Source organism: Mesorhizobium sp. P2_F7, from assembly GCF_056403695.1.
This window is the reverse complement of the sequence record NZ_JBFUFA010000004.1, coordinates 696,526-911,173: the sequence shown is the minus strand read 5'-3', so window position 1 is coordinate 911,173 and position 214,648 is coordinate 696,526. Positions and strand designations below refer to the sequence as shown.

At 60.5% G+C, this 214,648-nt stretch carries 205 protein-coding genes, 4 tRNA genes and 3 pseudogenes (1 of these 212 cut by a window edge); 106 read left to right on the top strand and 106 right to left on the bottom strand.

The features are described 5' to 3' along the window. Nucleotides 1-84: 84 nt before the first annotated feature. Entirely contained in the window at nt 85-264 is a 180-nt protein-coding gene (locus AC1DZ8_RS18600) for a hypothetical protein (RefSeq protein WP_477306998.1), read from the top strand. A 350-nt stretch (nt 265-614) separates the two neighbouring features. On the opposite strand, the gene AC1DZ8_RS18595 is transcribed toward AC1DZ8_RS18600, so the two are convergent. Next, nucleotides 615-1,409, bottom strand: coding sequence for a COG4705 family protein (locus tag AC1DZ8_RS18595; RefSeq protein WP_477311244.1), 795 nt, complete (start codon nt 1,407-1,409; stop codon nt 615-617). 22 nt (nt 1,410-1,431) lie between these two features. After that, on the bottom strand, nt 1,432-1,683 hold the full coding sequence (locus AC1DZ8_RS18590) for a hypothetical protein (protein WP_477311242.1): 252 nt from the start codon (nt 1,681-1,683) through the stop codon (nt 1,432-1,434). A gap of 273 nt (nt 1,684-1,956) precedes the next feature. Here AC1DZ8_RS18590 and AC1DZ8_RS18585 point away from each other — a divergent pair, with 273 nt between their 5' ends. Beyond that, nucleotides 1,957-2,145 (top strand): recombinase family protein, encoded by a 189-nt coding sequence (locus AC1DZ8_RS18585; protein ID WP_477311240.1) that lies wholly within the window; start codon nt 1,957-1,959, stop codon nt 2,143-2,145. Between the two features lie 52 nt (nt 2,146-2,197). On the opposite strand, the gene AC1DZ8_RS18580 is transcribed toward AC1DZ8_RS18585, so the two are convergent. Then, entirely contained in the window at nt 2,198-2,380 is a 183-nt protein-coding gene (locus AC1DZ8_RS18580; RefSeq protein ID WP_477401375.1) for a hypothetical protein, read from the bottom strand. A gap of 493 nt (nt 2,381-2,873) precedes the next feature. Between AC1DZ8_RS18580 and AC1DZ8_RS18575 the strand changes: the two genes are divergently transcribed. After that, a complete protein-coding gene (locus AC1DZ8_RS18575) occupies nt 2,874-3,020 on the top strand; it encodes a hypothetical protein (protein WP_477311189.1) in 147 nt (48 codons plus the stop codon). A 416-nt stretch (nt 3,021-3,436) separates the two neighbouring features. Here the strand turns inward: AC1DZ8_RS18575 and AC1DZ8_RS18570 are convergent, their stop codons facing one another. After that, a complete protein-coding gene (locus AC1DZ8_RS18570) occupies nt 3,437-3,622 on the bottom strand; it encodes a hypothetical protein (protein WP_477311191.1) in 186 nt (61 codons plus the stop codon). Nucleotides 3,623-4,286: 664 nt separating this feature from the next. Between AC1DZ8_RS18570 and AC1DZ8_RS18565 the strand changes: the two genes are divergently transcribed. From AC1DZ8_RS18565 to AC1DZ8_RS18555, 3 genes are all read left to right on the top strand, one after another. Continuing rightward, nucleotides 4,287-4,502 (top strand): hypothetical protein, encoded by a 216-nt coding sequence (locus AC1DZ8_RS18565; protein ID WP_477311193.1) that lies wholly within the window; start codon nt 4,287-4,289, stop codon nt 4,500-4,502. Further along, entirely contained in the window at nt 4,495-4,680 is a 186-nt protein-coding gene (locus tag AC1DZ8_RS18560; RefSeq protein ID WP_477311195.1) for a hypothetical protein, read from the top strand. The genes AC1DZ8_RS18565 and AC1DZ8_RS18560 overlap by 8 nt, the downstream gene beginning before the upstream one ends. Nucleotides 4,681-5,051: 371 nt before the next feature. Continuing rightward, complete coding sequence (locus AC1DZ8_RS18555; protein ID WP_477311197.1) at nt 5,052-5,498, top strand: Ros/MucR family transcriptional regulator; 447 nt, start codon at nt 5,052-5,054, stop codon at nt 5,496-5,498. A gap of 298 nt (nt 5,499-5,796) precedes the next feature. Here the strand turns inward: AC1DZ8_RS18555 and AC1DZ8_RS18550 are convergent, their stop codons facing one another. After that, nucleotides 5,797-6,090 (bottom strand): hypothetical protein, encoded by a 294-nt coding sequence (locus tag AC1DZ8_RS18550; RefSeq protein ID WP_477401372.1) that lies wholly within the window; start codon nt 6,088-6,090, stop codon nt 5,797-5,799. A gap of 675 nt (nt 6,091-6,765) precedes the next feature. Then, complete coding sequence (locus AC1DZ8_RS18545) at nt 6,766-7,413, bottom strand: response regulator (protein WP_477311167.1); 648 nt, start codon at nt 7,411-7,413, stop codon at nt 6,766-6,768. A 244-nt stretch (nt 7,414-7,657) separates the two neighbouring features. Between AC1DZ8_RS18545 and AC1DZ8_RS18540 the strand changes: the two genes are divergently transcribed. After that, nucleotides 7,658-8,365 (top strand): phosphatase PAP2 family protein, encoded by a 708-nt coding sequence (locus AC1DZ8_RS18540; RefSeq protein WP_477401370.1) that lies wholly within the window; start codon nt 7,658-7,660, stop codon nt 8,363-8,365. A gap of 8 nt (nt 8,366-8,373) precedes the next feature. On the opposite strand, the gene AC1DZ8_RS18535 is transcribed toward AC1DZ8_RS18540, so the two are convergent. Beyond that, nucleotides 8,374-8,856: a DUF2127 domain-containing protein gene (locus AC1DZ8_RS18535; protein WP_477311163.1), complete on the bottom strand. Its 483-nt coding sequence runs from the start codon at nt 8,854-8,856 to the stop codon at nt 8,374-8,376. 39 nt (nt 8,857-8,895) lie between these two features. Here AC1DZ8_RS18535 and AC1DZ8_RS18530 point away from each other — a divergent pair, with 39 nt between their 5' ends. After that, nucleotides 8,896-9,438: a phosphatase PAP2 family protein gene (locus tag AC1DZ8_RS18530; RefSeq protein WP_477311161.1), complete on the top strand. Its 543-nt coding sequence runs from the start codon at nt 8,896-8,898 to the stop codon at nt 9,436-9,438. Nucleotides 9,439-9,939: 501 nt separating this feature from the next. On the opposite strand, the gene AC1DZ8_RS18525 is transcribed toward AC1DZ8_RS18530, so the two are convergent. After that, nucleotides 9,940-10,197, bottom strand: a complete 258-nt coding sequence (locus AC1DZ8_RS18525; protein WP_477311159.1) for a hypothetical protein — start codon at nt 10,195-10,197, stop codon at nt 9,940-9,942. 525 nt (nt 10,198-10,722) lie between these two features. Here AC1DZ8_RS18525 and AC1DZ8_RS18520 point away from each other — a divergent pair. Further along, nucleotides 10,723-11,469, top strand: a complete 747-nt coding sequence (locus AC1DZ8_RS18520; RefSeq protein WP_477401367.1) for a Crp/Fnr family transcriptional regulator — start codon at nt 10,723-10,725, stop codon at nt 11,467-11,469. A gap of 651 nt (nt 11,470-12,120) precedes the next feature. Here the strand turns inward: AC1DZ8_RS18520 and AC1DZ8_RS18515 are convergent. Further along, nucleotides 12,121-12,804, bottom strand: coding sequence for an outer membrane protein (locus AC1DZ8_RS18515; RefSeq protein WP_477309449.1), 684 nt, complete (start codon nt 12,802-12,804; stop codon nt 12,121-12,123). A gap of 418 nt (nt 12,805-13,222) precedes the next feature. Here AC1DZ8_RS18515 and AC1DZ8_RS18510 point away from each other — a divergent pair. From AC1DZ8_RS18510 to AC1DZ8_RS18495, 4 genes are all read left to right on the top strand, one after another. Further along, a tRNA-Gly gene (locus tag AC1DZ8_RS18510) sits at nt 13,223-13,298 on the top strand. A gap of 924 nt (nt 13,299-14,222) precedes the next feature. Next, a complete protein-coding gene (locus tag AC1DZ8_RS18505) occupies nt 14,223-14,510 on the top strand; it encodes a hypothetical protein (RefSeq protein WP_477309448.1) in 288 nt (95 codons plus the stop codon). An 18-nt stretch (nt 14,511-14,528) separates the two neighbouring features. Beyond that, nucleotides 14,529-14,762: a hypothetical protein gene (locus AC1DZ8_RS18500; protein ID WP_477309447.1), complete on the top strand. Its 234-nt coding sequence runs from the start codon at nt 14,529-14,531 to the stop codon at nt 14,760-14,762. A gap of 104 nt (nt 14,763-14,866) precedes the next feature. After that, a complete protein-coding gene (locus AC1DZ8_RS18495) occupies nt 14,867-15,091 on the top strand; it encodes a hypothetical protein (protein WP_477309446.1) in 225 nt (74 codons plus the stop codon). Nucleotides 15,092-15,095: 4 nt separating this feature from the next. On the opposite strand, the gene AC1DZ8_RS18490 is transcribed toward AC1DZ8_RS18495, so the two are convergent. Then, nucleotides 15,096-15,302, bottom strand: coding sequence for a hypothetical protein (locus AC1DZ8_RS18490; RefSeq protein ID WP_477309445.1), 207 nt, complete (start codon nt 15,300-15,302; stop codon nt 15,096-15,098). Between the two features lie 115 nt (nt 15,303-15,417). Here AC1DZ8_RS18490 and AC1DZ8_RS18485 point away from each other — a divergent pair, with 115 nt between their 5' ends. Next, on the top strand, nt 15,418-15,735 hold the full coding sequence (locus AC1DZ8_RS18485) for a hypothetical protein (protein ID WP_477309444.1): 318 nt from the start codon (nt 15,418-15,420) through the stop codon (nt 15,733-15,735). Then, nucleotides 15,735-15,878, top strand: coding sequence for a hypothetical protein (locus AC1DZ8_RS18480; RefSeq protein WP_477309443.1), 144 nt, complete (start codon nt 15,735-15,737; stop codon nt 15,876-15,878). Before AC1DZ8_RS18485 ends, AC1DZ8_RS18480 begins: the two co-directional genes overlap by 1 nt. A 240-nt stretch (nt 15,879-16,118) precedes the next feature. On the opposite strand, the gene AC1DZ8_RS18475 is transcribed toward AC1DZ8_RS18480, so the two are convergent. Next, nucleotides 16,119-16,328, bottom strand: coding sequence for a hypothetical protein (locus AC1DZ8_RS18475; protein WP_477309442.1), 210 nt, complete (start codon nt 16,326-16,328; stop codon nt 16,119-16,121). Between the two features lie 4 nt (nt 16,329-16,332). Further along, nucleotides 16,333-17,187 (bottom strand): ATP-dependent DNA ligase, encoded by an 855-nt coding sequence (locus AC1DZ8_RS18470; RefSeq protein ID WP_477309452.1) that lies wholly within the window; start codon nt 17,185-17,187, stop codon nt 16,333-16,335. 635 nt (nt 17,188-17,822) lie between these two features. Here AC1DZ8_RS18470 and AC1DZ8_RS18465 point away from each other — a divergent pair. Continuing rightward, entirely contained in the window at nt 17,823-18,260 is a 438-nt protein-coding gene (locus AC1DZ8_RS18465; RefSeq protein WP_477309441.1) for a Ros/MucR family transcriptional regulator, read from the top strand. A gap of 57 nt (nt 18,261-18,317) precedes the next feature. Here the strand turns inward: AC1DZ8_RS18465 and AC1DZ8_RS18460 are convergent, their stop codons facing one another. Further along, on the bottom strand, nt 18,318-18,707 hold the full coding sequence (locus AC1DZ8_RS18460) for a TadE/TadG family type IV pilus assembly protein (RefSeq protein WP_477309440.1): 390 nt from the start codon (nt 18,705-18,707) through the stop codon (nt 18,318-18,320). Between the two features lie 477 nt (nt 18,708-19,184). Between AC1DZ8_RS18460 and AC1DZ8_RS18455 the strand changes: the two genes are divergently transcribed. Further along, the gene (locus AC1DZ8_RS18455; protein WP_477309439.1) at nt 19,185-19,457 is read left to right on the top strand and encodes a hypothetical protein; all 273 of its coding nucleotides are present in this window, start codon (nt 19,185-19,187) and stop codon (nt 19,455-19,457) included. 753 nt (nt 19,458-20,210) lie between these two features. Here AC1DZ8_RS18455 and AC1DZ8_RS18450 read toward each other — a convergent pair. After that, a tRNA-Ser gene (locus tag AC1DZ8_RS18450) sits at nt 20,211-20,301 on the bottom strand. Nucleotides 20,302-20,442: 141 nt separating this feature from the next. Between AC1DZ8_RS18450 and AC1DZ8_RS18445 the strand changes: the two genes are divergently transcribed. The 4 genes from AC1DZ8_RS18445 to AC1DZ8_RS18430 all read left to right on the top strand — a co-directional run bounded on the left by AC1DZ8_RS18445 (nt 20,443) and on the right by AC1DZ8_RS18430 (nt 22,998). Beyond that, a complete protein-coding gene (locus AC1DZ8_RS18445) occupies nt 20,443-20,811 on the top strand; it encodes a hypothetical protein (protein ID WP_477309438.1) in 369 nt (122 codons plus the stop codon). 683 nt (nt 20,812-21,494) lie between these two features. After that, on the top strand, nt 21,495-22,067 hold the full coding sequence (locus AC1DZ8_RS18440) for a recombinase family protein (RefSeq protein WP_477309437.1): 573 nt from the start codon (nt 21,495-21,497) through the stop codon (nt 22,065-22,067). Between the two features lie 85 nt (nt 22,068-22,152). Further along, nucleotides 22,153-22,386 carry a hypothetical protein gene (locus AC1DZ8_RS18435; RefSeq protein WP_477309436.1) on the top strand — a complete coding sequence of 78 codons (234 nt, stop codon included), beginning with the start codon at nt 22,153-22,155 and terminating at the stop codon, nt 22,384-22,386. A 207-nt stretch (nt 22,387-22,593) separates the two neighbouring features. Next, nucleotides 22,594-22,998: a type II toxin-antitoxin system PemK/MazF family toxin gene (locus AC1DZ8_RS18430; protein WP_477309435.1), complete on the top strand. Its 405-nt coding sequence runs from the start codon at nt 22,594-22,596 to the stop codon at nt 22,996-22,998. Between the two features lie 365 nt (nt 22,999-23,363). Here the strand turns inward: AC1DZ8_RS18430 and AC1DZ8_RS18425 are convergent, their stop codons facing one another. The 6 genes from AC1DZ8_RS18425 to AC1DZ8_RS18400 all read right to left on the bottom strand — a co-directional run bounded on the left by AC1DZ8_RS18425 (nt 23,364) and on the right by AC1DZ8_RS18400 (nt 26,479). Then, nucleotides 23,364-23,966, bottom strand: coding sequence for an HNH endonuclease (locus tag AC1DZ8_RS18425; RefSeq protein WP_477309434.1), 603 nt, complete (start codon nt 23,964-23,966; stop codon nt 23,364-23,366). A gap of 331 nt (nt 23,967-24,297) precedes the next feature. After that, a complete protein-coding gene (locus AC1DZ8_RS18420) occupies nt 24,298-24,582 on the bottom strand; it encodes a hypothetical protein (RefSeq protein ID WP_477309433.1) in 285 nt (94 codons plus the stop codon). Beyond that, nucleotides 24,579-24,935, bottom strand: coding sequence for a nucleotide pyrophosphohydrolase (locus AC1DZ8_RS18415; protein ID WP_477309432.1), 357 nt, complete (start codon nt 24,933-24,935; stop codon nt 24,579-24,581). Before AC1DZ8_RS18415 ends, AC1DZ8_RS18420 begins: the two co-directional genes overlap by 4 nt. Nucleotides 24,936-25,109: 174 nt before the next feature. Beyond that, the gene (locus AC1DZ8_RS18410; protein ID WP_477309431.1) at nt 25,110-25,715 is read right to left on the bottom strand and encodes a hypothetical protein; all 606 of its coding nucleotides are present in this window, start codon (nt 25,713-25,715) and stop codon (nt 25,110-25,112) included. Nucleotide 25,716: 1 nt separating this feature from the next. After that, a complete protein-coding gene (locus tag AC1DZ8_RS18405) occupies nt 25,717-25,947 on the bottom strand; it encodes an HGGxSTG domain-containing protein (RefSeq protein ID WP_477401361.1) in 231 nt (76 codons plus the stop codon). Next, complete coding sequence (locus tag AC1DZ8_RS18400) at nt 25,871-26,479, bottom strand: hypothetical protein (protein ID WP_477309430.1); 609 nt, start codon at nt 26,477-26,479, stop codon at nt 25,871-25,873. The genes AC1DZ8_RS18405 and AC1DZ8_RS18400 overlap by 77 nt, the downstream gene beginning before the upstream one ends. A gap of 425 nt (nt 26,480-26,904) precedes the next feature. Between AC1DZ8_RS18400 and AC1DZ8_RS18395 the strand changes: the two genes are divergently transcribed. Beyond that, a complete protein-coding gene (locus AC1DZ8_RS18395) occupies nt 26,905-27,102 on the top strand; it encodes a hypothetical protein (RefSeq protein ID WP_477309429.1) in 198 nt (65 codons plus the stop codon). 11 nt (nt 27,103-27,113) lie between these two features. Here the strand turns inward: AC1DZ8_RS18395 and AC1DZ8_RS18390 are convergent, their stop codons facing one another. From AC1DZ8_RS18390 to AC1DZ8_RS18380, 3 genes are all read right to left on the bottom strand, one after another. Continuing rightward, on the bottom strand, nt 27,114-27,290 hold the full coding sequence (locus AC1DZ8_RS18390) for a hypothetical protein (protein ID WP_477309428.1): 177 nt from the start codon (nt 27,288-27,290) through the stop codon (nt 27,114-27,116). After that, nucleotides 27,287-28,075 (bottom strand): hypothetical protein, encoded by a 789-nt coding sequence (locus tag AC1DZ8_RS18385; protein WP_477309427.1) that lies wholly within the window; start codon nt 28,073-28,075, stop codon nt 27,287-27,289. Before AC1DZ8_RS18385 ends, AC1DZ8_RS18390 begins: the two co-directional genes overlap by 4 nt. 178 nt (nt 28,076-28,253) lie before the next feature. Beyond that, entirely contained in the window at nt 28,254-28,463 is a 210-nt protein-coding gene (locus AC1DZ8_RS18380; RefSeq protein ID WP_477309426.1) for a hypothetical protein, read from the bottom strand. 124 nt (nt 28,464-28,587) lie between these two features. Between AC1DZ8_RS18380 and AC1DZ8_RS18375 the strand changes: the two genes are divergently transcribed. The 5 genes from AC1DZ8_RS18375 to AC1DZ8_RS18355 all read left to right on the top strand — a co-directional run bounded on the left by AC1DZ8_RS18375 (nt 28,588) and on the right by AC1DZ8_RS18355 (nt 31,664). Continuing rightward, nucleotides 28,588-29,226 (top strand): hypothetical protein, encoded by a 639-nt coding sequence (locus AC1DZ8_RS18375; protein ID WP_477309425.1) that lies wholly within the window; start codon nt 28,588-28,590, stop codon nt 29,224-29,226. Beyond that, a complete protein-coding gene (locus tag AC1DZ8_RS18370; RefSeq protein ID WP_477309424.1) occupies nt 29,223-30,428 on the top strand; it encodes a tyrosine-type recombinase/integrase in 1,206 nt (401 codons plus the stop codon). The genes AC1DZ8_RS18375 and AC1DZ8_RS18370 overlap by 4 nt, the downstream gene beginning before the upstream one ends. Nucleotides 30,429-30,501: 73 nt before the next feature. Next, nucleotides 30,502-30,591: transfer RNA gene (locus tag AC1DZ8_RS18365), tRNA-Ser, on the top strand. Nucleotides 30,592-30,664: 73 nt separating this feature from the next. After that, nucleotides 30,665-31,111 carry a hypothetical protein gene (locus AC1DZ8_RS18360; protein WP_477309423.1) on the top strand — a complete coding sequence of 149 codons (447 nt, stop codon included), beginning with the start codon at nt 30,665-30,667 and terminating at the stop codon, nt 31,109-31,111. A gap of 145 nt (nt 31,112-31,256) precedes the next feature. Then, complete coding sequence (locus AC1DZ8_RS18355; RefSeq protein ID WP_477309422.1) at nt 31,257-31,664, top strand: DUF930 domain-containing protein; 408 nt, start codon at nt 31,257-31,259, stop codon at nt 31,662-31,664. Nucleotides 31,665-31,703: 39 nt separating this feature from the next. Here the strand turns inward: AC1DZ8_RS18355 and AC1DZ8_RS18350 are convergent, their stop codons facing one another. Further along, nucleotides 31,704-31,853 carry a hypothetical protein gene (locus AC1DZ8_RS18350; protein ID WP_477309453.1) on the bottom strand — a complete coding sequence of 50 codons (150 nt, stop codon included), beginning with the start codon at nt 31,851-31,853 and terminating at the stop codon, nt 31,704-31,706. Here AC1DZ8_RS18350 and AC1DZ8_RS18345 point away from each other — a divergent pair. Both AC1DZ8_RS18345 and rimO read left to right on the top strand, forming a co-directional pair. Further along, complete coding sequence (locus AC1DZ8_RS18345; RefSeq protein WP_477309421.1) at nt 31,828-32,487, top strand: TerC family protein; 660 nt, start codon at nt 31,828-31,830, stop codon at nt 32,485-32,487. The two genes, AC1DZ8_RS18350 and AC1DZ8_RS18345, sit on opposite strands and share 26 nt — an antisense overlap. Nucleotides 32,488-32,626: 139 nt before the next feature. Then, a complete protein-coding gene (gene rimO / locus AC1DZ8_RS18340; protein WP_477309420.1) occupies nt 32,627-33,940 on the top strand; it encodes a 30S ribosomal protein S12 methylthiotransferase RimO in 1,314 nt (437 codons plus the stop codon). 52 nt (nt 33,941-33,992) lie between these two features. Here the strand turns inward: rimO and AC1DZ8_RS18335 are convergent, their stop codons facing one another. After that, the gene (locus AC1DZ8_RS18335; RefSeq protein WP_477309419.1) at nt 33,993-34,436 is read right to left on the bottom strand and encodes a hypothetical protein; all 444 of its coding nucleotides are present in this window, start codon (nt 34,434-34,436) and stop codon (nt 33,993-33,995) included. Between the two features lie 237 nt (nt 34,437-34,673). Here AC1DZ8_RS18335 and AC1DZ8_RS18330 point away from each other — a divergent pair, with 237 nt between their 5' ends. Then, nucleotides 34,674-35,774, top strand: coding sequence for an acyltransferase family protein (locus AC1DZ8_RS18330; RefSeq protein WP_477309418.1), 1,101 nt, complete (start codon nt 34,674-34,676; stop codon nt 35,772-35,774). 45 nt (nt 35,775-35,819) lie between these two features. Here the strand turns inward: AC1DZ8_RS18330 and AC1DZ8_RS18325 are convergent, their stop codons facing one another. The 8 genes from AC1DZ8_RS18325 to AC1DZ8_RS18290 all read right to left on the bottom strand — a co-directional run bounded on the left by AC1DZ8_RS18325 (nt 35,820) and on the right by AC1DZ8_RS18290 (nt 44,133). Then, a complete protein-coding gene (locus AC1DZ8_RS18325; protein WP_477309417.1) occupies nt 35,820-36,887 on the bottom strand; it encodes a BMP family ABC transporter substrate-binding protein in 1,068 nt (355 codons plus the stop codon). 48 nt (nt 36,888-36,935) lie between these two features. Next, nucleotides 36,936-37,856 carry an ABC transporter permease gene (locus AC1DZ8_RS18320; RefSeq protein WP_477309416.1) on the bottom strand — a complete coding sequence of 307 codons (921 nt, stop codon included), beginning with the start codon at nt 37,854-37,856 and terminating at the stop codon, nt 36,936-36,938. Next, nucleotides 37,856-38,980, bottom strand: coding sequence for an ABC transporter permease (locus AC1DZ8_RS18315; protein WP_477309415.1), 1,125 nt, complete (start codon nt 38,978-38,980; stop codon nt 37,856-37,858). Before AC1DZ8_RS18315 ends, AC1DZ8_RS18320 begins: the two co-directional genes overlap by 1 nt. After that, the gene (locus AC1DZ8_RS18310; RefSeq protein WP_477401355.1) at nt 38,977-40,554 is read right to left on the bottom strand and encodes an ABC transporter ATP-binding protein; all 1,578 of its coding nucleotides are present in this window, start codon (nt 40,552-40,554) and stop codon (nt 38,977-38,979) included. The genes AC1DZ8_RS18315 and AC1DZ8_RS18310 overlap by 4 nt, the downstream gene beginning before the upstream one ends. Nucleotides 40,555-40,769: 215 nt before the next feature. Beyond that, nucleotides 40,770-41,747, bottom strand: a complete 978-nt coding sequence (locus tag AC1DZ8_RS18305) for a quinone oxidoreductase family protein (RefSeq protein WP_477309413.1) — start codon at nt 41,745-41,747, stop codon at nt 40,770-40,772. 18 nt (nt 41,748-41,765) lie between these two features. Next, nucleotides 41,766-42,611, bottom strand: coding sequence for a phosphatidylcholine synthase (pcsA, locus tag AC1DZ8_RS18300; RefSeq protein ID WP_477309412.1), 846 nt, complete (start codon nt 42,609-42,611; stop codon nt 41,766-41,768). Then, complete coding sequence (locus tag AC1DZ8_RS18295) at nt 42,608-43,222, bottom strand: DUF1326 domain-containing protein (RefSeq protein WP_477309411.1); 615 nt, start codon at nt 43,220-43,222, stop codon at nt 42,608-42,610. Before AC1DZ8_RS18295 ends, pcsA begins: the two co-directional genes overlap by 4 nt. Nucleotides 43,223-43,236: 14 nt before the next feature. After that, nucleotides 43,237-44,133 carry a DUF2182 domain-containing protein gene (locus AC1DZ8_RS18290; protein ID WP_477401353.1) on the bottom strand — a complete coding sequence of 299 codons (897 nt, stop codon included), beginning with the start codon at nt 44,131-44,133 and terminating at the stop codon, nt 43,237-43,239. A gap of 102 nt (nt 44,134-44,235) precedes the next feature. Between AC1DZ8_RS18290 and AC1DZ8_RS18285 the strand changes: the two genes are divergently transcribed. Then, nucleotides 44,236-45,444, top strand: a complete 1,209-nt coding sequence (locus tag AC1DZ8_RS18285; RefSeq protein WP_477309628.1) for a UbiH/UbiF family hydroxylase — start codon at nt 44,236-44,238, stop codon at nt 45,442-45,444. Here AC1DZ8_RS18285 and AC1DZ8_RS18280 read toward each other — a convergent pair. Next, the gene (locus AC1DZ8_RS18280) at nt 45,421-46,383 is read right to left on the bottom strand and encodes an AEC family transporter (protein ID WP_477401351.1); all 963 of its coding nucleotides are present in this window, start codon (nt 46,381-46,383) and stop codon (nt 45,421-45,423) included. The genes AC1DZ8_RS18285 and AC1DZ8_RS18280 overlap by 24 nt on opposite strands. A 224-nt stretch (nt 46,384-46,607) precedes the next feature. Here AC1DZ8_RS18280 and hspQ point away from each other — a divergent pair, with 224 nt between their 5' ends. Next, nucleotides 46,608-46,931: a heat shock protein HspQ gene (gene hspQ, locus AC1DZ8_RS18275; RefSeq protein WP_023668971.1), complete on the top strand. Its 324-nt coding sequence runs from the start codon at nt 46,608-46,610 to the stop codon at nt 46,929-46,931. 70 nt (nt 46,932-47,001) lie between these two features. Here the strand turns inward: hspQ and AC1DZ8_RS18270 are convergent, their stop codons facing one another. After that, nucleotides 47,002-47,631, bottom strand: a complete 630-nt coding sequence (locus AC1DZ8_RS18270; RefSeq protein ID WP_477309630.1) for an invasion associated locus B family protein — start codon at nt 47,629-47,631, stop codon at nt 47,002-47,004. Between the two features lie 258 nt (nt 47,632-47,889). Here AC1DZ8_RS18270 and AC1DZ8_RS18265 point away from each other — a divergent pair, with 258 nt between their 5' ends. Both AC1DZ8_RS18265 and AC1DZ8_RS18260 read left to right on the top strand, forming a co-directional pair. After that, nucleotides 47,890-49,710, top strand: coding sequence for an extracellular solute-binding protein (locus tag AC1DZ8_RS18265; protein ID WP_477309631.1), 1,821 nt, complete (start codon nt 47,890-47,892; stop codon nt 49,708-49,710). A 23-nt stretch (nt 49,711-49,733) separates the two neighbouring features. Next, nucleotides 49,734-50,414 (top strand): DsbA family oxidoreductase, encoded by a 681-nt coding sequence (locus tag AC1DZ8_RS18260; protein WP_477309632.1) that lies wholly within the window; start codon nt 49,734-49,736, stop codon nt 50,412-50,414. A gap of 125 nt (nt 50,415-50,539) precedes the next feature. On the opposite strand, the gene AC1DZ8_RS18255 is transcribed toward AC1DZ8_RS18260, so the two are convergent. After that, nucleotides 50,540-50,974: a hypothetical protein gene (locus AC1DZ8_RS18255; protein WP_477309633.1), complete on the bottom strand. Its 435-nt coding sequence runs from the start codon at nt 50,972-50,974 to the stop codon at nt 50,540-50,542. A gap of 601 nt (nt 50,975-51,575) precedes the next feature. Here AC1DZ8_RS18255 and AC1DZ8_RS18250 point away from each other — a divergent pair. Continuing rightward, nucleotides 51,576-53,465, top strand: coding sequence for an ABC transporter ATP-binding protein/permease (locus tag AC1DZ8_RS18250; RefSeq protein ID WP_477284098.1), 1,890 nt, complete (start codon nt 51,576-51,578; stop codon nt 53,463-53,465). 276 nt (nt 53,466-53,741) lie between these two features. Next, nucleotides 53,742-55,109 (top strand): magnesium transporter, encoded by a 1,368-nt coding sequence (gene mgtE / locus AC1DZ8_RS18245; RefSeq protein ID WP_477309634.1) that lies wholly within the window; start codon nt 53,742-53,744, stop codon nt 55,107-55,109. A gap of 60 nt (nt 55,110-55,169) precedes the next feature. Here the strand turns inward: mgtE and gor are convergent, their stop codons facing one another. From gor to rpiA, 3 genes are all read right to left on the bottom strand, one after another. Further along, entirely contained in the window at nt 55,170-56,561 is a 1,392-nt protein-coding gene (gor, locus tag AC1DZ8_RS18240; protein ID WP_477401347.1) for a glutathione-disulfide reductase, read from the bottom strand. A 123-nt stretch (nt 56,562-56,684) separates the two neighbouring features. Further along, nucleotides 56,685-57,302, bottom strand: a complete 618-nt coding sequence (locus AC1DZ8_RS18235) for a DUF2059 domain-containing protein (RefSeq protein ID WP_477309636.1) — start codon at nt 57,300-57,302, stop codon at nt 56,685-56,687. After that, nucleotides 57,289-58,020, bottom strand: a complete 732-nt coding sequence (rpiA, locus tag AC1DZ8_RS18230) for a ribose-5-phosphate isomerase RpiA (RefSeq protein ID WP_477309637.1) — start codon at nt 58,018-58,020, stop codon at nt 57,289-57,291. Before rpiA ends, AC1DZ8_RS18235 begins: the two co-directional genes overlap by 14 nt. Nucleotides 58,021-58,176: 156 nt before the next feature. Between rpiA and AC1DZ8_RS18225 the strand changes: the two genes are divergently transcribed. Next, a complete protein-coding gene (locus AC1DZ8_RS18225) occupies nt 58,177-58,860 on the top strand; it encodes a phosphoglycolate phosphatase (RefSeq protein WP_477309638.1) in 684 nt (227 codons plus the stop codon). Between the two features lie 156 nt (nt 58,861-59,016). Next, nucleotides 59,017-59,091, top strand: a tRNA-Val gene (locus AC1DZ8_RS18220). Between the two features lie 70 nt (nt 59,092-59,161). On the opposite strand, the gene AC1DZ8_RS18215 is transcribed toward AC1DZ8_RS18220, so the two are convergent. The 6 genes from AC1DZ8_RS18215 to AC1DZ8_RS18190 form a co-directional block, all read right to left on the bottom strand. Continuing rightward, complete coding sequence (locus AC1DZ8_RS18215) at nt 59,162-59,542, bottom strand: hypothetical protein (protein WP_477309639.1); 381 nt, start codon at nt 59,540-59,542, stop codon at nt 59,162-59,164. Between the two features lie 637 nt (nt 59,543-60,179). Next, a complete protein-coding gene (locus AC1DZ8_RS18210; RefSeq protein WP_477401344.1) occupies nt 60,180-60,452 on the bottom strand; it encodes a hypothetical protein in 273 nt (90 codons plus the stop codon). Nucleotides 60,453-60,561: 109 nt separating this feature from the next. Next, nucleotides 60,562-63,240 (bottom strand): DNA/RNA non-specific endonuclease, encoded by a 2,679-nt coding sequence (locus AC1DZ8_RS18205; RefSeq protein WP_477309641.1) that lies wholly within the window; start codon nt 63,238-63,240, stop codon nt 60,562-60,564. Next, the gene (locus tag AC1DZ8_RS18200) at nt 63,237-64,487 is read right to left on the bottom strand and encodes a hypothetical protein (protein ID WP_477309642.1); all 1,251 of its coding nucleotides are present in this window, start codon (nt 64,485-64,487) and stop codon (nt 63,237-63,239) included. Before AC1DZ8_RS18200 ends, AC1DZ8_RS18205 begins: the two co-directional genes overlap by 4 nt. Before the next feature lie 242 nt (nt 64,488-64,729). After that, complete coding sequence (locus AC1DZ8_RS18195; RefSeq protein WP_477309643.1) at nt 64,730-65,707, bottom strand: trypsin-like peptidase domain-containing protein; 978 nt, start codon at nt 65,705-65,707, stop codon at nt 64,730-64,732. 10 nt (nt 65,708-65,717) lie between these two features. Further along, nucleotides 65,718-67,991 carry a DNA/RNA non-specific endonuclease gene (locus tag AC1DZ8_RS18190; protein ID WP_477309644.1) on the bottom strand — a complete coding sequence of 758 codons (2,274 nt, stop codon included), beginning with the start codon at nt 67,989-67,991 and terminating at the stop codon, nt 65,718-65,720. Between the two features lie 515 nt (nt 67,992-68,506). Here AC1DZ8_RS18190 and AC1DZ8_RS18185 point away from each other — a divergent pair. Then, on the top strand, nt 68,507-69,193 hold the full coding sequence (locus tag AC1DZ8_RS18185) for a Crp/Fnr family transcriptional regulator (protein ID WP_477309645.1): 687 nt from the start codon (nt 68,507-68,509) through the stop codon (nt 69,191-69,193). Between the two features lie 28 nt (nt 69,194-69,221). Here AC1DZ8_RS18185 and AC1DZ8_RS18180 read toward each other — a convergent pair whose 3' ends face one another. Together AC1DZ8_RS18180 and AC1DZ8_RS18175 are read right to left on the bottom strand one after the other, a co-directional pair. Then, nucleotides 69,222-73,541 carry a cytochrome P450 gene (locus AC1DZ8_RS18180; protein ID WP_477309646.1) on the bottom strand — a complete coding sequence of 1,440 codons (4,320 nt, stop codon included), beginning with the start codon at nt 73,539-73,541 and terminating at the stop codon, nt 69,222-69,224. A 129-nt stretch (nt 73,542-73,670) separates the two neighbouring features. Further along, the gene (locus tag AC1DZ8_RS18175; protein ID WP_477309647.1) at nt 73,671-75,443 is read right to left on the bottom strand and encodes an adenylate/guanylate cyclase domain-containing protein; all 1,773 of its coding nucleotides are present in this window, start codon (nt 75,441-75,443) and stop codon (nt 73,671-73,673) included. A 357-nt stretch (nt 75,444-75,800) separates the two neighbouring features. Here AC1DZ8_RS18175 and AC1DZ8_RS18170 point away from each other — a divergent pair, with 357 nt between their 5' ends. The 3 genes from AC1DZ8_RS18170 (at nt 75,801) to AC1DZ8_RS18160 (ending at nt 77,571) form a co-directional block, all read left to right on the top strand. Next, nucleotides 75,801-76,061 carry a PepSY domain-containing protein gene (locus tag AC1DZ8_RS18170; protein WP_477309738.1) on the top strand — a complete coding sequence of 87 codons (261 nt, stop codon included), beginning with the start codon at nt 75,801-75,803 and terminating at the stop codon, nt 76,059-76,061. A 207-nt stretch (nt 76,062-76,268) separates the two neighbouring features. Then, nucleotides 76,269-77,009: a lysozyme inhibitor LprI family protein gene (locus tag AC1DZ8_RS18165; RefSeq protein ID WP_477309739.1), complete on the top strand. Its 741-nt coding sequence runs from the start codon at nt 76,269-76,271 to the stop codon at nt 77,007-77,009. 91 nt (nt 77,010-77,100) lie between these two features. Beyond that, nucleotides 77,101-77,571, top strand: a complete 471-nt coding sequence (locus AC1DZ8_RS18160; protein WP_477309740.1) for a hypothetical protein — start codon at nt 77,101-77,103, stop codon at nt 77,569-77,571. A gap of 31 nt (nt 77,572-77,602) precedes the next feature. Here AC1DZ8_RS18160 and AC1DZ8_RS18155 read toward each other — a convergent pair whose 3' ends face one another. From AC1DZ8_RS18155 to AC1DZ8_RS18145, 3 genes are all read right to left on the bottom strand, one after another. Further along, nucleotides 77,603-79,180 carry a pentapeptide repeat-containing protein gene (locus AC1DZ8_RS18155; RefSeq protein ID WP_477309741.1) on the bottom strand — a complete coding sequence of 526 codons (1,578 nt, stop codon included), beginning with the start codon at nt 79,178-79,180 and terminating at the stop codon, nt 77,603-77,605. A 51-nt stretch (nt 79,181-79,231) separates the two neighbouring features. After that, nucleotides 79,232-81,112, bottom strand: coding sequence for a L,D-transpeptidase family protein (locus AC1DZ8_RS18150; RefSeq protein WP_477309742.1), 1,881 nt, complete (start codon nt 81,110-81,112; stop codon nt 79,232-79,234). 218 nt (nt 81,113-81,330) lie between these two features. Next, nucleotides 81,331-82,077, bottom strand: coding sequence for a 3-oxoacyl-ACP reductase family protein (locus tag AC1DZ8_RS18145; RefSeq protein WP_477401339.1), 747 nt, complete (start codon nt 82,075-82,077; stop codon nt 81,331-81,333). A 100-nt stretch (nt 82,078-82,177) separates the two neighbouring features. On the opposite strand from AC1DZ8_RS18145, the gene AC1DZ8_RS18140 reads away from it, so the two are divergent. Together AC1DZ8_RS18140 and AC1DZ8_RS18135 are read left to right on the top strand one after the other, a co-directional pair. Continuing rightward, nucleotides 82,178-82,786 (top strand): TetR/AcrR family transcriptional regulator, encoded by a 609-nt coding sequence (locus AC1DZ8_RS18140; protein ID WP_477309744.1) that lies wholly within the window; start codon nt 82,178-82,180, stop codon nt 82,784-82,786. 66 nt (nt 82,787-82,852) lie between these two features. Beyond that, nucleotides 82,853-83,248, top strand: a complete 396-nt coding sequence (locus AC1DZ8_RS18135) for a rhodanese-like domain-containing protein (RefSeq protein ID WP_477309745.1) — start codon at nt 82,853-82,855, stop codon at nt 83,246-83,248. Nucleotides 83,249-83,257: 9 nt separating this feature from the next. Here AC1DZ8_RS18135 and AC1DZ8_RS18130 read toward each other — a convergent pair whose 3' ends face one another. Further along, nucleotides 83,258-84,169, bottom strand: a complete 912-nt coding sequence (locus tag AC1DZ8_RS18130) for an alpha/beta hydrolase (protein WP_477309746.1) — start codon at nt 84,167-84,169, stop codon at nt 83,258-83,260. A 48-nt stretch (nt 84,170-84,217) separates the two neighbouring features. Between AC1DZ8_RS18130 and AC1DZ8_RS18125 the strand changes: the two genes are divergently transcribed. From AC1DZ8_RS18125 to AC1DZ8_RS18115, 3 genes are all read left to right on the top strand, one after another. Further along, nucleotides 84,218-84,670: a MarR family winged helix-turn-helix transcriptional regulator gene (locus tag AC1DZ8_RS18125; protein ID WP_477309747.1), complete on the top strand. Its 453-nt coding sequence runs from the start codon at nt 84,218-84,220 to the stop codon at nt 84,668-84,670. Between the two features lie 70 nt (nt 84,671-84,740). Then, nucleotides 84,741-85,742 carry a hypothetical protein gene (locus tag AC1DZ8_RS18120; protein ID WP_477309748.1) on the top strand — a complete coding sequence of 334 codons (1,002 nt, stop codon included), beginning with the start codon at nt 84,741-84,743 and terminating at the stop codon, nt 85,740-85,742. Next, nucleotides 85,721-85,906 (top strand): hypothetical protein, encoded by a 186-nt coding sequence (locus tag AC1DZ8_RS18115; RefSeq protein WP_477309749.1) that lies wholly within the window; start codon nt 85,721-85,723, stop codon nt 85,904-85,906. The genes AC1DZ8_RS18120 and AC1DZ8_RS18115 overlap by 22 nt, the downstream gene beginning before the upstream one ends. A 34-nt stretch (nt 85,907-85,940) precedes the next feature. On the opposite strand, the gene AC1DZ8_RS18110 is transcribed toward AC1DZ8_RS18115, so the two are convergent. Together AC1DZ8_RS18110 and AC1DZ8_RS18105 are read right to left on the bottom strand one after the other, a co-directional pair. Then, a complete protein-coding gene (locus AC1DZ8_RS18110) occupies nt 85,941-86,552 on the bottom strand; it encodes a pyridoxamine 5'-phosphate oxidase family protein (RefSeq protein ID WP_477309750.1) in 612 nt (203 codons plus the stop codon). Nucleotides 86,553-86,624: 72 nt separating this feature from the next. After that, nucleotides 86,625-86,978, bottom strand: coding sequence for a gamma-butyrobetaine hydroxylase family protein (locus tag AC1DZ8_RS18105; protein ID WP_477309751.1), 354 nt, complete (start codon nt 86,976-86,978; stop codon nt 86,625-86,627). A 202-nt stretch (nt 86,979-87,180) separates the two neighbouring features. Here AC1DZ8_RS18105 and moaA point away from each other — a divergent pair, with 202 nt between their 5' ends. The 14 genes from moaA (at nt 87,181) to AC1DZ8_RS18035 (ending at nt 97,279) form a co-directional block, all read left to right on the top strand. Continuing rightward, nucleotides 87,181-88,176 carry a GTP 3',8-cyclase MoaA gene (gene moaA / locus AC1DZ8_RS18100; protein ID WP_477401336.1) on the top strand — a complete coding sequence of 332 codons (996 nt, stop codon included), beginning with the start codon at nt 87,181-87,183 and terminating at the stop codon, nt 88,174-88,176. 54 nt (nt 88,177-88,230) lie between these two features. After that, nucleotides 88,231-88,701, top strand: coding sequence for a hypothetical protein (locus AC1DZ8_RS18095; protein WP_477309753.1), 471 nt, complete (start codon nt 88,231-88,233; stop codon nt 88,699-88,701). Between the two features lie 119 nt (nt 88,702-88,820). Further along, nucleotides 88,821-89,177 (top strand): hypothetical protein, encoded by a 357-nt coding sequence (locus tag AC1DZ8_RS18090; RefSeq protein WP_477309754.1) that lies wholly within the window; start codon nt 88,821-88,823, stop codon nt 89,175-89,177. A gap of 226 nt (nt 89,178-89,403) precedes the next feature. Continuing rightward, the gene (locus AC1DZ8_RS18085) at nt 89,404-90,324 is read left to right on the top strand and encodes a DMT family transporter (RefSeq protein WP_477309755.1); all 921 of its coding nucleotides are present in this window, start codon (nt 89,404-89,406) and stop codon (nt 90,322-90,324) included. A 4-nt stretch (nt 90,325-90,328) separates the two neighbouring features. Continuing rightward, complete coding sequence (gene mobA / locus AC1DZ8_RS18080) at nt 90,329-90,961, top strand: molybdenum cofactor guanylyltransferase MobA (protein WP_477309756.1); 633 nt, start codon at nt 90,329-90,331, stop codon at nt 90,959-90,961. Continuing rightward, nucleotides 90,958-91,467 carry a molybdopterin-guanine dinucleotide biosynthesis protein B gene (mobB, locus tag AC1DZ8_RS18075; protein WP_477309757.1) on the top strand — a complete coding sequence of 170 codons (510 nt, stop codon included), beginning with the start codon at nt 90,958-90,960 and terminating at the stop codon, nt 91,465-91,467. Before mobA ends, mobB begins: the two co-directional genes overlap by 4 nt. 218 nt (nt 91,468-91,685) lie before the next feature. Beyond that, a complete protein-coding gene (locus tag AC1DZ8_RS18070) occupies nt 91,686-92,468 on the top strand; it encodes an ABC transporter substrate-binding protein (protein WP_477309758.1) in 783 nt (260 codons plus the stop codon). A gap of 74 nt (nt 92,469-92,542) precedes the next feature. Then, nucleotides 92,543-93,262, top strand: coding sequence for an ABC transporter permease (locus tag AC1DZ8_RS18065; protein ID WP_192254027.1), 720 nt, complete (start codon nt 92,543-92,545; stop codon nt 93,260-93,262). Continuing rightward, entirely contained in the window at nt 93,259-94,080 is an 822-nt protein-coding gene (locus AC1DZ8_RS18060; RefSeq protein ID WP_477309759.1) for an ABC transporter permease, read from the top strand. Before AC1DZ8_RS18065 ends, AC1DZ8_RS18060 begins: the two co-directional genes overlap by 4 nt. A gap of 105 nt (nt 94,081-94,185) precedes the next feature. Next, nucleotides 94,186-95,055 carry an NAD(P)-dependent oxidoreductase gene (locus tag AC1DZ8_RS18055; RefSeq protein WP_477309760.1) on the top strand — a complete coding sequence of 290 codons (870 nt, stop codon included), beginning with the start codon at nt 94,186-94,188 and terminating at the stop codon, nt 95,053-95,055. Beyond that, a complete protein-coding gene (locus AC1DZ8_RS18050) occupies nt 95,056-95,760 on the top strand; it encodes a DNA alkylation repair protein (protein ID WP_477401332.1) in 705 nt (234 codons plus the stop codon). Beyond that, the gene (locus AC1DZ8_RS18045) at nt 95,720-96,304 is read left to right on the top strand and encodes a GNAT family N-acetyltransferase (protein ID WP_477309762.1); all 585 of its coding nucleotides are present in this window, start codon (nt 95,720-95,722) and stop codon (nt 96,302-96,304) included. The genes AC1DZ8_RS18050 and AC1DZ8_RS18045 overlap by 41 nt, the downstream gene beginning before the upstream one ends. A gap of 49 nt (nt 96,305-96,353) precedes the next feature. After that, on the top strand, nt 96,354-96,923 hold the full coding sequence (locus tag AC1DZ8_RS18040) for a DUF3299 domain-containing protein (protein ID WP_477309763.1): 570 nt from the start codon (nt 96,354-96,356) through the stop codon (nt 96,921-96,923). Nucleotides 96,924-97,030: 107 nt separating this feature from the next. Next, nucleotides 97,031-97,279: a hypothetical protein gene (locus AC1DZ8_RS18035; RefSeq protein ID WP_477309764.1), complete on the top strand. Its 249-nt coding sequence runs from the start codon at nt 97,031-97,033 to the stop codon at nt 97,277-97,279. 13 nt (nt 97,280-97,292) lie between these two features. Here the strand turns inward: AC1DZ8_RS18035 and AC1DZ8_RS18030 are convergent, their stop codons facing one another. The 4 genes from AC1DZ8_RS18030 to AC1DZ8_RS18015 all read right to left on the bottom strand — a co-directional run bounded on the left by AC1DZ8_RS18030 (nt 97,293) and on the right by AC1DZ8_RS18015 (nt 99,838). Continuing rightward, nucleotides 97,293-97,784: an Lrp/AsnC family transcriptional regulator gene (locus AC1DZ8_RS18030; RefSeq protein ID WP_006333679.1), complete on the bottom strand. Its 492-nt coding sequence runs from the start codon at nt 97,782-97,784 to the stop codon at nt 97,293-97,295. 144 nt (nt 97,785-97,928) lie between these two features. Next, on the bottom strand, nt 97,929-98,546 hold the full coding sequence (locus tag AC1DZ8_RS18025) for a uracil-DNA glycosylase family protein (RefSeq protein WP_477309765.1): 618 nt from the start codon (nt 98,544-98,546) through the stop codon (nt 97,929-97,931). A gap of 1 nt (nt 98,547) precedes the next feature. Then, nucleotides 98,548-99,159: a glutathione S-transferase gene (locus AC1DZ8_RS18020; protein ID WP_477309766.1), complete on the bottom strand. Its 612-nt coding sequence runs from the start codon at nt 99,157-99,159 to the stop codon at nt 98,548-98,550. Between the two features lie 55 nt (nt 99,160-99,214). Then, entirely contained in the window at nt 99,215-99,838 is a 624-nt protein-coding gene (locus AC1DZ8_RS18015) for a thermonuclease family protein (protein WP_477309767.1), read from the bottom strand. 75 nt (nt 99,839-99,913) lie between these two features. On the opposite strand from AC1DZ8_RS18015, the gene AC1DZ8_RS18010 reads away from it, so the two are divergent. Further along, the gene (locus tag AC1DZ8_RS18010) at nt 99,914-101,434 is read left to right on the top strand and encodes a sensor histidine kinase (protein ID WP_477309768.1); all 1,521 of its coding nucleotides are present in this window, start codon (nt 99,914-99,916) and stop codon (nt 101,432-101,434) included. Between the two features lie 9 nt (nt 101,435-101,443). Here the strand turns inward: AC1DZ8_RS18010 and AC1DZ8_RS18005 are convergent, their stop codons facing one another. Then, the gene (locus AC1DZ8_RS18005; RefSeq protein ID WP_477309769.1) at nt 101,444-102,442 is read right to left on the bottom strand and encodes a nicotinate-nucleotide--dimethylbenzimidazole phosphoribosyltransferase; all 999 of its coding nucleotides are present in this window, start codon (nt 102,440-102,442) and stop codon (nt 101,444-101,446) included. A gap of 198 nt (nt 102,443-102,640) precedes the next feature. Between AC1DZ8_RS18005 and AC1DZ8_RS18000 the strand changes: the two genes are divergently transcribed. Further along, complete coding sequence (locus tag AC1DZ8_RS18000; RefSeq protein WP_477309770.1) at nt 102,641-102,874, top strand: DUF1289 domain-containing protein; 234 nt, start codon at nt 102,641-102,643, stop codon at nt 102,872-102,874. A 13-nt stretch (nt 102,875-102,887) separates the two neighbouring features. Continuing rightward, complete coding sequence (locus AC1DZ8_RS17995; protein ID WP_477309771.1) at nt 102,888-103,592, top strand: TIGR02281 family clan AA aspartic protease; 705 nt, start codon at nt 102,888-102,890, stop codon at nt 103,590-103,592. Nucleotides 103,593-103,600: 8 nt separating this feature from the next. Here AC1DZ8_RS17995 and dusA read toward each other — a convergent pair whose 3' ends face one another. After that, nucleotides 103,601-104,596, bottom strand: a complete 996-nt coding sequence (dusA, locus tag AC1DZ8_RS17990) for a tRNA dihydrouridine(20/20a) synthase DusA (protein ID WP_477401328.1) — start codon at nt 104,594-104,596, stop codon at nt 103,601-103,603. Between the two features lie 115 nt (nt 104,597-104,711). Between dusA and AC1DZ8_RS17985 the strand changes: the two genes are divergently transcribed. Further along, a complete protein-coding gene (locus tag AC1DZ8_RS17985) occupies nt 104,712-105,773 on the top strand; it encodes a site-specific integrase (protein ID WP_477307116.1) in 1,062 nt (353 codons plus the stop codon). A gap of 420 nt (nt 105,774-106,193) precedes the next feature. Here the strand turns inward: AC1DZ8_RS17985 and AC1DZ8_RS17980 are convergent, their stop codons facing one another. Genes AC1DZ8_RS17980 through AC1DZ8_RS17965 form a run of 4 tightly spaced genes read right to left on the bottom strand, consistent with a single transcriptional unit; the run spans nt 106,194 to nt 109,928 of the window. Then, entirely contained in the window at nt 106,194-106,943 is a 750-nt protein-coding gene (locus AC1DZ8_RS17980) for a DUF6339 family protein (protein WP_477307114.1), read from the bottom strand. After that, a complete protein-coding gene (locus AC1DZ8_RS17975) occupies nt 106,940-107,773 on the bottom strand; it encodes a hypothetical protein (RefSeq protein WP_477307112.1) in 834 nt (277 codons plus the stop codon). Before AC1DZ8_RS17975 ends, AC1DZ8_RS17980 begins: the two co-directional genes overlap by 4 nt. Continuing rightward, on the bottom strand, nt 107,770-109,710 hold the full coding sequence (locus AC1DZ8_RS17970) for a hypothetical protein (protein WP_477307110.1): 1,941 nt from the start codon (nt 109,708-109,710) through the stop codon (nt 107,770-107,772). Before AC1DZ8_RS17970 ends, AC1DZ8_RS17975 begins: the two co-directional genes overlap by 4 nt. Further along, nucleotides 109,707-109,928: a hypothetical protein gene (locus AC1DZ8_RS17965; protein WP_477307108.1), complete on the bottom strand. Its 222-nt coding sequence runs from the start codon at nt 109,926-109,928 to the stop codon at nt 109,707-109,709. Before AC1DZ8_RS17965 ends, AC1DZ8_RS17970 begins: the two co-directional genes overlap by 4 nt. A gap of 331 nt (nt 109,929-110,259) precedes the next feature. On the opposite strand from AC1DZ8_RS17965, the gene dcm reads away from it, so the two are divergent. The 3 genes from dcm to AC1DZ8_RS17950 are packed head-to-tail and all read left to right on the top strand — an operon-like array spanning nt 110,260 to nt 113,340. After that, nucleotides 110,260-111,489, top strand: coding sequence for a DNA (cytosine-5-)-methyltransferase (gene dcm / locus AC1DZ8_RS17960; protein ID WP_477401325.1), 1,230 nt, complete (start codon nt 110,260-110,262; stop codon nt 111,487-111,489). Then, nucleotides 111,482-111,937, top strand: coding sequence for a very short patch repair endonuclease (locus AC1DZ8_RS17955; RefSeq protein ID WP_477307104.1), 456 nt, complete (start codon nt 111,482-111,484; stop codon nt 111,935-111,937). The genes dcm and AC1DZ8_RS17955 overlap by 8 nt, the downstream gene beginning before the upstream one ends. After that, nucleotides 111,934-113,340 (top strand): type II restriction endonuclease, encoded by a 1,407-nt coding sequence (locus AC1DZ8_RS17950; RefSeq protein ID WP_477307102.1) that lies wholly within the window; start codon nt 111,934-111,936, stop codon nt 113,338-113,340. Before AC1DZ8_RS17955 ends, AC1DZ8_RS17950 begins: the two co-directional genes overlap by 4 nt. A 503-nt stretch (nt 113,341-113,843) precedes the next feature. Here the strand turns inward: AC1DZ8_RS17950 and AC1DZ8_RS17945 are convergent. Continuing rightward, entirely contained in the window at nt 113,844-114,164 is a 321-nt protein-coding gene (locus tag AC1DZ8_RS17945; protein ID WP_477307100.1) for a hypothetical protein, read from the bottom strand. 21 nt (nt 114,165-114,185) lie between these two features. Beyond that, on the bottom strand, nt 114,186-114,860 hold the full coding sequence (locus AC1DZ8_RS17940; RefSeq protein ID WP_477307098.1) for a hypothetical protein: 675 nt from the start codon (nt 114,858-114,860) through the stop codon (nt 114,186-114,188). Between the two features lie 585 nt (nt 114,861-115,445). On the opposite strand from AC1DZ8_RS17940, the gene thyX reads away from it, so the two are divergent. Then, nucleotides 115,446-116,381: an FAD-dependent thymidylate synthase gene (thyX, locus tag AC1DZ8_RS17935; protein WP_477401322.1), complete on the top strand. Its 936-nt coding sequence runs from the start codon at nt 115,446-115,448 to the stop codon at nt 116,379-116,381. 3 nt (nt 116,382-116,384) lie between these two features. Here the strand turns inward: thyX and AC1DZ8_RS17930 are convergent, their stop codons facing one another. The 7 genes and pseudogenes from AC1DZ8_RS17930 to AC1DZ8_RS17900 form a co-directional block, all read right to left on the bottom strand. Beyond that, nucleotides 116,385-117,254, bottom strand: a complete 870-nt coding sequence (locus tag AC1DZ8_RS17930) for a hypothetical protein (protein WP_477307094.1) — start codon at nt 117,252-117,254, stop codon at nt 116,385-116,387. 89 nt (nt 117,255-117,343) lie between these two features. Continuing rightward, nucleotides 117,344-119,188: an ORC-CDC6 family AAA ATPase gene (locus AC1DZ8_RS17925; protein WP_477307092.1), complete on the bottom strand. Its 1,845-nt coding sequence runs from the start codon at nt 119,186-119,188 to the stop codon at nt 117,344-117,346. Next, nucleotides 119,185-120,258 (bottom strand): HD domain-containing protein, encoded by a 1,074-nt coding sequence (locus tag AC1DZ8_RS17920; RefSeq protein ID WP_477307090.1) that lies wholly within the window; start codon nt 120,256-120,258, stop codon nt 119,185-119,187. Before AC1DZ8_RS17920 ends, AC1DZ8_RS17925 begins: the two co-directional genes overlap by 4 nt. A gap of 1 nt (nt 120,259) precedes the next feature. Next, entirely contained in the window at nt 120,260-121,327 is a 1,068-nt protein-coding gene (locus AC1DZ8_RS17915; RefSeq protein WP_477307088.1) for a DNA cytosine methyltransferase, read from the bottom strand. A gap of 184 nt (nt 121,328-121,511) precedes the next feature. Then, entirely contained in the window at nt 121,512-121,970 is a 459-nt protein-coding gene (locus tag AC1DZ8_RS17910) for a gamma-glutamylcyclotransferase family protein (RefSeq protein WP_477307086.1), read from the bottom strand. Nucleotides 121,971-122,402: 432 nt separating this feature from the next. Then, on the bottom strand, nt 122,403-122,840 hold the full coding sequence (locus tag AC1DZ8_RS17905; protein ID WP_477401319.1) for a hypothetical protein: 438 nt from the start codon (nt 122,838-122,840) through the stop codon (nt 122,403-122,405). Nucleotides 122,841-123,683: 843 nt separating this feature from the next. After that, nucleotides 123,684-124,136 (bottom strand): annotated as a pseudogene (locus tag AC1DZ8_RS17900) (transposase); the annotation flags it as partial. A 446-nt stretch (nt 124,137-124,582) separates the two neighbouring features. Between AC1DZ8_RS17900 and AC1DZ8_RS17895 the strand changes: the two are divergent. The 7 genes and pseudogenes from AC1DZ8_RS17895 to AC1DZ8_RS17865 all read left to right on the top strand — a co-directional run. Continuing rightward, nucleotides 124,583-125,746: a hypothetical protein gene (locus tag AC1DZ8_RS17895; RefSeq protein ID WP_477307082.1), complete on the top strand. Its 1,164-nt coding sequence runs from the start codon at nt 124,583-124,585 to the stop codon at nt 125,744-125,746. A 698-nt stretch (nt 125,747-126,444) separates the two neighbouring features. Then, entirely contained in the window at nt 126,445-127,602 is a 1,158-nt protein-coding gene (locus AC1DZ8_RS17890; protein WP_477307080.1) for a patatin-like phospholipase family protein, read from the top strand. Between the two features lie 536 nt (nt 127,603-128,138). Next, nucleotides 128,139-130,079, top strand: a complete 1,941-nt coding sequence (locus tag AC1DZ8_RS17885; RefSeq protein ID WP_477307078.1) for a gluzincin family metallopeptidase — start codon at nt 128,139-128,141, stop codon at nt 130,077-130,079. Continuing rightward, nucleotides 130,061-131,419, top strand: a complete 1,359-nt coding sequence (locus AC1DZ8_RS17880) for an MBL fold metallo-hydrolase (protein ID WP_477307076.1) — start codon at nt 130,061-130,063, stop codon at nt 131,417-131,419. The genes AC1DZ8_RS17885 and AC1DZ8_RS17880 overlap by 19 nt, the downstream gene beginning before the upstream one ends. 48 nt (nt 131,420-131,467) lie before the next feature. Beyond that, complete coding sequence (locus AC1DZ8_RS17875; protein WP_477307074.1) at nt 131,468-132,427, top strand: SLATT domain-containing protein; 960 nt, start codon at nt 131,468-131,470, stop codon at nt 132,425-132,427. Between the two features lie 217 nt (nt 132,428-132,644). Continuing rightward, a complete protein-coding gene (locus AC1DZ8_RS17870; protein WP_477401315.1) occupies nt 132,645-135,068 on the top strand; it encodes a M15 family metallopeptidase domain-containing protein in 2,424 nt (807 codons plus the stop codon). A gap of 15 nt (nt 135,069-135,083) precedes the next feature. Continuing rightward, nucleotides 135,084-135,629, top strand: a pseudogene (locus AC1DZ8_RS17865) (transposase domain-containing protein); the annotation flags it as partial. On the opposite strand, the gene AC1DZ8_RS17860 reads toward AC1DZ8_RS17865, so the two are convergent. Next, nucleotides 135,570-136,253 (bottom strand): tetratricopeptide repeat protein, encoded by a 684-nt coding sequence (locus tag AC1DZ8_RS17860; RefSeq protein WP_477307122.1) that lies wholly within the window; start codon nt 136,251-136,253, stop codon nt 135,570-135,572. The pseudogene AC1DZ8_RS17865 and the gene AC1DZ8_RS17860 sit on opposite strands and share 60 nt — an antisense overlap. A gap of 1,434 nt (nt 136,254-137,687) precedes the next feature. On the opposite strand from AC1DZ8_RS17860, the gene AC1DZ8_RS17855 reads away from it, so the two are divergent. The 3 genes from AC1DZ8_RS17855 to AC1DZ8_RS17845 all read left to right on the top strand — a co-directional run bounded on the left by AC1DZ8_RS17855 (nt 137,688) and on the right by AC1DZ8_RS17845 (nt 143,546). Continuing rightward, the gene (locus tag AC1DZ8_RS17855) at nt 137,688-138,599 is read left to right on the top strand and encodes a nucleotide-binding protein (RefSeq protein WP_477307070.1); all 912 of its coding nucleotides are present in this window, start codon (nt 137,688-137,690) and stop codon (nt 138,597-138,599) included. Nucleotides 138,600-139,102: 503 nt separating this feature from the next. Next, nucleotides 139,103-141,844, top strand: a complete 2,742-nt coding sequence (locus AC1DZ8_RS17850; RefSeq protein WP_477401313.1) for a phospholipase D-like domain-containing protein — start codon at nt 139,103-139,105, stop codon at nt 141,842-141,844. A gap of 19 nt (nt 141,845-141,863) precedes the next feature. Next, the gene (locus AC1DZ8_RS17845) at nt 141,864-143,546 is read left to right on the top strand and encodes a trypsin-like peptidase domain-containing protein (RefSeq protein ID WP_477307067.1); all 1,683 of its coding nucleotides are present in this window, start codon (nt 141,864-141,866) and stop codon (nt 143,544-143,546) included. Nucleotides 143,547-144,020: 474 nt separating this feature from the next. On the opposite strand, the gene AC1DZ8_RS17840 is transcribed toward AC1DZ8_RS17845, so the two are convergent. The 4 genes from AC1DZ8_RS17840 to AC1DZ8_RS17825 all read right to left on the bottom strand — a co-directional run bounded on the left by AC1DZ8_RS17840 (nt 144,021) and on the right by AC1DZ8_RS17825 (nt 152,949). Next, nucleotides 144,021-150,911 (bottom strand): tetratricopeptide repeat protein, encoded by a 6,891-nt coding sequence (locus tag AC1DZ8_RS17840; protein ID WP_477401311.1) that lies wholly within the window; start codon nt 150,909-150,911, stop codon nt 144,021-144,023. 172 nt (nt 150,912-151,083) lie between these two features. Then, complete coding sequence (locus tag AC1DZ8_RS17835; protein WP_477307120.1) at nt 151,084-151,719, bottom strand: TIR domain-containing protein; 636 nt, start codon at nt 151,717-151,719, stop codon at nt 151,084-151,086. Next, nucleotides 151,679-151,903 carry a toll/interleukin-1 receptor domain-containing protein gene (locus tag AC1DZ8_RS17830; protein ID WP_477307063.1) on the bottom strand — a complete coding sequence of 75 codons (225 nt, stop codon included), beginning with the start codon at nt 151,901-151,903 and terminating at the stop codon, nt 151,679-151,681. Before AC1DZ8_RS17830 ends, AC1DZ8_RS17835 begins: the two co-directional genes overlap by 41 nt. A gap of 599 nt (nt 151,904-152,502) precedes the next feature. Next, complete coding sequence (locus tag AC1DZ8_RS17825; RefSeq protein ID WP_477307061.1) at nt 152,503-152,949, bottom strand: nSTAND1 domain-containing NTPase; 447 nt, start codon at nt 152,947-152,949, stop codon at nt 152,503-152,505. Nucleotides 152,950-153,276: 327 nt separating this feature from the next. Here AC1DZ8_RS17825 and AC1DZ8_RS17820 point away from each other — a divergent pair, with 327 nt between their 5' ends. The 7 genes and pseudogenes from AC1DZ8_RS17820 (at nt 153,277) to AC1DZ8_RS17790 (ending at nt 162,542) form a co-directional block, all read left to right on the top strand. Further along, complete coding sequence (locus AC1DZ8_RS17820) at nt 153,277-154,668, top strand: hypothetical protein (RefSeq protein WP_477307059.1); 1,392 nt, start codon at nt 153,277-153,279, stop codon at nt 154,666-154,668. Nucleotides 154,669-154,809: 141 nt separating this feature from the next. Then, nucleotides 154,810-155,268 carry a Ros/MucR family transcriptional regulator gene (locus AC1DZ8_RS17815; RefSeq protein WP_477401308.1) on the top strand — a complete coding sequence of 153 codons (459 nt, stop codon included), beginning with the start codon at nt 154,810-154,812 and terminating at the stop codon, nt 155,266-155,268. Nucleotides 155,269-156,140: 872 nt separating this feature from the next. Beyond that, a complete protein-coding gene (locus tag AC1DZ8_RS17810; RefSeq protein WP_477307055.1) occupies nt 156,141-156,995 on the top strand; it encodes a hypothetical protein in 855 nt (284 codons plus the stop codon). Then, nucleotides 156,992-159,211 (top strand): UvrD-helicase domain-containing protein, encoded by a 2,220-nt coding sequence (locus tag AC1DZ8_RS17805; protein WP_477307054.1) that lies wholly within the window; start codon nt 156,992-156,994, stop codon nt 159,209-159,211. Before AC1DZ8_RS17810 ends, AC1DZ8_RS17805 begins: the two co-directional genes overlap by 4 nt. A 991-nt stretch (nt 159,212-160,202) precedes the next feature. After that, the gene (locus AC1DZ8_RS17800) at nt 160,203-161,393 is read left to right on the top strand and encodes a hypothetical protein (RefSeq protein ID WP_477401306.1); all 1,191 of its coding nucleotides are present in this window, start codon (nt 160,203-160,205) and stop codon (nt 161,391-161,393) included. A 103-nt stretch (nt 161,394-161,496) separates the two neighbouring features. Further along, nucleotides 161,497-162,165 (top strand): annotated as a pseudogene (locus AC1DZ8_RS17795) (LacI family DNA-binding transcriptional regulator); the annotation flags it as partial. A 47-nt stretch (nt 162,166-162,212) separates the two neighbouring features. After that, on the top strand, nt 162,213-162,542 hold the full coding sequence (locus tag AC1DZ8_RS17790; protein WP_477307050.1) for a substrate-binding domain-containing protein: 330 nt from the start codon (nt 162,213-162,215) through the stop codon (nt 162,540-162,542). 31 nt (nt 162,543-162,573) lie between these two features. On the opposite strand, the gene AC1DZ8_RS17785 is transcribed toward AC1DZ8_RS17790, so the two are convergent. Then, the gene (locus AC1DZ8_RS17785; protein ID WP_477307048.1) at nt 162,574-162,735 is read right to left on the bottom strand and encodes a hypothetical protein; all 162 of its coding nucleotides are present in this window, start codon (nt 162,733-162,735) and stop codon (nt 162,574-162,576) included. A gap of 182 nt (nt 162,736-162,917) precedes the next feature. After that, on the bottom strand, nt 162,918-163,220 hold the full coding sequence (locus AC1DZ8_RS17780; protein WP_477307046.1) for a DUF982 domain-containing protein: 303 nt from the start codon (nt 163,218-163,220) through the stop codon (nt 162,918-162,920). Nucleotides 163,221-163,412: 192 nt separating this feature from the next. On the opposite strand from AC1DZ8_RS17780, the gene AC1DZ8_RS17775 reads away from it, so the two are divergent. The 5 genes from AC1DZ8_RS17775 to AC1DZ8_RS17755 all read left to right on the top strand — a co-directional run bounded on the left by AC1DZ8_RS17775 (nt 163,413) and on the right by AC1DZ8_RS17755 (nt 171,016). Then, complete coding sequence (locus tag AC1DZ8_RS17775; RefSeq protein ID WP_477307044.1) at nt 163,413-164,474, top strand: glycosyltransferase family 4 protein; 1,062 nt, start codon at nt 163,413-163,415, stop codon at nt 164,472-164,474. A gap of 43 nt (nt 164,475-164,517) precedes the next feature. Next, nucleotides 164,518-166,680, top strand: a complete 2,163-nt coding sequence (locus tag AC1DZ8_RS17770; RefSeq protein ID WP_477307042.1) for an amylo-alpha-1,6-glucosidase — start codon at nt 164,518-164,520, stop codon at nt 166,678-166,680. A gap of 133 nt (nt 166,681-166,813) precedes the next feature. Next, complete coding sequence (locus AC1DZ8_RS17765) at nt 166,814-168,595, top strand: alpha,alpha-trehalose-phosphate synthase (UDP-forming) (protein WP_477307040.1); 1,782 nt, start codon at nt 166,814-166,816, stop codon at nt 168,593-168,595. Beyond that, nucleotides 168,592-169,362: a trehalose-phosphatase gene (gene otsB / locus AC1DZ8_RS17760; protein WP_477307038.1), complete on the top strand. Its 771-nt coding sequence runs from the start codon at nt 168,592-168,594 to the stop codon at nt 169,360-169,362. Before AC1DZ8_RS17765 ends, otsB begins: the two co-directional genes overlap by 4 nt. Before the next feature lie 196 nt (nt 169,363-169,558). Next, nucleotides 169,559-171,016: an NCS1 family nucleobase:cation symporter-1 gene (locus tag AC1DZ8_RS17755; RefSeq protein ID WP_477307037.1), complete on the top strand. Its 1,458-nt coding sequence runs from the start codon at nt 169,559-169,561 to the stop codon at nt 171,014-171,016. A gap of 102 nt (nt 171,017-171,118) precedes the next feature. Here the strand turns inward: AC1DZ8_RS17755 and AC1DZ8_RS17750 are convergent, their stop codons facing one another. The 5 genes from AC1DZ8_RS17750 to tpiA all read right to left on the bottom strand — a co-directional run bounded on the left by AC1DZ8_RS17750 (nt 171,119) and on the right by tpiA (nt 176,267). Continuing rightward, entirely contained in the window at nt 171,119-171,664 is a 546-nt protein-coding gene (locus tag AC1DZ8_RS17750) for a DUF1697 domain-containing protein (protein ID WP_477401302.1), read from the bottom strand. 22 nt (nt 171,665-171,686) lie between these two features. Further along, on the bottom strand, nt 171,687-173,324 hold the full coding sequence (locus AC1DZ8_RS17745) for a CTP synthase (RefSeq protein WP_477304330.1): 1,638 nt from the start codon (nt 173,322-173,324) through the stop codon (nt 171,687-171,689). 156 nt (nt 173,325-173,480) lie between these two features. Further along, on the bottom strand, nt 173,481-174,599 hold the full coding sequence (locus AC1DZ8_RS17740; protein ID WP_477304328.1) for a L,D-transpeptidase: 1,119 nt from the start codon (nt 174,597-174,599) through the stop codon (nt 173,481-173,483). Between the two features lie 202 nt (nt 174,600-174,801). Beyond that, nucleotides 174,802-175,299 (bottom strand): preprotein translocase subunit SecG, encoded by a 498-nt coding sequence (gene secG, locus AC1DZ8_RS17735; protein ID WP_477304326.1) that lies wholly within the window; start codon nt 175,297-175,299, stop codon nt 174,802-174,804. A gap of 197 nt (nt 175,300-175,496) precedes the next feature. Continuing rightward, nucleotides 175,497-176,267 carry a triose-phosphate isomerase gene (gene tpiA / locus AC1DZ8_RS17730; RefSeq protein WP_477304324.1) on the bottom strand — a complete coding sequence of 257 codons (771 nt, stop codon included), beginning with the start codon at nt 176,265-176,267 and terminating at the stop codon, nt 175,497-175,499. Between the two features lie 146 nt (nt 176,268-176,413). Between tpiA and AC1DZ8_RS17725 the strand changes: the two genes are divergently transcribed. From AC1DZ8_RS17725 to AC1DZ8_RS17705, 5 genes are read left to right on the top strand one after another with little or no spacing between them, the layout of a single operon-like run. Further along, a complete protein-coding gene (locus AC1DZ8_RS17725) occupies nt 176,414-178,309 on the top strand; it encodes a peptidyl-prolyl cis-trans isomerase (RefSeq protein WP_477304322.1) in 1,896 nt (631 codons plus the stop codon). Between the two features lie 13 nt (nt 178,310-178,322). After that, nucleotides 178,323-179,333, top strand: a complete 1,011-nt coding sequence (gene trpD, locus AC1DZ8_RS17720) for an anthranilate phosphoribosyltransferase (protein WP_477304320.1) — start codon at nt 178,323-178,325, stop codon at nt 179,331-179,333. Nucleotides 179,334-179,337: 4 nt separating this feature from the next. Further along, on the top strand, nt 179,338-180,150 hold the full coding sequence (gene trpC / locus AC1DZ8_RS17715; protein ID WP_477304318.1) for an indole-3-glycerol phosphate synthase TrpC: 813 nt from the start codon (nt 179,338-179,340) through the stop codon (nt 180,148-180,150). Between the two features lie 2 nt (nt 180,151-180,152). Continuing rightward, entirely contained in the window at nt 180,153-180,635 is a 483-nt protein-coding gene (gene moaC, locus AC1DZ8_RS17710) for a cyclic pyranopterin monophosphate synthase MoaC (protein WP_477304316.1), read from the top strand. Beyond that, nucleotides 180,636-181,841, top strand: coding sequence for a molybdopterin molybdotransferase MoeA (locus tag AC1DZ8_RS17705; protein WP_477304314.1), 1,206 nt, complete (start codon nt 180,636-180,638; stop codon nt 181,839-181,841). Between the two features lie 42 nt (nt 181,842-181,883). On the opposite strand, the gene AC1DZ8_RS17700 is transcribed toward AC1DZ8_RS17705, so the two are convergent. After that, complete coding sequence (locus AC1DZ8_RS17700) at nt 181,884-182,714, bottom strand: alpha/beta hydrolase (protein ID WP_477304312.1); 831 nt, start codon at nt 182,712-182,714, stop codon at nt 181,884-181,886. A gap of 165 nt (nt 182,715-182,879) precedes the next feature. Between AC1DZ8_RS17700 and AC1DZ8_RS17695 the strand changes: the two genes are divergently transcribed. Together AC1DZ8_RS17695 and kynA are read left to right on the top strand one after the other, a co-directional pair. Further along, a complete protein-coding gene (locus tag AC1DZ8_RS17695; protein WP_477304310.1) occupies nt 182,880-184,505 on the top strand; it encodes an AMP-binding protein in 1,626 nt (541 codons plus the stop codon). Beyond that, entirely contained in the window at nt 184,502-185,338 is an 837-nt protein-coding gene (kynA, locus tag AC1DZ8_RS17690) for a tryptophan 2,3-dioxygenase (protein ID WP_477304309.1), read from the top strand. The genes AC1DZ8_RS17695 and kynA overlap by 4 nt, the downstream gene beginning before the upstream one ends. A 90-nt stretch (nt 185,339-185,428) precedes the next feature. Here kynA and kynU read toward each other — a convergent pair whose 3' ends face one another. Next, nucleotides 185,429-186,676, bottom strand: coding sequence for a kynureninase (gene kynU / locus AC1DZ8_RS17685; RefSeq protein ID WP_477401297.1), 1,248 nt, complete (start codon nt 186,674-186,676; stop codon nt 185,429-185,431). A 167-nt stretch (nt 186,677-186,843) separates the two neighbouring features. Here kynU and AC1DZ8_RS17680 point away from each other — a divergent pair, with 167 nt between their 5' ends. Both AC1DZ8_RS17680 and lexA read left to right on the top strand, forming a co-directional pair. Beyond that, nucleotides 186,844-187,623 carry a GntR family transcriptional regulator gene (locus AC1DZ8_RS17680; protein WP_477304359.1) on the top strand — a complete coding sequence of 260 codons (780 nt, stop codon included), beginning with the start codon at nt 186,844-186,846 and terminating at the stop codon, nt 187,621-187,623. A 206-nt stretch (nt 187,624-187,829) separates the two neighbouring features. Further along, on the top strand, nt 187,830-188,597 hold the full coding sequence (gene lexA / locus AC1DZ8_RS17675; protein ID WP_477304305.1) for a transcriptional repressor LexA: 768 nt from the start codon (nt 187,830-187,832) through the stop codon (nt 188,595-188,597). On the opposite strand, the gene AC1DZ8_RS17670 is transcribed toward lexA, so the two are convergent. Further along, nucleotides 188,591-191,047 carry a ComEC/Rec2 family competence protein gene (locus AC1DZ8_RS17670; RefSeq protein WP_477304303.1) on the bottom strand — a complete coding sequence of 819 codons (2,457 nt, stop codon included), beginning with the start codon at nt 191,045-191,047 and terminating at the stop codon, nt 188,591-188,593. The genes lexA and AC1DZ8_RS17670 overlap by 7 nt on opposite strands. A 123-nt stretch (nt 191,048-191,170) precedes the next feature. On the opposite strand from AC1DZ8_RS17670, the gene gltX reads away from it, so the two are divergent. Together gltX and gltA are read left to right on the top strand one after the other, a co-directional pair. Next, nucleotides 191,171-192,595 (top strand): glutamate--tRNA ligase, encoded by a 1,425-nt coding sequence (gene gltX / locus AC1DZ8_RS17665; protein WP_477401386.1) that lies wholly within the window; start codon nt 191,171-191,173, stop codon nt 192,593-192,595. Nucleotides 192,596-192,776: 181 nt separating this feature from the next. After that, nucleotides 192,777-194,108, top strand: a complete 1,332-nt coding sequence (gene gltA, locus AC1DZ8_RS17660) for a citrate synthase (RefSeq protein ID WP_477304301.1) — start codon at nt 192,777-192,779, stop codon at nt 194,106-194,108. 55 nt (nt 194,109-194,163) lie between these two features. On the opposite strand, the gene lpxB is transcribed toward gltA, so the two are convergent. The 14 genes from lpxB to AC1DZ8_RS17590 form a co-directional block, all read right to left on the bottom strand. Beyond that, nucleotides 194,164-195,342, bottom strand: a complete 1,179-nt coding sequence (lpxB, locus tag AC1DZ8_RS17655) for a lipid-A-disaccharide synthase (protein ID WP_477304299.1) — start codon at nt 195,340-195,342, stop codon at nt 194,164-194,166. Then, nucleotides 195,332-196,234: an LpxI family protein gene (locus AC1DZ8_RS17650; RefSeq protein WP_477304297.1), complete on the bottom strand. Its 903-nt coding sequence runs from the start codon at nt 196,232-196,234 to the stop codon at nt 195,332-195,334. Before AC1DZ8_RS17650 ends, lpxB begins: the two co-directional genes overlap by 11 nt. Beyond that, complete coding sequence (gene lpxA / locus AC1DZ8_RS17645) at nt 196,221-197,054, bottom strand: acyl-ACP--UDP-N-acetylglucosamine O-acyltransferase (RefSeq protein ID WP_477304295.1); 834 nt, start codon at nt 197,052-197,054, stop codon at nt 196,221-196,223. The genes AC1DZ8_RS17650 and lpxA overlap by 14 nt, the downstream gene beginning before the upstream one ends. A 15-nt stretch (nt 197,055-197,069) precedes the next feature. Next, on the bottom strand, nt 197,070-197,522 hold the full coding sequence (gene fabZ / locus AC1DZ8_RS17640) for a 3-hydroxyacyl-ACP dehydratase FabZ (RefSeq protein ID WP_477304291.1): 453 nt from the start codon (nt 197,520-197,522) through the stop codon (nt 197,070-197,072). A 1-nt stretch (nt 197,523) separates the two neighbouring features. Next, a complete protein-coding gene (lpxD, locus tag AC1DZ8_RS17635) occupies nt 197,524-198,582 on the bottom strand; it encodes a UDP-3-O-(3-hydroxymyristoyl)glucosamine N-acyltransferase (RefSeq protein ID WP_477304289.1) in 1,059 nt (352 codons plus the stop codon). Nucleotides 198,583-198,657: 75 nt separating this feature from the next. Next, a complete protein-coding gene (bamA, locus tag AC1DZ8_RS17630; protein WP_477304287.1) occupies nt 198,658-201,030 on the bottom strand; it encodes an outer membrane protein assembly factor BamA in 2,373 nt (790 codons plus the stop codon). Between the two features lie 217 nt (nt 201,031-201,247). After that, on the bottom strand, nt 201,248-202,390 hold the full coding sequence (gene rseP / locus AC1DZ8_RS17625) for an RIP metalloprotease RseP (RefSeq protein ID WP_477304285.1): 1,143 nt from the start codon (nt 202,388-202,390) through the stop codon (nt 201,248-201,250). A gap of 103 nt (nt 202,391-202,493) precedes the next feature. Continuing rightward, nucleotides 202,494-203,309 (bottom strand): phosphatidate cytidylyltransferase, encoded by an 816-nt coding sequence (locus tag AC1DZ8_RS17620; protein WP_477304283.1) that lies wholly within the window; start codon nt 203,307-203,309, stop codon nt 202,494-202,496. Between the two features lie 11 nt (nt 203,310-203,320). After that, a complete protein-coding gene (locus tag AC1DZ8_RS17615; RefSeq protein ID WP_477284262.1) occupies nt 203,321-204,043 on the bottom strand; it encodes an isoprenyl transferase in 723 nt (240 codons plus the stop codon). 31 nt (nt 204,044-204,074) lie between these two features. Next, the gene (gene frr / locus AC1DZ8_RS17610) at nt 204,075-204,629 is read right to left on the bottom strand and encodes a ribosome recycling factor (protein ID WP_023671027.1); all 555 of its coding nucleotides are present in this window, start codon (nt 204,627-204,629) and stop codon (nt 204,075-204,077) included. Nucleotides 204,630-204,727: 98 nt separating this feature from the next. Then, nucleotides 204,728-205,450, bottom strand: coding sequence for a UMP kinase (gene pyrH / locus AC1DZ8_RS17605; RefSeq protein WP_454575012.1), 723 nt, complete (start codon nt 205,448-205,450; stop codon nt 204,728-204,730). Between the two features lie 153 nt (nt 205,451-205,603). After that, nucleotides 205,604-206,713 carry an aldo/keto reductase gene (locus AC1DZ8_RS17600; protein ID WP_477304279.1) on the bottom strand — a complete coding sequence of 370 codons (1,110 nt, stop codon included), beginning with the start codon at nt 206,711-206,713 and terminating at the stop codon, nt 205,604-205,606. 36 nt (nt 206,714-206,749) lie between these two features. Next, nucleotides 206,750-207,277 carry a nuclear transport factor 2 family protein gene (locus AC1DZ8_RS17595; RefSeq protein WP_477304277.1) on the bottom strand — a complete coding sequence of 176 codons (528 nt, stop codon included), beginning with the start codon at nt 207,275-207,277 and terminating at the stop codon, nt 206,750-206,752. 60 nt (nt 207,278-207,337) lie between these two features. Beyond that, on the bottom strand, nt 207,338-207,766 hold the full coding sequence (locus AC1DZ8_RS17590; protein ID WP_477304275.1) for a nuclear transport factor 2 family protein: 429 nt from the start codon (nt 207,764-207,766) through the stop codon (nt 207,338-207,340). Between the two features lie 107 nt (nt 207,767-207,873). Between AC1DZ8_RS17590 and AC1DZ8_RS17585 the strand changes: the two genes are divergently transcribed. Further along, nucleotides 207,874-208,800 carry a LysR family transcriptional regulator gene (locus AC1DZ8_RS17585; RefSeq protein WP_477304273.1) on the top strand — a complete coding sequence of 309 codons (927 nt, stop codon included), beginning with the start codon at nt 207,874-207,876 and terminating at the stop codon, nt 208,798-208,800. A gap of 37 nt (nt 208,801-208,837) precedes the next feature. Here AC1DZ8_RS17585 and tsf read toward each other — a convergent pair whose 3' ends face one another. The 5 genes from tsf to AC1DZ8_RS17560 form a co-directional block, all read right to left on the bottom strand. Beyond that, on the bottom strand, nt 208,838-209,758 hold the full coding sequence (tsf, locus tag AC1DZ8_RS17580; protein WP_181057059.1) for a translation elongation factor Ts: 921 nt from the start codon (nt 209,756-209,758) through the stop codon (nt 208,838-208,840). 109 nt (nt 209,759-209,867) lie between these two features. Next, a complete protein-coding gene (gene rpsB / locus AC1DZ8_RS17575; RefSeq protein WP_142865747.1) occupies nt 209,868-210,650 on the bottom strand; it encodes a 30S ribosomal protein S2 in 783 nt (260 codons plus the stop codon). Between the two features lie 176 nt (nt 210,651-210,826). Further along, nucleotides 210,827-211,438, bottom strand: coding sequence for a LysE family translocator (locus AC1DZ8_RS17570; protein ID WP_477304269.1), 612 nt, complete (start codon nt 211,436-211,438; stop codon nt 210,827-210,829). Then, the gene (locus AC1DZ8_RS17565) at nt 211,435-211,713 is read right to left on the bottom strand and encodes a DUF4031 domain-containing protein (protein ID WP_454575006.1); all 279 of its coding nucleotides are present in this window, start codon (nt 211,711-211,713) and stop codon (nt 211,435-211,437) included. Before AC1DZ8_RS17565 ends, AC1DZ8_RS17570 begins: the two co-directional genes overlap by 4 nt. A 31-nt stretch (nt 211,714-211,744) precedes the next feature. Beyond that, on the bottom strand, nt 211,745-212,575 hold the full coding sequence (locus AC1DZ8_RS17560) for a cell envelope integrity EipB family protein (RefSeq protein ID WP_477304267.1): 831 nt from the start codon (nt 212,573-212,575) through the stop codon (nt 211,745-211,747). A 139-nt stretch (nt 212,576-212,714) separates the two neighbouring features. On the opposite strand from AC1DZ8_RS17560, the gene AC1DZ8_RS17555 reads away from it, so the two are divergent. The 3 genes in view from AC1DZ8_RS17555 to AC1DZ8_RS17545 are tightly spaced (at most 55 nt apart) and all read left to right on the top strand, a layout consistent with a single transcriptional unit that may run on beyond the window. Then, nucleotides 212,715-213,179: a RidA family protein gene (locus AC1DZ8_RS17555; protein WP_477304265.1), complete on the top strand. Its 465-nt coding sequence runs from the start codon at nt 212,715-212,717 to the stop codon at nt 213,177-213,179. A 14-nt stretch (nt 213,180-213,193) separates the two neighbouring features. Further along, entirely contained in the window at nt 213,194-213,922 is a 729-nt protein-coding gene (locus AC1DZ8_RS17550) for a glycerophosphodiester phosphodiesterase (protein WP_477304263.1), read from the top strand. A gap of 55 nt (nt 213,923-213,977) precedes the next feature. Continuing rightward, nucleotides 213,978-214,648, top strand: partial view of a GNAT family N-acetyltransferase gene (locus AC1DZ8_RS17545; protein WP_477304261.1) — the 5' portion only. 544 nt of this gene lie beyond the right edge of the window; 671 of the gene's 1,215 nt are visible here — the first part of the coding sequence; its start codon is at nt 213,978-213,980; its stop codon lies beyond the right edge, outside the window.

The following is a 214,648-nucleotide window of genomic DNA, read 5'->3' as shown; positions in this document are numbered from 1 at the left end:
ATGTGATTGCCTGAAACCAGGCCATCTTTTCTACGGGAGTGTCACAGTTGGGGCAATGAAATTTCATTTTGACTGGCAATAAACTTGGCGACAGAAGCCCGCCTGTGGAAGCGCGTGCAGGAGCACCCGGGACCAGCGCCGAAGGGTATGAAGCGGCCGCCGACACAATGGGTCAAGCCGGGTCTGATCGGCCGCGTGAAGCACCTGCGCGGCGAGGAGGATTTGCGCCATGCTTCGCTGCAGGACTTCCGAGAGGAAAACTGATCGCTATTTGTACTTTTGGACGATGGGATACGCCAAACGCTAGAATTTCATTGCGACGCCGACGCGGAAGTCATGCGTCTGGAGCGTATGTTCAAGGGTCCACCCGCCGCCGCAATACTCTAGCGATTTCTTCCCGAAGAAGGAGTTCCCCGCGCAAGAACACTTTATGGGTGAGCGCGACGTCGGCCGTCCGTGGGTCGTCCTCAACAAGGAGAAGGCGCATCTCTGTTCCGGTCTGTTGCCGACATTTCAAGGTAGCAGGCTATCACCGGCGGCGACCCGTTCCTAGAATGGCGGCAGCCGCAGTGTCCTCTCCGCCACGCTCAGCCGACTTGCACCACTGCTGGCGCTCATTCCAACTCTTGCAGGAGTGGGTCCGCCTGGTCGACGTCCCTCTTCAGCGTCATGTAGAGAACAAGGGCGACGATGCAGCCAAGGAAGAGGATGCTGGTGAAGGTGGTGCCGAAGCCGAGTCCGCCATATTCGACCGGTTGCGACAACAGGTCGCCGAACGAGGCGCCAAGCGGCCGCGTCAGGATATAGGCGAGCCAGAAGGCAAGGATTCCGTCCAGCCAGAGGACATAATAAGCAAAGGCGATGAGCGCGATGACGCTGCCAAACAACAGGCCCGTGGTGAGGTAGCCGATGTCGAAGCTTTCCGCCACGAGGTCGCCGGCCGCGGTGCCGAGCGAAAAAGTGAACAGGATCGCCAGCCAGTAGAAGAACTCACGCCGGGTGGTGAAGATGGTGTGGATCGACAGCGTCCTTTCGCTGGCGTACCAGACCGAAAATGTCGCGGCGAGCGCGATGCTGAAGGCGATGGTCGTTGTTTCAAGCCGCACGCCGAAATTGTCGACGAGGTTGTCGGTGACCAGCGTGCCGACGATGCTGATCAGCACCACCGCCAGCCAGTAAGCCCACGGCACGTAGCGTTTCTGCGCAAACTGCAGGACGAGGGCGACAACCAGGATGCCGGCCATGATCAGCGATGTGACGGTGAGCCCGAGGCCGAGATTGACGGCGAGATAGTCGGCCGCCGTCTCGCCCATGGTCACCGCCATCAGCTTGATCAGCCAGAAATCGACGGTGACATCGGGAACCCGGTTAAGAGCAGGCGCGGCAGTTTGGGTGGCTGGCGGCAGCATGGCTTGTCCTGTCGTTGCGGGCTTACTTGGCCAGGATTTTCATGGCCTGGGCGAAGAAGTCGTCGGCGCGCTTGTCGTCGTCGGCGTTGCAGCGCTCAATGCCCTTGGTCTCCAGCTCGGAAAGCTTCGCCTTGTCCGTATCGCTGAGTTTGGCGTCGACTTCCGCGGCGCGCAGGGTCTTGAGCGTCTCTTCGCAAGGCGCCGGCGCGGCGGAGGCGGATGCAATCGGGGTGGCGATGGCAAATGCTGCGAAGGCGAGAACCAGTCTGTTCATGGGCGGTTTTCCTGTTGGGGCCGGTCCTCCGGCGAACAAGCGCCGGCCAGGACGGCCGGCAACAGTGACCATAGGGACGCGACTTCACCGGCAGCTGTCTGGCAGCTTACATTTTCGTAAGAATGAAAGAACGTCTGAACATCACCGGTTCGCAATCAGGTCGTATGGCGGTTCTCGACGCCTGCCCTGAAGATTATTTCCTTTCCCGTCTTTCGGTGATCGAAAACGAAAGCTAATTCCGATCAGGCAGCCGCCAAGGGGCGACAGATCTCGGTGGAGGCGGCCGATCGTTTCGCCGAGACCGTCCTTCCGGTCATCGAGTCCATCCGTCGCTGCGGCATCATCAGCTTGCGCGGGGTTGCGACTGCCTTGAACAACCGAGGCGTTCGAACAGCCCGCGGCGGAAAGTGGCAGGTCTCGAACGTCCGAAACATTCTGGCGCGCTCTGTAGATGGGCTTTGATAGGCGGGAAAAATGAAGCCAAAGCGGGTGCTCCTGCTTTCAGCTGAAGGCATTAGGCGTACTTCCTAGCCTTGACCACCTCAACACCAAGCCGAAACGCCTGCCCGTCAGCATAGGAGCGTGCGTAGCTTTCAGTTGTGAAGGGAACGGTTTTCGTGAGGCCATTGAAGGTCACGCGAACCGACCACGTATTGCCTTCGACAATTTCAACGGCATGCTGTCCGTGCGGAGCCATGCTGAATCCCCAAAGCTTACGCTGAGGGAGCTGATCGGAGCTGCCGCTTCCCTCTGATGGCCGGCACGGGGCGCCGTTGCCATTGCTTCCCAGCGATGACGGCGCGACTGGTCTATGATGGTGGCCTGCGGTGTTCAAAGATCGCCATTTTATAAGAATAAGACAGGCGGATCTCATTCCCACAAGCCTCACATGTCATAGACTTGGAGCTTTTTATCAGGCGACCTTTCCGGATCATCATTCGCTTGCAGTTAGGGCATTGGACGATCATATCGTCGTCGTCCCGATCTCGTGAAAGTACCATGTGTTTTGCCTCCTTGGGTCGAGGAAGCAAGCTGCATGCCGCATTAGCGTATCTTTTCGAAACACTTCGCACGTCGCCGCCTTGCTTAAGACTTTGCTAACGAACGTCAGAACCCTTGATTGCGCGCCTAGCTAAAGTGGGTTGGATCGTGGCTAGGCGGGGAGCGAACTACGTCAGGAGGAGACAACAATGTCCAAAGGTGAAATTGGAACGTCTCAGACTCTACGGGTACGCATCGACGAGCTCGAAACAAAAATGCGAAGCGCCAATGTTACCGAGAACGATCTGAAAGCCTTCCAAAAAGTAGCTGCTTTGATGGGATGCGATGCAGGTTAACTGCGGTTCAATGCCGATGACCTGATTGCTGTCTCCTTCGTTGCGGATACGATGAGCGAAAGAACATTAAACCGTAGCGCCGCGAGTCCATTTGGACGCGAAAAGGACGCTATAGGTTTTTGAATTGTCGCGTCCGAAAATCGATTTCCGCTTCTACCATCCCGCTCCGCTTCGCCGGGGCGGGACGGCGAAGCCGGCATCATCGAAGGCAAACGTGAACCAGATCTCGTCCCGCAAACCAGAAGTCGGTAACGCGGCATCCCGAGTCGCAAACGACGGCAGCGGCGGGTCGATCCCGCTTTTGGGCTGGACCTGCGGCAGGCTAATTTGAGGGAACTTCGCCTGCCGTCAGCACAAACCTTTGTCGACCACTTACGTTCCAGTGCGAGACGTATCGCGCTGTTGGCGGCCAACCTTTAATTCTCCGCATGGCTAAAAACGACAGCGCCGCTTTCCTTGCGAACTTCAACGGACACGATTCCATCATCGCCCTTCCGGGTCTGAAACATCGCGATCGCGTGTTCCCTTGCCACCTTCTCGGCATCGAACATTTCCTTGTCGACAATGCCCTGTCTTCCATACCAGATGACAGTAAAGGCCATTATTCGCTGGGTCCTTTCTTTCACGGTTAAGCCGGGATCGTCCAGCCGCTACAATCTCATCGACCATAACACCACCAGTGCCATCACGATGCCGACGAAACAGAAAGCGACCCAGACGCTGGTCATGGATTGCAGCGCATAGCGTCAATCAGCGATCGCAGTGAATCTCAGACATTATGCCTGACCAGCGTTCCGTTTTGCCCCTGCCGATTCCGTTCAAAAAGAGCGAGCTTGTCCTGATAGCCAATTCGAACCTTGGCGCCACACCCTGCGCACTTGAAACTGGCCATCACTTTGAACCAGGTTCCTCTATGGACGACTGGAAGAGAGCAATACGGGCATTCGAATTTCATATTTACGTCACGCATTTCGTCTGAGATGGGCATTGGCGGGGCTCCCTTGTGCTTCCCAACCTAGGCATGGAGCGTTGGTTGCTCGTGAGGGTACAATGCGTGTGCGAGTCAGACTTCAGTCGCTTCTGCCACGTCCAGGACGCTCCAAAATGCCTGCGGCAAAAAGGCGACGGGGCTAGCACCTTGCAGCTTGGCGCGAATTGACTCGCTAAGCTGCTGCAAACGGCCTAGCCTGCTTTTGTCGCTGGCCACTAAACGGGCGCCGGCGCTTGAGAGCGTACATCGTACTCCCGCCCTGCCGGGAGCCCACGATGCAAGACAACAAACCCCCACGCACATTCATTTCCTCTCACGACTTCGCCATCCTTTGCGACGCCTTCAAAGCTTCGATAACTGAGGGCCTTGTCGCAGAGCGTCACTGGTTTCAGCACGTCAAGGATTTGATCCGCGAGCTGACGGGCGACTGCGAACCTGAGGAGAGCCTGATCAATCGGATCATCGGGCAACAGAAGGGACAGAATGGATAACACCGAACACGAGTATGAACTCGTATTTTTCGCCGAGAAGCATAGCCTCACACCGCAAGCGGCAAAGATCATCCTCGCTGCAAATGGACCTTCACGCATGGCGTGCGATGCCGCTGCCAAGGCTTTTCTGGAGGCGGTTGCGATCCGGAAGAGGCAGTGGGGAAGAGATAAAACCTAAGCCTCGTCGCGATCGGCGACTGGAACGTCCAGCCCTTAGCGCCTTACAAAACGAATTTTAAACAAAGGATCATTCCAGCCGGGAGCACGGTGATGAGAAGTGGCAAAGGAACGGCTAGAAGACCGACCAACTCAATATTATTTGTGTTTTGTCGCTTGTCCATCTTCGTCCCGCGAGTCATTGCCAAGTAGCTCGTACATGACTAAAGGCCTACTTCAAATGACGCTCTACCAAACCTAGGAAGTCCGCCAGCCGATTCCAGCTAGCGGACTCTCGTCGACAGGGCAACTCGCTCTGCTCGCCATGGAATAATCAGGTTGCGCGCTTGAGGTTGCTCTCGTAGAAGGTCTTCAACTGTAGAAAGGATCTATATGAGCGACGAAGCCCACAACCACGCTGCCGAACTAGCCGAGCTCACCGCCGACGTTGTTTCCGCGTACGTAGCGAACAATCCCGTGCCCGCAGCCGGCTTGGCGGAACTCATTGCGTCGGTTCACGCGTCACTGTCAGGATTGGACGGCCAAGTTGCTGCGCCGGCCGAGACGAAAGCACCCGCCGTCAATCCGAAGAAGTCGGTATTCCCTGATTATATCGTTAGCCTGGAAGACGGCCGGAAATTTAAGTCGATGAAACGGCATCTCGGCCTACTTGGTATGACGCCCGACGATTACCGCGAGAAATGGGGCTTGGCTCGCGACTATCCCATGGTCGCTCCCAGCTACGCTGCTAAGCGGTCTGAATTGGCAAAAGCCTCAGGTCTTGGCCGCAAAGTTGCGCCGCTGGAGAAGGTGTCAGCTAAGCGCAAAGCGAAGGCTTAAAGCGGCGCCTAAGGGCCCCTTCAATTTTTGATCATACTATCTTGGCAGCAGATGAACACCGTGCATTGTTAGCGCTTTGGATGATGTCACTTAGTTGGCGGTGGAGGCTCCTTCCTTCTAGCTGCCTCGGATCATAACCTTCTGCCTGAACCTTTGCCCGAATGTCACCCACGGTTCGACATTTGCCGGACCTGGCGAGTTCGAACGCGCGTTCAAGCGTTGTTTTGTTAGGGTCGATCATTTGGCCGCGGCAAAGTCGATAGCCCGCCAACTGAAGTCAGCGAGCTATCTCTTGTTACTAGTTGGCGCCGCCTAGCTGCTTGGTCGTTTTGCAGAAATTGTCGTGCAGCTTGGCAATAGCCTCGTCGCCGCATTCCTTCATCATGCCAGCGCGGTCTTCTTCCGACATCGCGATCCATGCAGCCTTGATCTCAGCCTCGGATTTCATCGTCTTCATGCCGGCATCGGTGAAGAACGGAGACATCTTCGCCGGATCATCCAGAGCCGATGTACCTGTGTTATTGCCGGCAAGAGCCGAGCCAGTAATCATCGCGAGCGCCACCGCGCTCATAGTGATCATCTTGAAAGTCATGGAAAATTCCTCCTGATGGGCATGCTGTTTTAGAACGCCCATCTCCTCAACGCCATAAACTTAGAAAAGTTTCGTCGCGACAAAGGTATAAAGACCTCCCGTCCGAGGCCGTCTCAAATTCTAAATGGACGATGTGTGCAAAAAGCCCGCTGCCTGGAGCTCATAGCGCGGCAGCGGGCTCCGACCGTACAGGAAAGTACGATCCGCAGTGGCCTTGGAGATAAAATCAACAGGGTGAAACCCACTGCACAGTGGCAACTGGCCAGTCGTTCCGATGTTCCGGAGGGCATAAAAAAGCCCGCTAGCCGGAGCCAGCGGGCAAGTTCTTTCGGAGTGCACTGAATGGGCCAGTGCAGCGAGAGAATTTCGTCGGGGCCGAGAGGTTCCAGCCGACTGACAATTTGATCGCACGCTCGTGAGCGAACTCGCGGAAAGCCTTCCGCAGAGCGTCAAGGTCAAGAACCCCAAACGCCTGCTCAAGCAGTGCGCTTCGGCTTTGTTAGGCCGTCAAGATTTTTCGCCAGTCAGCATTGGGTCTCCTGTGTGCGTGAAGCCCGCGCCTCGTGGCGGAGAGCGCGGGCCGATCAGGTGGTGCATTCCCGATCTTCGGCAAAGATGGGTTAAAACACATCTGTTGCCGCTCGCATCAAACTTTTAGATCTTGCTAATGTTCCGTTAGAATCGCGTGTCGCGCTCACGCGCCTCGCGTGTCAGCAGCGCTGCCTCGGTGCGGTTGCGCACATTGAGCTTGTGCAGAACTCGTGTCATGTGATGCTTGACCGTCTTCTCCTGCAGTGAAAGCCGTTTGGCGACTTCCTTGTTGCTCATGCCTTCCGCCACCAGGTACAGGATCTCTGCCTCGCGGTCGGTGAGCTGCTTGAACCGGTCGGCTCTGGTTGGTTGCAACAGGTCCGACAAGAGCCTGGCCGACAGTGTCGGCGCGACATAGCTTTCGCCAGCCGCGACATTGCTGAGGATTTCAGCCAGCGCCTTCGAACCGACGCCTTTCAGCACATAGCCGCGCGCGCCGGCATTGAGCGCCTGGGCAACGTCGGCGTTGGCTTCCGACACGGTCAGCATGACGACCTTCTGGCCAAGATCTTTGGCCAAGATGCTTACCGCGGCGTGGAGCCCGCCGCCCGGCATGCTGATGTCGAGCAGCACGATGTCGGGCCGCATGGCCGCGACCAGCCTTTCGGCATCCTCAGCGCTGGCGCCTTCGCCGACCACTTCGAAACCGCCGATCTCACCAAGGCTGCGCGCTACGCCCTCGCGAAACAACGGATGGTCGTCGACAATAGCAATGCGGATGGCGCGGGTCACGATTGCTGTCTATATCACCAGGGCCCCAACGCGCTCCAATCACGTTGCTCTTTCGATGAGGCCACGATGTGAGCGCTCTAGCACGACATATGTTGAGACTTAGGGACGGGGCCTGAGCGCAAAGGGCCTAGCCACGCAACATTTGGGCAATCAGTTTGTTTGTTGTGGCTAACCTCATTACCGTCAAGATATCGTTCCTCATTCGGCGCGGATTTCGGCTGTGCTCCCGAAAGGTCCAGACCATATGGCGGTCAAATTACCTCGCACGACAGGCGGGTTTCTGCAGGGCTTTCGCAGCGACGCCATGTGGCTGATCGTCTCCCTGCTTGTTGCGGGCGGCCTCGTCCTTGGCTTCGGTCTTTTGGCGGAAGAAGTTATCGAGGGCGACACGAGCGGCTTCGACCGGGCCGTGCTTATGGCGTTCCGCAGCGCCAATGATCCGACGAACCCGATTGGTCCGCCCTGGCTGGAGGAAATGGGACGCGACGTCACGTCTCTTGGCAGCTTTGCTTTCCTTGGCTTCGTTTCGGTGGCCGCAGTGGGCTATCTGCTGATGGCAGGAAAGCGGAGATACGCCGTGCTTGTTGCGGCCGCCGTGGCTGGCGGGGAAGCCATCAGCACCGTTCTGAAGATCGCCTTTGATCGCCCGAGGCCCGATCTCATCCACACGACAAGGGTCTTTACAGCCAGCTTTCCGAGCGGGCACGCCATGCTTTCCGCCGTCACTTTCCTGACCCTTGGAGCGTTGCTGGCCAAGGCGAACCCCGATCCCCGCGTCAAAGCGTATTTCGTTTCGCTTGCGGTGTTTCTGACGGTCATGGTCGGATTGAGCCGGGTCTATCTCGGCGTCCACTACCCCACCGATGTTCTTGCGGGTTGGTGCGTCGGTTCCGCCTGGGCCATTCTGTGCTGGTCTGCGGTCCAGCGGATTGAACAGGGGCGAAGCCAATAACTCGGCCGTTATGCGGGCTTGTGACGCCGCATTACACCCCATTCGTGCCAGATCAACAGCATGACGACTCCATCGAAGACCGTCAGTACCAGCAGGCCCGGAGAGTGGGTGTAGGAATAGCGGTAGACCTGGTAGGCCATAAATGCGCCCAGTGCGACGAGGGAGGCCGGATACGACCACAGTTTGCCCCGCAAAAGGCCTATAACCAGGAGCAGCTTTATCAGACCGTGGCTGAGCAAATAGAAGGCGTAGAACTCTTTACTTGCGACCGAAAAATGGCTTGCCATCTGCGACAGATGGCCTGCTATGAAATCGTTCGGATCTTCGATCAATTCATCCTGGGTGAAGGCATTTACCCACGACGCAATCTCACCCGTGGTGACGAAGTAGAGCAGGACCCCGCCGAGACATTCGATTAGGGCATGCGCGCCCTTGAGCCAGACGCTGACTTCAAAAATCTGATGGATACGGCGTTCGTCGACTGCTCTCATAGATCACCTCGCGATCCACAGTAACGGGAGCAAGAACGAATGGATGCAACTCTCACCCACTGGATCAACGCCGCAGCCGGGGTCCACCCCGTGCTTGACCGGGCAATGGTCGGCGTCTCGCAAATTGGCGTCCCGCTCATGGTGTTGGCTGTGGCTCTGCAATGGTGGGTGAAGGCCGAGCGCTACCATGTTCGTCACGCGGCCCTGTCAGCCGGTCTGGCGTTCTTGCTCGGGCTGGCGATCAACCAGTTCATCCTTCTGTTCGTGCACAGAATCCGACCCTACGATGCCGGCGTGACGCATCTGTTGATCGCGCCCAGCGCTGACTGGTCGTTTCCTTCCGATCACGCGACCGCATCCATTGCGATTGTTGCGGCATTTGCGATGCAAGCTCTGCCGCGCCGAACGGTGGCATTCATGATCATGGCATTCCTGATTTGCTGGTCGAGAATTTACATCGGCACCCACTACCTGACCGACGTAGTCGGCGGCGCCATCACTGGGGTATTGGGGGTCGCTGTGGTGCGATTGGCCTACCGCGAGAACTCCCGGCTGGACAAGCTGGTGACCAGAATTCTTTAGAGAAAGTGCTACTACTGCTTCAGCGTCGTGTCGTCGACGCTCTGCGCACGAGTTGCTTATCCACCCAGTCCTGAATTGGTCGGTCGGGGTTGCGACTACGCCAGGTAATCGGCGCACTCCGATTTGAACCTACATGGAGTGCCAAATCTGTGAGCGACGGGAATGTCTTCTTGACCCCGTCGATTGTCACGGTAACCGGAATTAAAACCCCGCTCGGCATTGCCTTACCCTCGCGCTGCTACCAGATCCCGCCTCGCAGGTAGGCGGAGGCGGACCTCCTAGAGGTCCATTTAGGGACCGGCAAATTGCTGTTCGGTGGCGACCCGGAGAGGATCACATGCAACTTGGGGCCTTACTTTGTCTGGCACATCGGCCGAATGGATGAGGGATTTTGAAGGAAAAGGCCCGACCGGCGGCCGAGCATCAGGGCGGGAATTCACAGATTCCTGGTTTCAATCTAGACGCCAGCCGACCCGATTTCGCCATCAAGGCGGCTTCCTCTCATTGCCTGCGGGCGCCGGCCTGCTCCAATCGCACTGCTGCCTGTTCGAAGGTATGGACTAGAGCTTCCTTGGCTTCGTTCAACACGCTCTGGCTATATTCATCGATGGGCCCGGATGTATGTAAGTCGGCAAGCAAAGCTGTCTTCAGCGCTAGAAGGGAGCTGACAGGGTCTTTTTGGCTCAGCGATAAAGCCACGAGTTCCGACAGCATGAAAAGTTCGAGGGCAATAATCCTGCCCTGCAAATGCTCGTCCATAGGTTCGCGCTCTCCCATTTTACGTCATCCCTCCCCCACCGGCTGGGTAGGCCGATAGGGTTAGTTGCGCAATTCCTAATATGTAAACACGTTCGGCAGTGCGGGGAGGGAGATCCAATCACCCGCGGTGGCCGGTGCGGCCTGTACCCCCAAAACGAGAGCCCCGGGTCGCACGGGCCATTCCCAACCCCAATATGCGCAAAAGAATGACCAGAGCAGAGTTGTTACTTGCATATCAGCTAAATTAGTTGTGTCGGTGGTCATGGAAATCCGAGCGGGGGCTCATGACCACAGACCTGTTTTTGACCGCGGTCGCGGGATTCGCGATCCTTATGCCGTTGTATTTCATTCTTAAGTAGCGGTCGGCGAAGACGCGCGCTGGCGGGCCTGCAGGGTCGGGACGCCTTGCTGTCCCATGCCGCTAACGCGTCCCGCGCGTCCTCGGCCCGCCCCAGTGGACAGGAAGCGAGCGGCAAAGCCCGTTGTTAGATGATCACAAAATGCTAATGGTTAGCGATGTCCGATTTGACGACACCGCTGATCCGAAAGCTCGAAAGCCTAGGTCGTCTTTCATCAGATGATCGCGAGAGCGTCGAAGCGATGGTGCTTGTGGGTAAGCAGTTGCAGCCCGGTGAGCAGATTGCGCAGGAAGGGCACGAACCCAGCCACTGTTGCTTGGTGGTTGAGGGGCTCCTGCGACGCTACAGCGTTTTGAGCAATGGCACCCTGCAAACCCTCTCAATCCATGTCCCCGGCGATATACCCGATCTCCAAGGCTTGCATCTAAGGATCATGGATCACACACTTGCGTCGATCGGCAGAAGCAAGATTGCTTTGATTTCACACCGCAACATTCTCGAGGTTGTGCGGAAATCACCTCGCCTGGCAAATCTATTTTGGCGGGAAAGTTTAGTAGACGCGGCGGTCGCACGCGCCTGGGTCAAGGTATTGGGAGGGCAGGATGTGATGGGCAGGTTAGCCCACCTCGCCTGTGAGCTTTACGTGCGCATGACGGTCATGGGGCTGGTAAGAGATAAATCTTATCCGTTACCGCTCACTCAAGTTCAGATCGGCGAGACAATCGGCGCGAGCGTAGTTCACGTAAATCGCATGCTGAAGAAACTGCGTGCTGACGGTCTTTTGGAGCATAGAGGAGGCCGGCTTGTCATTCTGAACTGGGACGCCCTATGCGGGGTGGCAGACTTCGATCCCGGATACCTAAACCTGCGAGACCCACTCTATCTGGATGTAACGCCAGTCCCAGTCGGTTAGCAGCCTGCGAGTGAGACTTTTGCCGCTCGAAGCGGCCCGCGCCTCTGGTGACGGATGCGCGGGCCCGACTGTCTTACGGGACCAGTCGGCAGCGGGAGGATGCGCCGCACCGCTGCCCCTACCTAACTTCGGGTTTTACCCTGTTCCATGAGGCAAACAAAAAAAGCCCGCCGGGTTGGGCGCGACCGTCGGCGGGGCGTCGGGGCTGGTGTCGGTGTCGGCATTGGCGGCGTGCCTGGCACGTCTGGTACCCTTGGTACACCGGGCGTTCCTGGCACAACTGGACTTCCGGGTGTTGTTGCCGACATGTCGCGCAGCCAGATCAGTCGCATGGAGAAGCGCTGTGCCGACGTGCTTAGCAGCTCTGGCACCTACGATCGAGACCTTCGGGAACTCTGCCTGTTGATCTCGCGACGCTGAGCGGTACAGGAATGTTCAAGTGAAAAAAGCGAAGCCGCTCGGCTGAACCGGGCGGCTTCAGAAAATGATGCGACAGAACTTATGTTGCCACGGGGCCGGGGGAGGAGGATCGAGGGGAGGCGGTCACAACCGATAGCCTGCCGCGCTTCGCCAACGTTGGCCTCGAATAGATCTTCTTCACTGAGATGTTCCCCTTGCAGATTAAACCGACGACGGAAAGGCGTTAGAGCCTCAGAAGTGATAGTTGACGCCCAGCCGGACCGTGTCGAAGTCGATATTGTCGGTCGATGGGACAGAAGCAGGCGTGTTGAAATCGGGAGAGCCCAAGTCGACGTGCATGTACTCTGCCTTGAAGGACAGCTGCTGGTTCAGCGCCCATTCAAGTCCTGCGCCGGCCGCCCAGCCCCACCTGGTCTCGTCATAACCGCAAGTTGCCGTAAAGCCGCAGGCTCCCAGGTCAGCCGTGCCTTTGACCTTACCGACAGCAAAGCCGCCCGTGAGATAGGGGAGGAAATTCTCGAAGGCATAGCCAACACGCACACGCCCCGTTCCGTACCAATCGATATCGGCTGTACAGCCCTCGTTGCCGCATGGCGGCACAAACGGAACCTCAAGGGCGCTACCGTGAATATTGGCGTATGACACGTCACCCTCAACGCCGAAAACGATCTGGCCCCGCTGCCAATTGTAACCTGCGGTCAGGCCCCCAACGAAGCCATCCGAATCAACATCGACACCGGGTGGGCCAAAATCGTAGTGGTCGCTGTTCCAACCATATCCGGCGACGGCGCCGATATAGGCTCCTGACCAGTTGATGGCGCTGCTTTCCGGAATAATCTCTACCGCATCTGCGGCAAATGCCTGACCGGCCATTAGCGCAAAGATAGCTGCAATTGCGAAAGTAAGACGGCCCATCCTTGATCCCCGCTTCAAACCGAAAGAGCTTTGTATCAGCAGAAGCTAAATTTATCGTCTCATTCGCGCAACACTTGAGATTCTTTTGGGCGTGTGGAATTGAAGCCTATTCCTCTGGGGTCGCCAGTACCCCCGGATCATACCTTCGACTTCCGTCAGCCCGTCGACCATGCTTGCCATTGAGAGCAGGACCATGGCGGCAGCATCGGTCAGAACGATATCCACGCCGTATAAGGTGCGCCGATCGACATCTCGCGCAACCAATGTCACGGAGTGGGGCCCGGCAATTCCACTAGCCCCCACTGCCAAATGAAAGCCCGCCACCGTGAGGCAGCGGGCGGAGTGGCAGATCATCACCCTGCCCCACGTCCAATTGCATGATGTTAGAGCGACCCTGATCCTTTAGCCTGCCAATGCAGCGCTCGTAGCTCAATCTAGGACAGAGCGGGACCTTCCCAGGGTAGATGCAGGTTCGAATCCTGCCGAGTGCACCAAAAGCCCGCGACCGTGAGGCAGAGGGCTTCAAGTGGCCGAAGGGCAATTAATTGTGGCCCGGCGAACCTTCCAAAGGTTCAATCGGGATACTGTTCCCGCGTCGTTCGCTCGCTCGCAGGAAAGCCCGGTTCCCCTAGGTGTGTCAGCCACTCCGAAGGGTACTGCCGGCGGCGTTTCCGCTGGCTTGCCCGGAGCCGGTGAGACTCTATAGCACGATCAGGGATTGCCGTGCCAGCGCTGCCCTCTCTTGGGTAGTGTCTCAGTTTGAAATTAAGAAAATCGCGGGTCTCGTTTGAAGCTTAGGAAGCATGTTGTGCCGGGTCGCCTTTCCCAGGGTGTCGATCGGTTCGTGCGCCATGAGAACAGAAAAGGAAAGCCGGAATTTTTTCAACATGGCGACGAACCATCACGACCTGCCGAAGGCATGACAGCGCCCCGCTAGCGCCCGATGTCGGGTTCACAATTCCTCTTCGGGCCTTCGTTAAAAACGTACATTGGTTTGAAATCGCCGTTGATCGGAATATGACTCCGCAGATGTCACCGGCAATGGTCGTGGGCATCGGTGATGGAAGAGTTCGTTGTGCCCCGCCCCTTATGAGGCGGTGTGATGCTACGAGTTCCGCAAAGCCACTTCCTGGGACCGAATGATTTGGCCTTGTGCCAGTCTGTGTTCGATCAGGTATGCGCAGATGCCAAGTTGAGCCTCGGCTCTGTAGACCGTCAGGTTTTAGCCCTCACCGTGCTTGCCTTCTTTCAACACGGTTCGTTGATCGGGATGAGCTGCTGGGCGCGGTGGTCGGGCGTCACAAGTCCACCGTGTCTGGGGTAGCAAAGCCCCACCGCAGACAGACTGAAGTCTGACTCCCATAAGCAATCGGAACAAACGTTTTCAGCCTGAGTTGGAGGGGCAAAGGGAGGCCGCAATGCCGATTTCAGATGACATGAATGATATGGTTCTCAAACTTGACTGTCCCTATTGCTCACGTCCGATCGTCAAGAAGGGCTCCTGGTTCAAGGTAATATCCAGTTTCAAATGTGCGGGATGCGGCACCCTGGTGCACATGGGCTATCCAGACAAACTCGCACTTTTCGAGCGGCATCGACGGACGCAAAACAATTTTGCCACCGCTGAGCAAGGAAGCGAGGCGGCGGAACCGTCGCTCAGGTCATCGACAGCAAATTTGCGGTTGGGCAATCGCAGGTATGCGTGAATATCGTGGGGAATGGCCATGCATGGTCGGGCCTGGGTGAGAGATCAGCGGCTTGCCGAAGCCGTCGAACTGCGAGAGCAGATAGCCTTGCTGCAACACGAAGTGGCCGAAAAGGCGGCTTGTTCTGTTGGGATGTTCAAGATGGCCGAGCTTGGCCAAAAGTTGCGTTTGCACAAATTTCGCCTGAATCTTCTTGAGGGTTGTATTGCTGGATTGTCTCATCCTCATTTGGACGCGGAAAGGACGCCGTAGGTCTTTGAATTGTCACGTCCGAAAATCGATTTCCGCTTTCTACCATCCCGCTCGCTTCGCCCGGGGCGGGATGGCGAATCCGGCATCATCGAAGGGAGGCAAACGTGAACCAGATCTCGTCCCGCAAACAGAAGTCGATAACGCGGCATCCCGAATCGCAAACGACAATCATTCGGCTCCCGGTGGCTACCCCGATCTTTGACCTGATCGCAAATGAGGATGATTTCGCTAACCTTTCGCGGCCGGCAGAGCGCCGGGCCACTGCCATAGTTATCGCAATGGCGATCTGCCTGATCCTTGCACCGGTTGTCTATTTTGTCTTGGTCTAGGCGATCATGTACGAGCCCCACCCCCGCCGCCGGCACGATTCTGCATCGCATCGAAGATGACGTCGAACACGCTTACGACTTCTTCGCTGATCTCTTCCAGGCTGATGACCTCTTTTTCCGCCGCCCTAATAGCCTGATCAGCCGATCTCCTCGGGCTTCCGCGATCACACCATAGGCTGGGGCCACCGGCAGACGACTTTTCGATCAGCATGCTCATCCCTGATGAACTGAATACGGACGAGATTTGCAGGCGAGCAGAACGTCTTGCCAGACGTCGAGTTCATCCCCGAGAATGGTGGTGGTGCCGGAGTAAGGTTGAGGAAGACATGAAGGCAGTGGCATTTAGCCTGCTGGCTGTGGCGGCAACGGTCGGAGCGGACACTGCCGACACGAGTAAACGAGACGCGTTTGAAGGCTGTCTGAGCGCTGGAATAGCCAAATTTAAGGATCTTTGCGAGCCGGCCGACCTATTGGCAAGGGCGATCCTCTACGAGTGCGACCCGCAACTGATAGACCTCGTGATATCGATGCCGCTGGGGCTCAGCGTTGATAAAGTCGAGTTGGCAGAGAAGCATCGGCGGGACAAAACCGAAGAGGTGCTGACCCTATTGCTAGAGTACCGGCTGAAACACCCCTGTCGATAATGCATTTCGTTGCTCTCTACATCGCGGCAATCACCGCCTCAATGCTCGCTGGCGCGATCTGGCGCTACCGGCAGCGCGACATGCTCGGAGCGGCCGCCTGCTTCCTCATGGCCGCGCTAGGCGCCTGCGCGCTGTTGCTCTAGCGCCATTTCGGCTTCGGCCTGATTTCTTCGATCCGGGCGCCCTTGCCGAGCGCTTCTACCATCGCTTCGGCCTCGGCTTTGTCCTTTGTAGTCAGCACATCGCGCCACATCGGCTTCTCGATCGCGAAGCCTGGCGAGGTCGAGCGCCTGACTATGGTGACAAGCGGATGTGTGGCAGTATGCCGTCACCGTCATCTTGTCATCAATCAGCGATTGGAGAGTCCAGCCTTTTGCCATCGATTAGCGGCCCAGAGGTTGCCTTGAAAGCGCGATCAGGTCGGCTTCGTCAGCGACGCCGGCCATATAGTTGGCGATTATCCGAGAGGCCAATCTGCTCTGAGAATCGGCTGATTGGTCAGGGGTTTTCATCTGCGCAAAAACTCGCCCCAGCAAGGCCAATTCGGCAGGATCAAAAATGCCGGCATCCACGGCTTTGCGTCTGATAGGCATCGAGTTACTCCTCCCGGAAGTCTTGCAGCGAAGCGTGCCTGAGGTCTTCCTCGCCGCGCAGGTGCTTCACACGTCCGATCAGACCCGGCTTGACCCATTGCGTCGCCGGCCGCTTCATTCCCTTCGGCGCCGGCCCCGCGTGCTCCTGAACCCGCTTCCATAGCCGATCTCGGATTGCGCCACGCGAGTTGATGAAGGCCGAGCCAACGTATTGCCCAGTCTTCCGATCAGCCATCAACGCGAAGGCCGGCTTGCCTGGTTCACGCTCGACGCCAAGCAACTCGTATTCTTCGATCATGTAGCTCTTGATCTTCAGCCACGCTGTCGAGCGGCCGCTGCGGTATTTGCTGTCACGGCGCTTCGAAACCATGCCCTCGATGCCGGCTTCCTCAATCAAATGGAAGATTGCCTTGGCATCTCCGGTCAGCGCCTGACTGAACTGGATGCGGTCATCGGGCAGGATCAAGCCTTCCAGAATTTCGCGCCGATCCTCAAGTTCCATGTCCCGCAAATCGTGCCCGTTGAGGTGCAAGAGATCGAAGCCGACGAAATAGAGGTCGTGCTGGCGTCGGGTGATTGCCTTGCGCAACGCCTGGTAGTCCGACAGGCCAGCTTCGTTGAGCACGACTATTTCGCCGTCGATGATGGCGTTGTCGACGCCGAGCCGCTTCGCCGCGCCGGCCAGGTCGCGATATTTCGTCGTCCAGTCATGGCCGTTGCGCGTGAAGATGCGCACGCCGTGGTCAATGATGATCTGAGAGCGGTAGCCGTCGAACTTGACTTCGTGAATCCATTCGTCGCCTTTGGGAGGCTTATCCACCAAGGTCGGCAAAAGAGGCTCGACAAACTTCAGACGCATGAACACATCCGCACCCGGCGATTCAATTAGCATGTGCTGAAATGGTTCCCATGTGGAGGTCAACTCGGAACCTTTACGGCGCAGCCGTGTTCGGTCGGTCATGACAAGAATTGCAGATCTCGGACCGCCACCTTTCCCCGGCAAACCTCAGAGGCCCGGCAACGGCCACGACCATTTTCACGAATGCCCAATATGCGGTCAGCGCGTCGACCGGCGCGACATTCGGCAAGTGTTGTGGCACGAGCAGCCCGACCATGAGCCGCTTGAGTTGGACAACTAGGAGCGGCCGGTGCCCACGTATCATGTCGAGGAAATGAACGGCGATACCGTCACAGCTACGCACGTCGTCAATGCGACGACACCATTGAGGGCGGCCCAAGAGGCAACCGAGCGCTGCGTGACACTTCGAAACACCGAGCCGATTTGGATCCGCGTTGTGGACGAAAAGAGCGGCCACTCCTTCGAATACGCCTTCGCTCCTTGAAGCATCTGAGGAGGCGGCGAACCCGCTGGTGCGCGCTGTCATGACCGTTCTTGAAAATGCCGGGATCGAATTTCTAAATCACGGAAGCCCGGGTGTCCGGTTGCGTACCTGAGCACGGTCTAATAGACATGTCCCAAAGGGGGACCAACCCATGACTGACGACCATGACCACACAGCTGAACTAGCCGAACTAACGGCGGACGTCGTTTCTGCATATGTTAGCAACAACCCGGTTCCCGTCGGCGACTTGCCCGCACTCATAGCGTCAATTCACGCGTCATTGTTCGGGATAGGCGGAGAATTTGCACCGCCCGCAGAAAAGCGACCGCCTGCAGTAGATCCTAAGCGATCAGTAACGGCGAATTTCATTTACTGCCTTGAGGACGGAAAAAAGTTCAAAGCAATTCGGCGTCATCTCGGCTCCGCCCATGGCATGACTCCAGATGCCTATCGCGCCAAATGGGACCTACCCGGCAGCTACCCCATGACAGCACCGAACTATTCCGAGCAGCGATCGGAATTGGCGAAGGCTGCAGGGCTCGGACAAAGACAGGGTCTCAACGAAAAGGCTTCTGCAAAGCGTAAGTAGAATTATTCACGGATCTATTCGGAAGGTAGTAGCGGATCGACGCCGCATTATGGCGTCTCAGCGGACCCGGATCACCTCCTGGTGAGTGATCGCGCGCGGGTCCGGGAAGACACCGAAGTTGAACGGGGGCACCCAGGTGCCCGTCGCCGTTATCTGGACGAAGACGGTCGGCAGCTTCGTTCCGCCGCAAATGGTGGTCGCATCCACGACCGTGGTGCCGCACAAATAAGATCGGACCAGCACGACAGCGGCGTCCTCGGGCTTGCTGTTCCAGCTTGAAAGCGCGACCGCCTGCGTTCCCGTGTCATTGGACGCGCCGGCCATCACGAGATTGGCCGCAGTTTTGACGCCGGCGCGCATCTCCAGGTAACTCGTCACATAGGACCAGCCGTCGGCGATGCCGAAGCAGACGAGGCACAGGACGGGCAGCACCATGGCAAATTCCACGGCAGCTATCCCGGATTTGTCCCCGAAAATACTCAAGGTGCGTCCCGGAGCGCGTTTTAGGCGGTCCAAAGCAAACCAGATCGGAGGGAAAACATTGAATGTCATATATTATTAGAAATCACGAATAGATAAACGAATGTCTAAAACCCATATTCGATTTGGTTCGCTTCTAGCGGCGGCGCCTGTTGATGGCCGCGCTCAGCGCCATGGCGCTAATGCTTCCTGGGAGGTAGCTCGCCGCGCGGGGTTCTCTCCCTGTGGGAATTTACTCAAAGTGTTTGCAACCAACCACACGTTTGGGAGTTGCATAGGTAAGCGGTCGATCTCTCCATGGGTGTAGCCGCGAGGAGGTGCAAAAAGCCCGTCGCTTACGCTCATTAGCTGCGACGGGCTTTTTCATTCGACGGCGCCTGCCATGCATACCAGCATATAGGATTATTGTCCTCGTTGCGGCGAGCCCTTCAACTTAGATCGCCAATGGCCAGAACCAAATCGTCAAAACAACCTTTCCAAGATGAGATCGAGCGCTTTTTCGTGGCAGCGGAGGCGCTGCACAAGAACATCATCCTGCCCCTCCTCGCGTACCACTGCGATCACTACCGGGCACTTCGTGAGGTTCATGAACCGTTGTTGAAATCGATCGAGACAATCACCAGCAAGAAGGCCGAGTTCATTCAGTGGAATGGGACAGACCCGGCGCAACTCGGGAGCGGTCAACCTGACGGATCAAGTTTCCGGTTAAACGCATGAAGAAGGTACGTCGCAAGTCAGCTAGGTCCTACAGCGGTGGGTAAAATCCGCCGGGCCGGCGCCTAGGCAGGTAAAGCCCCAAACCCAGCTGCTTAGGCGCCGGCACCTAGTCCTGCCTAATGCCGACAGACATAAGCGAACGAGCGGTGCACTCCGGCTTGGGAAATTCGCACGTATGCATTTTCACCATCCCAAAGCGACATTGACCGACCTGTCGCGTTGGACGCCGCCCTAAAAGGCGACGGCGCGTCGATCTCCTCGCTGGTCTGCACGGTCTCTCCTAAAATTCTCTCGACAACATACTTTGGCATTTCGCCCATCCGATCTCGATTATGCTCTGCAACCAAAGTCGCCGAGAGCCATGCTCGCTATCTGAGCCGGGAGATGATCCTCGTCGGTCAGACCTCGCGTCAGTTACTACTGTCCCATTGTGGACCGGAACTCGCCGGATGTTGGCCCCAACCCCAACTCCCGACGAGCCCATCCCGACTTGGCACACAAATCAGGGACGGGATTAGCCGACAATTCCAGACGTGCACGAAAGGTGCCAAGTCTTCCCCGATCACATCAAAGGCCGTTTTGTCAGTCTGTTAACCCGTTCACTTTGAGTGGGGACCGACCGGCGAAATGACGGGACCGGACCGTTTTCCATCATCCGACATCAAGGTGACCGCTGGATGACTATGTGGGGCGCGATCATAATCCGACCCGCCGCAGCGCCCCTATGGCTGGATAGCGCCTACCGCTCCGGCGTGGCGGAGAGGATGGGATTCGAACCCACGAGAAGCTTTTGACCTCTACTCCCGTAGCAGGGGAGCGCCTTCGACCACTCGGCCACCTCTCCGTTGCGCCGCATTCTGTCGCCATGTGTGCGCAAGGCAAGTCCAGGCATTGCCCTTTTATCCACTCAGCGTCTGGATCGTGCATCGCCGAGACTCCGACTGGACACCATCGTGCCGTGGAACGCCGTCGAGTAGTTGTGAAAATGAAAAACCCGGCGGTTGCCCGCCGGGTTCCATTTTCTAATCAAGCGCGCCTATCAGAACGAGCGCTGGAAGCGGAGCATGCCGCCGATAGCATCGTTGTCGCCGTCAGTGATGCCGGTCCAGTTTCTTCTCCCGAAAGCAGCAGCACCCTGTGCGGTTTGCGAAGCTGCCCCTGCAAGGTTTTTCGGGATCTGGCCGACAGGCTGGCGGGTGATAGGATCAAGCAGTATCCATTGAGTGCCAGCGTCAAGTTTGATCGGAGCCTTGGAGAGCGTTACCCCGGGCGGCATTTGCGATTTGACGACTTTGCCATCCTTGCCGAGTTGGAGAAGCGCCGGGTTGCCTTGGTCATCAACTCCAAACTGTAGCTGACGGCCAAGTTAGCGTTGCCGCCGCGAGCGTGCGGAAGATTCCCGGTGAGGATGAAGTCCCGACCGTCTGGGGTGTTTGGGTCAAGGCCATACTCCTGTGCGGCCTGGGCTCTCTGATCGAATTCAGTAGGACCGCTCGTTTGCGTCTTCTTGAGCAGGCACTGCTGCAAAGCGGGCTTGCTCGACGCGAACATCGTGGCCGTGCCTCGTCCATGCCTTGCTGTTTTAGCCAGTCGATCGTCAGGTTCCTGCATCCTGCGGATTGAGCAGATTGGACAGAAAGCCACCACTGCCAGAAGGTGCGGGTGCTGCCATAGATAGGTGGGGCCGCTGGAGCGTGCGATGGTGAAGCGATCGGGCGGGGTGTAGCGGGAGACAGCGCATTTTCCGCACCGGAGTTGCTAGGTTCTCTTTCGCGGCGCGTGGAGCGTCTGCTTTTAAGGCGGGTCTAGGGTTGAACTCTAAGTCCGCAATGAAGGCGCGAAGCTGCCGTACTGCCGTGCCAGCACTCACTAGCCAACGGTGATCTAAACGCGACGTGACATATGTCCGGCAAACGACCGTTTTCCGTACATTCGGATTAGAGCGCATAAGTCTTCAACCTAAGCGGCATGCCGTGTCAGGAAATCGTGTAAGGAAATCTATTGTGCGGATAACGTTCTTCGCTTAGAATCCTGAACATGCTGATAGGATACGCACGCGTCTCGACGAACGATCAGAACCTCGATCTGCAACGCGATGCTCTGAGCAAGGCTGGCTGCATCAAGGTCTTCGAAGAAAAGAAATCCGGGCGCGCTGGCACGAAGCGTACGGAGTTCGACGCCGCCCTCGCTTACCTCCGCCCGGACGATGTTCTTGTCGTTTGGAAACTCGATCGCCTAGGCCGCTCGCTCGTGGAGATGATGAGAACGATTGACACCCTCCGGCGCCAGGAAATCAAGTTTCTCAGCCTCACCGAGAAATTCGATAGCGAAACGGCACACGGACGTTTCGCATTGCAAATGCACGGCGCGATGGCTGAGTACTTTCTTGATCTCAATCGCGAACGGACGATGGAGGGACTGAAGGCTGCTCTGGCTCGCGGGCGTAAGGGCGGTCGTAGAAAGAAGCTTTCTAACGGAGATATTGAAGCCGCCACGGCTCTTCTGAAGGTGGGTACTATTCCTGTTTCAGAGATTGCCACAAGGATGGGCGTATCACGAACAACGTTTTATTCGTACTTCCCATCTGCGCGTGCGAGTTTGTTGCGTTAGAGCCAATAGGCGAAAGTAACTATCCCGATTTGCCTGCATCAGCGGAAGCGCCTATATGCTTACCCGAAAGCAGATGGAGGTAGCCTTGGCAATAAAGGCGCATTCGCCGAAAATCCCAACGGCAAAACAGCATTTGGCGATTCGACTTGGCATGGCTGCGATCTATCAATGGGATGGTCTCCCAAAGGAAGTCCAAGAGCTACTCCTGCAACAAGCATGCTTCGTTGAAGTTCCGCCGACCACTGTTCAACTGCGTCAGCAGCTTGAGCGTTTCATCAATGATAACAAGCGGGGCCTCCCTCTTGCCGACCAGACCTAAGGGCCAGAAGCGCCCCGACGTGATCGGCAACGCCGTTCGCGTCATGCAGCATGGCTGACCGCCGCTTCACAAGACGCTGAAAAAATGATGGCGGCAATGGCGGCTGTTTCGCAGACTCTTTGGTCGATGGGCGATCTTTGCGAGCAGAGGGACGCCGTTGCGCCCAAGACCGGCAAGCATGGTTTGTACAAAAGAAGGGCTGCGTAGTTGGCCATCAACTTTTACCCGCGCGCCGGACAAATTCTGGTTTGTGACTTCTCGGGATTTCAGCCACCGGAGATGTGCAAGGTCCGCCCAATTATAGTCGTGTCTCCTAGGCTTCCACATCGCGGCGAGATTGTGACTGTTGTTCCCATAAGCACGACGGAAGCGAGTCATAGGCTCCCGTTTGTGGTGAAGCTCTCGAAAAACTATCATCCCGGTGAAGCTAACGATCTCGCTTGCTGGGCGAAATGCGACATGGTGATGAACATCGCGCGCTCTAGATTGAATGGTTTTAAAGTCGGTCGGAGGCGATGGGAAACCCCACAAGCTACCGGCGACGATTTAGAAGCTGTTAGGCGCGGAGTGATATATGGATTGGGCATGGGGGCCTTGCTACAGGCCCTGTAGCGGCATATATACGTTAGCGTATCCCGGTCTTCGGGCTTTAAGACCTAGGCACTAGGCAGGCTGTTCAGGGAGTGATGACAAACTCAGAGCAGCCTAGATATTGTCACCGTCCCAAAGCCCCGCTCCGGCGGGGTTTTGTGTATGTAATCCACCCATCTCTCGGGGATATTCGATGCCATACGAACAGGGCATGACTGTCGCGATAGAAAACAAGAAGTGCATCGTGCATTTTAGGGGGAAACGTTACGAACTTCCTGGGACGTTTGAAGATTTCGCTGCTGCGCGAAAGGCCGGCGAGGATTTTTGTAAGCGGCTTGGCTGGGCCGGATAAATTTCTGAGGCGCAGTTCTGACGAGGCGTGGATGTCAAGTGATCCCTGGCAGACTACGATGATAACCATTGGCATCGACAGCAAAACGAGCCCTCAGCGCCACCAAACTCGGGCGGTGCGACGGCTTCAGAGGAAGCCTTAGCGGCCGCCCGTGAAGTTCCCAATAAGCGGTACCTTGCAGTCGCTGCGAAACCATCACCTCAAGGCTGCCGGGGTCAATCGTCAGTAACGATAGATCGAACAGGTTATGAATGTCAGCTCGAAGAAGGATGCCGTTCGTGACGCGATTTGTCGCCGGGCCGTTGTAAGCGTAAATGTGTGCCGCTTGGAGGACATCCGCCACGTTGGTCCCTGTGATGGCACAGGCGCCCTGATAGGCGTCCAGCAGGTCGCGCCGAAACTTTGCCTGCCCCTGACGTCGGGCAACTTCCGCTAGTACGCGTTTTCGCCCGTCAACCTCATCGGCAGGATGATATTCAACCTGAGCGCCCAGTTCGCTGACGGTGCTTTGCGCGGACCGTATCTGCATGTCCCAAGCCGTTGGAGCACAACGGAAAAGAAGCGGAGCGAAGTTGTTGAGAGCGAGGGCAAACTGATTTTGCAGGTTGGTCTCACCCAGCACAGGAATTGGAACCATCTGGCTGCGGTCCCACCGCCAGTCGCTTCACCGTCCGCCTTGAGTCGTCCCATCATGGCAGACAAACTCGAGTAGCGATCGAAACCTTCTTGGCCCGGAACAAGTCGAGTCTGGCGATTGAAGTGCCATCCCCCCTGTGCAACCAAATCCCTATCCAAGCTCGCTACCAACGGGTCTTGCGAAGTTGGCAGCTTCGAATAAATAAATGGAATGATTGAGCGATTTCGCTCTTTTGCCTCTGCATCAAAATAGTCGTCTTCTGGGATCGAGACTGCGAACCCAATCTCCAGTCCACGATCGGATGCAATCGCATATACTTGAGGTAAATGTCCTAGGAACTCGGCGCCATCCACGCAAATCGAAACCCAAAGATCACGAGGTCGATCCCGCGGGAGCCACGATCGCGTGAGTACATTTTCGGACGCAAATACATTCCGCGTCCATCCGGATGGTTCTCGACAGCGACTTTCGCTGCCGCCATCAGATCTTGATAGATGCGCCAGTATGCCTCGCGATCGCCCTCCGGAACGATGCCCTGCACGCCACGGCCGCCGAATGCGTAGCTTGGAGCATCGGCCCATTTACTGAAGACATCGAAATCACCTGCGTTGTTCACCGGCCACCCCGGCTCTTGTCCATTGGCTTTGCCACGCCACGTGCGTTCGCGACCGGAAACCGCCGTTCGTTTCGGCTAATCTTTGCTGCTGCTGCTTTGGCCAAATCGATACCGAGTCGATCGCACAACAGTAGCAAATACAGCAAGACGTCGGCGACCTCGCCCTCCGCCCGCTGTAGGAAATCAGCGTCCGGTTTTTGGTCAGTCGAGCGCCATTGGAAGAGCTCCAGCAGTTCGGACGCCTCGATGCTCACCGATATGGCAAGATCCTTTGGCGTGTGGAACTGGCCCCAGTCACGTTCGTCCCGAAATCGAAGCAGACGGTCAGTTAATTCAGAAAAGGTGGTTTCCATGTGGAAGATATCTCAGAATCGGTCGCTACAAGGAAGCGGTAGCATGCTTTGAAATGGTGAAACTGGCACCGTCTCTTCGGAATTCCGCGAGCTTCTCGCTATCGAAATATGTTGTCGAATATCGGTTGCCTCATTGATTTTCCTCGCCTTTCTGGGTGATCTGTGAGGCAGTCCCTAAATCAGCCCGGTTAGGCGGACCAACAGCATGCAGGTCCCAATATCTAAAAGTTGTTCGTAGTAGTCGAACTTAATCTCAGCTTTCTCATATGTTCGTTGCCGCATCCATTTCGGCTTCGGCGGAAAATCCCAGTCATCGGGATCGAACGAGCCGATTGAACAGAGCCGCCTTCGGATCTTTTCTTGCCCACGATGAGCTCTACCCGTCTGGTCGAGAAACTGAGACTGATATGCGACCTGTCGACCCCAATGTTTCTTTGAGGCGAACCTAACGGCGCCCGGCGGCATCCAGAGCACTGACACCGGAATATGCAGTCGAGGGCATGCAAAATACCACTGCCGCCCCCCGAAATGACGGGACATCGTCCGCAGTGGAATACTCTGGGTGTCGTTGTTGATGCGTATCTGGAACGATCCGCCGTCGGGACCGCTCATGTCCGCCGAGATCGTGGCCGCCGCCCGCGGCTCGTTGTAATAGCTGTCTGTCCAGGTGACGGAACAGCTTCGATACGAACCGGGCGTTATGAAGTTATTTCGTATCAGGCGGTTTATGTCGAGCTTGAGGCCTGCTTCCAGCGTGGTTCGCTCCAACGGCCTTGGCATGTCAGCTTACCAACTCGATGACTTCTTTGATGTCCGCGAGAAGCTCGCGGAGGTGCCGGCGTTCGGCAATTGCCTCGGACGAGTACCTCCCATGCTTGAAAGCGTTGCGGTTGCCTCTGGGTGCTCCAGGAGACTTGCCGCCGTGCAATCTGCACCTACTGTTGGGCATTGCTGGTGACTGGCACGGATTCGCAGACCTTGTCCTCGCACCGCATCGAGGGCTGGAATGCATCTGCAATCTTTGCATGGGGTTGATCCTCAGTTTGGTTGGCGGCCCCTCCCCCCTCCTGTGCGGCGGCGTTGACCGTCCCAACGACGGCTTGCCCGCCAGCATGGACGTGCACGTGCTCGACCGTGACCTTCTGCTGCCCTTTGCCCCGATGTCGGTTGAGGGCTTCGAGCAGCGCCGCATAAGTTCGCGAAAGCTTATTGGCTTGCGCGAGGTTTTCCCGCCGGCCTTCGAAGGTCTGTTCGCCGATCATGGCGCGCCGATAGCATTCCATCGCGGCATTGTGCGCGGCGATCAGTTGAGCCGCCACCATGCCTTCCAGTTCGCCCTTGGGGGCGATGCCCGTCAGAGCCGCTATCGTGGCGCTCAATTGTTTGTCGCGTTCCTCGGGACTTGAGTTCTTCAACCACAATGTCTGCACTGCCTGATTGGCGAGCGTATTGTTCCAATGATCGGATTGAGATCCGCCAATGTTTTTCAGCCGGCCCTTTCGATCGTCGGGATCGTCGGCGACAACCGTCACGGCCTGGGCCATGCTATTTGGCTTCCTCATGTTCGTAGCCTATCCCAAAGAATCGAAGACGTGTCCGTATGCCTAAGCGTCGTCGTGCTGTGTGTCACCTTGGCGGCCTCTGTGCCGCCGAAGCCCGCGCTTTCGCGGTCCAAGGCTTCCACGACATTGAACGCAGCCCTTATCTGGTCCGCCGCCAACGGTTTCGGTGTGCCGTCCGGGCAACGCATGCGAAGCGGTCTATGCCTGGATCGACAACGGGACGGTAGACCCACATGCTGGCGAGTCCTGTGGCCTTCTATGGAAGGTTCTTTGGCAAAAGATTTCTGAATGGCCCGATCGTCGAAAGGTCCAGCATCCCTCGCCCCCACCGGAACGAAACCGTTAATTGACGGTTTCCTAATGGAAGGGATTGCAGACGCAAAACACACCGCTGAGGATTTGCCGCCATGACAATGTTGTTCGGACCACTCGATTCGGACGGTCACAGGCGCAGCGTGTTCTACCACGCCGCACGGTTGTCCATGCTCCATGATCGAATGCTGCAGCGCTTCGACAAGGTCGATGAAGCGGCCGAAAAGGTCGAAGCCGAGGCGGAGCTGTTTGCTGAAGCTGTTCGGCTGCCTTTGCAGATGATCGGCATGTAGAGTGGGGAGCGTCATGCGCGCTTTCGTATCGGCACTATGTTGGCAGGATTGTGCGGCTGCTGCATGTGCCGTTCGCGCCACATGCGTTTTGCTAGACCCGGGATTGCACTGATCACCTTCGCGGTCGGTCGCCTCGCTGCCCACTGCAGCAAATCTAGTTGAGCCGGATCGATGTTGCGTTTTGTCATGCCGCAAAACTCCTCTGGCCATCTACAATCGCCCGCGTCAGCCTTCCGGAGGCCAGAAGCGTGCGCATCCGGGACATCGTCAGGGGCGACAGGGCGCAGCCGGCAAACAGGGTCGAAATGGTTTCCGCTAGCTCGGCCTCGCTGGATGGCATCGGGAACGGGAGATGCAGATCGTCGTCTTTTGCTGTCGCATAACCATTTGAGGAAACAGCCTTTATAGGGTCTTTCCCTTCAGTGCTAGAATCTTCCAGGTAGTTCTCTAGGTAATTGCCTGCATTTGGCTCAATCACGTCCCTGTGCTCATTACAGGCCCGCGACACTTCCGGGCCTGTATTTGGCTCAATCACAGAGCATGCCTGTCGCTTCAGTCGCTGCCGTTCCTTTCGCTCTGCATCGAGGCGTCGGAACGTCTCCCGAGCGATCAGCATGTGATCCAGAACCATGTTCTCTCTGGCGAACTTCATCTTGTAGCGAAGGGCGCCAGTTCTGGTTTTTCCGTCCGGCTCGAAGTAGCCGAGCGCGACCAAGGCATTACGATTGTCGATGATAGCGCGAGTGCTGAGACCCGTTGCCACCTGAAGATCGATGATTGACACATAGGCAGAAGCGTCATCGAAATCGGTGATGAAGCGCATATAGGCGCGAACGATCTTCAGGGCCGCGATCGGACACTTTGGGTCGGCGTTGATCATGTCCTCGAAATCAAACTTGCGGCTGGCTAGTGACGTCGCGGTTGCCTTTGCACCGTCATCGCCGATTGTGTTTTCAGCTTCCATCCCCGTCATACCGCCTTCGCCAAGATCATGCTGGCTGCGGCTACCGCCCTACAGGCTTCGGAGGTGGAGAGGCCTAATCGCTCCTTCAACAGGGGGACGGCCGTCTGGTCGCGCTGGCGACGGGGAGTTGAAGCAAGCCAGTTGGCGGCCTCGTCAATGAGGGGGTTGCGCTCTTCGTCGATGCATCTCATGCGGCGGCTTTCCCGAAGTTCATCTTCAAACCAAGCCTGGCAGCGATCGGCGCGACCGGCACCACAATCTTGCCGCCCAGCCGGATAGTTTCGAAGTCACCGCGCTTTGCCGCGTCGTAGGCGGCATTTCTGCCGAGCTTGAAGAACAGTTTACCAGCCGTCTGCACGTCGACGGTGGCCTGCGAAAGCGCTTCGTCCAGCGTCATGGTCTGTTCCCGCTCCATCCCCAAATGTTCCCAAATGGTGTATATGATACGTTCTAAAGTTATTCGAGGTTGTTCGCAACCGAATAGTGTGTATGGTCCCCATGAATTATGGGGAAAATTATCAGTGGCACGACCAAGGCTGGGCAAAGAAAAAAGCGAGCGTTTCCAGTTGGTGATCACAGCAGAAGAGCTGGAGGCCATTGAAGACTGGCGTTTCCGCAACCGGGTGCAAACGAAGTCTGAGGCGATCAGGCGCCTTTGTCAGATCGGCAAGGACATGGAAACAGTCATCCCAAACGCGGCCGATCACGCCGACTTCGTGCTCGGGTCGACGCGTCTGATGTACGAGTTCGTGGTCAGAAGTGTGGAGGTGGTGAAGGATGGCGGTAAGCTCGACACCGAAGAGCTGATCGGCCGAGCGGCCGACCTACTTGACCGCGCATCGGAGCTTCAGCTGATCCTCATGCGCGAAAATAACCGCATCATCCCGCTAGCCGAACGCAAGGGCATCAGACTTGCGCTTGAAGCCGCCGCCAACAGCGAGGAAGAGATGGATAGAATCTTCGATGGCTATAGGGCGAACCGCGATGAAATGAGTGAGAGCCGCCTTATGGCGAAAGCGCTTAGCGAAATGACTGGCGACGAGCGGGCGGCTTATCGCAAGAAGGATGGGGAACAGCGCGTAATGTTCTGGATGATGAAGCTCGGGCATATGCGATACGAGATGCTTCAAGCAAAGTTAGGAGAGGACCAAGCTTCATGAAAGGGCACATCCGTGAGCGCAGCCCAGGCCATTGGGCCATTGTCCTCGATGTCGGCGACGTCGATCCGAAGACCGGCAAGAAGAAGCGCAAGTGGCACAGCTTCAAGGGCACGAAGCGCGAGGCCCAGAAGGAGTGTTCTCGGCTCGTTACCGTTCTCGACCAAGGCCTCTATGTCGAGCCCACAAAGCAGACGACTGCCGAGTTCCTTGACGAGTGGTTGGGTTTCATCAAGCCGTCAGTGGCGCCGAAGACGCATGAGCGATACGCCGAGATATGCCGGAAGGGGCTAGCGCCTCTGATCGGCAATGTGATCCTGTTCAAGCTGAAAACCGACCGGATCGACGCGGCGTTCACCACAGCGTTGACGGCGCCGCGCGTCGACCACCGCGTGAAGAAAGATAGTGAACAGCGCGAGCCGCTTCCGCCACTGGCGCCACGCACGGTTCATCATTACCGCAGGGTGCTGGTGAAGGCGCTCGGCCAAGCAGTGACGTGGGAGAGGCTGTCTCGCAATCCAGCCCTAGCGACCACGCCGCCCAAGGTGGAGCGACAGAAGATGCTCGCTTACGACGTCACTCAGACGGCGACTCTGCTCGAAACTCTTCGGCCAACGCGGATGTTTATCCCCGTCCTGATGGCTGTGACCTGCGGCTTGCGGCGGGGCGAGATCCTCGCGCTCCGTTGGCGCCATCTGGAACTCGGAGACAATCGTCGGCAGATGTCGATCGAAGAGAGCGCCGAGCAGACCGCCGATGGCGTGCGTTATAAAGAACCTAAGAGCGGCCGGGCCAGGACGGTGGCGTTATCGGCCAGCACTGTCGCTGAACTAAAGGCGCACCGTGCGCGGCAGGCCGAGGAGCAGTTGCGCTTGGGCATTCGTCCGGACGCCGACACATTCGTTGTCGCTCAGGTAGACGGCCAGCCTCTACAGCCCCGCTCCCTTACCCATGAATGGGTGCGCGTTCTCGGCAAGACCTCCCTGCCTCGCATCCGCTTCCATGACCTTCGGCATACCCATGCCACGCAGATGCTCTCGGCTGGCGTTCATCCGAAGATTGCCAGCGAACGCTTGGGACATTCGAACATCGGGATAACGCTAGACCTTTATTCTCACGTGATGCCGGGCATGCAGGCCGATGCAGCGGAGCAAGTTGACGTGGCATTGCAGGCAGCTATAAGCAGCGAGCGAAAAGGCAAATAGTTGCAAAGTGCGTTGCAAACGGCTGATCTAGGCAGTTGCGAAATGTCAAAAAGCACAATGATTGCAATTAGTTGGAGGGATGGCCGAGCGGTTTAAGGCACCGGTCTTGAAAACCGGCGTGGGTGCAAGCCCACCGTGGGTTCGAATCCCACTCCCTCCGCCAATTACCTTGCCGCGAGAGCTTCGAGCGGCGCTTGCCGGGAAGTTCCCGCTGGCAACGTCCAAGGAGGCAAACCATGTGGATGCCACTCCGGATCAAAGAGGCAGTGGAACTTGCCAGAAGCCGGCGCGCTATCAGGCGCATCGACCGCGCTTACGATGTCGAATTGGCAAAGGCCAAAACGGCCAACGACCGCGAGAATGCTGAAAACGGTCGTCACCGGGAAACGTCGTTGCACGTTGACGCGATCGAGGCGATCAAAACGCGGAGGCTCCTGCGCAAAGCGAATAGCCTTGACGTTCCTTATGAATACCCGAGCGAGACCAGCTCCATTTGGGAACGGTCGCCCCAGCTGCACACCTGGCACCTGACGACGATCGGTTATTCCCAAGTTCGAAAAGCGATCCGGCTGGAGCGCAGAGACCGGCGTGAATCCGCCATTACGTGGGCTGGCGTGATCATCGGGATCATCGGCTCGCTCACCGGACTGCTGTCTGTCTGGCTGTCTGCGCGAGGGCCGTAACGCGATGCCGTTTTGTCTTGGTGCTCGTCAGCTCCATTGAGATTGCGTCTTCAACGTCGCACTGTTGCGCGCCGTTTCTGGTTTCAATTGCCAGTCTGGCTGGGCGCGGCCGGATGGGCACTCCGGTTGATTTTTCACCCGAAATATGCTGGTTCTCCCGCCCATGAAAAAACTATTCCTTGCGGCCCTGGCCTCGGTGACGCTGGCTTGGCCGGCCCTTGCGATGGACGCCGCCTTGCGCGCCGGGCTCATGAAACTCGACCCGCAGACCCGGCTGGAGCAGAGATGCGACGCCGAGGTTCTCGACCGCATCAGCCATGATGATCACAAGTACAAGGCCGACCGCGTCGTCGCCTACGCCTTTGCGACGCCGGAAATGAAAGCCGATGCCATCCGCAGCCCGGGCGCTGCCTTCCGCAGCAAGGGGCAATGGTACCGGCTGAAGTTCAAATGCGAGACAGCGCCGGACCATATGGAGGTCCTGCAGTTCCGTTACCGCATTGGTGACGAGATCCCGGAAGCCGACTGGGCGAAGTACAATCTCTACGACTGAGTTCTCTACGACCAGAGTTCTCTCAGGCAGAACGCCGCTTCACTGTTCCTGTGGTTTTTCGGCATTGGTCCCGGCAGTCTCTTGACGCGCGGGAACCATACACGTTAGGGCGTCGGCATATCCGACGACGAACACGCGGCGAACAAAAAAGGGCCTCCGGTCGATGGACATTTTCAGCGCTGCAAGCATGACGGCCCTCCTCCAGGTCATCGCCATCGATCTGGTGCTCGCCGGCGACAATGCCATCGTCATCGGCCTTGCCGCAGCCGGCCTGCCGGTCGAGCAGCGCAAGAAGGCGATCCTCATCGGCGTGTTGGCGGCGACCGTGCTGCGCATCCTGTTTGCCGCGGTCACCGTCAAGCTGTTGGCAATCGTCGGCCTGCTGCTGGCCGGCGGCATCCTGCTGCTCTGGGTATGCTGGAAGATGTGGCGCGAGTTGCGGACGTCCCATGCTGATGAGCAGGAGGCGACCGAGGCGCTGGCCAATGCCGATCTCGACGGCGACAAGACGGTGGCGACCGGCAAGGCGCGCAAGACGCTCGGCCAGGCAGCGCTGCAGATCGTCGTCGCCGACGTCTCGATGTCGCTCGACAATGTGCTGGCGGTCGCCGGTGCGGCGCGCGATCATTTCCCGGTTCTGGTCATCGGCCTCGTGCTGTCGATTGCCCTGATGGGCCTCGCCGCGAGCTTCATTGCCAGGCTGCTGCACCGCTACCGCTGGATCGCCTATATCGGCCTGCTGATCATCCTCTATGTCGCGCTCGACATGGTCTATCGCGGCGTGGTCGAGGTCTGGCCGCATGTCAGTCCTGTGGTGAGCTGACGCTGCCGGTCCCATAGCTTCTGTAACAGCCGGGTGTCAGCTCGAAGCCGCGGTCGCGTTCGCCGCAGCCGCTGCCCATACCAATGCCGCAATAAGTGTGGTACTGGCCGCCGATCCCGAAAAACCCGGAAGTTGTTTCATGTCTGCCCCTCGCGTCAGTTTCGTCAGCCTTGGATGCCCGAAGGCCCTTGTGGATTCCGAGCGCATCATCACGCGCCTGCGCGCCGAAGGCTATGAGATCGCGCGCAAGCATGACGGCGCCGACCTGGTCGTCGTCAACACCTGCGGCTTCCTCGATTCGGCCCGCGACGAGTCGCTCAACGCCATCGGTTCGGCGCTTTCGGAAAACGGCAGGGTGATCGTCACCGGCTGCCTCGGCGCCGAGCCTGACGTCATCCGCGAAAAGCACCCCAACGTGCTCGCCATCACCGGCCCGCAGGCCTATGAAAGCGTGATGGCGGCGGTGCATGAGGCGGCCCCGCCGAGCCATGACCCCTATATCGACCTTTTGCCGCCGCAGGGCGTGAAGCTGACGCCGCGCCACTACGCCTATCTCAAGATTTCCGAAGGGTGCAATAACCGCTGCACCTTCTGCATCATTCCTGCGCTGCGCGGCGACCTGGTCTCACGGCCGGCCGCCGATGTGCTGCGCGAGGCCGAGAAACTGGCCAAGGCCGGCGTCAAGGAATTGCTCGTCATCTCGCAGGATACCAGCGCCTACGGCATCGACATCAAGTACCAGACGTCAACGTTCGGCGACCGCGAGGTGCGGGCAAAATTCCTCGATCTGTCGGAGGAACTGGGCAAGCTCGGCATCTGGGTGCGCATGCACTATGTCTACCCCTACCCACATGTCGCCGATGTCATTCCGCTGATGGCGGACGGAAAAATCCTTCCCTATCTCGACATCCCCTTCCAGCATGCCTCGCCGCAGGTGCTAAAGAACATGCGTCGGCCGGCACATGGCGAAAAGACGCTGGAGCGCATCCGCGGCTGGCGCGAGGTGTGCCCGGACCTCGCCATACGCTCGACCTTCATAGTCGGCTTCCCCGGCGAGACGGAGGAGGATTTCCAGATGCTGCTCGACTGGCTGGACGAAGCAAAGATCGACCGCGCCGGCTGCTTCAAATACGAGCCGGTCAAAGGCGCCCGCTCCAACGATCTCGGCCTGGAACAAGTGCCGCAGGAGATCAAGGAAGCGCGTTGGCATCGCTTCATGCAGCGCCAGCAGAAGATTTCGGCGACGCAGTTGGCCAAGAAGGTCGGCAAGCGCCTGCCGGTGCTGATCGACGAGGCGCATGGTACCTCGGCCAAGGGCCGCACCAAATACGACGCGCCCGAAATCGACGGTTCGGTGCACATCCAGTCGCGCCGTCCGCTGCGCCAAGGCGACATCGTCACCGTCAAGATCGATCGCGCCGACGCTTACGATCTTTACGGTTCAGCGGTTTAGAAAACTGCCAAAAGGGCGCCGTTACGGCGCCCTCGTTTTTGGCAGCATTTCATCAGAGCTTCACGGACTCCATTGCGGACAAGGACCGATCGATCGCCTGGTTGAGGGTCTTGTCCAGCCGCGTGCCCGCCGACTCGGCTGCGATCACCGACAGGCGTGCGGCAAATCCCAGATGGTAGTCCACGAACCATTCGGGATGCGGTTCGGGTTCCGGAATCGGTGGCCACCACGGCGGAAGCTTCGGTATCTTCGGTCGCGTCGGGCACCAATCGTCAAGGTCGCTCATCAACGCCTTCGCATCGAGCCCGCCTCGCTCGGCGGACCATGCGGAGCGGACGAATTCGTCCGCGATCGCTGCGCCCAGTTCGTGAGGCGGGAGCGGCTGAGGATTGAGTGCGATTTGCGCAAGTCGCCACTGTGGTCCGTGCGGGATGACGTCGTAAATAGCTGGAATGCGTTTACCGATAATGGCTAAGAGTTTCTTGCTCAATTGCATAAGACATTCTCCTGCTCAAATTAGTAACGTCGGCCGATTTCGTCAGGCCGCAAGATGAGCATGAAAGTTAAAAGCAACTTCGTCTGTGAAGGGGGTCACGGAACCGCGTCGCAGGCAATTGTGTCCGGTCGGATGCTTCTGCCGCCATTTACCAAATTTTGCGATATTTGCCGCTGTTTACCCTGTTTCGTCGCGATCTGCGTTATGGTTTCCCGACCGTAAACGCCGAGACTTCACATGGATGCCAGACCTGCCCGGCAGGATCATATCGCGACACTGGACCTGCTGCGGCTGGCGGCGGCGCTGGCTGTCGTGTTCTTCCATTATTTCTTTCGCGGCGCAGCTGCCGAGGGCGCTCTCGCCGAGGGTTATCCGGCTGTAGCGCCGTTCGCGCTCTACGGCTATCTCGGCGTCAACCTGTTCTTCCTGATCAGCGGTTTCGTCATTGCCTGGTCGGCGGAAGGCCGCGCCTGGCAAGAGTTTGCCATCGCACGCTTCGTGCGCCTCTACCCCGGCTACCTCCTGTGCATGACCATCACCTTCGTCATCGTCATGGCTTTCGGTGCGCCGCTGTTTTCAACCTCGCTCGGTCAATACACCGCCAATCTGTCGATGTTTGCGCCGGCCTTGGGCCAGCCCTTCATGGACGGCGTCTACTGGTCGATCCTGCTTGAACTGGTGTTCTACGGATGGGTGACGCTCGCTCTGCTCGGCGGCGTTTTTCAGAAATGGAAGCTTGGGCTGATCTTCGTCTGGCTGGCGATTGCGGCGTCGAACGAGCTCTTTGTCGAAAGCCGGGGGATAAGGCTGCTGTTCATCACCGAATTCGGTCCCTTCTTCGCCGCCGGCGTGCTCGTCCACCACATCCATGCGCATGGCCGTTCGCTGGCGGCCCTGCTGCTGCTTGGCGCCGCCTTCCTTCTGTCCTGCAGCACGTTGTCGGTGACGCAGCAGTGGATGCTCAATGAATACGGCATTGCCGTTTCGCAGCCGCATCTGGTGATCGCCAACGTCGTCATGCATTCCCTGCTGATCGGCGCGATCCTGCTGCGCAGCTATGTCGTGCCGTCCGCACTGACGCTGGCGCTGGGCGGGCTGACCTATCCGCTTTATCTCCTGCATCAGAATATCGGCTACATCGCCATCAATGCCACCGCACCTTTAGCCGGCAAATGGGCTGCGGCCCTGGGCTGTATCGCGCTCATGGTTCTGATTTCCTGGGCGATCTGGAAGTATTTCGAACGGCCAGCCCAGCGTAGGATCAAGAGCTGGCTCAGCCGCACGCTCGATGCCGCGCTGGCGCGGTTTCGCGGCACGCGTGCCCAGCTCGCTGAATGAAAAGGGCGCCATACGGCGCCCTTTTTGTTTTGTGGTTTCCGCTGGTTACTGCGGCAGCTTGTCGTCGACGCCCTTCACATAGAAGTTCATGCCGAGCAGCGTGCTGTCATCGGCGACTTCGCCGTCCTTGAGCCACGGCGTGCCGTCCTGCTTGGCGACCGGACCGGTGAAGGGGTTCCATCCCTCGGCGATCTTCTTGGCGGTGGCCTCGGCCATGGCCTTCACATCATCCGGCATGTTGGTGAAGGGCGCGAGCTTCACGGCGCCATCCTTGATGCCCAGCCAGACATTGTCCGGCTTCCAGGTGCCGTCCAGAGCCGCCTGCACGCGGCTGATGTAGTACGGACCCCATTCGTCGGTCAGCGAAGTCAGCTGCGCGTTCGGGGCGAACTTGATCATGTCGGAGGACTGGCCGAAGCCGTGCAGCTTGCGCTCCTCGGCCACCTGCAAGGCAGCGGTGGAATCGGTGTGCTGGACGATGATGTCGGCGCCCTGGTCGAACAGCGCCTTGGCGGCGTCGGCTTCCTTGCCCGGATCGAACCAGGAATTCACCCACACGATCTTGGCCTTGAAGTTCGGGTTGACCGACTGCGCGCCGAGCATGAAGGAGTTGATGCCCATCACCACTTCGGGGATCGGGAAGGAAACAATGTAGCCGGCGACGCCAGCCTTCGATTCCTTGGCGGCGATCTGGCCGAGCACATAGCGGCCTTCATAGAAGCGGGCATTGTAGATGCCGAGATTGTCACCGGTCTTGTAGCCGGTGGCGTGTTCGAACATCACCTTCGGGAATTTCTTGGCGACCTTCACTTCCGGATCCATGAAGCCGAAGGAGGTGCCGAAGATGATCTTGCAGCCTTCGCGCGCCAGACGCTCGAAAGCGCGGTCGGCATCGGGGCCTTCCGAGACGTTTTCGAGATAGGCGGTTTCGACCTTGTCGCCGAGCGCCTTCTCCACCTCGAGGCGGCCCTGGTCGTGCTGGTAGGAATAGCCGAAATCGCCGATCGGGCCGGTGTAGACCCAGCACGCCTTCAGCTTGTCGGCAGCCTGCGCGGACGCAGCCAGCGACATGGCGGCGGTCGTGGTCATAAGAGCAATAAGCAGTTTTTTCATTGTGTTACCTCTCTGAGTTTAGCCTTGGAGCTTCCCGTTTTTTTGTTGTCAACGATCCGGAACGAATGGCTGCCCCAAGGAAGCCGGCGTGTTCATCATCGTCAGACGCTTGTTGCGCGAGATTAGAACGAGAACCACGACGGTTGCCAGATAGGGCAGAGAAGAAAGCAGCTGCGAAGGCACTGGAATGCCAAAAGCCTGTGCATGAAGCTGGCCGATCCAGACCGCGCCGAAGATGTAGGCGCCGGCCAGCACCCGCCACGGCCGCCAGGAGGCGAAGACGACCAGCGCCAGCGCGATCCAGCCGCGGCCGGCCGTCATGTTCTCCACCCATTGCGGGGTATAGACCAGCGACAGGTGACCGCCGGCAAGACCGGCGCAGGCGCCGCCGAAAATGACCGAGAGATAGCGGTAGCGGATGACCTTGATGCCGAGCGCGTGCGCCGACGTGTGGCTGTCGCCGATCGAGCGCAGAGTCAGCCCGGTGCGGGTCTTGAACAGGAACCACATGACGGCGGCGGTGAGCGCGATCGAGATGTAGAAGATGGGATCCTGGCCGAACAGCAGCCTGCCAACCACCGGAATGTCGGTCAGCACCGGGATATAGAGATTTGGCAGCCGCTCGCCGGGCTGGCCGACAAAGCTCGTTCCCATCATGCCGGAGAGGCCGAGGCCAAGCAGCGTCAGCGACAGGCCGGTCGCCACCTGATTGGTGGCGAGCGACAGCGTCATCACCGCAAACAACAGCGAGAACACCGCGCCCATGGCGATTGCCGCGAGCAGGCCGATCCAGGGCGATCCCGTGAGGTAGCCGGCGCCAAAGCCGCCGACGGCGCCCATGATCATCATGCCTTCGACGCCGAGGTTGAGCACGCCGGAGCGCTCGACCACCAGTTCGCCGATGGCCGCGATCAAAAGCGGCGTCGCCGCAGTCGCAATGGTCAAAAGGATGTTGACGGTGATGTCCATCAGCGGGCTTCCTTCAACTTCGGCGCAGCATCGAGTTTTGCAGCGCCCTTCGCCAGCGCCATGCCGACGAGGCGAATGCGGTAGTGGATGAGGGTGTCGCAACCGAGCACAAAGAACAAAAGCATGCCCTGGAACACACGCGCGACCTTGTCGGAGATGCCGAGCGCGCTCTGCACCGCCTCGCCGCCGAGATAGGTCAGCGCCAGCACCAGGCCGGCGGCAACGATGCCGAGCGGATTGAGCCGGCCAAGGAATGCCACGATGATGGCGGTGAAGCCGTAGCCGGGCGAAATCACCGGTTGCAGCTGGCCGATGGCGCCCGAGACTTCCGAAATGCCGGCAAGCCCGGCCAGCGCCCCCGACAGCAGGAAGGCGAAAAACACCATGCGGTTGAGGCCGAAGCCGGCAAAGCGCCCTGCCCGCGGGCTGGAGCCGAGCACGCGAACCTCAAAACCCTTGAGCAGGCGGCTCATCAGCACCCAGATCAGTACGGCGGCGACAAGCGAGAAGACAAAACCCCAGTTGGCGCGGCCGGCATCCGGCATCAACTCCGGCAGGACAGCCGAGTCGTTGAACTGGATCGTCTGCGGGAAGCCATGGCCCTGCGGATCGCGCCAGGGGCCACGCACCAGCCAGTCGAGAAAGAGCTGGGCGACATAGACCAGCATCAGGCTGGTCAGGATCTCGTTGGTGCCGAAGCGCGTCTTTAAGAGAGCCGGGATTGCCGCGTAGGCGGCGCCGCCGACCATGCCGAACAACAGCATCAGCGGCAGCACAAGCGGGCCTTCGAAGCCGGGGAACAGCACCGGGATGGCCGAGCCGAAAATGCCGCCGAGGATGAACTGGCCTTCGGCGCCGATGTTCCAGATGTTGGCCTTGTAGCAGACCGACAGGCCGACGGCGATCAGGATCAGCGGCGCGGCCTTGATCGCCAGCTCATGCAGCTGCCAGACCTGGCTGATCGGTTCGATGAAGTAGATTTCGAATGCATTCAATGGGTTGACGCCGAGCAGCGCGAACAGAATCGCGCCGGCAATCATCGTCAGGCCGAAGGCGATAAAGGGCGACAGCGCCGAAAACAGCATTGAGCGTTGCGGGCGTTTGACGAGTTCGAGGCGCATCATGCGGTCTCCAGAACATGTTCAGCGTGGCCGGGCTCGGCGCCGCCCATCAACAGGCCGATCTTTTCGAACGTGGCCTCGGCAATCGGAAGCGGTTTCGACAATTCGCCATTGTGCATGACGGCGATCGCATCCGAAATCTCGAACAGCTCGTCGAGGTCCTGGCTGATGACCAGCACCGCCGAGCCGCTGCGCGCCAGTTCGATCAGCGCCTGGCGGATATGGGCGGCAGCACCGGCGTCAACGCCCCATGTCGGCTGGTTGACGACCATGACAGCAGGGCTGCGGTCGAGTTCGCGGCCGACGATGAATTTCTGCAGATTGCCGCCCGAAAGGGCGGCGGCTTCCGGATCGGGCGCGCTCTTGCGCACATCCATCGCCACGATGATGCGTTGGGCGGCGGCGTAGACCGCGCCGCTTTTGACTGCGCCGCCGGTGCCGACAAAAACCTTGCCGTCGGTGGCATGGCGCGACAGGAGCAGGTTTTCCGACAGCTTCATGCGTGGTGCCGCACCATGGCCGAGGCGTTCTTCCGGCACGAAGGCAGCACCCATCAGCCGCCGGCCGGTGATCGAGAGCGCACCGGCATCCTTGCCGCGTATGCGGACGGACGCGGCGTCCTGCTGCAGCACTTCGCCGGAGACGGATTCGAAGAACTCGCCCTGGCCGTTGCCGGCGACACCGGCGATGCCGATCACTTCGCCGGCGCGTACATTGAGGTTGATGTTTTTCAGCGGGATCGAGAACGGCGTCGCCGGCTTGCGGCTGAGCGCGCGGATTTCGAGCAGCGGCGCGGCGCTCTCGATGCCTTCGGCCGGCGCGCGCACCACGGCTTTCACCTCGTTGCCGACCATCATCCGAGCCAGCGACGATGCGGTTTCCTCACGCGGGTTGCAATGGCCGACGACCTTGCCGTGACGCAGCACGGTGGCGCGGTCGCAGATGCGTTTGACCTCTTCCAGCCGGTGCGAAATGTAGAGGATGGATTTCCCCTCCGAGCGCAGGCGCTGGAGCGTCTCGAACAGCTTGTCGGCTTCCTGCGGTGTCAGCACCGAGGTCGGCTCGTCGAGGATGATGAGCTGCGGCGTCTGCAAGAGGCAGCGGATGATCTCGATGCGCTGGCGTTCGCCGACCGAGAGATCACCGACCAGCGAGTCCGGATCGAGCGGCAGGCCGTAGCTGAAGGAAAGCGCCCTCGCCTTGGCGGCGATCGAGCTGATCGGCGAGCCGTCATCCAGTGACAGCGCGATGTTCTCGGCCGCGGTCAGCGCCTCGAACAGCGAGAAATGCTGGAACACCATGCCGATGCCGAGCTTCTTCGCCATGCCGGGGCTGGTGATGCGAACCGCCTCGCCGTTCCAGAAGATCTCGCCGGAATTGGGCTCCAGCGAACCGAACAGCATCTTGACCAGCGTCGACTTGCCGGCGCCATTTTCGCCGAGCAACGCGTGGATCTCGCCTTTGGCGATGTTGAGGTCGATATGATCGCACGCAGTCAGCGTGCCGAATATCTTGGTCAGGCCACGAACCTCAAGCAGGTTCGCTCCATCATGATCTGCACTCACAGTGCCTCCCATCCGGTTTCCGGATATGTTCTGTGTTCCCGCCAGCATGGTATGCGCTGGCTGCTCTCGTGCGAAAGCAGCACCCACCTTGAAAGAGCTTCAAGAATTTCAGCGGAAACTCAAGGGCTAAAAATAAGCCTGCTTCGCACAACGAACTGACCGGCCGGTTTTTCGTGCAAACAGCGCCCGGCACTCCGGCAAAGCGCTGAAAAGCTAGGCGAATTTCCTTAGGGAACCAGAATGGTCGTGCCCGTCGTCTTGCGCGCTTCGAGATCGGCCTGCGCCTTGCCGGCATCCTTCAGGGCATAGCGCTGGTTGATCCGGATCTTGACCGCGCCGCTCAGCACCACGTCGAACAGTGCTGCGGCGGAGATTTCGAGGTCCTCGCGCTTGGCATTGTAGACGAACAGCGTCGGCCTGGTGACGAACAGCGAGCCCTTCTGCGCCAACAGCGACATCGAAAATGGCGGGATAGGCCCCGAGGACTGCCCGAAAGCGACGAACATGCCGAGCGGCCTCAAGCAATCGAGCGAGGCGGGGAATGTGTCGTTGCCGACCGAATCGTAGACGACGTCGCATTTTTTGCCGCCGGTGATGGCGGCGACGCCGGCGACGAAATCCTGCTCCTTGTAGTTGATGACATGGTCGAAGCCATGCGCCTTGGCGAGTTCGATCTTGTCGGTCGAGCTTGCCGTGCCGATGACGGTCGCGCCGAGATGTTTTGCCCATTGCCCCAGGATCAGGCCGACACCGCCGGCGGCGGCGTGGAACAGGATGGTGTCGCCCGCTTTCACCTTGAACGTGCGACGCAGCAGATACTCCGCGGTCATGCCTTTCAGCATCATGCCGGCGGCCTGCTCGTCGCTGATGCCGTCCGGCACCTTGACCACGCGGTCGGCGGCGACGACGCGCTCTTCGGCATAGGCGCCGACATTGACGGCATAGGCGATGCGATCGCCGGGCTTCAGCCAGTCGACGCCTGTGCCAACCTCGAGAACCACGCCAGCGGCCTCGCCGCCCGGGATCAGCGGAAATCCTCCGGGCGGTGGATAGAGGCCGGTGCGATGATAGACATCGATGAAATTGAGGCCGATCGCCGTGTGCCTGACCAGGATCTGCCCTGTGCCGGGCTGCCCCGGATCGGCATCCTCATAGGTCAGGACTTCCGGACCGCCATGGGCGTGGATACGGATCGCTTTGGACATTTTTGGGCTTTCCTGCGGTCAGGCTTTCTTGCTGTCGGTCGCTTTGGTCGGCGGCTTGGCGCCGAGCTTGGGGAAGAACTGCATGATACCGCCGATGCAGGCGAGGTAAAGCCCGGTGACGGTGATGCCGACCTTGGTGAACACGCTGACCTGTTCGCCCAAAACGCCGATCTGGTCGTAGAAGGCGGCAAGGGCCGCCTGCGCCAGCGCCAGCGCGCCGAAAGCGCACCACAAAAGCGTCATGCCGAGATTGATGGGTCTCAGCCGCACCACCCGCACCGGATGGATGAAGTTGATCGGCACGAAGGTGAGGATGCCGGCGGCCACGACGACGCCGAAGGACACCCATTGTCCCGGCTCGATGACGAACAGCGTGAACACCACCATGTTCCAGACCACCGGAAAACCTTTGAAGAAGTTCTCCTTCGTCTTCATGCCGGTGTCGGCATAATAGATGGCGCTCGACACCACGATGATGGCCGCCGACAGGAACGACAGTTTTTCACCCATGAAGCCGCGCTGGTAGAGCGCGAAGGCTGGGATCAGCACATAGGTGACATAGTCGATGATGTTGTCGAGGAGTTCGCCCGACCAGGTCGGCAGGATCTCCTTGACCTCGAGCTTGCGCGCGATCGGGCCGTCGATGCCGTCGACGAACAGCGCCAGACCCAGCCACCAGAACATCGCCGTCCAGCGTTCCTCGCTCGCCGCCACCAGCGACAGGAAGGCCAGGAACGAGCCCGACGCGGTCAGGAGATGGACCGAGAAGGCGCGCGCCTGCGGCCATGTCACTTTCTTCTTCGGGCGCGGAATCCGGTCGGTGATCTTCTCGGCGATTTGCCTGGCCCTTGTGTTCTTGCTCACGGGCCCCGCCAATCCAGCTTGCAGATTTCGGCCGAACGGCCGGTGAAATTCCAGTTGCGGCCGAATGCCCGCATCTTGCTCTTGTCGGACCTGGCCACGATGATCTCCGGCGCGATCCAGTATTCCGAGTTGCTGATCACGGTATCCTTCTCGCGATCCTTGCCGGGAATCGGTGTCACCGCCCCGTCGATGATCTTCGGTATCTGGAAAATACGCGTCTTGTCACGCGTCTCATAGGTGATCGGCACCTGCTCGACGCCGAGGAACTTGCCGACAAGGATGGAGAGCAGCGCGGTTGTTCCGCCGGCCTTGCCGGTGAAGATTCTGGTCAGCGCCTTCACCGCGTAGACCGAGGCGCGCTTGTCGATGAACAGGCCCGCGGTCCAGTTGCCGCGGCTCATGTAGCCGGGGATTTCCATGACCAGTCCGAGATTGAGGCCGGACAGGTCGACCTCGCCGAAATGGCCGGCATCGATGCGAAAACCCGCCCATGTCTGGCAATAGCCTTCGGTTGGCGGATGGCTGCCAAGCGACAGCACGCAAGGGCAAAAAACCGTGCAATTGCAGGAGAGTACGAGCTCTCCTTTCATTGCCCAGCCTTGCTCTGCCATGGAATTTTCCCCCGTCATGCCGAGACTACTAGCAGGGCGACTGCCCAGACAAGCAGTATCGCACCGGCCACTCGGGTTGGAAGCCTGCCGGTGGTCTGTTTTTCGATCAGGGTGAACAGGCCGATCAGGGCCATCCAGAACACGTTCATCGTGCCGACGGCAAACATCACCAGCATCAGCGCCCAGCAGCAACCGAGGCACCACAGCCCCTGCTCCAGCCCGAGCCGGAAGATGCGGCTGGGTTCGGCGCTCCAGTTGGAAAACAGGGTAGCGAAGGGATTCCGGCATTTTGTCAGGCAGGCCTGCTTGAGGCTGCTGAACTGGTAGAGGCCAGCCACCAGCAAAGCGGCAGCAGCGGCAAAGCCGGCCACCGGATCGAGCAGTCGACCGGAAGACGCAAATGCGTGGACGGCCAGGGTCAGCATTGCGAAACCAGCCGAGGCGACGAGCCATGTGCAGAGGTAGCCCGAAACCAGGATGAGCGGATGGGCCACCGGTTCGCCCTTGATGCGGGCGGTGTCGGCGATCTCGCAATAGGTGCGGATCATCGGCGCTGCCGACGGCAGCATCGTCGCCACGGCCATCAGGAACCACATCGCGATCAGCGCCAGAAATTGTGCGCCGCTGCCGGCGTCGAGCGGTGCGGGTGTCAGGCACAGGCCGAAGAAGCGGTCGAGAAAATCCGGCAACGGCAGTTGCGGCAGGTTTCGCAGGACCACATCGCCTGGTGCGCCGGCGCCGGGAAGCCGGCTTTCGGCGCCGCGGATCGCCATGGCGCCGAGAATGAACCAGGCGAGCAGAATGCTGCCGGCAATGGCGATGTTGACCGTCAGGCGAGGATTGCGGGCAAGGCTTGCCGTGGCGCGGCCGGCCCGGTCGAGATGGCTGAAATCGTCCTGTTGGCCGGTCATGGCAATCGAATGAGCCTAATCGCCGCGTTGATCAAGCCGCATGGTCTGACCTATATCCATGGATAGACAGGATGGACCTGCATCGCAAACCGGAAGTCCAATTTGAATCATCGTGAGACAGCACGGATACTGGTTGCCGGCAGCGGCCCTGCCGGGCTGATCGCGGCGCTCGGTTTTGTCGGGGCGGGATTTCCCGTGACGCTCGTCGGACCCGAGGCCGGTGGCCCCGATGGCCGGACCACGGCGCTGATGAACCCTGCCCTCAGGATTCTCGATGGTCTGGGCGTGCTGGCCGAGATCCGGCCAAAGGCAGCACCCCTGAAGGTCATGCGCATCGTCGATGCCACAAGCCGACTGATCCGCAGCCCGGTGGTCACCTTTCGCGCTACGGAGATCGGCGAGGAACAGTTCGGGCTCAATTTGCCGAACAGTGCGCTCCATCCAGCGCTAGCCAGGGCCGTCGCGGCACATGCCGGTATTGAATGGCTGAAGTCGATGGTCGAAAGCTGGCGTCTGGACGCCGACCAGGCCCATGCCGTTCTGACCGATGGCCGCGAAGTGTCTGCCTCGCTGGCGGTTGCCGCCGATGGGCGCCTGTCGCCGGCGCGCGAGGCGGCGGGCATAGCCGCGTCAGTGCGATCCTATCCGCAGGCAGCACTTGTGCTGAACTTCGGCCACCGCAGCGAACACGGCTTCACCTCGACCGAATTCCACACCGAAACCGGTCCGTTCACTCAGGTGCCGCTGCCCGGCAACCGCTCCAGCCTTGTCTGGGTGGTGAAACCGGAAACGGCAAAAGACCTTGCCGCACTCGACGACGTGACGCTTTCCGAGCGTGTCGAACAGCAGATGCAGTCGATGCTGGGCCGGGTCAGGGTCGAGCCCGGCCGGCAGATCTACCCGCTTTCAGCGGCATCACCGGGGCGTTTCGCCCAGAACCGCGTGGCGCTGGTCGGCGAGGCCGCGCATGTATTTCCGCCGATCGGCGCCCAAGGCCTCAACCTTGGAATCAGAGACATCGACGATTTGATTGGAATCGCTGGCGAAAATAGAAACGACCCAGGCGCGGCAAAGGCACTCGCCGCCTATGATTCCAGGCGTCGCCCCGACATTCTGGCGCGCAGCGGCGCGGTCAATCTGCTCAACATGTCGCTGCTGTCGGACATGCTGCCGGCGCAGATGGCGCGCAGCGCCGGCCTCAACGTGCTCGGCAGTTTCGCGCCTTTGCGCGCCTTCTTCATGCGCGAGGGGCTGCGCCCGGGCAGCGGCTTTGCGGCACTGACTGGCTTAGGGAAAGAGGTCCGGCGGTAAGATGCCGTGGCGGATCATGTAGAGCAGCCCGGTCACCGTCAGCACAGAGAGGCAAGTGGTGATCAGCACGCTGGCCGAAGCGCGCTGCACCCAAACGCCGTATTGCTGGGCAATGACGAAGACATTGGTGGCCGTCGGCAATGCCGCCAAGAGCACGGCTGAAAACATCCAGATCTCGGAAAAATTGCCGACCCAGCTCAGCACGACATAGCAGAGCAAGGGATGCAGGATCAGTTTCAACGCCGCGATCGACGCCAGTTCGTGCGGCACGCGGTTGAGCGGCCGCAGCGCCAACGTCACGCCCATGGCAAACAAAGCGCAAGGGGCGGCCGCCCGCGACAGATATTCGAGCAAGCGATCGATCGGCTGCGGTGGGTGAAAGCCGAGATAGGCGGCGCCGACACCAAGCGCGGTGGCGATGATGAATGGATGCAGGGCGATTTTCCTGACCACGCCGAGGATCAGCCGCCACGGCGAGGTCTTGTCGTCGCCCGACAGCGCCATCATCATCGGCGCGATGGCGAAGTGCATGATGTTTTCGAAGCAGAAGATCAGCGCCACGGGTACCGCCGCCTGCTCGCCAAAGGCGAGCAGCGCCAGCCCTGGTCCCATATAGCCGATATTGCCGTAAGCGGCGGCCAGTGACTTGATGGTGGACTGGGCAATCTCGCCGCGCGATGCCAGCACCGACCACACGAACATGATCGAGAAGATCGTGTAGGTGGAAAACACCGAGCCGAAGATGAACCGCCATTCCGTCAGCTGCTCGAACGGTGTGCGCGCGAGCAGTTGGAAGAACAGGGCTGGAAGCGCGACATAGACGATGAAGGTGTTCATCCAGCCAAGCGCCTCCAGCGGCTGCCTGGTGATGCTCGCGACCAGAAAACCGATGAAAATCAGCCCGAAAAACGGAAGAACAAGACCGATGACGTCAGACATTTTTGCCCCGGCCCGCAACCGTTGACCCGGGCTAGCCCGTAGCTTCACAAGGCGTCAAGCGCTTCGGCATTGAATTGGACCACCGTCTGCGCCAGATAGGGTGGAATACCAGCCCTAAAGTCGGGCTCGATTTTTAGTCGTGGCGTGTGTAAATTCAAAGCCTTAGAGCGCGTGCCGTGCATTCCAAGGGACGCCGGGCGCTTCCGGGCTTAGTGGTGAGTATGATGAAAACGGCCAAATTCTCGATCGGACAGGTGGTGCGCCACCGGCTGTTTCCATTTCGCGGCATCATTTTCGATGTCGATCCGCAATTCGCCAATACCGACGAATGGTATGAGGCGATCCCGGCCGACGTGCGGCCGCGCAAGGACCAGCCGTTCTATCATCTGCTGGCCGAGAATTCGGAAACCGAATACATCGCTTACGTCTCAGAGCAGAACCTGCTCGAGGACCAGTCGGGCGAGCCGGTCCGCCATCCGCAGATCGGCGAGATGTTCGACAAGCGGCCGGACGGACGCTACGAGCCGAAGCGGCAGTCGAGACACTGACCGCATCCTGAACGGGGCAACAAAAAAGCGGGGCACTGCCCCGCTTTTTTTATTTTGAATTCGCTCGAGATCAGTTGGCGGCCTTGGCCTTGTCCTGCTCGTCCTTGAGCTTCTTGGCAAAATCCTGGTTGTTCTTGGCAACGAAGTCCTGAAGCTTCTTCTGCCGGTCCTCAATGTCGGACTGCTGCAGCGGCGGGCCGTCATAGGCGCCGCTGAAGCCGGTCAAGGCAACCTTGATCGGGTTCGCCTGGTTCTGGAAATTGATCGAGGTCAGCGTGATCGCCTGGCCCTTCTTGAAGGAAGCGACAAGCGTGTCGGTCAGCGGCACTTCGGCCACGCAACGGTCGGGGAAGCAGATGACATAATCGAGCTTCTGCGCCTTGCCGGCGTCAATCTGCAGGCCGATGCCGGGAGGCACCAGACGGCCGGTCGGAACCGTTACCTGGAACACCTTGCGGTTCACCTTGCCCTTCAGCTCGATCAGGCTGACGCCGGTGACGAGCTGGCCGTTGCCTGCGGTGACGATGTTCTGGACATTGCAGATGTCGACGTCTTCCTGCTTGGTGCAGGCCTTGAACCAGCCCTGCGGAATCTGCTGTTGCTGCTGTGCCGAAGCAGCGGGAAGCCCGGCGACCAGAAAGCCGACCACGCCTGCGGCCATGACCGAAAGGCGGTACGCGTTGCTGTTCAGGCTCGTCATGTCGTGCACTTCCTCTCAAATGATCCCGGGACCGGCTTCTTCGCGCCGTGTGGTCCAGCTACCTGTTGCCGAATTGAGGCAACAGAATGACTTCGGAGCGCGTGTTACACTGCATGGGCAGTCGAATCCAGCCCGGCACCTGCGATTCTTGGCCGTGCCATTGGTCGTGCGATTTGGGCTGACGTATCTGGCCGGAGCGCAGCGGCGCCATGCTAGGGTGTACTCCGAATCATCAAGCCGCCCAGTAAGGAGACGGTCATGGGCCGCGTTCTTGTTTGGCTGATCGCCGCGATCTCGTTTTCCGCTCTTTCGCTTCAGCCCGCGATGTCGGAGCCGAAACATGCCATCGCCATGCAGGGCGATCCGGCGCTGCCGGCCGACTACAGCCATTTCGACTACGTCGATCCCGATGCGCCCAAGGGCGGCAACATCACCTATTGCGTCGTCGGCAGTTTCGACAATCTGAACCCGTTCATCGTCAAGAGCCTGCGCACCACGGCGCGCGGCATGCTGGATCAGAACTACGGCAATCTGGTTTTCGAGCCGTTGATGCAGCGCAATTATAACGAACCTTTCAGCCTCTATGGTCTCATTGCCGACAGCGCCGACATGGACCCCGAGCGCAAGTGGATCGAATTCCACCTCAACCCAAATGCAAAGTGGTCGGACGGCGAGCCGGTGACGCCGGAGGACGTGCTGTTCACCTATGACGTCTTTACCGACAAGGGCCGCCCGCCCTACAGCGATCGCATGAGCCTGATCGCCAAGCTCGAAAAGACCGGCGATCACAGCGTGCGCTTTACCTTCAACGACAAGGCCAACCGCGAGACGCCCTTGATCATCGCGCTGACGCCGATCATCCCGAAGCATGCTTTCAACAAGGACACTTTCGACAAGACGACGCTGAAGCCTCTGATCGGCAGTGGTCCCTACATCGTCGACAAGGTGCAGCCGGGACAGCGCATCGTCTTCAAGCGCAATCCGAATTACTGGGGCAAGGACCTCCCCTCCAAGCGCGGCTTCGACAATTACGACCAGATCACCATCGAGTATTTCCTCAACGCCAATGCCAAGACGGAAGCGTTCAAGAAAGGCATCTGCGCCATTTATGATGCGGGCGATCCAATCAAGCGCGAGCGCGATATCGATTTTCCCGCCTTCCACCGGGGTGAAGTAATCGCCGAAACCTTTGACATCGGCATACCGCCGGTGGTGACAGGGTTCCTGTTCAACACGAGGCTGGAGAAGTTCTCCAATCCTGTGGTGCGTCGCGCACTCGGCATGCTCTACGACTTCGAATGGGCCAACAAGAACCTCTTCGGCGGCAAGTACTCGCGCACCATGAGCTACTGGCAGAACTCCGAACTGTCCGCGCTCGGCCATCCCGCCGACGATAGGGAGAAGGCGCTGCTGGCGCCCTACCCCGGCCGCGTGCCGGCCGACGTCATGGATGGCACCTGGCGGCCACCTGTGACTGACGGCACCGGCCAGGATCGCAAGGTGCTGAAGGCGGCGTTCGACCTGCTGAAAAGCCAGGGCTATGCCGTCAAGGACGGTGTTCTACAAGATCCCAAAGGAAACCCCTTCGGCTTCGAAATCCTGGCGTCCTCGCAAGATGACGAGCGTTTTGCCACCATCTATCAGCGTACTTTGGAAAAGATCGGTATCGCGGTGACCATTCGCAGTCTCGAAGCCGACCAGATTCAATCACGCAAGCAGCGTTTCGATTTCGAGGTGCTGATCGGCGCGAGCGGGTCCGTCGGCTCGCTGTCCCCCGGCATCGAGCAGACCTTTCGCTGGGGCTCTTCGGAAGCCAACAGGGAAGGCTCCTTCAACCTCGCCGGCGTTGCCGATCCCGCAATAGACGCGGCAATGGATGCTATGCTGAGGGCGCGGACCAAGGAAGACTATGTCGCCGCGGTGCGCGTCCTCGACCGGTTGCTCATCTCCGGCAATTACATGGTGCCGATGCAGTACAACACGCAGCAATGGCTCGCTTACTGGAATTATCTGGACCATCCGAAAAACACGCCCATATACGGCTATCAATGGCCAACCTGGTGGCGCAAGCCGAACTGAGCGTTCGGCCGCAGGAGATCAAGATGAGCGATGACAATTCCATAACCGTCGATGTGGTTTCCGACGCCGTGTGCCCCTGGTGCTTCATCGGCCAGAAGCGGCTCGACAAGGCGATCGCCGCTGTCGGCGACGTCGAGGTGCATGTGCGCTGGCGGCCATTCCAGCTGGACCCTACCGTCCCACCGGAGGGCAAAGACCGGCGCGCGTATATGCTGGCCAAGTTCGGCAGCGAGGAGCGTATCCGCCAGATGCATGCCCGCATCGAGCCGCTCGGCGAAGCCGAAGGGATCAACTTCGCCTTCGACGCCATCAAGGTCGCCGCCAACACGCTGGACGCGCATCGCGTCATCCGCTGGGCGGGCACTGCCGGCGAAGCCGTGCAGAACCGGTTGGTGCGCCGGCTGTTCCAATTGTATTTCGAGGAAGGCGCCAATATCGGCGATCCCGCAGTGCTGATCGAAGCCGCCCGCGAGGCCGGCATGGACGCCGCCGTGGTCGAAACGCTGTTGCCGACCGACGCCGACGTCGAGGCGGTGCGTACGGAAATCGCCACGGCATCACGCATGGGCATCACCGGCGTGCCGTGCTTCCTGCTCGAGGGCAAATATGCCGTCATGGGCGCGCAGGACGCCGACACGCTGGCCGACGCCATCCGCCAGGTTGCCGCCGCCAAGGCCAAGGGCGAGCTGGAAAAAGTGGGCTAGGGCCTGTTCCATCCCGATTGAATCGGGATGGGGCTCTATCGCTTTTGTTTGAGCATGATCTCTGGACAAAACGGTTCCCGTTTGTCCGGGAAAACCGGATACCACTTTTCGGGATCATGCTCAGGCTATTTCACCGTCACCTTGGCCTTGCTGACGAAGAAGCCGTGACCGTTGCTGCCCGTGCAGGTCAGCCCCTTGGTCGACGACTGGCAGGTAAACGGTCCTTTGCTCCAGCTGTTGCCATAGGAGAGCTTGGCGACATCGCTGCAACAGCCTTGTTCGCCCGGATTCTTGATCTGGGTCGCCGGCCCGTTCGGCCCGAGGATAACTGTGATGTAGCTCGGCTCGACGCGCGAGCAGCTCAGTTCCGGACCGCCATCCTGCGGCTGGTAGGTGCTGGTGCCACCCTTCGGTGTGTAGATGCAGCCGATGTTGCCTGACGGGGTGTTGAACTCGATTTGGCCCTCGGCGCTCGCCGGAATGGTCTGGTTGCCGGCATGCGCCAGAGGCAGAAAGGCAAAGAGGGACAGGATTGCTGGAGCGGCTGCGCGTGCAAGCATCGGGGAGCTTCCTTGTTGGAGAACCGGATATGCAATGGGTGCCGACAGTGCTGCGCAAGGTTCAACAGGCGGCATATGGATTGTCAAATCTTGTTGAGCGGTAGCTAAAAAGTTCGCCCCGGCGATGTGGTGATCGACAGCGCCGCCAAGACTATTTCCGGGCACTTCTCGGTCTCGGGAACGGACGATTCGGGTGAACCCGAAGCGATCACGATCGGAAACTTTTTGGCCGGGCGGTAAAGAAAACCGGCCGATCGGCAAGGCCTGGCGGTTCACGAAACCGTGAATCCGGCTTCCCCAAGGGAAGCTTTTCGTACATCTCGACGTTCTCACAAAACATTGAAACCAAACGAGATATTTGGCCTGGAGGCGGCCGTCTCCACACACCACCTGTTGCCTCATGGCAACGTCACGTGGGCTGCCTCACATTCGCCGAGATAAAATTAATAGAAAATGATCAATTGGTGTTACTATCCGTAACAAAACTAAAAAAGGTTTGGGCGGGATTGTGATTCGGGTCGACAGACCGCGACGTTCAATATCGGCACTTTGGAACCGCGACGCCGCCGCTGGCCCGTCGCCCCTGACGCCAGTATCGTCGATGCGGACCTTCTGGGGACTGATGCGGGCCTACTGGTTCTCGGACCGGTGGAGGGAAGCTTGGACCCTCACCATCGTCCTCGCGCTTCTGATTGCCCTGTCGAGCAAGGCCGACGTCTGGTTTACCGTGTCGGCGGGCGAACTGGCAGCCTCGATCGCTTTTTTCCACGATGCCGCGAATACCGCGCCTCTTGAAACGGTGCTTACCAATGCCGGCTTGCTTGTGCTGTTGGTCGTGTTCAAGGACATGGGAATCATAGGCGCCTGCAAATTTGTATCGGCGACATTGCATCGCAAATGGCGCGCCTGGCTGAACGCGCGCTTCAATGCGGCGCTGCTCGATACCAACCATACGCATTACCACGCCCAGAATGGCGCATCAGGCGCGCCAGCACCTGACAACATCGACCAGCGCGTGCAAGAATCGATCAAGGACATGGCAGGGGGCGCTCTCGGTCTTGCCCAAGGCGTGTTCGGCGTCTTCACCTCGCTCTACTTTGTCGGTGGAGCTTTGCTGGCCAATTCCGTGGAAGTAGCTGGACTGGAGTTCCTCGGCAGCTATGGCAGCGTCGCCCTTGCTCTCGTAGCGGTCGCCATCTACGTGCCCGTCAACACCTGGATCGCGATCAAACTCGGCGGAATGCTGGAGTGGCTCAACATCAGGATGCAGAAGGCCGAAGGCACCTACCGCAGCGAACTGATCACTTTATTGCGCCGCAGCTTCCATGTGGCGGCGTCGCAAGGCGAAGACGTGCAGAAGACGATACATGGCCGGCTCTATCTCGACATCGATAAAACCTGGTCGAAGCTCAACATCGTCAACACCGCCTATGCGGGATTCGAATCGGTCTACAACTTTGTCGGAGCCAAAGTGGTTGCCTATGGACCTGGTCTGGTCCCGTTCATCCACAACGGCGTCGACCTCAAGGGCTACATAACCGGTTCCGAGCAGGTCAACGCGCTGATCAGCAAGTGTTCGTGGTTCATCCATGTCATGCCGAGCCTCGCTACGCTGCGCGCCAACAGCCAGCGCGTGACCGAATTGGCGAACGCCATCGAGAACGTCCAGCAACCCCAGGAATTCTACAGCCAGACCGGCCAGTCGGACTTCCACTATGCCAGCCAGAACCCGGTCTTCGGCCTGACCATCCAGAAGCTCGAACTGGCGCATCAGGGCGAAGATGCCACGCCATTCCTGAGTGCAGCAAATCTGCGCTTCCGGCGCGGCGAGTGGACGTTCCTCAAGGGAGAGTCCGGCAGCGGCAAGACTTCACTGGTCAAGGCGATCAATGGCCTGTGGCCCTATGGCCGCGGCACCATCGTCTTCCCCGACGGCGTGAAAAGTTTCTACGCCGCCCAGGAGGTCAAGCTGCAGCAGGTGTCGCTGAAGCAGCTGGTGTGCCTGCCCGGCTCAGAGCAGGACTATGGCGATGCGCAGGTGGCGTCTGCCCTGCACAAGGCCGGCCTCGGCGACTTCATCGAACACATGGCCGATGAAAGCCGGGAGGGAAAGATCTGGGATCAGATGCTTTCGGGCGGCCAGAAGCAGAAGCTGGTGGTGGCCCGCATCGTGCTGCAGCAGCCTGGGCTGCTCTTCCTCGACGAAGCCACCGGCGCGCTCGATCCGGATGGCAAGATCGCTTTCCACCAGGCGATCAAGGACAACTGTCCCGATGTCACGGTGATCAGCATCATGCATGAAGCTGTGGCGCCGCGTTCGCTCTCGGGCGAGGAATTCTACCATAGCGTGGTCGCGATCGCCGACGGTGTCGCCACCAAGAAGCCGCTCATTCCGAACCTGCCGCGCGAACTCACCACCATCCTGGTGCAGCCGCCGCGACCGGTCGAGGACAAATGGCTGCGCTTCTCGCGCCGGCTGAAGCAGAAATAGCAATCCCACCAAGCTCTTGGCGGGCCGCAACAGCGCGGCAACGACGGCGGTCGATCACAGTCTCGCGATCCGACCTCCCCTCGGGCATTTTCCGCGCACTCTCCGATTGACTCGCCAAAATGCGCTCCTATGTTGCGCCCGCTCGCAGAATTCCAACTCGAACCCGCGAGCAGAAAGGTCACCGCGCCATGCCTGGCGACAGTAGTCGAACGCAACCGCCGTCCGCCTAGACGTGACCTGATGGCTCACGTCCTGCCGGACGGCAAGGAGTGAGCCATGAACGAATTTTCCCCCGTTGTAGCGGGCGACGATGCCGTCGCGATCGCCCGTATCCTTGCCAATGATCACGTCGCCGATGTCGTCGAGGCCCTGAACCGGGAACCTCGCGAAACCGCGATCGAACTGCTGTGCGAAGTGCCGTTCGAGCGGCTGGTCGAGATCTTCGACCAGCCCGAACTCGACGGCGCGTCCGAACTGGTCGAGGCGCTGCCGCGCGCCAAGGCCTGCAAGCTGCTGACCGCCATGTCGGTCGACCGGGCCGCCGATATCCTGCGCGAGCTGGACGAGCCGGCGCGTTCCGAGCTGCTCGGCGGGCTGGCGCCGCCGCTCAAGGCAACGCTGCTTTCCATTCTCGGCTACCCCGAAGGCAGTGCCGCCTCGATCATGACGACCGAGTTCGTCAGCGTGCCTTCGGATTGGACCGTCGGCCGCACGCTGGACTACATCCGCAAGGTCGAGCGGACGCGCGAGACCGTCTACGCCATCTACATCGTCGATCCCGATACGCATGTGCTGGTGCGCTCGACCGGCCTGCGCCGGCTGATCACCGGCGAGCCGGACGATCCGATCCTGTCGGTGGCGCCGGATCGCGCGCCGGTGACGGTGACGCCGCTCACCGATCGCGAGACGCTGGCGCAGACGATCTCCAAATACGATCTGCTTGCGGTTCCCGTCGTCGACCACGGCAAAATTCTCGGCATCGTCACCATCGACGACATCATCGACACCATGATCGAGGAGACGACCGAGGACGTGCACCGTTTCGGCGGCATGGAGGCGCTGGACGAGCCCTACATGAAGATGAGTTTTCTCGCCATGATCAAGAAGCGCGGCGGCTGGCTGTGCGCGCTGTTCATCTCGGAGATGCTGACCGCCAACGCCATGCAAAGCTATGAGGGCGAGCTGGAAAAGGCGATCGTGCTGACGCTCTTCATCCCGCTGATCATGAGCTCGGGCGGCAATTCCGGCTCGCAGGCGACCTCGCTGGTCATCCGCGCGCTGGCGCTGCGCGAGATCGGTCTTCGCGACTGGTGGCGGGTGGCGTTGCGCGAACTGCCCACCGGTCTCGTGCTCGGCGCCATGCTTGGCGTGGTCGGCATCTGCCGCATCGCGCTCTGGCAATATATGGGTTTTTACGACTACGGGCCGCACTGGCCGCTGATCGCGGCGACTGTCGGGGCAGCGCTCGTCGGCATCGTCACCTTCGGTTCGCTGTCGGGATCAATGCTGCCCTTCGCGCTGAAACGGATCGGCTTCGATCCGGCGAGCGCCTCGGCGCCGTTCGTCGCTACGCTGGTCGATGTCACTGGCCTGGTGATCTATTTCTCGGTGGCGCTGGTGATCCTGCGCGGCACGCTGCTCTAGCAGCCAACCCTGTTTCCACCACGGCAAGAAACCTTGCCGTGGTGGAATTCACCGCATGCGTCAATCGACCCGCACGCCGTCCTTTACGCGGTAGGTCGGCTTGTACATGGTGACCAGTTCTTCCGCCGCCGTCGGGTGGACGGCCATGGTGCGATCGAAATCGTCCTTGGTGACGCCGGCCTTCAGCGGAATGCCGAGAAGCTGCGCCATCTCACCGGCGTCCGGCCCAAGGATGTGAGCGCCGAGCACTTTTCGTGTGGCGCCGTCGACCACCAGCTTCGTCAGCATCTTTTCGTCGCGGCCCGACAGCGTATGCCGCATCGGCCGGAACGTGGCGCGGTAGATCTCGATGTCGGAATAGCGCTTGACGGCATCGTCCTCGGACAGGCCGACCGTGCCGATCTCCGGCTGTGAAAACACGGCGGTCGGGATCGTGTCGTGGTCGGGCGCGGTCGGGTTGCCCTTGAACGCGGTCTCGATGAAGCACATGGCTTCGTGGATCGCCACCGGCGTCAACTGCACACGGTTGGTGACGTCGCCAATCGCCCAGATGTTGTCGATGTTGGTGCGGGAATACTGGTCGACGACGATGGCGCCGGTCTTGCCGAGCTCGATGCCGACGCCTTCCAGGCCCATATTCTCGGTGTTGGGAATACGGCCGATGGCGAGCATGACCTGGTCGACCGTCAGCACCTTGCCGCCGGTGACCAGCGCGTCCAGCCGCCCATCCGGCCGCTTGCGCACCCATTCCGACACGGCGTGGCAGAGGATTTTTATCCCCTTCTTCTCCATGGTTTCGTGCAGCATGCGCCGCAGGTCCATGTCGAAGCGCGACAGGATCTCCTTGCCGCGGTAGACCAGCGTGGTGTCGACGCCCAGGCCATGGAAGATGTTGGCGAATTCGACGGCGATGTAGCCGCCGCCCTCGATCATGATCGCCTTCGGCAACTGCTTGAGATCGAAGGCTTCGTTGGAAAAGATGCAATGCTCGTGGCCGACAAGGGCGGGATGCGGCGCCGGCCGGCCGCCGGTGGCGATCAGGATCTGGTCGGCGGTGACGGTGCGGTCGTCGCCCAGGAGATGCACGACATGCGGATCGACCAGCATGGCGCGCGAGTGGAACGTCTCGCCGCCGGAGCCTTTCACGTTCTTCTCGTAAATAGCCTCCAGCCGGGCGATCTCGCGGTCCTTGTTGGCGACCAGCGTCGGCCAGTCGAAGCTCGCCTCCGGCACCGTCCAGCCGTAGCCGGCGGCATCAGCGAAATGCTCGGGAAATTGCGAGGCATAGACGTACAGCTTCTTCGGCACGCAGCCTCTGATGACGCAGGTGCCGCCATAACGGTATTCCTCGGCGATGCCGACGCGTTTTCCCAGCGCTGCCGCCACGCGCGCCGCCCTCACCCCGCCGGAGCCGCCGCCGATGACGAAGAGATCGTAGTCGTAACCGGCCATGCCGCCGCTCCTTGCCTGCAAAATGTTTGAGACAGGTAGGCTGCATGAGGCCAAAAGAAAAGCCCGGTTTGAACCGGGCTTTCTTGGTCCAGCGGCACAAGGGCCGTGGCGAAAAGAGACGCGTTAGTTCTTCGGGGCTTCGGGCTGATCGCCGTCTGCGGGAGCCGCGCCGTCGGCAGGGGCAGCGCCATCGGCGGGGGCCGTTGCGTTATCCGGTGCGGGCGTGGCCGGAGCAGCGGCCTTCGCGGCGGCAGCCAGCGTCTCGCCAACCTGCTGGGCGAGATCGCGCGCTACGCCGTTCTGCCAGATGTCGGCAGCCTTGACCAAATCGCGCGTCACCGTCGGGCCACTGTCGAGCAGCTTCTTGCCGGCGTCAGAATTGTAGAAAGCGGCGATGTCGGTGAGGTCCTTTTCGGAGAACACCTTGGCATAGGCCAGTGCTGCCTCCTTCTCCAGATCGGCGCGACGCGCCGCCAGCGCCAGAGCCTTCTCGGCGACGGTCTTGGTGATCAGCTCCTGCATATCCGGGTTCTTCTGGATCAGCTGGTCCTCAAGCCCGGCTGCGGCCTGCGGCAGGATGTTGTCGAACGGGTCGGTTGCGTGGATCGCGGCGACCGCGGCGCGCGCCGCCTTCAGATGCGATTCGGTGACATCCTGCGAAAACGCCGGCGCGGTGAACGCCAGGACAGCCGAAGCCGCCACGACGGCGGACAATTGGCGAACCCGTTTATGCAACATCATGATCGATAGAACTCCCTGGTTTTCGGGCGGCATGGACGGTTTGGATGCCGTCGCCGCCGGCGATGATGGCCGCTGACGCCAGCCCGATGAAAAGACCATGCTCGACCACGCCGGGGATGGCATGGAGAGCATTCGAAAGCGCTCTTGTATCCGGAATGCGGCCAAAAGATGCATCGAGGATAAAATGGCCGCCGTCTGTAACAAAAGGCTGGCCCCCCGTCATCCTCAATGTAGCCGGGCCGGAAAGGCCGAGACTTTTGGCCGCTGCCGCGACCGCGATCTCGGTGGCGCGCAGGCCGAACTGATTGACCTCGATGGGCAGCGGAAACCGGCCGAGGGTCTCGACCATTTTCGACTTGTCGGCAATGACGATCATGCGCCCGGAGGCCGCCGCGACGATCTTCTCGCGCAGCAGCGCGCCGCCTCCTCCTTTGATCAGCGTCAGCGCCGGGTCGACCTCATCGGCGCCATCGACCGTGAGATCGAGCTCGGGCGTTTCCTCCAGCGTCGACAGCGGCACGCCGAGTTCGCGGCAGAGGGCTGCGGTGCGCTCCGACGTCGGCACGCCGATGACGGTCAGCCCGGTGGCGACCCTCTCGGCCAGCAGCCGCACGAATTCTTCCGCCGTGGTGCCGGTGCCGATGCCGAGCCGCATGCCGTCGCTGACATGGGCAAGGGCTGCCCGCGCGGCCTCGACCTTCAACTGCCTCGCATCCATATGTGCCCCAGATTTTGGCTTTGTCGAGATTTCGGTTGGTTGCGCGCTCCTAGCACTTTTGCCCGCTGGGTCAAAGACTTTGGCTGTCCGCCTGCTTGCCTGAATGAAGCGCAGACGCTATCGCCTGCCTGCAATGCATCAGCCACAGGACAGGCCATGACCCAACCGATCATCGTGTTCGACCTCGATGGGACGCTGATCGACACGGCGCCGGACCTGCTCGACAGTCTCAACCACAGCCTCGCCGAAAGCGCGCTGGCGGCTGTCGACGAGGCCGGCTTCCGGCGATTTGTCGGCCAGGGCGGGCGGGTGATGATCGAGCGCGCGCATATCGCGCAGCAGAAATCGCTTGGCGTCGAGGAGCATGACCGGCTGCTAAAACTGTTTATCGACCACTACGCGCTCAACATCCCCGGCAAGTCGCGCCCCTACCCCGGTGTGGTCGAGGCGATCGCCCGCTTCGAGAAGGCGGGTTATCTGCTTGCCATCTGCACCAACAAATATGAGGGCCATTCGAAAGCGCTGATCGACGCGCTCGGCCTGACAAAACATTTCGCCGCGATCGCCGGCCAGGACACGTTCGCCTTCCGCAAGCCCGACCCCCGGCATCTGACCGAAACCATCCGGCTCGCCTGCGGCGATCCGGACCGCGCGCTGATGGTTGGCGATTCGCAGACCGACATCGACACGGCCAAGGCCGCCGGCATTCCGGTGGTCGCCGTCGATTTCGGCTATACCGACCGCCATGTCAGAGAATTCGAACCGTCGGCGGTGATTTCGCATTTCGACGCGCTGACCCTGGAGCTGGCGGAACGGCTGATTGCTGCGGCGGCCGGCTGATCGGAGGGCGATTGCGGCGGCTGGCCGCTGAGGAACGGTGATTGCGCGGCTGCCTCCGCCCTCGGCTATTTCAAGCACAGAAGGCAGGCGCATCGCCTTGACTTCACCAGCCTGCCTCCCTTATATCGCGGCTCGCTTGGCCTTCGGGCAACGAGCGGGCGATTAGCTCAGCGGGAGAGCACACCCTTCACACGGGTGGGGTCGCAGGTTCAATCCCTGCATCGCCCACCATTTTCCGTGGAATTCCCATCATATTTGCTCGGCGGCGAGTTTGCCGGCTTCAGCCATTCGCGACTGATACTCAATATCGGGGCCTATTGTCGGAAACCACAACCAGCCTCCCTCCAACATTCTGGCAGCGTTTGCAGACAAGCTTCGAAGCCAGCCGCTTTTCGGTGATGAAGTCGTAGTGCGTGCCGTACGTCTCGATTAGACCATCGAGATCGAGCGAGCGTAGATGACCGCATCGGGGATTGCCGCAATATACGCTGAGGCCCATGCCTTGATCGCGAAGCTCGCCAAGCTTTGCGGGCTGAGCGATCGACAGAACAATAGCTGCCGGGTCCGCCGGATTGGCCACCACCACGAGGATAGGTCTTCGAAACTCTGCCTGATCAATGGCGCCGATTGCCTGGACTGCCTTATCTTGGGCAACGCCGATGAGGGAATCGATCTCTTCCATTGCCGCAGTATGCCCGCGGGCAAACAAGGCCCTTCGCAGCACATGCAGCGTATCTCTCGTTTCGCAAAGTGTCGTCCGGAGCGTGAGAGGCATTTCGCGCTCAATTCTTCATGTAGCTGTCGGGAAGACATTCGGCTTCAAGTGCCGCTGCTATGAAGGCTCGGTGAACGTCCCTTGTGCTGCAGCACCCCGTCCGTTCCCCCACCAAGGCAGCAAGCGCGGCCAGAAACAGTGGGCCATCGGAAGGCCAGTCGTTCGCCAACGCGTCGGCCATTTGCGGCAGCGTAGCAAGGACTGAGATCGTGCCGTCCCTGCGCGCGATCGGGATCCCCGAAAACATGTTAGGCTGGCTGTTTGTCACTGCATAGCTCCCGCTGGGGCGGGAGAATGTTATGCTCTCTCAAGCACCAGCGCCCGTACAATGGCTGATGACAAAGCTGTTTGAGCACTTAAATAAGCCCATGTCCATTAACTATGACGTACAAGACGAGCGATATTCGAAATTTAATATCAGGTCGTCATTTACTTGATCTGGCGTCTGCGCGCGTCGAGTGACTCGGCTCATCGCTCCAGCATCGGAGAAAACCCGCGCAAGCGGTATCTATCACTGCGGCACGAGGCTTGAGTCAGGACTGCCTCAGCAACTACAACTCGCCCCCTCCCCGCCAAAGTTCTTCTGGGCAAAATTCAGGGCGCTTGAGTAGCTCGTGTAGCTTTGGAACTGACAGACATTGGAGCCGCGGCGCACCTTCATCTGCTCGAGGTCCCAGAACGAGACCTCGATGCGGTCGTCGGCGCAATAGACCGTGTAGCGTTCAGGCTCCAGCGCCCTGGCTTTCTGTACCGGTATGGAAACGGCCGGAATTGACAGCATGGAAAGTGCAAGCATGACGACATGACGCGTGCGCATATAAGACCCCCAGTATGAAACCAGCCCGTAGTATCGCCACTGTTTTGAAGCGGTGCATCGCGGCTTTTTGACGAACGGCCTTTTCCGGCAGTCCGGGCTTCAGCCACGCCTATATGCTGATCCAGATCTCCAGCGTGTTGGCGCCGATAACCGGGACCGCCCTTGCGGTGACCGGCTGGCCGGCGGCGGTGAGGTCGGCGGCCAGCAGCTCGGCGGCGCGGCGGTCGGCGTCATTGTAGGGGTTGTAGCGAACCTCGTTCTTGCCGGCGGCAGCGGCCACACGTTCCTCGCCGGGCGTCGGGATGCCCCAGCCCAAGGCGCGCATCTTGGCGGAAAGCGCCTGGGCATCCTCGCGCGTCATGCCGGCGAACTGGACGTAAACCGTCTGCGGGCTCCGCTGAATATGCAGCCGATCCTTCAACGTGTTGAGCGCGTCGCGGTCCTGCTCGCCGATGATCGCCTGACCGTCGGCCGCTGATGTATCGAGATCTGCGACAGCGCGGCGCGCGGCGGCGAACACAGGCAGCCAGTCCGGGCGGCTCCAAAGGTCAGGCGGAACGCTGAGCAAGGTCTCCAGCACGTTGGTGCGCCCGGCAGGCGTCAGTCCGGTCATGCTCTGGAGGCCGGCCATCTCGACGAGAGCCGCCACGATCTTGCGCCGTTCGGGCACAGGCAGGTCCGGATTGCCGAGGACGGCAATCAATTCACCGCGCAGCGCATTGCCGGCGCCGTCGGTGCTGTCGAGCCGTTTGACGCGCCCCGCCAACGCGTCTGCCGCGGTTCCATTCGGGCCGGGGTTCTTCACCGAATCCGTCCATTCGATAAGCGTGCCGAAATTCAGGCTCGTGCGTTTTTCAAGCTCGGCAACCGAGAGCCGGTATCGGTCGGGATCGAATTCGCCTGTTGCGTCAGCTGGAATGAAGAACGCGTCGACGACGAATTCGGGCTCCCTGACTTCTCCCTTCACGGCCGCCGGCACGGAAGAGACGGCAAGCTTCCAATAGGCATAGGGCGCCGGCACGCCGTTGACCGGCTGCTCGGCCGGCCGGAAGACGGGGCCGCTGAAAATGGTCACCCGGTTGGCCAGCGGATTGTGCTGGGTGCGCACCCAGTTTTCGAGCGGCGCCCACATGGTTCCGTAGAAAGCGTTGGGCTGCGGCATGGTGTTGGGCAGGACATAGGCATACTGCGCCAGTTTGAGCGCCGCCGTTGCCGGATCGCCGGTGAATTCGGGCCCCCAGGCGATGTCGCTGGCGTTGGCCAAACGCGCCGGCAGCCATTGCCGGTCCGGGCTGAGGTACCAGTTTCGATCGGGCTGCGCGTCGCGCGGCAGGCGGACGTCATACCGCAATCGGCCGCCGGTGACTTGTAGGGTCATCCTTTGCGATCGATCGAGATTGACCGCCGAATAGATGGCCATGCGGTGGCTTCGGCCCATGACCAGCGAGTAGTTGATGTAGTCCAGCGGCGTCGCCGAGGCGTCGTTTGCCAGGTCGCCGGTCAGCCTGGGCAGGCCGATTGTGGCCTGGATAAAATCCACCTTGTATCCGGCAAGAGCGTTGGGCTGCTTGTCGGTAACCTTGCCGAGCAGTGGCTCGAGCGCGCTCTGCAGCGGCGCCGGCAGCTGGCCGAGCGCGATCTCGTTGCTCTTGACCCGGCCGGCCAGTTCAACGAGCACCGCCTGCTGCAAATCGGGCGTCAATTCCTCCAGAGACATGCTGCCGGCCTTGAGCTGGTCGGCCATGAAGACGATCGCCGAGCGTAGTGTAGCTTGCGTGGCCTGCTGCTCGGCCAGCCGCTTGGCGGCGTCATCCGCGTTCTTCAGGGCAACGTCACGTGCCCCCTCGGCCTGCACGCGCGCGTTTTTTGCATCTTCAAGGGCTGTGCTGAGATCCTTGTTGAGCGATGCCACCTTGTTTGCGGTATCCTCGGCTTCGGACTGCGCTTTCTCGGCAATGGTTCGCGCATGGAAGGCGTCATTCCTCTGGTTCAAAGCGAAGTAGGTCGTTGCCGCGAGGATCGCCGCCGCTATGGCGAACAGCGCGATCAATATGTTCTTGCTGCGGTCGCGCTGCTTCTGGCTGTCCGTCTCTGCGTTGGCGCTCGCCTCGACGAATTCGGCAATGTCGGGACCTTGCGGAAGCTCCGCCGCCTCCTTCAGTGCTTCGCCACGCAGGAGATAGCCGGCGTAGCCGGTGTTCTTCCATTGCCGCGCCTGGGCGGCAACGCGGATGCGAAAGCGCTCGGTCAGCTCGTCCGAACTTAGTTCGTCGTCCGATGCGAAGCCGTCGCCGGATTCGGCACTGTCTTTGGTCGCGACGACCACCGATTCCGGGACAGCGGTGGCGACCGCTCCGAGATCGGTGATGTCGTGCGATACGGGTTCGGAGTCGACGGCGATTGGCTCTGCTGTTTCGAGGCCGCCTGCGAAAGCCGCTAGACGCGCCGGGCTGACATCGGCTGAGGTGATGCCGGGGCGCGTGACCAGTTCTGCCGACCAATAGTCGAGGATGCGCTGCGCCGCGCGGCGGTCGGATTCCCGTTCGATGGTGCTGCCGGCGCGCCGCGCCCTGGCCAGGAAGTCGCGGATGGTCCGGGCATCGGGAACCGTATTGTCGATGCTGGCTTCCGTCGTCTCGGCCCCGGCCTTGTCGCTGCGCTTCATCGAGGGGTCGACGGCTTCGTTAGCGCTGGCGATGCGCATCAGCTCGAGATGCGCGATGCGGATGTCGCTCAGCGAGATAAACTCGGTCGAGGTTTCGGTGGTTGTCACAGTTTCTTCGCTCATGACCCCAGGTCCTCAATGATCTTGTGCAAAGGCGTGCTGACGCGGACGATCGAGGCGCATTCCGTTTTCAGCGCCAGATCGACCTGGACGAAGCGTTGCTGGGCCTCGTCCCGGTAGGCTTCGAAGGCAAGGATGAAGGCGGTGTCGACGGTCTCGCGAGACAGCTGGTCGTTGACGTCGGTGGAGTAGCCGGCAAGCATTGTCCGCCACTGTCCGTTTGGGTCGAGATCGGCAAGAACCTTGACCTTTACTTCCAGGTTTCGCCACAGCGGCGAGAACTGGAACGGCAACGACTTGTCCGCCGCAGGTACCCCTTCTATCGGCTCGATCATATCGGTGAGGCTGGCCAGCTTGTTGTCGATGTCCTGCCAGAGCTTGTGCTCGACGACCCGCGCATAGATGGTCGAGGACAGTACCTTGATCGCGTCATGCGCGGCTTTTATCGCCGGCACGGACGGCTCGTCGGCTGGAAGTCTGCCGGCTATCGTTTCGAGCCCCGTGGCCAGGATGCCGAAAGGCAGGTTCCTAGCGGTGACGAAGATCTGCTGGTTCAGCCGCGAGGGTACGACGCGCAGCACCGTGCGCACATCCAGCAAGGCGTCGTAGGCGTCAGCCGACGTGTTGGGGATTGCGCTCTGCAGTTTCGTCGCGGCCTGGCCGAGGTCGTCGAGCCATGCCTGCTCGATGTCGCGAAGCGCCGGCCCAGGGGGCAATACCATGACCTTGTCGCCGGCGGATGCGCAGAAGAGCCTCAACTGGTTGAGAAATTTGCGCAGGACGCGGACTTGATTGAGATCCGCGCCCATGTCCCGCCCGGCGATCATGAGGCTCTGGAAGCTGCCGATGCCATATTGAAAGCTCTGCAGGCCGTCATGCAGGTTCTTGTAGGTCGCAAGAACGTCGATCTGGCTGGTGACGGCGGTGAGCCCATCGCCGGCGGCGAGCACCGCCTGGATGTCCTTGGGCTGCTGGTTGACGGCGTCGAAGCCGGCAACCGCGGTGTTGACCCGATCGTCGGTGGTCAGGCCCGGCAGGTCAGGCGTCGGTTTTGCACCTGTTGTCAGTTCCTGGAGGTAGGCGGTGCACAGGGCCGAACATTGCGGATTTTGCGCCGCGACGGTGGCCATCAGCGGCTGCGACAGTTTGTTGGCCTGCGCATAGTCAAGGATACCGAACCAGACTGCGAGAGCCGACCCCTGCAGGTTGATCGCTCCGGCGAGAATACCGGCGTCCTTGGTTACCCTCAACCAATCGGGAGGCAATGGGTAGAGATCAGCCAGTTGAAGCCTGAGGTCGAAATAGGCGCTGATCTCTGAACTCCCCTGGCGTTCGGTGTGGGTATCTCTTTGTTTTGACGCAACTCCGGACGGAAAACCGCTTCACACTTTTCCTGGAGTTGCTCTAAAATCCATCACATCCGAAAGAATTCACATGGCATAGTCTCAAATCGTCGCGCATCTCGTCACGCCAACGGTCTGGCACATCACCATTACACAGGCTTGGCCGCGAGGTCCCGGATGATGGTGTCGATCGCGATGCCTTCGTTGCGATAGTATGTGCTTTTGGTTACCGCGTTGGGCTCGGTCAGCCAGCCGCCGCTGTGATGCAGCGCAATCAGGTTCCAGTCGGTGTCGAAGACGGGCGAGCCGGAGGATCCCGGCAGCGTGTCGGTGAGATACTGGACGCGGCCGCCGCCGACGAAGGCCACGACATTGGCGACGAATGAAATCTGCTTTTGCGCGCCGCCGGGATGCTGGATGATGTTGACGTGATCGCCGACCTTCACGGCCATCGGCTTCATGTCCAGTTCGCCCCATTTGGAGGCGTCGCCCTTGATGCGGACAGCCGACCAGTCATTGTCCTTGGAGGTGCGAAGGGGCACGGCGGTGTCGATGCTGAATTCCTCGAATGGCGCGTCGAGCCCGGCCACGGTCCGCTGATAATTGAACTGGGCCACGGCGCCCACCATGGAAGCATCGTCGGGCAACACGTGGTTGTTGGTGATCAGGATCCCGCCGGCGGTCATGAAGCCGGTGCCGGAACTGCCATCGGCACGCTTGATGCGCACCACCGATTTCGCCCTGATAACGCCGAGTTCAAGATAGCTGATCGGCACCAGCGTGCTTTTGTCACCGAGGATCTTTTCGAGCTGGCCCGGCGCACCGCTCCACTTGGCAGTGGCGGGTCCTTCGAGCGGTGGTGGCGGCGCATGCTGCTTTGCCTGCTGCAATGCCTCGTCGCCGGGATTCTCGTCCAGCGCAAAGGCCACGAGGGCATCAGCCTTGGTCTCCTGCTTTGCGCGCTGGACAATCGCAAACCAGTTGTTGATCGCCTTGTTGTCAAAGGCGATTTGCGACGTGGCCAACCCAACCCCTTTGGCGACACGCACGCCGTCGCCGATCATCGGGTAGAGATTGGCGAGAATCCGGTTGAGGCTGGTCAGCTGGGCCTGCGTCCACTCGGTCATTGGACGCCCCCTAGCTCTTCTTTTTTCGCTTCCGTGACCCCGCCCGCATGGCGATCTCCGTGCCGCGGACAGTGTCGTATTGATCGGCGTCGATCAGCGATTGGTCGAAGCTGACGCCGGTCATTTCGGAGATTTCGGTCAGCGGGTACATCGCGCCGATGAATTCTTCGGCGACCGTGAACTCCAGTTCCGTGTCGGAAAGATCCTGTTCGAGCACGAAACCATAACTGGCGAGGCCGTCATTGACGCGAGCCACGACCACTTTCCAGAAGCGGCGCGGCACGAGCGCACGAAGACTGGTGCCCTTGGGACCCTTGCCGGCGAAGGTGCGGTCGTCTGCGGCCAGGACCGGACCGGCGAAGACGCAAAGCCGTTCGCTCGCCGCCTCGGACAGGACATGGTTCTCGAGATCACCCCAGTTCTTCTCGCAGCTGTCGGAGCGGTTGTAGCCTTCGACCTGAGGCGAGCAGTTGGTGACATGGAAGGAGCAGACATTGCCCCGGAGCAGACGTTCGAAGGTGCTGCCCCAGGCCACGTCATCGCGCCTGACGATGTGGCCCTTGTCGAAAGCGCCCTGATCCTGGACATAGAAGACGTCGGGGATCTGGAACTTGTCGTCGAGCCGCAGATCCGGGAACCAGCGCTCGCTGAACAGGCCACCCCGCGAATAGTTGCGGCCCTTTTCCGGTTCGCGCAGATTGCTTTCCTCAGTGACGTTGGAGGCGGTGAACAGGGCCAGCCGCCGCTTGGCGTGCATCTTGAGCGAGAAGTTCTGGTAGTCGAGCCGCGTGCCGCCGGCCTTGAGCGGCGCCAGAACGGACGGGTCGGTGGCCTCCGGCATCGGCACCACGACCGGCGCGAGCTTGGTGCCGCCGGAGAGGAACTTTTCGTCGTAGCCCTCATAGCCGTCATAGTCGGCGACCGATTTGGGAACGAACGCCCCGCCCGGAGGGGTCGGTTTGGCAGCTTCGAGCTCGACCGATTCCATGACCGCTTCGTGGGCGGCCGGAGCGGAGCCTAGGGAGACGGTGATGCGCAACGGCACTTCGAAGGTGATGCTGCCGCCGGGCGAAACGACGACGCCTCCGCCGGCGGGTGGCGGCGCCTGGGTGACGACGCCCGGAATTTTCTTTACGCCGCCGATCTCGACCAGGTTTACGCCTTCGGCAGGCGAGGCGCTGTCCGCCTTGTTCCACCAGGCGCCCCAATCGTTGGGGCCGCCGCTGGCAGGGCCGGCGAAGTTGAGGCCGAGGTCGACGACGCGCTGGTCTTTCGCCAGCGCGCCGGTGGGCACGGCGTAGTTGCGCTCGAGATAGCGGCCGGCAAAATGCAGCGCCACGACCTCACCGGAGGCAAGGTTGATCATGGCGGTGCCGGAGTTGCCGCCAGTCGTCGAGCAGTCATGTGTCGCCGCGTTGACGATCTTTCCGAAACTCTCGGTGCCGAAGGCGCCCTGCAGCATGCCCGGTTGCAGGCGCTTGACCTGGAAACGGTTGCGCATGAGGTCGTTCTGGACATCGACCGCGTTGCGATTGTCGAACGCCGGATAGCCGATGGCGACAACTTCCTGACGCAGCATGTCGCGCGCGTCGGCGACGGCGAGCGACAGCGGCTTGATGTTGTCGGGCAGGCCTTCGACTTCGAGGATCGCCATGTCCCAATAGGGATGGATCATCCGGACATTGCGGATCTTGAAGACATTTCCTGCGGCCGAATCGCGCTTGAAGTCGATGCCGGCGGCACGGCCGTTGATGAACTGCAGATTGCGGTCACCGAGACCGTCAGCAAAGATCTGCGCGACATGGCGGTTGGTCATCAACAGGTTGCGCCCGACGACAAAGCCGGTGCCGCCATAGGGGATGTTGGTGTTCCACAACAGTTCGATGCGCCCGATCGCCGGCAGGGCGGCCTCGATGCGCTGTTTGAATGCGGCCTCGCTGGTCAGCTTCGTCCACAGCGAGTGACCCGGTGTCGGCGCACCGTCGAAAGTCAACGTCGTGAAGGTACCATCCTTGATGTCATAGACCGGCCGCAACTCCGGGATGATAATGGCTTCCAGATCGGAAAGCTGGTCGGGCGCGACCTCAGCCCCTCGCGCCAGATTCTCCGCACCGGCGCGCGCCGATTCAAATGCCGCTTCCGTCTTGCCGCCGTCCGTGGGCGCAAGGGATTCCAAGGCGCCACCGGCCATCGTCTCCATGTTTGCGAGGACCGATTCAGTCCCCTCGCCTCCGGTGACGAGATCAAGATATTGACGGATTCGCTGCTCTCTGCTGACCGGCATGGTCGCCCCTCCCCCAAAGGTTCTGCCAAAGTAAAGAACTGTATTGCCCCATTTTATACTGGCGCAATTCTGTCTGTCACGCAAGGAAACAAATCAACACGCATCGAATATGACTAGGGCGTGACGTTGGCATGTCTCTTCGCCCGCGGTCGCTCGCGCGATGTGCCACGGTCGCATTATTTTAGCGCCGCAGTATGTGAGCTCCATCACAGACGGTGACCCGTTTCCGCCCTCCTATCGCGGCGGGCGGAAATGGGCATTGCGTGTCCGCTCGGATTGCGGGAATTTGATCACCTAACCCTTTTCATCGGTTGCCGTCTGCACGCGGTCGGCTCCTCCGGCCGCCTATGCAGACGGCTTTCCGCCTGGCGCAAGCCGGCACTGGGCGCGACCACTGCGCCGCGCCTTTAGAAGGCGTAATGGCAAAGGGATGAACGCCGGGCTTTGATGCGGTGCACTCTTGCCTTAAACTTTGGCCGTGAAACTTGGCAACTGCGGCAATTGGGAAGTTCAACATGGCTTTTGGCGGCGCGAACGACAGAAACGATCTGCCGCGCCTGGCACGCATCGACCCGAAGCTGTTCGATCTTCTGTTCAGCGGCTGCAAAGTCGAGCGCTGCGCCGCGGGCCAGCATCTGTTCGTCCAGGAAGATCCCGCCGATCGCATCTATGGGGTAATGAGCGGCACGGTGGAAATCTCGATCTATTCGCCTGGCGGCCAGAAACTGGTAGCCAATATCGAGCTGTCGCGCAGCCTGGTCGGCGAGATCGGCGCGCTTGACGGACGGCCCCGCACAGCCACCGCCATCTGTCTTACCGCGTGCGAGCTGGTCTCGCTCAGCAGGACACAACTCTTTGATCGCATTGAAAGAAATCCGCCCTTGGCGCGCGCGATGATCGAACTTCTGTGCGCCCGGCTGCGCTGGATCAGCGGCGAACTCGGCGACCAGGCCTTCTTCGGCATCGAGGCGAGGCTGGCCAAGCGCCTGGTCTTCCTGGCCGAGGTGATGGCCGACGCCGCCGGCTGGATTCCGATCTCGCAATCGGAGCTCGGAGAGTTCCTCGGCGCCACGCGCGAGTCCGTCAACAAGACGCTCAACGACTGGCGCGCCCGCTCGTTCATCGCCATCAAGCGCGGCGGCCTGCGCATCACCGACGCCGGCGCACTGCGCCATATCGCCGACTCGCAGGACGACGACTGACACTCCCTGCTCCAGAAGACCAGGCGAATCAGAGCCGTGAAATCAGGTAGCGCAACGCCGAGCGGCTGGGCATGAAGAAGTAGCCGCCACCCTTTGTGGTGACGAATTGCGGCATGTCACGGAGCGTCGTGACCTTTTCCCATGACGGAATGGTGAACCTGCCATCGCCGTCGCGCGAACCGATCGTCGGGTCCTTTTCAGCGACGAGGCCCTGGAATGTGGGCGACGAAACCCAGGTTTGCTGGATGAATTCATACTGGCGCTCGATGTCGGCGTTAAGGCACATGAAGAGCAGTCCCCTTTCGACCTTGCCATTCTTGCCGTCCTGCTTCTCATAGGTGCGGCCGACCCGCAGGATACGATGGCGCTTGCCGATATTGATCTGCGTATCGCGGTCCTCACCCAGCGAATCGCGTGGGTTGGAACGGCGTATGTGCGCACCAAGCGGGCAGCGATGGCCTTGCGGGTCCTCGGCGCCAGTGGCGAAGTTGTTGTCGATAACGCGTCCCGGATGATCGGGGTTGCGCACCAGTGAGCTGCCGTTCTGCCAGCGGCCGAGCATCTTGGCGGCAATCCAATCTTGCGTGATGGCTTGGTTGCCGAGTTGGCTCGCGACCAAGGCTGCAGCCTTTTTGCAGTAGTCGTTGAAGACGTCGACATGCTGCTCGAACTGGCGAATGACGAGGAATGAGCCGTTGCGGCCGAAATCGCGCGGCGGTGTCGGCAGGCCCGGAATAAGCCGGCTACGGCGCACCTGCGAAAGGATGCCGGTCCGATCGCGTGATGCGCTTACCGAGGGCGAGGCTGGATAGAACCCATGCTCGTCACGATAACCGAACAGGAACTCACCGGGCGCGACCAGATGCATGGGCGCGGCGCCCCTGCTGGCGCGGGTCGTGCCTCGGACAATCGGCTGCGAAATCCCGTCGGCGAAACCGAAATGCTCGTAGGCTGGCCCGCGTTCCGACCTACCGTCACGCTTTGCCCCATCGGACGATTTCGTATCGGTCGGACCCCGATTTACGGCGAGCGGCAGTTCGGCGACGACCTTCATGCCGGCACCGGTCGTCTTTCGTTTCACGGTGGCAATCTCGGTCTTCAACCTTCCCGGTTCTTCAGCATAGCAGACGATCACCACGTCCACAGGGTTCTCCAGCGACCCCCACTCCCATTCGTCCGGGCCGTCGCGGCCTCGGTCGTCCAGTATGCGGCCACGCTCGGGATTGCCCATGCCATGGCGAAAGGCGATCGGAAATGTTTCCAGTGGATCGCCCTCCACACCCTCGTCGAGCCCAAACTGCCGCAGGCCACCGGGACCAAAGGCTACTATCATAGCGCGCCCGGCGGGCCTGCCTTCGCCGAAACTCGTCTGCTCAACAACGAAATCGAGCCAGGCTCTGCGCTTGGGCGCCGGCAACTTGTCCGGCACGCGGATCGCAAGCATATGCGAATAACCGAGCGGGCCGAGCGGGCCGAAGAAGATTGACTGGATCTCGCCGGTTTCCAGCTGCTGCTCGAGAGGTGCCGGAAAGGCAGAACTGATATTGGCCAGCAGCGAGGTGGTCTTTTGAACGGTGGTTGTTTCGCTCGCCGGGCGCCGTAGCGAACCAAACAAGCTCAGCCAGTCGCGCGCCTCGTTGCCGACGGCGGAAGCAATGCCGCGCCTGATCCGGGAATTGATCCGGATGCGCGTTGTGTTGATTTGGGGATAGGCGGAGTACCAGAACAGTGTTGGCGTCTGCTGGCGCCGCGCCCAGCGCTTGAAGCGATCGCCGTCGCGCGCGCCGTCGAGGAAGAGCCATTGTGTGCGTGGATAGCCCACGGTGTTGCTCCACACGCCGGTCAGGCCGGCGGATGCCTTGGCAATGAAGTCCTCAAGATAACTTTCCCAGCTGCCACCGTAGTTGGAGAAGAACAGCAATCTGTTGGAGCCCGGCAGGAGTATCCAGCGGGCAAAATGGATGGTGTTGATGGTGTTAAGGAAGCCTGGCTTGAACACCTTCTGGGCAGCTATCGAGATCAGGTAGAAGGAAAATCTGAGCGCCAGCCGCCGCAAGATGCCAGCCTTCATCGTCGAAATCGCGGTCAGATGGTTCTGCGCCGCGTGGTCCTCCTTGACGAGTATCGCGTTCAATTCAGATATGCCGATCGATGTGCTTTCCGGCTGATCTCTGTCCTCGCGGCGTCGCAGCGCCAGCAAGCACGCAAACACCAGCAGCGCCGCTGCCACCAACACTCCAAGTCCCGACAACAAAAGTGAAGTGATTGCTACGGCTATGGCGGTGAAGGAGATTTCGTGGGAACTGATGTCGATGGATCTGCCGAACACCACACTATAGGTCATGTACCAGCAAGCAGCCCAGATGATCGCCACCGTGACGAAGACCGGCGGTACCAGCAAGGTCGTCATCAGGGCACGGCCCCAATGGCCCGGCGGCTTTTCCAGCAGGCTTTCGGCCGGCTCGAACGCCCAGGCAAACGTCCCCAATGACTGAAGATGCTGGCGAGCTTCAGCGAGCACGGCGGGAGCGTTGCCGGTGCCTTGGCGCGGCCGCTCCACGATGCCGCGCACAGCTTCGAAAAGCTCGGCCTCGGCCATGATGCGCTGGACCGAGTGACCGGGCGTGCCCGAAAACACCAGTCCGGCGTTGCTGCCGAAAGACGGCGAGATGTCGACATTGTGCTTGCGCAGGAAATCGTTCAAGGCGCCGCCATCGCGCAGGTCGCAGACGTCCTTGAAGATCGGCCGCAGCCGGTGCCCGATTGCGTGCGTCACGGCATCGATGACGTCGTCGATGCTGCCGTCGCCGGAAATCTCGAGAACCAGAGCTCCTTTTTCCTGACCGGAATCAGCATCCATCTCGCCCGTACCGACAACGGCCAGGCTGGTGAAATGGATGGTGCCGACAATGTCGAGCGCGGTGCGGATCTCTTCGCTGGCCGGATTGCCGAGGCCGGCGACCTTGTCGCGCATAGCGTCCAGTGATCCGGACCGGGTGACCGGGCAGACCACCGACACCATCGACTGGCTGACCGTGCGGCAGAGTGGTGCCGGTTCGAAATCGACCTTGAGGGTTTCGGGATAAGCGCCGATGCGCGTCATCCGCCCGGCCTTGCCCGACATGCGGCGCAGGTTCTGCTTCTGGAACAGGGCGCGCAGGCTTTCGCCGATCTGGATCCTGGCGATCTCGGCGCCGATGCATTGATGGATGCCATGGCCGAAGACCATGTAGTCGCGGTGCGGGCGAGACGTGTCGAACTCATTCGGGTTTTGAACGGCGTCAGCGTCGAACATCGCTGACAGCGTGGCCGGCATCACGACTGTGCCGGCCTTCACCAGGCGCTCGCGGCGCGTGCCCTTGCCGATGGTCGCATCGCGCGCGGTGTAGCGCCACGGGCCGATCCAGATCGGCTTGAAGCGCATGGCTTCGAGCACGGCCTTGTCCAGCTTCCCGGTGTCGTTTTCGGCAAGTGCGGCGTCGATGGCTTGCCGGGCATCCGGCCGCGACAGGATCACGTCGAGGCAATTCCCGCTGGCCAGGACATTGGTCGGGACGAAGCCGGCGATCATGCCCAGCATGATCGAGTTCAGGTCGTCCCGCGACAAGCGGCCCTGGTCCATCTGGGCAACCAGCCTCGCCAGCGGCTGCTCGGTCTTCAAGCCGCGGTCCCTGACCGACTGGATGGAGCGGTCGATGACTTTGAGAAGGCGATCACCCGCCACCACTGCAAGCTCGCGCATGACGGGGCTCGCCGACGGATCCGAAAAAAACAGTGCGCTGAGCGCGATCGACCAATCGGCGAATTCGGATTCGTCGTCGATCTCAAGGCCGAAATAGTCGCGGCAGATGTGCACCGGAACGAGCCTCAGCAATCCGGAGATCGCATCGAAGCCAGGGCTGGCGCGCATCATGATGTCTTGCGAATGGCGCGCGGCGATCGGCCTGACAACGGCTTCGACTTCTGCCGGCGGAAAGGCGCTCAGCACCGACGATTTCATGCGGCGGTAGTCGGCGCCATCCTGCATGCCGAGGATGAAATTGGATCCCCGCGCGAACTCGGTCATTTCCGGGCCGTACGGGGTCTGGAACTCGTCGCCACGTTCCAGTATGTCGCGGACATCGGCGTTCTTGGTGACGAGTAGAACCCCGAACAGCATGCCGGTCGGGCGGAAGCGCCGCAAGAACGCCAACCACACGCGCGGATGGTCTTCGACGATAAATTCGGCGATGCGCGCCAACAGGCCCGTTTTGCGGATCCGGCCGAGATCGAAAGGCGGCATTTCCGACAGCGGGCGCTGGTTTTTCTGGGCTTCACGAATGCCGTCGAAATACTTCAGTTTGGTCATGCGCGTTCAAGCCCCCCGGCTGTCCACGTTATTGCGATGCCGGCCCTTCAACGCCTAGGTTTGCATCGGTTGTGAGTATGTGAATTTTTTCACAGTTAATCCGTGTTCGGCCAGCATTGAACGCCATGCTCATTTGGCCAGTTGGAAATTGGCGACGAGGAACTCGTTCGCTGCCTTGTCGGTGAACGGTATCCAGCGCACACGCTGTTCGGAAAAATCGGGGTGCCGGGTGGCGAAAATGGCCTTCTCGCGCCGTGCCTGTTCCGGCCGGCCGCTGCGCATCAGGGCGCCGATTTTCAGGAATCTGGCATAGAAATAGCTCGGAGACAGGTTGAGCGAACGGTCGGCAGCGGCAATCGCCGCCGGCCAGTTCTCGACAAAACTGTAGGCCGCCGTCAGTTCCCCAAGATTGTGGAAGCGGTAGAGGTCGAACGGGCTCAGTCGCTCGGTGTCGAGAAAGAACGGTATCGCCGACGCGGCATTGCCGAGCAGCAGCTGGGCGCTGCCCATGGCCGAGCGCGCGAAGGCAAAGCTCGGATTGATGTGGATCGCTTCCTCGAGATGGTCGACCGCCGATCGCGGTTCGCCCCGCATGATGTCGACGGCGCCGAGATGGGCGTGCGGGCGCGCATCCAGACTGTCCATCAGCAAGGCCTTGCGGGCAAACTGCTCGACCTTGTTCAAATCGTCGCTGTCGCCGAAACGCAGCCATGCCCGCCAGAAGTACCACCAGGCCAGTTCGTTCAGCACGGCGCTCGAATTGGGATCCTCGCGGTAGGCCTTCTGGAAGAATTCCAGCGCGGTCTCGGTGTCGCCCCGCGTGCGGCGGTTCATGTGCCAACGTCCACGCCGCACCAGCTGCCAGGTCTCCAGGCTCTCCCAGGGCACCTGGAAGGTGCGCGCCTGCTCTGCCCGGTCGACCTCCTTGTCGAGGATCGAAACGATCTCCGCGCCGATCTGGTCACGCAGGCTGAAGATGTCGACCAGGTCACGATCGAAGCGCTGCGACCAGACCAGCCGCCCGTTGGACGCGTCGGCAAGCGAGGTGTTGAGGCGGATCTGGCCACCATTGCGCATCAGCGTGCCGCTGACGATGTAGCGCGCACCGAGCGCGTTGCCGATCACCCGCGTGCCCAGCGTATCGTCGCGAAACTGGAAGCTGGAGCCCTTGGCGATGACAGAGAGCCATTTGGTGTTGGAAAGACCGTAGATGATGTCCTCGGCGATGCCGTCGGCCATATAGCCGATGTCGTGCTCGCCGCCATCGGCATGGAAGGGCAGGACGGCGATCGCCGGCGGCCCCTTGGACGACAGTTTCTGCGGGGCGTTGACCTGAGGGATCGCTGCGAACGAGGCCGCCGGCGAGGATCCGTTGCCGCCGCGCCCGGCGATCAGGACGCGCACCGGCAGCGCAATGTTCTTCAGCATGAATTCGCCGAGATCGGTGAATTCGGCCGCCGTCTTGTCCTTCACATGGTGCCATGTCGTCTCCGAAACGGCCAGACCGTCGCCCGGCGCGAACTCCTGGATGCGGGCGGCGATGTTGACGTCGTCGCCATACAGTTGGCCGCCACGCACGATGACGTCGCCGGTGTTGATGCCGGCACGAAACGGCATGCGCATGTCGTCGGCGACCGATGCGTTGAGCGCGACGATCCGGCCCTGGAAATCGAAGGCGGCGCGCAAGGCCTCGATCGGATTGCCGAATTCGGCCATGATGCTGTCGCCGGCGTCACCGAACGTGCGGCCGCCAAACGTGCCGCAGCTGTCGGCGATGATGTCGCGCCGCTCCTCGAATGCCGCGACAGCAGACTCATCGTCGATGCCCATCAGCCGTGAAAACCCGACGGCATCGATAGAAATGATTGTCGCCAGCTGACGGGTGTAGTTCCGTACAGCCATGTTGAAGCCCCGGTCCCTTCTGGTTCTGGTCCAGCACAGGCGACGACCCGTTCCTGAAACGCTTCGCCGTGCACTGAGAGAAGAAGATCCCGGCAGGTCTGGCGCGCCATGCCACCCTGCCAGGACCAGAAGTCTAGCAGGGTCTAGACGAAAGCTCTACCACCATCGGGTTGTCCGGCGCAGGTCACGGCAGCGGCCATGGTTAGCCGCCGGTTACCGCAAATGCGTGGGTATTCGCCCCTCCGGGTTGCGTTTCCTGAGCTTCGCGAAAGCCGCGCGATGTCAGCCCTGGCGGAACAAACTGGCCTGCGAGCGAGTTTCCAATGCGATCCATGCAAACATGAAATGAGGGCAATCATGCGAAATCTTGTAATGGCGACCGGCGCTGCACTTCTTCTCGCCGGCTCAACGGCCTTTGCCGCGGATGATGACAGGCCATTGCCACCGCAGAATGCCCAGAAGCTGTCGGCAATCATCGCCAAGGTCGAGCAGCGCGACGGCTTCCGCTATGTGAAGGAGGTCGACTGGGACAAGGACGGCTACACCGTCACCTATTACACGGCCGACAAGGCGAAAGTCGAAATCACCTTCGATCCGGTAACTGCCGAACCGAAATAGCGCTGCTGCCGCACCGCTTCGGCAATTCCGTCCGCCGCGCTTTTTGCCTAGAGCGGCTCAGCGTTTCACGGAATCGCTGCCCGCTCTAAGTATTTGTTTTTACGCAATTCCCAAGGGAAAGCGCGAAGCGCTTTCCTGGGAAAACCGTTACATACTTTTCCTGGAATTACTCTAGAGTGGCGGCAGTTGTCGGACAACGGGGCGACCATGCTTTCTTCCAATCGAATTGCCAACTGGCTTGCGCTTTTCATCGCACTGGCTGGCGGAGCGGTCTGGCTTGGTCCGGCACGTGCCGAGGGGCCTTCCTTCGATTGCCGCAAGGCCAGCCTGCCGGTGGAAAAGGCGATCTGTGCCGACCCGCAACTGTCGGCAATCGATGCGCTGGTCGCCAAGGCTTTTGTCGGCTTCGAACCAGCCTTTGGCGGCGACAAGCGCAAGATTGCGCGTTCGCTGATTGCCGACAGGAATGCCTGCGGGCAGGATGCCGCCTGTATCGTCAGCGCCCAGAACAACGCCCTGCAGACCTATGGCAATGCGCCGTCCTGGGTGCAGGACTACAACATCGCACTGATCGGCAAGAAGGCGCTCGACACCGCTGCGCGCCATCCCAAAAGTCCCGACCAGCCCCTGCCCTCGTCGATCGGGCAATGCGCCTTCACCCATATAAGCGAGCTGGCAACGCGCCTTGGCGACGACCCGCTGGAGACGGCAAGCCCTGAGGCTGGAAGCCGTGCTGGGTTTACCAATGATGGCGTGGCGGTCTCCTATGACCGCGAGCCGGGCCTGGCAAGCTCCAGGGTCGGCGACCCCGTGGTGATGTGCCTGATATCGATACCCCGCGATTGCCCACAGGACGACGACCGCGGCCGGGTTTATTACGGCGTGGACCTGACTCTCAAGGGCACCTGGGCGCTGCCGGATTCGCAGCATATGTGCGGCGGCGCCTGAAGATTTGCCGCAAAGCACTGCTGGGTGCACTCTTGCGCCGATACGCCTTTGATGGCTCAGTGCGCGCGACAGTTGCAGGGCACGGGGGTGCATGGCGATGGTAAAGCACGTTTTGAAGCGCATCCTGATGATGTTAGCCGGCTATCTAGTGGCCGTGCTGGTCGGCCTGGTCGCCGTAGTGGCAATCTATGTCACGTTGAGTGCCCTGCCCAACGCGCCTGAGTATTTCGGTTTTGCCATCGTCACTCCGCTCGCGGCGCTAGTGGTGCCACCGCTGGGCATGTTCGTCTATTTCCTGACGATCATACTGACCGGTCTGCAGACACTGATCTTCGCGCTGATCGCCGAGTTCTTCGCGCTGCGCAATTTCCTCATGCACATGCTGTTTGGCGCTGCCGCCGCCGCCGGCGGCTTCTTCCTGATCTGGCCGGGTGCCGAGGAAAATGCGGAACGCTGGGCCGATATCGCCATCATCGCCGCTGCCGGCCTCGTCGCCGGCCTGGTCTATTGGCTCATCGCCGGCCGCGACGCCGGCTTCCGGCGTCCGCTCATCCAGCGCTGATGCAGGAAGCCCGCGAGCGTGGGCAAAGGCCTCAATGCCCTGAAAGCTTCAGCAAATCGCCGGGTTGCCGGAAGTAAACGTCCGACCATAGGCCTCGGGCACCGCAATAGAATTGCCTATCCCCGCCAACCCGGACCACGACGTGTGGCGTTACCGCAAAGCTGACGCTGTTTCGTTCAGTGGCGAAAGGAGCGTCATCGATAATGCGAAACGTCGAGCCCTTTCTTTCTGTTTTTGCCTCTGCCGATTCAAAGTCGCATTGGTGACCATTAGCCCAGAGGCCGCTTCCCGAGATTTTGCCGGCCCCGTTTCCCAAACTGTCGACGGCAATGTCGTCCAGCCGGTATCCACGCGCCGTCAGGTATTTGCTCACCAGTCCAGCGCGCTCGTCCTGCGGCAGCTCGAAAGGCGTGTCGGTCGTGTAGGTTCCGGTGTCGATGACGGCGGCGGACGATTCCGGCGCAAGCTGCCTGATGCGTTCCGCATAAGCGATCCCGATGCATCCCTTTGGATCGGCAGGCGATGCAAAGTCAGCCGCCGAAAACCGGTCGGGGGACAGGACGTAGTCCTGCGGCGGGCACGTTGTCCGCGCGTCGATCCATTTCTTCTGTGCGGCGATCCTGTCCGGTGTGCGCTCGGTCCTCTGCCACAGCCAATCCATGGCGCTATCCAGAGCCGCGAGTTTGGGATCGGCGCAAATGGCTTTCTCCGCGCCGGTTGCGGCATGGGCGCAATCGAAGCTCGGATGCGCGGACGCCGTGTGCATCTGGCGGAGGGTTGTGGCGAGCTGGCGAAGCTCGACGCCACTAAAATACGCTTTCGTGCCAGACTGCCCATACCACGGCAGGAAATTGATCCGCCCGCCATCACCGACACCATCGGCCAATTGCAAGAGATCGAGGTCATCGGCTCCGCTGAGATGCGTGGTCACGCCATCGAGACGCGCCGTGCCGAGGTTCGATGGGGCATCCAGCAGCGAGCCAATGGTCGCGCCGCGCAGATCGGCGCCGGCCATGGTGGCAAAGAACACACCATTGCCGAAGCAGGCGGGATACTCGTCACAAGTGAGTTCCGCGCCACGCAGATCGGCGCCATCGATCCGGATGTTGTCCGCTTCGGCGTTGGCGATCTTCAGGGCACTGCCCAGCACATTGGTGAGGTTGGCGTCGTTGAGCTCGGTATCGCCACCGATCAGAACCCTGTCGAGTTTTGCCCCGCTGAGATCGGCACCCTTCAGGTCGCTGCCACAGATAATGGCATCCGTCAGATCGGCACCGCGAAGCTTGGCGCCGGCGAGATTCACACCGACAAACACCTTGCCGCTAAAATTCTTTCCGGAAAGGTCCTGCCCCGACCAGTCCTGCCCTTCAATGCGGTTTTCAGGCGCGCTCAGTTGCTCTTCGGCTCCGGATTGCTCCAGCCATGCACCTGGCCCGGGATAGGCAATTGCCTGGCACGCGTAGAGCGCGTTGCGCTCGGGCGGCGAGTCCGCATCATTGTCCGTTGAGGCGGCCGAGCCGTGGCTCGGCGTGAAAACCGCAGAGGCTGCGGCGACAAGACTTGTCCTGGCGATGGTTCGAACAAAACGAACAAAGCGAGACCAACGCAAGAGCATCTCCCGTCATCAAGCTGTGGCCGCAGTGAATCGAATTTGCCCGCGTCAGCTCGTCGGCGAGCGCACCGCCTCGGTCGCGTCCAGGGCCTGCATCAGCCGCGTATCGCGGTCGTAGACGTCGTTGAAATATTCGACGTTGCCGGACAGGTCCGGCCAGGCGGTGAAGTACGCGACGTAGACGGGAATCTTGCGCGTCACGTCTTCGGTCGCGTGGCCGTGCTTCAGCTTCTCGGCGACGTCGTCAACCGAGACGCCGAGCACCGCCGCCGCCATGCCGCGCGGGTCCTGCAGGCGAATACAGCCGTGGCTCAGTGCGCGCATGTCGCGCTGGAAGAATGATTTTTGCGGCGTGTCGTGCATGTAGATGGCGTGCTTGTTGGGGAACAGTATCTTCAACTCGCCGAGCGCATTGGCTTCGCTCGGCTGCTGGCGCACGCTGTAGGGAATGTTGGCGCCGTAGGCGCCCCAATTGACCGCCGATGAGGGAACCCGCTTGCCGCGCGAATCGGTCACCTCGTAGCCGGCACGGTCGAGATAACCCGGATCGTTGCGCAACCTGGGCAACATCTCGTTGACGATGATCGACTGCGGTACCCCCCAATAGGGATGGAAATCGACCTGCTTGATCTCCTTGAAGAAGAAGGCGGTCTGGTTGGTGGTCCGGCCGATGACGACGCGCGTCTTCAGCTTCTCCTCGCCATTGTCGATATAGCTGGCGGTGAAGGCGGGCTGATTGATGAAGACGCGCGGGCTGCCGAGATCGGACGGCATCCAGCGCAGCTCTTCCAGCGCCACCTGCACTTTCTGCAACCTGTCGGCCTTGGACGCGCCAGCCAACGTTGCGACAGTGCGCGGGCCGATGACGCCGTCGCCCTTCATGCCGGCCTTGACCTGCACGGCCTTGATGACCGGCACCAGTTCGGGAACGTAGATGTCGCTGGTGCCGAGCCGGGACAGTATCTCGCCGTAGGCGCCGCCCATCTCGTCATCGAGATTGCGCGCGATCAGCGTCAAAAGCTTTGGCAGTTCGGCACTGGTCTCGCCGGGCTTCAGCAACAGTTTCGGATCGACGACGATTTCGTTTTCGGCGCTGGCCTGCAGTGATTCCAGTTCGACGCGCAGCGCCTGGTATTCGGCGTTCTGCGGGTGGCGCGATTCGAGATAGGTGCGCACTTCCTGGGTGTGGGCGAGCGTCTTCAGCGTGCCTTCCATGTCGACCGGCTTCGGCGGAAATTCATAGTAGCCGGTGATGCGGTTGGGATCGACGCGGCCGCTCTGGGCATCATGGGCATAGCGCAGCACGCGCGCCGACAGCGCCATCTCGAATCGCACGAGCTCCTTAAGATGCGCGTCGGCATCGACCGCCGATCCATTGGCTGCCGGCACATCGACCGTGTAGTCGGCCGGCGTGAGGCCGTAGCTCGCGGCCTCGCCAAGCACCCGCACCGCATCCTGGGCGCGGGCATTGGCGCTGCCGTCGTTCACCCAGATGAAGTCAGGATTGGCCGAATAATAGGCGATCAATGCCTTGGCGATATCGGGCTCGGCATAGAGTTCGTAGTCGCTGAGGCCGGCAACGGCTTCGCGGAAGGCCGTGCTTGTCGCCGACGGCACAAAGGCGGCGTCCTCGGCTGTTGCCACCTGAGGCGGTGCTGTCACCAATGAAGTGAAGTCGACGCGCACCAGCTTATCGGCCTTGTAGGTATAGTAGCTCGGGCTGCTGATTTTGGTGCCGCCTCCACCCGATACGGCGGGCTTCGGCTTGCGCTTTGGCGGCGGCGGGAACTCGCCTTGCGGATTGTGCCTGACGCCACCGCCGAACAGCATGTCGAACAGGCCTTGTGCGCTTGCCTGCGGCATGCCGAAGGCCAGTGTTGCCGCCACTGCAAGCGGCATCACAGTGGCTTTATTTCCGAGGAATTTCATGAATCACCCGCTCCGGCTGCAAGCCGGCTCCCGTTCCGCGCCGCTAGACGATTTTGCCAACCGCATGGCGGATGTAAGGCGCTACTATACTGATTCATACCGATTTCGTTAAGCTTCCATAAATTTCGGCGGGCCTGTTGCAGAACAGTTTCACAACATCGTGACGCCAGGGGCGGCGTCGCCGCCGCCGCCCCTGGTCGTCAAAGCAGCCAGTAGCGTCAGGCGTTGGCCCCGCCGTCGATGGTCAGCGCAGCGCCTGTGACGAAGCGCCCCTCCGGACCAGCCAGCCACGCCACCATGCCGGCAATCTCGTCGGCCTTGCCGAAGCGGGGCGTCGCCATCTTCTGCCGCTGGTGTTCGGCATGCGGGCCTTCGGCCGGGTTCATGTCGGTGTCGGTCGAGCCGGGGTGAACGACATTGGCGGTGATGCCGCGCGAACCGAGGTCGCGCGCCAGCGCCTTGGTCAGGCCGACCAGGGCTGCCTTGCTGGTCGAATAGGCGCTGAGGCTGGTGTCGGTGACGCGCTCCGCCAGATTGCTGCCGATCGAGATAATGCGGCCGCCCTCGCCCATGTGAGCGGCAGCCGCTTTCGAGGCCACGAACGGGGCTCTCAAATTGACCTCCATGGTTTCATCGAAGTCGGCCAGCGACATTTGCTCGATGGGCGCAGCGCGCCAGATACCGGCGCTGTTGACCAGGATGTCGAGCCGGCCAAAAGCATTGACAGCCTCGGTGACCGAACCTTCGATGGCCGCGGCGTCGCGATTGTCGGCCTGGATGGCGATGGCGCGCCCGCCGGCCGCCACGATCTCGGCAACGACCGCCTGCGCCGGCGCCTCGCTGTTGACATAGGTGATGGCGACATCGGCGCCATCGGCCGCAAGCCGCTTTGCAATCGCAGCGCCTATGCCGCGGCTGCCGCCGGTGACCAAAGCCGCCTTGCCGTTCAATCCGTTCGCTGACATGTCATTCTCCTTTTCTGTAACGATTGATACAGAAATATCTGGCAACCTTGCCCGGCGACGTCAAGTGAATTATGTATCGATCAACACAGAAAAGAGCGCCATGCCGAAAAGAGGCCGTCCCCGCACCTTCGATCGAACCGCCGCCTTGCGGCAGGCGATGGAGCTGTTTTGGGCCAAAGGCTATGAAGGCACCTCGATCGCCGACCTGACCGCGGCTATGGGCATCAGCTCACCCAGCCTCTATGCCGCCTTTGGCAGCAAGGAGGCGCTGTTTCTCGAAGCGACCGATTACTACACAAGGACCGAAGGCACCGAGATCTGGTCGGCGCTGGACGAGGCGCCGACGGCATGCCAGGCGATCGAGAATTTCCTGCGCCAGACCGCCCGGGCCTATTCGCAGAGCGACCGCCCGCAGGGCTGCCTGATCGCGCTCGGCGCGCTGCATCAGGACTCAAGCAGCGGCGCGATATGCGATGATCTGCGCCGCCGCCGCGCCGAAAACCACACCCTCTTGCTGCGACGGCTGGAGCGCGGTGTGGCGGAAGGCGAATTGCCGGAAGGTTTCGACAGCGACGCGGCGGCGACCTTCTATGCGACGGTCCAGCACGGCATGTCGATCCAGGCCCGCGACGGCGCCTCGTGCGACGCGCTGATGGCGACGGTCGCCGGGGCGATGGCTGCGTGGCAAGGGCTTGCCGGAACGGCGTGACAAAGCGCTGACGTTGTGCTGGAAATCCTGTCAGCGGCGACAACATACGGCCGGGAGGGATTGTTCGTGAAAAAAGGGTATCGCGAGTTACTCGACGAGGCCAATGCCGAGATCGAGGTGCTGTCGCCTGAGGAAGCGGCCGGGCTGCTCGACGACGAAGACACTATTTTTGTCGATCTGCGCGATCCCAGGGAAGTCGAGCGCGACGGTCAGATCCCCGGCGCCAAGCATGTCACCCGCGGCATGCTGGAATTCTGGATCGATCCGGAAAGCCCATACCACAAGCCATTCTTCGCCTCGGGCAAGAGCTTCGTCTTCTTCTGCGCCGGCGGCTGGCGTTCGGCGCTGGCGACCAAGACGGCGCAGGATATGGGGCTGTCGCCAGTCAAGCACATACTCGGCGGCTACACCGCCTGGAAGGCAGCCGGTCTGCCGGTCGAACCGGCCGGCAAGAAAAAATAAACAGTCGGGTCAGTGCAGCGATACTGTGTCCTGGTGACCGGTCACAAAGCCGACTGCGCGCGCGACAACACCCTTGTCGGCGAGAATGCGACGGTGACCGAGCCCATCGGCCCAGTGCAGCCGCACATGGCTGCCGGCGCCAGCATAACGTGTCGCATGGTCGGCCGGAACCTCGCGGTCGTCCGGCGCGTGGATGACCAGCGTCGGCACCGGCGCCTCGGCCAGTTGGCGGTCGCCGGTGAATTCGTTGAGCGGCCGGCCGGACAACCTTTTCACCTGGGTGGCCATCGAGATTTGTGAACGCGGGCCGACATTCAGCATGCGGCTGAAGTCGGCGAAGATCGCCGGCAGGGAGCTGGGTGCAGCGACGAGCACCAGCCGCTCGGCCGCCACCGGCTGGACGCCTTTGATGGAGCCGGCAATGGCGTTGGCGGCGACGGCGCCGCCGAAGGAATGGCCGACGATCGCCTTGAACGGCCCGAACCAGTCAGCGGCCACCCTGGCCGCCTCGACCGCATTGACCATGTTGAGACGACGGCCCAGCGACTGGCCATGGCCCGGCAGGTCGAGCGAGGCGACCCTGTAGCCGGCATTGCGAAAGCCTTCGATCAGCGCGCGCATATATTCGGTGCGCGAACGCCAGCCATGGATGACCAGCACGGTGCCGGCGGACGCCCTGCCCGGCTCTGGCCGGAATTCGTGCAGCATGACGCAGCCGGCCTTGGTCTTCAGCCGGTGATGACGCGCCTCGGCCATGAAGCCGGCGGCACGGTCGACGGCGCGGCGTTCGCCGTCGCTCAGCGCCTTCACGCTCGGCGTGCGGCAGAACAGTTCGAAGGCGGCACGGCCACTCAGACGGGGCGCCACATGCTCAGCGGCGCCGAACACGCCCCGGATGACCTTCAGTCCAAATGATGCCATAGTGGCGATCCATCCATTCCGTTCAAGCATGAACATAATAGTTCAAACATGAACATTAAACAAGAGCTGCCCTGGGACAACCCGCGTTTTCGCAACTGGGTCGCGGTGGCGCGCGCCTGCCATGTGCTGGAGCGCGCGCTGGCGGTGAAGCTGGCGCCGCTGGACTTGAAGCCGGCGCAACTCGACGTGCTGATGAACCTCTATCGCCATCCCGGCATGTCGCAGCACGATCTCGCCCGCAAATTGCTGGTCGGCCGCTCCAACATCACCATGCTGTTGCCGCAACTCGAGAGCCGTGGCCTGCTCGTTCGTGAAGGCGACGAGAAGGACAAGCGCGTGCTGCGGCTGACGCTGACCGAAGGCGGCACGCAGCTGCTTATGAAGGCGCTGAAGGTGCATATGGCGCTGATCGAAAAGGCGATGAGCCAGTCGACGCCGGAACAGTGCGACATGATCGGCGAGCAGATGCGAAAGATCTACGATGTGCTGAAGGACACCTGAGCAGAGCCAGAGCATGATCCCTGGAGGTGGGCAGGTCATGCTCTTGCGTTTCGTCTGAGGGCCGGTCGATATGAACCCGACTTTGCGCAATTTTTCCATGGCTGTGCTTGGCATCGTTGTGGCTTTGTGCGGCCGTGCGGCTGCTCAGGATTACGCTGGATACCGCGTCCTCGACACCAAGGTCATCGAGAAGATGTCGACCAGTGCGGGCCAGAGGGCGGCACTGATGTCACCCGATGGCAGCCGGGTGCTTCATCTCAACGGCGGCGAGTTCTGTCTGCTGGCGCCGTCCCAGATTGGACCCTGGGCAAAAATCGCCTGCGCGCAATCCACGCCCGAAAACCGCCCGGGCGAAGCGGCCGACATGTTCTGGTCTCCGGCGGGCAGCCAGTTGCTGATGCCGACCTACACCTATGGATTGCAGCATTTCAAGGATACGGACATCCAGCTCTTCGATCCGACGACCTTTAGCGTCAGGACCCTGACCGAAGACAATTTCGACGGTAGCATCCTCAAGGGCAAGGGGCCAGCCAACCTCGACGTCCTCGCCCATTGGATCGACAGCGACACCATCGTCTTTATCCGCTACGCGATCCCCGATGGAGGCATCAAGCAAGGTAGTTCGACGAGCCTGATGACGATCGAAGCCAGTGGCGGCGATCCTCACCTCGCCTTCGAGATCGGCTCCAAAAGCGGGCTTCGGGTTTGGGCGATGACGGTGTCAGCGGATGGCAAGCAGATCGCCTATAGTGTGGCAGACAAGGACAATGCCGATAGAGCCGGCATCTATCTGCTGAAGCTCGGCGAAGCGACGCCCAAGCGCGTCGCAGCGATGAGTGATACCGGCCAGCCGGCTGGGCTGCCTTTTCCGCCGACGGGAAATTTCTCCTGCTGCTCGGACGAACAGCCAGCGGCCTTGATGCAAAGGTCATCGATCTTGCCAGTGGCGAGATCATGCCGGTCGATCGTGTCCAGAACCTCGTCGGGGTGGCATGGTCGCCGACCGGGTCCGCGCTGGCCTATATCACCTACGACAGAACCAACGCCGATATGCCCGGCGGCCTGTTTCTAGCCGAGGCGCCTGGCAAGCCGGCCCGTTTGCTCATCGGTGGGGGATTTTTCCCCACGGTCTGCTGTGGCCAGCAGCCATTCACCTGGGCCTCGAACGACACCATGGTCATCGCGCAACTGGGCGACAAACTGGGGACGGTGCTGTTCGTGAAGTTGGGGCAATAGCGCTGCGGCATAGCCTGGCTTCCGGGAGCCCGGCTCACCACATCGTCTTCTTCGCCCGTTCCGGCCATTCCTTGTCGTAGGTTTCGCCGTCGATGTTCTTGCGGCTGGTGACTTCCAGGATTTTTCCCGGCGTCGGCAGCGATTTCGGATCGATGTACTTGGCCGGGTTCCACAGTTCCGAGCGGACGATGGCGCGGGCGCACTGGAAATAGACCGAATCGACATCGACCACGGTGACCGAGCGCGCCGGCTTGCCTTCGACGGTGAAAGAGGCGCACAGCGCGGCATCTGTAGTGACGCGGGCGCGGCCGTTGACGCGCAGCGTCGTGCCCGAGCCCGGCACCAGGAACAGCAGCCCGACACGAGGATCCCGGATGATGTTTTTCAGCGAATCGGCGCGGTTGTTGCCGCGCCGGTCCGGCATCATCAACGTCTTCGGATCATGGATGCGCACGAAGCCGGCGAGATCGCCACGTGGCGAGCAGTCGAGCCCTTCCGGTCCGCTGGTCGCCAGGGCGACAAAGGGCGAGGCTTCGATGAAGGCGGCATATTCGGGAATGACATGGTCGAGTTCCTTGACCGTCGACGCTTCGCCGGGCAGGCCATAGAGTGCTTCGAGCTGTTCGACCGATGTGATCTCAGACATTTTTCCCGTCTCCGAACCTTTGCCGGCGCTACTCCACGTCAATGACGTTTTGACGACAGCGGGAGGTCAAAACTAGCGGTCGCGGCTCAACCCCTTCTCCTGGAGTTCCGCAAGATAGGCGTTCCAGCGCTCGTCCTTTTCGTGGCCGAGCGTGTGCAGATAGTTCCAGGTGAAAATGCCGGTGTCGTGGAAATCGTCGAAGGTGATGCGCACGGCATAGTTGCCGACCGGCTCGATCTTGAGGATGGCGACGTTGCGCTTGCCGGGCACGGTCACACGCTGGTCCGGCGAATGGCCCTGCACTTCAGCCGAGGGCGAGGCGACGCGCAAAAGTTCGGCCGGCAGTTCGAACGGGCGATGATCGGGAAAGGTGACGGACAGCAGTTTTCTGTCCTTCGAGACTCTGAGTTCTTTCGGCGCCGTCATTTTTCGTCAATCCCGCATCGATCCCGCCCTTCCCTACGCTGCTTCGCGCGACCGGAAAAGGCCATTTGAACCCAGCCGACATCAGATGTCGGCCGGGGAATGTTACCAAAGATCAAGAGCGGCTATCTTGAATGGCGGGTTGGTTCGTATCACATAGCTGTATATAACGGCGCCACTCGCAGCCATTGGAAACGCTTGACGCATGAACATGATCGATCCTTTCGGTCGCACGATCAGCTATTTGCGCGTGTCGGTCACCGACCGCTGCGATTTCCGCTGCACCTATTGCATGGCCGAGGACATGGCGTTCCTCCCCAAGAAGGACCTGCTGTCGCTCGAGGAACTCGACCGGCTCTGCACCGTCTTCATCGAGAAGGGCGTGCGCAAACTGCGCCTCACCGGCGGCGAGCCGCTGGTGCGCAAGAACATCATGCATCTGGTGCGCCAGCTGTCGCGGCATCTGAAGAGTGGCGCGCTGGAAGAGCTGACGCTGACCACCAACGGCTCGCAGCTTTCGCGCTTTGCCGCCGAGCTCGCCGATAGCGGCGTCGAGCGCATCAATGTTTCGCTGGACACTCTGGACGCCGACAAATTCCACGCCATCACCCGCTGGGGCCATCTCGACAAGGTCATGCAAGGCATCGACGCCGCGCAGGCGGCGGGGCTGAAAGTGAAGCTCAATGCAGTGGCGCTGAAGGACTTCAACGACGCCGAACTGCCGGAGATGATGCGCTGGGCGCATGGCCGCGGCATGGACCTCACTGTCATCGAAACCATGCCGATGGGCGAGATCGACGCCGACCGCACCGACCAGTATCTGCCGCTGTCCTTGTTGCGCGCTTCATTGGAGCGTCAGTTCACGCTGAGCGACATCCCCTACAAGACCGGCGGCCCGGCCCGCTATGTCCATGTCGCCGAGACCGGCGGCCGTCTCGGTTTCATCACGCCGATGACGCATAATTTCTGCGAAAGCTGCAACCGCGTGCGGCTGACCTGCACCGGTACGCTCTATATGTGCCTGGGCCAGGAAGATGCCGCCGACCTGCGCGCGCCGTTGCGTGCGTCGGAAGGCAACGAACTGGTCGCCGACGCGATCGACGAAGCTATCGGCCGCAAGCCGAAAGGCCATGATTTCATCATCGACCGCCGCACCAGCCGCCCCTCGGTATCCAGGCATATGAGCGTCACCGGCGGCTGATTTTTTCCGCGATTCAGTGCAAGGAGTGTCTCCATCGTTTGCTGAAGACATCGAATGAAGCGTCTTTCCATTGGTTTGGCAGTTGCACTGATCGCGGCAGGCAGCGCCAATGCTGCACCGTTCACCTACACCAATGCGCGCTTCGGCACCGTCTGCACCTTTCCCGACGATATCTTCACCGACCGCCAGCCCGAACCGGACGATGGCGACGGGCAGCAGTGGCTGAGCGCCGACGGCGCCAGCCTGATCTGCTCCGGCATCCTCAACATCAGCGACGACACGCCGAAAAGTTTTGTCGCCGAAGAGAAGGCAAGCAACGAGGCGGGCTACGAGATCAGCTACAGCAAGACCGGCAAGAACTGGGCGGTGCTGTCGGGGTTGAAGGATGGCAAGATCTTTTACGAGCGGCGCCTGTTCGGCAAGGACGGGGTCATCCGCACCGTGTGGATCGACTATCCACCGGCCGTGAAAGCGAAATACGATCCGCTGGTCGGCGCCATTGCCGGCAGCCTGAAGGCACGTTGAGCATTTTCGGACACATCCCAGAAAAAGTCTTCTGCGCAAACAGCCAGCGGATTTACCGCAAGCGTGATCGGGCCTAGCTTCCGGCCTGTAGCGGTTCTTTGTTCACTGGGGGATACGACATGCGCAAACTCTTACTTTCGCTTGCAATGCTTGCGTTTGCCGCCGCGCCTGCGGCAGCACAGTCAATCGGCGGCACCTACACCGTCGCCGGCACCAATTTCGACGGCTCGAAATATGGCGGCGAAGCCACCATCACGCTGACCAGCGAGACCACCTGCACCATCCACTGGGAGACGGGCGGGTCGTCCTCGGACGGCATCTGCATGCGCAACGACAATGCCTTCTCCGCCGGCTATGTCATGGGCAAGGAGATCGGCCTCGTCGTCTACAAGGTAGAGGATGACGGCTCGCTGCACGGCCTGTGGACGATCGCCGGCAAGAACGGCAGCGGCACCGAGGTGCTGACGCCGAAATGAGGCACCTGGTCATCTGACCGGCCCTCTCGGGGGTTTGCAGGCCACGGGTGAAAATCCGTGGCCTATTTCTTTGACGTTGCTGTCTTGCCGCCGGCTGCTACAGGCTTGAGCGGGTCACCGTTTCACCGAAACGTCGAACCGCTCTATTCTTTGTTTTCACGCAATTCCGGACGGAAAACCGTTTCACACTTTTCCTGGAATTGCTTTTGCAAAACCGGTAACGCCCTTGCCTCTTTCCCCAAATCTTCGCGGTGCGCTGTTCATGATGGTGGCCATGATCGGCTTCACCCTCAACGACGCCATCACCAAGTTCTCGTCGGAATCGATGAACATGGCGCAGGTCATGCTGGTGCGCGGCGCCTTTGCGTCAGTGCTTGTCGGCCTGCTTGCCTGGCAGCAAGGCGCGCTGGCTCGCCCGGGCTCGATGCTGCAGCCGCTGGTGGCGCTGCGCGTCGTCAGCGAGGCCGGCGCCACCGTGGCCTTCCTCGTTGCGTTGGCACATTTGCCGATCGCCAATGTCTCGGCGGTGCTGCAGGCGCTGCCGCTGGCGGTGACGATGGGCGCGGCCCTTGTGTTTGGTGAAGGCGTCGGCTGGCGGCGCTGGCTGGCGATCGCCGTCGGCTTTGGCGGCGTGCTGATCATCGTGCGACCAGGTTTTGAAGGATTCAGCGTCTATTCGATATACGCACTCGTCAGCGTCGCCTGCTGCACCGTGCGCGACCTCGCCACCAAGCGCATCCCGCAGGCGATCCCGACCTTGCTGGTGTCGACGGCAACCGCCATCGCCATGACCGTCGTCGGCGCCGTGCTGCTGTCGCCGATGGGCGGCTGGACGCCGATGTCGGGCAAAGGCACGGCGCTGCTGGCATTGGCGGCAGTGCTGGTGCTGATCGGCTACCAGTTCATCATCATGGCGATGCGTTCGGGCGACATCTCCTTCATCGCACCGTTCCGTTACACCGCCTTGCTGTGGTCGATCCTGCTCGGCCTCGGCATCTTCGGCGATATCCCCGACCTCCCGATGATCGTCGGCTCGGCCATCATCATCGGCTCCGGCCTCTACGCCCTCTATCGCGAGCGGGTTGTCGGTCGCCAAAAGCCCGCCGCCGAAAGCGCTGGACCCAACATGGCGCCGGACGGCATATAGGGCCATGAGCCGAGACATTGCAGGGATCATCCTGGCCGGAGGCCTGTCACGGCGCATGGGCGGCGGCGACAAGACCTTGCTCGCCCTTCGCGGGCGTCCGCTTCTTGACCATGTCGTTAGGCGCCTGGCGCCGCAGGTCGGATCGCTGGTGCTGAGCGCAAATGGCGATCCGGCACGCTTTGCGGCATTCGGCCTTTCGGTTCTTGCCGATACTGTGGAAGGCCACGCCGGACCGCTGGCCGGGATCCTCACCGGCCTCGAATGGGCGGCGGCAAACACCGCCTGCAAATCCCTGGTGACGGCCGCCGGCGACACGCCGTTCCTGCCGGCCGATCTGGTCACAACGCTGGCCGCCGCCGCAGCCAGTCGCCCTGGCTCGATCGCGGTCGCCAGTTCCAGCGGCAGGCGGCATCCGACCTTCGCGCTGTGGCCGCTCGGGCTGCGTCAGGCTTTGCGCCATTTCCTGGTCGACGAGGACAACAGGCGGGTCTCCGCCTTCATCGAGCGCCATGATTTTGTCGAGGTGGAGTTTCCGTTGCTGGCCGCCGGCGGCGATGAGATCGACCCATTCTTCAACATCAATGTTGCCAACGATCTTGCGGTGGCCGAACGTCTGTTGCAGAGCATCGGGCCATGAGCAGACGCGTCTTCGGCATCACCGGCTGGAAGAATTCCGGCAAGACCACACTGACCGAGAAACTGGTCAGCGAGCTCGTCCGGCGCGGCTGGACGGTATCGACGGTCAAACATGCCCATCATGAGTTCGACATCGACAAGCCGGGCGCCGACTCCTTCCGCCATCGCCAGGCGGGGGCCACGGAAGTCGCGGTGGTGTCGGGCGTGCGCTGGGCGCTGATGCATGAATTGCGCGCAGAGGACGAGCCGACGCTGGAGACGATCCTGTCGCGGCTGGCACCGTGCGACATCGTGCTGGTCGAAGGCTATAAGCGCGAGGCGCACAAAAAGATCGAGACCCGGCGCCTGGAGGCCAAGGACCGCTCGCCGCTCTCGGCGAACGACGGGCATATCGTGGCGATTGCCGCGGACTTCGAAATCATCGGCGAAAGCCTGCCGGTGTTCGATCTCAACGACACGGGAGGGATAGCCGACTTCATCGAGCGCGCCACCGGCCTCAAACCCTGAGCCCCCTCCCCGAGCCCGGCTCAGCCGGTCTCTCCAGCGGTTTCATTTGTCTAACCCGGCGTCAGCATTGGCTGGAGCCGCAAATCCCGCAAGCAACGGTTTTACAGTTGCTTTTCTCCCGAAAACAGTGGGAGTATCGCGCCAGCGGGCGGTCAAAAGCACCGCCCCACAAGAGCCGTTTCGGAACGACGGCCGGGAGCCATAAAGAGAGGACTATCATGCGTATTGCACTGCGTATCGCGCTCGCCGCATCGGCTGCGCTGCTGACGCTCGGCGTCGCCCAGGCTCAGGAAACCCTGAGGATCGGCACCGAAGGCGCCTACCCCCCCTTCAACAATTTGACCGCCGATGGCCAGCTCGTCGGCTTCGACATCGACATCGCCAAGGCGCTCTGCGACGAGATGAAGGTCAAATGCACCTTCGTCGCCCAGGATTGGGATGGCATCATCCCGGCGCTGCAGGCCGGCAAGTTCGACGCCATCGTCGCCTCGATGTCGATCACTGCGGAGCGTAAGGAAAAGGTCGACTTCTCCAACAAATACTACAACACCCCCTCGGCGATCGCCGTGCCGAAGGACTCGACCCTCAAGGGCGTGACCAAGGAAGATCTGGCCGGCAAGACCATCGGCGTCGCCACCACGACCACGCATTTCAACTATGCCTCGAAAACCTACACCGACAGCACGGTCAAGGGTTATCCGAGCAGCCCCGAGGAGCAGGCAGATCTCGCCAATGGGCGTCTCGATGCGATCGAGGACGATATCGTCGTCTTGCAACAGTTCCTGGATTCGCCTGAAGGCGCCTGCTGCAAGATTCTCGGTCAGCCCTCGCCGCAGCCGGTCGAGATCTTTGGACCTGGCGCCGGCATCGCCGTGCGCAAGGGCGAGACGGATCTGGTCAAAAAGCTCAACAGCGCCATCGACGCTATCCGCGCCAACGGAAAGTACAAGGAAATCAACGACAAGTACTTCAAGTTCGACGTCTTCGGCGCCGAGTCCTGATCACCTGAAACAAGGCGGCGGGGGAAAGTTCTCCTGCCGCCTTGGCCTGACAGAAGTGGAGACAAGACCCGTCAATGCCAAGCCAGAACATATGGATACTTCTGAGTTGGGGACCCGATGGCTGGATTGACGATATTGCCTATGGCGCACTGGTCACCATTGCGCTTGCGCTGGCGACGCTGCCCATCGGCCTGACGATCGGCTTTTTCGTCGCCTGGGCCAAACAATCCGATGAACCGTCGCTGCGGCTGGCAGCCAACATCTACACCACCGTCTTTCGCGGCCTGCCGGAACTGGTGACACTGTTCCTGTTTTTCTTCGGTGTGCCGATCCTTTTGCAGCACCTCGTGCGATATTTCCGGCCCGACGCGACCATCGACGTCAACAGCTTCGTCGCCGGCATGATCGTGCTGTCGCTGATCTTTTCATCCTATGCCAGCGAGGTGTTTCTCTCAGCCTTTCGCGCCATACCGAAAGGTCAGTATGAGGGCGGCTATGCCATCGGCCTTTCGAATTGGCTGACCATGCGCAAGGTGATCTTGCCGCAACTCCTTCGCATCGCATTTCCGGGACTTGAGAACTGCTGGCTGAGCCTGCTCAAGGATACGTCGCTGGTGTCGGTCGTCGGCCTCGCCGAGACGCTGCGCAATGCCTACACAGCTGCCCGCGTTACCAAGCACGCGTTCTTGTTTTATGGCGTTGCGGCCATGGTCTTCCTTGGTCTGGCCGTCGTTTCATCGTTTGCCACCAGCGCGATCCTGCGCTCGCTCGGCCGGCGAGAGGCGCAACGATGAGCGTCACCGCCGCCATGGTCGAACGACCGCCACCCCGGGCGCGCGGCTGGCCGCGCAGCCGTGTCGTCGGCTATGCGATGGTCGGTTTCTGGATCCTGTTCGGCCTCGGCATCGTCAGTTACCTGATCTTTGCCTGGAACGCCGACTTCTTCGCCAAATATGCTCCGGCTTATCTGAAAGGCCTGCAAACCACGCTGCTGCTGGTCTGCATATCGATGGTGCTCGGAGCGATCCTGTCGGTGCCGGTCGCCTATGGGCGCATGTCCAGCAACCGGATCCTGTCCGGCCTCGCCTATTGCTATGTCTACTTCTTCCGCGGCACGCCGCTGCTGGTCCAGACCTATCTGGTCTACTACGGGCTGGGATCGTTCAGGGCTGAGCTTCAAACGGTCGGTCTCTGGGATTTCTTCAAGGACGCCTTCAACTGCGGTGTGTTTGCCTTCGCACTCAACACCGCCGCCTATCAGGCCGAGATCCTGCGCGGCGCCATCGAAAGCGTGCCAATAGGCCAGTGGGAGGGTGCGGCCTCGCTTGGGCTGCACAAATTGCAGACGCTGCGCAAGATCATCCTGCCGCAGGCGTTGATCGTCGCCTTGCGTCCCTATGGCAACGAGTTGATCCTGATGGTCAAGGCTTCGGCAATCGTCGCCATCATCACCGTCTACGATTTGATGGGTCAGGCCAAGCTTGCCTTTGCCAACTCGTTCGACATCCAGGCCTATATCTGGGTCGCTCTCGTCTATCTGGTGATGGTCGAGATCTTGCGCCATGGCGTTGAATGGATCGAACGCCGGATCACCATACATCTGAAGCGTTGACCGGCCGGCTGCACCAGTCGATCGGCTCATGCGCGTCTTGACGAATTGCGCGCAGGGCCTAGAGCTTTGCGCGGACAATTTCGCTTCCATCTGAAGGGCAAACCTATGGCATCTGTGGCATTTCTCGGTCTTGGCGTGATGGGCTATCCCATGGCCGGGCACCTCAGGAACAAAGGCGGCCACGACGTCACCGTCTACAACCGCACCGTGGCGAAAGCCGAGCAATGGGTTGCCCAGCATGGTGGCAAGCTTGCTTTGACGCCGGCTGAGGCGGCGCAAGGCCAGGATTTCGTCTTCTCCTGCGTCGGCAATGACGACGATTTGCGCTCGGTGACCACAGGCCCCAAGGGCGCCTTTTCCGCGATGAAAAAAGGCTCCGTGTTCATCGACAACACCACGGCTTCGGCCGAGGTGGCACGCGAACTGGCCGAAGCGGCGCTAAAGGCCGGCTTCTCCTTCCTCGACGCGCCGGTCTCCGGCGGCCAGGCGGGCGCGGAAAACGGCGTGCTGACGGTGATGGTCGGCGGTGAGCAGGACGCGTTCGACAAGGCAAGGCCCGTGATCGACGCCTTTGCCCGCATGGTCGGGCTGATGGGGCCATCGGGCGCCGGCCAACTCACCAAGATGATCAACCAGATCACCATTGCCGGGCTGGTGCAGGGACTGGCTGAAGGCATCCATTTCGGCAAGAAGGCCGGGCTCGACATCGAAAAGGTGATCGAGGTGATCTCCAAGGGTGCGGCCGGTTCCTGGCAGATGGAGAACCGCCATAAGACGATGAATGCCGGCAAATATGATTTCGGCTTTGCCGTCGACTGGATGCGCAAGGATCTCGGCATCTGCCTCGATGAAGCCGACCGCAACGGCGCCAGGCTGCCGGTGACAGCGCTTGTCGACCAGTTCTACAAGGACGTGCAGGCGATGGGCGGCAAGCGCTGGGATACGTCGTCCTTGCTGGCGCGCCTGGAAAAATAGATGGCCGAGCTCTCGCCCCAATCCAGCGCCAACGACATCGTCGCGCATTTGCGGTCGATCGGCTCGGAAGACAATCGCCGCGGCATGCTGCGCTATGGCATCAAGATCGAGCGGGCGCTCGGCATTTCGCATGGCATGCAGCGGCAGATTGCCAAAAAGATCAAGCGCAACCACGAGCGAGCGTTCGAGCTCTGGCAGACCGGCATCATGGAGGCGCAATTCATCGCTTCCGTCACCGCCGACCCGAAGCGCTTCACCGCCGCGGATGCAAGGCAGTGGGCGGCGTCCTTCGATTCCTGGGATATCGTCGACGGCGTCTCCGATCTCTTCGTCGACACCGACGCCTGGATGGAGCTGATCGAGGAATTCGCGGCCGACGAGCGGGAGTTCGTTCGACGCACGGCTTTTGCCATGATGGCCTGGTCCGTCGTGCACCGGAAGCAAGAGCCGGTAGCGACCTTTCTCGGCTTCCTGCCGATCATCGAAGCGCATGCCACCGACAGCCGCAATTTCGTGAAGAAGGCGGTAAACTGGGCGCTTCGTTCGATCGGCAAGCGCTCGATGGAGATGCACGCTGCTGCCCTTGCCACGGCGCAGAAGCTCGCTATGTCCCCAGACAAGACAGCGCGCTGGATCGGCAAGGACGCAGTGCGGGAACTGAGCAATGCCAAGACGCTCGAGCGGATCGCCGCCAGAAAAGCCTGACCTGGCCAACATCCGGTTCACCGCGGTGACGCGAAAGACGCGCGCCGATTTCGAGGGCCTCTTCGAAGCGCAGGGCGGTCCGAAATATTGCTGGTGCATGGCCTGGCGGCCCCTGCCCGGCCGCCGCGAGCATGTCCAGCACGCTGAACTGAAACAGGCCATGATGGCGCTCGTCGAGGCCGGCACGCCGGTTGGCATTCTTGCCGAGCTCGACGGCAAGACCGTCGGCTGGTGCTCGGTCGCGCCGCGCCAGACCTATCGCAAGCTGTCGTTGCGACAGGACGATAGCGACACCGGCGTCTGGTCGATCGTTTGCTTCTATGTGCCGAGGGCGCGGCGCGGCGGCGGTCTGGCGGCAGCGCTGCTTGACGCTGCCATAGATCACGCCTTTGCCAAGGGCGCCAAGACGATCGAGGCCTACCCCATCGACCCGGCATCGCCGAGCTACCGTTTCATGGGATTTCGCGACATGTTCACCGCTCGCGGGTTCCATGAGATCGGCATGGCCGGCTCTCGCAGACATGTGATGCGGCTCGAGCGTTGACGCCATCGGCGACGGCGTCTTTACTTCAGCACAAAGGAAGCGGCCGATGATGAGCAGATATCTCCAACCGACCTTGGCACTTGCAACCGTGTTGTTGGCATCCAGTGCCTTCAATGCTTCGGCCCAGACCGCGCATATCTTCTGGAAGGATCTGCGCCCGGCGACGCAAGCTGTGGCCGAAGACGCCAATCTGCCGATGATTGCGGCAAAACTGCCCGATCATGGCGAGACACTGTCGCTCAATCTGCAGGACAAGACGATACAATTATCCGGCTATGCATTGCCGGTCGACCGCGACGGCGACCTCGTCTACCAGTTCCTGCTGGTGCCGTGGACCGGCGCCTGCAGTCACATGCCGACGCCGCCGCCGAACCAGATCGTGCTGGTCACGCCGGCCCATCCCTACAAGATGTCGGAAGCCTATGAGGCGGTTGCCGTCACCGGCGCCTTGCGGCCCGGCATGGAGAAGAGCCAGCTTTTCATTCTCGACGGCGTCAGCATCATCCAGTCCGGCTATACGGTGCGCAAGGCCGAAGTGGCGGCTGTCGACAACGTGCCGGACGCAATCACCCTGCCGGTCAATTCGCCGTGGACTTTCCTCAACAAAAAGAAGAACTAAGCGCCAAAGCATCGCGTTCCAGCGTTAGCTGCTGGGCCTTTGCTTAAGTCCGTTGCAATTCTAAACGCAAGGCGTAGGCTTCGTGTGCGTTAGAGGCATTTCGACAAATGAACATGACGACCGTGAAGGAATGGTACCTCGCTCTGCTGTCAAAACTGCTGAGCAGGGAGATCAAGACCATAACCAACGGCCACCTCTTGTGGGTGGCCGCAATATTTTACAGCTTCCTGTTAAACGTGTTTGTTTTCCCTAAACATCACGAAAACTTACATCTTGTTTACGCGGCGATAGGGTACCTCGTGATCATGATCCCTCTCGGCGTCGCCTTGGAGTTGTTTAGAAAGTCGCCGTCGTGATGGCTACTTCCCCTCACGCAGCGTTGGCGCCAGATTCCTTGTCCAGCACCATGTAGTCCAGCGGCATTTCGGTCGTGTACTTGATCTGCTCCATGGCAAAGGACGACGACACGTCGCGGATCTCGATCTTGGCGATCAGCCGCTTGTAGAAGGCGTCATAGGCAGCGATGTCCGGCACCACCACGCGCAGGAGATAATCGACGTCGCCGCTCATGCGATAGAACTCGACCACTTCCGGAAATTCCTGGATGACTTCCGAGAAGCGGCGCAGCCATTCATGGCTGTGCGAATTGGTGCGGATCGACACGAAGACGGTGACGCGCACATTGACCTTTTCGTGGTCGAGGATGGCGACACGCCGCTTGATGACGCCCTCTTCCTCGAGCTTCTGGATGCGGCGCCAGCACGGCGTCGTCGACAGGCCGACTTTCTTGGCGACATCGGCAACGGCGAGCGTCGCGTCCTCCTGCAGGAGGCGGAGAATTTTTCTGTCGAGGCGATCCATTGAGGTGCTCCCTGGTGCAGGCCGCGTTCCCTGAGGCGCGGCGCGCTTTGGGAATAGATTGGCTATACTCCCTCTTATTTCGGCCTTTCACAAGAAAGAAATTCTGCCGAATGGCACAAAAGCGAGTGATATCTTGCTTAAAGCTTAAGCAATCCGATAGCGGATTTCCGATCTCAGGAACGGCAGCAAATCCATTTCAAACCATGGATTCTGTTTCAGCCACCCCGAATTGCGCCATGACGGATGCGGCAGCGGCAGCACTTTCGGGCTGGCCTGCTTAGCCCAGATCGTCCGCCAGTCCCTCACGGTTTCGGTCAACGACGGCCGCCGCGCTTCACCCATATGCCAGGACTGCGCGTAGGAGCCGATCGTCAGAACGAGATCGATCTGCGGCATCAGCGCCATCAGTTGCGCGCGCCAGGCCGGCGCGCATTCGCGGCGCGGCGGCAGGTCGCCGCCCTTGGCATCCTGGCCGGGAAAGCAAAAACCCATCGGCACGATGGCGAATTTGTCCGTGTTGTAGAATTCCTCAGCGCTGACCGCCAACCAGCTTCGCAACCGATCGCCGGACGCGTCGGTGAACGGCATGCCGGACAGATGCACCTTGGTGCCCGGCGCCTGGCCGGCAAGCAGGATGCGCGCGCTGGATGACGGCAGCAGCACCGGGCGCGGTTCATGCGGCAGCGGCCGTCCCAGAGGATTGTCGACGCAGATGCGGCAGGCGCGGACCGTTGCCGTCAGGTGTTCGAGTTCTGCCTCCATCTCAGGCGGAAGCGCTCGGCCGACTGGTGACGGCGCCGTACCAGCGCCGCACGTTTATGCACTCGTCTGGTACCTTGATGCGCGCCGGTTTCATGAAATCCATGGCGATCATCCCGGTGATGTCGGCGATCGAATAGGCATCGCCGGCGGCGAATTCCCGCTTCGCCAGCTCAGCGTCGAGCAGATGCAGGAATTCGACCGCTTTCGCCTTGTTGGCCTCGCCCCATTCGGGGATCTGCGGAATTTCCCACTCCTTCATCGCCGGATGGATGTGACGAAAGGCCTGTGCGACGCAGCTGAGCAGGTTGAGCTCCATGCGCCGTTGCCACATCTCGACCTGCGCCTTGCCGAGAGCACCTTGCCCGAACATCGCCGGCGCGGGGTGCAACTCCTCAAAATAGCGGCAGATGGCGACGGATTCGGTAAGGATGATGCCATCGTCAAGCTCGAGCACCGGCAGGCGCTGCAGCGGGTTGCGTGAGCTGACCGGCTCCTGTTTGTGCCCCATGGCACCCATGTCGACCGGCACCAGCGGCACCTCGATGCCTTTCTCGGCGAGGAAGACCCGGACACGCCGCGGATTGGGGGCGCGGCCACCGTCGAACAGTTTCATTTCTAATCTCCCGACTTTGCCCGCAGGCCTCCAACTATAGGACATGGCGCGCTCCTCACCAGAAGCGAAAGATTTCGCGCACGGCGTCACCGAGCGACGCCAACGTGCCGTGCCGTCTTTCCACCGGCCCGTCATGATGGCTTTCGCGCCAGTCCTGCGGCTGGTCGAACGTGCCGGCCCAGATGCCGGCCTTGCCGGCGCGGGCAATGGCCTGCTCGGTCTCGAAATCGCCATAGGCAATGGCCCAGCCGGCCTCGACCTGGGCGCGGTTCAAATCCTTGCCGCCGGCCTTGCAGTCGCCGAGCAGGCGGCCGTAACGATCGCGCTGCCAGCCGCTGCAGGTCACCGGATTGCCTGATATCAGCCGCACCAGCGCCTGCCGCGCCAGCCTGCCGCAGGCATAGTCGGCGCCGTCCTTGCGGCAGATCTGCTGGTATTCCGGAGCATCGATGCCGCGCATGCGGATGCGTTCAGTGCCAAGGGTGAGCGAATCGCCGTCATTGACGATCGCGCTCCCTTCAGCCTTGCGCGTCTCGAAGCGGTCGAGGCGTGCGGCGAGCAGGATCAGCAGGCCGAGCAGGATGATCGTCAGCGCGTAATCCAGCAGCTTGCGCCACAGGCTTCGCGGTGGCGGTGGATAGTATCGCCGGCGCGGCCTCGGCGACCACGAACGGCTCATATGGCAAACAGTCTCTTAATCATTCGAACGTAGCTTAACGAATTGAGATCGCTGCGCGCATAAATCGAAGTTTCCATGCCTCTGCTACGCTCGAACACAGCGGATAAATTCATTGTGGACCGCAGGAAACCGCACCGCAACAGCGATGTGGCGCGCGCGGTGCGCAGAACGCGCGACCGTCTTTCGCAACAGGTAGGCAATCTCGACTTCGACCGCGAGTTTCTGAAGCTGCATGCGCGAGCCATGGTGGGAGGTGCGACCGTAATTCCACTGCTGGTGCTGGCGATCGCGGCGACCGGGCTTCTGGCGGGCATGGACAAGCAGATCAGCATCTGGGCGCTGTTCACGCTGACCTGCTACTCGATCGTCGCCTTCATGGCGCGGCGCGTCGAACGCACCGATGCGGCCGAACTCGACCCTGTTCGGACCCGGCGGGATTTTCTGATCGGCCATTCGCTGTGCGGCCTCGGCTGGGCCTGGTTCGCCTGGCTCGGCTGCGCCACCTGCCAGATCGATTATTTTCCGGTGATCAAGGCGATGGTGCTGCTGCTGGCGATGGCGGCGACCGCCATTACGGCGTCGTCCCTGCGCGGCTCGTTGCTCGCCACCTTCGTCATTCCGGTGGCGGTCTATGCCTATGCCGAATCCAAACTGTGGATGTCGGTCGAGACGATGATGGTCGCACTGCTGGTCGCGGCGCTGCCGTTCTTCGCCTACGTCGCGCGCCATCTCAACCAGTCGTCGCTGATGCTGTTGTCGTTCCGCTCCGAAAAGGATGCGCTGATCGCCGAGGTCGAAACGGCGAAATCGATGTCGGACGAAGCCCGCCGGCGGGCCGAAGAGGCCAATCTGGCGAAGTCGCGCTTTCTCGCCTCGATGAGCCATGAGCTGAGAACGCCGCTCAACGCCATTCTCGGTTTTTCCGAGGTGATGGCCAATGAGGTGCTGGGGCCGATGAGCAACCCCACCTATCGCGACTACGCCCGCGACGTGCACGATTCCGGCCAGCACCTGCTCGACCTGATCAACGAGATCCTCGACCTGTCGCGCATCGAGGCCGGCCGCTACCAGCTCAACGAGGAGCCGGTGATGCTGCTCAACATCGCCGAAGATTGCTGCCACATGATGGAGTTGAAGGCGCGCAACAAGGACATCCGCATCGTCCAGGATTTCGAAAGCGCCTTGCCGCGCCTGTTTGCCGACGAGCGCGCGGTGCGGCAGATCACGCTCAACCTTTTGTCCAACGCCATAAAATTCACCGCCACCGGCGGCGAAGTTCGTGTGCGCGTTGGCTGGACGGCGGGCGGCGGCCAATACATTTCGGTCAAGGACAATGGGCCGGGCATACCGGACGACGAAATTCCGATCGTGCTGTCCGCCTTTGGCCAGGGTTCGATCGCCATCAAGAGTGCGGAACAGGGCACCGGGCTCGGGCTGCCGATCGTGCAGGGCCTGCTCGCCATGCATGGCGGCGAATTCGAGCTTCATTCCCAACTGCGCGTCGGCACCGAAGCGATCGCCATCTTCCCGCTCGCCCGAGTGATGGAGGAGTTGCCGGCGCTGCCAACCAAGGCGGTGGTGGCCCGCCGGCGTTGAGGGCCTGTTTTAGGCTTTGACCGCGAGGGCCATGCCCGAGCTGGTGAGCGCGGCGGCCTTGACCAGGCCGGCGGCAAGGGCGGCCCCTACCCCCTCGCCGTGGCTGACTCCGAGATCGAACAGCGGAATGAGGCCGAGCCGCCCGGCGGCACGCCTTTGGCCGGGCTCCGGCGACAGGCTGGCCAGCAGGCAGTGATCGAGCGCGGCGGGATTGGCGACGTGCAGCACGGCCGCCGCGGCGGTCGCGGCAAAGCCGTCGAGCAGCACCGGGATTTTTTGCATCCGGGCGGCGAGGATGGCGCCGGCAATGGCAGCGAATTCGCGGCCACCGACCCTGCGCAACGCTTCCAGTGGGTCTTTCAGAGCTGCACCGTGGAAGGCGAGCGCGGAATCGACCACCTTGGCTTTGCGCGCCTGCATCGCCGCATCGGCGCCCGAGCCGGGACCGACCCAGTCGCCGCCGCTGCCACCGAACAAGGCCGCGCACAAGGCGGCCGCGACGGTGGAATTGCCGACGCCGAGATCGCCGAGGCAGATCAGATCGGCGCCGCCGGCGATCGCTTCCATGCCGAAGGCCATGGTCGCGGCGCAGCCGCGTTCGTCGAGGGCCGCGTCCTCGGTGATATCGGCGGTCGCGATGTGCAGCGCCAGGTCAAACACCTTCAGGCCGAGATCGTTGGCGATGCAGACCTGGTTGATCGCGGCACCGCCGGCAGCGCAAAGCTCGACGGCATTGGCGGTCGCCGCCACGGTGCGCGGCGAAATGCCGTGACGGATGACGCCATGATTGCCGGCGAAAATCGCCACCAGGGGCCGGTTCACCGCCGGTGGCGCGCGTCCGCTCCAGGCGGCAAGCCAGGCCGCGATGTCCTCGATGCGGCCGAGCGAACCCGCCGGCTTGTCGGCCCTGGCAAACAGCGTGCGCACGCGCGCCTCGGCCGCCTCGTCAGCTGGCGGCAGATTCGCCAGCAGATCGCGGAAATCGTCGAAAGGCAGTGCGCTGGTCATGGCCTCGGTGCTCGTCTCTTGGGTTGAAAGCGGCATAGCCGCCTTGCCCGGCCCGCACAACCATCAAGCCACAACCATCGGGTCGTGCCGCAAAAACGGCTGCCGGCGGCGAAATCCGAAGGGCTTGCATTGGCTTTGCCGTTGCACCATGTGGAAGCGAGACAAGGGATTCCGCAAAGGGATCTCCAAGAGAACATCATGACGGCAATCGAATCTCCGTGCATCCTGGTCTGTTCGATCGACATGAAAACCGGCTTCTGCTTCGGGTGCGGCCGCACGCGCGATGAAATCGGCGCCTGGATGGGCATGACGCCGGAAACCCGACGCGACGTCATGGCAAAATTGCCTGCTCGGCTGGAAACGGTCGAGCGCCGGTCGCGCCGGGAAACACGCCGCACCCGCATGGCGCGCGAGCGCGACGTCCTCTCGTGAAACGGCAGGTCCAATGAACCGACTGTTCTGGATCGTGATGGCGGCAATCGGCATCACGGTGGTGCTGCTGATGATCAACAACGACGCCGGCAGCACGTTCGGCATCGAGAATTATGATTTCAGTCGGCTGGTCTGGCTGGGCGCGATCGGCGTGCTGGTCGGCGCCGGCCTGATCCGATCCGGCAGGCCGCTCGGCGCCATGGCCCGCAATCTCGGCACCTGGGCCGTGATCGTGCTGGCGCTCATCGCCGGCTACCAGTACCGCTACGAGTTGCAGGATTTCGCCAGCCGGGTGACGGCGGGCCTCGTTCCCGGCAGCCCGCTCGCGCTCGGCATCGAGGACGGCCATGCCACCGTGACCCTGGACAAGGCCGACAGCGGCCATTTCGAAGCCCGCATCACCGTCAATGGCGCGTCGATCCGCACCGTGGTCGACACCGGCGCGACCAGCACGGTGCTGACGGCCGAAGACGCGCAAGCGGCAGGCTTCAACCCGGCAGCGCTGAGCTTCACCGTCCCGGTCTCGACCGCCAACGGCATGGCGCGCGCGGCTTCGGTGAGGACCGACGAACTGGCGATCGGAGGCATCGTGCGCAAGAACATGCAGGTCATGGTCGCCGCACCGGGAGCACTCAGCCAGAGCCTGCTCGGCATGAATTTTATTGGCTCGCTTTCGGGTTTCGACGTGCGCGGCGACCGGATGATTTTGCGGGATTGAAAGCGCGCTTAGGCGGCCTGTTCGGTGCGGCCGAACTCGACAGCCGCGAAAGCAGCCTTCAACACGTCCGGCCCGGCACCGGGTTTCGTCGCATCCGTCGACAGAATCTGCCGGAAGCGGCGCGCGCCGGGCAGACCGTGGAACAGCCCAACCATGTGGCGGGTGACGTGGCCGAGCCGGCCGCCCTGCTCGATATGCCGCGCGGCGTAATCCGCCATCGCGTCGATCAGCGCGGCGAAATCGAATGCGCCGGATTTATCCCCATAAAACGCTGCATCGACGCCGGCCAGAATGCCCGGCGTGTGGTAGGCGGCGCGGCCAAGCATGGCGCCGTCGACATGGTCGAGGTGGCGAGCAGCCTCCTCGAGCGATTGAATTCCGCCATTGATGCCAATGAATTTATTCTGTTTTCCGGCTTTGAGACGATAGACCCTGTCATAGTCGAGCGGCGGGATGTCGCGATTTTCCTTCGGGCTCAGTCCCTCCAGCCAGGCCTTGCGGGCATGCACCCAGAGCGCGTCGGCGCCAGCCGCGAACACGCCATTGGCCAGCGCATCGAGCGCGAGCTCGGGGTCCTGCTCGTCGACGCCGATGCGGCATTTGACCGTCACCGGGATCTTCACTGCGGCCTTCATCGCCGCCACGCTACCGGCGACGAGGTCAGGCACCTTCATCAGGCAAGCGCCGAACGTGCCCGACTGGACGCGGTCCGAGGGGCAGCCGACATTGAGATTGACCTCGTCATAACCGAAGCCCTCGCCGATGCGCGCCGCCTCGGCCAGCTTTTGCGGATCGGAGCCGCCGAGCTGCAGCGCGACCGGATGTTCGGTGGCGTCGAAGCCAAGCAGCCGCTCGCGCGCGCCATGGATGACGGCGTCCGCCACCACCATTTCGGTATAAAGCAGCGCGCGTCGCGTCAGCTGGCGATGGAAGAACCGGCAATGCCGGTCCGTCCAGTCCATCATGGGTGCCACGGCCAGTCTATGATCTTGATTTTTCAGCATTTTTTCTTTAACATCAAATCGTTAGAACCTGCCAAGTGCACACGAATTTACGCCAGAATACGACCCTTTTCGCCACGTTTCGATCTCTCAGTGCACACGGAGCGCACACGAAAAAATGGCCACCTACACAAAGCTCTCGTCCGGTTCCTGGCGCGTCCAAGTCCGTCGCAAAGGTCGCTACGTCAGCGAGACCTTCCTGCGCCGAGACGACGCACGGCGCTGGGCGACCGAAACCGAGCGCCAAGTCGATCGCGGTGAGACGCCGACCAAGTCCCGTATAGCGCGCCTGAAAACTTTCGGCGAACTCATCGACCTTCATATCGACGACATGTGCGATGTAGGCAAGTCCCCTCGCCGCTCCAAGGCAGCAGCCCTCGATATGCTCCAAAGACATCTGGGGAAGTGCAACATCGCGGCTCTCGATCGCGAACGGCTCATTCGTTTTGGGCGCGACCGGGCCGCCCAAGGTGCCGGACCGATGACGCTCGGCATCGACATCGGCTTTGTAAAACTCATTCTGGCTCATGCCGCTGCAGTGCACGGCCTGCCCGTCAAGGTCGAACCGATTGATCTCGCGCGTATCGCCCTAAAGAGGCTTGGCCTCGTTGGGAAAGGCAATCAGCGCGACAGGAGGCCGACCCAGGATGAACTCGACAGGCTCATCGCCCACTTCGAAGCAAATCCTCGTCAAATAGCGCCGGTTGGCCAGATAATACGTTTCGCAGTCGCAACCGCGATGCGCCAGGAGGAAATCTGCAAGGCGCTGTGGTCCGACATGGACGCCCGTACGCGGATGCTTCTCATCCGTGACCGGAAAGACCCGCGAAACAAAAACGGGAACAATCAGCGCATACCGCTATTCGCGGCAACTGGATACGATGCATGGGCCATTGTCGAGGACCGATTGGCCAAGCGAAGCAGTGACGATGATCGAATTTTCCCATTCAATCATAGGTCAGTCGGCACCGCCTTCCGTCTAGGGTGCGCTGACCTGGACATCCACGACCTTCATTTTCATGATTTGCGGCACGAAGGAACGAGTCGCCTTTTCGAAGCTGGGTTCACGATTGAACAGGTCGCGCTGGTCACAGGGCACAAGGATTGGAAGATGTTGCGGCGCTATACGCACCTAAAGCCGGAAATGCTTCACACTGTCCAAGCGGCGAAGGCTGCATAGTTGACGCGAGTGGGAGTATCAGTCCGATATTTCGGGCGGCGTTGAACGCCTCCGATGGATGGTTGCGGTTACGATCGTGCACCTACCTTCGGTCCGGCCGCATCTACGATGGTCCCAGTGAACTGCGTTCGTGACGTCAAGACGGTCTCGTCGGAAGTAATTGTCGAACAGGAGCTGGGCGGGAAGGCATCTGGAGCGCGCCGGGGGCAAAGCCCCAGGCATCGTCTTTAACGAAAGAAGGCAGCCGTAGGAGCGTCAGCATAGCGCCGCTGAAGGCGGGACGCGGGACCGACTGCAACGACGAGACCGGTTAAAAGGGCAGCCGCAGGAGCGTCAGCATAGCGCCGCCAAAAGGCGGGACGCGGGATCGACGGCCCCCGGCGAGGAGTGCCATATGTATGGCACATATGCAGGCTTTGTTCAGGCTGCCTTCTCGACTCGAGCGTAGCTCATACATTCGGTGACAAAGTCATCCGTTTCAGCATCGGACAGCGTTTCAAAGACCACGCCTCCTCCGAGGCGATTCAGCGCCTTCATGAATTCACGGAAATTTCTCTCGGCATCGGTGATCCAGGGGTCAGATTTCATGGCACGCAGAACAGCGCCAGCGATCCGGCGACGGCTCGTCATCCAGATGCGTTCTACAAAGTTGCTCCGAATATCGGCGGTCGTCAGGATCAGGGAGAGAGCCCCGTCGATATCATCAGGTGAACAGATGCGTGCGATCTGATGGTTCCACCAGAGCCGCGAGATGGCATGGTCGTCACGAACACCGGTCTGCGTCGGCGCGAAGAAGTGATCGACAATCAGCGCCTCGTGGCGCTCCGGCGCAGCGTCGGAAAGCCAGCGTGCCCGGCAGTAATCGATGGTCTCGACATGGGAGAGCCGAACCCAGACGCGCTCTTCGTTTGCAGCCGAAGGTGTAAGGTTCGCCAGCGCCTCACCGACGATTTTCGAATTGATGAGGTCGATGCTCGCGATGTTTCGCGGCTGCGACAGATCGAGCGTGGCGAGCTTTTTCGCATCATAATCAAAGCCGAGCGGAATATCCCACGCCGGATGGTCGGCCAGGTCCGCGAAGCCTGATGTAAGGTAGCGATCAATATTCTCGCCGACATCGGAGCGAAGCTTCTCAAGCGCCCTATCCGAAAGATACTTCAGTGGCGTCATCCCAAACTCTCCATCATGCTGATTGTCCGGTTGAGCGGCGCGCGCAGAAGCTTTTGCGAAAGCTCAAGAGCCGAGACGCCCTGGTCAGACGGGTCGACCGCAAGATCATCGCACTTGGCCTTGAAAACCCTGAACCATTTCCTGCCCTGAAAGCTGTCCGGTTGGACCTGCAGGCGGCAGATCACGTCCATCACGGCAGGCATGTAGACAGCGTTCAGAAGGAGGTTCGGGCCAAGTTTGAGATCGCGCATCTGTGCGATTGACTTGAAGGTCGCGCCTTCTGCGGAGATGGTGATGTGGTCCTGATCGGCATCGACCGCAATGGTTCCGGGAGCGACGCCGGCATCTTCTTCGAGCCGGAAGATCGTCTCGAAGGGCTTGTATTTTTTCTGATCGATCGAGAACTGGAAATCGGGGCCGATCGCGATCACGGCGCCTTTCATGATCGTCACGGCCTCGCCAAACTCGTCGTCAAACAGCGGGCTGGAATAGTCCTCGATCTTCTCAAGCGTCCAGACGACGGGCCGAATGTTGACCGTGCCGAAAAGCTGCGACATGTCGAAAAACTTCTCGGCTTTCCCGGTGGGCGCTTCCTGCAAGGTGTTGAAGTATGTCCTCCGACAGATCAGGAAATATCCGGTTGCGGCCTTCTGGCTTTTGATCAGATCGGCCAGGTCGGGATTCGTGATCTGAAAATCTGATTCCAGGCGCATTTCGCCGCCAGCGGTGATGTTTTGCTGAAATGAGCATCTGAATTCGCCGGTGACATAGTCACTGGAATATTCGCTCAGGACCGGGTGCGGGAACCGCATGAAATGGTCGAGCTTCATGCTGCGGTCTCCTCTTCTTCCTCTTCCTCTTCATCATCACTATCAATTCGGAAAGCATTGAGTTCAATCGGCCCGACATAAGGGACGTCGAAATCAACATCGAGAATGATGCGCTGGCCTTTCGTAGCGGAAATGATGACCTCACCATTTTTGACATCGCCCTGTGCGGCGCTGACGATCGAAAGTTCCTCCGGAGAATTAAGCCCCGACGCTTCCACGCCGACATTGAGGTTGCCTGTAACGGGTGACGTGAAGAACAGTCTGCGCTTCTTCGTGTTGAGGCCGTCGGCCATGACGTTGCGCTCGTTCTGCAGATCGATGGGCTCTGCGACCTTGCGCGGACGGGGAACAGGCCCTGGCTGTGGTGGAACCGGGTCGGGATTCGGGTCCGGGTTGGGGTCCGGCTCCGGACCGGGGCCAATGTCGATGTTCTCGCCTCTGGGCTGGCGTTTCTTCTTTCTCGGCTTTGGCGGTGAAATTTTCACCGCGGTTGGCTGGAGGGCACGGGGGTTTGTTTCGGGGCCCGCTTCGTCTTCAGTGCGGGTTTCGTCCGAGGCGAAGAAATCGTTCAGCTCATCCAGTTCCATTGAGGATGTTGGTTCTGACCGGGCAAGTTCACGGATCGTCTGCCTGACCTGGCTTGCAAGATCTTCAAAGGCGGCCTGCCCTTTTTCGCGCATAGCCGGATCTGTGATGCGTTCTGCCGACAGGTCATCATGACTGGGGTTTTCCAGTCGCTTGAACCACTCCCCTTCGGCATCACCGGCCGGTTCGATAATGACGGCAAACTCGCGGTGAAGTGGAAATCGCTTGAACGGCTCGCCGAAGTTTCCGAGGTTGTCCGTGATGTACATGCCATTCCGGACTACGCCGATTGTGTAGCTAAGATTTTCGCGCAGCAGGATACGAAGGTGCACATCACCAACTCCCTTGACGTGCAGGGTCCGCAAGATTGTCCTGTCATCAACAAGACAGGCATGGAGCAACCGCGCGGCATCGAACACGGAGCGCGCCTTCATCTGGTCGACAGCTTTGTTGACCTCGGGGTCAGTGAACAGCGCTTCAATCGTGCTCCTGTTGATTTTCAGGAAGCCGTGATCGATCTCGAACTCCATTTCCCGGCGCTGAATTGCGCAAAAGAAGTTGATGAGCAGGGCGGCGGCCATTTCATAGCGCCAGTCCGCGCGGTTCTCCCGCACGCACACTGAGAAGATAGATGTTCCCTGGCTGTCACGAAGGAGCCATCCGGGAAGTTCTGCGGCGTTTTCGAGAGGCATGAATTCTTTTTTTAGACCCCAGTAGCCTTTGCGGCGTCTTTCCTGCCCGTCTTCTCCCTTGTGCGAGATGAACTGGGTCTTGCCCATGCACAGGACATGATCGCCTGTGTCATCGCTGTAGCGTGTCGAGATGAAGGCCGTCTGGATTTCTGACAGTGCGGAAGCAGCGCTCTTGCCGATACCGAAAGACCCCCCTGCATTGATGTTTTCTTTCACACTCATGCCGTCGGATTTGGCGAGCGTGTGGAAGGGACGCCCTTCAACGCACGGACCCCTGACACCGCGCGTGTTGAAATCCGAAATCCGCATGATCTTGATATCTCGCGCCGACAGCGCCTTCACGGCTTGGTTGAAGAATCCGATATCCTTTTCGTTGCCACCGGCCTTGCTCTTGGCGAGGCAGCGGGACGCTGCCTTCCTGTAATCCTCGATTGACGGAAAATCCGACGACGGGACCGTGATCTCATCGAACGTCATCTTCACCGGCTGTGAAACATCATTGCGCGCATCGCGGCTGTTCTGACCGGTCTCGCGGGCAACGGCCGCAAACGGCTTGTCGCGGAATGTTTCGATTCCGGCATCGCCCAGACCTTCGGCTTCCCCGCCGATATTCGGCAGGAACTCCAGTCCAATTCTAAATGCATCTTCAGAAGTGGTCATAGACGGAATTCTCCGCCGGCACTATCGCCGTCCTTGGTGAACCGGCCCTTCGCATTGTCGAGCGCCTTTTGCAGCGCTGCGAAAATTTTCCGGACATCCGCCTCGGTAAAATCATAGGCAGCCTTGTTGGAAAGGTTGCCGATCAGTTGCAGGTCCTTGAGCGCCTTTCCGACGCGGGCCTCTGCCAAATTCACAAATTTTTGTCGCTTGTCACGCATATTTTGCCTCCATCTTTTACCGGATGTAGGAAATTACCATCAGAACTTCAACACATTTTTCATTTTGCGTTCGTACATTTTCAAAATGTGTGCGATCTGAGTTGCTACTGCATTGATACCGCACGATTTCAGGCTCCCGCAACGATTGTTCCCTGAATGGAAGTCCGGGCCAGTACGGCGGGACGCCGGCGGTATCCGCAATTTTGCTGGTCTACCAATAGCCCATTGAATCTTTTGTGGATTTCGTCTCCGTTCCCTCTTGTTCTTTTTTTGTTCTTCTGACACCATGTCATGAATCCACCCAGCGAATCGCGCTGAAGAAAGGGACCTCATGACATCGTTTTCGGATTTGCGCCTGCAGGCCGGCCTAACCATCCGCGAAACTGCCCGGCAACTGGGCTATACGGAACGCCAGATTTACCGGTTCGAGGCCGGCGAAGCAGAACCACGCAAGGGAACGCTGGATTTTCTGCGCTTGAAGGCACCGTCGAGGGCAGCCTCGTCAGACTTCACTTTTATTGATTTGTTCGCCGGAATTGGCGGTTTCCGCCGCGCCTTTGAGCCTGCCGGCGGACGCTGCGTCTTCACTTCTGAATGGGACCGGTTTTCCCAAGAGACCTATCGCGCAAACTACGCCATTGATCACCATCTGGCTGGCGATATCACCGTTATCGATGAAGCTGACATCCCTGCTCATGATGTTCTCCTCGCAGGATTTCCATGCCAGCCCTTCTCGCTCGCTGGTGTTTCGAAGAAAAATTCGCTGAACCGTCCGCACGGATTCCAGTGCGATGTTCAGGGCAACCTCTTCTTTGATATCGCGCGCATTATCCAGCATCACAGGCCGAAGGCATTCCTGCTGGAAAATGTGAAGAACCTGAAGAGTCATGACCAAGGTCGCACGTTCGACATCATCATGAAGACGCTTACCGAGGACCTTAGCTATCACGTCCAGACCAGGATCATCGATGCACGCAGCTTTGTGCCCCAGCATCGCGAGCGCATATTTATTGTCGGGTTCCGTGACGAAACTGATTTTGATTTCTTAAAGCTCCAACTGCCTCAGGCGAGACCCACGCTCGCCTCTATCCTTCATCCTGAAGACAGGAGTGAACTTTCAGATGAGAAATATACGACCGGTCCCAAGGGCAAGGTCATGGACCGTTACACGCTCTCGGATCATCTCTGGGGTTATCTGCAGGCCTATGCTGAAAAGCATCGCGTTGCAGGGAACGGCTTCGGCTTCGGTCTTTTCGGGCCCGCTGATGTCGCACGCACATTGTCTGCACGATATCACAAGGACGGCTCTGAAATCCTGATCGCCCAGAAGCGTAAAAATCCCCGGAGGCTCACGCCGCGCGAATGCGCGCGCCTGATGGGCTTCGAGAGCCCGGGGAGCGATCCTTTCAATATTGTCGTTTCTGACACGCAGGCTTATCGCCAGTTTGGAAACGCTGTGGTGGCGCCTGTCGTCGAAGCGGTGGCAAAGCACATGCTCCCCTACATACTCGCACAGAGCGATGCTGAAACAGCTATGGAGAAGGTTCGCGAAGTTGCCTGATGTCGTCGATCCGCTGACACGTAGCCGGATGATGTCCGGCATTCGGGCTGTAAACACGCAGCCCGAGCTCGCGATCCGTCGCGGTCTTCATGCCAGAGGCTTCCGGTTTCGGCTGCATGCGAACGACGTTCCGGGAACACCGGATCTTGTGCTCCCGCGGTGGCGGGCTGCTGTCTTTGTCCACGGCTGTTTCTGGCATGGCCACGACTGCCACCTGTTCAAGATGCCTTCAACTCGCCCCGAATTCTGGAGCGCGAAGATTGAACGAAATCAGAAACGGGACGAGATAGTGCGAAGTCAGCTTCAGGAATCCGGATGGAGGTTCCTGGTGATCTGGGAGTGCGCCCTGAAAGGGCGGACCAGGCTCGACTTCAGCGAGTTGATTGATCGCTCTGCTACCTGGCTGCGCGGCAGCGCGGCCAATGGCGAGATCGCGGGAACCGCATGAGTAAACAGACAGAATTCACCTTTGAGCAGCCATCTACCGATGCAGACCTCCTGCGCTCGCTGCTTGAGCGCGCTGACCAGGTGCTCGTCAAGAAGCTCTCAAACAATGACCGCAACTGGGCTCGCAAAAAGCTGGACGCCGAAGGTAACCCTTTCCCCGGCGGCAAGACCATGAACAACCAGGCAGGCCCATATATGCCTGCTGAGACCCGTAAGAGCGATTTCTTCCCGCCTCTGGAGCGGATGGTGCGCACCGACGGAAAGACCGCCGAAATCTGGCGTCGTGATATCACCACGACGTGGCCGCAGATCGACAACGAGCGCAAGGAAAGTCGCCTTGTGTGGTACACAAGCAAGAGTGCAGAGACGCACCTGACCGGCCTGCCGAAGGCCGTCTTCAGGGACCTGCTGCCAGCATCGTTCCTGGTTATGGGCCGCCTCACGTACAACGATGGTTACGTCTATGAGTGCCTTGCTATCGATTCCGACAGTGACGAGGCGCAGCTCCTCGCCACCCTGTTCGAGATCAATGCCGATTTTGTCTCCGGCCTGTTTGAACCCGCCGCCCTGCAGGCAAAAGAGCGCGACCGCGTTCTCGATTTTGCGGATCAGGTGATCGCGGCCTGGCTTGCCGGTACCATAGAGAGCTTCGCCAGCGAGAATGCGTCCATGCCTTCCACGCTGGTGCTCGCACAAATGGCACACGGTGAATTTCTCAAAAAGCACGGCATCGACAGGATAGACCCTTTTGTGCTTGAGAATCCCGGAGATGTCTTGCGCGAAATCAGTCGCAGCATTGAATGGGAGCTCTTTCGGGAATTCCAGAGACGTGAGCGCTCTGTTGAGCTGGTCCGGATAATTTTGGGAAATGCCCCGCGCAAGTTTTCACCCTCGGACCTGATCCGGGCTCTTGTGGATGAGTTTCCGCGCGTTGATGCGCTGATGCTTTCGGCCGCCCAGCAGCGGAAATCGCGTGCTGGCTATTCGTACGAGCATCATATCGAGGCGATGTTAAAAGGCGGAGCTATCCCGTTCGAGAAGCAAGTCATCATAGAGGCGAAAAAACGGCCGGATTTCATCCTCCCCTCGCTGAAATTCATGAACAGCGCAAAGGAGACTGCGGCGACCGGCTTGATTTTGAGCGCCAAGACGACGCTACGCGAACGCTGGAAGCAGGTCGAGCGTGAGATGGGCGGTCATCGGCGCTTGTTCCTTACTACGGTCGATGAGAACATTGCCGGCAACGCCATCGAGGACATGGCCTCATTTGGCGTTCACCTGGTGATCCCCGAAAGTCTCAAAGAGTCCAAGCTCTCCGAATATAAGGGCTACAGCAACGTATTGGGCTTTCGGGAATTCTGCGACAGCCACATCAAACCTCATTTGCCCGCCTGGAAAAACTGACTTGTAAAAGGGTTCAGGTCCTAACCCCCTGCCCTTCGGCAAGAATGGGGCTGCAAGCGGAAAGAGCCTTCGGGGGGAGCCGGCTGCAGGGAGCGCAGCGACCGAAGCTGGGCGGAAGGCACTTGGAGCGCGCAGGGGCAAAGCCTCAAGAACATGACGAGCATCCGGGTCGCCACGATTTCCAAGTTGATGCGTCAATCTTCAGAACTGCTGACCTTGCGCCTCTGATCTAATCCGGTTTGAAGTTCGTTCTGGCCCATAGAGAGGACCAGGACATGAGACGCAGCCGCTACGCGCATAAAGAAGGGCCTTGACCAAACTGCTGGGCTTCGCGACTTGATCAGTTCGCCGGGCCTGCGGGCTTCATCTCCGCTCCCTTATGGCCTCGCGGCAATTAAAAGTGGTGGCGAGTCACCGCTACCTGCCAAGCGCGACCGTCGCGTCAACCGGTTGCGGTTCGACGGTGTCATCGGGTTGAAGGTGCCGGGCGAGACGCGAATCACTCAATCGAACTTCCGCCATTCGGCAAGGATACGGAAGAAGCCGCTGACGTTCTCCACGATCTGGCGTGCATCCTCCTTGGACAGAGACCGACTGCTTCGTGCTTCGAAGAGCCGAACCGTTCTTTCCAGCAAGGCGTCGTCCACGGCCCGGGTGTGAGACGAGGGATTGGCCTCGACGTGCCGACTTGGATCCCTTCGCGTTGTCTTCATCACACTTACCCTGTTGGGGATGCGCATCTGCGCTGTCAGGGCAAGGATCGTCGAAATCTCTGCAATCTCGCATAGCCGTTGTGCACGCTTCTGTAGCCTTTTCTGCTCCAATCTCTTTTCCGGAGGTTGTTCCTAGGGGTCTGGCGGCTCTTTGGATCCCTTGGAGGCAGCGACCGAGTTCGGTTCTCGTTGGTGGCCAATCCGGACAACATCCTCCAAGGTCGAGCGGATCTGCGGCCAGGGAAATTCATCATCGTCCTTCGAAGCCTGCCCCTCCGTAAGCACGGCATCAAGCTTGGCTGCCACACCCGCAAGGGAGGCCGCTGGAAATTCGGACAGTATCTCGAGAAGTTGGTCGGCCCGGTCAGCAGCCTCACACTCGGCCCTTAACGCGGCCGAATAGCCGATTTCCCTGTCGGCGGCATCCCAGCGCGCTTGATGAGCTGCTAGGTCGGCTTCAGCCTCTGTACGGACCGAGAGGTCTTCATTGCCAAGATCGAGCGCGTCTCGGAGTGCCTCGAGCGAATGCAACGTTACACTTTGGCCATCGCGCAGAAAAATCTTCGAGCAAGGAACTCCAACAGTTTCGACGAGTTTTCGCTCCAAGCGTTGCTGCTGCCGACACAGGTATTCAGTGCGGTCGTAAGCCGTACGCCATTTTTGCCAGGCCGATACGGCTGGATCCGCGGCTTGGTCGCTGCGGGCAAATCCATTTCCCTTAAATCCCGCAATTGCAATCGCCGTTCCCGCTAGCACCCTCCTTCGGGTGACGCGAGGCCGACTCGTGGTATTGTCGGAATCAGCCATGAGCCGAATTCCTCTACAACTTGGTTTATGGGGAGGTCGAACGGGGGTGCTAACCAACTGTTCGGCCGCCTACACCGAAAGTCTTAAACGATGCCGAGGGTATTTTCAATACCAGTCGCATCATATGATGCTAATAGGATCATATTTGCATGATTACCAGCGAGCAGTTGAGGGCGGCACGGGCTCTTCTGCAATGGGATCAGAAGAGGCTCGCCGCAGCCTCGAAAGTTTCGACGGCAACAATTAAGCGCCTGGAGCCGCTTTCGGGGCCGGTACGAGCAAACCAAGTTACCGTCGAAGCTCTTCGCCGCGCACTTGAAACAGCAGGCGTCGAATTCATTTCGGAGAATGGAGGAGGCCCAGGCGTGCGACTTGCCAGACGGCTGGATTCGAACTGAGCAGTGCAGGCACTATCGACCCGTCTCGGTGTCGTACCGGCTACGCGCGAGGCGGACGCACATGTTCAAAGTGCAGTAGCATCAGCGGCTCACGTGAACGCGGAGGGCATTTGCAAACAAATCCAGTGCATAGGCGGATGAGAGATTTGTACAGGCCCAACGATGGACGACCTAATGGAGGCGAGCTTTGCCGAATCTGACCACGGACCAGGCGGCCGAAATCGAGGAACTGCGCGCAGTCTCGAACAAAACCCGGCGTCCAGTCTCCCTAGGTCTGGAGAAAATCCTCCATGAGGCATTTCCAGTACTCGACCACGGCGTGATCAGAGTGGTTGATTACATGGGTGATGACAGTGCCATCGTGCAAGCAGCGCGGGTTTCATACGGACGGGGCACGAAGCGTGTACATGAAGACAGAGGTCTCATTAATTACCTGCTGCGCCACTGGCACACGACACCCTTTGAGATGGCCGAGATTAAGTTCCATGTGAAGCTTCCGATCTTCGTTGCCCGTCAGTGGATACGACACCGAACCGCCAGCGTGAACGAATACTCCGCCCGATATTCGGTGCTGGACAAAGAGTTCTATATTCCCAACCCTGAACACCTTGCCGCACAGTCAACGTCGAATCGGCAGGGCCGTGGAGCTGTCCTGGAGGGTGACCAGGCAGCCGAAGTGCTTTCGCTTCTGCGCCGTGATGCTGAGCAGGCGTATGGAGATTACTCGGCGATGCTGAACGACCCGTCGAACCCGGATCACCGCGAGGATCGCTCAGGACTGGCGCGTGAACTCGCGCGGATGAACCTGTCGCTAAACTACTATACGCAATGGTATTGGAAGACTGACCTCCACAACCTCATGAACTTCCTGCAACTGCGTGCCGACACGCACGCTCAGTACGAAATCAGGGCGTATGCGGAGGTAATGTTGGGAATCATGGCCGCTTGGGTGCCGTTGGCACATGCGGCATTCCTCGAATACCGAATGGGGGCTGTCCGATTGTCGGCAACAGCGGTGGAGGCAGTTCGTCGGATGGTTGCCGGAGAGGCCATCACACAGGCTGACAGCGGGTTAACCGCTCGTGAGTGGCACGAGCTGATGGTAGTCCTTAAATTGGCTTGACCATCAGTCTGACGGAACGAGCTCCTTAGGTCTTTGACTGAAGAGGTGGGTAAGAGGGAACACATAGGCGGCTTCGCCTACCGTCGAATACGCTTCTTCGTTGTAGGCGCCGACTTCCGCATAGCAGACCTGCACGTTGCGGTGGCGTTGAGCGTAGAGGCCTACGCCGATAGTTGACAGCTTGGTATGCAGAGGGGCCAGCACGATGTTCGACTTCTCCAATGTCGGTATTTCCTGCTCGAGCTCCATCAGCACTGCCATGGGATCGCGGGCCGAGAACTCGAATGTCGATTCCACATTCGCGTAGCTCGATCTTAGCTCCTTGAAGAATGCGTCGTTCTTCCTCCAGAGATCGTCGTTAATCGACTCCGATTGCCGACCTCTGCCGAGAATGAGATGCTTCGGCTCGTAGGTCTCGATGATCGCGCGTGCCCTTGGGATTTCGAAGCCCATCAGCACGACGAGACGCGTGGGGCGCGAAGGCCATACTTCTCCTGCGAAGCCTACCACGGATCGACACTGTGTGACTTTCCCTGACAGCGGATCTGACATGTGGCCGGCACTTACGTACACCAGTTCGCAGTTCCTACGCTTCGAGCTGTCTATCCCGCGCAAGATCTCTAGAAGCATAAGAAGCTCTTCACGGCGGAAGGAGGTCACGTCGATCACTGCATCCACCAAGCTGATCGAGCTGATCGCCTTCTGCAGCAATTCCGCAGTTCCAAGGGGATCGGCCGTCCGCAGCTCTACAAGCCGAAGATTCGGATGTTGATTTCTCACTGCGCTGACGCGTTCTTGCGACAGCTCGCTTCGGCCTTCGGAAACGAAGACTATACCCTTGCGAGCCATGCCGGTCGGGGCAGCCAGCGACACGACGGCCGATCTCTCCTCGAAGCTCAAGCGCGCGATTAGCGGTCTGGGCTTACTCCAAAGCTTGGATCTCAGCTTAGATACGGGAGTGTTCAAGCTTGGCCCCCATCAAGATCCAGCGAGAACTGGCTTTCTGCAGAGTCGTCTTGCCTTAGACGACTCTTCACGAAATCTGCAGGGTTTCGCATAGCCAGTTCAAGATCACTCGACATGATTGATAGGTGCGCGGCATACCCCGAAATATCTAGCTTGTAGTGAGGCCCTAAGCGCCGAGCCAGAATGTACCTGGGCCGCCGGCCGCCAAGGGCTTCCTTCGCCGCATTATCCGACCTCTGGAGATAACCAAGGCGGATACCGAGGTTCAGCACGCGCTCCAATTCCAGCCCGGGGCGGTCTCTCAGCACCACGGAAAACACTCGCTGCTCCCTGGCTTTTGGATCTAGCAGCTTTCCCCGGAACAACCTGCCCAGACCTTCGATAAGGTTGCGCAACTGCTCGTACAGGACCGTCTCATGGCCATGAGCATGCAGGCTTTCGATTCCTTCGGTGAGATCCGTCTGCGAGTCTGATATCTCTATGGAATGACGGGTTAGCAGTTCGAGAAATTCCGCAGACCAGTCTTTTATCACAGAGTCCTGAACGCTAACCGGGATTTCGGTTACCTCGCCAGACGTTTTCAACCCCTCACTTATGACCCTGTCATACATGCGGCTGGCGGGTTCCAAGAACCATCGGACAACACCTGATGACAAGTCAACAAGCGAGCGAAAGCCGGCATAGCTATACGTGTGCGCTGACCGGGAAGAGCCTGCGATCTCGCGCATAAACCGGGGCACGGTGTAACGTCTGGTTTCATCCCTCCCACGCGCTGGACCGACCTGGCTTTCGGAGTCCTTTTTCCTTTCCATGTGCTCTGCGGTGATTTCGGACGCGATCACTCTTAACCGCTCTTCCTGTGCCGCATCCAAGGGGAAGAACCCTTCGACAGATGTTTGGATGCCGGCATTCCTTAGACGCTTCGTCACGATCTCCTTGACCCGACCGCTGTAGGTGTCGAACGAGGCCGTATAGACGGCGGTTAGGTTGACTTCAGCATAATCATGAGGGCTTTCGATGATGCGGTTATCGATGGTCCGCATCGTCGCGTAGGCGAGCTGAGTCGTAACCTTGAGGCAAATGTCGCCTGTGCTTCGCGTCGAGACCCACGAGTTCAGTACCCGCTGCAGCGGTATTGGCAGATTGTCCGCATCGTCCAGCATCACGAAGAGCGGGACATTTGGCAGCCCTTCGAGGGCTCGGACTTCGCGAGCCAAAGGCACGAGGAAATCAAGGAAGCCCGCCAGCGCACCTTGATAGTCAGTTTCAGTGTGCCGAAATGGCTGACGCACCAGGTATTGCCGCACCTCGAAAATGTCCTTCTCGCAGACGTCCGCGACGCACCGAAATGCCGACGTGGCATCTGCAGGTCTCGGCGCCGTTCCCGACTTGATTGAGCCGCCCGCGATCATGAAGAGTGTTTCGAATCTGCTCAGGAAATCAGACGCGGATTTCTCGGAAATCTCATCTTGGAAACTCTCCAGGAGTTGAGCGATTCTGAGCACGATGTGCATAGCAAGGAGGTGCTCGCCAATCGCGTTAACGGCAAACCCCTTATACCTATTGAACTCGGGCGCCCCGAAATCGGCCGTGCGAAGGGGTACGTGTATCGCGACGAACGGCAGGTCTCTAAGCTTCGCGGCCTTTTCCTGCAGGATCATGACGCGCGGCTCAAGGCTACGCAGAAGCATGCTTTTCCCGGTGCCACGCGCCCCGTGAACGAACGTGTTTCCGTGCTCTTTCAAGCGAGGGAAATCGGTGAGCACTTCTACGAAATTCGCAGCAATATACTCAGCGTCCACATGCTCGGGGTTCTGAACTCCGAAAGGATTCACGCTCACTGGCCCTGTTCCTGTTCCGCGGTCAGGCAATGTTTGTCACGCAACTTAGAGGCATCAAACATGGGCTCCAAATCCTTGACCGTTTTCGAGAGCGAGGGATAGCCTACCTCCTCGAGGTCCACTGGGACGGTATCGATTTCGCGGTTGTTGTCCACGATCACCAGCTTCGCCCTGATCCGGTCAAAGCTCGCAAAGCCAGCCAAGAAGCGGTTGCAGTAGCGTCTTTCACGCTCGCACTTTTCAAGGCGCTGGGCGATGTAATCGATGAACATGATGCCTGCGGTTTGGCCGTTGCCCGTGGGTATCTTGAAAACTCGGGGCAGCAACTTCACGTCCACATGGAAAGCCAGATGCACGGACCTTCCAACGAAGTCGATCCGCGGGTTGATCAGAAGGCAATAGTAGTTTGCGAGCAGAGAAACATCCGCAGTACCGGGCGCTTCGATCGCCACTTCGTCGGCACGCGTGTAGTTTTCACTCAGCTCGTCGGCGAGACGCACCAGGGCCGCCAGACGCCTGGCATGAATCTTTATTTTTCCGATGTTGGGCTCGGGATCTTTCATCAGATCGGTAATCGTATCCTTGCTGCCGTCGGGCATCTCACCGCCATGGGCTTGGGCGATCGATGAAATGATGCGGTGCTCAAGATCGTTCAGCCCCGTGGCTGTCGCAACTTCGCGCAGAATTTCTGCGGCCTTCTTCTCATGTCCCTGCCGGCGGATCGCATTACCCGCATCGTGAAGCAGGATGGCTAGAAGCAGGGCGAATACCTCGTACGGCTCCAGGCTCTTGTAGGCTGGATTATGGCTGTCGTGGCCAAAGCCGAGCATCTGGCCGGCTGTTTCAATAACGTCGTCGACATGGCTAATGTCATGCTTCGTGTACCGATCGCCCGTCTGCGCTAACGCCGCACCCGTCACCGCATAGTACTTGTCCGCCAATCGCTGTTTGATCGAAGTGTAGTGGTCGAAGTAAGTCCCATTCCGACGTGGGAACTTGCCTCCCTGTGTCCGCACGGCCTTCTTTAACAGTTGCTCAAGAGGCGAAGAAACGGAAATGTTCTCTGGCATTTCAACGACCTCCGACCTGACTGGAAATCGTCATCACGCTGTCGAAAACCGCCTTGGCAAGGATCGGAGGTACTGCGTTCCCGACCTGCTGCTGCTGGAATCCTATCGATCCGCAGAACCGATAATGATCCGGGAAGGATTGAAGCCGTGCAGCCTCGCGCACCGAAAGACCGCGGTCCTGCGTGGGGTGGATGAGCATATTCTTACGGAAGTTCCCGATCACCACTGACGGCGCGTCCTTCACCAAGCGCCTATAGATCCCGGAATGATAACGGCGTCGGTCCGTGACGGGATCCCGCATCATGCCGGGTACGTCCCGCCAGTTCCCGCCCTGTGGGATGTGAGCATACCGCGCGACGATCAAGTCGGCATTCCGGCTGACTATATTCCCGGTGCATTTCTCCAGATTGGAGCGAAGAACCCTCGCGTAGTCGGATAGTGGGGCGCTTCCGTACTCTAGAATATCTTCGATGGCTCCGTTGAGCAGCTCCGGGAGATCGCCGATCGCATCCCAAAGCGTCGGTGACGCAGTGTCGACAAGTGCCTTCGGAAGCTGGGGGGTAGCATTCAAGGCCGCGATGACAATGTATCGCGAACGGCGTTGCGGGCACCCGAAGTCCGCAGCATTGAGCACGTCGTAGGCTACCTTGTATCCCATGTCCTGCAGCTGCTGCCGGAAGGACTCTGCAAATCGGCCACCGTCCGTTTGGAGGATTCCCGCGACGTTCTCGAAGACCACCCATTCAGGCCCCAATGTTTCCACCATGCGCAGGAACTCGCGGAACAGCCAGTTCTTTGGGTTCTCGGCATGACGAGTCCGCTGGTTCGACGTCGAAAATCCTTGGCACGGTGGCCCGCCGAACAGGACCAACGGCTGGTCGCGTTTACCAATGTCGATCTTCCTGATCTTTGCGATGTCATAGCCGAGCATCGTCGCATCTGGATGGTTGGCCTGGTAGGTCAGGCAAGCCGATGGATGGTTTTCCACGGCAGCTCTGACGTCAACGCCGGAAAGCCTTGCGCCAAGCGTCATTCCGCCCCCACCAGCGAACAAATCAATGCCAATCATGCGCCAATGAACTCTGGACCGACCCGGCCGTCTACTTGTGCCGCAGCCTCGCCTTGGTCGCGTAATTCGTCAAACCTCGGTTGGCAAGAGGTCGGTAGCCAGTGCTGGAACCAGATTGGCACATAGTGACCTGTCGGCTCGCGGCAAATGTACTTGGAGGAAATCGGCTGGCGCAAACGGTCTCTCATCCGCCAACCAAAAGGTCAAGCAGCGCGACATAATCATCAGGCAATTTGTGATGGCGAGCGCCTTGACGGATGTGCGAGAGGTAAGCCACGCTCGGGAGTGGCGGATCATCCTGCGGCGTCGCTATGTAGGTCGTGACGGCGGTGGCCACGTCGTTCATTAGAACAGAGATTTCCACCCGATTGTAGCTGTTCAGGCAGGCGTCACGCCCTAACTTAAAGCCTTCGTGTCCATCGAGCGCCTCGGCATCCTTCGGCGTTAGCTTATAGACCACTCCCCACGTATGCTTACCGGGACTCGAGATAATGGATGACACTCCGCATTTTCGCTTCTTCGACAGTCGCGGAAAGCAAAGCTCGTGATCCTGAAGGACAGCGATGCCGACGGCATCAGCTTTGTCACAGCGAGCCTTCATTTGGCCTGGATCCATGTTGGACCCGTACGCGAAGTACAGCATAAATCTCCCCTGTAGGTAACCCCATCGTAGTCCGCATGCTATGCCGAGCGTTGGTAGCCGGTTGTGTCTGCGTCTGCCAATGCGTCCCCTGCTGCATACAGCGGCAGCGGTCGACGGTACATTCGTACCGCCCCAGGATGAATTACGGCCGAGCACTATGCAAGATAATTGCAGTTAGTCTCCCATCCCATCAGAACCAAATATTTAGCGATGATCCATAGCTCTTCACTCATTGAGGTCTTGGCGTGCGGATGGAATTTCCTTCGAGACTCGGTCCACGGGTTGAGGTTCTCAGTTTGAAAGGCGAGAGAACAGTCACCGTTTGAAAAGAGAGTGGGCTTAAAGTCTACTTTCAAGACATAGGAGCCGAGCCGACGGCGGATATGGCGCATACCAGGCATTCAGCAGCTGACCATCCGTGTCCCGGTTACTTCATCCCTTCCACATCGTCGATCGGAGAACAGCCTGCATATGCTCTGCGAGGTCGAGTTCGCCGCGCGCCTCGATCTTTAAGAGATATCGGGCCTTGGCCAAGCGATCCCCTTCCCCAACCGCGGCATAACTGCAGATGGCGAGCAGCGCCCTCTCCTCCTCTCTGCTGGCTCTGGCGGAGTCGCTGCTGCCACCGCCTGTTTCGTGCAAAGCTTCGCTGAAGGAAGCGTATGCGGTCTTGTGCACCTCAATCAGCGTTCGCAATTTGTTGGACGGTTCTAGGTCTTGGCCCGGCGGCTCTACGCCGAGTGCAGTCGCCGCAACCGTCGAGGCGACGACTGCACTGCCGGAGTGGAAGAGCAAGGCGCGGCGGTTGATCCTGGACGTAGCCAACTCTCCATTTGCTTCGAGGGTTATCGAAACGGTGACAGATACCATCGGACCGTAACACGCCGGTTTGCGCATTCGTGTCAGGATAGAAGGTCCCATGTTAGCCGACAGCCACCGCGGCTGGTCGACAAGCCTGCGCTCGGCCGCCCATCCTACGGCCGACGCTGGCGATGTCGGATCTCGCCGAGCCGCAACAACGACCGACCAGGCTGCCGCGCCGACCAGAGACTACCGAAGGGACCCGCTTCGTCCCCCTCCGAGAACTGGGTTTTCTGTCGAGCGTCTCACCTCCGTCTCTGACTAAGCCTCCTTCTCGCCCAAGCCTCCTCAACTGCCGGCCGAGCCGCCGCACGTTGCATTAAGCCGTGAAAATCGCTGAGAAATCGCGATTCTCGCAATGTGTAGTAAACATCCACACATTGCAAAACCACCTTCTAAGTTACTGAAAAACAACCACACAACCGACGCACAATGTGCGCCCTTTTATCCTGCCATCTTAATCGGTTGTGTTTGGAGATACGTTGTAACCATCGTCGTTTCTCCTTCATGATGCGATAATATACGAATCTATTCTCTGCGCTACGATTCCGCTTTTGGGCGTCGAGTTCCGATGCGCCGTGCAATCTTCCGCGCTCTGCGACGGGGTGTTTTGGCTGCACGAATGCAGCGCTCGAACCGTCGTGGCGCACTTTTCCATCGGACTGACGGAGCATCGTCACAGGCAATCGAGCGCGGTCCGGCCGTCTTTCGATCGGGTCGGCCGCAGGCAGGATAACGTGCGTTCCGTCGTTCCTGGTCTGCATCGGTCCTCATCCGCCGGGGCGGATCTCCTTGTTCAGATGGCGTCCGTCAACGTGCCGGCGCCATGCGTTTCATTTGCCGCCGAGCCGCTCATCGATGCGCTCCCAGCAGCTTGCGGTCCTTGACATGGGCGCGCCGCGCGGCATCGGCCTCGCTCGCGGCCGCATCGCCGACGTAGAATGTTCCGTCGCTCCACATGGCGTGCATGATCACCACCAGCTTGCGCGCCACCGCCACGCAGGCTTTGCGGTGGCAGGAGCGTTTGGCGATGTCCCGGCCCCAGCTCTTGACCCTGTCCTTGCCCTTGAAGCGCGTCATCAGTCCTGACGCCGCCTCGTAGAGTGCGCGCCGCACGTCCGCGTCGCCGGCCTTGGAGATGCGGCCCTGAACGTCGATCGAGGTGCCCGACTGCCAGCGCCGAGACGTCAGCCCGAAGTAGGCGACGACGTCGCGTGAACGGTGGAAGCGCGTGGGATCTTCGATCGCCGTCATGAAGGAGAGCGCCGTCACCGGACCGACGCCGGGGATGGCCATGAAGCGCCTCCTGCGCTGTTTGACAGACGCAGAATGTGCCGCCGAACTACCGGCCGTCGCCAGCGGCGCCGCGGCTGACACACAGCTTTGCTGCCCCTCCAGGCGCCCGCCCCGATTACGGGCGGCAATCGGTCTTCGGTCGTGTTTCGCGGCCCCACCCTCGACAGCACCAATCCCGCGCTCTGCTACGAGGCAATGTCCGGCCCCCCCCGTTGCCCGAGGAACTACGAAAGGAAGGAGATAACTTCAGAGCATCCCGCTGACGCTTGCGGCGACCGGTGCTTCAGCTGCGGCCGATCTGCCGTCACCATGACGATGAAAGCACGTACCTTGCGCGATCGATGGCACGTTGGATTTGCCAGATTTGACCTTAGACGGCTCTGGCCGGCCTGTCATATCGACACTGCGAAGACGTGCCAAAAGCAGTCTGGCTGAACAAATGGAGGTAAGCCAACGTGTGGCAGAAAGACATTCTTGTGTTGCCTGACGATCTGATTGCGTTCGCTTGGTCTGCGCCGATGCGGGATTTGGCGGCGAAGCTCGAACTGTCCGACGTCGGGCTGAAGAAGCTGCTGACGCGATGTGGAGTTGCGTCGCCGCCGCAAGGATACTGGAACAAAATCCGTGCCGGAAAGAAGGTGCCAGCTCTTCCGAAAGCGCCACCGCGGCGCCCCGGTGAACTGGGCCGAGCAAGTGTCGACGCCCGATTCAAAAAGGTGCTGTCGATTGCAGCCCCTCTTGCATCCAATGGGCCATTTGCATCCGCGTTGGTTCCAGAAGACCTCGACGAACTCCAAGCACAGGAGCTGAAGGCGATCGGCAAAGCTTCTGTCTCGCAGACGTTGGACGGGCCCCACAAAGGGCTCGTTCAACTGCTCAAGCAGGAGCAGCGTCGCCGCGATAAAAATGCAGAACGCCAGTGGACCTTTGACGAACCCAAGTTGGACAATCCACTAGGCAAGCGGCGGCTGCGAATCTTGAATGCGCTGTTTCTCGCGCTCAGCAAACGCGGCCATGATGGCGACGCCTACGAGCATGATGGCGAAATCCATGCGCGAGCAATCATCGGCGACACCCCCCTGGGTCTGGACATACAAATAGTCGGCAGCCACCGAACCGTGCGCCATCAGGGGTACCTGCGGCCGGCGCCAGACCTGCCAACTTCGACGCCGCTCGCGCTGCGGCTCGATCCTAGGTTCGACCGCAAAGCCACCGTCTCGTGGCAGGATGACGGCGACACCAAGCTTGAGTCAAAGATCGCCGAGATTGCGGCTGCAATCATCGTGGCGGGCGAGAAGAAGTTTCGACTTAGCCTGCGGGAAGCCGAAGAGCGTGCAGAGCGGGAGCGGATTGAAAAGGAGAAACAGCGCCAGGAATGGCTGATTCAACTTAACCAAACGCGCCTGCAAAACCTGCGAAACAGCGGAGAGCTGCTACGTCAAGCTGAAGACATTCGCGCGCTTGTTGAACGCGTCCGTCGCGCGATCGATGAAGGTTCGGCTGATATCGATGCCTCGACACTGGAAGCATGGCAAAGTTGGGCACTCGCAGAGGCTGACAGGATCGATCCAGTGCGGTCTGGGCAAATCATGAGTCATCTCAGTATGCCGTCGATCTAGAACGGGCCGGATCGGCTCCTGTTAGGTGGCGCAATCCATAGGCCTATAGTAGATTTTCCATCTCGCCTACCAACACTGTGCAATCAATATGATTTTTGTAGACCGTTCGACTTTGCCGATACCAACGATCCTGCTGTCATAACGCGCCGAGGCTGCGCGGGAAAAAGTTCGACGCTTACTGTCCTCGCGCGTCGGAACACCTAGCGCAACTTCGAATAACATTTGAGCGCGAAATATTTTTGGCAGTCAAACCGGATCTCACCCGCCTCTTCAGGGGGGGGAATGCGCATACTGCGAAACCTATTTACACTCCCAACCAGTCGACGCGGAACATTTTCGTCCCAAGCAAGGGGCACGGTCGCTAACGGCCGAGCGCAATCAACTCTATTCCGCGTGGCTTGCATATGAGTGGGACAACATTCTGATAGCTTGTATGGATTGTAATCGGCGCCGAACCTATCATGAAGGCATGGTCGGGAAGGCCGAGAACTTTCCAGTCGAGGGTTCGCGCGCACCGCTGCTGGCTGATATTGCCATGTGCCGTGAAGCCGAAAAGCCGCTGCTGCTTGACCCCTGTTACGATCTATCGACTTCTAGAGGGACGTGGCGGGAACGTGTCGATGATCTGACTGGGTCTCGATTTCGGTTGTGTCTGGGACCACAGGCGAGTGTCGTGCTGACGCGAGAGGGAGGTGAGAATGTCTGGAAATCTGGACGGCGCGTCGGATGGAGTATCGGACGTGAGGAAGACGCCGATCGACGGCGAAAAGCTGGAAAATGTCGTAGGCTTTTGCATGTCGGGGGGCGGCTACCGCGCCATGCTGTTTCATGCCGGAGCAGTGTTCCGCCTGAACGAACTCGGCCTCTTGCCCAAGCTCAATCGCATCTCCAGCGTCTCAGGCGGCTCCATGACCGCCGCGGCCTTGGCTCTCGCCTATCCGAAGCTCGGTTTCGACGCGACCGGTTTCGCTGCCAACCTCACTCAGGAATTCCTCAAACCAATACTCAAGCAAGCAGAGGATTCCATCGACATCGCCTCTGGCTTCGCAGGCCTCAATCCGTTTAGTTCGGCCTCCAACCAAGCTGCCAAGAGCTATCAGCGCAACTTGACCGGCAGCGCTCGACTGGCGTCGCTGCCGCTCACGCCAACCTTCGTTTTTAACGCTACCAACCTGATGACCGGCAACACCATGCGATTCCGGCCCGACTATGTCGCCGATTACGCGATAGGCCAGTTCGATAACGTCGACGTGCCGCTGTCGCTGGTAGTCGCAGCATCGGCGTCGTTTCCGCCATTCCTGTCGCCGACCACCATTGATCTGAAGAGCGGAACGCTAAGGGTCGAAGCACGCGGCAAGCTCGCCCGCCCACCTTTCACCGAGACGGCGGTGCTCACCGACGGCGGCGTCTATGACAATCTCGGTACAGAGACGGTGTGGAAGCGCTGCCGTACGGTTCTCCTTTCCAACGCAGGACGGCCGTTCGACAGTCAGCCTGACCCGAAGGAGAACTGGCTGCAGCAGTCGCTGCGCGTCGTCGACATTTCGATGGACCAGTCGGAGGACCTGCGCGAGCGAATCATGGTGCACGCCTATCAGGTCGGCGCGCGCAATGGCGCCATGTGGGGACTGACCACGAGGCTGCTAAAGGAGGAGGACCGACCGGCCTTGCTCACGGAGTCGGAGGCTGAAGAGGCAAGCCAAGTGTCAACCCGACTGTGGAAGCTTCCGAAGAAAACGCAAGCGCTTCTGCTCAAGGCTGGCTATGCCCATGCGGCGTCGCGCATTCGCGCCTATTACGGGACGGAAAAGGGCGGACCAGCCGACATTCCCGACGGCCAATGGCCGACGCCATGATCGGTCATGACTCGTGTCCTCAAGAACGAAGGCTTTGCTGCTCGCGAACCGAAACCGTCACGACAGGGAAATAATGGCCGTGCTGTTGCGATTGCTTCGGGCACGCGCGCGCCTTTGGTTCATGTTGGCCACGGCAGCCAGCGGCCCTGTAAAGCCGCGGAGGCTTGTAGTCGCGCCGCCATTACTTTCAGGCTTTGTTCCAAAGGCATAAGTAGGGCGTCCTCTGACGCCAGCCCCCGTGCATAACGACTTCCAACAGTCCTTATGCCCGCGCAATACCTCCCGTTGCGGGGATGCCGCAGTGGCTTAGTTGAAGACCCTCGAAATTGCCCTGGTTCCTAGCTCCTATGATATATGGGAGGCTCTGCGGATAGTCGTACGTCCGCCTTTCTTTTTTGAGAAGACTAGGTATACTTCCCATTATCTTCATCACATACGAGATCTGGCTAGGCAGCTAACCAAGGTGTCTGACGACTTTTGTATTCAAGTTGATGCGATACGGGCTATGAGTCGTATCGAGTGTTTTGGGAGGGGGGATGGCAAAAGTGCACAGGGCGCTGGATCTGGGGCCGCACGATCTACGCGACCTGTACGCGTCGCGCCGCTTTCTAGACGAAGCAACACGGCGAAAGCTGGGGCTAGCGCGCTGTTTCGACGTCTATTTTAAAGATCCGCTGGTTGCGTCAAAGAACCCCGGACTCGATATCGATCACGAATTTTATGTGCCATGGGAGCCGGGAATTGTTCACGGGCCTACCAGCGCGCGCTTCGCCGTGGTCGATTACGACAGTACGACCAATAGGCTGGAGGAACCGGCGCTTTGGGACGACGACGCGAAGAAATTCCGCGATCCAGAGCGACGTACGATAGACGCGAAGATCAGGCAGTCACCTCAATTTCGCCAGGTCAGCACCTGGGCGATCGTGCAAAATACCCTGAATTACTTCGAAGGTCCAAGCGGGCTTGGCCGGAGCATCTCCTGGGCGTTCGAGGGCAACCGTTTGCTGGTCGTCCCGAACGCCGGTTACGGCGCCAACGCGTATTATGATCGCGAGAGCCACTCGTTGCAATTCTACTATTTCGATGACAGCAACGGCAAGCGCGTGCGCACGTGCTTGTCCAGTGATATAGTCAATCATGAATTTGCGCATGCTGTGCTGGACGGGATTCGGCCTCACTATCTCGAAGCGGTGTCGCCTCAAACCGGAGCTTTCCACGAATTCCTGGGTGACCTGACGGCGATCCTGATGTCGCTACGCAACACCTCCTTCCGGCAGGAGTTGGCTGACCGCACCGGCGGCCTGATCGACAGCAAATCCGGTGGTGAACTTCTTTCATCGGTCGCTGCCGAGTTTGGTCGGGCGGTGAACGATCAGGACTATTTGCGCAGTGGCGCCAACCAGGACAAGCTGAGCAAGTACAAGGACGAGATGGAGGTGCACGCCCTCTCCAAGGTGCTAACCGGGACCATGTTCGACATATTGATCAAATTCACGAAGCAATACCTCGAGCGCGAGAGAGCGGACGGCCAGAACCTCTCGCCCAAGCAGGCGCTGGCCTTCACCGTGCCGCGCATGCAAGTCGTTGCCATCCAGTCGCTCGACCTCTTGCCTCCGGTCGAGGTGACCTTCAATGACTACGCGCGTGCGGTGCTGCGCAATCTGCTGATCGCCGATCCTACCGATCCCAAGGGTTATCGCAAGATCATCGCCGAGGCCTTCTTAAATCGCGAAATTCTGACCCAAACGGAGGTGGACGAGTTACTGGAGCCTGCCGGACTCTATGATAGAATGCCGGGCGATATCCCCCATGATCCGACAATGATCGCAAGCTCTCGGGCCGAAGCCTATCGCTATCTCGATGACAATCGCGACGATCTTTATATCCCTCGCTCGGTCGACATAATCGTCGACGAAGTCTTTGCTGCCGAAAAGATGGTTGGCCGTGGCCTCTTCCTGCCCAAGCAGGTGATCCTGCAATATCTCTGGCGCGAGGACATCGTGCTCGAAGGCGAGCGCTTCGGCCCATATGAGGGTCAGACGACAAGCTTTCTATGCGGCGCAACCATGGTGCTCGATGAGAATGGCAGCATGCTCTCCTGGATGCGAAAACCCGGCAGTGAACCGTCGGCCAAGGCCGTGGCCGGTCAAGCAAAGAAGGACGCCGGAAAGAAACCGAATGGTGAAGAAGCGCGGGCGATCGCTGATTGGGAGGCCGGCAAGGAGCGGCGAGTTGCCTATCTTGAGGCGCTGGCGCGGCGTATTGATGAAGGCATGGTAGGTCAGGAACTCGCCGGGCCGGAGGGCATGGTCGGCGCGCTGTCGCCGCCGCTCCTCGCGCGGGAGGCGGGTGGGCAAGTGCGTTTTGAGCTCTCCCCGCATTTCCACATTCACGATGACGATGATCGTAAGGAAGACAACGATCACGACGATTACGATGCCAGCCTGAGGGGTCTGCGATGGCGAACGAGCTCCTGATACGCGTCTACGACGTCGGTCTCGGCGACTGCATCTATGTTCGCGTTCCCGGGAAGAGTGGCAAGAACGACGACGCTTTCCACATGCTTATCGACTGTGGCACCTGGAGTTCCGAGAAGCTGCTCGAGGTGGCGCTCAGGCAATTGGCAAGCGAACTTCCGACAGCCACCGATGGGAAGAAAAAGCGACTAGATCTCGTCGTCGTCACTCATGAGCATAAAGACCATATCGCAGGGTTCGATCCGTCACTGTGGAAAGCATTCTCTGTCGGCAATGTGTGGATGAATTGTGCGATGAACCCGAAACATCCACAAGCGGGCAAGACGCGCAAGATACGTAAGGTGGCGGAGAAAGCGATGGCGGGCCTCAGCGCGCTCGGTCCCGCGCTCAGTCCACGTCTCGCTGAACTTGTATCGGTCTTCGAGATCGGCAATGCCGGCGCCATGAACACGCTTCGCCACGCCCTGCTCACCGGTAACAACGAACCGACCTACGTGCATGCCGGCCAGACCCATAAGGACCTCGGGATCAAGCTGCACCCAGACGCACAAATTCAAATTTTGGGCCCCGAGTTGGATTTCGACCGATTCTATCTTGGTGCACTCGCCCAAGCCAACCTCAAGGGGGTAATTGGCCCCGCAGCCTTTGCAGCGAAGGACGAGTCTAAGATCGAAATCGCCAGCGCACCAGAGTCGGAACAGTTACCGGAACCGAAGAACATCAGCCCGGCTGCATTTCGAGCACTGCGAGCCCGCATGCAGTCCAATGCGCTCGCTTTTGCGGAACTTGACGGCAAGCTGAAGAACAATTCGAGCGTGGTGCTGCTGATCGAATGGAAGCGAAAGCGGTTGTTGTTCGTCGGCGACGCCGAATGGCACGGCGCTTTCAAAGACGGAAAAATGAACGGCTCCTGGAACGTGATGTGGAAAGAGCGGAACAAGCTGCTTGCCCAACCCGTCGACTTTCTGAAGGTCGGCCACCACGGCAGTGAAAATGCCACGCCTTGGGATATGGGCTCGGGTGCAAATACCGAGGAAGCAAGGATCCTCGAGGCGATCCTTCCTCTACCCAAGGCCGGCAAAAAACCTACCGCTCGTGCCGTGGTCTCTACCGAGCGCGGCAAATACCGCACCATTCCGCGAGGACAGATGTTGAAGGAAATCGCCCGGCGCGTTGATGGCGCCACAAAATATGCTGATGACCTGCGCGACTACAAGCCGAAGGATATTGCAGACTTTGAGGCGTATGAACGCGATTGGCTAAAGGAATTCCAGCCGCCACGCACCGATTTCGAGCGCATCCGAAAGAACAACGGCTACATAGATGTGACGTTTGACTAGAAGGATGGGGCAATGTCGCTTGGGTGTTGGGCGAAGGGAGTTCTGGGCATGCCGCAAGAGAAAGGGGACACGTTCAGTATCCTCAACGCTCAATTGGCAGACATCAAACAGGAAGACTTCGCGACTTTTTTCGACTTCCTGTATGGGGCAGTCGAAAAGCTAAAAACGGATCGAGAAAATTTCTATCGCTCCCTTCGCACCAGAAATTCCTGGTGGATCAATACCTCACGGTGGACACTCGGCACGCTTGGTGCCGCCGCCCTGCTCTTCACGGCCCTTGCTGGAATTGCAGCTATTGCCGCACCACAGGAGGGTTGGTTCAAGGGGTGGCAGACCGAAGGTTTGTTCTGGGCGTTCGTCATTTATGCGGTCATGGGTGCGATTGCATTATTCGAGCGTGGAACTGACCTCAGTGCCGCATACTTTCGCCATCTGACGATCACGATCGCGATCCGGAACTTGTGGAACGAGTTTCAGCTCACGATTCTCAAAGAATACCCGGCGCTGCTTGAAACTGCATCCGCGGACAAAAAGGCGGCGCGCGAGCGAGCGATCGAGTTGGCGCGGGCCTTGTGCAAGGACATCGACACACTGGTTTCGACCGAACAGACGGAATGGCGCACCGAGTTCATGGATTCTCTAAAGGAACTGGAGACTGCCGCAAAGGATGGCATAGGTGCCGTCAAGACCGATCTCCAAGCCGCCATGGACAAGGTAACGAAGGCCGCCGAAGAAGCGACGAAGGCCGCCGAACAGGCGAAGGCTGCCCTGTTACCGGGAGATCTCAACGTGACCGTGACCGGCAGCTTTGACGGAAACCTCGTCGTGCTGGTCGATCAGGCGAAGCGGCACGACAAGCCGGTTATGAAGAAGTTTGCCATACGGGGCATAGTACCTGGGACGCGCGAAATCGAGGTGAAGGCCAAGAAAGGCGCCCAGGACATCAATCTGTCGGAAGTGGTGGAGGTGAAGCCCGGACTTCAGAACTACACGGTTGCCCTGGCATAGTGCTCCATAGTCATACGGGTGCCCTGTGTGGTTGAGTGCTACATCGCGGTCTTTCTAGTTCAACGGCTAAACGCTGGACGATAGATTTCGCACCGAAATGGATTTTCGTACAGCGTGTGATTGATGATAAAGCTGCGACTGACAATCGACAGGGAAATACTTCGGCACTAGTAATAAGTATCGTTGGATAGAAATAGTTCGCGCCGGGAAGGATGGGATGGCGAAACCGGTGATCGACGAAGATAAGTTTGTCGGTGCTGACAAGGGCATCATCCTACCCACGCGCAACCTGAATGACGGCGGCAATCGCCTGCGATTGAGCAGCTTCGACCGCGGGGACCCGCCGGAATACAAACCCAACGGCGTCCCGCGCGGTGTCAAGTTCAACGGCAACGTGTTGGCGGTCTCGGCCAGCGGCAAGATGCCGCCGATCAAGGTGACCTGCGACATCGCGGGCTTCACCCCGAACGGCGCGAAGCCTATCCACTGGCGCCTGCAGACATTGCACGTCCTTGGACGCTTCAAGAATGTCGGAAATTACCACTACGCGTCGCGCATCGTGCCGCTCGAGGCCGAATGGACCGGCTCGTCGCAGAGCGCGGAGTTCACACTGTTCGCTGCCGGTGCCGTCCCGCCCGGTCTGGTCTATGACAATCTGGATGATCGCGTCGCGGGTGGCCACGCCATACTGACCGTTGCTGCGAAGCCGGGCGACGTGTGGCTGCAGGATTTTGTGCATCTGCGGATCACGGGCACCAACCCAACCGAAGCCGATATCCGGGCACAGGTGAAGAAGGTTGTGGCCGGCCGAAATGCAGCGCCGCTGGAAGCAATGCTCAACGCCGTCTTCGCCTGGGAAGCCAATATGGAGCAGTTCAGCGAGAGGCGACAGACGCAGACGAGATTCGGCGAAGACGGCTTCAAGAAGGTGTTTGACTGGCCTGACGACCCGCCCGACTACCCCGTGGCGGCGTTCGATTTTGGCGTTGGAATCTCGCAGTTCACCAACCCTGCCAAGCTCAAGACGTGGTTTGCGTGGGACTGGCGGGCCAATATCGCGGCCGGCGCCAACATCTTCTTCGACAAACTCAAGGCCGCGCAAACCAAGGACATCACCTGGGACAAATGGGCTCTTGCGGCGTGGCGCACCTATAATGGTTCGGGCGACGCGGCGGTGGCCTATGCCAAGCGACTTGCCGGATCACCCGATGGCAAGACCATCCCAGCGACCGCCGTGCCCAAGCTTGGGGGCAACGCTCTTGCGCCGCTCGCCTTTTCCGAGCCCCAAAGTCCCAAGTGGCCAGTAACCAAGGCCGTCGCCACGCAGCTGGCAGGCTCCGCATTGCTGGCAACCTCAAGCACCGCCGCGAGCAATGTGATCGGCGATGCGGCAAGCCGGGTGGCCGGCGATCGCGAGACGCTGGCGTGGATGTGGCCGCGTGTGGTCGAAAACATCCATGCTCAGGACGATCACGCGACAACGGGCGTCATCCCGGGACTATCCGGATCAGACCTGTCTGCGGCCGTTGCCGGACTCGACAAAGCGGGCATCAATGAATTGACCGATGCGTCGTTTGCCCATGCCTGGGCCAATCTTGCTCCGGTCGCATCGCTCACGGCGCTCTCTGCAGCGGCGCCCGATTCTCTGACGGCGGAGTGGATGAGCCTTTCCGAATTCGTGCGTCGCAACGTGGGGGAAGGCCGCATTTCGGACTGGGCGCACATGCGCACCATGATTTTCAGTGCCTTTGGCGCGCCGAGCAGTCCCCAGAAGGCTATCCAGCGCATCAATGCGTACTATGCTGCCTTCGTTACCGGACAATTGCGGCCGGGCGGGGCATCGATGAAGGTTCACGCCCAGATGGCTGCGCGGATGCAAGCCACGCAGGCGCTGCTCAACGCAAAAGGCGCCGCCGCCCAGCTTGGCGCGGTGGCCAGCATCGTTGGCTTCAACATTCGGCCGAACGCCAATGATGCTAGCAAGCCCAGCCTCCACAGTTTTGGCATCGCCATCGATCTCGATCCCCAGTTCAATCCCAACATGGCGATGAAGCCGGACGAACGTGCACGCTGGATCGATCTCGTCAAGTTCCTCACAGGTGTCGAGCCCTATGGTGCCGAGAGCGTCCGGCTCAAGACGGCGCGCAGCTACGATGCGTCGCTGCCCGACGTGAAAACTCTCCGCAAGGCTAGCGCTGATTACGTCGCCGCTAACAAGACACTTACCAGCCTTACCGCAGCCGTCCGCAGCGGTTTCCAAACGGAGCTTACACTGGCGATCTCGATCGCCGATGCCGGCAAGGTTCTGGCCCTTGCCGTACCACCGCATCCCGATCTCGGTGGCCTGAAGGCCAAGCTCACTGCTCTCTTGGTGCCAACGGCAAAGCTCTCAGCGATGGCCAACCGGCTGGTCTACGCGATGAGCGTTTTCACCATGGCGCAGAAATCCAACCTCAAGGCGGCAATCACCGGCACGGCGGCGACGACCGCCAAGTATGGATTCATCAACCTCCCCGTCGAAGTTATCTGTGGCCTCGCCGCCAGCGACGGCGGCGGTCTGCGCTGGCTGGGCACCTCGACGGGCACCAAGGACTACATGCATTTTGAGATCCGTGACGATGAACAGCGGCCGCGGTTCTGAAATCACACCAGCGCAGCATCAGCGGCGCGTGAAGTTCGCAAGGACGAACGGATTGAGCGGCTGGAAAGATTGGTTGCCGCCTTCAAGCAGGCGGCTTTCGGGCGCAAATCCGAGAAGAGCAATCCTGATCAGTTCGATCTGGCACTTGGGGATTTAGAAACGGCCATCGCGGCTGCCCACGCCGAAGAGGATGCCGAGGCCGCCCCGCGCAAACGGGTCTCCAAACCACGTACCACCAATCGCCGTTCACTATCGGCGAGGATATCTCCGAGCGGCTGGATGTGATCCCGGCACAGTTCCGCGTCATCATTACCCGCCGGCCCAAATACACCTGCCGCGCCTGCACTGATGGTGTCGTACAAGCTCCAGTCCCTGCACGCCTGATCCAGGCGGGCCCGCCGACCGAAGCCACGGTCGCTCATGTGCTGGTCTCCAAATATGCCAGTCATATGCCCCTCTATTCGGCAGGCGCAGATTATGAGCCGGTATCGATATCGACGATCAACACTTGCCGATTGGACCGGCCGGGCAGCCTATGAACTGCGTTCCGTCTTCGATGCCTCTGGAACTAACCCGCCAAGGGGTGAACGCAACATCCCGCGTCCGACCGACTTTGAGGAGATCGCCGGCGGCCCTCGCCATGCCCGACGATGGCGCACCCTCGACCTCGCTCACCGTCAAATGGCCCGAGCGGCAATAGGGACAGAGCGTCTCAAGACCCGGGATCAGCACGACGCGGCCATCCGACCGGCAGCATGGACATAAGCCGGGCGCGGAAAGCACGCTGCCGCAGCGGCCGCAGAGCATTTCGCGCGCCTGCATCGGAATCCACGCCGCGCAGGACGAACATTCGACGATCTGCTCCGGCGCTCGCCATGGCGGCAGGTCCATGAGTGCGACACGGGCGCCCTGCCCGCCTTGCGCGGCGAGTTCAGCCAGCAGATCGCGCAGTCCCGCTAGTTGCGGCGCCGTTGGATCGTGGACTTCGAGCGCCGCGATGGCCTCTGTCGCCTGGTCGTAGCGTGCCGCTTCGATCAATGCCGCGGCGTGATTGATCAGGAGACTCGGATGCGCCGGATCGACCTGCAGGCCGGTATGAAATGCCTCTGCGGCACGCTCCGGCTGGCCCGCCCGCCTGAGCAGGTAACCAAGCGTGTTCAACAATTCCGCGTGGTCGCCGCCCATGCTGCGGGCGATCTCAACATGCGCCAGTCCCGCAAACACCTGATCGAGATCGTCGAGCGCGGAGCCCAGCGCAAGATGGGCGTTGGCGCGCTCAGTTTCGCCTCTGTCATCGCCTTGTTCGAGAAAAAGCCCCAAATATTGCGCCGCCTCCTGTGGTTCGCGGGCCGCATTGGCGAAGATACCGGCGACATAGTGAAGCTCGGCCGACTTCGGCGCCAGCGCGAGCGCCTCGCGGGCCGCGGCGAGGCCCGGTTCTGCCCAATCCGCCTGCAGTGTCGCGCGGATTTTTTGTGCCGGGCCGTCTACCACGCCGGGCAGCAGATCGGTCAAGGCTTGGGCGCAGTCAAAAGCCCCATGCATATCGCCGCCACAGAGCAATTGGTGCGATCTCATCAACAGCGCGCGAGCGCGCTCAGCCGTGTCTTGGTCGGACCCGTTGTCGATCGGCGGGAACACGTCGTCCAACACAAGCTCGAGCGTGTGTCCGGCGCGCACGTGGATGACATTGCCGGGGACGCCGGGCACCATCAGCGATGAAGATCTCGAAACAAAGATCTCCCGTACGGACCGCATACTCTATCAGCTCGACGGCTCGCCTAGGGCGCCGAGGGATGCGGCCGAACCAGTCGGCTGGCGCAACGTCTGGGTGGCTCAGTTGAACCAGGCCGTGCGCGCGCGGCTTTCCGCCCCGCCGCCGCAGAGCTTTCTGCCCTTCATCTTTTTTCCTATCGCTGGGGCACGGCGGAGGAAAACGATTGGGTCGCGGGGCTTGCGCGCGAACTCAAGCGCCGAGCACGGTGGATTGCCCGCAGCGCGGGCAGGCAACAGTGATGCTGACCAGCACAAACGCCTCCTCGCTGTCGCGGCCGGATCAGTGCGTGGGATCGGGCGGTATGGCTATGGGCCGTGCAATTTTAGCGCGCTCGGTCGGGCATTGATATGCCGCAGCCGTCAATTTTTGCGAGCAGAACGGCTTCCCGATTTGAGGAAGCGTCCGTGCGGCCAGATGGAGTTTAGCACTGCTGTGGCCGCGGCCCTTCAGAACACCTCTGGCCTCCAGTGTATCACAACAAATTGGACAGAACCGCTGCCTGGTCCGATGAAAAGCCGCCCCTCCGTAATCGACGGCGATACCGTCGAATTGCCGGCACCCGATAGGCGCGTGCCACCAAGTCCGTCGTCATGTCATCTGCTGTCGTCCCCGAGGCATGGAAAAATCTTCCAGAGACTGGTTAAGGAAAGGGCCGTCGGCCGCAGCCGGTCGCTGCCAGCCCGTCGTTGACCGATGGGCTCATCCGCTACGATTGATCGGAGATGCTTTCGGGCGCGCAAAGGGCTTTGGTTGCTCAGCTACTTCCCACTGGTGCATACTGGCGCTCTGCGTCTCAAGTAGCACCTTCCCTCCGCTTTTCGCCGCGAACCTGGAGCAAACGCATGCCGATCACACGCCGTATCTACATCAGCATGCCAGCCGATCAATGGCTGCCTGACAACCTCAATGAGCTCAAATGGGGCATTGTCGACGAGATTGAAAAACTCGGCTACTCGCCTGAGATATTTACCAATCCAAGAGGCAAGGCGGGGCTTGCCTCCAGCATACCATGGACAGCGAACGATGCAGAGCGGATCGCCAGACGATGCGTTGGAACGGTGCTAATCGGAATGCCGCGCTGGACTTTTCATGATCCTGAATCTCAATTCGTCCGGTTAGGAACTGAATTTTCCCATTATGAAGGGGCTCTCGCTCGCATGCTCGGGCTGCCCATACTCGTTTTGGTTCAGGAAAATCTGCTGCGCCGTGTTGTCTTTGATGATGGCTTCGGTGGGTATGTCGGACAGTTTTCTCCGTTGGCTAATCAAAGCTGGCTAAATCAGAAAGAGTTCACTGTCCCCTTCGAATACTGGAAGGCTAAATTGCTACAGCGGAAGGACATTTTCCTCGGGTATTGCAGCAGTTCTAAAGGAACGGCTGCTAACCTGAAGCGCTACATGGTAGGCATTGGCGCGAATGTATTGGACTGGCAAACCGATTTCAGACCCGGCCGGTCGATACTCGAACAAATAGAAGGGGCCGCAGCGCAATGCAGCGCTGGCGTCTTCCTGTTCACGAAGGATGACGATTTGTCTGACCTTGCGCAGATCGAAAAGGCTGCCCCAAGGGACAATGTCGTATTCGAGGCGGGATACTTCATTGCCCAAAAGGGAAAACATAGCGTTCTCATCGTACGCGAGACTGGCTCCAAAATGCCAGCAGACCTCGGCGGCGATGTTTATGCGGCACTAAATGATAGGTCCGATATTGGCCCGATTGAAGACAGCGTGAGGTCATTCGTCGAGGCGCTTTGAAAAAAGGAGGTAAATGCGGTCCCGCCGCAGAGGGAGATAGGAAGGTCTATCTCCCCAAGGCGTCCGCTAACATCGTAGCGGCACGCCGCGACAATGCTTTTGCCAGACGTCCGCCGGGCCCCACTCGTCCTCTTCCGAATGTCCGTGGCTGACGAAGAGGTCCGTGCTTGGCGTCGATGCACGCGCGGGCGAAGGTCTGCACCCAGTGCGGCACGTCCTGCCGGCCGCCAGAGACCAAAGGCCGGAGAAAGCCCGCTCCTGCGCAACAGGCGATGCGGATGACATCATGATCGCCGGATTCCCGACGGCACCGGCGTCGGCGTTTGCGGTCGTAGTTAAACCCGAAGGTAGGGGTAGAGTTCAACACTCTTCCCTGTGCAATCACTCGCCCCGGTTTGGGCAAGGTAGACTTTGCGCTGTCGAAGGACTACCAGCTTGTTAGTCTGCGGAGCATTCGAGTGCGCGAGAGAACACTTTTATCAGGCGCTTGAGAAGAAATAGGGATGTTAACCTCCAAGAAAATTCAACAATGGTTGGACCGTCAGCAATTGAGGCGACCTGAGAGGGTGCTCAGTTCACGTATTTCGAATGAATCGGTAGGAATCGCACACGACGGAGCCGAGCATCTTCTAATCGCTCTCGAAGCTATCGTGAAACAGGAGCGGCCAGTCCTACCGATCCGAAAAGATCGGCTGTCCCTTGACGGAGCCTTTATCGATCCGCAAGCCCATTGGCTGGTAGAGGCAGCTGAAAAGGCGGCGCCTGTGCTCAACCCGATCATACCGCTCATTGGCCGGATCGATGTCCGAAACTCAGCCAATTTTTCATACGTCGGGACTGGCTGGCTTATTGAACCCGACATTGTGGTGACCAATCGCCATGTCGCGGTCCTCATCGGTCGCGAGGAACGGGGATGCTACGAGTTCTATCTCAACCATCTTGGCGAGCGATTGTCGGTTGAATTGAATTATCGGCGGCAGATAGACGATCTAATCGATGACAGGTCGCAGGCCTTCAAGATTGAGGACATTCTTTACATTGAGACGAACCCGACCAAGGCGGATATAGCGTTTCTCAAGATCGGTCGTCGCACCGACGGGTTGGTTCAAGATCGCCTTGTTCTCGCCGAGGACGAACCTTCGCCCGGCAACAATATTGCGGTTATAGGCTATCCGGCGCGCGCCGACGAAACCAGAGCGCCCGATCAGGACCTGATGCACAAAATATTCGCTGGACGGTTCGACGTTAAGCGGATTGCCCCAGGGGAAATCGAAGGCTCGAGCGGTGCCTGGACGACACACGATTGCACCACGCTCGGGGGAAATTCCGGCTCGCCTTTGATTTCGCTGACCGACGGACGAGTTGTCGGCTTGCATTTTGCCGGGGCCTATTTTCTGGAAAATTATGCGGTCCCAGTAACGATGATCAGGAGTTACATCAAAGACAAGCCATGGCTTACCCCCTACGTCGTACAGCCGGCCACAGAGACAGACGACATAATTTTCCATCCCCAGTCTTTTGCCCGTTTGCAGGCTCAGGGCTCTCGCGATGCTGGTACCAAAGTCAGTTTAGCGACGTCCTCCGTTTCTGTGACGATACCACTGTCGATCACAGTATCGCTTGGTCCCTTGGGAAGCGCATCAGTTGCGGCCGTTGCGGGACAAAATCAATCTGAAGACTTCGAAACTGTGGACAAAGCCTCAGATGCACTGCGCTCGGCAGTTAGGTCGGCTCGTGTACGGGCGGTGCATCCAGGCTATCTCTTCGCTGTGGACGGCTCGATTTCCGACACGCCCTGCGTTCAAGTCTTGGTAGATCCAAATTTCCTTGAATCGGTGAAGGAGGCGGCACCGGCAGCGATCGGTGGCTTTCCTGTAAGTGTCCGGCCGGCCGGCATCTTCGATCTTTATGAAAATTTTGACGAGGAAGCCGGCGTCGCGATTGCGTATGACGACGAGGCGCGGCAAGGCGAAGACTTCAGTTTCGTGCCCGTGGCTGAGGAATTCGAATTTAGATGCCACGTGGGGCCTGAGCGGAGCTGGCGTGGCCTTAGTGAGTTTCTGGCTGGTGCCGACAGCGAATTGGTTGCTTCGATCTATGAATTTCATGCCGCTTACATCGCTGACGCGGTGGAGCGCGAGATTGTCAACGGCGACAAGGTGGCATTCACTTTGGTCATGGACCCTCACACCCGCGGGGGCGATGACGGCCATGATGAGTTCAACCGTACGCAACGCTTCGCCAAATGGCAGGAGCGCGACGGAATACGTTTCGAAAATGCATTCGTCCCGATCGGCGGAGGCGGACTAGTTCGATCGAGCTATCACATCAAGGTTTCGGTCCGGGATCGAAACTATGTCTGGCTGTCCAGTGGGAATTGGACTTCAACCAGCCAGCCCAAGATAGCCGCTGCCGATGAATATGACGGTAACAGAACTATAAGGTCAGGCAACCGTGAATGGCACGTGGTCGTCAAGAACGAACGGCTTAGCACCTGCTTCAGGGCACACATCCGCCAGGATCTGTTGCGATCACGGGCGCTTGGTGGCCGCCAAGAGGCACCCCTTCCGGCGGATATCGAGGTCGATGTGCCAACAGCAATCCTGGAGGCCACTGATCTAGAATCAGTAGGGAAAATCGACCTCTTGGAGATCGCGGATGTTAAGGGACAAGCCACAGTTGAGCCTTTACTTACACCGGATCGAGGCGGCAAGGTATACTCCGATGCCGTGCTTCGGTTAATCCATTCGGCACAGTCCGAACTTCTATTACAAGTCCCCTACATCACAGCATATAAGGGCGGGGGATCGCTCGTTGAGCTTACCGATGCATTGGTCAAGAAGAGCAGGGAGATTGCTAATTTCCGGATCATACTACGCGCGGAGAACGATCCAGTGGCGGGAGCGCAAGACCTGAAACGACGTGGTATGGATATCGACCGTTGTGTGCGCCAGATTGGCCGGACGCACACCAAAGGGATGGTGGTTGACGGGAAACGCGTCCTGATTGGTAGCCACAATTGGAGTGGGCTCGGCGTCACATTGAACCGGGATGCCAGTCTGATCATCCAGAGTGCAGACGTTGCATCCTATTTCCGCCAAGCCTTTGAAATCGATTGGAAACGCGCACAGCCAGTCAAAGCCAGCCCAGCGGGCATGTTCTCTGCCGGAGTGCGCCCAGCCGCTGGCCAAGAGCCACCTCCGGGGTTCACGCGCATGCGACTCTCGGATCTAATTGAAGGTTAGTTCTGCAAAGGGGGAACGTATGTCCAGATCTGAGATCAGCGGCATTCCCGATGGACTTAAGAGATTGATCGCCGCCGAAAGCGATCCCCAGACTTTGATGGCGGTGGCAAAATACCTCAAGGCCACACGGAATTACGTGGTCCTTGCCTGGTTTAGTGAGCAACTTTTACGCCGCGATCGGGATAATCTCCGCTTGTGGCAATTCCAGGCGCAGGCCTTAGTAGAGCTTGGTTTTCTGTCAGCCGCCGATGAGGTCCTGGACGGTATACGCGGCAAAATCAAATCGACAAACGAAGACAGTATGGCTGTCGATTTGATCGCTCTTGAAGGACGCATTGCCAAGCAACGGCTCATTGATGCCGGCCCAAACGATGGGAAGAACCGAGCGCATCTTGCGACCGCTTTGAAATACTACCTAGCCGCCTATGAGCGTGCTGGCGACAACAGGAGTCTTCGGTATTTCCCGGGCATCAACATTGTGAGCCTGCTGTCCCTTGCCAAACGGCTCAACCTGAGTGCGCCAAAGGGGCTTTCTCCCAACAGTTGGGCCCAGTCTGTCAGCGATGACTTGTATGCTGTTCAGGATAGAGAGAGTCACTACCACTGGTGGCAAGCCACTTCGGCGGAAATCGCACTTTCTCTTGGCGACTATGATCGATTCGCCGAATCCGTGCTGGCGTTGGTCGGTGGTAGGAAAACCCAGCAAGAAATCGAAATCGAGGAGAAGGCTCTCGAAAAGGTGCGAGCGGGGGGCTATTTCCAGACACTTCCCGCAGTCGATCCAAACAGCGCGGACGCTTTCGTACTGGCCAGCTTTGACCGTCAACTAAGGGAAATATGGGCAGTCGACACGCAAAGTTCGCCACGCGTATTGGGGGTTGTCATGGGTCTCCGCCAAGCGTTGCTGGAGCGAAGCGGTGGAAGTTTGGAATTCGATGCGGATGCCTTCGCCGCAATCTACCAAAAACAGGCGGTGTTTGAAGACGACGGGCCGCTTCCGTTTGCATGGGTGCTCCTGGGGATTCAGCGGGCCAAGTCCGTCGCGGCAATCATGATACCCGATTTCGTCGGCTCGCGAAGAATTGGAACGGGCTTCTTGATCGCCGTTGAAGGTGGCGGCGGCGGCCACTATCTGCTTACCAATCAACACGTCGTTTCGGCGGAAAAGCCGTCGGCCGGCAAGCTGAACAGCGTTCGCGTACGCTTCGAAGCCGTGGACGCCACGATCTTGTTGCAGCCTACCGCAATCGTCTGGGAGAGTGAATTACATGACGCGTCTCTGCTCAGGTTAACTTCGGTTCCCGAGGGAGCTGTCGCGCTTGAGCCCCGCGCGGCCCTGCCGCCCTTGAACAACGCGGCGAGAGTCTACGTCATTGGCCATGCCAGCGGCGAGCAGCTGCAGATGTCCCTGCAGGACAACGAACTGCTGGACGAGGAAGTCGGCCGCGGGGATGAAAGCCCCGTCAGACTGCACTACCGGGCCCCAACGCGAGAAGGCAGTTCCGGCAGCCCAGTATTCGCCAAAGAAGAGTGGGCGCTGATCGCACTTCACCGGGCAACTCTAACCAGAGACGGTAGCACCGGCATGACTTTGAGCGGCTATAGATACTACAACCGCGCCAATGAAGGAGTGTCGATCGTATCAATCGACGCTGCGCTACGGCATGCGGTAAAAGGCTTGGGCTTTCGTTTCATTTCGTAAGTCGGTTGGCCTCCGGCGGCGATCGCAGCAGCGCCTCGGCCGCCCATGCTTCGAACGGGTTTGTACCAAGAGTCACCTCCCCAGAGTTAGGCGCAATGGCGCTGCGCGTGCTGGGCCGAGTCAATTTCCCTTTAGGCAAGGACGTTCGCAGCGCTACTAGCCACATGAATACTCAAGCGCTCAGGTTCGGGGAAGCGCGTGCGGGAGCGCGCTATGCTGGCGCCGAAAAGACAACGCAATGGGTCAAGCCGCAATTCGCGAGCTTTTTCATGCTCAGAGACGACGTGAGTGTCGGTGGGACCGCTATCATTGGGATATTCCAGGGCGCTCAGGAGCCGGCGGCTATGAGCAGCGCATCGAGGTCTCTCACGCCATGATCCTTGTCGCGCCATGGGCGGCAATCTCGTCCCGAACGCCCTCGTCCTAGCCCCAAGAACCTGGCGTCGAAGGAATGATCGAGTCCCTTGGATTAGATCAGTTTGCTTGCCCTGGCTGCAGCTCACCCTGAGCGGTGTAGGTTACCGAAAGCTCGAGGCGCCAGTCGGCGTTGTTGGGATCGAGAGCCACGAGCTTCTCACGGATGGCAAGGGCCTTGTGATAGCTCTCCAGGGCGCCCGCCAAGTCCCCCTGCGCCTTCTGGACGCCGCCGATAGATCGGTAGTCGATCCCTACGCTGCTAAGACGGATCATGTTTGCTGTGTCGGCAGCGCTTAGCTTGTCGTCGATGGCGAGCCCTTGCCGATAGTTATCCAAGGCGCCCCCCAAGTTACCCTGTGCCTTCTGGACGTCGCCGATATGGGAATAGATAGTGGACAGTTCACTCTGCCAGTCGGCATTGCTTGGATCGAGTGCTGCCAGCTTCTCACGGATGGCAAAGGCCTTCTGCTGGTTCTCCAGGGCGCCCGTCAAGTTCCCCTGCACATTCTGAACGTCACCCAGTGTGGTGTAAATCGACGACAGGCGGCTCTGCCAGTCGGCATTGTTCGGTTGGAGAGCAACCAGCTTCTCGCGGATAGCAAGAGCCTTCTGATGGATCTCCAGGGCGCCCATCAAGTTCCCCTGCGCCTTCTGAACGTCACCCAGTGTGGTGTAAATCGATGACAGGCGGCTTTGCCAGTCAGCATTGTTCGGATCAAGAGCCACCAGCTTCTCACGGATGGCAAGGGACTTCTGATAGTTTTCCAGGGCGCCCGCGAGGTTCCCCTGCGCCTTCTGGACGTCGCCAATCTGGCTATAGCCATAGTCAAGATTGCCCGCCCAATAGGTGTTGTCGGGATCTGCGGCAAAAAGCTTCGCTCGGATAGCCTGGCTCTTAGAAAAGCTCTCGAAAGCTTTGGCAAGATTTCCAACTGCTTTCTGACCCAAACCGACTCTTTCGTAGATGAGCGACAGGAGGTTCTGCCAGTCTGCATTGTTCGGATCGAGAGCGACCAGCTTCTCACGGATGGCAAGGACCTTCTGATAGTTCTCCAGAGCGCCCGCCAGATTCCCTTGCGCTTTCTGCCCGTCGCCGACGGAAGAATAGTCACCGGCAAGATTACTTAGCCTGCCAGCATTTCCTTGGTCCGCAGCCGTTAGCTTTTCATCGATGGCAAGTCCGCGCCGATAGTTCTCCAAAGCGCCCGCCAGGTTCCCCTGCGCTGTCTGAAGGTCACCCAGTGTGGTGTAGATCGACGAAAGGTTGCTCTGCCACTCTGCATTGTTTGGATCGAGAGCCACCAGCTTCTCACGGATGGCAAGGGCCTTCTGATAGTTCTCCGGAGCGCCCGTCAAGTTCCCCTGCACCTTCTGAACACTACCCAGCGCGGTGTAGATCGATGACAGGCGGTTTTGCCACTCTGCATTGTTCGGATCGAGAGCCACCAGCTTCTCACGGATGGCAAGGGACTTCTGATAGTTCTCCAGGGCGCCCGCTAGGTTCCCCTGCGCCCTCTGGATGTCACCAATCTGGCTATAGCCATAGTCAAGATTGCTCGCCCAGTTGGTGTTGTCGGGATCTGCAGCATGAAGTTTCGCTCGAATAGCCTGGCTCTTAAAAAAGCTCTCGAAAGCTTTGGCAAGATTTCCGCGTGCTCTCTGAGCTAGACCGATTCTTTCATAGATCAGTGACAGCCGACTCTGCCAGTCGGCATTGTTGGGTTCGAGAGCCACCAGCTTCTCACGGATGGCAAGGGCCTTCTGATAGTTCTCCAGGGCGCCTGCCAGGTTCCCCTGCCCATTCTGAACGTCACCCAGCGCGAGGTAGATCGATGACAGGCGGCTCTGCCAGTCTGCATTGTTCGGATCAAGAGCCACCAGCTTCTCACGGATGGCAAGGGCCATCTGATAGCTCTCCAGAGCGCCCGCCAGGTTCCCTTGCGCTTTCTGGACATCTCCGACGGAAGAATAGTCAGCGGCAAGGTCATTTAGCATGCCGGTGTTTCCTTGGTCCGCAGCGCTTAACTTTTCGTCGATGGCTAGTCCGCGCCGATAGTTCTCCAAAGCGCCCGCCAGGTTCCCCTGCGCTGTTTGAAGGTCACCCAGTGTGGTGTAGATCGATGACAGGCGGCTCTGCCAGTCGGCATTGTTCGGATCGAGAGCCACCAGCTTCTCACGGATGGCAAGGCACTTCCGATAGTTCTCGAGAGCGCGCGCAAGATTCCCCTGCGCCTTTTGAACATTACCCAGCGCGGTGTAGATCGATGACAGGCGGTTCTGCCAGTCGGCATTGTTCTGATCGAGAGCCACCAGCTTCTCAAGGATGGCAAGGCACTTCTGATAGTTCTCCAGGGCGCCCGCCAGGTTTCCTTGCGCCTTCTGGACGTCTCCGACGGAAGAATAGTCAACGGAAAGATCGCTTAGCCTGTCGGTGTTTCCTTGGTCCGCTGCGCTTAACTTTTCATCGATGGCTAGTCCGCGCCGATAGTTTTCCAGAGCGCCCGCCAGATTCCCCTGCGCTGTCTGAACATCACCCAGTGTGGTGTAGATCGACGAAAGATTGCTCTGCCAGTCGGCATTGTTCGGTTCGAGAGCCACCAGCTTCTCACGGATGGCTAGGGCCTTCTGATAGTTCTCCAGGGCGCCCGTCAGGTTCCCCTGCACATTCTGAACGTCACCCAGTGTGGTGTAAATCGATGACAGGCGGCTCTGCCAGTCAGCATTGTTCGGATCGAGAGCCACAAGCTTCTCAAGGATGGCAAGGGCCTTCCGATAGTTCTCCAACGCGCCCGTCAGGTTTCCTTGTGCCTTCTGGACGTCGCCGACGGAAGAAAAGTCAACGGCAAGATCACTTAGCCTGTCGGTGTTTCCTTGGTCCTCTGCGCTTAGCTTTTCATCGATGGCTAGTCCGCGTCGATAGTTCTCCAGAGCGCCCGCCAGGTTCCCCTGCGCTGTCTGAACATCACCCAGTGTGGTGTAGATCGACGAAAGGTTGCTCTGCCAGTCGGCATTGTTCGGTTCAAGAACCACCAGCTTCTCACGGATGGCAAGGCACTTCTGATAGTTCTCAAGGGCGCCCGTCAGGTTCCCTTGCGCCTTCTGGACGTCGCCGACGGCAGAATAGTCAGCGGAAAGATCATTTAGCCTGTCGGTGTTTCCTTGGTCCGCTGCGCTTAACTTTTCATCGATGGCTAGTCCGCGCCGATAGTTCTCCAGAGCGCCCGCCAGATTCCCCTGCGCTGTCTGAACATCACCCAGTGTGGTGTAGATCGACGAAAGATTGCTCTGCCAGTCGGCATTGTTCGGTTCGAGAGCCACCAGCTTCTCACGGATGGCTAGGGCCTTCTGATAGTTCTCCAGGGCGCCCGTCAGGTTCCCCTGCACATTCTGAACATTCCCCAGCGCGGCGTAGATCGATGACAGGCGGCTCTGCCAGTCAGCATTGTTCTGATCGAGAGCCACCAGCTTCTCAAGGATGGCAAGGGACTTCCGATAGTTCTCCAACGCGCCCGCCAGGTTTCCTTGCGCCTTCTGGACGTCTCCGACGGAAGAATAGTCAGCGGCAAGGTTACTTTGCCTGCCCGTGTTTCCTTGGTCGGCAGCGTTTAGCTTTTCATCGATGGCTAGTCCGCGCCGATAGTTCTCCAAAGCACCCGCCAGGTTTCCCTGCGCTGTTTGAAGGTTACCCAGAGTGGTGTAGATCGATGACAGGCGGCTCTGCCAATCGGCATTGTTCGGATCGAGAGCCACAAGCTTCTCACGGATGGCAAGGGACTTCTGATAGTTCTCCAGGGCGCCCGCGAGGTTCCCCTGCGCATTCTGGACTTTGCCAATCTGGCTAAAGCTATAGTCAAGATTGCTCGCCCAGTTGGTGTTGTCGGGATCTGCGGCAAAAAGCTTGGCTCGAATAACCTGGCTCTTAGAAAAGCTCTCGAAAGCTTTGGCGAGATTTCCGCGTGCTTTCTGAACTAAACCGATTCTTTCATAGGTGAGCGACAGGCGGTTCTGCCACTCTGCATTGTTTGGATCGAGAGCCACCAGCTTCTCACGGATGGCAAGGGACTTCTGATAATTCTCCAGGGCGCCTGCCAGGTTCCCCTGCGCCCTCTGGCCGTCGCCGACGGAAGAGTAATCAACGGCAAGATCGCTTAGCCTGTCGGTGTTTCCTGGATCCGCAGCGCATAGCTTTTCATCGATGGTTAGTCCGCGCCGATAGTTCTCCAGAGCACCCGCCAGGTTCCCCTGCGCTGTCTGAACGTCACCTAGGGCGGTGTAGATCGATGACAGGCGGCTCTGCCAGTCGGCATTGTCCGGTTCGAGAGCCACCAGCTTCTCACGGATGGCAAGGGACTTCTGATAGTTCTCCAGGGCGCCCGTCAAGTTCCCCTGCACCTTCTGGACGTCGCCTTTAACTTGAAAAGCTGTTCCCAGTTGAGCTTGCCAAGGGTGATCGAGCGGTCGTGCACTGCTAAACCTGAGAGCCGTTTGGACCGCGCGCACTGCATAATCCAACGCAATTCTTGTATCGCCTTGAGCTAACAAAGTTCTAGAAATTTCAACGAATGTGACTTCTTGTGCACGTCGGACCTCCACTTCATCGCCAACGGCTTCTATCAACTTGTCCTGCAATCCCTCTGCGCTAACGAGTATATTTCTTATCACTGCTACTGGAACGCCGTTAACATTTCGAAATTTTTGCGCCAATTCAAGGGTTACCGAGTTTGCTACTGTTGTCGATGCCGACAACAAAACCTGCGACCGCCTCTGTTCGTGCCACGCGATGGCCCCGCCAATGATCGCGACGACGGCAAGAACGCCTGCGACAGCCGCGCCTATTCGCGTACGTCGGCTTGCTTCCTTCACAGCTATGATCTGGCCTTTTGCCGCATCGGCAGCTTTCCTCTGCTCTGCCGCAATCGTCTTGGCATCGGCAAGTTGCCGCGCCGTTGCCTCCTCCTTTTCCACGGCGACGGCGTTGTCACGGGCGTTGCAGGCGGCGAGATAGGCGGCTGTCTCGCCGTTGACGAGGCTTTTCAACTCGTCGCGTTTGGCCTGTTCGCTTGTCCGATCAAGCAGCGTACCGGAATGCTGCAGCCAGTCGCCGAGCCTGCCTTTGGCATCCCATTCACGTGCCGCGTCTCCCGCGCGACGCAACATGGCAATCGCCTCACCGTCCGCGCGCAACCATTCGCGCATTGGCCGCCATTGCCTGAGCAGCGCCTCATGCGCGATCTGCAGCCGCGTTTGTCCTGAACCTGGCGCTGAATCCGACGTGAGCAGGCGCTTGTCGACGAGTGCGTCAATGAGCGGTAGCCCCTCGGGAGGGAGGTCGTCACGAAAGGCAGGTCGACCCTGTGGCTCCCGCGTTGCCGGATCGACGACTGCCAACTGTGGAATAAGCGTTGCTCGCAAGAGTGCTAGGACGGCGTCGCGGTTCTTGGGGACGTCCGGGTTGCCGGCGAGCGTTGCCAGCGCATCGTTCACCGCCTTTTCGATCGCCCCTCCTATGGCGCCGCTCTGATGATATTCTGCAAGCGTGATGACGTCATCGCCACCATGGTCCAAGAACATTCGTTCCATGACGAACGCCAGCAGCGGCATCTTGTCGGGGCCACCGTCCTTGAGCACGTCGCGCAGCAGAGTGTCGATGAAGTCCTGCTTCAGCACCAGTTTCCGCTTCGTGTTTCTGTTGAGGACCTCGGCAGGGCCGATGACCACCTCCTGGAAGCTCGCTTCGGTCATCGGTCCGACCGAGAATGGGGTGTGCGCAACTGGCCCGAACGCTGGGCTCGTCTGCAGCCGCTCATAGGCGTCGGAGCGGATGGTAATGATGCCAAGTGTTGTCGCAAACGGTGCCTTCGCGGCCCTCCTCTCATTACCTGGTTTCCTGAGATGGAGCAGTTCGACTAGTCTCTTCAGAAAGACAACGGTCTCCGGCAATGCGTCGCTGGCAAACAGTTCCTCACCCTGATCGATCGGGATCACCAGTGTCGGCGGTCCGATGTCGGGATCGCCAGGCGATGCTGGGGGCCTGGCCTTGCTACAGATTTCTTGGACAAGGTCGGAAAGCGCTTTACCGCCGGCGTCAATCGCCGCACGGATTGCGGCCCGATCCTTCTTCAGGCCGACCTTTGCCGCGGTCGTGTCGAGGGCTTGGGCAAGCCCGGCTTCACCGTAGACGGCTCCGAATGCTGCGCGGATTGGAGGCAGCACGAGGAAACGCCGATCGTCGCGGTCCAGTCGAGGAATTATGCCTGCCCGCAGGAATGAGGACTTGCCCGCGCCCGACGCGCCGAGGACTACCAACAGCCGCGGCGCTGCAGCCTCGCGCAGTCCGCGCAGCCGGTCGAGCGCTTCCACAATCAGCCCGTCGCGGCCAAAGAAAATGCCGGCATCGACACCCTCAAGCGGCTTCAATCCTCGGTAGGGCGACCGGTCCGGCTCTTCCTTTGGTGGCCAGGGAAAAAAGCCGGCATCAAGCCCCGCCTTCTCGAGGCCTGACTTCAGCCGCTTCAGCGCACTTTCCGAGAAAGTGACATGTTGTTCCTCGGTCCTGTCTTCCGACAGAGTCGGGATGATCACGCCGTCGCGACCCTTGGTCAGATCCACTGCCTGCCAGTAGGCCTTCAGCTTCGGCGGCAATGCCTCTATTGTCACCCTGTCATCGATGATGACGCCGAACATCGGCTTGTCGAGCTTGTGGGCGAGCATCATCTCCTTCTCGCACCAGTCGGATTCAAGCCATGCCTTGCTGATCAAGAACAGCACCGCCTGGCAGCGATTGGCCGCCTCGTGCAGCGCACGCTCCCAGCGCTGGCCAGCGACGATGCCACGCTCCGGGTCAAGATCGAGGAAATAGTCGTTCCAGCCATTCGAAGTCAGCCAGTTGCCGATCGCCCGCGCCTCGGCGTTGTTACGGCTCGAATGACTGATGAAGATGCGGGACAACCCATTGCCCTCGGCGATCCTTCAACTTTGGCACACCGCGAACTTCAAGTATAGGCCTACTGAAATACCGGATGCAGGCGCTGGCATCCAATATTCTCGCCGCGGTCCCTTCCCCCGGGCACTCGGATCTACGCTGATGGTCCCGCTACTGGGAACCCAGGCAGGCACGTGATTATCGACATTCCGATGTCCATGCCCTCCAGTTGAAATGCGGGCGCAAATAAATTCGCGCACGTAAATATCCGGAATTGCTCTCGTCTTCGAAAACCTCGAATTGCGCGCCCGCGAGCGGGCGCCGCGCCTTCTGTGTCTGCGTGACCAATGTTCGTTCAATGTTCGCCTGCTTCTCACTCGCTTCCTGATCGAATTTTACGCGGCTTTCTTTGATGAACGCCACAAGGAGTTCACTCGGTCTTGGTGCTCCCTTCGGCCGCAAACCAAGCCAAGTCTCGGCGGCAACGAGAGTATCTCCTCTCAGGATGTTGTGGGCCGATCCTAGATTCTGCTCCCATGTGCTCGCCAGCTCACCGTATCGGGTATGCTCCCTAATCCAGCCGATGTCGGTCTCCAGAGAAGAAATGAGCTGCGCGAAGGCCCTTTCAAACGACTTCTGTGTTCGGTACCCATTAAAGAAGATCCAGTTTAGTTCTGACAAGCGTGAAGGCACCCTACTCGTGTCCGCCGCCTTCAATACTACTGGAGCGATGCGCTTGCTTAGCCGCTCTGTCTCGGCGACTTCCCACCCGCACGTCTCCGAAGCCACTGCTTCAGGGCTTATAATGAATACAACGGTGTCTGCTGCGAGGATGAGTTGCCCCGAGCCGTTTCTTCCAAGGTTCGCCGGGCGCTATGTCCTTCTTGTCCAAATAGGCTTCAAAGTGAAGTGAATTTAATACGTAACCGAGTTTTTCTGCGAATTTGATGTCCTTTCGGAAATATGAGATGAAGATCTTAATCTTCGCCTGGTGTGCCGAGATGCTCTCCTCAACCACAACGACCCCCTCACCTATTCATTCAAACTGGACCAGACGATAACGCGAATACGGATTGACGGCTAGATGAACCAGGTCGTCGGTTGGCCGCAGTTTAGGCGGCGGACAGCATCAAGTGGCGGCTCTTGAAGCTCCGGAATGGCCGACGCGCGGCGTTCTGCAGGCTACCGGCAAATAATGCTTAGGCGGTGAAGCCTACGCCGAACTTTGCGATCGTCACCTCGTGCTGGGGATGCACAGAGTCATCGCCCTGGCCTGCCAGAGAACCCGTCGGATAACGCCCCGCTTGGATGACGACGATTTCCGGGCAACGCGGCACCTCTTGATCGGGTCGCCTGGCTTCAGAGCGCGTTCCTGCGCTGGCGCGCGGGGTGTCACGTTCAGAAGTACGCAAAACTCTCCCTTCAGCCTATCCTGTTTCCACCATGCCGCCGAGCCTAAGGCCATCGCCGCAAGGAGGACGCCGACCAGCGCCTGCGCCCGGCGTTTGCGCAGCTGCGCCGCCTTGCCGCTCGTGACGATGAACGCACGGTCGGCTGCGGGAATGTCGCTGGACCGCCTGCCGAGCCACTTCTAGGCCCTTGTCAGCGCGAAACCCATCAGCAGCGCGCCGCTCTTCTCTTTCTCAGGCGTCTTCTCCCACGCACGGCGGGTCGACTGTGCCAACTCAAGAACTCGCGCTCAGCGACAACCCATCCCTTGAGCTTGTCCCAGCGCTTGAAAATGGCCTCGTGGGCGACCTCGGAGTAAGTCTCGCCCGCGGTGGTGGTCGCCGTAACGAGAAGCCGGTTTGGATAGCCGGCGAGTTCGGTGACGCGCTGCCACTCGTCGTACAAAAATTCGGTGCGAACTTCGCGGCGGCGGGTCGGCTCGCCGTCCTCGCGCACGGTCGCGAGCTTGAGGGTGAGGGTGCGCCTCAGTGCTTCCTCGGCGCCCGGCCGCTCGGCGAGAAACCGGTGGCTCGTTCGACCAGAACGCGGTCGAGATCGACGGACTGCACCGGAAGGTGCAATACGCCTTTTCCGGCGTTCAGCATCTCCCTCCACATGTCGTCGAGCCTGTAGGAGAGGAGCGGTAGAGTTCCGGCTTCTTTCGCAGAATCGTCCGCTGCGCGCTGCGCGATTATGTCGGCGAGGCGCTCGCTCTCGGCTTCAGCCCCTCCAGTCCATATTTCTTCTCAATTTCGGCAAGATCGGTTTGCGGCCCAAGCACCGCGCAGCCAATCGCAAAGAATATGTGCCACAAACCTTCTTGTTGTATGGCTTGCATATAAGGAACAAAGCGCAGAATATTGGACAGAGTGGTCGCTGTTTGCTTACTTCAAAAGCTCAGATTTGTGAAGCGGATGATGGCCTGAATCAGGGAGGCTGAAAATGCGTATCTTCATCAGTCACAAGATGCCTGTTGACACCGCGGCAGTTACAAATTTCGGAGACAGACTGGCCTTATATGCCGGTCCAGCAATCGAGATTTTGCATGCAGGAAAGTTTGAAAAAGGCGCCGATTTTCGCGAAAAAATTGAAGAAGCTATCAAGACATCAGATGTGTTCATTTTGTTCTATACATCCGATACTTACGATTGGTCGTTCTCCATTCTAGAGTGCGGTTTGTTCAAGGCAAAATTAAGAGCCGACACACGTTCTCAACTTATCGTTTTGCACGCCGCAAGCAAAAAAATCCCGGACCCTCTTAATGATCTGAACGCAGTCGCAGTAACCAAAGAAGGCATCGCGGAGATGCTGAAAGGTTTCTACCTCAACCCCCCATGGAGCGTCAAGACTAATTTACCGGTGAGTGATATTGATAGCTTGGCGGCCGATCTTCTCCGTATCTTCGAAAATACTCAGCCTCAGATCGTTAATTTTGACCTCGTGCCTAATTTCGTCATTGAGCTGAAATCACTTGATACATTCAAAGAGTTGCTCAATCGAGGTGAACTTCCGGAAAACACATTGATAAATGGAAGCCAAGGCTGGCATGCGCTATTTGGAAAGAACGCGGACACCGGCGCATGGGTCTGGGGGCAGTTGGTCGAAAGCTGGGCCAACAGAGAATTGTATGAGTTTCAGTTTGCTTCGATGATAGCCCAAGCTATCTCTAGAGATGCACCTAAAGGTTGCTATCTTCAGATGCCCAATTCTCTTCTCATATATCGATTGTCGCTTCGCCGGTATGAACAGACTCTTGGTACAGATACCTATAGATTTTTTTTCACCGCTGCGCCTATGGACGTAGAGACATATTGGCTCCCTGAAGGCTCCAGTAATAGCACCAGCACCACCTTATTTCACTTGGTTAATCTTACATGGTTTGTAAGACGCCGCTTAGTCGATATTTACTATGAAAAACTTGGTAATTTGCTTTCAAGAGAAAATCGAGATCAGATCGAGCTTAGAAAACTTTTGAGGGATATCTATAGCGAAATAGTGCTTATAGAAATACAGTCAATTATTCGTGGCATTGACTCACCAAAGATCGTTAGCGATGTTCTGAACTACGAAGGCAATACAACGTTACAAAAAGAAAAGAAGAATGATCGATACAGCGCGGACCTCGATCTGAATAAAGTTATGTCAGATTCTGAATGGGACGACTATAAGAAATTAATATTCGAGGCAATGACGAATAAGGGTGAGCCAAATTATGTTGCCGTCTCAGACGCGCTGAGAAAAATATCAGACGCTAATAAATTGTACTACAAAATGGCAGCAGCTGCATATGCGAAAGACGCAGAGACGACTCTTGGTTCGGGCAAACCAGTTTAGCCTGTTGCGCCAATGCGTGCATCAGACCTTTCGAATTCTGCGTCGGCTCCACAGCAGTTCGATAGACCCAGGCTTAGGAGGGCGGTTGCGTCATTGATCATCAACCAATACAGAGGGATAAATCAGACAAAAGGACCACCAATGACCAGCGAATCCGATGCCCGCGCTGCCGAACTAGCTGAGTTAACCGCCGACATTGTCTCAGCATATGTCAGCAACAATCCATTGCCGGTGTCTGGCTTGCCGGACATGATAGCATTAGTTCATGCTTCGCTGTCCGGACTTGGCACGCCGATCCCGCCTGTTGTTGAGCCGCAAACTCCCGCGGTCAACCCGAAGAGGTCGGTGACGCCGGACTTCATTATCTGCCTCGAAGACGGCAAGAAGTTCAAATCCCTGAGGCGGCATCTTAGCACGGACTTCGGCCTGACACCGGACGCCTATCGCGCCAAATGGAACTTGCCACACGACTACCCTATGACAGCTCCGAATTACGCCGCTCAGCGCTCGCAACTGGCGAAGTCTATCGGGCTTGGCCGCAAGGCTGAACCCGTCGCACCAGCCAAGAAGGCGCCTGCGAAGCGGAAAGCCAAAGCGTAGTCCGCCACCACCTGACGCCACGGAAAGACTCAGCTGATGTCTAGAGAGCGGCGGACCTGAAAAGGACCGTCTGGCCGGCGCCATTCGGGCAACCTCCCAGCAAGGGCGCCGGTCTTTTTTCCTAGCGGGGCGGCAATAGATGATTACTTCAATTGTCGGTCAGTCAATTTGCGGCAGTGCCAGTTTCGTGGTGACTCTAGTAGCTGGTCACTTCCTGGGGCTACCGCCGGCGAACACGTCTCAGGCACCTGTCGCCAGCACCTGATACTGTCATCGGGCCGCTTCGCGATGATCGACGACGACCTCATATCAGGAGCAACCGGGCACTTCGTCAGCGCGGTAGCCAATCGGGGCCACCTTCGCCCGCCCTGCAGCGAGCGAAGGCGCTTAACGCATCAAGTAGGCCATTTCGATCGGAGTTCGTCTCATAGCTCACTGTATGGTCGGCCAGATCTATCGCCTTTTCTAAGCCATTTTCCGATCCGTCTCGCGCAAGTGAGATTTTTGTCGCCCGCTATTGTCGTACTCGCATGGGCGACTACAGGTCGAACGACCTATGAAGTCAGGCCTTTTGGAAAATCCAAGTCTTAAGAGCCAGGTTGATCGAACGATGTTGTCGAAGGCGCTGCCTATCCGCTATGCGAGTGAATTGATACAGCGAGTCGCGGAAATGGTTGCATCGCATCGGTGATGCGGTATAGCCGTTCTTCCAAGTTACCCAGAGAGCGGCGGAGCAAACGGGCAAAGTATATAAGCTTTGCCGCGGTATTCTTCGCAAGGGCTGGCAAAACGGGCGGCGTTTCCAACGCGCTCCTGGTTCCTGAAGTTTATTTGTTTGGGACAATGATGAATTTCAACAAGCTGGGGTTAAAATGAGTGGACACATATTGTTTGTCGAGGATGGGGAGGACATTCGGCAAGGTGACGTGATCCGACGTTTTAATTCGGCTGATCGTATCTCCGCATCGTATGGTTTTATCATCACAGCTGACTGCGATATTGCCCAGAAGAAAACAGGCGATCGCTTTACGTGGCTGGAAGTCGTTCCAGCGGCCCAATATCTCGAAGAGTTTTGGGCGCCGGAGCAATTTAGACGTATAGCTGACAAACACCTCAAGACCGCCAGCGAGAGTCTAAACAGCAAAATCAACCGTTCCGGGCTGGGGTTGTCTCTTCTGGACGATGGCGCACTTCGCGCTTGGTTGGAGGAAGCAGATGCGGATGCCATCCTCAAAGCCATTGGCGGCAAAGCAGATATTAAACTTCGATCTCAATTGGCCTGCATTCGAATAGCGCTCGGGTTGGACAGCTCAGGTTCACGTATAAGAGACCTAAAGCAGGCCTGGACCTTGCTCGGCCGCGACCAGAAGACTCAGCAGTCGGCTATGAAGGAAGCCTTTGATCCCGACCGAGGATTCCCTGATTTCGTACTTGTTCCTGAGCTGCCAGAAACCGACGGATACGGGTTCGTCATTCTGCTACGCGCCATTTCAATGATCCGTGCTGAGGAGCTCTTCAGATCAGAGACGGAAGCACGCATCAACGGAAAACCAGAAGCATTTCACCGAATAGGGCGATTTACTGACGGCTTGCGTTTCTCAGTCGCTCAGAAGCTGGCATTTCTCTTCTCTCGCATTGGCATGCCGAAGAAATTTGACGATGCGTGTGACGCAGCAACCGCATTGCTCGTGGAGTTAGTGCATAATGAAGATAGGGAAAAAGCATGAGCGCCGAATTTGTTATTATCGATGAAGACGCCTTAGGTGCCCTTGACGCAGCACTGATAGATGGTTCTTGGTTCTCTGATTTTAATATACCGAGAAACGCGAATGGTCTGCGACGCGTGCAGATTTCGAAGTTCACCTACATTTTGTCGGAGCACGCCTCCCTTGAGTCAGGACTGCTGGTCATCAAGGCAGGAAAGGACGGCATATTTTCGAAAGTTTCAAAGCCTCGATCTGCGTTCGAGCGCGTCATGCGTGTGGCCTTAAGGCAATTCGACAGAAACATCACGCTGCCCGTTTCTTGGCAGCCCTACCATGATGGCTCACTCCTTTCTGTGTATGCTGAGCCATCCAGCCGCAAGATGCCGCACAGAATTTACTTCGATCAGGCTCCAGATAGCACGCCTAATCTGTTCGCTTTTGGCGTGACGGATGCGCCACAAGCGCTGGATACAGTTCCCATCGATCTCGCCGGCTTCAAAGCTTCGATTGAAGGTCTTTTGGATGCTCTGCTGAAAGAAGCCCCACAGCCAGAAGCTGTAGGCAACTTCGGTATTTTGCTGAGTACGCCACTGGGGGTTGATCTCGCCGGCACTGGAACGCTGCAAGACTGGTACGAGCGCAAGCTGAGCGCCGAGCAAATTCGGTTTGTCGACCAACCACATGACCGGCCGATAAGGTTGCGTGGAGCAGCCGGAACTGGCAAGACCCAGGCGATGGCAGTAAAATGCCTTAAGGATCTCTACGCCGATGCTGACGCAGGCGGGGACAAAACGTTCGCCTTCCTCACACATAGTGCCGCGCTAGCGCATGAAGTCGTACGCGGCATGTTTTTTGCGCTCGACCCGTCCGAGAAATGGACTCGCCTCAAGACCCGGGCGGGGCGGCCCAAGTTATGGATTGGGACGCTGTATGAACTCGCCCAGGAACAGCTCAACTATGAAAGAAAGGGCTTAAAGCCGCTGTCGCTCGACGGACGAGATGGGAGAGAATTGCAGCGCCTTTTGATCCAAGATGCCGTTGAGGAGGTGAAGCGCAGTCCACGAACCGCCCTTGGCATTCTAAGGGATTCTGCCGTGATGGCATCACGCATCGCGAGCCGAGAAATGCGCCCCACGCTTGTCGAAGAACTGATGAATGAGTTCGCTTGCTCGCTCGATGCGGAGAATATTCGCAAGGGAACCTCTGCCTCAGAAAAATACATCAACGGTAATCGGGAGGCTTGGCAGATGTCACTCCCCTCACCCGAGGATCGTAAAGTTGTCTTGGAGATACATGAATCATATCAGGTGCGGCTTCGCAACGAGCGATTATTGAGCATGGATCAGATGATTGCAGATTTTGGCAGGTATTTGACAACTCACGAGTGGAACCAGTTGCGTGACATTACCGGCTTCGATCTGATTTTTGTAGACGAGTATCACTACTTTACCAGAGTAGAGGCAATGATATTGCAAAACCTTTTTGCCACCAGGGCCGAACATATCGGTCGTTGGCCGCTAATAATGGCATATGACCTCAAGCAGAGTACAAACGACGCTGCCCTAGGTGGAGGTTTGGATCGCTTCAGAAATCCGGGAGTCGGAGAATCGGTTCCCGTCGACCTGAAGCAGGTCTATCGTTCCACCCCACAGATAGCGTCTTTTCTAAGTGATCTCGATGCTTCTTTCCCAGCCATCGACCTCGAAGGAGAATTCGTAACATATGGAGCAACTTCTAGCACAACTGATGGCGACCGCCCCGTAATCGCCGAATTCGATACCAATATAAAGCTGATTGACGAAGCACTGAACAAGGCGGGCAGCATCGCCCGCACATTGGATGGCGGAGGCAGTCAGGTTGCTGTCCTATGCATGAATGAGGAGCTATTTGACACCTACCGAAATGCAGGTAGAACAAAAGACAAAATGGTGGCAGTTACTTCTAGAGAGGACCTTAGGGAACTTCGCTATGCAAAAAGCCGATGCGTATTCAGCATGCCCGAGTACGTAGCGGGACTTCAATTCGACACAGTCATCCTTATACACGTAGATGATGTTGATCTTACAGGCGAGTATTTAAGTCAGGGCGCACGTCGACGCTACGTCTCTCGCGCGTATCTAGGAGCGAGCCGAGCTGCGAGGCGCCTGTTCATCGCGTCTTCGGTCGAACGGGGCGGCCTCAGTCAAATCCTGCGGGGTCCAATCACCAGCGGCAGCCTGCAAAAGGATGCGTTTTGACAGGTCGTCATAGGATGGAGCCCGCCATTTTATCCTGGAATGTCCTAGCTGATTAGCCCGAGGACGTCCGCGGACGAAAAGGACCCCTCCAGGCTTGTTGCGCCGTCGCTTTAGGCGACAAGCGATAGTAGGCGCATAGGGTATTTGCCGACCCGTGTCGCCAGACAACGCTACAGTGGCAGCGGTCGTCAGCAGCGTGAGTGGCCCAGTCCCCAGAACACATGCCGCGGTCCAACATAGCCAAGTCTTGCAGCTTGGCGTGGGAAGGCTGAGTTGCCCCGGCTGTGGAGTTCAACAGATAGCGCAGGAGGGGCGTCCTAGTGGGTGCCTTACTCGGACGGTTGACTAGAACGTGCGGAAAGCTTCAGAGCATACAGGCAAACTAGGCGCTGCGGCAATGAGGTTCCAGGATATCCTGGCGAACATCCGCATTGCCCCGGTCAATATTGTCGGCGGAAGAGAGCCTGAAAGGGCTGTTGGCGGCTAAGTCGTGGGAACGACAAAAGAAGAGAAGCAGAACTTTCGTGTGCTATTTTTGCACACAGTCTCCCACAACTAGTTGATATTACGTATTTATCAGTCCAATCCATCATCGGGGCGACCGAAATCCGGACGCTTTTATAGTTGTTATCTTGCATTCCTGGTGACTTCTAGCGCTGCAAAAGGTTCGACTTGCCGCTCACATAGGCGATTTCGCAGCATTTTCCTACCCGCAACGCCGCAGGCTCAGACCACCCTGTCGCGCGAGGAAACCATAGCCGGCCAGCTGCTGCCGCAGGCCGGAGCGGGCGCGGGGTTTTTGCTTGGAATGCGGCGACTGCCGACATGCCATCCCTCTCCCTGCGGCTCATGAACGGCGATTTTCCAAGCCGGACACCTCCGATGCTGGGCAAACTAGGATTCGAAACTTTTGCCTTCAAAAGAAAGTTTTTCTCTTTACGGAAATTTCGTCAACGTGCGAAATGGCCTGCAATCGAACAAGGTCAGCAAAATGGGCGTCGAGCGAAGCAGCTATTTCCAGGCCGTTGAGGTTACCGATCCGGACCCCCAGCGCGACCGGCGCCAGCAGGCGCTGGCCCGTTGCATCGAGCGGCTGCGCGCCACAATGTCCGTCATCGGCCTGCGCAATCCCAAGATCGGCCTTGCCGACAACACATGGAGCTATTGCGGCCCTTATGATTGGGTGATCAGTTTTCAGGCAGGACAATTGTGGCTGGCGCTGCAACTGACGGGCGACCCGATTTTCCTGAACGCAGCCCGTGCCCGCCGCCCTGTGTTCCGGGGCATTCTGGCCAACCACAACGCGCAGGATCACGATCTGGGCTTTCAGTTCTCGCTGGGTTGCGTCTCCGATTGGCTGATGACCGGCGATCGGGACGCGCATCGAATGGCGATCGAGGCCGCGACGGCCTTGCTGGGCAGATATCGACCGGAAGGTCGTTACATCCAGGCCTGGAACGCGCGTTCAATTCACGGCGGGACGCGAGCCGAATTTGCCAATGGCCGCATCATTGCCGACACGATGCAAAACCTCGCCCTGCTTCACTGGGCGCATGGCGAGACCGGGCGCATGGACTTTCACGATGTCGCCGAGGGACATGCCGCAACCACGTTGAAACATGTGGTGCGCGCCGACGACACCAGCTTCCACACCTTCGTTTTCGATCCGGCCAGCGGCAAGCCGCTGCGTGGCGAGACCCATCAGGGCTATGCCGACGGTTCCTGCTGGTCGCGCGGTCAGGCCTGGCTGATCCATGGCTTTGCGCAGTGCGCCGCCACCACCGGCAACCCGCTCTATCTGGATGCAGCCCGCCGCCTTGCCGCCAAGGCCGAGGCGTTGATGGAAACCGACGGCGTCCCGGCCTGGGACTACTCAGTGCCCGATCCGGCCAACGCGCCGCGCGACAGTTCCGCCGGCGCGATCATGGCTGCCGGCGTCTATATGCTTGCCCATCAGTGCGAGCCGGACGAGGCCGCGCGCTGGCGTGCTTTCGGGGCGCGCTTGCTTGGCGGACTGCTCGACAGTTGCGATCTCACCGAAGATCCGGAAGCGCAGGGCCTGCTCGCGCATGGTGCCGCACATGTCACTGCCGGCTTTTCGGACAATATGCTTCCCTACGGCGACTACTATTTCATGGAAGCTTTGATGCGTTCGCTTGGGCATACCCAGTTCTTTTGGTAGAGAATCCGAGTTCTTTTGTTAGAGAATCAACGGCAATGCGCAGTAACCTGCCGGCACGACGATCAGGAATTCAGCAAACGCAGCATCGGAAGCACCATTCCTGATGGACGACGAAGCCAACGCCCCCACCCTTCGCGATATTGCCGATGCGGCTGGCGTTTCGGTGGCTTCCGTTTCGAAGGTTCTCAACAACAGGAGCGGCGTCGGCGAGGAGAGCCGGCGCAAGATTCTCGATATCGCCGAGCGTTACGGCTACCAGGGCAAGACGGCGCGGTCGCTGCATAAGGCAGGTGTCGATAGCGTCGCCATGCTGATGCCGGCGGAATTCTATTCACGGTCGCAGTTCTACGAGGACGTCATCCGCGGCGCCCTGGACGAGGCGGCCGCCCATTCGCTCAAAATCGACGTGCGCCTGATTTCCCTCGATTCGGTGGTGGCCGAGGTGGACGAGCTGCTGCAAGCCGGCAAGACCGGAGCGGTCGTCGCGATCGGCCTTGACCAGCCGGAGGCGCTGGAACGGATCATCGCCAGCAAGCTGCCGGCCGTTCTCATCAACGGCATGGACCGCACGATGCGCCTGAACAGTGTCCTGCCCGACAACTGGTCGGCGGGTTGGCTCGCCACGCAGCGCCTGTTGAGCGCCGGGCACCGCGAAATCGTTCATGTCGCACTGCCGCATCGCCTGTCCTTGCGCCGACGGCTTGAGGGTTTCAGGGTTGCGCTCGAGGAAGCCGGCATCCGGTTCGATCCGCAGCGCCATGTCCTGGACCTATCCAATTCGGCGTCCAGGAATCACAAACGCAGCAGGTCGTCCGCCAAGTGCTGCAGGACGGCAGCCTGGCCGATGCAACGGCCTTTTTCTGCAGCACCGACATCGTCGCGCTGGGCGTCATGCAGGCGCTGCAAAGCAGTGGCTTCACGGTTCCCGATGATTTTTCCGTCATCGGTCTCGACGACATCGCCGTTGCCCTTCACAGCCGCCCGCCCCTGACGACCATCCGCATCGACCGTCTCGAACTGGGCCGCGCCGGCATACAGATGCTGATGAAACGCATCGCGGATCCGGGCGCAAACATTGTGCGCGTCAACATCGGCGTGCGCCTGGTCGAACGCGCCACTGTTGGCCCGGTGCGAAAAAAGCCCTCGTGAAGCGTCTGCGGATAGCCGTCCGATAGACGGCTCAATTGTTCGAGCGTCTGTCGACGTATGTGTAGACGCCGGCTCCTATGGCGACCGCACCGACCGTGATCACGATCGAAGGCGCGCCCATCAAACTGGCGAGGACCGCCCAGATGAGGGCGATGACGATAGCGCCGAGTGTTCCCAGGATCAGTCTCGGCAATGTCTGCCCCTCCACGTGCGGACCGTCCGTGGATTGGTGATCAACCACCGGTCACGCACAGCATGAAAGCACAGTGTAGCCCGTGAGGTGAAGGGCCGGCCGGGAATACGCTGGTGCAAAAAAAAGGGCGGCCCGGGCCATAACGGCACAGGCGTTCAATCACAAAATGGCTGGGCCAGGCCCTAGCGCCTCAACTCGTAGACTTCGGCCAAGCTTTCGCCGCCCATCGGCAGCGCCATATCGTCGTCGAGTAGGCGGGTGATGCGGGCAAACCCCGTAAACGCCTTCCTTGCCTCCTCGGCCGACATGCGGCCCGACAGGGCCGCGGAGCAGCAATTTACGGCGCATTGATAGACCGGTCCACGCCGTCCCAACGGCCATTTTTGCAGAAAGACCATCGCTTCGGCAACGCTATCGACTTCCTCTATGGGATGTCCCTGCCCGCGCGCAATGCGCACCGGCGTAAAGAAATGCAAGCGGTCCATTTTGTTCTCTCCCTGGTCGGCCGCAGTGCGAACCAACCTTATAGAATTCGCGAACAGCGAGTTGGTTCCCGCTTCTTGCAAAAAAATTCGCGCGGGTTGGCTTGGGATTGTCGGCGGCTGGCTTTTATCCGGAACGTTACGCCCGCTGACGCATTTCGCTCCCGTGTTCGCCTTTTGAGGGACAGTCCAATCATGCGCATAGCCCACGTCGCCCCCTTGCACGAATCCGTGCCGCCCAGGCTCTATGGCGGCACCGAGCGGATCGTTTCCTACCTCACCGAAGGTCTGGTCGATCTCGGCCATGAGGTGACGCTGTTTGCCAGCGGCGACAGCCACACCTCGGCCAGACTGATACCCGGACGCGAACGCGCGCTGCGCCTCGATCCACGCCCGCTGAAGTCAGAGACAGCAGCGCATCTTGCGATGCTTGCCGATGTGAGGAATCGTGCCGATGAGTTTGATATCATTCATTTTCACCTCAGCCATTTTCTGCATTTTTCGTTCTTCGAGCAGATGCCGGACAAGACGGTGACGACGCCGCACGGCCGGCTGGACTATGTCGATTTGGCGCCGGCCTATGAGCACTTTCCACGCTTTCCCCTGATCTCGATCTCGCGCAGCCAGAGAACCGGGCTCGCCAAAGCCAATTGGCTAGCCACCATCCATCACGGGCTGCCGATTGGCCTCTACCAGCCGACCTTCCAGTCGGCGGTGGACGAACCATATCTTGCCTTTCTCGGCCGGCTGTCGCGCGACAAGCGGCCGGACCGCGCCATCGATATCGCCTTGCGCTCGGGCATGAAGCTCAAGCTGGCGGCCAAGATCGGCGATGACGACCGGGCCTATTTCCACGAGACGATCGAACCGCTGATCGACGGCGACCGCATCGACTATGTTGGCGAGATCGCCGAGGACGAGAAGGCTGAATTCCTCGGCAATGCCGCCGGGCTCCTGTTTCCGATCGATTGGCCGGAGCCGTTCGGCCTTGCCGCGATCGAGGCGATGGCCTGCGGCACGCCAACCATCGGCTGGAACTGCGGCGCGCTGCCGGAAATCGTCGACCATGGCGTTACCGGCTTTATCGTCGATTCGCGTGACGCCGCCGTTGCCGCGGTGCCGGCCTTGCTGCAGCTCGACCGTCGAAAGGTGCGAGCCGTCTTCGAAAAGCGGTTCTCCGCCAACAGGATGGCCCGCGACTATCTCTCTGCCTATGCGCGCCTGATCGGCATTCCAGCTGAAGCGAAAGCGTCTTGAGCGACGCCGGATGCTCCAAAGCCAAAACAGAGATTTGTGACTGATGACCCAACTTGACGAGCGCAAGCTCGACCCTGCCGTGGCCCTTGCCTCCCTCGATGAAACAGCGCCGCGCGAGCCTCACCGGCTGTTCGCCCTGAAACAAGGCGATTGTTTTGCGGTGGCCGATGCCTATGGCGATATCAGGGGTGCGGGCGACGGGTTCTTCCGTGACGACACGCGCGTTTTGTCAGAGTTCCGGCTCACCGTTGGCGGCCGGCAGACATCGCTGCTCGGCGCCTCGCTCAGCCAGGACAATGTGCTGTTCACCAGCAATTTGACCAACCTGCCGATGCAAAGCGTCGGCGGCCGCGACATCCCTCAGGGCGCAATCCACATCGAACGCGTCAGGCTGCTGTGGCAGGACCGGTTGTTCGAACGCATCACCCTGTCCAACTACAGCCAGGAGCATTCGGCGATCCGCATCTCGCTGCACTTCGCCGCTGATTTCCGCGACATGTTCGAGGTGCGCGGCTCGACCAGGCCTAAACGCGGCACGGCGCATGCGGCCGAGATAGATGCGACTTCCGTGCTCTTGCGTTACGACGGACTGGACGGTCTGGCACGGCAGTCCGCAATCTCGTTTTCGCAGCCGCCGGACCAACTGAGTGCCGAGCGCGCGGATTTCCTCATCGCGGTGACCAAGCGCAGCAGCAAGGTATTCTATGTCGAGGTTGGTCCGGAACTGGCCGAGCCGCCTGACCGCGACCGGTTCCGGGCGGCTGCGGCGCGCGCCCGCTTCGGCATGCGGGCCAAGCGCCGCCATGGCGCCACGGTGCACAGTTCGGGCCGCGTCTTCAACGACTGGGTGGAACGTGCCCGCGCCGATGTGGCCTTGCTGACCACCGAGCTGTCGACCGGCCCCTACCCCTATGCCGGCATTCCCTGGTTTTCCACCGCCTTCGGCCGCGACGGCGTCATCTCGGCGCTGCAGATGCTGTGGCTCAATCCCGGCCTGGCGCGCGGCGTGCTCACCTTCCTCGCCCAGCACCAGGCGACCGAGACATCACCGTTCAGCGACTCTCAGCCCGGCAAGATCATGCACGAGACGCGCAAGGGCGAGATGGCGGCGCTCCAGGAGCTGCCCTTCGGCCGCTACTATGGCGGCGTCGACACCACGCCGCTCTACATCCACCTCGCCTGCGCCTATGCCGAGCGCACCGGCGACATGGACTTCATCGCCAGCCTATGGCCGTCGCTTTGCGCCGCCGCCGAATGGACGGAAGAGGCAAGCCGAGCGACCGGCTTCGTCACCTATCAGCGCGCCGCCGAATCCGGCCTTGCCAACCAGGGCTGGAAGGACAGTTTCGATTCTGTCTTCCACGCCGACGGGCGCATTCCCAAAGGACCGATCGCGCTGGTCGAGGTGCAGGGCTATGTGTTTGCCGCCTTCAGGGGGTTGGCGGCGCTCGCACGTCGACGCGGCGAGTTCGCGCAAGCCGATCACTGGGAAAACCGCGCCGAAGAGATGCGGATCGCCGTCGAGCGCGATTTCTGGCTTGACGATCTCGGCTTCTATGCGCTCGCCATCGATGGCGCCGGCGAACCCTGCAAGGTGCGCACGTCCAATGCCGGGCATTTGCTCTATGTCGGGCTGCCCGAGCCGGCGCGGGCGCAAATGGTCGCCGACCAGCTGCTTTCGGCATCCTTCCAGTCCGGCTGGGGGGTGAGAACGCTTGCCGACGATGCGGTGCTGTTCAACCCGATGTCGTACCACAACGGCTCGATCTGGCCGCACGACACGGCGATTTGCGGCGCCGGCCTGGCGCGGTTTGGCGAGCGCGACAATGTGGTGCGGCTGATGAGCGGCACGTTCGAATCCGCCGTGCATTTCAACATGCGGCTGCCGGAACTGTTCTGCGGCTTTACCCGTTCGGTCGGCGAAGCGCCGATCGCCTATCCCGTTGCCTGCTTGCCGCAGGCCTGGTCGGCGGGCTCGGCCTTCATGCTGATGCAGGCCTGCCTCGGCTTGGAAATCGACGGCTGGAACGGCGAAATCCATGTCACTCGGCCGCGCCTGCCGATCGGCATCGACACGCTGACCCTCAGGCATCTGGGTGTCGGCGAAAAGAAAGTCGATCTCACTTTCCAGCGCGTCGGCGACCGCGTCGTCGCCTTTCTCGCCGACCGCCATGAAGGGCTGGTTCCGCTGATCGTACGAAGCTGAGCTGGGTCATTTTCGCGGGAACCGATCGCGGTTTTGTGCGTTGCAAAATGACAGCCGCCGGCGGCCGGCCGCGGGCGAGCGTGTTCAAATTCAACGAAGAAGAATGACCGCCGAAGGCGGAGATTGGCACTCAATGACAAATTATGGCGTCGACATGCTCTGGATCGTGATCCTGGCAAGCCTCGGCCTATCCGCCCTCGCCGTCCTGTTTTCGATATCCCGCCAGCGCGGCAGCCACGCACCAGTCGCTCGCGCGGCGGGCGAGGATGTGGCGGCGGAAGCGGCGCGCAAGGTCATGCGCGAGTTTGAAAAGAACGGCCAGTCCGTCGATGCAGCCCTTGTGACATGGTCACCCGAAACCTTGCGCAAGATCCTCGCCGACGACCTGCCGGATGCGCAGGTCATCGTCGTCTCCAACCGCGAACCTTACATCCACAACGTCAAGGACAATGGCGTCGAGCTTGTGGTGCCTGCCAGCGGACTGGTGTCGGCGCTGGAGCCTATCACACGCGCCTGCGGCGGCACCTGGATCGCCTATGGCGGCGGTAGCGCGGATCGTCTCACCGTCGACGAGAACGACCGGGTGCCGGTGCCACCGGACAAACCGTCCTACACGCTGCGCCGCGTCTGGCTGAGCGAGGAGGAATATCAAGGCTACTATCTCGGCTTTGCCAATGAAGGTCTGTGGCCGCTCTGCCATATCGCCTTCACCCGGCCGATCTTTCGCGCCTCGGACTGGGAGGCCTATGAAGCCGTCAACCGCAAATTCGCCGATACGGTGGTGGCCGAGGCGCGCAACGAGCGGCCGATCGTGCTGGTCCAGGATTACCATTTCGCGCTTTTGCCGCGCATGATCCGCGAGCGCCTGCCGGAAGCGATCATCATCACCTTCTGGCACATCCCGTGGCCCAATTCCGAAGTCTACAGCATCTGTCCCTGGCGCGAGCGCATTCTCGAAGGGTTGCTCGGCAGCTCGATCATCGGCTTCCACACCCAGTTCCACGCCAACAATTTTACCGAAAGCGTCGATCGCTTCCTGGAAAGCCGTATCGAACGCGCCGATGCGGCGATCTCCTATGGCGGACAGACGACGCTGGTGCATGCCTATCCGATCTCCATCGAATGGCCGGCCGAGCTGCTGGCAAAGCTCCCCACTGTTGAGCAATGCCGCAGCCGCCTGCGCGACAGGTTCGGCTTGCGGCCGGACGTCAAGCTCTGCATCGGCGTCGAACGGCTGGATTACACCAAGGGCATTCTCGACCGCTTTCAGGCTTTGGACGAGCTGTTCACGCGCCATCCCGAATGGATCGGCAAACTGGTCTTCCTGCAGATCGCGGCGCCCAGCCGCGGCACGCTGCCGGCCTATCAGCAACTGTATGACGAATGCATGCGCTATGCCGACGAGCTCAACCAGCGCTATGGCAGCAGTGACGGCTACAAGCCGGTCATCATGGTGGCCGAACATCACTCGCAGGAGCAGGTCTACGAGATTTACCGCGCTGCCGACATCTGCATGGTCACCAGCCTGCATGACGGCATGAACCTCGTCGCCAAGGAATTCGTTGCCGCACGCGACGACGAGCAGGGCACTCTTTTGCTCAGCACCTTTGCCGGGGCGTCGCGCGAACTGCTGGAGGCGCTGATCGTCAATCCTTACGACGCGGCGATGATGAGCGCGGCCCTGCAGCAGGCGCTGACGATGCCACCGGAAGAGCAGCGCCAGCGCATGCGCCGCATGCGCGAGAACGTGCGCGACAACAATGTCTATCGCTGGGCCGGCAGCATGCTGCTGGATGCGGCGCGGCTGCGCAAACGCGGCGACCTCGATCGGGCGACAGGTGTGGCTGAGTGGCCAGCAAGCACCGACACCAACATCGTCTCGCTCGTCGAGCGCATGCACAAGGTGGCGTCATGACGAGCCTGCCAACCGCACCCAACCTGCCTGCCGGACAATGGGCGCTCTTCCTCGACATTGACGGCACCTTGCTGGAGCACGCCGCGCACCCGGACGCGGTGTCCGTCAGCGACGAATTGCGCACTCTGCTCGGCGCTATCGACGAACGGCTGGACGGCGCCGTCGCCTTCATCACCGGCCGCTCGGTTGAAGTCGCCGACAGATTGTTTCATCCTCTGAGGCTGCGCGTTGCCGGTCTCTATGGGCTGGAACACCGGCTGACGCCTGACGGTCCTATCGTTGCCGCGGATACTCCCGCCGATATGGCGGCGCTTGCCGACGCCATTGAAGCCGAGCTGGATGACGATCAGGTCCATATCGAGCGCAAGGGCCCTGTCCTCGCCATCCATACGCGCGCGGCGCCGCATCTGCTGGCCAGAGCCACCCAGCTTGTTGAGCAGGCATTGGCCGAGCTTCCCAAGGGCTACCGCGTCATTCCGGGAAACGCCGGTGTTGAGCTGATGCCGCTCGAAGCGGCCAAGGGCGCCGCCGCGCGGCGTTTCATGGCGATCCCGCCCTTTGCCGGGCGGCGGCCGGTCTTCCTCGGCGACGACACCGCCGATGAAAACGGTTTCGAGGCGATCAACGAAGCCGGCGGCATCTCGATCCGGGTCAGGCCGCGCGGTCCCACCGCAGCTCAATACAGGCTCGACGATGTCAGCCGCGCCATAGCTTGGCTTGCCGCTAATTTCGAGGCGTCGGCGATACCTCACCGCAAAGCCTCCTGATCACGGCCGTCAACGGATCGACTCAGAGCCGCTGTTGCGCCGACCTCCGACGAACGCCGATCGATAAGCGCGATTCTCGTTGAATATCTTTAAGGCCAAAGCCGGCAAATGGATTGCTTGCCGGTTCCCCTGCGTCAGGCCTAACCTGCGCGGCCAACGCATGGTGGTGCGTTTGGCAAAAGGGGAGGATTACACCGTGACAATACAAGGCGCATCGCCTGGCCTGTACAATGAGGACCTCGCGCCGGCGAAAGTGCGGAACTGGGGGCCGTTCTCGATCTTCAACGTGTGGACGTCGGACGTCCACAGCCTGTGGGGCTATTACCTCGCTGCCAGCCTGTTCCTGTTTTGCGGCGGCTTCGTCAATTTCATCATCGCCATCGGCATCGGTTCGCTGATCATCTACGTGCTGATGAACATGGTCGGCTATGCCGGCGTGAAGACCGGCGTGCCCTACCCCGTGCTGGCGCGTGCCTCCTTCGGCATCTGGGGCGCCAACATTCCGGCCCTGGTGCGCGCCATCGTCGCGTGCTTCTGGTACGGCGCGCAGACTGCCGCGGCCTCCGGCGCCATCGTGGCGCTTCTGACGCGGCTGCCGTGGTTCAACGAGTTCAACCAGACCTCGCATCTTCTTGGCCATTCCACCCTGGAGGTGATCTGCTTCGTCGTCATCTGGGCGCTACAACTCCTGATCATCCAGAAGGGCATGGAGACAGTGCGCCGCTTCCAGGATTGGGCGGGACCTGCGGTGTGGGTGATGATGCTGCTCCTGGCGGTATATCTCTGCATCAAAACAGGAACCTTCGCTTTCACCAGCGACATTCCGATGGACGTGTTGCGCGAAAAGACCGCCGATGCCGGCATTCCGGGCGATCCCGGGTCGTGGACGGCACTGTTCGGGGTCGCAGCGATCTGGGTGACCTATTTCTCGGCGCTCTATCTCAACTTCTGCGACTTCGCCCGCTACGCGCCGGACAAGGCCGCGCTGCGCAAGGGCAACATCTGGGGCCTGCCGGTGAACCTGATCCTGTTCTCGCTGGTCGCCGGCGTCACCACCATCGCTGCCTATGACGTCTACCACGAGGTGCTGCTGCATCCCGACCAGATCTCAGCCAAGTTCGACAGCTGGTTCCTGGCAGCACTTGCAGCACTCACCTTCGCTGTGGCGACGCTCGGCATCAACGTGGTGGCCAATTTCGTCTCGCCCGCCTTCGACTTCTCCAACGTCTTCCCGCGCCAGATCGACTTCAAGAAGGGCGGCTACATCGCGGCCGTGATCGCGCTGGTGCTCTATCCCTTCGCACCGTGGGAAGGCAGTGCCGCGCATTTTGTCGGCATCATCGGCGCGACGATGGGGCCGATCTTCGGCGTCATGATGGTCGACTATTACCTGATCCGCAAAGGCGAGGTCGACGTCGAGGCGCTCTACCGTGAGGAAGGCGAGTTCCGCTTCCAGGGCGGCTGGCACATCAATGCCTTCATCGCCGCCGGCACGGGCGCCATCTTCTCGTCGATCCTGCCCAACTTCACCAGCTGGCTGCCGGCCTGGTGGGGCGTTTATGGCTGGTTCTTCGGCGTGGCCATTGCCGGCGCGATCTACTACGTGCTGCGCACAGCGGCACTGGGTGCTGGCGCCAAGATGGCGAAGGCGTGAAATGAAGGGAATAGGCAGTAGGGCCTAGGGAGTAGGAACCTACTGCCTACTGCCTACTGCCTACTGCCTACTGCCTACTGCCTACTGCCTACTGCCTACTGCCTACTGCCTACTGCCTACCATCTCAGCCAACCTCCGCACCGTGTTCCAGTTGCGCGATGTGCCGATGCCCATGCGCTTGTGGTTCATCGCCGCAAGCAGGCGGGAGCTTGGCCGCTCGCGCGAAAAGACGACCCAGATGTCGCCGTCGACCGAAGCCACCTTCTCGTCCTCAGCGGCATAGGCCTGGAGCGCCGCGACGGCTTCGGCGGGCGCAGGCGTGCGCATGATCCGCACCGCCACCTGATCGCCGGTTTCGGCCGACTCGGCCGAGAATGGATTGCCGGCGGCGAGCTTCAGCCAGTCCTCGGCCGTGCGCACGATAATGACGACATGGCGGCCGAAGGTCTTTTCGAAGGCCGTTTCCAGCCGCTGTTCCAGCCTGGCGACATCCGTCGCCCGCGCCCCGAAGACCAGATTGCCGGTCGCCACCAAGGTGCGAGGATTCTTCAGCCCGAGGCCTTCGGCCATCGCCTTGAGGTCGGACATGACGACCCGGCGGCCTTCGCCGAGGATGATGCTGTAGAGCAGCGCGACATAGGTCTGCATCAGCTGCTAAACCCGCAGGCAGTTAGACCAGCCGCGACTGGTCCACCGCAGCCGAGATGAAGCTGGCAAACAGCGGATGCGGCTCGAGCGGCCGGCTCTTCAGTTCCGGATGATACTGAACACCGATGAACCAGGGATGGTCGGGGTATTCGACCGTCTCCGGCAGCACGCCGTCGGGCGACATGCCGGCAAACACCAGGCCGCACTCCTCAAGCTGCGCCTTGTAGTCGATATTGACCTCATAGCGGTGGCGATGGCGCTCGGAAATCTGGGTGTCGCCATAGATGTCGGCGATCTTCGAGCCCTTGGCGAGCTCGGCTTGATAGGCGCCAAGACGCATCGTACCGCCGAGATCGCCGGTCTCGCGGCGCTTCTCCAGCATGTTGCCTTTCAGCCATTCGGTCATCAGGCCGACCACCGGCTCGTCGGTCGGGCCGAATTCGGTCGACGAAGCATGCTCGACGCCGGCCAGCGACCGCGCCGCCTCGATGCAGGCCATCTGCATGCCGAAGCAGATGCCGAAATACGGCACCTTGCGCTCACGGGCGAATTTGGCCGCCAGGATCTTGCCTTCGGACCCGCGCTCGCCGAAGCCGCCGGGAACCAGGATGCCATGCACCTTTTCCAGCCACGGCGTCGGGTCTTCCTTCTCGAAAATCTCGCTTTCGATCCAGTCGAGCTTGACCTTGACGCGGTTGGCCATGCCGCCATGCGACAGCGCCTCGATCAGCGATTTGTAGGCGTCCTTGAGGCCGGTGTATTTGCCGACGACGGCAATGGTGACCTCGCCTTCCGGATTGTGGATGCGGTTGGACACCGCCTGCCAGGGCTCCATGCGCGGTTTCGGCGCCGGGTCGATGCCGAAGGCGGCCAGCACTTCCGAATCGAGCCCTTCCTTGTGATAGGCCATCGGCACGTCATAGATGTGCGGCACGTCGAGCGCCTGGATGACCGCGCTTTCCCTGACATTGCAGAACAGCGAGAGTTTTCTGCGCTCTTCCTTGGGAATGGCGCGATCGGCACGCACCAAAAGGATGTCGGGCGCGATGCCGATGCCGCGCAGTTCCTTGACCGAATGCTGGGTCGGCTTGGTCTTCAGCTCGCCGGCCGTCGGGATGTAGGGCATCAAGGTCAGGTGGACATAGACGGCGTTGTTGCGCGGCAGGTCGTTGCCGAGCTGGCGGATCGCTTCCAGGAACGGCATCGCCTCGATGTCGCCGACGGTGCCGCCGATCTCGCACAGAACGAAATCGTAGTCGTCATTGCCGTCGAGGACGAAATGCTTGATCTCGTCGGTGACGTGCGGAATGACCTGCACGGTCGCGCCGAGATAGTCGCCGCGCCGCTCGCGCTCGATGATGTTCTTGTAGATGCGGCCGGTGGTGATGTTGTCCTGCTGATTGGCCGAGCGGCCGGTGAAGCGCTCGTAATGGCCAAGATCGAGATCGGTCTCGGCACCGTCATCGGTGACGAAGACCTCGCCATGCTGGTAAGGCGACATCGTGCCGGGATCGACATTGAGATAGGGATCGAGTTTTTTGATGCGTGCGCGATAGCCTCGCGCCTGCAAGAGAGCCCCAAGGGCCGCTGCAGCGATGCCTTTTCCAAGTGAGGAAACCACGCCGCCTGTGATGAATACATATCGCGCCATGGGAGTCATCGCTTAACGCGGCCGAATTGATTCCGCCAGAGAAAAAACCGCCGCTGAGGCTTTTTCCAGAGAAGGCGCGATAGTCCCGAAGGTCGAGACTGTAGTTTTTCAGTCAAAACAAAAGGGCCGGCAGAAGCCGGCCCTTTCGGCAGGATTGAGAGAACGTCAGATGATGACGACCTTGGTGCCGACCCTGACGCGGCTGTAGAGGTCCATGACGTGCTCGTTGATCATGCGGAAGCAGCCATTGGAAGCGCTGGTTCCGATCGACTGCGGCGCGATGGTGCCGTGGATGCGCAGATGCGTGTCCTTCTTGCCGTCATAGAGATAGATGGCGCGGGCGCCGAGCGGGTTCTGACCGCCGCCGGGCATACCGTCCTTGTACTGGCCATAGTGCTTGGGCTCGCGCTTCTGCATGTCGAGCGTCGGGATCCAGCGCGGCCATTCCTGCTTGTCGCCGACCGCAACCGTGCCCTTGAACTGCAGGCCTTCGCGGCCGACCGCGATGGCATAGCGGCGGGCGGTGAAAGCCGATTCGACGAGGTAGAGGCGGCGTGCGCTGGTATCGATGACGATCGTACCCGGCTCATAGCCGCTGAATTCGACGTCCTGCGGCACGAATTCAGGCTTCACCTTGAACTGCTTCTTGGCTTCGCGCTTGGCGAGCGCCTGGTCGAGAGCGCGCGTCTCGGGAAGATAGGCAATCGAGGAAGCAGACGATGTGCCGCCGAACAGGCCGGCGAAGAGCCCGCCGCTCCTCGGTTTCTGGCCCGGGGCCTCGCTGCGCAATTCGCCATTGTTGCCGGTCAGCGCGACGTTCATCGCTTCGGCCGGGAGTGGTTCGGCCGACTCGATCGGCGCGATCGGCGTAAGCGGGTCAATTGGCGAGATGATCTTGGTGGTCTTCTTGGCTGGCTTGGCGTCGGCGACCTCGACCGGCTTGCCCTTGCTGGCCAGGAATGCCTGGCGCTCTGCATCGGCCTTGGCTTTCGCCGCCTCGCGCATGGCCAGCTTGCGGGCCTCGAGCGCCTTGGCGCCGGCTGCCGCCTTGTCGGCCGCGATCTTGTCCTCGAGCTTGCTGATCTGAGCCAGATCATCCGAGCTCGGATTTTTCTTCTTCTTGAGAAGCTTCAGCTGCGCCGCATCGCTCTTGGCGGCGACGTTGATGACAGCGGTGTTGCCGACCGCCTGTGGTGAGGTCATTGCCGGAGTGCCGGCGAAGGCCGCGGAGCTCATGCCGAATACGGCACAAAACCCCATGAGAATGAAGCTGCGAAGCTGCATAGCGAAGATCCGATCGTTCAATGCTTGTTGCCCACGGCGTCGCCCGGCGCCCCCCAAGGGCGCAGAAAGTGCCGCGCGCAATCTATAATCGAAGTGCCCGAGGGGCCTCAAGCGGAACGCAGGGACGAATCTTCGTGATCGTGCGCCATTTGCCGCGACTGTGTTGAAACAACAACAGATCGCGGCGTTTGGCCGTGTCCGACTACTGGTTCGGAACCTGCGGCGTGACCGGCAAGGTAACGCCATTGGCAGCCGGCGGCGTGGCCGAATCGGTCGCAGGCGGCGTCGCCGGAGCGGCGGCGGGAGCCGTCGCCGGGGCTGTGGCAGGGGCCGTTGCCGGCGGTGTCGTGGCGGCGCCATTGCCAGCAGGCGGCGTCGTGGTGCCGGCAGGCGGCGCCGGCGGCGTCGTGCCTGGCAACTGGTTGAGCACGCCGTTGCCGCTGTCGGCCGGCACGCGATCGAGAATGTCGATCGGCTTTTCGCCATAGCGCGCAACGATCGAGAGTGTCAGCGACGTCACGAAGAAAGCCGCCGCCAGGATCGCCGTCGCCCGCGTCAGCGCATTGGCGGCACCGCGCGCGGTCATGAAGCCGGAACCGCCGCCGATGCCGAGACCACCGCCTTCGGAGCGCTGCAGCAGCACCACGCCGACAAGGGCGAGCACGACCATGAGGTGGATGACGATCAGTACGGTTTCCATATTTTATCCTGGCAAGCCCTGCCGCTCCCTGGCGATCAGGGCCGGTGATTTGGAGGCGGCTCCATACAATGCTTTAACGGCATTTCCAAGCCCGTGGCCGGAATATGGGAAGCAATGCGCCCTTTGCAACGATTTCGGCCGCGCCGCTCCGTTTCATAAGTCGGCGACGGAACTGGCCGGCAACGAGATTTCGGAGCCTACGCGATATTCTGGTAGGCTTCGGCGATGGCGAGAAAATCCGCCGCTTTCAGGCTGGCGCCGCCAACCAGCGCGCCGTCGACGTTTTTGACGCCGAGCAGTTCGACCGCATTGGACGGCTTGACCGAGCCGCCATAGAGGATGCGGATCTTGCCGGCCACCGAGGCGCCTAGGCCCTCCGATAGTTTTTCGCGGATATGCGCATGCGCCTCGGCCACGTCGTCGGCGGTCGGCGTCAGGCCGGTGCCGATCGCCCATACCGGTTCGTAGGCGATGACGGTGTTGGCTGGCGTCGCGCTAGGCGGCACCGAGCCGGCGACCTGGCGCGACAAGACTTCGAGCGCGGCGCCCGCTTCGCGCTCGGCTTTGGTCTCGCCGATACAGATGATGGCCACAAGCCCGGCGCGCCATGCGGCAGACGCCTTCGCCTGGACAGTCGCATCGTCCTCGCCACGCTGTTCGCGGCATTCGGAATGGCCGACAATGACGTGGCTGGCGCCGGCATCCTTCAGCATCTCGGCCGAGACACAGCCGGTGAAGGCGCCGCTTTCCTTGATATGGCAATCCTCGCCACCGGCCCGCACCGGCGTGCGCGACAGGATTTCGGCAGCGCGCGACAGCAAGGTGGCCGGCACACAGACCAAGGCTTCGGTCTCGGCGTCGAGCCCGCTCATAAAACCGTTGCCGATCATCCTGAGCTCGTTCAGCGAAGCGCTGGTGCCGTTCATTTTCCAGTTGCCGGCAACTAGCGGTCGAATTCCTGGCGTCATGGGATCTGGTTCTCCGGGCGACATTGGGGTCTCGCCCTCCCTACCAAAATCAGGCCACAAAGCAATCGACAGTGAGCCGGAAGGGCGCTATTGCGCTTGTTTCAGACTCGGGCGCAGGCAAAACTGCGCAAAAATCGGAAGTAACAATGCTTGGTATATTGAGAAGCGCGGCAGGGACCTGGGTCGCGAAAGCGCTGCTGTCCCTGCTGGTGTTGAGTTTCCTTGCCTGGGGTGTCACCACCCGCATGGCGGGCGGCTTCCTGGCCGGCCATCACGCTGTCATCACCGCCGGCAGCACCACCGTGTCGATCACCGAGTACCGCCTCGCCTACGATCGCCAGATCAACATGCTGCAGCAGCAGATCGGCCAGCGCATCAGCCGCGAGCAGGCCAGGGCCTATGGCATCGACAACCAGGTGCTGGCGCAGCTTGTGTCGGGCGCCGTGCTGGACGAACAGGCGCGCAAGCTCGGGCTTGGCTTCTCCAAGGACAGGCTGGCCGAACTGACGCGCCAGGAACCTGCGTTCCAGGGCCCGAACGGCCAGTTCGACCGCCGGCTGTTCGAGTCCCGGCTGCGCGACCTCGGCATGCGGCCGGAGGATTATCTGAAGAACCGTGCCCAGGTGGCAGTGCGCCAGCAGATCGTCGAGGCGGTTTCGGACGGTCTCAAGGCGCCGGACACCTTCTTCAAGGCGGTCGCGCTCTATCGCGGCGAAGACCGCACCATCGACTATCTGACTTTGCCGAAGTCGCTGGTCGAGCCGATCGGGGCGCCATCCGACAGCGTGCTCCAGGCCTATTTCGAGACCAACAAGAAGACGTATGCGGCGCCCGAATACCGCAAGTTCTCCTATGTCCGGCTCGAGCCCGAAGACATCATGGATATCGGCGCGGTGACCGACCAGCAGGTCAGCGACGACTACAACAAGAACAAGGGGCGCTACACCACGCCGGAAATGCGCACCATCGAACAGCTGGTGTTTCCGACGGTGGACGCCGCCAAGGCTGCATCCGATTCGCTGAAGACGGGCGCCACGTTCGACAAGATCGTTATCGCGCAGGGCAAGACCCAGGCCGACACGCTGCTTGGCACGCTCTCCAAGGACAAGATCACCGACAAGGCGGTGGCCGATGCCGCATTCGCACTTGCCCCCAACGAAGTCAGCCCGGTCGTCCAGGGCACGTTCGGCCCGGTGCTTTTGCGCGTCACCGAGATCAAGCCGGAAGTGGTGAAATCGTTGGCCGAAGTGTCCGACCAGATCCGCAAGGATCTTGCGCTGGGTGAAGCAAGCCGCATCCTGCTCGACGTGCACGACAATTACGAGGACACCCGCGCCGCCGGCAGCACGCTCACTGAGGCCGCCGCCAAACTGAAGCTCAAGGACGTCACCGTCGACGCCATCGACCGCACCGGCCTCAAGCCGGACGGGACCATCATCAAGGACCTGCCGGCATCGCCGGATCTGATCAAGGCGGTGTTCGAGGCCGAGCCCAACACCGAGAATGAAGCCCTGACCACGACCAACAATGGCTTCGTGTTCTATGAGCTGACATCGATCACACCGGCTCGTGACCGCAAGCTGGACGAGGTCCGCCAGCGGGTGGTGGCCGACTGGACGGCCGAGGAAACGACCAAGCGGCTGACCGCCAAGGCAGACGAGCTCGACAAACGCCTCAAGGCCGGCACCACACTCGACGTCATCGCCGGCGAACTGAAGCTCGAAAAGCAGACCAAGCGCGGCGTCAAGCGCGAGGCCGACGACGTCGATTTCGGCAAGGACGGCGCTGCAGCGATGTTCGGCGTTGGCGAAGGCGGCACCGGGCTGATCCCCTCGCCCACCGGCGAAGGCCAGATCCTGTTCAAGGTGGCCGAAGTGTTCGAGCCGGCCGGAGCCGACGCCAGTTCGGTGCCCGACGACGCGCAGAAATCCTTCACGCAAGGCATGTCCGACGATCTGCTCGACCAGTTGGTTGCGCAGTTGCAGACGCAATACGCCGTCAGCATCGACCAGGCCGCCGTTGCCCAGGCCCTGGCTCAATGAATGTCTTAACCCAATGAGCGCGCTGAAGATCCATATCGCCAAGGTCGCCACCGGCAGCGCGCTTACCTTCGAGGAAGCGCGCGAAGCCTTCGACATCATCATGTCGGGCGACGCGACGCCGGGCCAGATCGGCGGCTTCCTGATGGCGCTGCGCGTACGCGGCGAGACGGTGAGCGAGATCTCCGGCGCCGTCGCCACCATGCGGGCCAAGATGCTGCGCGTCGAAGCCCCTGAAGGCGCCATCGACATTGTCGGCACCGGCGGCGACAATTCGCACTCGGTCAACATCTCGACGGCTTCCGCCTTCGTCATCGCCGGCTGCGGCGTGCCGGTGGCCAAGCATGGCAATCGTGGCCTGTCGTCGCTGACGGGGGCTGCCGATGTGCTGGTCGCGCTCGGCGTCAAGATCGATATCCCGCCGGAAACGATCGGTCGCTGCATCCGCGAGGCGGGAGTCGGCTTCATGTTCGCACCGGCGCATCATCCGGCGATGAAGCATGTCGGCCCGACCCGCGTCGAGCTCGGCACCCGCACCATCTTCAACCTGCTTGGCCCGCTGTCCAATCCGGCCGGCGTCAGCCGCCAGATGGTCGGCGTGTTCCTGCCGGAATGGATCGTGCCGGTGGCCGAGACGTTGAAAGCGCTGGGCACAGACCACGCCTGGGTCGTCCATGGCGACGGCTATGACGAGATCACCACCACTGGCGAGACGCAAGTTGCGGAACTGGCCGGCGGCGAGATCCGCCATTTTACGCTCACCCCCGAAGCGGTCGGTTTGCAGCGCCACACCAAGGACGAGTTGCGCGGTGGCGACGCCGCCTACAACGCCAAGGCATTGCGCGATATGCTGGGCGGCGCTGCCGGCGCCTATCGCGACACGGTGCTGATGAATGCCGGCGCCGGCATGGTGGTGGCGGGCAAGGCGACAACGCTTGCCGACGGCATGGCGGCGGCGGCACAAGCCATCGACAGCGGCCGGGCGCTAGGCGTGCTCGACAGGCTGGTCGAGATTTCGAACGGATAGAGCCGTGGCTGACATTCTGCGCAAGATCGAGGCCTACAAGCGTGACGAGATCGCGGCTGCGAAAGCGCGGATCCCCCTGGCCGAGATCAAGGCGCGGGCCAAGGATGCCGACGCCCCGCGCGGCTTTCTCAGGGCGCTCGAGGCGAAGCGCAGATCGGGCAACTTTGCCCTGATCGCCGAAATCAAGAAGGCGAGCCCTTCCAAAGGGTTGATCCGCGCCGATTTCGACCCGCCGGCGCTTGCGCAAGCCTATCAGAAAGGCGGCGCTGCCTGTCTTTCGGTGCTGACCGATGCGCCGTCCTTCCAGGGCGCGCCGGAATTTCTCACCAGTGCGCGCAAGGCGGTGTCGCTGCCGGCGCTGCGCAAGGATTTCCTGTTCGATCCCTACCAGGTCTACGAGGCACGCGCCTGGGGCGCCGACGCCATCCTGATCATCATGGCCAGCGTCGATGATGCGCTGGCAAGCGAACTGGAAGCGACCGCATTCGAACTCGGCATGGATGCGCTGATCGAGGTGCATGACGAGGCCGAGACGCAGCGCGCGGTAAAACTGTCATCGCAGCTGATCGGCATCAACAACCGCAACCTCAGGACATTCGAGACCAGTCTCGAAACTTCGGAGCGTCTGGCGTCGATGGTGCCGGGAGGCCGCTTGCTGGTCAGCGAGAGCGGTATTTTCAGCCACGACGACTGCCTCAGGATGCAAAAGACCGGCATCGAAACCTTCCTGGTCGGCGAAAGCCTGATGCGGCAAGAGGATGTCGCAGCGGCAACGCGCCTGCTTTTGACAGGCAAGGCGACGGCAGAGGCCATCTGACGATGGCAGCCGCCCTCACCCATCTCGGCGCCAAGGGCGAGGCCAATATGGTCGATGTCGGCGACAAGGAAGAGACGACACGCACGGCCATCGCCGAGGGCTTTGTCTCGATGCGGCCTGAAACCCTGAAAATGATCCTCGACGGCGACGCCAAGAAGGGCGATGTGCTGGGCACAGCGCGCATCGCCGGCATCATGGCGGCCAAGAAGACGCATGAACTGATCCCGCTCTGCCATCCGCTGCTGTTGACCAAGGTGTCGGTCGACATCGAGCCGGACGTGGCGCTGCCGGGCCTCAGGGTTACCGCGCTCGCCCGCGTCACCGGCAAGACCGGGGTCGAAATGGAGGCGCTGACCGCGGCATCGGTGGCATGCCTGACCATTTACGACATGGCCAAGGCGGCCGACCGCGCCATGGTGATTTCCGGCATAAAGCTGGTGGAAAAGACCGGCGGCAAATCCGGCGACTACAAGGCGGGTTCGTAAATGGCGCTGGTTCCGGTCGCCGAGGCGCTTCAACGCCTGCTCGACGGCGCCGCGGCGCTGCCCGGTGAAAGCGTCGCGCTGGCAGATGCGGCCGGCCGGGTGCTGGCGGAGCCTGTCGTGGCGCTGCGCACCCAGCCGCCCTTCAACGCCTCCGCCATGGACGGCTATGCCGCGCGGGCGCAGGATGTGGCATCCGCCCCGACGCGGCTTTCTGTAATCGGCATGGCGCCGGCCGGCCGCGGCTTTGCCGGCTCGGTCGGCAGGGCGGAGGCTGTCCGCATTTTCACCGGCGCGCCGCTGCCAGAAGGCGCCGACACGATCGTCATCCAGGAGAATGTCCGCGACCTTGGCAATGGCCATATCGAAGTCACCGAGCCGACCGCGAAAGACCGTAATATCCGCCGTCGTGGATTGGATTTCTCGCAAGGCGACCTGCTCCTGCAACAAGGTCGCGTGCTCGATCCGGCCGCATTGTCGCTTGCGGCGTCGGCCAATCATCCACTGCTCAACGTCGTGCGCCGGCCGCTGGTCGCCATCATCGCCACCGGCGACGAGTTGCTGCCGCCGGGGCGTGACCCCGGTCCGGATCAGATCATCTCCTCCAACGCTTACGGCGTCGCGGCCGTCGCGCAGTCTGTCGGCGCCAAAGCGCTTGATCTCGGCATCGCGGCAGATCGCAAGGCCGACATAGCGGCGCTGGTGAAGAAGGCAGTCGCGGCAAAGGCCGACGTCATCGTCACGCTCGGCGGCGCCTCGGTCGGCGACCACGACCTCGTGCACGACGTGCTGACCGGCGAAGGCATGAAGCTCGATTTCTGGAAGCTCGCCATGCGCCCCGGCAAGCCGCTGATGTTCGGGCGTCTCGGCGATATCAGGTGCATCGGCCTGCCCGGCAATCCGGTGGCGAGCCTGGTCTGTTCGCAGCTGTTCCTGAAGCCGCTGTTGGCGCAGCTCGGCGGCAGCACCCACCGGCAGGACATCCGCCCTGCGCAACTTGGCGCCGCGATGCCGGCGAATGATCTCAGGCAGGACTATGTGCGCGCTGTGGTCCGGGAAGAAGCCGGCGCATTGGTGGCAACGCCGTTCGGTATCCAGGATTCCTCGATGCTAAGAATGCTGGCGGACGCCAACGGCTTGATCGTGCGCGAGCCCTTCGCGCCGGCGGTTGCAGCGGGCGCCGCCTGCAGCGTGCTGATGTTACGCTGAAGACCAAGCGTCCAAGCCGTTAGTTTTACTGACAAAACTGGCCTATACCGCAAGCAATGTCCGCGTCAGCGGATGTGTCGGATCGGCAAGCCCGTCGACGATGCTGAAATGATGCCGGTCCGGCTCGACCACCGTGCTGGTCATGGCGCCGAGGCCGGTCCAGATGTTGGCGAGCAACGCATTCTGGCGCAGGAACTCCGCCCGCTCGCCGCCGCCGACCCAGCAAGTGATGCGTGCGCCCTCCATCGGGCGCAGCAGCGCCGGGCTTTCGGCCAGTGCTTCGGCTTCATCGATGGCCAGTGTTGCGTTCATGCCGGTGCGCATGATCGGCCGCAGGTCATGAACGCCGGAGATCGAAACAACATTGCGCACGCGGCCGGCCACGTCGGCGGCCAGAGGGCTCGTCGTCGTCACCATCCTCGAGGCGAGATGGCCGCCGGCGGAATGCCCTGTCAGCATTACCGGGCCGCCGACCATCGTCGCCGCCTTGCCGATCGCCGCTGCGATTTCCCTGACGATGCCGAAAATGCGTATGTCGGGACAAAGCGTGTAAGTCGGCATTGCCACGGCAAAGCCGCTCGCGACCGCGCCATTGGCCAGATGCGACCAGGCGTTCTTGTCGAACGCCTTCCAGTAGCCGCCATGGATGAAGACGACGAGCCCTTTGGGCATGGCATCGGGAAGGAACAGGTCGAGCCGGTTGCGCGCGCTGTCGCCATAGGCGATGTCGAGCTTGGCCCGCCCGGCCGCCGACAGCGTGTCGCGAAAAGCCTGTGCCGGTGCGTCCCACGCGGCCGGCCAGCGATTGCTGCCGGCGATGTTGTCGCCATTTGCGTAGGCATTGTCCCAATCGGCAACACGATGTTCGAGCATCTGCACCCTCCCAGATGGCTTCAGTTCAGTCGACAGGAATGGCCGCCGGCAAAGGCGGCGTCAATGCTCCACCCTAAAAACATTTTAGGCTTGAAACAAATTTCGACTGGTGCGATCCTGTGACCGTTCAGCCATGGGCGTGAGGCAGACAGGGGCAGCCGAAAAATGCTTGGGCCATCAGCGCATATCGACACATTCACGCGCGACAACCTGCCGCCGCCGGATCAGTGGCCGGAGTTTTTGCTCGACGGCTTCCACTATCCCGATCACATAAATGCCGGCGTCGAATTGACCGACAGGCTGGTCGAAAAGGGCTTTGGCGACCACACCGCGCTGATCGGCAATGGCCGCCGCCGCACCTACAAGGAACTGTCCGACTGGACCAACAGGCTCGCCCATGCGCTGGTCGAGAATTATGGCGTCAAGCCGGGCAACCGGGTGCTGATCCGCTCTGCCAACAACCCGGCCATGGTCGCCTGCTGGCTTGCCGCCACCAAGGTGGGCGCGGTGGTCGTCAACACCATGCCGATGTTGCGTGCCGGCGAACTCGCCAAGATCGTCGACAAGGCGGAAATCACAATCGCGCTTTGCGATACAAGGCTGATGGACGAGATGACCGCCTGCGCCAAGGGCAGTGCGTATCTCAAGCAGGTCATCGGCTTCGACGGCACCGCCAACCATGACGCCGAACTCGACCGCGCCGCCCTCGACAAGCCGGTCACCTTCACCGCCGTCAACACCGGCCGCGACGACGTCGCCCTGCTCGGCTTCACCTCCGGCACCACCGGAGTGCCGAAGGCGACGATGCATTTCCACCGCGACCTGCTGATCATCGCCGACGCCTACGCCCGCGAAATCCTGGAGGTGACGCCGGACGATATTTTCGTCGGCTCGCCGCCCCTTGCCTTTACCTTCGGCCTTGGTGGGCTCGCCATCTTCCCGCTGCGCTTTGGCGCCGCGGCGACGCTGCTGGAACAGGCGACGCCGCCCAACATGATCCACATCATCGAGACCTACAGGGCGACCATTTCCTTTACCGCTCCGACCGCCTACCGGGCCATGCTCAAGGCCATGGATGACGGTGCCGACCTATCCTCGCTGCGCGTCGCGGTTTCGGCCGGCGAGACGCTGCCGGCGCCTGTCTTCGAGGAATGGACGCAGAAGACCGGCAAGCCGATTCTCGATGGCATAGGTGCCACCGAGATGCTGCATATCTTCATCTCCAACCGCTTCGGCGACATGAAGCCGGCCTCCACCGGCAAAGCCGTCGGCGGCTATCAGGCACGCATCGTCGATGACGAGATGCGGGAGCTGCCGCGCGGTTCGACAGGCCGGCTGGCGGTGCGCGGCCCGACCGGCTGCCGCTACATGGCCGACGCCAGGCAGAAGGAATACGTCCGTGACGGCTGGAACCTCACCGGCGACACCTTCACCCAGGACGAAGACGGTTTCTTCCACTTCGCCGCGCGCTCCGACGACATGATCGTCAGCGCCGGCTACAACATTGCCGGTCCCGAGGTCGAAGCAGCGTTGCTTTCGCATCCCGACGTCGCCGAATGCGCGGTGACCGGCGCCGAGGACAGCGAGCGCGGCCAGATCGTCGAGGCGCATATCGTTCTGGTGCAAGGTGTTTCGCCGGACGCATTGACCGTCAAACGCCTGCAGGACCACGTCAAGGCAACGATCGCGCCCTACAAATATCCGCGTTCGGTAAAATTCATCGACGCCTTGCCCAAAACCCAGACAGGCAAAATCCAGCGCTTCCGGTTGCGGGCGGAGAAGAGCAATTGAGCCAGCCCTACGATCCGGCGTCCGATGGCGCGCAGATGTCGTTCAAGGAGCGGATGTCTTACAGCGATTATCTGCACCTGGAGCAGGTGCTCGACGCGCAGGCGCCGCTGTCTTCGGCCCATGACGAGATGCTGTTTATCATCCAGCATCAGACATCGGAATTGTGGATGAAGCTCGCCTTGCACGAGATCGGCGCCGCGATCCGCTCGATCCGCGCCGACCGCCTCGAACCGAGCTTCAAGATGCTGTCGCGCGTCGCGCGCATCTTCGAGCAGCTCAACAATGCTTGGGACGTGCTGCGTACGATGACGCCCAGCGAATATACCGAGTTTCGCGACGCGCTCGGCCAATCCTCGGGCTTCCAGTCCTGGCAATACCGCGCCATCGAATTCATGGCTGGCAACCGCAACCTCGCCATGCTTGGCCCACACAAGCACCGGCCCGATCTCACTGACAGGCTGGAAGCGATCCTGGCCACGCCGTCGCTCTATGACGAGGCGCTGCTGCTTTTGGCGCGCAACGGCTTCGACATCGGCGCCGACGCCACGCGCACGGACTGGCGCGAGACACGCGTCGAGAACGAAGAGGTGCTGGTTGCCTGGCAAACCGTCTACCGCGACCCGCAGCGCTACTGGATGCTCTACGAACTGGCGGAAAAGCTGGTCGACTTCGAGGATTACTTCCGCCGCTGGCGCTTCAACCACGTCACCACGGTGGAACGCATCATCGGTTTGAAGCGCGGCACCGGCGGCACCTCAGGCGCCTCCTATCTGAAGAAGATGCTGGAGGTCGTGCTGTTTCCGGAGCTCTGGACAGTTCGCACCCGGCTCTGAGCTCTTTGTTTCCGCGCAATTCCCGACGGGAAGCGCTACGCACTTTTCCCGGGAAAACAGCGTCAGAATTTTCCTGGACTTGCGCCGGCTTCAGGTAACCGCGGTCTTCACCGCGAAGCGGGCGTCCTGCCAGGTGCCGGTGCGCAGAATATCCTCCAGCACGTCGACCGCCTGCCAGACATCGCCATAGCCGACATAGAGCGGCGTGAAGCCGAAGCGGATGGTAGACGGCGCGCGGAAATCGCCGATCACACCGCGCTCGATCAGGGCGCGCATCACCTGATAGCCATGCGGATGAAGGAACGACACCTGGCTGCCGCGCTGGCTGCCGTCACGAGGACTTTCCAGTTCAAGCCCGTAGGCGCCGCATCTGGCTTCGACGAGCTGGATGAACAGGTCGGTCAGCGCGATGCTCTTTTTGCGCACCAGCGCCATGTCGACATCGTTCCAGATATCGAGCGCCCCCTTGAGCGCCCGCATTGACAGCACCGGCTGCGTTCCGCACAGGAAGCGGCGGATGCCGCTGCCGACGGCAAAGCCCTGCTCGAAGGCAAAGGGCCGCGCATGGCCCCACCAGCCGCTGAGCGGCTGATGGACATCGCCATGGTGGCGTTCGGCCGCGTAGATGAAGGCCGGCGAGCCCGGGCCGCCATTGAGGTATTTGTAGGTGCAGCCGACGGCGAAATCGGCATTGGCACTGTCAAGTTCGACCGGCAAGGCGCCGGCGGTGTGGCAGAGATCCCAGATGATCAGCGCTCCGGCGTCATGCGCCTTGCGCGTCAGCGCCGCCATGTCGCGCAACTGGCCGGATTTGTAGTTGACGTGGTTGACCAGGATGACGGCGACGCTGTCGTCGATCAGATCCTCGATTGCAGGCGCGTCGACGCCCTCCAGCCGCAGCCGCGTTCCCGGCCGGGTCGATGCGACGCCTTCGGCCATATAGAGGTCGGTCGGGAAACTGTCGCCCTCGGCAACGATGACCGGGCGGTCCGGCCGCATGCCGAGGGCCGCGTGCAGCAGCTTGTAGATGTTGATCGAGGTCGTGTCGCAGACCACCGTCTGCCCCTCAGCCGCGCCGATCAGTCGTCCGAGCTGATCGCCGAGTTCCACCGGCATGTTGAACCAGCCGGCAGTGTTCCAGGCGCGAATGAGATCCTGCGCCCATTCCTGCGTGGCGGCCTGCTGCAATTCGCTGAAGACGGCCGGTGACGCGGCACCCAGCGAATTGCCGTCGAGATAGATCACGCCCTGCGGCAAGACAAAGCGTTCACGCATGGAACGCAGCGGATCGGCGGCATCCATCGCTTCGATTGCAGCGAGATCGGGTGTCATGCTCATGATCCGGCGCTCCTCCATGAACAACAGCATTCGGCGGAGCCTGTCCGCCCAAACATGCCGGCGATCTTGAGGGGTCCTCCTGGAGCTGTCAAACATTATATATAATTTACGTGATGGAAGGCTTTGATATATAATCATCAGCCGAGCAATCTGACTGATGGGTCACGATATTGAATGACGAGCAGTCCTCGAAAACGGAAACGGCCTATCGGCTGCTCAGGCGCGATATTCTTGCGACCCGGCTGGCGCCTGCTGCGCCGTTGAAGCTGAGCACGCTGAGCGGCATCTATGGCATCGGCTGGACGCCGCTGCGCGAGGCACTGTCACGACTGGAAGCCGAACGGCTTGTGACCGCCATCAGCAACCGTGGGTTTGCGGTCGCTCCCGTGTCCCGAGCCGAGCTCGAAGACCTGACGCGTGCGCGATTGGTGGTCGAACTGCCCTTGCTGGTGGAATCGATCGAAAAGGGCGACCGTCAATGGGAAGACACGGTCGTTGCCGCCCACTACCGCCTCTCACGCTGCGGGTCCGTTCTCGATGATCCCTCGGATGAGGCCGTCGATGCGTGGTACGAAAAACATGATGCCTTCCACGCGGCACTGCTCAGTGCCGCGACATCCAGCTGGCTGCTGCGTTTCAACGCGACGATCTCCGATCAACTGCATCGCCACCACCGCTTTCTCGGCCTGGCCCCGACGCTGCGCGCGGCCGCCGGCCGCGAGGACGGACACCAGAAGGCCATGGAGGCGCTGCGCGACGCCGTGGCGATCGAACACCACACCGCACTGATGGAAGCAGCCCTTGACCGCGACACTGAGGGCGCAAAAACGCTGATGAGCGTTCACATCGGCTACACGCTGCAAGTCTATGCCCAGAGTGAACCGGGCGCGGCGACGGATGCGGCGCAGCCCCGCCCGAAAAAGCGGCAGCGATCTGGCAAGGCATGAATTGGCCCGATGGCCCAGGCTACCGGCGTTTCACCCCGTTGCCGGCAAACCAGCGCGGGCGCCGATCGCGGTGCGGAACGTTACGCTGAACAAAACGTCAACGCATTCATTAAACTTTAAAAGGTTGCGGAACACAACTGGAACAGATAGTGTTTGTTCTGGGTTTGTTTTTTCCGATTCTGGTTTCAGAACCCGTGGGGGCCGCGATGCTGACGCGCAAGCAACATGAACTTCTGATGTTCATCCATGAACGCCTGAAGGAGAGCGGAATCCCGCCGTCTTTCGATGAGATGAAGGAAGCGCTCGACCTCGCGTCCAAGTCCGGCATTCACCGCCTGATCACGGCGCTTGAGGAGCGCGGTTTCATTCGCCGGCTGCCGAACCGGGCGCGCGCACTGGAAGTGCTGCGGCTGCCCGACTCGATCGCACCCGGCCTCAATGCGGCGAAGAAGTTCTCGCCAAGCGTCATCCAGGGCAGTCTCGGACAAGGCGGTTCTGGCCAGGGCGGTGTGGGGCAAAGCGGTCTCGGCCGTCAGATCAAGCCGGCCTCATCGTCGCGTTCGATGTCGGCCGGCAATGACGACGCGGTTTCCGCGGTGTCCATCCCGGTGATGGGCCGCATCGCCGCAGGCGTGCCGATCGACGCCATCCAGCACCAGACCCATTCGATCTCGGTGCCGCCGGACATGATCATGGGCGGCGAACATTACGCGCTCGAGGTCAAGGGCGACTCGATGATCGAGGCCGGCATTTTCGACGGCGACACGGTCATCATCCGCAATGCCGACACCGCCAGCCCCGGCGAGATCATCGTGGCGTTGGTCGACGAAGAGGAAGCGACGCTGAAACGCTTTCGCCGCAAGGGCGCCTCCATCGCGCTGGAAGCCGCAAACCCGGCCTATGAAACCCGCATCTTCGGGCCAGACAGGGTCAAGGTGCAGGGCAAGCTTGTCGGGCTGATCCGGCGCTACTGAGCCGGCTTAGTTTTGTACTTTTCGCGCTCCTTGTAGGGTGGCAGGCCGCGTGCTTCGCGTGAGAAGCGGCGTTGCTCGTGCCAGGGACGATAGGGCTTGTCGACGGCGAAACGTATGGCTGGCGTTGTCGCGGCCGATTGCGGATCGAAGAAGACGGCGGCACTGCCGTCGCGGGCAAGCTGCTTCTTGGTCACGACCAGCACCAGCGGGTCGCGACACGGATTGTAGGCGGTGGCGTCCTCAATGACGATCAGGCTCGCGAAAGCGCAGGCCGGTCGGGCTGTCTTGCGGTCTTTTGCCAGCGCGATGATGGCTCCGGCCGGGTGCCGGGCAATGCAGAGATCACCTGTGCAGTAGAAGGGCGAGCCGGGCGGCAGGTCGAGCGGATCGAGATCGAACCGCGTATCCGTTGCCTCGAAAATCTCAGGCGGGATAATGGTTTCCGCCCTTAGCGCGCGTTTCCAGTTGTCAGTGGTGAATTCGTTGGAGCGTTCGCGATTGAGGGCTAGCTCGCCGCCTCCGATCGGCACGGCCACCAGATGCGCATCCTCGGAGATGAGCACATCGGGCGTGCGTACCTGCGGCACCGTCAACAGGCCAGCCAGCGCGAAAGGCACGGCCGCCAGCCGAAGCCATGTGGTGGCCATGGTGGCGATGACGAGGGCGACGGCCACCAGCAGCACCGAGCGGATGGAGATCAACCCGACGGCATCGACCGGCGAACGCTCTGAAATCCAGGCGGAGATGGCGATCATCGCTGCCAGACCCTTGCCCATCACATAGAGGAACGGCCCATCGGCGCCGAATGGCATCGCCAGCGCGCTGAGGACGGCAAAGGGCATGACGATTAACGATACAATCGGCATCACGGCCAGATTGGCGAGCAGACTGAGCGGTGACACGCGCTGGAAATGCCAGATGGCAAACAGCGCCGTGGCACTTCCAGCGATAATCGAGGTCATGGCGAGGCCGCCCATGGCCAGCAGGACTTTTCGCGACAGGAAGCTGACGAAAGAGCGCCTCGCAGGCGGCGTTCTCACCCTGTCGGCGCGGTAGTCGGCCCAGCCGGCATAGGCGCCGACCAGGGCGGCGGTGGCCGCAAACGACATCTGAAAGCTTGGGCCGACCACCTCATGCGGCGACACCAGGATGACGGCGATGGCCGAGATCGCCAGGTTGCGCATGGTGAGTGCTGCGCGATCGAACAGCACCGCGACCAGCATGACCGCCAGCATGATGAAGCTGCGCTCGGCGGCAACCACGATGCCTGAAATGACGAGGTAGGCGGCGATGGAGACAAGCGCTGCGGCGGCGGCATATTTCTTGACCGGCCGACGCGAGGAGAAATCAGGAAACAACGCGAAGGCGCCGCGCAGCAACGCCATGATGGTGCCGGCAACCAGCGCCATGTGCAGGCCGGAAATGGAGATGATGTGGTAGATGCCGGTGCGCCGCATCGCCTCGTTGACCTCGTCCGGAATGCCGGCGCGCACGCCGACGATCAGCGCTGCGGCAATCTCGCCTTCGGCGCCACCGATCTTGCTCCTGATGTGGTCGGCTATGTTTTCGCGGGCGTTCTCAATGGCCGAAGAGAGGCGTGCGGTCAGCGGCGGCGGTCCCTGCGCGGCGATGGTTTTGGGATTGCCGAGAAAGAAGCCGCTGCCGCCGATGCCGGTGAAATAGCTGTCGAAGGAGAAATCGTAGCTCTCCGGCCGCACCGGACCGGTTGGCGGCAGCAGCCTGGCATAGCCGGTGATCAGGGAGCCGGCGGTCATATCAGCGGGAACGGTGCGTGCCGAGAGCCTGACCCGTTCCGGCGCGTACCGCAGCTTGGGGTAAGCGGTGGAAATCACGTCGAGCGTCAACCTGACGCGCCCGTTTTCCATCTCCTCGAGACTGACGACGCGGCCGGTCAACCGTGTTTGAATCTCGGCGCCGAGCATCTGCGTGCCGGCGCGCCAGGTCTCGACCTTGGCGGCGACGACGCCAAGCGCGCACAGCATGGCAGCCATAAGACACAGATGCGTCCTCGGCCGCGACCGGGTGACGGCAGCACAACATGCCATGAGCAGCACGATGGCGATTGGCTGGGCAAAGCCGGGCTCGTCGGGCAGCGAGAAATAGACAATGACGCCGGCCGCCAGGAAAACCGGCACCAGCAGGAAGGCAACGCCGCGGTCGAGTTCGGTGCCGGCGGCCACGGCAACGCTGCGGCGGATTGCGGGCCATGACGAACGGCGCAGCAGCCGACGCAAACGGACGGTAGGTGCGAACGCGGTGACCGGCACCGGCGCGGCGCCATCCCGTGGCAAAGCCACGATGCCGGGCTGCAGTTCGGGCAGCGCAACCGGCATCGGCTCGGCATAGGGAACATCGGCAAACAACGAGCGTTCGCTGACGCCTGCCTCTGCGCCCTCGCCCTCCTTCGCGCCCCGGCCTCGTTCAGCCATCGGGTCTGCCCCTTGCGCCACAGACCCCCTATGCTACATGAACGCGCAAAGCGCGAAAGTCCGCGCGATCACGCCCCCGCTTTCTAGCCTTGCCCGAGAATTGCCATGTCCAACAAAATTGCCATGTCCAACAGGGCGGTCACCCGTTTTGCCCCCTCGCCCACCGGCTACCTGCATATCGGTGGCGCGCGCACCGCGCTGTTCAACTGGCTGTACGCCAAGCACACCGACGGCACGATGCTTCTGCGCATCGAGGACACCGATCGCGAGCGTTCCACCGAAGCGGCAACCCAGGCCATTCTCGATGGGCTGACCTGGCTCGGCCTGTCCTGGGATGGCGGTGCCGTGTCGCAGTTCGAGCGTGCGCCGCGCCACCGCGAGGTGGCGGAGGAACTGGTGCGCCTGGGCAAGGCCTATTACGCCTACGAGACACCGGCCGAGCTTGAGGCGATGCGCGAAGCGGCGCGCGCCAAGAGCCTGCCGCCGCGCTACAACGGCGCGTGGCGCAACCGTGACGCCTCCGAGGCGCCCGCCGGCGTCAGGGGCGCTATCCGCATCAAAGCCCCGGCCGAGGGCGAGACCGTGGTGCATGACCGCGTGCAGGGCGAGGTGCGCTTCCCCAACAAGGATCTCGACGATTTCATCATCCTGCGTTCGGATGGTGTGCCGACCTACATGCATGCCGTCGTCGTCGACGACCACGACATGGGCGTCACCCACATCATTCGCGGCGACGACCATCTGACCAATGCCGCGCGCCAGACGGTGATCTACAACGCCATGGGCTGGGAGGTGCCGTCCATGTCGCACATCCCGCTGATCCATGGCGCCGACGGCGCCAAATTGTCGAAGCGGCATGGCGCCCTCGGCGTCGAGGCCTATCGCGCCATGGGTTATCTGCCCGAGGCGCTGCTCAACTATCTGGCACGCCTTGGCTGGAGCCATGGCGACGACGAGGTGATGTCGATCAAGGACATGATCGCATGGTTCGACATTGGCGACGTCAACAAGGGCGCGGCGCGCTTCGACTTCGCCAAGCTCGATGCGCTGAACGGCGTGCATATGCGCAAGATGGACGACGTCCAGTTGCTCGACATCTTCGTCGCCACGCTTCCCTACCTCGAAGGCGGCCCGGCGCTGGCTGCCCGCCTCGACGACACCAGGAAGGCGCAGCTGCTGGCCGCGTTGCCTGGCCTGAAGGAACGCGCCAAGACACTGGTGGAGCTGGCCGATGGCGCCGGCTTCCTGTTCGTCGAGCGGCCGCTGCCAGTCGACGAGAAGGCGGCAGGCCTGCTCAATGCCGATGCGCGCGCGATCCTGCGCGGCGCGCATGCGGCTTTGCAGACAGTTTCGGGCGGGTGGACGGCCGCTGCGGCGGAAGCCGCGGTGCGCGCGTTCGCGACGGCCGGCGGCCACAAGCTTGGCGCGGTGGCCCAACCGCTGAGAGCAGCCCTTACCGGCCGCAGCACCTCGCCCGGCGTATTCGACGTGCTTGCCGTGCTCGGCCGCGAGGAAAGCCTGGCGCGGATTGCGGATCAAATCGATTAGGAGCGAACTGGCCCAAGAAGATTGGCATTGAAAGGCGCGTTTCGCAGTGCAACATTAGGCCTTGGCCCAATCTGGCACGCACCTCCCAAAATGCGGTGGCGAGTTCGCGCATTCCGGTGATTTCGACGTGTCGTTTGCAGGAATTGCCTTGCCGGCATGAGGAACATGAAGGAGTTTGAGAATGAGCGAAGCTGCGACAAAACTGGAAACCGGCAGCAAGACGACGCACCCGTCGACTGCCACGCTCGAACTGGCCGGCAAGACGCACGAATTCAAGGTGCGAAGCGGCTCGGTCGGGCCTGACGTCATCGACATCGGCGCGCTTTACAGCACCACCGGCGCCTTCACCTACGATCCCGGCTTCACCTCGACGGCAAGCTGCGAGTCGGCGATCACCTTCATCGACGGCGATGCCGGCATCCTGCTGCACCGCGGCTATCCCATCGACCAGTTGGCCGAGCATGGCGACTTCCTCGAAGTCTGCTACCTGCTGCTCTACGGCGAACTGCCGACCAAGGCGCAGAAGGACGATTTCGACTACCGGGTGACGCGCCACACCATGGTGCACGAGCAGATGTCGCGCTTCTTCACCGGCTTCCGCCGCGACGCGCATCCAATGGCGGTGATGTGCGGCGTGGTCGGCGCGCTGTCGGCCTTCTATCACGACTCCACCGACATTTCGGACCCGTATCAGCGCATGGTCGCCTCGATGCGGCTGATCGCCAAGATGCCGACCATCGCGGCCATGGCCTACAAATACCATATCGGCCAGCCCTTCATTTACCCGAAGAACGAGCTGAACTTCGCCGCCAACTTCCTGCATATGTGCTTTGCGGTGCCGTGCGAGGAATACAAGATCAATCCGGTGCTGGCGCGCGCCATGGAGCGCATCTTCATCCTGCATGCCGACCACGAGCAGAACGCCTCGACCTCGACGGTGCGCCTCGCCGGCTCGTCGGGCGCCAACCCGTTCGCCTGCATTGCCGCCGGCATCGCCTGCCTGTGGGGTCCGGCGCATGGCGGCGCCAACGAGGCCGCGCTCAACATGCTGGGCGAGATCGGCCATGTCGATCACATCCCGGAATTCATCGCCCGCGCCAAGGACAAGAACGATCCGTTCCGGCTGATGGGCTTTGGCCACCGCGTCTACAAGAACTACGATCCTCGTGCGAAAATCATGCAGAAGACGGCGCATGAGGTGCTGGGCGAACTCGGCATCAAGGACGATCCGCTGCTCGACATCGCCATGGAGCTGGAAAAGATCGCGCTGACCGATTCCTACTTCATCGAGAAGAAGCTCTATCCGAACGTCGATTTCTATTCCGGCATCACGCTGAAGGCGCTGGGCTTCCCCACCACCATGTTCACCGTGCTGTTCGCGGTCGCCCGCACCGTCGGCTGGATCGCGCAGTGGAAAGAGATGATCGAGGATCCGCACCAGAAGATCGGCCGCCCGCGCCAGCTCTACACCGGCGCCCCGGAACGCGACTATGTGCCGATCGCGAAAAGATAGGGAATAGTGAGTAGGCAGTAGGCAATAGATACAAAGCCCTACTGCCTACTGCCGCCTAAGCCCTATTCGCTCTCCCGATGTGCCGAAGAACGACATCCGCCGCGATATCGCCGGAGGGCCTGTCGGTCGCCATGCGCCTGGCAACCTCGGCAAAGCCGTCCTTTTGCCAGGTTCGGTAGGCAGTGTCTGAAAACAAGGCCTCGAGCTGCCGCGCCAGATAGCGTGGCCGCACATACTGGTTGTAGTGCTCCGGCACGATCGCCTGGTCGGCGATCAGATTGGGCAAGGCGGCACTCCACACCGTGACCAGCCCCTGAACCATGCGCATCACCGGATCGAGCCTGTAGCAGGAGATCATCGGCACGCCCGACAACGCCAGTTCGAGCGATACCGTTCCCGAAGCGATCAGCGCGGCATCGGCCTTGCCGAAGGCTTGCCATTTGCGCTCGGTATCGAGAATGATCTCAGGCTTTTCATCCCAGCGCGCGACCGATGTTTTGACCAGGTCGGCGACATGCGGCACCGTGGGCAACAGCAGGCGCAAGCGGTGTCCGCGCGCGCGCAGCGCGGAGATCGTCTGGCCGAACGGATCGATAAGCCGGCTTACCTCGCCGCGCCGCGATCCGGGCAGGACAAGCAGTGTCTTGACGCGGTCCGCCGAGAGATCGCGCGGCTGGCCTTGCGCCCTTGCCGCGCCGAGCACACCCGGATCATGCGTGAGGCGGTGTCCGACATAGGTTCCGGGCGGACCGCCGAGGCGGCTCAGCTCCTTCACCTCGAAAGGCAGGATGCACAGTATGTGATCGACATAGGGCTTCATCGCCACTGCCCTGCCCGGCCGCCATGCCCAGACACTCGGGCAGACATAGTGGACGATCGGGATGGACGGATCGGCGGCGCGGACCTTTTTGGCCACGCGCAGCGAAAAATCCGGACTGTCGATGGTGATGAGACAGTCGGGTTTCTCAGCGGAGACCGCACCAGCCGTCTGGCTGATGCGCCGCATCAGGCCCGGCAGGTCGCGCAGGATGGCGCTGAGCCCCATCAGCGCGATCTCGGCCCCGTCGAACAGCGGCACCAGCCCGAGCGCCTGCAGATGCCGCCCGCCAATGCCGACCAGCCTGATATCGCGCCCGGTCATGCGCTTCAGCGACTGCACGATGTCGGCGCCCAACAAATCGCCGGACTCTTCGCCGGCGACGATGGCGATCTTCAGCGGCTTCTCAGCTGCCATGGCCAGGCTCCACGGCCGGCAGGCCATATACGAACAGCCCAAGCGCATTGGCGCGCGCGAGAACGACGGGGCCTTCGAGGATCAGCGAACGGCCGGCCTCGACGGCAATGCCGGCAAGCCCGGCGGCGTGTGCGGCCTCGACCGTCTGCGGACCGATAGACGGCAGATCGGCGCGCAGTTCCTGGCCGGGCTTGGCGCACTTGACCAGGACACCGCGTGTCTTGCCGGCGAGCCTGCCATGGCCGCGCAGCTGCTGCGTCCGCTCGAGCAGTCCGTGGGTGCCTTCGACGCCTTCCAGGGCAATAGCGCGGCCACCGATGGCGATGGCCGCCTGACCGATGTCGAGCGCGCCGATGGCTTTTGCCGCCTTGTGTGCCGCTTCGATGTCGCGCCAGTCCGATTTTCGCGGCACCGCCTTGGTCAGCGGCCCTTCGGCCGCGACAAGCCGGGGCACGACCTCATGCGCGCCGACAACTTTGACGCCGCGGGCTTCCAGGCCGCGGGTCAATATCTTCAGCAGGCCGTCGTCGCCGCGCGCAAGCGCCATGGCAACCGAGGGTATCAGCGCCAGCAGGCCAAGGCTCGGGCGCATGTCGACCAGCCGCGGCCTGCGCCTGATCTCGCCGGCAAGCACAAGATGGGTGATCCGCAGCCGCCTCAGCAACGCAACCAGCGAGCCGATATCTTCCAGGCCGAGGCTTTCATGATCGTAGACGGTGAGCTCGGTCTGACGGTCGGCCTGCCCTTCGACCAGGATGATGACGGGCGGATGTCCGGCCTCTGCCAGGCCGGCAGCAACTTCGACCGGCAGGCTGCCGCCGCCGGCAATGATGCCGACCCTGGCGTCCGGCGCGAGATCGAGGCCCGTTGAGCCGGCCTCAGTCTTCGTCATCGGCATCGTCGCCGGCGCCACCTTTAAGCGACGGGACGGCAAAATGCCGCTTGCCGCGACTGGCGATGAAATCGATGATTTTCATGGCGGTCGGCGACGAGGCGAACTCGGCCTTGGCGAATTCGATGTTTTCGCCGACGGTGCGAGAGCGGTCGAAGATCGTCTTGTAAGCCTTGCGCAGCACCTGGATTTCGGCGCGCGGCAGGCCGGAGCGCTTCAGGCCGATGATGTTGAGGCCGCGCAGGCTGGCACGGTTGCCAACGGCAATGGCGTAAGGGATGACATCGCCGACAAAAGCCGAGCAACCGCCGAGAAAGGCGTTGTCGCCAACACGCACGAACTGATGAACGGCACTGAGACCGCCAATATAGACGTTGTCACCGATCTCGCAGTGTCCGCCGAGCGTCGCGCCATTGGCGAAGGTGGCGTTTTTGCCGACGACGCAGTCATGAGCAATGTGGGCATAGGCAAGGAAATTGCCATTGTCGCCGACGGTCGTCTCGCCACGGCTGGAATCGGTGCCGAGGTGCATGGTCACGCCTTCGCGGATCGTGCAGTTCTGGCCGATAACCAATGTGGTGCGGCCGCCCTTGTGCTTGGTGTTTTGTGGTGGCCCGCCCAGTATCGCCATCGGATAGACCTTGGTCCCGGCGCCGATTGTGGTCGCACCCAGCACCGAGACATGGCTGACCAGTTCGACCCGGTCGCCGATCACAGCGTCAGCGCCGACATAGCAGAAAGGCCCTATCGAAGCGCCTTCACCGATTTGGGCACCGGACTCGATAACGGCCGAGGGATGGATTGAAGTCTGTATTTTCATGAGCATGTCGAACCGTCAGCCGGTAACCATCATTGCCGAGATCTCGGCTTCGGCGGCCTTTGCGCCCTCCACCATGGCCTCGCAGGCAAATTTGAGCAGGTTGCCGCGCATCTTGATTTTCTTGACGTGGATCTTCAACTGATCGCCCGGGATGACCGGTTTGCGGAATTTCGCATTGTCGATGGTCAGGAAATAGACCAGCGACGGCTTTTCCGTGTTCAGGTTGCGGATGCAGATCGCGCCGGCCGTCTGTGCCATGGCCTCGACGATCAACACGCCCGGCATCACCGGCTGGTCCGGGAAATGACCCTGGAAATGCGGCTCATTGATGGTCACGTTCTTGATGCCGATGGCCGAGTCGTTGCCATCGATCTCGACGATTCGATCGATCATCAGGAAGGGATAGCGATGCGGCAAAAGCTTCATCAACCCCAGTATATCGACCGCTTCGAGCGTCGCCGGCACCATCTCAGTTACTTCCCCCCTCGCCTTGCTTGCGCGTCCTGGCGAGCTTGCGCAGCATGGCGATCTCTCGCATGGCTTCCGCCATCGGCTGCGCCGGATAGCCTCCCCAGATCTCGCCTGCCGGCACGTTGCTCATGAACCCGCTTCTCGCCGCAAGCTTGGCCCCCGATCCTATGGTCAAATGATCGGCAAGACCAACGCCGCCGCCCATGGTGACACCGTCGCCGACGACGACGGAGCCCGAGATACCCGAAAGCCCGGCTATAATGCAATTGCGGCCGATGCGAACGTTATGGGCGATCTGCACCAGATTGTCGATCTTGGTGCCCTGGCCGATGACCGTATCCGACATGGCGCCGCGATCGACTGTCGTGTTCGAGCCGATTTCAACATCGTCCTGGATGATGACGCGGCCGATCTGCGGCACGCGCTCGGGCCCCTTGGCACCGCCGACGAAGCCGAACCCGTCCTGGCCGATGCGGGCGCCACCATGGATGATGACGCGGTTGCCGATCAGCGCATACTGGACGCTCACGCCTGGCCCAATATAGCCGTCGCGGCCGATCTGGCAGGAGGGGCCGATAACGGCGTGGGGCGCAATGACGGTTCCGCTGCCGATGGAAGCGTGTGGGCCGATGACCGCTCCAGCCTCGATGATCGCGCCGGCCTCGACATGCGCCGAGGCATCGACATGAGCCTGCGGCGAGACCCCGGTTTCGCTGGTCATCGGTCCCGGCGTGGCAGCCGTCGGGAACAGCAGCCGGCCGACCATGGCGAAAGCCTGTTGCGGCCGAGGATGGACCAGAACCGCAATGCCGGCCGGCGCCTTGGCGGCGAATTCGGTGGGACAAAGCACGGCCGCCGCCTTCAGCGACTGCATCAGCGCGAAATTGCGCTTGCCGTCGACGAAGACGAGCGCACCCTCGCCGCCTTCATTGGCGGGCGCCAACGCATCGATCGATATGTGGGCAAGGTCGGAATCGACAAGCGACGCGCCGGTCAGATTCGCGACTTCGCCAGCCGTATACCGGCGTGAGGGCGCGAAGAACACCGGATCGGTCATTCCAGAAGCAATATCCAGCTAGGTCGGATCAGTTCTTCCGGACCACAACGGCCCGGAAGCATCGTTACCCGCGCATTAGAAGCGGCTCGACATGCCGAAGTTGAATTCCTGCACGTCGTCGGTCGACTCTTTCTTGACCGGGATCGCGTAGTCGATGCGGATCGGGCCGAAAGGCGACGACCACAACAAGCCGACACCAACCGAGGCGCGCAGCTTCAGGTCAGTTGAGGTTTGGGTGACACCAGCGGTGTCAATCTTGCTGCCATACAGTGTGGCGGCGTCTGCAAACACTGCGCCACGCAGACCGAAGCTTTCCGGAATGACCGGCACCGGGAACTGGGCTTCAGCCGACGCATTGAAATAGGTGGTGCCGCCGAGATGGTCACCCGTAGCGATGTCCGCAGGGCCGATGCCGCCATACTCGAAACCGCGGATCATGCGGTCGCTGCTCTGGAACTGATCGAAGATACGCAAGCCGTTATCGCCATAGCCCGCGATATGGCCGGCGCCACCCGAGATCAGGCCGACCAGATCCAGCTGTTCGGACAAGGTCTGGTAGACAGTGCCACGACCGGTAACCTTGACGAACTTGGCATCGCCACCAAGGCCGGCCACTTCCACGGTCGAGGTGGCGTAGATGCCTTCATGCGGGCTCTTCATGTCGTCGATGGTGTTGTAGACCAGCCCGAGGCTGACCGACGACTTGATCCATGGGCTTTCGTCAATTCCCTCGACGATCGCCGGAGATATCTTGCAGTCGGCGTCGGGAATGCCATCGTGAGGCGTGTCATCGCAACCGTCGTCGAGCTTGTACTTCTCCTGGGCGATATTGTACGCCAGCTGCGTCGAGATATTGTCGGTGATCGGCAGGCCGAAGCGGACGGTCGCGCCCAGCGTCTCGCTGTCGTATTTGCTGTAATTCCGGGTCTGCTGGAAGATGTCGAAGCCAGCAGCGATACGGCGTCCGAGGAAATAGGGCTCGGTGAAGGAGAGGCTGTAGTCGCGCGAATTCTTGCCGCCGCCGGCCGAAACCTTGATGTACTGGCCGCGACCGAGGAAGTTGCGCTCCGCGATCGATCCTTCGACGGACGGACCTGCGGTGTCGCCACCGGTCGAATAGCCGGCGCCGACCGAGAATTCGCCGGTCGACTTCTCGACCACGTCAACCACGAGCACGACCTGGTCAGGCTCGGAGCCGGGAACAGTCGAGATGTCGACTTTCTCAAAATAATCCAGCGCTTCCAGCCGCTTCTTCGCGCGCTGGATGAGGACCTGATTGAAGGCGTCGCCTTCGCTGACGTCGAACTCACGGCGAATGACATAGTCGCGCGTGCGATCGTTGCCGCGGATTTCGATGCGCTCGATATAGGCCTTCGTGCCCTGGTCGATCGTATAGACGACCGAAATGGTGTGGTTCTCGAAGTTACGGTCGCCGCGCGGCGTCACCTGGGCGAAGGCGTAGCCGGAACCCGCGACCTTCTCGGTCAGCGCGATGATGGTGTCCTCGACATCCTTGGCGTTGTAGACGTCGCCCTTGTGGGTCTGGACCACCGATTCCAGCGACTTCGAGTCGACTTCCGGAATGGTGCTCTCGACGCTGACGTCGCCGAACGTATAGCGGTCGCCTTCCTGCACGGTGATGGTAACCGTGTACTGGTTGGTCGTGTCGTCGAGCTCGCCGACAGCGGAGACCACCTGGAAGTCGGCATAGCCATGATTGTAGTAGAAGCGACGCAGCGTCTCCTGGTCGGCGCGCAGCTTGTCCTCGTCATAGACGTCGTCGCGCAGCACGAAGGACAGGAAGCTCGAGCGCTTGGTGGCAATGACGTCGGACAGACGACGGCTCGAATAGGCGCTGTTGCCAACGAAATTGACCGCGGCGATCTTGGTGCGGCCGCCTTCGTTGATGTTGAAGACGACGTTCACGCGGTTGTCGCCGAGATCCATGATCTGCGTCGTCACGGCGGCATCGTCACGGCCGATGCGCCTGTAAGCGGCCTTCACCGCCTCGACATCGGAATCCAGCGTTGCCTGCGAGAAGGTGCCGCGCGGCTTCAATTGCACAGCAATCGCCAGCGCATTGTCCTTGAGCTTCTTGTTGCCCTGGAACAGGACCTGGTTCACCACCTGATATTCAGCGACCTTGACCACCAGCGTCGAGCCGACCTGGTTGATCTGGACGTCCGAGAACAAACCGGTGCCGAACAGCGCCTTGACCGCATCGTCGACATCGGCGCTGGAAAACGCCTTGCCGGGCTTGATCGTGATGTAATTGCGGATGGTGTCGGCGTCGACACGCTGGTTGCCGCTGACCTCGACTCTCGAAACAACGGCCGCTTGTGCCGCAGATGTGGCAACGAACTGCACGGCGAGCGCGCCTGGCACAACCAGAGCGGCGGACATAGCCACCGCGGACGCGGCGCTCAAAAACTTGGATGCTGCCTTCATCGGGCTTTTGTACCTTTTCTCGAAGTCCCCACGGCGAGAAAACCGGACGTGCGGTAATTTCCCCTACCGTATTAACCGGATTTTCCCTACACGCAAGGCTTCTGGTTAATTTGTAATTACTTAACCTTGGTGCGTGGCTTTCGCGTCACTCATACCCCAGTGCATGGTAAACGGCGTCTCAACATTGCTGGGGCCGAAGCCGAATTTCTTCATGATTTCAGCACCCAAACAGATCGTTCCAGAAAACGAAGCCCATAAATCCCAGCACCAGAAAGAGGCCGGCCCGGTACCCCATTTCCATCATCCGTTCCGACACCGGACGCCGGAAGACGGCCTCGATTGCGTAGAACAGGAGATGGCCGCCGTCGAGGGGGGGAATCGGCAAAAGGTTCAAAATTCCGATCCCGACCGACAGTCCGGCAACGAGTTGCACCAGCCATAGGAAGCCCAGCTTTGCCGCCTGCCCCGACATCTTGGCGATCTTGATGGGGCCGCCCAGCTGGCATTTATCTTCGCGGCCGATGACGAATCGCTGCAGGAACTGGCCGGTGCGCTGAATGACGTGCCCCGTCTCTTCGACCGCCGCGCCTATCGCACCGATAGGGGTGTAGGTGATCAGCCTGGGCTGACCGACCTCCGTGTTGTTGACGACGCCGATCACCGCCACCTTGGCCTTGTTGCCAAGTGCGTCCAGCTGTTCCATCGGCTCCGGCGTTGCGGTGACGGTAACCTCCTTGCCGTCACGCAGCATGGTGAAGACGATGGCATCGCCGCCGCGGCCTGAAACCAGACGCTGAACGTCAGCAAAGGTCTCGACCTTGCTGCCGTCAACGGCGACGAATCGGTCGCCGGGCAAGATGCCGGCCTTCTCAGCCGGGCTGCCGGCGGTGACTGCCGCCACCGTCGGCTCCAACACCGGGCGGCCAAGGACCGAAAACAGCACGGCAAAGACGGCGATGGTCAGCAGGAAGTTGAACAGCGGTCCGGCGACCACCGTGGCCGCGCGTTTCCAGATCGGTTGGGTGTGGAAGGCGACCTTGCGTTCCGCTTCGGTCAGCTTATCCAGCTCTTCCGTGCCGGGCTGGCTCGACGTGGCGCTCATGTCACCGACGAATTTGACATAGCCGCCGAGCGGTATTGCGCAGAGCTTCCAGCGCGTGCCGTGGCTGTCGTTGAAGCCGAGAAGCTCGGGGCCGAAGCCGATCGAAAAGGCCTTCACGCCAATGCCGCACCAGCGACCGACCAGGTAATGTCCCATTTCGTGAACGAAGACGACAACGGTCAGCACGAACAGAAACGGCACCAGCGTGCCGAGGACAAAGCCTTCGGTGCTGAAAAACGCGTGAAGAATCTCGTTCAAGTCATGCCCTCAAATGCACCCGCAGCAAAAGGTGACGCCGCGACTGTGACATCAATCCAGGCGAATCCGTGGCACGCGCCATTTCTTCGCCGTTAAATACCACTCAAACCGGAAACAGCCCCTGCGCCGGATGATCGGCGCCCGCCGAAATCCAGCCGATGACGTATAGGGCGAAAGCCGCCGCGACAAGCCCGTCCACCCTGTCCATGACGCCGCCGTGCCCTGGTATCAATGCGCTGGAATCCTTACGGCCATGGCGGCGCTTGACCCATGATTCGAAAAGGTCTCCAGCCTGGGCGACGATCGACAACGCCAACGCGACCAAAGCAAGCACGCCAAGGTTGCCGGCCCCCGCGGCCGCAGCCAGAAGTAAGCCAGCGACCACGCCGCCGACAGCGCCGCCAAGCGCCCCGCTCTGCGTCTTGCCGGGCGATATCGATGGTGCGAGCTTGGGACCGCCGATGGCGCGGCCGACGAAATAGGCAAAGATGTCGGTCGCCCAGACCACGGCGAACAGAAACAGGATCGCAACCAGGCCGGACCGGTCGCCGTCGCGCAGCAGCGCCAGCGACAGGCCGGACAGCGCCGCGTAGGCAAGACCGGCGGCATCCCATTGCGCGGCTGCACGCATACGTGCGCCTACCGCCGCGACGACGACCATCGCCAGGACAAGAGACAGCAGCCACGACGCCGGCACGCCGGCGATCAAGGCGCCGACGAAAACCAGCAGCAACGCTTCCGGAACGAATCCCAGGGCCGCACCGGCCGCGGGGCGCGACATGCGCGCCCATTCATAGAAGATGACCGCCGCCATGCCGGCGCAGAGCAGGCGGAACCACAGTCCGCCCAACCAGGTCAGGCCAAGCGCGATCGCGGCCAGCACCAGCGCCGAAACGATGCGAAGCTGAAGATTGTTCATCCCGCCGCCGGTCACGAGGCGGCGACGTCTTGGGCGGCAAGCCCGCCGAAGCGGCGCTCGCGGCCGGCATAGTCGCGCAATGCGTCGGCCAGGTGCTCGCGGCTGAAATCGGGCCAGTAGCAAGGCAGAAAGACCAGTTCGCTATAGGCTGCCTGCCACAAAAGGAAGTTCGACAGCCGAAGCTCGCCGCTGGTGCGGATGACCAGTTCCGGGTCGGGAATGCCCGCGGTGTCGAGCGAGTTGGCGAAGCTGTCGGCGGTGATCGCCTCTGCGTCGATCTCACCGCGCGCCACGGCGGCTGCGAGCTTGCGCGCGGTGCGCACGATCTCGTCGCGTCCGCCATAGTTGAAGGCGATGATCAGCGTCAGCGCCTCATTGCGGGCGGTCAGTGATTCGGCCTCTTCCAGCAGGCCCCTGATGTCGGGCTGCAGCCCTGCCCTGTCGCCGATGATCCTGACGCGCACGCCGCTCTGGTGCAATTCGGCCAGATCGCGACGGATGAACAGCTTCAACAGCCCCATCAGGTCGCTGACTTCGGATTTCGGACGCGACCAGTTCTCCGACGAAAAGGCGTAGACCGTCAGGAAGGAAATGCCGAGACCGGGCGCGGCGCGCACCGTCTTGCGCAGCGCCTCGACGCCGGCGCGATGGCCGGCAAGCCGCGGCATGCCGCGCGCCTTGGCCCAGCGTCCGTTTCCATCCATGATGATCGCGACATGCGCGGGCGTTGCCATGGTCTCGCTTTCGGGCCGGTGTGCGCCGACCCTAAACCTGCATGATTTCAGCTTCCTTATCGGAAAGCAGGTGATCGATGGTGCTGATGGTCTCGTCGGTCAGCTTCTGGACCTGATCGGAGCGCTTGCGCTGATCGTCCTCGCTGATGTCGCCGTCCTTTTCCGCTTTCTTCAAGAAGTCCATACCGTCGCGGCGGACATGGCGCACCGCGACGCGGGCGTTCTCGGCATAGCCGTGCGAAATCTTGACCAGTTCCTTGCGGCGCTGCTCGTTGAGCTCAGGCAGCGGAATCCTGAGATTGGTGCCGTCGACGATCGGATTGAAGCCGAGATTGGATTCTCTGATGGCACGGTCGACAGCGCCGACCATCGACTTGTCCCAGACCGAAACCGAAATCATGCGCGGCTCCGGCACCGACACGTTCGCCACCTGGTTGATGGGCATGGTGGTGCCATAGGCCTGGACCTGGATCGCGTCGAGCAGATTGCTGGAAGCGCGGCCGGTGCGCAGCGAAGCCAGATCGTGCTTGAAGGCTGCGATTGCGCCATCCATGCGCCGCTTGAGGTCGTCGAACTCACCACTCATCTTAGTCTCCTCGACCCGTTTGACCCGGGTTCACTGCTTAGGGCCCGAATAGCCCGCTTTCGAAAAACCGATCCCCTTTCCGGAGAGTATACTCGGGATCATTCGTCGGCGACGATCGTGCACCGGCCGCCGCCCCTCAGAATATCGCCGAAACCACCTTGTTCGTGGATCGAATAGACGATTATCGGGATGTTGTTTTCGCGCGCAAGTGCAATTGCGGCGGTATCCATGATCGAAAGGCCCTTGTTGATGACTTCAGCATGGCTGATGCGCTCAAAGCGGGTCGCATTCGGATCTTTCTTGGGATCGGCCGAATAGACGCCGTCGACCTGGGTGCCCTTGAACAGGGCATCGGCGCCGATCTCGGCGGCGCGCAAGGCTGCGGCCGAATCGGTGGTAAAGAACGGATTGCCGGTGCCGCCGGCGAAAATGACGACCTTGCCCTGGTTCATATAGGCGGTGGCCTGGCGCTGCGAAAAGCTCTCGCACAGTTCGGGCATGGCGATGGCCGACAGCACGACGGCGTCGACGCCGATCTTGTTCAGCGAGGTGCGCAGCGCCAGCGAGTTGATGACGGTGGCCAGCATGCCCATGTGGTCGCCGGTGACGCGGTCGCCGCCCTTGGACGCCACCGCCACGCCGCGGAAGATGTTGCCGCCGCCAATGACGACGCCGACCTCGATGCCGAGCGCGCGCGCTTCGGCGATGTCGGCGGCGATGCGGTCAACGACCGAGACATCGATGCCGAAATGCTGCTCGCCCATCAACGCTTCGCCCGACGCTTTCAGCAAGACACGTCGATAGAGGGGCTTTGCCGTCATCTGGACCTCGTCATTTATTGCGTGTGGCGTGCCTCAAGCCGGCCACCCTCGCGCGGGCGCCGCCGCTGGCGCGATGCCGAGTTCCGATACACGAAGGGCGCCGCGATGTCACGCGGCGCCCCTCGCCCAATTCGCGTCCCCCGTCGCGGCCTTTCAGTTGCTGGTGATGCTGACGGCGTCGCCTTCGACCAGCAACGGCGGCGCATAGGAAGGCGGCTTGTCGCCGGTCACGGCGCCGCCGGTAACCCGGGCCTGGATTTCGGAGCCGAAATAGGAATACGGGAACGGTAGCGGCGTCTTGCTGACCCTATCCAGCCGCGCGTGAAGCTCGGCGGGAATTGTGAAATCCAGCGCCGCCAGATTGTCCTGCAACTGCGCCAGCTTGGTGGCGCCAAGGATCACGGTGGCGATTCCCGGTTGCGTTGCCACCCAGTTGAGCGCGACCTGAGCCATGCTGCGCCCGAGTTCGGCGGCGACCTTTTCGAGTTCCGCCACGATCGCCCAGTTGCGCTCGGTAAATTTCTGGAACCCTGGATGGGTGGTGTTGCGAAAGCCGTCGAGCCGGCCGGCATTGCCATCCTGCGTCGGCCGGTACTTGCCGCTGAGCAGCCCGCTGGCCAGCGGGCTCCACACCATGATGCCGGCGCCATGGCCGGTACCGAAGGGCACGAACTCATTTTCGATCGAGCGCTCGGCCAGCGAATATTCCAGCTGCAGGGCCGACACCGGCTCGTAGCCGCGCCATTCGGCGATCGTTTGCGCGCGGGCCGCATACCAGGCCGGCACGTCGGACAGGCCGACATGGCGAATTTTGCCGGCGCGCACAAGATCATCCATCGTGCGCATAACCTCCTCGGGCGGCGTCAGCCGGTCCCAGACGTGCAGGAGGTAGAGGTCGATATAGTCGGTCCCCAATCGCTTCAGCGAGGCATCGACGGCACGCAGGATGTTCTTGCGGCCGTTGCCGCCGCCATTCGGGTTGCCGGGTTCAGCGTTGAAGGTGAATTTGGTGGCGATCACCGCTTTGTCGCGCAAGCCGCGCTCTGCGATGAATTCGCCGAGCCAGGTTTCGGCGGTGCCACCGGTATAGAGGTCGGCGGTGTCGAAGAAATTGCCGCCGGTCTCGACATAGGCGTCGGCCATGGCGCGGGCGGTTTCCCTGTCCGCGCCCCAGCCCCATTCGGTGCCGAAGGTCATGGTGCCCAGAGCCAGCCGGCTCACTCTGAGGCCGCTGTTGCCGAGCGTGTAGTAGGTCATGGTCATGGTGTTTCTTCCGATGCTGATCTGAATGATGCCGGCTCACTGGCCGGGTGTCGTCTTGACCCAGGAATTGCCGCGCTCATGCGTGGCGCGGAAAATGAAGCCGTCGACTTTCCAGCCGGCGCCGGAGCGGACCAGATGATGCTCGTAGGTGCCCCAGACTTCCCACAGCGGGTCGCCATTGCCTTCCATCCGGTTCCAGGCATAGCCATTGGAGGAGACAGTGGCCGCATCCGTCTCGAGAACCACCTGGTGGTTGGTGCGCAGATGCAGGCTGGTCTTGCTGCCCCGGAGATTGCCGGCCCAGGTGCCGATCAGATCGTCGGAGGCAATGGTCGCCGCAGGCTGCCCCGACAGGCTGCTGAAGTCGACGGTCACACGGTCGGCGAAATAGGAACGGGCAAGCTTCCAGTCCTGCGCGTCGACGGCGCGGTCGATGGCGTCGGCGATGCGGATGACGGCGCGTTCGTCGGCCAGCGCACGCCAGCCGGACGGCTCGGCGCCGCCGGCATCAGCCGGCGCCAGGGCAAGGCCTGCGGCGAAGGTAACGTGTTTCAAGGCATTCATGTCTCTTTCTCCTTTGGATCGGTCTGTGAGGGATTGATGCTCTGTCGGGTGTGGGAGCTGTCAGGCTTTTGCCAGCGCATCGACAACGACCTGGAACCGGCGCGGGTCGAAATAGTCGTGGTAGGCGCTGATCAGGCCGTTCTCGAAACGGAAGACGGCAATGTTGCTGTTGGTGTATTCGGTGCCGCCGACGAGCACGGCGCGGTTTTTGTATTCGACGACCACCGATTCCGAATCGGCTGCCGGATAAACAGCGGTGATTTCCGATTCGAAGGATTCGAAGTTGCCGAACAATCCCTTGAAGGCGGCGACGATCGCAGCCTTGCCGTCGATGCTGCCTCCAAACCCTGCCGGCGGATAGAAGACGAGGATGCGGCCGTCCTCGGCCCAGAGCTCACCCCAGCTCTCGATGTCCTTGCAGCGCATCAGATCGAAGAAGCTGTGTACGGCCTTGAGGTTGCGGGCTTGATTGGAATGAAGGTCGGTCATCGGAGGCCTCTCGTTGGTGCTTGCCGTTCGATGCCCTATAGGTGCACCTGCTTTGCCGCCCCGATAAGGTTGCATGATCTGCATGGACTATGCGATATCGTGCATGAATGGATCGGGATCTGCTCAGCCATCTGCCTGTCATCATTGCCGTTGCCCGGCGCGGCGGCTTTGCGCTTGCCGCGGCCGAACTCGGCATGAGCCCGTCCGCCGTCAGCCACGCCGTGCGACTTGTCGAAGAGCGCATCGGCCAGCCGTTGTTTGCGCGCACGACGCGCAGCGTCTCATTGACGGAAGCCGGCAAGGCGCTGGTGGAGACGGCGGCCCCTGCCCTTCAAGACATTGCCGAGCGGATGGATCGCATCCGCGCCATCAAAGGCCGGCCCTCGGGTCTGCTCAGGCTCAACGTTCCCAACATCGCCGTCCCACTTGCGGTCACGCCTGTTGTTGCGGCGATGGCGGAGCGCTATCCGGATGTGACAGTTGAATTGCTCACCGACCAGGGGCTCATCGACATTGTCGGTGAAGGTTTCGATGCCGGCATCCGGCTGGGCGAGATGATAGCGCAGGACATGGTCACGGTCCGGCTGACGCCACCGTTCAAGGCCGTCATCGTTGCCTCTCCCGCCTATGTCGGCCGGCATGGCCGCCCGCGTGGCGTGGCCGATCTGGCCAATCACAACTGCATCGGCTACCGGCTTGTCCGCTCCGGCGCGCTCTATCGCTGGGATCTGACCGAGGACGGCAAGGATGTCGTGGTCGAGACGAAGGGCACGGTCGTCGTAACGGATTCGCTGGCCGCGATCGACCTTGCGCTTGCCGGCGTCGGGCTGACCTATGTGTTCGAGCCGCTGGTGCGCGCGGATCTTGCCGCCGGCCGCCTTGTGCACATTCTGCCACAGACGGCAATCGAAGAGCCAGGCCTCTTCCTTTACTTCCCGCGCCGGGCGTCAATGGCGCCGAAGCTCAGGGCCTTCATCGACACCGCACAAGAAATCGGCCGGGCATCCCTAGGGACACCCGACCGAGTTGCCTGAGCTGAGAAGCCCCTTTTCAGGGGCTATTTCTTAAGGATTATTTCTTCACCGCAGCCGCGACTTCCGCCGCGAAATCGGTCTCTTCCTTTTCGATGCCTTCGCCCAGCGCAAAGCGCAGATAGGCGGAGATCTTGGCCGGAGCGCCGATTTCCTTCTCGGCATCCTTGAGGGCCTTCTCGACAGTGATGTCGGGATTGAGCACGAAGGCCTGCTTCAACAGCACGACTTCCTCGTAGAACTTGCGCAGGCGGCCCTCGACCATCTTCTCGATGATCGCTTCCGGCTTGCCGGACTGGCGGGCCTGGTCGGAGAAGATCGCCTTTTCGCGCTCGACAGCAGCCGGATCGATCTGCTCGGCGGTCAGCGCCATCGGGTTGGTGGCGGCGACATGCATGGCGACCTGGCGGCCAAAAGCGTTGGCGGCATGCTCATTGCCCGTGGTTTCGATCGCAACCAGCACGCCGAGCTTGCCAAGACCGTCGGCAACCGCGTTGTGGACATAAGTCGCAACCGCACCGTGCGGAACGGTGAGCTTGGCCGAGCGGCGGAAGCCCATGTTCTCGCCGATTGTACCGACAGCGTCCTTGATGGTGTCAGCAACCGACTTGTCCGAACCCGGGTACTTTGCGGCAGCCACGGCTTCGGTCGTGCCATAGGCCAGAGCAACCTTGGCGACATTGGCGACGATTTCCTGGAAAGCAGCGTTGCGGGCAACGAAGTCGGTCTCGGAATTGACTTCGACGACAGCAGCCTCGCGCACGCCATTGTCGACGCCGATCAGGCCCTCTGCCGCAGTACGGCCGGCCTTCTTGTCGGCCTTGGAGATGCCCTTCTTGCGCAGCCAGTCGACGGCCTCTTCCATGTTGCCGTTGGTCTCGGTCAACGCCGCCTTGCAGTCCATCATGCCCGCGCCCGTCAAGTCGCGGAGTTCTTTGACCTGTGCAGCCGAAATGCTCATTGTCGCCTCTTTGTTCTAAATGCACCGACGCACCACCGGTACTCGGTGATGCGTCCGTTTAGCGTGCCAAAATATTAGAAAGATGAAGGCCGGGACCGGCCTTCGACTATCAGGCTTCCGGGGTCTCGGCCGCCGGGGTCGGATCCAGCGCCGGTTCGACCGGAGCTTCGACCGAGGCGCCGATGTCGACGCCGAGCGCGCCCTGCTGGCGAGCGATACCGTCGATGGCAGCCTTGGCGATCAGGTCGCAATAGAGCTGGATGGCGCGGGCCGCGTCGTCATTGCCGGGGATCGGGAAGTCGATCTTGTCCGGATCGCAGTTCGAATCGATGATGGCGACGACCGGAATGCCGAGGCGCTTGGCCTCGAGGATGGCGATCGCTTCCTTGTTGGTGTCGATGACGAACATCAGGTCGGGCGTCGAGCCCATGTCCTTGATGCCGCCGAGCGCCTTGTCGAGCTTCTCGCGCTCACGGTCGAGGTTCAGGCGTTCCTTCTTGGTCAGGCCCTGGGCTTCGCCGGCCAGCATCTCGTCGAGCTTGCGCAGGCGCTGGATCGAATTCGAGATCGTCTTCCAGTTGGTCAGCATGCCGCCGAGCCAACGCGAGTTGACGTAGTACTGGGCCGAACGCTGCGCCGCGTCAGCGACGATGTCCGACGCCTGGCGCTTGGTGCCGACGAACAGCACGCGGCCGCCCTTGGCGACGGTGTCGGAAACCTGCTTCAGCGCCTGGTGCAGCAAAGGCACCGTCTGCGAGAGGTCGATGATGTGGATGTTGTTGCGGGCGCCGTAGATGTAGGGCGCCATCTTCGGGTTCCAGCGATGGGTCTGGTGGCCGAAGTGAATGCCAGCTTCCAAAAGCTGGCGCATGCTGAAATCAGGCAGTGCCATTCAAAGTTCCTTTCCGGTTAGCCTCCACGGACACAGGCATTTTTGGACTTTGTCCTCGAACGCCACCGGAGGTTTCAGCCGGATTTCTCCCGGGCAGACACCAAAGTCCGTGTGTGGAATGAGCGCGCATATAGAGGGGAAGGGCGATAAACGCAAGCCGTATGGCGCTTCACCGCTCAGCGTGCGGCAATCAGCGCTCCGGTGCCGATCATGGCGCTGCCGGCAAACCGGTTCATCAGCCGCATGCGTTTGGGCGTCCTGAACCAGCCGGACGCCCTGCCCGCCAGCGCGGCGTAGGTGCCCATGGTAAGGATGTTGACGCTGACGACGACAGCCACCACCAGCAGGCCATCGGCAAATGTCATGGTGTCGAGGTTGAGGATCAGCGGCATGATCGAGGCATGGAACAGAATCGCCTTCGGGTTGCCGAGCGCCACGGACGCGCCGAGCAGGAACGACCGCGACAATCTGGTTTGAGGCATCCCCTGCACGGCCGATTGAGCGGCCGCGGCCCGCCACATCTTGATGCCGAGAAAGATCAGGTAAGCCGCACCGGCATATTTCAGCAGGAGAAACACCCATTCGAACGTCTGGGCCAACGCCACCAGCCCGAGCAGCGCCAGGGTGACCAGCACGGCATCGCCGGCGGCAATGCCAATTCCGGCGACGAAGGCACGCAGAAAGCCGCGCGACACACCATTGATGATGACGGTGAACATTGCCGGCCCCGGCGTCGCAGCGGCAAGCGAGACCGCGGCGCAATAAGCCAAAAATGCCGTCAGCGTCATGACCGACCCTTTCCATTGGGCACCCGCACGCGCCGGAAGATCGCGACGATCTCCTCGCGGCTGCATTCGATGGCGCCGAGCCGCACCGCGCGGTCGCGCTCGAAGCCGGTTATGTCATAATGCGGCGCCGATGTCTTGGGCGGGCCCTGGTAGGACGAACGCTTGACGCCAAGCTCGGCGGCGAAACGATGCAGTTCGTCGGTGTCGTCGGCCATCAAATGGCACCAGCGATGGCCGGCCCACTTCCAGATCGCCGCATCGACATAAACCGCCATCAAGCCTGCCGTGGCCAGCTCCGCACTGTTGCTATTTCGAGACCGGGCAAGGCTTGGTCTGGTCGAACAGCGACAGGTTGACCAGCTTGCCGGTCATCGAGAACTCGCCATAGTCCATAGTGAGGTCGCGGGTGATGCCGTTCTCGTGCAGCTTGAAGCTGATGCGGTATTCCGGCACCTCTTCGCCCGATTTGTCGGTGGCGTCGAAATAGGCGATGTCGACCGGCCAGTATTTGTCGCCGGCGAGCTTGGCCAGGGCCGGCGCTTCGGGATCGGCCTTGTCGCCATCGGTCTTCTTGCCGACGATGACGGTGGTGGTCATCACCTTGTTGGCGTCTTCCGAGCCGTCGAACAGGCTGGTCTCGTAGAAATTCTCGCCCTTCTCGGCCTTGCCGATCAGTTCGACCAGATGCTGGGTCGGGAACTGGGTGGCGGCAAGTTCGAGGCTGTTCTTCTCGGGCTTGTCGATGTCGACCTTGAGGCCCTTGGTCTCTTTCGTGGCGATGCCCTTGACCTCCTTGTCGAGATTCTGGTCGACGAAGGATTTGGTCACGAACGAGAAGGTCTTGCCCTCGGCATCCTCGAACGTGGTTGTCTGCTGGTCGGTCAGCCTGGTGTTGTCGCCGGTGACGATCTGGGTGACGAAACGGAATTTGACCGTATAGCCCTCGCAGGGCGAGCCATTGAACTCATAGACCATACGGCCGGAAATGCCGGTGATTCCCGAGCGGTCCGACGCCTTGCTGAGAGTGAGATCGTAGACGGCGCGATGGGCCTGCAGCGCAGGCACCGCAAAGGCGGGAGCCATCGAGAACAGCGCTGGGACGAGAACGGCGTGGAAGGCAAAGCGCGTTGCGCGCATAGGGGGCTCCGATCGTCGCGGCTGATGGCAGGCCGCAGGGAAAGATGGTCCAGCTTAAAAAAAGTCGTGGCGGAAGCGAGGCAAAAATAGCAATTTCGGCCCCGGCCAGCGCGGCGTCTCCAAGCAATAGGGAAATACCATGAGTGAAACAATCGAAAAGCGGCTACGCGATCTCGGCGTGTCGCTACCGGCCGCCGCAGCACCCGCTGCGAACTATGTGCCCTATTGCAGGTCCGGCAATCTCTTGTTCACCGCCGGGCAGTTGCCGCTCAAGGACGGCAAGCTGCAGACAAGCGGCCTGCTCGGCCGCGACGTCGACACGGTAGCCGGAAAGGAAGGGGCAAAATACTGCGCAATCAACATCTTGGCACAGGCCAAGGCAGCCCTTGGTGATCTCGAAAAGATCCAGCGCCTGGTCAAGATCACCGTCTTCGTCGCCTCCGCACCGGATTTCGTCGAGCAGCATCTGGTCGCCAACGGCGCCTCCGATTTCCTGGTTGCGGCCCTTGGCGAGCGCGGCAAACATGCCCGCTCCGCTGTCGGCACCGCCTCGCTGCCGCTTAATGCCGCAGTGGAAATCGAAGCCGTCTTCGAAGTCGCATGAGCAGGGACTGAGCTATGACCGACCTTTCCTGGCTGACCGCCCGCCCCGTGGCGCATCGCGGCCTTCACGACATGAACAAGACGCGCTGGGAGAACACGCTGTCGGCCTTTGCCGCTGCCGCCGAGCGCGGCTATGCGATCGAATGCGACGTGCATTTGTCCTCCGACCGCGTTCCCGTCATCATGCATGACGGCGACCTCACGCGGCTGACCGGCCAGGACGGCTTCATCTGGCAGCGCACGGCGGCGGAACTGGCGGCCCTCAGGATCGGCGGCACCAAGGACCATGTGCCGACGCTGCAGGAGGCGCTCGACCTTGTCGACGGCCGCGTGCCGATGGTTGTCGAACTGAAGGGCGTGCCCGGCTATGACGAGGGGCTGGTGGCCAGCGTCGGCAAGATGCTCAAGCGCTACAAGGGCAAGGCGGCGATCATGTCGTTCGACCACTGGCTGGTCCGCGATTTCCCGAAAGACGCGCCGGGCATTCCGGGCGGACTGACAGCCTATGGCAAGGATATCGGGCTGATCGAGGCGCATTTCGCCATGCTGGCGCACGACCTTGCCTTCACCTCCTATGCCGCCGGCGATTTACCGAACCCGTTCGTCAGCTTCGTGCGCGAAAAGCTGAAAATGCCTGTCATCACCTGGACGGTGCATGACCAGCCGGCAGTCGATCTCACCTTCAAATACGCCGACCAGATGACCTTCGAAGGGTTCGAACCCGATCTGGTCAAGGTCGCCTGACAGGAGTGCCTGAAACGTGACTTGTAGCGGCCCGGGCAGAGCTTAAATAAGTCTCATGGATCAGGGTGACGAAGGCGATGGACAAACGGCGAATGCGGAGTTTTCCATCCGCATCGCCGCCGGTATCAATGCCTTCACCTGCGATGAGTGGAACGGCTTTGCCGGCACCACGCGCGGCGGTATAGAAAACGGATATAACCCTCTCGTTTCATACGCTTTTCTGAGCGCACTCGAGGATTCCGGCTGCGCCGTGCGGCGCACCGGCTGGCAGGGCCATCACCTCCGGCTGGAGAATGCGCAAGGCAGATTGCTGGGCGCGGTGCCTTGCTATCTCAAATCGCACAGCCAGGGCGAATATGTCTTCGACCACGGCTGGTCGGATGCGTTCGAGCGCGCCGGCGGCAACTACTATCCGAAACTGCAATGCGCCGTGCCGTTCTCCCCGGTAACCGGCCCTCGCCTGCTGGTCAGCAAGGGCGAGGACAGCGCCACGGTTAAAGCTGGTCTCGCGGCGGGCCTGAAGGCGGTGACGGAGAAGCTAGGTGTGTCGTCCGCGCATGTTACCTTCGCGCAGCAAAGCGACGTTGCAACGCTTGAAGCCGCCGGCTTCCTGCATCGCACCGACCAGCAGTTCCATTTCTTCAACGAAGGCTTTTCGACTTATGACGATTTCCTCGCCACGCTGGCATCACGCAAGCGCAAGGCGATGAAGAAGGAACGCCGCGA

Bases quoted from the DNA above. Each gene is read 5' to 3' on its own strand.
- AC1DZ8_RS18025 (WP_477309765.1), bottom strand. From the start codon at position 98,546: ATGGAGGCAGAACTCGAACACCTGACGGCAACGGTCCGCGCCTGCCGC.
- AC1DZ8_RS18310 (WP_477401355.1), bottom strand. From the start codon at position 40,554: ATGGGAGGCACTGTGAGTGCAGATCATGATGGAGCGAACCTGCTTGAG.
- AC1DZ8_RS18425 (WP_477309434.1), bottom strand. From the start codon at position 23,966: ATGGTTCCAATTCCTGTGCTGGGTGAGACCAACCTGCAAAATCAGTTT.
- moaA (WP_477401336.1), top strand. From the start codon at position 87,181: ATGAACATGATCGATCCTTTCGGTCGCACGATCAGCTATTTGCGCGTG.
- AC1DZ8_RS18395 (WP_477309429.1), top strand. From the start codon at position 26,905: ATGACAATGTTGTTCGGACCACTCGATTCGGACGGTCACAGGCGCAGC.
- AC1DZ8_RS18535 (WP_477311163.1), bottom strand. From the start codon at position 8,856: ATGAGAGCAGTCGACGAACGCCGTATCCATCAGATTTTTGAAGTCAGC.
- AC1DZ8_RS18060 (WP_477309759.1), top strand. From the start codon at position 93,259: ATGAGCGTCACCGCCGCCATGGTCGAACGACCGCCACCCCGGGCGCGC.
- AC1DZ8_RS17855 (WP_477307070.1), top strand. From the start codon at position 137,688: ATGCCGATCACACGCCGTATCTACATCAGCATGCCAGCCGATCAATGG.
- AC1DZ8_RS17740 (WP_477304328.1), bottom strand. From the start codon at position 174,599: ATGCAGCTTCGCAGCTTCATTCTCATGGGGTTTTGTGCCGTATTCGGC.
- AC1DZ8_RS18095 (WP_477309753.1), top strand. From the start codon at position 88,231: ATGAAGCGTCTTTCCATTGGTTTGGCAGTTGCACTGATCGCGGCAGGC.
- AC1DZ8_RS17940 (WP_477307098.1), bottom strand. From the start codon at position 114,860: ATGGCTGATTCCGACAATACCACGAGTCGGCCTCGCGTCACCCGAAGG.
- AC1DZ8_RS18445 (WP_477309438.1), top strand. From the start codon at position 20,443: ATGAAAAACCCGGCGGTTGCCCGCCGGGTTCCATTTTCTAATCAAGCG.
- AC1DZ8_RS18020 (WP_477309766.1), bottom strand. From the start codon at position 99,159: ATGAAACTGTTCGACGGTGGCCGCGCCCCCAATCCGCGGCGTGTCCGG.
- AC1DZ8_RS17805 (WP_477307054.1), top strand. From the start codon at position 156,992: ATGAGCGCCGAATTTGTTATTATCGATGAAGACGCCTTAGGTGCCCTT.
- AC1DZ8_RS18185 (WP_477309645.1), top strand. From the start codon at position 68,507: ATGGCTTTTGGCGGCGCGAACGACAGAAACGATCTGCCGCGCCTGGCA.
- AC1DZ8_RS18390 (WP_477309428.1), bottom strand. From the start codon at position 27,290: ATGACAAAACGCAACATCGATCCGGCTCAACTAGATTTGCTGCAGTGG.
- lpxA (WP_477304295.1), bottom strand. From the start codon at position 197,054: ATGAAAATACAGACTTCAATCCATCCCTCGGCCGTTATCGAGTCCGGT.
- AC1DZ8_RS18030 (WP_006333679.1), bottom strand. From the start codon at position 97,784: ATGGATCGCCTCGACAGAAAAATTCTCCGCCTCCTGCAGGAGGACGCG.
- AC1DZ8_RS18440 (WP_477309437.1), top strand. From the start codon at position 21,495: ATGCTGATAGGATACGCACGCGTCTCGACGAACGATCAGAACCTCGAT.
- kynU (WP_477401297.1), bottom strand. From the start codon at position 186,676: ATGAGCATGACACCCGATCTCGCTGCAATCGAAGCGATGGATGCCGCC.
- AC1DZ8_RS18090 (WP_477309754.1), top strand. From the start codon at position 88,821: ATGCGCAAACTCTTACTTTCGCTTGCAATGCTTGCGTTTGCCGCCGCG.
- AC1DZ8_RS17970 (WP_477307110.1), bottom strand. From the start codon at position 109,710: ATGACCACTTCTGAAGATGCATTTAGAATTGGACTGGAGTTCCTGCCG.
- AC1DZ8_RS18210 (WP_477401344.1), bottom strand. From the start codon at position 60,452: ATGCGCACGCGTCATGTCGTCATGCTTGCACTTTCCATGCTGTCAATT.
- AC1DZ8_RS18380 (WP_477309426.1), bottom strand. From the start codon at position 28,463: ATGACGCTGGACGAAGCGCTTTCGCAGGCCACCGTCGACGTGCAGACG.
- AC1DZ8_RS18490 (WP_477309445.1), bottom strand. From the start codon at position 15,302: ATGCTGATCGAAAAGTCGTCTGCCGGTGGCCCCAGCCTATGGTGTGAT.
- AC1DZ8_RS18345 (WP_477309421.1), top strand. From the start codon at position 31,828: ATGGACATTTTCAGCGCTGCAAGCATGACGGCCCTCCTCCAGGTCATC.
- secG (WP_477304326.1), bottom strand. From the start codon at position 175,299: ATGGAAACCGTACTGATCGTCATCCACCTCATGGTCGTGCTCGCCCTT.
- AC1DZ8_RS18560 (WP_477311195.1), top strand. From the start codon at position 4,495: ATGGATAACACCGAACACGAGTATGAACTCGTATTTTTCGCCGAGAAG.
- AC1DZ8_RS17695 (WP_477304310.1), top strand. From the start codon at position 182,880: ATGCTTGGGCCATCAGCGCATATCGACACATTCACGCGCGACAACCTG.
- AC1DZ8_RS17885 (WP_477307078.1), top strand. From the start codon at position 128,139: ATGGCAAAAGTGCACAGGGCGCTGGATCTGGGGCCGCACGATCTACGC.
- AC1DZ8_RS18110 (WP_477309750.1), bottom strand. From the start codon at position 86,552: ATGTCTGAGATCACATCGGTCGAACAGCTCGAAGCACTCTATGGCCTG.
- mobA (WP_477309756.1), top strand. From the start codon at position 90,329: ATGAGCCGAGACATTGCAGGGATCATCCTGGCCGGAGGCCTGTCACGG.
- AC1DZ8_RS18325 (WP_477309417.1), bottom strand. From the start codon at position 36,887: ATGAAAAAACTGCTTATTGCTCTTATGACCACGACCGCCGCCATGTCG.
- AC1DZ8_RS18540 (WP_477401370.1), top strand. From the start codon at position 7,658: ATGGCGGTCAAATTACCTCGCACGACAGGCGGGTTTCTGCAGGGCTTT.
- AC1DZ8_RS18320 (WP_477309416.1), bottom strand. From the start codon at position 37,856: ATGGACATCACCGTCAACATCCTTTTGACCATTGCGACTGCGGCGACG.
- AC1DZ8_RS18595 (WP_477311244.1), bottom strand. From the start codon at position 1,409: ATGCTGCCGCCAGCCACCCAAACTGCCGCGCCTGCTCTTAACCGGGTT.
- AC1DZ8_RS17615 (WP_477284262.1), bottom strand. From the start codon at position 204,043: ATGGCAACGCCCGCGCATGTCGCGATCATCATGGATGGAAACGGACGC.
- AC1DZ8_RS17800 (WP_477401306.1), top strand. From the start codon at position 160,203: ATGGGCGTCGAGCGAAGCAGCTATTTCCAGGCCGTTGAGGTTACCGAT.
- AC1DZ8_RS18205 (WP_477309641.1), bottom strand. From the start codon at position 63,240: ATGAGCGAAGAAACTGTGACAACCACCGAAACCTCGACCGAGTTTATC.
- dcm (WP_477401325.1), top strand. From the start codon at position 110,260: ATGACATCGTTTTCGGATTTGCGCCTGCAGGCCGGCCTAACCATCCGC.
- AC1DZ8_RS18235 (WP_477309636.1), bottom strand. From the start codon at position 57,302: ATGATGTTGCATAAACGGGTTCGCCAATTGTCCGCCGTCGTGGCGGCT.
- AC1DZ8_RS17585 (WP_477304273.1), top strand. From the start codon at position 207,874: ATGGATCGGGATCTGCTCAGCCATCTGCCTGTCATCATTGCCGTTGCC.
- AC1DZ8_RS18145 (WP_477401339.1), bottom strand. From the start codon at position 82,077: ATGTCAGCGAACGGATTGAACGGCAAGGCGGCTTTGGTCACCGGCGGC.
- AC1DZ8_RS17890 (WP_477307080.1), top strand. From the start codon at position 126,445: ATGTCTGGAAATCTGGACGGCGCGTCGGATGGAGTATCGGACGTGAGG.
- AC1DZ8_RS17705 (WP_477304314.1), top strand. From the start codon at position 180,636: ATGGCGCTGGTTCCGGTCGCCGAGGCGCTTCAACGCCTGCTCGACGGC.
- AC1DZ8_RS18175 (WP_477309647.1), bottom strand. From the start codon at position 75,443: ATGGCTGTACGGAACTACACCCGTCAGCTGGCGACAATCATTTCTATC.
- AC1DZ8_RS18130 (WP_477309746.1), bottom strand. From the start codon at position 84,169: ATGGCATCATTTGGACTGAAGGTCATCCGGGGCGTGTTCGGCGCCGCT.
- rimO (WP_477309420.1), top strand. From the start codon at position 32,627: ATGTCTGCCCCTCGCGTCAGTTTCGTCAGCCTTGGATGCCCGAAGGCC.
- tsf (WP_181057059.1), bottom strand. From the start codon at position 209,758: ATGAGCATTTCGGCTGCACAGGTCAAAGAACTCCGCGACTTGACGGGC.
- AC1DZ8_RS18360 (WP_477309423.1), top strand. From the start codon at position 30,665: ATGTGGATGCCACTCCGGATCAAAGAGGCAGTGGAACTTGCCAGAAGC.
- AC1DZ8_RS18355 (WP_477309422.1), top strand. From the start codon at position 31,257: ATGCTGGTTCTCCCGCCCATGAAAAAACTATTCCTTGCGGCCCTGGCC.
- AC1DZ8_RS18225 (WP_477309638.1), top strand. From the start codon at position 58,177: ATGACCCAACCGATCATCGTGTTCGACCTCGATGGGACGCTGATCGAC.
- AC1DZ8_RS18305 (WP_477309413.1), bottom strand. From the start codon at position 41,747: ATGTCCAAAGCGATCCGTATCCACGCCCATGGCGGTCCGGAAGTCCTG.
- AC1DZ8_RS18070 (WP_477309758.1), top strand. From the start codon at position 91,686: ATGCGTATTGCACTGCGTATCGCGCTCGCCGCATCGGCTGCGCTGCTG.
- AC1DZ8_RS17815 (WP_477401308.1), top strand. From the start codon at position 154,810: ATGACCAGCGAATCCGATGCCCGCGCTGCCGAACTAGCTGAGTTAACC.
- AC1DZ8_RS17670 (WP_477304303.1), bottom strand. From the start codon at position 191,047: ATGGCTGAACGAGGCCGGGGCGCGAAGGAGGGCGAGGGCGCAGAGGCA.
- AC1DZ8_RS18505 (WP_477309448.1), top strand. From the start codon at position 14,223: ATGCCGATTTCAGATGACATGAATGATATGGTTCTCAAACTTGACTGT.
- AC1DZ8_RS18260 (WP_477309632.1), top strand. From the start codon at position 49,734: ATGAGCGATGACAATTCCATAACCGTCGATGTGGTTTCCGACGCCGTG.
- AC1DZ8_RS18370 (WP_477309424.1), top strand. From the start codon at position 29,223: ATGAAAGGGCACATCCGTGAGCGCAGCCCAGGCCATTGGGCCATTGTC.
- AC1DZ8_RS18335 (WP_477309419.1), bottom strand. From the start codon at position 34,436: ATGCAATTGAGCAAGAAACTCTTAGCCATTATCGGTAAACGCATTCCA.
- AC1DZ8_RS18410 (WP_477309431.1), bottom strand. From the start codon at position 25,715: ATGCCAAGGCCGTTGGAGCGAACCACGCTGGAAGCAGGCCTCAAGCTC.
- frr (WP_023671027.1), bottom strand. From the start codon at position 204,629: ATGAGTGGTGAGTTCGACGACCTCAAGCGGCGCATGGATGGCGCAATC.
- AC1DZ8_RS17875 (WP_477307074.1), top strand. From the start codon at position 131,468: ATGCCGCAAGAGAAAGGGGACACGTTCAGTATCCTCAACGCTCAATTG.
- rpsB (WP_142865747.1), bottom strand. From the start codon at position 210,650: ATGGCACTGCCTGATTTCAGCATGCGCCAGCTTTTGGAAGCTGGCATT.
- AC1DZ8_RS18565 (WP_477311193.1), top strand. From the start codon at position 4,287: ATGCAAGACAACAAACCCCCACGCACATTCATTTCCTCTCACGACTTC.
- AC1DZ8_RS18120 (WP_477309748.1), top strand. From the start codon at position 84,741: ATGAACCCGACTTTGCGCAATTTTTCCATGGCTGTGCTTGGCATCGTT.
- AC1DZ8_RS18315 (WP_477309415.1), bottom strand. From the start codon at position 38,980: ATGATGCGCCTCGAACTCGTCAAACGCCCGCAACGCTCAATGCTGTTT.
- AC1DZ8_RS18040 (WP_477309763.1), top strand. From the start codon at position 96,354: ATGAGCAGATATCTCCAACCGACCTTGGCACTTGCAACCGTGTTGTTG.
- AC1DZ8_RS17910 (WP_477307086.1), bottom strand. From the start codon at position 121,970: ATGCTGTACTTCGCGTACGGGTCCAACATGGATCCAGGCCAAATGAAG.
- dusA (WP_477401328.1), bottom strand. From the start codon at position 104,596: ATGCTGAAAAATCAAGATCATAGACTGGCCGTGGCACCCATGATGGAC.
- AC1DZ8_RS18525 (WP_477311159.1), bottom strand. From the start codon at position 10,197: ATGGACGAGCATTTGCAGGGCAGGATTATTGCCCTCGAACTTTTCATG.
- tpiA (WP_477304324.1), bottom strand. From the start codon at position 176,267: ATGACGCCAGGAATTCGACCGCTAGTTGCCGGCAACTGGAAAATGAAC.
- AC1DZ8_RS17775 (WP_477307044.1), top strand. From the start codon at position 163,413: ATGCGCATAGCCCACGTCGCCCCCTTGCACGAATCCGTGCCGCCCAGG.
- AC1DZ8_RS18515 (WP_477309449.1), bottom strand. From the start codon at position 12,804: ATGGGCCGTCTTACTTTCGCAATTGCAGCTATCTTTGCGCTAATGGCC.
- AC1DZ8_RS18255 (WP_477309633.1), bottom strand. From the start codon at position 50,974: ATGCTTGCACGCGCAGCCGCTCCAGCAATCCTGTCCCTCTTTGCCTTT.
- AC1DZ8_RS18480 (WP_477309443.1), top strand. From the start codon at position 15,735: ATGCATTTCGTTGCTCTCTACATCGCGGCAATCACCGCCTCAATGCTC.
- AC1DZ8_RS17745 (WP_477304330.1), bottom strand. From the start codon at position 173,324: ATGACTCCCATGGCGCGATATGTATTCATCACAGGCGGCGTGGTTTCC.
- AC1DZ8_RS18125 (WP_477309747.1), top strand. From the start codon at position 84,218: ATGAACATTAAACAAGAGCTGCCCTGGGACAACCCGCGTTTTCGCAAC.
- AC1DZ8_RS17600 (WP_477304279.1), bottom strand. From the start codon at position 206,713: ATGACCATGACCTACTACACGCTCGGCAACAGCGGCCTCAGAGTGAGC.
- AC1DZ8_RS17810 (WP_477307055.1), top strand. From the start codon at position 156,141: ATGAGTGGACACATATTGTTTGTCGAGGATGGGGAGGACATTCGGCAA.
- hspQ (WP_023668971.1), top strand. From the start codon at position 46,608: ATGAAAACGGCCAAATTCTCGATCGGACAGGTGGTGCGCCACCGGCTG.
- AC1DZ8_RS18180 (WP_477309646.1), bottom strand. From the start codon at position 73,541: ATGACCAAACTGAAGTATTTCGACGGCATTCGTGAAGCCCAGAAAAAC.
- AC1DZ8_RS17725 (WP_477304322.1), top strand. From the start codon at position 176,414: ATGCTTGGTATATTGAGAAGCGCGGCAGGGACCTGGGTCGCGAAAGCG.
- AC1DZ8_RS17570 (WP_477304269.1), bottom strand. From the start codon at position 211,438: ATGACGCTGACGGCATTTTTGGCTTATTGCGCCGCGGTCTCGCTTGCC.
- AC1DZ8_RS17965 (WP_477307108.1), bottom strand. From the start codon at position 109,928: ATGCGTGACAAGCGACAAAAATTTGTGAATTTGGCAGAGGCCCGCGTC.
- AC1DZ8_RS18115 (WP_477309749.1), top strand. From the start codon at position 85,721: ATGCCCGGCGGCCTGTTTCTAGCCGAGGCGCCTGGCAAGCCGGCCCGT.
- AC1DZ8_RS17870 (WP_477401315.1), top strand. From the start codon at position 132,645: ATGGCGAAACCGGTGATCGACGAAGATAAGTTTGTCGGTGCTGACAAG.
- AC1DZ8_RS17880 (WP_477307076.1), top strand. From the start codon at position 130,061: ATGGCGAACGAGCTCCTGATACGCGTCTACGACGTCGGTCTCGGCGAC.
- AC1DZ8_RS17820 (WP_477307059.1), top strand. From the start codon at position 153,277: ATGCGTATCTTCATCAGTCACAAGATGCCTGTTGACACCGCGGCAGTT.
- AC1DZ8_RS18350 (WP_477309453.1), bottom strand. From the start codon at position 31,853: ATGCTTGCAGCGCTGAAAATGTCCATCGACCGGAGGCCCTTTTTTGTT.
- AC1DZ8_RS18405 (WP_477401361.1), bottom strand. From the start codon at position 25,947: ATGCATTCCAGCCCTCGATGCGGTGCGAGGACAAGGTCTGCGAATCCG.
- AC1DZ8_RS18485 (WP_477309444.1), top strand. From the start codon at position 15,418: ATGAAGGCAGTGGCATTTAGCCTGCTGGCTGTGGCGGCAACGGTCGGA.
- AC1DZ8_RS17590 (WP_477304275.1), bottom strand. From the start codon at position 207,766: ATGACCGACCTTCATTCCAATCAAGCCCGCAACCTCAAGGCCGTACAC.
- AC1DZ8_RS17845 (WP_477307067.1), top strand. From the start codon at position 141,864: ATGTCCAGATCTGAGATCAGCGGCATTCCCGATGGACTTAAGAGATTG.
- AC1DZ8_RS18150 (WP_477309742.1), bottom strand. From the start codon at position 81,112: ATGAAATTCCTCGGAAATAAAGCCACTGTGATGCCGCTTGCAGTGGCG.
- AC1DZ8_RS17565 (WP_454575006.1), bottom strand. From the start codon at position 211,713: ATGGCGGTTTATGTCGATGCGGCGATCTGGAAGTGGGCCGGCCATCGC.
- bamA (WP_477304287.1), bottom strand. From the start codon at position 201,030: ATGAAGGCAGCATCCAAGTTTTTGAGCGCCGCGTCCGCGGTGGCTATG.
- gltX (WP_477401386.1), top strand. From the start codon at position 191,171: ATGTCCAACAGGGCGGTCACCCGTTTTGCCCCCTCGCCCACCGGCTAC.
- AC1DZ8_RS18570 (WP_477311191.1), bottom strand. From the start codon at position 3,622: ATGGCCTTTACTGTCATCTGGTATGGAAGACAGGGCATTGTCGACAAG.
- AC1DZ8_RS18190 (WP_477309644.1), bottom strand. From the start codon at position 67,991: ATGCCGGTCAGCAGAGAGCAGCGAATCCGTCAATATCTTGATCTCGTC.
- AC1DZ8_RS18015 (WP_477309767.1), bottom strand. From the start codon at position 99,838: ATGAGCCGTTCGTGGTCGCCGAGGCCGCGCCGGCGATACTATCCACCG.
- rpiA (WP_477309637.1), bottom strand. From the start codon at position 58,020: ATGGATGCGAGGCAGTTGAAGGTCGAGGCCGCGCGGGCAGCCCTTGCC.
- AC1DZ8_RS18270 (WP_477309630.1), bottom strand. From the start codon at position 47,631: ATGACGAGCCTGAACAGCAACGCGTACCGCCTTTCGGTCATGGCCGCA.
- AC1DZ8_RS17750 (WP_477401302.1), bottom strand. From the start codon at position 171,664: ATGCAGACCTATGTCGCGCTGCTCTACAGCATCATCCTCGGCGAAGGC.
- AC1DZ8_RS18500 (WP_477309447.1), top strand. From the start codon at position 14,529: ATGCATGGTCGGGCCTGGGTGAGAGATCAGCGGCTTGCCGAAGCCGTC.
- AC1DZ8_RS18045 (WP_477309762.1), top strand. From the start codon at position 95,720: ATGCCAAGACGCTCGAGCGGATCGCCGCCAGAAAAGCCTGACCTGGCC.
- AC1DZ8_RS18555 (WP_477311197.1), top strand. From the start codon at position 5,052: ATGAGCGACGAAGCCCACAACCACGCTGCCGAACTAGCCGAGCTCACC.
- lpxD (WP_477304289.1), bottom strand. From the start codon at position 198,582: ATGACCGATCCGGTGTTCTTCGCGCCCTCACGCCGGTATACGGCTGGC.
- AC1DZ8_RS17915 (WP_477307088.1), bottom strand. From the start codon at position 121,327: ATGATTGGCATTGATTTGTTCGCTGGTGGGGGCGGAATGACGCTTGGC.
- pyrH (WP_454575012.1), bottom strand. From the start codon at position 205,450: ATGACGGCAAAGCCCCTCTATCGACGTGTCTTGCTGAAAGCGTCGGGC.
- AC1DZ8_RS17920 (WP_477307090.1), bottom strand. From the start codon at position 120,258: ATGCCAGAGAACATTTCCGTTTCTTCGCCTCTTGAGCAACTGTTAAAG.
- AC1DZ8_RS18035 (WP_477309764.1), top strand. From the start codon at position 97,031: ATGAACATGACGACCGTGAAGGAATGGTACCTCGCTCTGCTGTCAAAA.
- AC1DZ8_RS17980 (WP_477307114.1), bottom strand. From the start codon at position 106,943: ATGACGCCACTGAAGTATCTTTCGGATAGGGCGCTTGAGAAGCTTCGC.
- AC1DZ8_RS18470 (WP_477309452.1), bottom strand. From the start codon at position 17,187: ATGCGTCTGAAGTTTGTCGAGCCTCTTTTGCCGACCTTGGTGGATAAG.
- AC1DZ8_RS17985 (WP_477307116.1), top strand. From the start codon at position 104,712: ATGGCCACCTACACAAAGCTCTCGTCCGGTTCCTGGCGCGTCCAAGTC.
- AC1DZ8_RS17650 (WP_477304297.1), bottom strand. From the start codon at position 196,234: ATGACGAAGACTGAGGCCGGCTCAACGGGCCTCGATCTCGCGCCGGAC.
- AC1DZ8_RS18000 (WP_477309770.1), top strand. From the start codon at position 102,641: ATGACGGCAATCGAATCTCCGTGCATCCTGGTCTGTTCGATCGACATG.
- AC1DZ8_RS18165 (WP_477309739.1), top strand. From the start codon at position 76,269: ATGCTTTCTTCCAATCGAATTGCCAACTGGCTTGCGCTTTTCATCGCA.
- otsB (WP_477307038.1), top strand. From the start codon at position 168,592: ATGACGAGCCTGCCAACCGCACCCAACCTGCCTGCCGGACAATGGGCG.
- AC1DZ8_RS17850 (WP_477401313.1), top strand. From the start codon at position 139,103: ATGTTAACCTCCAAGAAAATTCAACAATGGTTGGACCGTCAGCAATTG.
- AC1DZ8_RS18055 (WP_477309760.1), top strand. From the start codon at position 94,186: ATGGCATCTGTGGCATTTCTCGGTCTTGGCGTGATGGGCTATCCCATG.
- AC1DZ8_RS18475 (WP_477309442.1), bottom strand. From the start codon at position 16,328: ATGCCTATCAGACGCAAAGCCGTGGATGCCGGCATTTTTGATCCTGCC.
- AC1DZ8_RS17560 (WP_477304267.1), bottom strand. From the start codon at position 212,575: ATGCGCGCAACGCGCTTTGCCTTCCACGCCGTTCTCGTCCCAGCGCTG.
- AC1DZ8_RS18065 (WP_192254027.1), top strand. From the start codon at position 92,543: ATGCCAAGCCAGAACATATGGATACTTCTGAGTTGGGGACCCGATGGC.
- AC1DZ8_RS18010 (WP_477309768.1), top strand. From the start codon at position 99,914: ATGCCTCTGCTACGCTCGAACACAGCGGATAAATTCATTGTGGACCGC.
- AC1DZ8_RS17700 (WP_477304312.1), bottom strand. From the start codon at position 182,714: ATGCTCGAACATCGTGTTGCCGATTGGGACAATGCCTACGCAAATGGC.
- AC1DZ8_RS17860 (WP_477307122.1), bottom strand. From the start codon at position 136,253: ATGGGCGGCGACCACGCGGAATTGTTGAACACGCTTGGTTACCTGCTC.
- AC1DZ8_RS17550 (WP_477304263.1), top strand. From the start codon at position 213,194: ATGACCGACCTTTCCTGGCTGACCGCCCGCCCCGTGGCGCATCGCGGC.
- AC1DZ8_RS17555 (WP_477304265.1), top strand. From the start codon at position 212,715: ATGAGTGAAACAATCGAAAAGCGGCTACGCGATCTCGGCGTGTCGCTA.
- AC1DZ8_RS17995 (WP_477309771.1), top strand. From the start codon at position 102,888: ATGAACCGACTGTTCTGGATCGTGATGGCGGCAATCGGCATCACGGTG.
- AC1DZ8_RS17975 (WP_477307112.1), bottom strand. From the start codon at position 107,773: ATGAAGCTCGACCATTTCATGCGGTTCCCGCACCCGGTCCTGAGCGAA.
- mobB (WP_477309757.1), top strand. From the start codon at position 90,958: ATGAGCAGACGCGTCTTCGGCATCACCGGCTGGAAGAATTCCGGCAAG.
- lexA (WP_477304305.1), top strand. From the start codon at position 187,830: ATGCTGACGCGCAAGCAACATGAACTTCTGATGTTCATCCATGAACGC.
- AC1DZ8_RS18005 (WP_477309769.1), bottom strand. From the start codon at position 102,442: ATGACCAGCGCACTGCCTTTCGACGATTTCCGCGATCTGCTGGCGAAT.
- AC1DZ8_RS18575 (WP_477311189.1), top strand. From the start codon at position 2,874: ATGTCCAAAGGTGAAATTGGAACGTCTCAGACTCTACGGGTACGCATC.
- AC1DZ8_RS18160 (WP_477309740.1), top strand. From the start codon at position 77,101: ATGGCGATGGTAAAGCACGTTTTGAAGCGCATCCTGATGATGTTAGCC.
- AC1DZ8_RS18295 (WP_477309411.1), bottom strand. From the start codon at position 43,222: ATGGCAGAGCAAGGCTGGGCAATGAAAGGAGAGCTCGTACTCTCCTGC.
- AC1DZ8_RS18400 (WP_477309430.1), bottom strand. From the start codon at position 26,479: ATGGCCCAGGCCGTGACGGTTGTCGCCGACGATCCCGACGATCGAAAG.
- AC1DZ8_RS18105 (WP_477309751.1), bottom strand. From the start codon at position 86,978: ATGACGGCGCCGAAAGAACTCAGAGTCTCGAAGGACAGAAAACTGCTG.
- AC1DZ8_RS18385 (WP_477309427.1), bottom strand. From the start codon at position 28,075: ATGACGGGGATGGAAGCTGAAAACACAATCGGCGATGACGGTGCAAAG.
- AC1DZ8_RS18290 (WP_477401353.1), bottom strand. From the start codon at position 44,133: ATGACCGGCCAACAGGACGATTTCAGCCATCTCGACCGGGCCGGCCGC.
- trpD (WP_477304320.1), top strand. From the start codon at position 178,323: ATGAGCGCGCTGAAGATCCATATCGCCAAGGTCGCCACCGGCAGCGCG.
- AC1DZ8_RS17620 (WP_477304283.1), bottom strand. From the start codon at position 203,309: ATGAACAATCTTCAGCTTCGCATCGTTTCGGCGCTGGTGCTGGCCGCG.
- AC1DZ8_RS17770 (WP_477307042.1), top strand. From the start codon at position 164,518: ATGACCCAACTTGACGAGCGCAAGCTCGACCCTGCCGTGGCCCTTGCC.
- fabZ (WP_477304291.1), bottom strand. From the start codon at position 197,522: ATGGTGCCGGCGACGCTCGAAGCGGTCGATATACTGGGGTTGATGAAG.
- AC1DZ8_RS18215 (WP_477309639.1), bottom strand. From the start codon at position 59,542: ATGGAAGAGATCGATTCCCTCATCGGCGTTGCCCAAGATAAGGCAGTC.
- AC1DZ8_RS18140 (WP_477309744.1), top strand. From the start codon at position 82,178: ATGCCGAAAAGAGGCCGTCCCCGCACCTTCGATCGAACCGCCGCCTTG.
- AC1DZ8_RS17595 (WP_477304277.1), bottom strand. From the start codon at position 207,277: ATGAATGCCTTGAAACACGTTACCTTCGCCGCAGGCCTTGCCCTGGCG.
- gor (WP_477401347.1), bottom strand. From the start codon at position 56,561: ATGGCCGGTTACGACTACGATCTCTTCGTCATCGGCGGCGGCTCCGGC.
- AC1DZ8_RS18170 (WP_477309738.1), top strand. From the start codon at position 75,801: ATGCGAAATCTTGTAATGGCGACCGGCGCTGCACTTCTTCTCGCCGGC.
- lpxB (WP_477304299.1), bottom strand. From the start codon at position 195,342: ATGGCAGCTGAGAAGCCGCTGAAGATCGCCATCGTCGCCGGCGAAGAG.
- AC1DZ8_RS18280 (WP_477401351.1), bottom strand. From the start codon at position 46,383: ATGTCTGACGTCATCGGTCTTGTTCTTCCGTTTTTCGGGCTGATTTTC.
- AC1DZ8_RS17905 (WP_477401319.1), bottom strand. From the start codon at position 122,840: ATGGTATCTGTCACCGTTTCGATAACCCTCGAAGCAAATGGAGAGTTG.
- AC1DZ8_RS17950 (WP_477307102.1), top strand. From the start codon at position 111,934: ATGAGTAAACAGACAGAATTCACCTTTGAGCAGCCATCTACCGATGCA.
- AC1DZ8_RS18590 (WP_477311242.1), bottom strand. From the start codon at position 1,683: ATGAACAGACTGGTTCTCGCCTTCGCAGCATTTGCCATCGCCACCCCG.
- AC1DZ8_RS18580 (WP_477401375.1), bottom strand. From the start codon at position 2,380: ATGGCTCCGCACGGACAGCATGCCGTTGAAATTGTCGAAGGCAATACG.
- AC1DZ8_RS17780 (WP_477307046.1), bottom strand. From the start codon at position 163,220: ATGGACCGCTTGCATTTCTTTACGCCGGTGCGCATTGCGCGCGGGCAG.
- AC1DZ8_RS18250 (WP_477284098.1), top strand. From the start codon at position 51,576: ATGCGGACCTTCTGGGGACTGATGCGGGCCTACTGGTTCTCGGACCGG.
- moaC (WP_477304316.1), top strand. From the start codon at position 180,153: ATGGCAGCCGCCCTCACCCATCTCGGCGCCAAGGGCGAGGCCAATATG.
- AC1DZ8_RS18195 (WP_477309643.1), bottom strand. From the start codon at position 65,707: ATGACCGAGTGGACGCAGGCCCAGCTGACCAGCCTCAACCGGATTCTC.
- AC1DZ8_RS18550 (WP_477401372.1), bottom strand. From the start codon at position 6,090: ATGACTTTCAAGATGATCACTATGAGCGCGGTGGCGCTCGCGATGATT.
- AC1DZ8_RS18465 (WP_477309441.1), top strand. From the start codon at position 17,823: ATGACTGACGACCATGACCACACAGCTGAACTAGCCGAACTAACGGCG.
- AC1DZ8_RS18050 (WP_477401332.1), top strand. From the start codon at position 95,056: ATGGCCGAGCTCTCGCCCCAATCCAGCGCCAACGACATCGTCGCGCAT.
- AC1DZ8_RS18265 (WP_477309631.1), top strand. From the start codon at position 47,890: ATGGGCCGCGTTCTTGTTTGGCTGATCGCCGCGATCTCGTTTTCCGCT.
- AC1DZ8_RS18415 (WP_477309432.1), bottom strand. From the start codon at position 24,935: ATGGAAACCACCTTTTCTGAATTAACTGACCGTCTGCTTCGATTTCGG.
- AC1DZ8_RS18530 (WP_477311161.1), top strand. From the start codon at position 8,896: ATGGATGCAACTCTCACCCACTGGATCAACGCCGCAGCCGGGGTCCAC.
- AC1DZ8_RS17765 (WP_477307040.1), top strand. From the start codon at position 166,814: ATGACAAATTATGGCGTCGACATGCTCTGGATCGTGATCCTGGCAAGC.
- AC1DZ8_RS18330 (WP_477309418.1), top strand. From the start codon at position 34,674: ATGGATGCCAGACCTGCCCGGCAGGATCATATCGCGACACTGGACCTG.
- gltA (WP_477304301.1), top strand. From the start codon at position 192,777: ATGAGCGAAGCTGCGACAAAACTGGAAACCGGCAGCAAGACGACGCAC.
- AC1DZ8_RS18455 (WP_477309439.1), top strand. From the start codon at position 19,185: ATGGCCAGAACCAAATCGTCAAAACAACCTTTCCAAGATGAGATCGAG.
- mgtE (WP_477309634.1), top strand. From the start codon at position 53,742: ATGAACGAATTTTCCCCCGTTGTAGCGGGCGACGATGCCGTCGCGATC.